The sequence below is a fragment of the Streptomyces sp. ITFR-16 genome (assembly GCF_031844705.1).
GTDB lineage: Bacteria > Actinomycetota > Actinomycetes > Streptomycetales > Streptomycetaceae > Streptomyces.
This window is the reverse complement of the sequence record NZ_CP134609.1, coordinates 112029-339345: the sequence shown is the minus strand read 5'-3', so window position 1 is coordinate 339345 and position 227317 is coordinate 112029. Positions and strand designations below refer to the sequence as shown.

General features: G+C 72.5%; 191 protein-coding genes, 1 tRNA gene, 7 pseudogenes and 1 riboswitch (2 of these 200 only partly in view). Of the genes and pseudogenes, 85 read left to right on the top strand and 114 right to left on the bottom strand.

Going from position 1 to position 227317, the window contains the following annotated elements; all coding sequences use genetic code 11:
• On the top strand, positions 1-784 hold the 3' portion of the coding sequence (locus tag RLT58_RS01575; RefSeq protein ID WP_311308530.1) for an APC family permease. It extends 617 nt beyond the left edge of the window; 784 of the gene's 1401 nt are visible here — the last part of the coding sequence; the start codon falls outside the window, past its left edge; it ends in the stop codon at positions 782-784.
• A gap of 78 nt (positions 785-862) precedes the next feature.
• Positions 863-1657: a PepSY domain-containing protein gene (locus RLT58_RS01570; RefSeq protein WP_311308529.1), complete on the top strand. Its 795-nt coding sequence runs from the start codon at positions 863-865 to the stop codon at positions 1655-1657.
• A 56-nt stretch (positions 1658-1713) separates the two neighbouring features.
• Here RLT58_RS01570 and RLT58_RS01565 read toward each other — a convergent pair whose 3' ends face one another.
• The 4 genes from RLT58_RS01565 to RLT58_RS01550 all read right to left on the bottom strand — a co-directional run bounded on the left by RLT58_RS01565 (position 1714) and on the right by RLT58_RS01550 (position 9159).
• Entirely contained in the window at positions 1714-3954 is a 2241-nt protein-coding gene (locus RLT58_RS01565) for an nSTAND3 domain-containing NTPase (RefSeq protein ID WP_311308528.1), read from the bottom strand.
• A 95-nt stretch (positions 3955-4049) separates the two neighbouring features.
• Complete coding sequence (locus tag RLT58_RS01560) at positions 4050-5945, bottom strand: ABC transporter ATP-binding protein (protein ID WP_311308527.1); 1896 nt, start codon at positions 5943-5945, stop codon at positions 4050-4052.
• Positions 5946-6073: 128 nt separating this feature from the next.
• Positions 6074-7504, bottom strand: coding sequence for an ATP-binding protein (locus RLT58_RS01555; RefSeq protein WP_311308526.1), 1431 nt, complete (start codon positions 7502-7504; stop codon positions 6074-6076).
• Positions 7501-9159, bottom strand: coding sequence for an NAD(P)/FAD-dependent oxidoreductase (locus tag RLT58_RS01550; protein WP_311308525.1), 1659 nt, complete (start codon positions 9157-9159; stop codon positions 7501-7503). Before RLT58_RS01550 ends, RLT58_RS01555 begins: the two co-directional genes overlap by 4 nt.
• A 166-nt stretch (positions 9160-9325) precedes the next feature.
• Between RLT58_RS01550 and RLT58_RS01545 the strand changes: the two genes are divergently transcribed.
• From RLT58_RS01545 to RLT58_RS01530, 4 genes are all read left to right on the top strand, one after another.
• Positions 9326-9487 (top strand): hypothetical protein, encoded by a 162-nt coding sequence (locus RLT58_RS01545; protein WP_311308524.1) that lies wholly within the window; start codon positions 9326-9328, stop codon positions 9485-9487.
• 159 nt (positions 9488-9646) lie between these two features.
• Positions 9647-11482 (top strand): ATP-binding SpoIIE family protein phosphatase, encoded by a 1836-nt coding sequence (locus RLT58_RS01540; RefSeq protein ID WP_311314390.1) that lies wholly within the window; start codon positions 9647-9649, stop codon positions 11480-11482.
• Between the two features lie 101 nt (positions 11483-11583).
• On the top strand, positions 11584-12258 hold the full coding sequence (locus tag RLT58_RS01535; protein WP_311308523.1) for a TNT domain-containing protein: 675 nt from the start codon (positions 11584-11586) through the stop codon (positions 12256-12258).
• Positions 12259-12265: 7 nt separating this feature from the next.
• Positions 12266-12502: a hypothetical protein gene (locus RLT58_RS01530; RefSeq protein WP_311308522.1), complete on the top strand. Its 237-nt coding sequence runs from the start codon at positions 12266-12268 to the stop codon at positions 12500-12502.
• 31 nt (positions 12503-12533) lie between these two features.
• On the opposite strand, the gene RLT58_RS01525 is transcribed toward RLT58_RS01530, so the two are convergent.
• From RLT58_RS01525 to RLT58_RS01475, 11 genes and pseudogenes are all read right to left on the bottom strand, one after another.
• On the bottom strand, positions 12534-13799 hold the full coding sequence (locus RLT58_RS01525; protein WP_311308521.1) for a threonine/serine exporter family protein: 1266 nt from the start codon (positions 13797-13799) through the stop codon (positions 12534-12536).
• 22 nt (positions 13800-13821) lie between these two features.
• A complete protein-coding gene (locus RLT58_RS01520; RefSeq protein ID WP_311308520.1) occupies positions 13822-15177 on the bottom strand; it encodes a dipeptidase in 1356 nt (451 codons plus the stop codon).
• The gene (locus RLT58_RS01515; RefSeq protein ID WP_311308519.1) at positions 15177-15614 is read right to left on the bottom strand and encodes a hypothetical protein; all 438 of its coding nucleotides are present in this window, start codon (positions 15612-15614) and stop codon (positions 15177-15179) included. Before RLT58_RS01515 ends, RLT58_RS01520 begins: the two co-directional genes overlap by 1 nt.
• A pseudogene (locus RLT58_RS01510) lies at positions 15611-17076 on the bottom strand (APC family permease). The gene RLT58_RS01515 and the pseudogene RLT58_RS01510 overlap by 4 nt, the downstream one beginning before the upstream one ends.
• 152 nt (positions 17077-17228) lie before the next feature.
• Positions 17229-18194 (bottom strand): ABC transporter substrate-binding protein, encoded by a 966-nt coding sequence (locus tag RLT58_RS01505; protein ID WP_311308518.1) that lies wholly within the window; start codon positions 18192-18194, stop codon positions 17229-17231.
• Between the two features lies 1 nt (position 18195).
• Positions 18196-20151, bottom strand: a complete 1956-nt coding sequence (locus RLT58_RS01500; protein ID WP_311308517.1) for an ABC transporter permease — start codon at positions 20149-20151, stop codon at positions 18196-18198.
• A 49-nt stretch (positions 20152-20200) separates the two neighbouring features.
• Positions 20201-21250, bottom strand: coding sequence for a quaternary amine ABC transporter ATP-binding protein (locus RLT58_RS01495; RefSeq protein WP_311308516.1), 1050 nt, complete (start codon positions 21248-21250; stop codon positions 20201-20203).
• The gene (locus RLT58_RS01490; protein WP_311308515.1) at positions 21250-22785 is read right to left on the bottom strand and encodes a GMC family oxidoreductase; all 1536 of its coding nucleotides are present in this window, start codon (positions 22783-22785) and stop codon (positions 21250-21252) included. The genes RLT58_RS01495 and RLT58_RS01490 overlap by 1 nt, the downstream gene beginning before the upstream one ends.
• A 15-nt stretch (positions 22786-22800) precedes the next feature.
• Positions 22801-24285, bottom strand: coding sequence for an aldehyde dehydrogenase family protein (locus RLT58_RS01485; protein WP_311308514.1), 1485 nt, complete (start codon positions 24283-24285; stop codon positions 22801-22803).
• A 299-nt stretch (positions 24286-24584) separates the two neighbouring features.
• The gene (locus RLT58_RS01480) at positions 24585-24992 is read right to left on the bottom strand and encodes a hypothetical protein (protein ID WP_311308513.1); all 408 of its coding nucleotides are present in this window, start codon (positions 24990-24992) and stop codon (positions 24585-24587) included.
• Positions 24993-25148: 156 nt separating this feature from the next.
• A complete protein-coding gene (locus tag RLT58_RS01475) occupies positions 25149-26351 on the bottom strand; it encodes an MFS transporter (RefSeq protein ID WP_311314389.1) in 1203 nt (400 codons plus the stop codon).
• A 190-nt stretch (positions 26352-26541) separates the two neighbouring features.
• Here RLT58_RS01475 and manD point away from each other — a divergent pair, with 190 nt between their 5' ends.
• Positions 26542-27756, top strand: coding sequence for a D-mannonate dehydratase ManD (manD, locus tag RLT58_RS01470; protein WP_311308512.1), 1215 nt, complete (start codon positions 26542-26544; stop codon positions 27754-27756).
• A 22-nt stretch (positions 27757-27778) separates the two neighbouring features.
• Here manD and RLT58_RS01465 read toward each other — a convergent pair whose 3' ends face one another.
• The gene (locus RLT58_RS01465) at positions 27779-29572 is read right to left on the bottom strand and encodes an ABC transporter ATP-binding protein (protein WP_311308511.1); all 1794 of its coding nucleotides are present in this window, start codon (positions 29570-29572) and stop codon (positions 27779-27781) included.
• 72 nt (positions 29573-29644) lie between these two features.
• On the bottom strand, positions 29645-30886 hold the full coding sequence (locus RLT58_RS01460) for a benzoate/H(+) symporter BenE family transporter (protein WP_311308510.1): 1242 nt from the start codon (positions 30884-30886) through the stop codon (positions 29645-29647).
• 110 nt (positions 30887-30996) lie between these two features.
• On the opposite strand from RLT58_RS01460, the gene RLT58_RS01455 reads away from it, so the two are divergent.
• Complete coding sequence (locus RLT58_RS01455; RefSeq protein WP_311308509.1) at positions 30997-31578, top strand: type II toxin-antitoxin system RelB family anti-toxin; 582 nt, start codon at positions 30997-30999, stop codon at positions 31576-31578.
• Between the two features lie 10 nt (positions 31579-31588).
• On the opposite strand, the gene RLT58_RS01450 is transcribed toward RLT58_RS01455, so the two are convergent.
• Positions 31589-32326, bottom strand: a complete 738-nt coding sequence (locus tag RLT58_RS01450) for a glutathione S-transferase family protein (protein ID WP_311308508.1) — start codon at positions 32324-32326, stop codon at positions 31589-31591.
• A gap of 164 nt (positions 32327-32490) precedes the next feature.
• Positions 32491-32616: a putative leader peptide gene (locus tag RLT58_RS36045; RefSeq protein ID WP_399130709.1), complete on the bottom strand. Its 126-nt coding sequence runs from the start codon at positions 32614-32616 to the stop codon at positions 32491-32493.
• Positions 32594-32738: riboswitch (SAM riboswitch) on the bottom strand. It overlaps the preceding gene by 23 nt.
• A gap of 497 nt (positions 32739-33235) precedes the next feature.
• Between RLT58_RS36045 and RLT58_RS01445 the strand changes: the two genes are divergently transcribed.
• The 4 genes from RLT58_RS01445 to RLT58_RS01430 all read left to right on the top strand — a co-directional run bounded on the left by RLT58_RS01445 (position 33236) and on the right by RLT58_RS01430 (position 36936).
• Positions 33236-34240 carry an amino acid ABC transporter permease gene (locus RLT58_RS01445; protein ID WP_311308507.1) on the top strand — a complete coding sequence of 335 codons (1005 nt, stop codon included), beginning with the start codon at positions 33236-33238 and terminating at the stop codon, positions 34238-34240.
• Positions 34237-35022 (top strand): amino acid ABC transporter ATP-binding protein, encoded by a 786-nt coding sequence (locus RLT58_RS01440; protein ID WP_311308506.1) that lies wholly within the window; start codon positions 34237-34239, stop codon positions 35020-35022. Before RLT58_RS01445 ends, RLT58_RS01440 begins: the two co-directional genes overlap by 4 nt.
• Positions 35023-35067: 45 nt before the next feature.
• Positions 35068-36093 (top strand): ABC transporter substrate-binding protein, encoded by a 1026-nt coding sequence (locus tag RLT58_RS01435; RefSeq protein WP_311308505.1) that lies wholly within the window; start codon positions 35068-35070, stop codon positions 36091-36093.
• A gap of 84 nt (positions 36094-36177) precedes the next feature.
• Positions 36178-36936 carry a GNAT family N-acetyltransferase gene (locus RLT58_RS01430; protein ID WP_311308504.1) on the top strand — a complete coding sequence of 253 codons (759 nt, stop codon included), beginning with the start codon at positions 36178-36180 and terminating at the stop codon, positions 36934-36936.
• Here RLT58_RS01430 and RLT58_RS01425 read toward each other — a convergent pair.
• The 3 genes from RLT58_RS01425 to RLT58_RS01415 form a co-directional block, all read right to left on the bottom strand.
• Positions 36900-37490 (bottom strand): N-acetylmuramoyl-L-alanine amidase, encoded by a 591-nt coding sequence (locus RLT58_RS01425; RefSeq protein WP_311308503.1) that lies wholly within the window; start codon positions 37488-37490, stop codon positions 36900-36902. The genes RLT58_RS01430 and RLT58_RS01425 overlap by 37 nt on opposite strands.
• Before the next feature lie 141 nt (positions 37491-37631).
• Positions 37632-39002 (bottom strand): SWIM zinc finger family protein, encoded by a 1371-nt coding sequence (locus tag RLT58_RS01420; protein ID WP_311308502.1) that lies wholly within the window; start codon positions 39000-39002, stop codon positions 37632-37634.
• A complete protein-coding gene (locus RLT58_RS01415; protein ID WP_311308501.1) occupies positions 38999-41899 on the bottom strand; it encodes an SCO1167/SCO6262 family helicase in 2901 nt (966 codons plus the stop codon). Before RLT58_RS01415 ends, RLT58_RS01420 begins: the two co-directional genes overlap by 4 nt.
• A gap of 254 nt (positions 41900-42153) precedes the next feature.
• Here RLT58_RS01415 and RLT58_RS01410 point away from each other — a divergent pair, with 254 nt between their 5' ends.
• The 3 genes from RLT58_RS01410 (at position 42154) to RLT58_RS01400 (ending at position 44068) form a co-directional block, all read left to right on the top strand.
• Positions 42154-43206 carry a fatty acid desaturase family protein gene (locus tag RLT58_RS01410; RefSeq protein WP_311308500.1) on the top strand — a complete coding sequence of 351 codons (1053 nt, stop codon included), beginning with the start codon at positions 42154-42156 and terminating at the stop codon, positions 43204-43206.
• A 96-nt stretch (positions 43207-43302) separates the two neighbouring features.
• Complete coding sequence (locus RLT58_RS01405; protein ID WP_136325839.1) at positions 43303-43485, top strand: tail-anchor membrane protein; 183 nt, start codon at positions 43303-43305, stop codon at positions 43483-43485.
• A gap of 40 nt (positions 43486-43525) precedes the next feature.
• A complete protein-coding gene (locus RLT58_RS01400; protein WP_311308499.1) occupies positions 43526-44068 on the top strand; it encodes an MOSC domain-containing protein in 543 nt (180 codons plus the stop codon).
• A gap of 27 nt (positions 44069-44095) precedes the next feature.
• Here the strand turns inward: RLT58_RS01400 and RLT58_RS01395 are convergent, their stop codons facing one another.
• A complete protein-coding gene (locus RLT58_RS01395) occupies positions 44096-45055 on the bottom strand; it encodes a hypothetical protein (protein WP_311308498.1) in 960 nt (319 codons plus the stop codon).
• Between the two features lie 120 nt (positions 45056-45175).
• Positions 45176-45484 (bottom strand): hypothetical protein, encoded by a 309-nt coding sequence (locus RLT58_RS01390; protein ID WP_311308497.1) that lies wholly within the window; start codon positions 45482-45484, stop codon positions 45176-45178.
• 96 nt (positions 45485-45580) lie between these two features.
• Here RLT58_RS01390 and RLT58_RS01385 point away from each other — a divergent pair, with 96 nt between their 5' ends.
• Complete coding sequence (locus tag RLT58_RS01385) at positions 45581-46483, top strand: oxygenase MpaB family protein (RefSeq protein WP_311308496.1); 903 nt, start codon at positions 45581-45583, stop codon at positions 46481-46483.
• An 11-nt stretch (positions 46484-46494) separates the two neighbouring features.
• Here the strand turns inward: RLT58_RS01385 and RLT58_RS01380 are convergent, their stop codons facing one another.
• Positions 46495-47094: a class I SAM-dependent methyltransferase gene (locus RLT58_RS01380; protein WP_311308495.1), complete on the bottom strand. Its 600-nt coding sequence runs from the start codon at positions 47092-47094 to the stop codon at positions 46495-46497.
• Between the two features lie 16 nt (positions 47095-47110).
• Positions 47111-47620, bottom strand: a complete 510-nt coding sequence (locus RLT58_RS01375; protein WP_311308494.1) for a MarR family winged helix-turn-helix transcriptional regulator — start codon at positions 47618-47620, stop codon at positions 47111-47113.
• Between the two features lie 81 nt (positions 47621-47701).
• Between RLT58_RS01375 and RLT58_RS01370 the strand changes: the two genes are divergently transcribed.
• Positions 47702-49795 carry an MMPL family transporter gene (locus tag RLT58_RS01370; RefSeq protein ID WP_311308493.1) on the top strand — a complete coding sequence of 698 codons (2094 nt, stop codon included), beginning with the start codon at positions 47702-47704 and terminating at the stop codon, positions 49793-49795.
• A 64-nt stretch (positions 49796-49859) separates the two neighbouring features.
• Here RLT58_RS01370 and RLT58_RS01365 read toward each other — a convergent pair whose 3' ends face one another.
• Together RLT58_RS01365 and tatA are read right to left on the bottom strand one after the other, a co-directional pair.
• Positions 49860-50435, bottom strand: a complete 576-nt coding sequence (locus tag RLT58_RS01365) for a TerD family protein (protein ID WP_311308492.1) — start codon at positions 50433-50435, stop codon at positions 49860-49862.
• Between the two features lie 167 nt (positions 50436-50602).
• A complete protein-coding gene (tatA, locus tag RLT58_RS01360; protein WP_311308491.1) occupies positions 50603-50767 on the bottom strand; it encodes a Sec-independent protein translocase subunit TatA in 165 nt (54 codons plus the stop codon).
• 254 nt (positions 50768-51021) lie between these two features.
• Here tatA and RLT58_RS01355 point away from each other — a divergent pair, with 254 nt between their 5' ends.
• A complete protein-coding gene (locus RLT58_RS01355) occupies positions 51022-52437 on the top strand; it encodes an LCP family protein (protein WP_311308490.1) in 1416 nt (471 codons plus the stop codon).
• A 137-nt stretch (positions 52438-52574) separates the two neighbouring features.
• Here the strand turns inward: RLT58_RS01355 and RLT58_RS01350 are convergent.
• The 3 genes and pseudogenes from RLT58_RS01350 to RLT58_RS01340 all read right to left on the bottom strand — a co-directional run.
• Positions 52575-52844, bottom strand: a pseudogene (locus tag RLT58_RS01350) (GNAT family N-acetyltransferase); the annotation flags it as partial.
• A gap of 203 nt (positions 52845-53047) precedes the next feature.
• Entirely contained in the window at positions 53048-55756 is a 2709-nt protein-coding gene (gene mgtA, locus RLT58_RS01345) for a magnesium-translocating P-type ATPase (protein WP_399130702.1), read from the bottom strand.
• Complete coding sequence (locus RLT58_RS01340; protein ID WP_311308488.1) at positions 55749-56114, bottom strand: ArsR/SmtB family transcription factor; 366 nt, start codon at positions 56112-56114, stop codon at positions 55749-55751. The genes mgtA and RLT58_RS01340 overlap by 8 nt, the downstream gene beginning before the upstream one ends.
• 235 nt (positions 56115-56349) lie before the next feature.
• Between RLT58_RS01340 and RLT58_RS01335 the strand changes: the two genes are divergently transcribed.
• The 4 genes from RLT58_RS01335 to RLT58_RS01320 all read left to right on the top strand — a co-directional run bounded on the left by RLT58_RS01335 (position 56350) and on the right by RLT58_RS01320 (position 59433).
• Positions 56350-56763, top strand: a complete 414-nt coding sequence (locus tag RLT58_RS01335; RefSeq protein ID WP_311308486.1) for a roadblock/LC7 domain-containing protein — start codon at positions 56350-56352, stop codon at positions 56761-56763.
• 114 nt (positions 56764-56877) lie between these two features.
• Positions 56878-58026 carry a DUF6397 family protein gene (locus RLT58_RS01330; protein ID WP_311308485.1) on the top strand — a complete coding sequence of 383 codons (1149 nt, stop codon included), beginning with the start codon at positions 56878-56880 and terminating at the stop codon, positions 58024-58026.
• Positions 58027-58065: 39 nt separating this feature from the next.
• Entirely contained in the window at positions 58066-58554 is a 489-nt protein-coding gene (locus RLT58_RS01325; RefSeq protein ID WP_311308484.1) for a GNAT family N-acetyltransferase, read from the top strand.
• A gap of 255 nt (positions 58555-58809) precedes the next feature.
• Complete coding sequence (locus tag RLT58_RS01320; RefSeq protein WP_311308483.1) at positions 58810-59433, top strand: LAETG motif-containing sortase-dependent surface protein; 624 nt, start codon at positions 58810-58812, stop codon at positions 59431-59433.
• 82 nt (positions 59434-59515) lie between these two features.
• Here the strand turns inward: RLT58_RS01320 and RLT58_RS01315 are convergent, their stop codons facing one another.
• The gene (locus RLT58_RS01315; RefSeq protein ID WP_311308482.1) at positions 59516-61678 is read right to left on the bottom strand and encodes a SpoIIE family protein phosphatase; all 2163 of its coding nucleotides are present in this window, start codon (positions 61676-61678) and stop codon (positions 59516-59518) included.
• A gap of 209 nt (positions 61679-61887) precedes the next feature.
• Between RLT58_RS01315 and RLT58_RS01310 the strand changes: the two genes are divergently transcribed.
• Positions 61888-62961 carry an enoyl-CoA hydratase/isomerase family protein gene (locus RLT58_RS01310; protein ID WP_311308481.1) on the top strand — a complete coding sequence of 358 codons (1074 nt, stop codon included), beginning with the start codon at positions 61888-61890 and terminating at the stop codon, positions 62959-62961.
• Between the two features lie 15 nt (positions 62962-62976).
• On the opposite strand, the gene RLT58_RS01305 is transcribed toward RLT58_RS01310, so the two are convergent.
• The 7 genes from RLT58_RS01305 to RLT58_RS01275 form a co-directional block, all read right to left on the bottom strand.
• Positions 62977-64443, bottom strand: a complete 1467-nt coding sequence (locus RLT58_RS01305) for an L-fucose/L-arabinose isomerase family protein (protein ID WP_311308480.1) — start codon at positions 64441-64443, stop codon at positions 62977-62979.
• Between the two features lie 54 nt (positions 64444-64497).
• Complete coding sequence (locus tag RLT58_RS01300; RefSeq protein ID WP_311308479.1) at positions 64498-65964, bottom strand: rhamnulokinase; 1467 nt, start codon at positions 65962-65964, stop codon at positions 64498-64500.
• The gene (locus RLT58_RS01295) at positions 65961-68006 is read right to left on the bottom strand and encodes a bifunctional aldolase/short-chain dehydrogenase (RefSeq protein ID WP_311308478.1); all 2046 of its coding nucleotides are present in this window, start codon (positions 68004-68006) and stop codon (positions 65961-65963) included. Before RLT58_RS01295 ends, RLT58_RS01300 begins: the two co-directional genes overlap by 4 nt.
• Positions 68007-68073: 67 nt before the next feature.
• Positions 68074-69240: an L-rhamnose isomerase gene (rhaI, locus tag RLT58_RS01290; protein WP_311308477.1), complete on the bottom strand. Its 1167-nt coding sequence runs from the start codon at positions 69238-69240 to the stop codon at positions 68074-68076.
• A gap of 261 nt (positions 69241-69501) precedes the next feature.
• A complete protein-coding gene (locus RLT58_RS01285; protein ID WP_311308476.1) occupies positions 69502-70389 on the bottom strand; it encodes a carbon-nitrogen hydrolase family protein in 888 nt (295 codons plus the stop codon).
• Positions 70390-70752: 363 nt separating this feature from the next.
• Entirely contained in the window at positions 70753-70980 is a 228-nt protein-coding gene (locus RLT58_RS01280; RefSeq protein ID WP_311308475.1) for a hypothetical protein, read from the bottom strand.
• Positions 70981-71068: 88 nt separating this feature from the next.
• Entirely contained in the window at positions 71069-71560 is a 492-nt protein-coding gene (locus RLT58_RS01275) for a hypothetical protein (RefSeq protein WP_311308474.1), read from the bottom strand.
• 131 nt (positions 71561-71691) lie between these two features.
• Here RLT58_RS01275 and RLT58_RS01270 point away from each other — a divergent pair, with 131 nt between their 5' ends.
• On the top strand, positions 71692-72546 hold the full coding sequence (locus tag RLT58_RS01270) for a pentapeptide repeat-containing protein (protein WP_311308473.1): 855 nt from the start codon (positions 71692-71694) through the stop codon (positions 72544-72546).
• A gap of 15 nt (positions 72547-72561) precedes the next feature.
• Here RLT58_RS01270 and RLT58_RS01265 read toward each other — a convergent pair whose 3' ends face one another.
• Entirely contained in the window at positions 72562-73068 is a 507-nt protein-coding gene (locus RLT58_RS01265; protein ID WP_311308472.1) for an SRPBCC family protein, read from the bottom strand.
• 226 nt (positions 73069-73294) lie between these two features.
• Here RLT58_RS01265 and RLT58_RS01260 point away from each other — a divergent pair.
• A pseudogene (locus RLT58_RS01260) lies at positions 73295-74669 on the top strand (radical SAM protein).
• A 141-nt stretch (positions 74670-74810) separates the two neighbouring features.
• Here the strand turns inward: RLT58_RS01260 and RLT58_RS01255 are convergent.
• Positions 74811-75578, bottom strand: a complete 768-nt coding sequence (locus RLT58_RS01255) for a LysR family transcriptional regulator (RefSeq protein WP_311308471.1) — start codon at positions 75576-75578, stop codon at positions 74811-74813.
• A 115-nt stretch (positions 75579-75693) separates the two neighbouring features.
• On the opposite strand from RLT58_RS01255, the gene RLT58_RS01250 reads away from it, so the two are divergent.
• Positions 75694-76566 carry an oxidoreductase gene (locus RLT58_RS01250; protein WP_311308470.1) on the top strand — a complete coding sequence of 291 codons (873 nt, stop codon included), beginning with the start codon at positions 75694-75696 and terminating at the stop codon, positions 76564-76566.
• Positions 76567-76639: 73 nt separating this feature from the next.
• On the opposite strand, the pseudogene RLT58_RS01245 reads toward RLT58_RS01250, so the two are convergent.
• A pseudogene (locus RLT58_RS01245) lies at positions 76640-77308 on the bottom strand (NADPH-dependent F420 reductase); the annotation flags it as partial.
• Between the two features lie 184 nt (positions 77309-77492).
• On the opposite strand from RLT58_RS01245, the gene RLT58_RS01240 reads away from it, so the two are divergent.
• The 4 genes from RLT58_RS01240 to RLT58_RS01225 all read left to right on the top strand — a co-directional run bounded on the left by RLT58_RS01240 (position 77493) and on the right by RLT58_RS01225 (position 80022).
• Positions 77493-78044 carry a glycoside hydrolase family 25 protein gene (locus tag RLT58_RS01240; protein WP_311308469.1) on the top strand — a complete coding sequence of 184 codons (552 nt, stop codon included), beginning with the start codon at positions 77493-77495 and terminating at the stop codon, positions 78042-78044.
• A 130-nt stretch (positions 78045-78174) separates the two neighbouring features.
• Positions 78175-79200 (top strand): alcohol dehydrogenase AdhP, encoded by a 1026-nt coding sequence (adhP, locus tag RLT58_RS01235; protein ID WP_311308468.1) that lies wholly within the window; start codon positions 78175-78177, stop codon positions 79198-79200.
• A 52-nt stretch (positions 79201-79252) separates the two neighbouring features.
• Complete coding sequence (locus tag RLT58_RS01230) at positions 79253-79717, top strand: MarR family winged helix-turn-helix transcriptional regulator (RefSeq protein WP_311308467.1); 465 nt, start codon at positions 79253-79255, stop codon at positions 79715-79717.
• Between the two features lie 35 nt (positions 79718-79752).
• Positions 79753-80022 (top strand): hypothetical protein, encoded by a 270-nt coding sequence (locus RLT58_RS01225; protein ID WP_311308466.1) that lies wholly within the window; start codon positions 79753-79755, stop codon positions 80020-80022.
• A gap of 8 nt (positions 80023-80030) precedes the next feature.
• Here the strand turns inward: RLT58_RS01225 and RLT58_RS01220 are convergent, their stop codons facing one another.
• Entirely contained in the window at positions 80031-81314 is a 1284-nt protein-coding gene (locus RLT58_RS01220; RefSeq protein WP_311308465.1) for a nucleotidyl transferase AbiEii/AbiGii toxin family protein, read from the bottom strand.
• Between the two features lie 235 nt (positions 81315-81549).
• Between RLT58_RS01220 and RLT58_RS01215 the strand changes: the two genes are divergently transcribed.
• Entirely contained in the window at positions 81550-83067 is a 1518-nt protein-coding gene (locus RLT58_RS01215) for a carboxylesterase/lipase family protein (RefSeq protein WP_311308464.1), read from the top strand.
• A gap of 25 nt (positions 83068-83092) precedes the next feature.
• Here RLT58_RS01215 and RLT58_RS01210 read toward each other — a convergent pair whose 3' ends face one another.
• Positions 83093-84124: an SCO7460 family lipoprotein gene (locus tag RLT58_RS01210; RefSeq protein WP_311308463.1), complete on the bottom strand. Its 1032-nt coding sequence runs from the start codon at positions 84122-84124 to the stop codon at positions 83093-83095.
• A gap of 241 nt (positions 84125-84365) precedes the next feature.
• Here RLT58_RS01210 and RLT58_RS01205 point away from each other — a divergent pair, with 241 nt between their 5' ends.
• Positions 84366-85520 (top strand): S1 family peptidase, encoded by a 1155-nt coding sequence (locus tag RLT58_RS01205; RefSeq protein ID WP_311308462.1) that lies wholly within the window; start codon positions 84366-84368, stop codon positions 85518-85520.
• A gap of 452 nt (positions 85521-85972) precedes the next feature.
• On the top strand, positions 85973-87463 hold the full coding sequence (locus tag RLT58_RS01200) for a UDP-N-acetylmuramoyl-L-alanyl-D-glutamate--2,6-diaminopimelate ligase (protein WP_311308461.1): 1491 nt from the start codon (positions 85973-85975) through the stop codon (positions 87461-87463).
• A 52-nt stretch (positions 87464-87515) separates the two neighbouring features.
• On the opposite strand, the gene RLT58_RS01195 is transcribed toward RLT58_RS01200, so the two are convergent.
• Entirely contained in the window at positions 87516-87965 is a 450-nt protein-coding gene (locus RLT58_RS01195; protein ID WP_311308460.1) for a GNAT family N-acetyltransferase, read from the bottom strand.
• A 285-nt stretch (positions 87966-88250) separates the two neighbouring features.
• Between RLT58_RS01195 and RLT58_RS01190 the strand changes: the two are divergent.
• Positions 88251-88575 (top strand): annotated as a pseudogene (locus RLT58_RS01190) (response regulator transcription factor); the annotation flags it as partial.
• Between the two features lie 45 nt (positions 88576-88620).
• Positions 88621-88914, top strand: a complete 294-nt coding sequence (locus RLT58_RS01185) for a DUF2087 domain-containing protein (RefSeq protein ID WP_311308459.1) — start codon at positions 88621-88623, stop codon at positions 88912-88914.
• A gap of 16 nt (positions 88915-88930) precedes the next feature.
• On the opposite strand, the gene RLT58_RS01180 is transcribed toward RLT58_RS01185, so the two are convergent.
• The 3 genes from RLT58_RS01180 to RLT58_RS01170 all read right to left on the bottom strand — a co-directional run bounded on the left by RLT58_RS01180 (position 88931) and on the right by RLT58_RS01170 (position 91437).
• A complete protein-coding gene (locus RLT58_RS01180; protein ID WP_311308458.1) occupies positions 88931-89446 on the bottom strand; it encodes a DUF6630 family protein in 516 nt (171 codons plus the stop codon).
• A gap of 103 nt (positions 89447-89549) precedes the next feature.
• A complete protein-coding gene (locus tag RLT58_RS01175; protein WP_311308457.1) occupies positions 89550-90479 on the bottom strand; it encodes a TIGR03619 family F420-dependent LLM class oxidoreductase in 930 nt (309 codons plus the stop codon).
• A gap of 118 nt (positions 90480-90597) precedes the next feature.
• Positions 90598-91437 (bottom strand): helix-turn-helix transcriptional regulator, encoded by an 840-nt coding sequence (locus RLT58_RS01170; protein WP_311308456.1) that lies wholly within the window; start codon positions 91435-91437, stop codon positions 90598-90600.
• 102 nt (positions 91438-91539) lie between these two features.
• Between RLT58_RS01170 and RLT58_RS01165 the strand changes: the two genes are divergently transcribed.
• Positions 91540-92247 (top strand): SDR family NAD(P)-dependent oxidoreductase, encoded by a 708-nt coding sequence (locus RLT58_RS01165; RefSeq protein WP_311308455.1) that lies wholly within the window; start codon positions 91540-91542, stop codon positions 92245-92247.
• Positions 92248-92361: 114 nt separating this feature from the next.
• The gene (locus RLT58_RS01160) at positions 92362-92532 is read left to right on the top strand and encodes a hypothetical protein (protein ID WP_311308454.1); all 171 of its coding nucleotides are present in this window, start codon (positions 92362-92364) and stop codon (positions 92530-92532) included.
• A 27-nt stretch (positions 92533-92559) separates the two neighbouring features.
• On the opposite strand, the gene RLT58_RS01155 is transcribed toward RLT58_RS01160, so the two are convergent.
• On the bottom strand, positions 92560-93450 hold the full coding sequence (locus RLT58_RS01155; protein WP_311308453.1) for a LysR family transcriptional regulator: 891 nt from the start codon (positions 93448-93450) through the stop codon (positions 92560-92562).
• 172 nt (positions 93451-93622) lie between these two features.
• Between RLT58_RS01155 and RLT58_RS01150 the strand changes: the two genes are divergently transcribed.
• Positions 93623-94132, top strand: coding sequence for a hypothetical protein (locus RLT58_RS01150; RefSeq protein WP_311308452.1), 510 nt, complete (start codon positions 93623-93625; stop codon positions 94130-94132).
• 100 nt (positions 94133-94232) lie between these two features.
• The gene (locus tag RLT58_RS01145; protein ID WP_311308451.1) at positions 94233-94853 is read left to right on the top strand and encodes an NUDIX domain-containing protein; all 621 of its coding nucleotides are present in this window, start codon (positions 94233-94235) and stop codon (positions 94851-94853) included.
• Between the two features lie 10 nt (positions 94854-94863).
• On the opposite strand, the gene RLT58_RS01140 is transcribed toward RLT58_RS01145, so the two are convergent.
• On the bottom strand, positions 94864-95436 hold the full coding sequence (locus RLT58_RS01140) for a GNAT family N-acetyltransferase (protein WP_311308450.1): 573 nt from the start codon (positions 95434-95436) through the stop codon (positions 94864-94866).
• Positions 95437-95485: 49 nt separating this feature from the next.
• Positions 95486-95872: a winged helix-turn-helix transcriptional regulator gene (locus RLT58_RS01135; protein ID WP_311308449.1), complete on the bottom strand. Its 387-nt coding sequence runs from the start codon at positions 95870-95872 to the stop codon at positions 95486-95488.
• A gap of 108 nt (positions 95873-95980) precedes the next feature.
• Between RLT58_RS01135 and RLT58_RS01130 the strand changes: the two genes are divergently transcribed.
• Positions 95981-96343 (top strand): DoxX family protein, encoded by a 363-nt coding sequence (locus RLT58_RS01130; RefSeq protein ID WP_311308448.1) that lies wholly within the window; start codon positions 95981-95983, stop codon positions 96341-96343.
• A gap of 18 nt (positions 96344-96361) precedes the next feature.
• On the opposite strand, the gene RLT58_RS01125 is transcribed toward RLT58_RS01130, so the two are convergent.
• The 3 genes from RLT58_RS01125 to RLT58_RS01115 all read right to left on the bottom strand — a co-directional run bounded on the left by RLT58_RS01125 (position 96362) and on the right by RLT58_RS01115 (position 101148).
• Positions 96362-98998: a DEAD/DEAH box helicase gene (locus RLT58_RS01125; RefSeq protein ID WP_311308447.1), complete on the bottom strand. Its 2637-nt coding sequence runs from the start codon at positions 98996-98998 to the stop codon at positions 96362-96364.
• 146 nt (positions 98999-99144) lie between these two features.
• Complete coding sequence (locus tag RLT58_RS01120) at positions 99145-100194, bottom strand: PhlD (RefSeq protein ID WP_311308446.1); 1050 nt, start codon at positions 100192-100194, stop codon at positions 99145-99147.
• A 123-nt stretch (positions 100195-100317) separates the two neighbouring features.
• Positions 100318-101148, bottom strand: coding sequence for a helix-turn-helix transcriptional regulator (locus tag RLT58_RS01115; RefSeq protein WP_311308445.1), 831 nt, complete (start codon positions 101146-101148; stop codon positions 100318-100320).
• Between the two features lie 577 nt (positions 101149-101725).
• Here RLT58_RS01115 and RLT58_RS01110 point away from each other — a divergent pair.
• From RLT58_RS01110 to RLT58_RS01085, 6 genes are all read left to right on the top strand, one after another.
• Positions 101726-102250, top strand: coding sequence for a hypothetical protein (locus RLT58_RS01110; RefSeq protein ID WP_311308444.1), 525 nt, complete (start codon positions 101726-101728; stop codon positions 102248-102250).
• Between the two features lie 88 nt (positions 102251-102338).
• On the top strand, positions 102339-103085 hold the full coding sequence (locus RLT58_RS01105) for a class F sortase (RefSeq protein WP_311308443.1): 747 nt from the start codon (positions 102339-102341) through the stop codon (positions 103083-103085).
• 35 nt (positions 103086-103120) lie between these two features.
• Positions 103121-103906: a DeoR/GlpR family DNA-binding transcription regulator gene (locus RLT58_RS01100; protein WP_311308442.1), complete on the top strand. Its 786-nt coding sequence runs from the start codon at positions 103121-103123 to the stop codon at positions 103904-103906.
• A gap of 27 nt (positions 103907-103933) precedes the next feature.
• Positions 103934-104311, top strand: a complete 378-nt coding sequence (locus RLT58_RS01095; protein ID WP_311308441.1) for a DUF4406 domain-containing protein — start codon at positions 103934-103936, stop codon at positions 104309-104311.
• The gene (locus RLT58_RS01090; protein WP_311308440.1) at positions 104308-104994 is read left to right on the top strand and encodes an NUDIX domain-containing protein; all 687 of its coding nucleotides are present in this window, start codon (positions 104308-104310) and stop codon (positions 104992-104994) included. The genes RLT58_RS01095 and RLT58_RS01090 overlap by 4 nt, the downstream gene beginning before the upstream one ends.
• A 223-nt stretch (positions 104995-105217) precedes the next feature.
• Positions 105218-105421: a cold-shock protein gene (locus RLT58_RS01085; RefSeq protein ID WP_018552900.1), complete on the top strand. Its 204-nt coding sequence runs from the start codon at positions 105218-105220 to the stop codon at positions 105419-105421.
• 90 nt (positions 105422-105511) lie between these two features.
• On the opposite strand, the gene RLT58_RS01080 is transcribed toward RLT58_RS01085, so the two are convergent.
• The 3 genes from RLT58_RS01080 to RLT58_RS01070 form a co-directional block, all read right to left on the bottom strand.
• Positions 105512-106021, bottom strand: coding sequence for a hypothetical protein (locus RLT58_RS01080; protein WP_311308439.1), 510 nt, complete (start codon positions 106019-106021; stop codon positions 105512-105514).
• A 180-nt stretch (positions 106022-106201) separates the two neighbouring features.
• Complete coding sequence (locus tag RLT58_RS01075) at positions 106202-107908, bottom strand: lysyl oxidase family protein (RefSeq protein WP_311308438.1); 1707 nt, start codon at positions 107906-107908, stop codon at positions 106202-106204.
• A 218-nt stretch (positions 107909-108126) separates the two neighbouring features.
• On the bottom strand, positions 108127-108732 hold the full coding sequence (locus tag RLT58_RS01070) for a GNAT family N-acetyltransferase (protein WP_311308437.1): 606 nt from the start codon (positions 108730-108732) through the stop codon (positions 108127-108129).
• Between the two features lie 265 nt (positions 108733-108997).
• On the opposite strand from RLT58_RS01070, the gene RLT58_RS01065 reads away from it, so the two are divergent.
• From RLT58_RS01065 to RLT58_RS01055, 3 genes are all read left to right on the top strand, one after another.
• Entirely contained in the window at positions 108998-112399 is a 3402-nt protein-coding gene (locus tag RLT58_RS01065; protein ID WP_311308436.1) for a CARDB domain-containing protein, read from the top strand.
• Positions 112400-112525: 126 nt separating this feature from the next.
• The gene (locus RLT58_RS01060; protein ID WP_311314388.1) at positions 112526-114571 is read left to right on the top strand and encodes a prolyl oligopeptidase family serine peptidase; all 2046 of its coding nucleotides are present in this window, start codon (positions 112526-112528) and stop codon (positions 114569-114571) included.
• 50 nt (positions 114572-114621) lie between these two features.
• The gene (locus RLT58_RS01055) at positions 114622-116016 is read left to right on the top strand and encodes a VWA domain-containing protein (RefSeq protein ID WP_311308435.1); all 1395 of its coding nucleotides are present in this window, start codon (positions 114622-114624) and stop codon (positions 116014-116016) included.
• A 22-nt stretch (positions 116017-116038) separates the two neighbouring features.
• On the opposite strand, the gene RLT58_RS01050 is transcribed toward RLT58_RS01055, so the two are convergent.
• The 10 genes from RLT58_RS01050 to RLT58_RS01005 all read right to left on the bottom strand — a co-directional run bounded on the left by RLT58_RS01050 (position 116039) and on the right by RLT58_RS01005 (position 123543).
• Positions 116039-116590 carry a GNAT family N-acetyltransferase gene (locus RLT58_RS01050; protein WP_311308434.1) on the bottom strand — a complete coding sequence of 184 codons (552 nt, stop codon included), beginning with the start codon at positions 116588-116590 and terminating at the stop codon, positions 116039-116041.
• A gap of 149 nt (positions 116591-116739) precedes the next feature.
• Complete coding sequence (locus tag RLT58_RS01045) at positions 116740-117561, bottom strand: GH25 family lysozyme (RefSeq protein WP_311314387.1); 822 nt, start codon at positions 117559-117561, stop codon at positions 116740-116742.
• 500 nt (positions 117562-118061) lie between these two features.
• Positions 118062-118424: an ArsR/SmtB family transcription factor gene (locus tag RLT58_RS01040; protein WP_311308433.1), complete on the bottom strand. Its 363-nt coding sequence runs from the start codon at positions 118422-118424 to the stop codon at positions 118062-118064.
• Between the two features lie 178 nt (positions 118425-118602).
• Positions 118603-118956, bottom strand: coding sequence for a zinc ribbon domain-containing protein YjdM (locus RLT58_RS01035; protein WP_311308432.1), 354 nt, complete (start codon positions 118954-118956; stop codon positions 118603-118605).
• 45 nt (positions 118957-119001) lie between these two features.
• Positions 119002-119406, bottom strand: coding sequence for an STAS domain-containing protein (locus RLT58_RS01030; protein WP_311308431.1), 405 nt, complete (start codon positions 119404-119406; stop codon positions 119002-119004).
• A gap of 70 nt (positions 119407-119476) precedes the next feature.
• Positions 119477-119902 carry an ATP-binding protein gene (locus RLT58_RS01025; protein ID WP_311308430.1) on the bottom strand — a complete coding sequence of 142 codons (426 nt, stop codon included), beginning with the start codon at positions 119900-119902 and terminating at the stop codon, positions 119477-119479.
• Entirely contained in the window at positions 119899-121632 is a 1734-nt protein-coding gene (locus RLT58_RS01020; RefSeq protein ID WP_311308429.1) for a SulP family inorganic anion transporter, read from the bottom strand. The genes RLT58_RS01025 and RLT58_RS01020 overlap by 4 nt, the downstream gene beginning before the upstream one ends.
• Complete coding sequence (locus RLT58_RS01015; RefSeq protein ID WP_311308428.1) at positions 121629-121970, bottom strand: ArsR/SmtB family transcription factor; 342 nt, start codon at positions 121968-121970, stop codon at positions 121629-121631. The genes RLT58_RS01020 and RLT58_RS01015 overlap by 4 nt, the downstream gene beginning before the upstream one ends.
• Before the next feature lie 123 nt (positions 121971-122093).
• The gene (locus RLT58_RS01010) at positions 122094-122606 is read right to left on the bottom strand and encodes a DoxX family protein (protein ID WP_311308427.1); all 513 of its coding nucleotides are present in this window, start codon (positions 122604-122606) and stop codon (positions 122094-122096) included.
• 61 nt (positions 122607-122667) lie between these two features.
• Complete coding sequence (locus RLT58_RS01005; protein WP_311308426.1) at positions 122668-123543, bottom strand: VOC family protein; 876 nt, start codon at positions 123541-123543, stop codon at positions 122668-122670.
• Positions 123544-123628: 85 nt separating this feature from the next.
• Between RLT58_RS01005 and RLT58_RS01000 the strand changes: the two genes are divergently transcribed.
• The 3 genes from RLT58_RS01000 to RLT58_RS00990 all read left to right on the top strand — a co-directional run bounded on the left by RLT58_RS01000 (position 123629) and on the right by RLT58_RS00990 (position 127575).
• On the top strand, positions 123629-124579 hold the full coding sequence (locus RLT58_RS01000; RefSeq protein WP_311308425.1) for an Lrp/AsnC family transcriptional regulator: 951 nt from the start codon (positions 123629-123631) through the stop codon (positions 124577-124579).
• 108 nt (positions 124580-124687) lie between these two features.
• A complete protein-coding gene (locus RLT58_RS00995) occupies positions 124688-125749 on the top strand; it encodes an ATP-binding protein (protein WP_311308424.1) in 1062 nt (353 codons plus the stop codon).
• Positions 125746-127575: a vWA domain-containing protein gene (locus RLT58_RS00990; RefSeq protein ID WP_311308423.1), complete on the top strand. Its 1830-nt coding sequence runs from the start codon at positions 125746-125748 to the stop codon at positions 127573-127575. Before RLT58_RS00995 ends, RLT58_RS00990 begins: the two co-directional genes overlap by 4 nt.
• Here the strand turns inward: RLT58_RS00990 and RLT58_RS00985 are convergent.
• The 4 genes from RLT58_RS00985 to RLT58_RS00970 all read right to left on the bottom strand — a co-directional run bounded on the left by RLT58_RS00985 (position 127541) and on the right by RLT58_RS00970 (position 132345).
• Positions 127541-128746, bottom strand: a complete 1206-nt coding sequence (locus RLT58_RS00985) for an MFS transporter (RefSeq protein ID WP_311308422.1) — start codon at positions 128744-128746, stop codon at positions 127541-127543. The two genes, RLT58_RS00990 and RLT58_RS00985, sit on opposite strands and share 35 nt — an antisense overlap.
• Positions 128747-128865: 119 nt before the next feature.
• On the bottom strand, positions 128866-129636 hold the full coding sequence (locus RLT58_RS00980) for a phosphatase PAP2 family protein (protein WP_311308421.1): 771 nt from the start codon (positions 129634-129636) through the stop codon (positions 128866-128868).
• Complete coding sequence (locus tag RLT58_RS00975; protein WP_311308420.1) at positions 129637-130590, bottom strand: YihY/virulence factor BrkB family protein; 954 nt, start codon at positions 130588-130590, stop codon at positions 129637-129639. It lies immediately after the preceding gene.
• Positions 130591-132345, bottom strand: coding sequence for a bifunctional phosphatase PAP2/diacylglycerol kinase family protein (locus tag RLT58_RS00970; protein WP_311308419.1), 1755 nt, complete (start codon positions 132343-132345; stop codon positions 130591-130593).
• Positions 132346-132536: 191 nt separating this feature from the next.
• Here RLT58_RS00970 and RLT58_RS00965 point away from each other — a divergent pair, with 191 nt between their 5' ends.
• Positions 132537-132968 carry an SRPBCC family protein gene (locus RLT58_RS00965; RefSeq protein WP_311308418.1) on the top strand — a complete coding sequence of 144 codons (432 nt, stop codon included), beginning with the start codon at positions 132537-132539 and terminating at the stop codon, positions 132966-132968.
• 48 nt (positions 132969-133016) lie between these two features.
• Here RLT58_RS00965 and RLT58_RS00960 read toward each other — a convergent pair whose 3' ends face one another.
• Together RLT58_RS00960 and RLT58_RS00955 are read right to left on the bottom strand one after the other, a co-directional pair.
• Entirely contained in the window at positions 133017-133799 is a 783-nt protein-coding gene (locus RLT58_RS00960) for an SGNH/GDSL hydrolase family protein (protein ID WP_311308417.1), read from the bottom strand.
• A gap of 120 nt (positions 133800-133919) precedes the next feature.
• Entirely contained in the window at positions 133920-134180 is a 261-nt protein-coding gene (locus RLT58_RS00955) for a hypothetical protein (RefSeq protein WP_311308416.1), read from the bottom strand.
• A gap of 182 nt (positions 134181-134362) precedes the next feature.
• Between RLT58_RS00955 and RLT58_RS00950 the strand changes: the two genes are divergently transcribed.
• Entirely contained in the window at positions 134363-135616 is a 1254-nt protein-coding gene (locus tag RLT58_RS00950) for an amidohydrolase (protein ID WP_311308415.1), read from the top strand.
• Between the two features lie 2 nt (positions 135617-135618).
• Here RLT58_RS00950 and RLT58_RS00945 read toward each other — a convergent pair whose 3' ends face one another.
• From RLT58_RS00945 to RLT58_RS00935, 3 genes are all read right to left on the bottom strand, one after another.
• On the bottom strand, positions 135619-136413 hold the full coding sequence (locus RLT58_RS00945) for an SDR family NAD(P)-dependent oxidoreductase (protein WP_311308414.1): 795 nt from the start codon (positions 136411-136413) through the stop codon (positions 135619-135621).
• Between the two features lie 120 nt (positions 136414-136533).
• A complete protein-coding gene (locus tag RLT58_RS00940) occupies positions 136534-137397 on the bottom strand; it encodes a protein kinase domain-containing protein (protein WP_311308413.1) in 864 nt (287 codons plus the stop codon).
• A gap of 452 nt (positions 137398-137849) precedes the next feature.
• A complete protein-coding gene (locus RLT58_RS00935; RefSeq protein WP_311308412.1) occupies positions 137850-138395 on the bottom strand; it encodes a TetR/AcrR family transcriptional regulator in 546 nt (181 codons plus the stop codon).
• Between the two features lie 94 nt (positions 138396-138489).
• Here RLT58_RS00935 and RLT58_RS00930 point away from each other — a divergent pair, with 94 nt between their 5' ends.
• A complete protein-coding gene (locus tag RLT58_RS00930; protein WP_311308411.1) occupies positions 138490-139197 on the top strand; it encodes an MBL fold metallo-hydrolase in 708 nt (235 codons plus the stop codon).
• Positions 139198-139219: 22 nt separating this feature from the next.
• Here RLT58_RS00930 and RLT58_RS00925 read toward each other — a convergent pair whose 3' ends face one another.
• Positions 139220-139792 (bottom strand): TetR/AcrR family transcriptional regulator, encoded by a 573-nt coding sequence (locus tag RLT58_RS00925; protein WP_311308410.1) that lies wholly within the window; start codon positions 139790-139792, stop codon positions 139220-139222.
• A gap of 121 nt (positions 139793-139913) precedes the next feature.
• Here RLT58_RS00925 and RLT58_RS00920 point away from each other — a divergent pair, with 121 nt between their 5' ends.
• Positions 139914-140474 carry a mycothiol transferase gene (locus RLT58_RS00920; protein ID WP_311308409.1) on the top strand — a complete coding sequence of 187 codons (561 nt, stop codon included), beginning with the start codon at positions 139914-139916 and terminating at the stop codon, positions 140472-140474.
• A 58-nt stretch (positions 140475-140532) separates the two neighbouring features.
• Here the strand turns inward: RLT58_RS00920 and RLT58_RS00915 are convergent, their stop codons facing one another.
• Both RLT58_RS00915 and RLT58_RS00910 read right to left on the bottom strand, forming a co-directional pair.
• Positions 140533-141426: an LLM class F420-dependent oxidoreductase gene (locus RLT58_RS00915; RefSeq protein WP_311308408.1), complete on the bottom strand. Its 894-nt coding sequence runs from the start codon at positions 141424-141426 to the stop codon at positions 140533-140535.
• 27 nt (positions 141427-141453) lie between these two features.
• Positions 141454-141942 (bottom strand): pyridoxamine 5'-phosphate oxidase family protein, encoded by a 489-nt coding sequence (locus RLT58_RS00910; RefSeq protein WP_311308407.1) that lies wholly within the window; start codon positions 141940-141942, stop codon positions 141454-141456.
• A gap of 427 nt (positions 141943-142369) precedes the next feature.
• Between RLT58_RS00910 and RLT58_RS00905 the strand changes: the two genes are divergently transcribed.
• Complete coding sequence (locus tag RLT58_RS00905; RefSeq protein ID WP_311308406.1) at positions 142370-143536, top strand: alanine--tRNA ligase-related protein; 1167 nt, start codon at positions 142370-142372, stop codon at positions 143534-143536.
• Positions 143537-143622: 86 nt separating this feature from the next.
• Here RLT58_RS00905 and RLT58_RS00900 read toward each other — a convergent pair whose 3' ends face one another.
• The 5 genes from RLT58_RS00900 to RLT58_RS00880 all read right to left on the bottom strand — a co-directional run bounded on the left by RLT58_RS00900 (position 143623) and on the right by RLT58_RS00880 (position 148816).
• Positions 143623-144909, bottom strand: a complete 1287-nt coding sequence (locus RLT58_RS00900) for a phosphatase PAP2 family protein (protein ID WP_311308405.1) — start codon at positions 144907-144909, stop codon at positions 143623-143625.
• Between the two features lie 337 nt (positions 144910-145246).
• On the bottom strand, positions 145247-145804 hold the full coding sequence (locus tag RLT58_RS00895; RefSeq protein ID WP_311308404.1) for a cysteine hydrolase family protein: 558 nt from the start codon (positions 145802-145804) through the stop codon (positions 145247-145249).
• A gap of 62 nt (positions 145805-145866) precedes the next feature.
• A complete protein-coding gene (locus tag RLT58_RS00890) occupies positions 145867-147333 on the bottom strand; it encodes an MFS transporter (RefSeq protein ID WP_399130671.1) in 1467 nt (488 codons plus the stop codon).
• Entirely contained in the window at positions 147326-147772 is a 447-nt protein-coding gene (locus tag RLT58_RS00885; protein WP_311308403.1) for a MarR family winged helix-turn-helix transcriptional regulator, read from the bottom strand. The genes RLT58_RS00890 and RLT58_RS00885 overlap by 8 nt, the downstream gene beginning before the upstream one ends.
• Before the next feature lie 93 nt (positions 147773-147865).
• Positions 147866-148816 carry a helix-turn-helix domain-containing protein gene (locus RLT58_RS00880; protein WP_311308402.1) on the bottom strand — a complete coding sequence of 317 codons (951 nt, stop codon included), beginning with the start codon at positions 148814-148816 and terminating at the stop codon, positions 147866-147868.
• 70 nt (positions 148817-148886) lie between these two features.
• On the opposite strand from RLT58_RS00880, the gene RLT58_RS00875 reads away from it, so the two are divergent.
• Positions 148887-149915: a saccharopine dehydrogenase NADP-binding domain-containing protein gene (locus RLT58_RS00875; protein WP_311308401.1), complete on the top strand. Its 1029-nt coding sequence runs from the start codon at positions 148887-148889 to the stop codon at positions 149913-149915.
• 24 nt (positions 149916-149939) lie between these two features.
• Here the strand turns inward: RLT58_RS00875 and RLT58_RS00870 are convergent, their stop codons facing one another.
• The gene (locus RLT58_RS00870; protein WP_311308400.1) at positions 149940-150518 is read right to left on the bottom strand and encodes a TetR/AcrR family transcriptional regulator; all 579 of its coding nucleotides are present in this window, start codon (positions 150516-150518) and stop codon (positions 149940-149942) included.
• A 75-nt stretch (positions 150519-150593) separates the two neighbouring features.
• Here RLT58_RS00870 and RLT58_RS00865 point away from each other — a divergent pair, with 75 nt between their 5' ends.
• A complete protein-coding gene (locus RLT58_RS00865; RefSeq protein WP_311308398.1) occupies positions 150594-151544 on the top strand; it encodes an alpha/beta hydrolase in 951 nt (316 codons plus the stop codon).
• A 61-nt stretch (positions 151545-151605) separates the two neighbouring features.
• Here RLT58_RS00865 and RLT58_RS00860 read toward each other — a convergent pair whose 3' ends face one another.
• A complete protein-coding gene (locus RLT58_RS00860) occupies positions 151606-152187 on the bottom strand; it encodes a class I SAM-dependent methyltransferase (RefSeq protein WP_311308397.1) in 582 nt (193 codons plus the stop codon).
• A gap of 55 nt (positions 152188-152242) precedes the next feature.
• Between RLT58_RS00860 and RLT58_RS00855 the strand changes: the two genes are divergently transcribed.
• Positions 152243-153022, top strand: coding sequence for an AraC family transcriptional regulator (locus RLT58_RS00855; protein ID WP_311308396.1), 780 nt, complete (start codon positions 152243-152245; stop codon positions 153020-153022).
• A gap of 55 nt (positions 153023-153077) precedes the next feature.
• On the opposite strand, the gene RLT58_RS00850 is transcribed toward RLT58_RS00855, so the two are convergent.
• From RLT58_RS00850 to RLT58_RS00840, 3 genes are all read right to left on the bottom strand, one after another.
• Positions 153078-154406, bottom strand: coding sequence for a phosphatase PAP2 family protein (locus tag RLT58_RS00850; RefSeq protein WP_399130667.1), 1329 nt, complete (start codon positions 154404-154406; stop codon positions 153078-153080).
• A gap of 165 nt (positions 154407-154571) precedes the next feature.
• On the bottom strand, positions 154572-155786 hold the full coding sequence (gene fabV, locus RLT58_RS00845; RefSeq protein WP_311308395.1) for an enoyl-[acyl-carrier-protein] reductase FabV: 1215 nt from the start codon (positions 155784-155786) through the stop codon (positions 154572-154574).
• Between the two features lie 211 nt (positions 155787-155997).
• Positions 155998-157797, bottom strand: a complete 1800-nt coding sequence (locus RLT58_RS00840) for a cellulase family glycosylhydrolase (RefSeq protein ID WP_311308394.1) — start codon at positions 157795-157797, stop codon at positions 155998-156000.
• 444 nt (positions 157798-158241) lie between these two features.
• On the opposite strand from RLT58_RS00840, the gene RLT58_RS00835 reads away from it, so the two are divergent.
• On the top strand, positions 158242-159054 hold the full coding sequence (locus RLT58_RS00835; RefSeq protein WP_311308393.1) for an alpha/beta fold hydrolase: 813 nt from the start codon (positions 158242-158244) through the stop codon (positions 159052-159054).
• A 79-nt stretch (positions 159055-159133) separates the two neighbouring features.
• On the opposite strand, the gene thpR is transcribed toward RLT58_RS00835, so the two are convergent.
• Positions 159134-159733 (bottom strand): RNA 2',3'-cyclic phosphodiesterase, encoded by a 600-nt coding sequence (gene thpR, locus RLT58_RS00830; RefSeq protein ID WP_311308392.1) that lies wholly within the window; start codon positions 159731-159733, stop codon positions 159134-159136.
• Between the two features lie 567 nt (positions 159734-160300).
• Here thpR and RLT58_RS00825 point away from each other — a divergent pair.
• From RLT58_RS00825 to RLT58_RS00815, 3 genes are all read left to right on the top strand, one after another.
• Positions 160301-160519: an MbtH family protein gene (locus RLT58_RS00825; protein WP_311308391.1), complete on the top strand. Its 219-nt coding sequence runs from the start codon at positions 160301-160303 to the stop codon at positions 160517-160519.
• A 402-nt stretch (positions 160520-160921) separates the two neighbouring features.
• Positions 160922-175381, top strand: a complete 14460-nt coding sequence (locus RLT58_RS00820; RefSeq protein WP_311308390.1) for a non-ribosomal peptide synthetase — start codon at positions 160922-160924, stop codon at positions 175379-175381.
• Entirely contained in the window at positions 175378-182952 is a 7575-nt protein-coding gene (locus RLT58_RS00815; RefSeq protein ID WP_311308389.1) for a non-ribosomal peptide synthetase, read from the top strand. The genes RLT58_RS00820 and RLT58_RS00815 overlap by 4 nt, the downstream gene beginning before the upstream one ends.
• Before the next feature lie 59 nt (positions 182953-183011).
• Here the strand turns inward: RLT58_RS00815 and RLT58_RS00810 are convergent, their stop codons facing one another.
• Complete coding sequence (locus tag RLT58_RS00810) at positions 183012-183485, bottom strand: excalibur calcium-binding domain-containing protein (protein WP_311308388.1); 474 nt, start codon at positions 183483-183485, stop codon at positions 183012-183014.
• Positions 183486-183704: 219 nt separating this feature from the next.
• Positions 183705-184415, bottom strand: coding sequence for a 2-phosphosulfolactate phosphatase (locus tag RLT58_RS00805; RefSeq protein WP_311308387.1), 711 nt, complete (start codon positions 184413-184415; stop codon positions 183705-183707).
• A 53-nt stretch (positions 184416-184468) separates the two neighbouring features.
• Between RLT58_RS00805 and RLT58_RS00800 the strand changes: the two genes are divergently transcribed.
• Positions 184469-184972 carry a GNAT family N-acetyltransferase gene (locus RLT58_RS00800; protein ID WP_311308386.1) on the top strand — a complete coding sequence of 168 codons (504 nt, stop codon included), beginning with the start codon at positions 184469-184471 and terminating at the stop codon, positions 184970-184972.
• Between the two features lie 243 nt (positions 184973-185215).
• Positions 185216-185992, top strand: a complete 777-nt coding sequence (locus RLT58_RS00795) for a GH12 family glycosyl hydrolase domain-containing protein (protein WP_311308385.1) — start codon at positions 185216-185218, stop codon at positions 185990-185992.
• Positions 185993-186043: 51 nt separating this feature from the next.
• On the opposite strand, the gene RLT58_RS00790 is transcribed toward RLT58_RS00795, so the two are convergent.
• Positions 186044-186187 (bottom strand): alpha/beta fold hydrolase, encoded by a 144-nt coding sequence (locus RLT58_RS00790; RefSeq protein WP_311308384.1) that lies wholly within the window; start codon positions 186185-186187, stop codon positions 186044-186046.
• A gap of 491 nt (positions 186188-186678) precedes the next feature.
• On the opposite strand from RLT58_RS00790, the gene RLT58_RS00785 reads away from it, so the two are divergent.
• Both RLT58_RS00785 and RLT58_RS00780 read left to right on the top strand, forming a co-directional pair.
• The gene (locus RLT58_RS00785) at positions 186679-187128 is read left to right on the top strand and encodes a spore-associated protein (protein ID WP_311308383.1); all 450 of its coding nucleotides are present in this window, start codon (positions 186679-186681) and stop codon (positions 187126-187128) included.
• A gap of 250 nt (positions 187129-187378) precedes the next feature.
• Entirely contained in the window at positions 187379-188623 is a 1245-nt protein-coding gene (locus RLT58_RS00780) for a TerD family protein (RefSeq protein ID WP_311308382.1), read from the top strand.
• A 21-nt stretch (positions 188624-188644) separates the two neighbouring features.
• On the opposite strand, the gene RLT58_RS00775 is transcribed toward RLT58_RS00780, so the two are convergent.
• Genes RLT58_RS00775 through RLT58_RS00765 form a run of 3 tightly spaced genes read right to left on the bottom strand, consistent with a single transcriptional unit; the run spans position 188645 to position 191641 of the window.
• Entirely contained in the window at positions 188645-189493 is an 849-nt protein-coding gene (locus RLT58_RS00775) for a carbohydrate ABC transporter permease (protein ID WP_311308381.1), read from the bottom strand.
• A 1-nt stretch (position 189494) separates the two neighbouring features.
• Positions 189495-190388: a carbohydrate ABC transporter permease gene (locus tag RLT58_RS00770; RefSeq protein WP_311308380.1), complete on the bottom strand. Its 894-nt coding sequence runs from the start codon at positions 190386-190388 to the stop codon at positions 189495-189497.
• Positions 190385-191641 carry an ABC transporter substrate-binding protein gene (locus tag RLT58_RS00765; RefSeq protein ID WP_311308379.1) on the bottom strand — a complete coding sequence of 419 codons (1257 nt, stop codon included), beginning with the start codon at positions 191639-191641 and terminating at the stop codon, positions 190385-190387. Before RLT58_RS00765 ends, RLT58_RS00770 begins: the two co-directional genes overlap by 4 nt.
• A gap of 461 nt (positions 191642-192102) precedes the next feature.
• Between RLT58_RS00765 and RLT58_RS00760 the strand changes: the two genes are divergently transcribed.
• Positions 192103-193314 carry a S8 family peptidase gene (locus RLT58_RS00760; protein WP_311308378.1) on the top strand — a complete coding sequence of 404 codons (1212 nt, stop codon included), beginning with the start codon at positions 192103-192105 and terminating at the stop codon, positions 193312-193314.
• Positions 193315-193392: 78 nt separating this feature from the next.
• On the opposite strand, the gene RLT58_RS00755 is transcribed toward RLT58_RS00760, so the two are convergent.
• The 7 genes and pseudogenes from RLT58_RS00755 to RLT58_RS00725 all read right to left on the bottom strand — a co-directional run bounded on the left by RLT58_RS00755 (position 193393) and on the right by RLT58_RS00725 (position 198918).
• Entirely contained in the window at positions 193393-194421 is a 1029-nt protein-coding gene (locus RLT58_RS00755; RefSeq protein ID WP_311314384.1) for an aldo/keto reductase, read from the bottom strand.
• A gap of 257 nt (positions 194422-194678) precedes the next feature.
• A pseudogene (locus RLT58_RS00750) lies at positions 194679-195005 on the bottom strand (SDR family NAD(P)-dependent oxidoreductase); the annotation flags it as partial.
• A gap of 156 nt (positions 195006-195161) precedes the next feature.
• Positions 195162-196160, bottom strand: a complete 999-nt coding sequence (locus RLT58_RS00745; RefSeq protein ID WP_311308377.1) for a Rossmann-fold NAD(P)-binding domain-containing protein — start codon at positions 196158-196160, stop codon at positions 195162-195164.
• Positions 196161-196271: 111 nt separating this feature from the next.
• The gene (locus RLT58_RS00740; protein ID WP_311308376.1) at positions 196272-196781 is read right to left on the bottom strand and encodes an NUDIX hydrolase; all 510 of its coding nucleotides are present in this window, start codon (positions 196779-196781) and stop codon (positions 196272-196274) included.
• Between the two features lie 49 nt (positions 196782-196830).
• Positions 196831-197343, bottom strand: coding sequence for a hypothetical protein (locus RLT58_RS00735; protein WP_311308375.1), 513 nt, complete (start codon positions 197341-197343; stop codon positions 196831-196833).
• A gap of 153 nt (positions 197344-197496) precedes the next feature.
• Positions 197497-197865, bottom strand: a complete 369-nt coding sequence (locus tag RLT58_RS00730; protein WP_311308374.1) for a cupin domain-containing protein — start codon at positions 197863-197865, stop codon at positions 197497-197499.
• Positions 197866-197928: 63 nt separating this feature from the next.
• Positions 197929-198918, bottom strand: coding sequence for a GlxA family transcriptional regulator (locus tag RLT58_RS00725; RefSeq protein ID WP_311308373.1), 990 nt, complete (start codon positions 198916-198918; stop codon positions 197929-197931).
• Between the two features lie 72 nt (positions 198919-198990).
• Between RLT58_RS00725 and RLT58_RS00720 the strand changes: the two genes are divergently transcribed.
• The gene (locus RLT58_RS00720; RefSeq protein ID WP_311308372.1) at positions 198991-200310 is read left to right on the top strand and encodes an MFS transporter; all 1320 of its coding nucleotides are present in this window, start codon (positions 198991-198993) and stop codon (positions 200308-200310) included.
• 71 nt (positions 200311-200381) lie between these two features.
• Complete coding sequence (locus RLT58_RS00715; RefSeq protein ID WP_311308371.1) at positions 200382-200909, top strand: GNAT family N-acetyltransferase; 528 nt, start codon at positions 200382-200384, stop codon at positions 200907-200909.
• A gap of 78 nt (positions 200910-200987) precedes the next feature.
• Here RLT58_RS00715 and RLT58_RS00710 read toward each other — a convergent pair whose 3' ends face one another.
• Complete coding sequence (locus RLT58_RS00710) at positions 200988-201458, bottom strand: DUF6194 family protein (protein ID WP_311308370.1); 471 nt, start codon at positions 201456-201458, stop codon at positions 200988-200990.
• Positions 201459-201531: 73 nt separating this feature from the next.
• On the opposite strand from RLT58_RS00710, the gene RLT58_RS00705 reads away from it, so the two are divergent.
• Positions 201532-202266 carry a MerR family transcriptional regulator gene (locus RLT58_RS00705; RefSeq protein WP_311308369.1) on the top strand — a complete coding sequence of 245 codons (735 nt, stop codon included), beginning with the start codon at positions 201532-201534 and terminating at the stop codon, positions 202264-202266.
• Positions 202267-202294: 28 nt separating this feature from the next.
• Positions 202295-202774, top strand: coding sequence for an HIT family protein (locus RLT58_RS00700; RefSeq protein WP_311308368.1), 480 nt, complete (start codon positions 202295-202297; stop codon positions 202772-202774).
• A gap of 87 nt (positions 202775-202861) precedes the next feature.
• Here RLT58_RS00700 and RLT58_RS00695 read toward each other — a convergent pair.
• Positions 202862-203499 (bottom strand): annotated as a pseudogene (locus RLT58_RS00695) (LysE family translocator).
• Between the two features lie 172 nt (positions 203500-203671).
• On the opposite strand from RLT58_RS00695, the gene RLT58_RS00690 reads away from it, so the two are divergent.
• Positions 203672-204484 (top strand): hypothetical protein, encoded by an 813-nt coding sequence (locus RLT58_RS00690; protein ID WP_311308367.1) that lies wholly within the window; start codon positions 203672-203674, stop codon positions 204482-204484.
• Here the strand turns inward: RLT58_RS00690 and RLT58_RS00685 are convergent.
• The gene (locus tag RLT58_RS00685; protein ID WP_311308366.1) at positions 204456-205742 is read right to left on the bottom strand and encodes an erythromycin esterase family protein; all 1287 of its coding nucleotides are present in this window, start codon (positions 205740-205742) and stop codon (positions 204456-204458) included. The two genes, RLT58_RS00690 and RLT58_RS00685, sit on opposite strands and share 29 nt — an antisense overlap.
• Before the next feature lie 58 nt (positions 205743-205800).
• Here RLT58_RS00685 and RLT58_RS00680 point away from each other — a divergent pair, with 58 nt between their 5' ends.
• Positions 205801-206562: a TioE family transcriptional regulator gene (locus RLT58_RS00680; RefSeq protein ID WP_311308365.1), complete on the top strand. Its 762-nt coding sequence runs from the start codon at positions 205801-205803 to the stop codon at positions 206560-206562.
• A gap of 34 nt (positions 206563-206596) precedes the next feature.
• On the opposite strand, the gene RLT58_RS00675 is transcribed toward RLT58_RS00680, so the two are convergent.
• Together RLT58_RS00675 and RLT58_RS00670 are read right to left on the bottom strand one after the other, a co-directional pair.
• Positions 206597-207208: an Rv1733c family protein gene (locus RLT58_RS00675; RefSeq protein WP_311308364.1), complete on the bottom strand. Its 612-nt coding sequence runs from the start codon at positions 207206-207208 to the stop codon at positions 206597-206599.
• 126 nt (positions 207209-207334) lie between these two features.
• Positions 207335-208630: an MFS transporter gene (locus tag RLT58_RS00670; protein ID WP_311308363.1), complete on the bottom strand. Its 1296-nt coding sequence runs from the start codon at positions 208628-208630 to the stop codon at positions 207335-207337.
• A 138-nt stretch (positions 208631-208768) separates the two neighbouring features.
• Here RLT58_RS00670 and RLT58_RS00665 point away from each other — a divergent pair, with 138 nt between their 5' ends.
• The 4 genes from RLT58_RS00665 to rph all read left to right on the top strand — a co-directional run bounded on the left by RLT58_RS00665 (position 208769) and on the right by rph (position 213824).
• On the top strand, positions 208769-209368 hold the full coding sequence (locus tag RLT58_RS00665) for a GNAT family N-acetyltransferase (protein WP_311308362.1): 600 nt from the start codon (positions 208769-208771) through the stop codon (positions 209366-209368).
• A 42-nt stretch (positions 209369-209410) separates the two neighbouring features.
• Positions 209411-210274 (top strand): metalloregulator ArsR/SmtB family transcription factor, encoded by an 864-nt coding sequence (locus RLT58_RS00660; protein WP_311314383.1) that lies wholly within the window; start codon positions 209411-209413, stop codon positions 210272-210274.
• Complete coding sequence (locus RLT58_RS00655; RefSeq protein WP_311308361.1) at positions 210271-210870, top strand: dihydrofolate reductase family protein; 600 nt, start codon at positions 210271-210273, stop codon at positions 210868-210870. The genes RLT58_RS00660 and RLT58_RS00655 overlap by 4 nt, the downstream gene beginning before the upstream one ends.
• 359 nt (positions 210871-211229) lie before the next feature.
• Complete coding sequence (rph, locus tag RLT58_RS00650; protein ID WP_311308360.1) at positions 211230-213824, top strand: rifamycin-inactivating phosphotransferase; 2595 nt, start codon at positions 211230-211232, stop codon at positions 213822-213824.
• Positions 213825-214214: 390 nt separating this feature from the next.
• Here the strand turns inward: rph and RLT58_RS00645 are convergent, their stop codons facing one another.
• Both RLT58_RS00645 and RLT58_RS00640 read right to left on the bottom strand, forming a co-directional pair.
• A complete protein-coding gene (locus RLT58_RS00645; RefSeq protein WP_311308359.1) occupies positions 214215-215150 on the bottom strand; it encodes an SDR family oxidoreductase in 936 nt (311 codons plus the stop codon).
• A 251-nt stretch (positions 215151-215401) separates the two neighbouring features.
• On the bottom strand, positions 215402-217309 hold the full coding sequence (locus tag RLT58_RS00640; protein ID WP_311308358.1) for an RICIN domain-containing protein: 1908 nt from the start codon (positions 217307-217309) through the stop codon (positions 215402-215404).
• Positions 217310-217599: 290 nt separating this feature from the next.
• Here RLT58_RS00640 and RLT58_RS00635 point away from each other — a divergent pair, with 290 nt between their 5' ends.
• From RLT58_RS00635 to RLT58_RS00615, 5 genes are all read left to right on the top strand, one after another.
• On the top strand, positions 217600-218238 hold the full coding sequence (locus RLT58_RS00635) for a TetR/AcrR family transcriptional regulator (RefSeq protein WP_311314382.1): 639 nt from the start codon (positions 217600-217602) through the stop codon (positions 218236-218238).
• 41 nt (positions 218239-218279) lie between these two features.
• Positions 218280-218352 (top strand) — tRNA-His (locus RLT58_RS00630).
• 2 nt (positions 218353-218354) lie between these two features.
• Positions 218355-220676, top strand: a complete 2322-nt coding sequence (locus tag RLT58_RS00625; protein ID WP_311308357.1) for a hypothetical protein — start codon at positions 218355-218357, stop codon at positions 220674-220676.
• Positions 220677-220989: 313 nt separating this feature from the next.
• Positions 220990-221523 carry a DUF6879 family protein gene (locus RLT58_RS00620; protein ID WP_311308356.1) on the top strand — a complete coding sequence of 178 codons (534 nt, stop codon included), beginning with the start codon at positions 220990-220992 and terminating at the stop codon, positions 221521-221523.
• A gap of 92 nt (positions 221524-221615) precedes the next feature.
• Complete coding sequence (locus RLT58_RS00615; RefSeq protein WP_311308355.1) at positions 221616-222284, top strand: DNA methyltransferase; 669 nt, start codon at positions 221616-221618, stop codon at positions 222282-222284.
• 23 nt (positions 222285-222307) lie between these two features.
• Here RLT58_RS00615 and RLT58_RS00610 read toward each other — a convergent pair whose 3' ends face one another.
• The 3 genes from RLT58_RS00610 to RLT58_RS00600 all read right to left on the bottom strand — a co-directional run bounded on the left by RLT58_RS00610 (position 222308) and on the right by RLT58_RS00600 (position 225481).
• Positions 222308-223039: a PIG-L deacetylase family protein gene (locus RLT58_RS00610; protein ID WP_311308354.1), complete on the bottom strand. Its 732-nt coding sequence runs from the start codon at positions 223037-223039 to the stop codon at positions 222308-222310.
• A 101-nt stretch (positions 223040-223140) separates the two neighbouring features.
• Positions 223141-224073: an alpha/beta hydrolase gene (locus tag RLT58_RS00605; RefSeq protein ID WP_311308353.1), complete on the bottom strand. Its 933-nt coding sequence runs from the start codon at positions 224071-224073 to the stop codon at positions 223141-223143.
• Between the two features lie 160 nt (positions 224074-224233).
• The gene (locus RLT58_RS00600; RefSeq protein WP_311308352.1) at positions 224234-225481 is read right to left on the bottom strand and encodes an MFS transporter; all 1248 of its coding nucleotides are present in this window, start codon (positions 225479-225481) and stop codon (positions 224234-224236) included.
• A 110-nt stretch (positions 225482-225591) separates the two neighbouring features.
• Between RLT58_RS00600 and RLT58_RS00595 the strand changes: the two genes are divergently transcribed.
• The gene (locus RLT58_RS00595) at positions 225592-226044 is read left to right on the top strand and encodes an SAM-dependent methyltransferase (RefSeq protein WP_311308351.1); all 453 of its coding nucleotides are present in this window, start codon (positions 225592-225594) and stop codon (positions 226042-226044) included.
• 80 nt (positions 226045-226124) lie between these two features.
• On the opposite strand, the gene RLT58_RS00590 is transcribed toward RLT58_RS00595, so the two are convergent.
• Positions 226125-227317 carry the 3' portion of an FAD-dependent monooxygenase gene (locus tag RLT58_RS00590; protein ID WP_311308350.1) on the bottom strand. Its footprint extends 292 nt past the window's final position, so 1193 of the gene's 1485 nt are visible here — the last part of the coding sequence; the start codon falls outside the window, past its right edge — the gene reads right to left on this strand; its stop codon occupies positions 226125-226127.

Genomic DNA, 227317 nt, shown 5'->3' with positions numbered 1-227317 from the left:
CACGGTCACCGCCATGACGGTCGTCTCCGGACTCGCCATCGCCCTCTTCATCACACAGGGCTTCTCCACCGCCGTCTACCTCTCGGAGGAGCTGGAGGACCCGCGGCGCAACGTGTCCCGTACCGTCCTCGCCACGCTCGCCATCTCGACGGCCGTCATCCTCGTGCCCGTCATCGCCATCACGGTCGGCGCGCCCGACCTCGCGACCCTGACCTCCGGTGACCTCAGCGGCATGGTCGAGGCCTGGTCCAACTCGGCCGTCGGCACCTTCGTGAGCCTCTGTGTCGCCCTCGCCATCATCAACGCCGGCATCGTCATGGTCATCCAGAACTCCCGCGTGCTGTTCGCCTCCGCCCGCGACAAGGCCTGGCCCGCCCCGGTCAACGAGGCGCTGTCCCGGCTCGGCCGGTTCGGCTCGCCGTGGGTGGCGACCCTCGTCGTCGGCATCCCCGGCGCGGCGCTCTGCTTCGTCAGCCTCGACACGCTGTACGGAGTCACCGGCGTCTCCGTCACCGCCATGTACCTGCTGGTCGCCGTCGCCGCCCTGCTCTGCCGGCGCGGCACGCACCGCGAGGCCCCGGCCTGGCGGATGCCCCTGTGGCCGGCGATCCCGGTGCTGCTCATCGCGGTGCTCGCGTACATCCTGACCCAGCAGGAGACCTCGTATCTCCTGTGGACCGGCGGGATCACGGCGTTCGCCACCCTGTACTGGGCCCTGTACCTGCGGCCCCGCCGCGACACCCGCTGGCTGGTCAGCATCCCGGAGGACGCCGAGGCCGCCTGACACCGGATGGCGGGTCGATCGGGTGACACCCACCGCCCACCCCACATGCCGGAGGGACCGCGCGGTAGGCATCCCGGCATGAGACATGATCCCCACCCGAAGAACACCGGCCTCCTGCGTGCCCACCGCCTCCGCGCGGCCGGCGCCGCCTGCGTCGTCCTGACCGCCGCCCTGCTCACCGGCTGCGGTCAGGACAGCGGCAGTACGTCGACGGGCACCGCGACCTCGGAAGCCGCGCGCGCCGTCCCGGAGCGGACGACCACCCCCTCCACCGACGCGAGCAAGAGCGCTTCGCCGGCCGCGCCGCTCACCGGCGACCAGAAGGAGCGCAAGGCCCTCCTCGCGTCCACCAAGGTCACCTTCGACAAGGCCGTCACCACGGCCGAGGGCGCCGTCGAGGGCGGCAAGCTCCTCGAACTCGACCTGAAGGGCCCGGGCGACGGGGACGACGACTCCGACGACAGCGCGTCCCCCAGCGCGAGCGCCGGCCCGTCCCCGAGCACGAGCGCCTCGCCCGGTACGGGCCCCGAGTGGGTCGCGGCCGTCGCCGCCAAGGACGGCACCGAGCACACCGTGCGCATCGACGCGGTCTCCGGCAAGGTCCTCAAGTCCACCGAGGACGCGGACCAGGACGCCGAGGAGAAGAGCCGCACGGCCGACCGGATCGCCAAGGCCAAGCAGACGCCGCAGCAGGCGGCGAAGGCGGCCACGGGCAAGAAGAAGGGCACGGTCACGTCCGTCGACCTGGACGACAACGACCAGAACGTCCTCGTCTGGAAGGTCGACGTCGTCTCGGACGACTGGAAGAAGACCACCCTCGACGTCGACGCGGCGGACGGCTCCGTCACCCGCCAGGAGACCGACAACGACTGACGCGACCGCCTGCCCCGGTGCCCCCGGCCGCGCGTGCGGCCGGGGGCATCCGTGTGTCACTCCTCGGCGAGCGTCCGCATCAGCTCGTTGAGGACCGCCTTGTCACGTGCCTCGTCGGTGTACGGGGCGGGGGCGGCGGTTTCCCGGCGGGGAGTGAACCGCACATGGTCCTCGACGGCCATGAGCGTGTGCAGGATGCTCTCGACCTTGCCGACATCCTCGGAGTCCTCGCTGCTGTCGACGCGCTCGTCGAGGAATGCCAGGAGCTTGTCGATCGGCTCGGTGAAAGCGTCATCGAAGTCGCATTCCCGCATCCTGGCGAGTGTGCGCACCCCGCCGAGCGCGCAGTGCACCACCTCGTCGAGCAGGGCCTGGTCAACCGTGCTCCCCGGTATCTGCTCCAGTGTCCGGTGGAGCTCGATGGCTTGGAGCCAGTCCCCGGCCCACGCCTGTTCCCTGAGGGCCTGACGGACTTCCTCCGCCACATCACGGCTGAAGCGCTCCCGCTCCTCCGGAGCAATCACCGGGCTGTACTCCATGGCGTTCACCAGACTGACGAGGTGCTCGACGTGCTCACCCCGGCAGAGTCCCGCGTTCGCTTCCGCCACCACATGGGCCGCCAGGGAGCGCGAGTCGAGCACCTCGGCGACCTCCAGGATCCACTGGAGGTTCAACGCGATGCTCTCGTCCTCGGTGTCGAGGGACCACTCGACGTAGTCCGTCGTCTCCAGGACCGCCGCCTCCGTCCGCTTCATGGCCGCCTTCAGCTGCGCCAGGATCCCCGTTCCGTCGGGCATCCCGGCGGCATCGGTCAGGCTGTGGATCTGCACCGGCTGGACCAGCGCCCCGAGGAGCGCGGGCATCCGCGCCCGCCCGGCGTCGAGGTGGAAGCGGAGGTAGTCGGCGATCGACGGGTTGTGGAAGGACACCCCGTGCGCGTCGACGGCCACCATCGTGCCGTCCAGCACCTGCACAGCCCGCCGGAAGGCCCGCGCGTCCGCCACCAGGCCCATTTCCTCGCGGTACAACGACCACGACTCCCGCAGAGACTCCAGTGACGTCGTACGGAACGTGAAGAGCACTTCGAGCAGATGCACCGCCTCGTCCGTGAGGTCGTTGTCCACGATCCGCTCCCAGATGCGCCGGGGATCGTCGAGGTTCTTCAGCAGCGCCGCCGCCACGTCCTGGTCCCCCCGGGAAGCGACGCGCAGAGTGTCCTTGATCAGCCGGGGGCTGAAGTTGCGGTGCCGGACGATCGGCTGCCAGATGGCGGGTTCGGCGAACGGCCGCTTCCGGTCGGCCGTGAGCCCGGACGCGTGGACGTGGTTGTAGAGGATCTGCCCCCGAACCCCCAGGCTCAGATCGGTGAGGTGGACGACGCTGGTCGCCTCCGTCACATCCGGTGAGCCCAGCCGCTCGTGCTTCAGCAGGGCGTGTTCCAGGATGTAGTCACGGGTCGTCATCACCAGGGCCTTGTCCGGCGCCTCCTGGATCTCGCGGATGACGTTGAGGAGCCGGGCGTCCTCGTTCTTGTTCAGCTGGGAGTCCAGCGTCGTCTGCCCGAGGAAGTCGTCGTAGAGGAACAGCTGCGGGGTCCCCTCGCGCCACAACGCCGCGATCTCGTCGACGTCGTGGGAGATCTCGTGCACCTCGTGGCCGTGGCCCATGCGCCAGGCCGCCAGCATCAGGGCGACCGTCGTCTTGCCCACGCCCGGGAGCCCGGCGATGACACAGACGTGCTGCTCGTCGAGGATGCGCTTCGCCCGGTCGAAGCCCTCGTGCGGGACGAAGGTCCGCATCATGTCCGGCAGCCCCTTCCGCAGCCAGGACGAGCGCAGGTACTTGTCCTGGTGCAGCACCGTCTGCAGGACGGCCGTGCTGCTCAGCCAGAGCCTGAAGTGCCGCTGGACCAGCTCCGGCCTGCCGCGCAGCTCCGCCACGATCTCCTCGAGACCGTAGAGGTCACCCGTCGTCCTCACATACGGGGCGAAGTCGTCGCGGATCTTGTCCTTGCCGTCGACGGTCAGCCCCACCGTCGTGGCGACCAGATAGCGGGCCGGCTTCAGCGCGGCGACCTTCGCCACCTCGTCCTTGGCCAGCCGCTTGATCAGCGCCGCCTGCGAGGCCCGGGGCCAGTGCTTGCACTGGACGACGGTCGTGGTGCCGTCCGGGGCGGTGTGCCGCAGATCGATGCCGCGGTCCCGGCCGCGCGGGAAGAGCTCCAGGGGCACGCCGAGGATCTCGCCGAACAGGTCCCGGCAGACGACCTCGAAGTCATGGTCCGTCAGGCGCCCCAAGTCAAAAGAGTCCATGCCGCCTTCGCTCGATCGCAGTAGTGCCGTGGCTCCCATTCTTCACCCAGGGGAACCGCGGCAGCACCGCGTCGCGCGCGTCACAGGGACTTGACGCGCGCCTCCTCCTGCCCGTCCGGCGACGCGAACTGGGTCCGGTACAGCTCCTCGTACCGCCCGCCCGCCGCCAGCAGCTCCGTGTGCGTCCCGCGCTCGACCACCCGGCCCTCCTCGACGACCAGGATCAGATCGGCGGCCCGCACCGTCGAGAGCCGGTGGGCGATCACCACCGCCGTCCGCCCCTCCAGCGCCTCGGCCAGGGCCTCCTGGACGGCCGCCTCGGACGTGGAGTCGAGGTGCGCGGTCGCCTCGTCGAGGATCACCACGCGCTGACGGGCCAGCAGCAGCCGGGCAATGGTCAGCCGCTGGCGCTCGCCGCCGGAGAGCCGGTAGCCGCGTTCGCCCACCACTGTGTCGAGCCCGTCGGGCAGCGAGGCCACCAGGCCGTCCAGGCGCGAGCGCCGCAGCGCGTCCCAGATCTCCTCCTCGGTGGCGCCGGGCCGGGCCAGGGTCAGATTGGCGCGCACCGACTCATGGAAGAGGTGCCCGTCCTGGGTGACCATGCCGAGCGTCTCGCGGATCGAGGCGGCGCTGAGGTCGCGTACGTCGACGCCGTTCAGCCGTACGGCGCCCGCGTCGGCGTCGTACAGCCGGGGCAGCAGCTGGGCGATCGTCGACTTGCCGGCGCCCGAGGAGCCCACCAGTGCGACCATCCGGCCGGGTTCGGCGCGGAAGGAGACCTCGTGCAGCACCTGCGTACCGCCGCGCGAGTCCAGTGCCGCGACCTCCTCGAGCGAGGCGAGCGAGACCTTGTCGGCGGACGGGTAGCCGAAGGAGACCCCGTCGAACTCCACGGACACCGGACCCTCCGGGACCTCACGGGCGTCCGGCTTTTCGGCGATCAGCGGCTTCAGGTCGAGGATCTCGAAGACCCGCTCGAAACTCACCAGCGCGCTCATCACCTCGACCCGCGCCCCGGCCAGCGCCGTCAGCGGGGCGTAGAGCCGGGTGAGCAGCAGGGCGAGGGCCACGACCGCCCCCGGCTCCAGGCTGCCGTGCAGGGCGTAGTAGCCGCCGAGCCCGTAGACGAGGGCCAGCGCCAGAGCGGAGACCAGGGTGAGCGCGGTGATGAAGGTGGACTGCGCCATGGCCGTGCGGATGCCGATGTCCCGGACCCGGCGGGCGCGGGCGGCGAACTCGGCGGACTCGTCGGCGGGACGGCCGAAGAGCTTGACGAGGGTCGCGCCCGGCGCCGAGAAGCGCTCCGTCATCTGGGTGCCCATCGCGGCGTTGTGCCCGGCCGCCTCCAATTGCATCCGCGCCATCCGGGAGCCCATCCGCCGCGCGGGCACGACGAACACCGGCAGCAGCACCAGCGCGAGCAGGGTGATCTGCCAGGAGATGGTCAGCATCACGGTCAGGGTCAGCACCAGCGTCACCAGGTTGGAGACCACCCCGGACAGGGTGTTGCTGAACGCCCGCTGCGCCCCGATGACATCGTTGTTGAGCCGGCTGACCAGCGCTCCGGTCCGGGTGCGGGTGAAGAAGGCGACCGGCATCCGCTGGACATGGTCGAAGACCGCCGTCCGCAGGTCCAGGATCAGTCCTTCGCCGAGGGTGGCGGACAGCCAGCGGGTCAGCAGGCCGAGCCCCGCCTCGGCCACGGCGATCACGGCGATCAGCAGGGCGAGCCGGGTGACCGTCCCGCTCTCCTTGCCCTGCACGATCGCGTCGACCACACGTCCGGCCAGCACCGGGGTGGCCACCGCCAGCAGTGCGGTCACGACGCTGAGCAGCAGGAACCGGTAGAGCTCGCGGCGGCGCGGCCGGGCGAACGAGGCGATGCGGCGCACGGTGGCCCGGGAGAAGGGCCTGCGCTCCTGCTGGGCGTTCATCGCGCTGTGCAGCGATGACCAGGCGGTGACTTCCATACTCATGCGGTGCCTCCGGGGCGTGACGGTTCGGTGCGGCTCCCGGTGGCCGGATGCGGCCCGGGGCGCACACCGAACGCTAAGAGCTCAAGCGGACTTGAGGTCAACCGTCCCCGTGCGCCCGGCGGTTCGCCTCACGCCTCCTCGGGCGGCCCGATGGGCAGACACACCTGGAAGCGCGTGTCACCGGGCTCCGAGGTGACCCGGATGTCCCCGTGGTGCTTGTTGACGACGATGCGGTACGAGATGTCCAGCCCCAGCCCCGTGCCCTCGCCGACCGGCTTGGTGGTGAAGAACGGCTCGAAGATCCGGGGCCTGACCGCCTCCGGAATGCCCGTGCCGGTGTCGGCCACCTCGACGAGCAGCCTGGCCTCCTCCCGCCACGTCCGGATCGTCAGCGTGCCCCCGTCGGGCATGGCCGCCACCGCGTTCACGATCAGGTTCGTCCAGACCTGGTTGAGCTCGGCCCCGTACGCGGAGACGGGCGGCAGCGAGCGGTCGTACTCCCTGACCACCCGCACCCCGGACGGGATCTTGGCCTGAAGCATCGTCAGCGTGGCGTCGAGCAGGGTGTGCACGTCCACGGTCTGCTGCGGTGCCCGGTCCAGCTGGGCGTACTGCTGCGCGGCGCCGACCAGACCCGAGATCCGGGTCACCGCGTCGTCGATCTCGCCCATCAGCAGCTCCGAGTCCACCGTGTACGCGAGCCAGCGCACGGTGGAGCCGAGATTGTCCGCGCCGACCGTGCCGGCCGCCGCGTCCAGCCAGTCCGTGTCGATGCCGGCGGAGACCAGGGTCGGGGCCAGGTCCCAGCCGTCCGTCACCCCGTGCTCCTCCAGCCAGTCGCCGACCGCGTCCTCGGCGTCGGCGGCGGCGAGCGCCGCCAGGGTGGGCGCCTTGCCGGCCCGGTGCACCGCGTCGTCCTGGAGCTCGACCAGCCGGTGCAGCTCGGAGCCGTCCAGCCGGCCGTCGGCGATCATGGCGAGCTTGTGCCGCATCCCCGCGACCCGCTCCCGCAGCGCAGCCGTGGCCCGTACCGCCGCGGCTGCGGGGTTGTTGAGCTCATGCGTGAGCCCCGCCGACAGCGACGCCAGGGCGAGCAGCCGCTCCCGTTCGTTGACGATCGCGTTGGCCGCCCGGGAGCCGAAGAACAGCCCCTCCAGCAGATGCAGCGCCATCGGGAACCAGGTGCGCACCGCGTATGCGAACTCCTCGGCGGGCAGCACGAAGAACTCCGTGTCGGTGACCGCCCGCAGGGTGTGGGCGTACCGCTGGTCGACCCGGTCGCCCAGATACGACCGGGTGGCACCCGCGTACACCCCGCGCTGGTCGGTGCGGCTGACCTCCACGTCGTCTCCGTGCAGCACCCGGCTGAGCGCGATCGCCCCGCCGAGCAGCACGAAGAAGCACGTGGCGGGCTCGCCCTCCTCGTACACCGCCGTGCCCGCCGGGCGCTCCTCCCGGCGGCCGCGTTCGGCCAGCCAGCCCAACTGCTCCTCGCTGAGCTCCTCGAAGAGGAACAGGGTCCGCAACTGCTCCGGCGAGAGCCGGTCCGACTCGCTCACTGCGCCTCCAGATAGCGGTGCACCAGGGAGACCGCCATGGCTCCCTCGCCGACGGCCGACGCGACGCGCTTCACCGACGCGGAACGCACGTCCCCCGCGGCGAAGACACCCGGCACGCTCGACTCCAGGTGGTACGGATCCCTCGGCAGCCGCCACCCGGCCGGGCGGTCGCCCCCGGCCACCAGATCCGGTCCGGTCACGACGAATCCGCGCGCGTCTCGGGCGACGACGCCCTCCAGCCACTGCGTACGCGGCTCGGCGCCGATGAAGACGAACAGCCACGACGCCTTGACGGTCCGCTCCGCGCCCGAGCGGCCGTCGCGCAGCGTCAGCTCCTCCAGATGCCCGTCGCCCGCGCCGGCGGCCACCTCCGTCCGCGGATGGACCTCGATGGTGTCGATGGCGTTGATCTGGTCGATCAGATAGCTGGACATGGAACGGGCCAGGTCCTCCTGGCGGATCAGGATGTGCACCCGCCGGGCGTAGCGCGAGAAGTGCACGGCCGCCTGGCCGGCGGAATTGGCCCCGCCGACGATGTAGACGTCCTGGTCGGCGCAGCTCGGCGCCTCCGTGACGGCGGAGCCGTAGAAGACACCCGCGCCGACGAAGTCCGCGAGGCCTTCGGCGGCGAGGAGCCGGTAGGAGACGCCGGTGGCCAGCACCACCGTGTGCGCGGCGATCGAGCTGTCCGGGCCGAGGTGCAGCACGCGGCCCGCCCCCGCGGCCTCCAGCGCGACGGCCCGCTGCGCGCTGAGGATCTCCGCCCCGAACTTCAGCGCCTGGCGGCGGGCCCGGTCGGTGAGCTGGGAGCCGGAGACACCGTCGGGGAAGCCGAGGTAGTTCTCGATCCGGCTGCTCTGCCCCGCCTGGCCGCCGGTGGCCCGCTCCTCCACCAGGACCGTGCGCAGCCCCTCCGAGGCGCCGTAGACCGCCGCCCCCAGCCCGGCGGGCCCGCCGCCGACCACGACCAGGTCGTAGAAGTCGGAGGCCGGCACCGTGCTCAGCCCGACCCGCGCGGCGAGCTCCCGCTCGGTGGGGGAGACCAGCGGCTTCCCGTCCGGGGTGACCACCAGCGGTACGTCGGCCGCGGACAGGCCCGCAGCGGCCAGCAGCCCCTGGCCCTCCGGCTCGTCCGACAACAGCCACCGGTAGGGCACCAGGTTGCGGGTGAGGAAGTCGCGGACCGCGAAGGACGGCGCCGACCAGCGGTGACCGACCACCCGGGTCTGGGTCTCGCCCGGATCGGGCGTGGCGTGCCAGGCCTCCAGCAGGCTGTCCATCACGGGGTAGAGGTGTTCCTCCGGCGGGCTCCACGGCTTGAGCAGGTAGTGGTCCAGGTCGACCACGTTGATCGCGTCGATGGCCGCCTCGGTGTCCGAGTACGCGGTCAGCAGCACCCGCCGGGCGAGCGGGAAGAGGTCCATCGCCGCTTCGAGGAACTCGATGCCGTTCATGTGCGGCATGCGGTAGTCGGCCAGCAGGAGCGCCAGCCGGTCGCCCCGGAGCTTGATCTCACGCAGCGCGTCGAGCGCGTCGGCGCCCGAGAGCGAGCGCACGATGCGGTAGCGGTCGCCGTACTGACGCCGCAGATCGCGGGCGACCGCGCGGGAGACCGCCGGGTCGTCGTCGACGCTCAGAATCGTCGGATTCGCCATGAGGTCCATCATTCCCGCCCGGAGGAGGAAATGGCGGGTGAAGATCGAAAGCGGGGCCGGCCGTCCACTCCTCGACGCCGCCTGCGGCCCCGTTTCGGGACCACGTAGAATCGGCCCCTGTTTCCGGCCGAACGATGGCAAACACAACCGATTGAGGCAGTTCGACGTGAGTTTCACAGACAGTTCCGAAGCACCGATCTACGCCGGTCTCGTGGAGGAGCACGGGGATGTACCGGCGGAGGTGCGCCGGGTGGCTGAGGAGACTCTGCGCGAGGCCGACCGCGCCATCGACTTCAGCGATGTACGCCGGTCGGCGGCGTACCGGTAACCCCTGAGGGCCTCGTCCGGCCCCTTCGCCGCCCCCGCGCCCCGGCCCCGGCACCGTCCGTGCCCGCTGCCGCCGCCACGTCTCGTACTGCGGACCCGGCTCTCCCGTCGGAGCATGGAACGAACAGTCGGCGACGACATCGGGACGAAGGGATGCCGGATGGGTGGTGAACGGCATGAGCCGCCGCCGGACGCGTTCGAGGCCGAGCTGGACCAGATCGACGCGCTGAACCGGCTGGAGGCGCCCCGCCCCCAGCCCCCCGACGGACCGGACGCGGCCGAGGGGGAGCGGTCCGGCGAGTCGGCGGAGGACGCCAGACGCCGTGACTCCCTGCTGATCTCCGCCGGGCACTCCGTCGCAGGCGCCGACTCCCTCGACGAGGCACTGCGGCTGGCGGCCGGTCTGTACGCCCCGGAGTTCCCGCTCGACGGCCAGTGCGTCTTCGGGATCGACGAGGGCAACCTCACCGCGCTCGGCCAGTACGGATTCAAGCCCGGCGGGGCCTCCAGGGGGTTCCGGATGCCGATGACGACCGGATACCCGGCCGCCGAGGTGGCCAGGACCGGGCGCGCGGTGTACCTCGCCTCCACCGACGAGTACCGCCGCCGCTTCCCCGCGACCTGGCACATGTCCGCCCGCAAGGGCCGCGAGGCATGGGCCTTCCTGCCGCTCGTGACCGCCGGGAGGGTCGTCGGGGTCTGGCTGGCCGCCTTCCGCACGCCCGTGGCCTTCACCGCCGCCGAGCGCGCCCTGCTGACCATGACCAGCCGGATGATCGCCCAGGTGCTCGAACGCGCCCGTGCCAGCCGGGCCGAGCTGGCGCTCTCCCGGGGCCTGCGCCGGAGCATGCGCACCGCGGGCGCCGCCCTGACCGGGCTCAGCGTCGCCACCCGCTATGTGCCGACCGGCGGCGGGCTCATGGTCGGCGGCGACTGGTACGACAGCATCGACCTGCCCAACGGGCGGCTCGCCCTCGTCATCGGCGACGTCCAGGGCCATGACGTGCACGCCGCGGGCCTGATGGCGCAGCTGCGTACCGCCGTGCACGCGTACGCCGCCGAGGGACACGGCCCGGACGCCGTGCTGGCCCGGGCCTCGCGCTTCCTGACCACCCTCGACGAGGACCGGTTCGCCACCTGCCTGTACATCGAGGCGGACCCCTCCACGGGCGATCTGCACATCGCGCGGGCCGGACATCCGCACCCCGTCCTGCGCACCCCCGACGGAACCTGCCTGATCAAGCACATCAGCGGCGGTCTGCCCCTGGGGCTGATGCCCGGCGAGGAGGACTACCCCGTCGACACCGTGCGCCTGCACGACGACGAGATCCTGATGCTCTGCACGGACGGGCTGATCGAGAACGGCGGCCACGACATGTACACCGGCTGGGTGCGGGTGCGCGACGTGTTCTCGCCCGGCCCCGTCGACGACCTGGAAGGGATGGCGGACCGGCTCATGGCGGCCGTGCTCAGCCCCGGCCCGGGCGGCCGTGAGGGCGCCGCCGCACGCGACGGCGACGACATCGCCCTCCTGCTCCTGCGCCGCGACGCCGGACAGCCCCGGGCTGAGGTCAGCCAGCGCCGGCTGGTCCTGACGGTGGGCCAGCACCAGGGCGAGGGGCTGTCCGAGGCCCGCGCCGAGCTGAAGGCGCTCCTGCACGACTGGGCACGGCCCGACCAGGTCGACACCGCGGTGCTCCTGGCGACCGAACTCCTCGGCAACGTGCTCGTCCACACCGACCAGGACGGCGCGCTCACCGCGTACGTCACCGGCGAGGCCGGGCGGCGCCGGCTGCTGGTCGAGGTCATGGACCGGGGCGACGAACTGCCCCACCAGCGCGCCCCGGGCGAACTCGCCTCATCGGGACGCGGGCTGCTGCTCCTGGACATCCTGGCCGACCAGTGGGGCGTGCGCCCCGAACCCGAGGGCAAGACGGCCTGGTTCGCGCTCGCCGAGGCATCCCCGGCCGACAACGGCGACGCCGCCACGGCCTGAGGCGCCACGACCGAAACGGCCCGGTGCGAAACCTCTCAGTGATCTTCCGGCTACCCTTTGTCACCTGTCGGTTGATCGTCAGTACTCGAGGGGACACCTGAATGCACCGCATGCGTACCGTACTTGCCGCTCTCGGCATCACGGCAGGGCTCATCACGGCCCCGGCGGCGAGCGCCGCCGCGAAGCCGGAGGGCCGCCCGGCGGACTCCGTCGCCCGGCACGAGCCCTGCACCGGCGAGTTCCACGACGACGCGCGGCTCGGCCCGAAGTGGCTGCCGAACAAGAACCTCGCCCCCGTCGGCCCGCTTCTCAAGGGCTACCAGCGCACCGGATCCCTGTCCCCGCAGGCCTTCCTGAAGAAGTACTGGGAGGGGCCCGCCGACACCGGCAGCTGGAAGTACCCGCCCAACGACGGCTTCGGCGAGGTCAACGGAGAGCTCGACAAGGAGCCCACGAAGCTGCGCCCGGGCCAGCGGCTGGACCGCTTCGGTTCCGAGTACGGCGGCTACCTGGCCCCGGCCGGTGACGCGTACGCGGAGCGGGCGCTGCCCCCGCAGAACCTCAACACCCGGGAAGCGGGCGTGGCCTGCGACTACCGCGTCTACAAGGTCGCCAAGCCCTTCTGGGTGTGGCAGGGCAGCATCGCCCCCTGGTTCGAGCAGCCCGGCGGCGGGCAGCAGATCAAGCTGGACGCGGTCTTCCTCGACCCGGGCGAGGGCCAGCGGCTGAACGTCAAGTGGCTGCTGGAGCACGACTATCTGACCCCCGCCGCCTAGCCCCGGCATGGACCGCCGGGAGCTGCGGGCCGAGCTGAGCGCCGCGGGCGTGGCCGACGGCTACTACCGCATCGAAGGGGTGCACGAACCCGCCCCCACCCCGGCCGACTTCCTGTTCCTGCGGCAGTCGTCGGACGGGGCGTGGGAGACCGGGGCGTACGAGCGGGGCGCGTACGAGGTGATCGCCCGCCACCCGAGCGAATCGGCGGCCTGCGCACACCTGTTGCGGCTCCTGGTTCCGTGACGCGGCCCGGCGGCGGGGACCGGTGCGACGGTCAGTCCCCGCCGCCGGGCCGCTCGGCCAGGACCGCGCCCAGCAGCAGCCCCATGCCGATCGCCGTCACGATGGTGACGAGTTCGGTGAGGTCGCGGAAGCCCTTGATGGGGTAGCCGCCCGCCAGTGCGGTCAGTCCGCGCATGCCCAGCGAACCGACCGTCAGGGTGAAGAACCCGGGCAGCACCAGAAGGATCCGGGGCGGTTGGCCGGGCCGGCGGGCGAGCCGGGTGGCGACGGCACCGAGGACCACCGCCGCGGTGAAGGTGCCGCCCACCTCGCCGAGCAGCTTGGTGAACCCCGTCTGTACCCCCACCGTCAGATAGACCAGGAGCAGCAGCCGGCCCAGCAGCCGTGCGGGCATGGCGAAGGCGAGCAGGGCGCCGGCCGTGAAGACGGTCCAGCCCGCGAACAGCGCCCAGCGCGGCAGATCGGCCTGCGCCGCCACGTCGAACAGGGCATGGCGCGACCTGCCGGTGATGACCAGGCCCAGGACCACACCGACATAGAGCTGGACGAGCAGCGCGACCGCGTACACGAGACGGATGGCGCCCGTGGTGAGATACCCCGCCGCCAGCTCGGCGGCCGCCGCGCTCAGATAGTCGCCGGGCACGAAGAAGAACAGCGCCGGAAGCATGAGCAGCACCGGCCCGCCGTGCGCGGGGGTGCGGGCGAAGACTTCGAGGGTGATCAGGGAGATGGTCACCGAGACGATCAGCGGCAGCACCTTCGCCAGCCGGGGCAGCCGGTCGGCCGCGACCGCCAGCACCGCCGCGACCGCGGCGAGGACCGCCGTGCTCCCGACCTCGTACCAGGTCGGCTGCATCAGCGGTGCGAAGCCGACCGAGAACAGCACGATGCCCACGAGCTTCGCCCACCACGGGTACGGGGGAGGGGCGTCGGTGATCGCGGTGAGGCGGCGGTCGGCCCGCGCGGTGTCGAGCCGGCCCGCCGCCACGTCGTCCAGGAGCGGTTTGAGCGCCGCGACCTGGTCCATCCGGAAGACCTCGGGGAACGCGCGCACGACCACGGTGGAGCGCCGGCCGTGCGAGTCCACGGCGACGGTGGCGGCGTCGGGCAGCACGGCCAGGGACGCGCTGCCGCCCAGACCCCGGGCGGCCGAGGTGACGGACCGCTCGATCTGCTCGGCCCCCTCGCCGCTGGAGCCGAGCAGCAGCCGGGTCAGCCGGCCGACGAAGCCCACCAGGGCCTCGTGCTCCCGCTCGTGCTCCCGTTTTGCCCGCGGTGGCGCCGGCCCGTCGGTCATGCCCGTCGCCCTGTCCTTCCGCTCAGCGGAACGCCTTGGCGTACGCGTGGAGGAACAGGGCCTCCACCTGCGCCATGTGCTGGATCTCGGTGGGATCGACGCTCTCGTTCGGGGCGTGGATGAGGCACTGGGGTTCCTCGACGCCCATCAGGATGATCTCGGCCGACGGGTAGGCGTCCGCGAGGACGTTGCACAGCGGGATGGACCCGCCCTGTCCGAGGTACGTCATCGGCTTGCCGTACACCGCCCGCATGGACTCGCCCAGCGCGCGGTACGCGGCGCCGTCGGTGGCCGCGCGGAACGGCGAGCCGGTGGACTCCGACTCCACCCCGACGCGTACGCCCCAGGGGGCCGCCTCGGTGAGATGGTCCGTCAGCGCGCGCTGCGCGGCGGCCGCGTCCGTGCCCGGCGGGATGCGCAGACTGACCCTGGCCCGTGCGGTCGGCGGCACGGCGGCGGCCGAACCGACCACCGGCGGGCAGTCGATGCCGAGCACGGTGACCGCGGGGCGGGCCCACAGCCGGTCGGCGACGCTGCCGGTGCCGGTCAGCGGCACACCGTCCAGTACACCGGCGTCCGTACGGAACTGCCCCTCGTCGTAGCCCGCACCCTCCCAGGTGCCCGACGCGTCGAGGCCCTTCACACGGGTGGCACCCGTCTCGGGGTCCCGCAGGGTCGAGAGCAGCTGGATCAGGGCGGCCAGCGCGTCGGGGGCCGGGCCGCCGAACATGCCGGAGTGGACCTCGCCCGCCAGGGTGTCGACCCGGACCACGACGTTGACGAGCCCGCGCAGCGAGGTGGTGGCGGTGCCGACGCCGACGGCCGCGTTGCCGGTGTCGCAGACCAGCAGGGCGTCCGCCGTGAACAGGTCGCGGTGCGCCTCCACGTACTGTTCGAGACCGCCGGTGCCCTGCTCCTCGGAGCCCTCGGCCACGAACTTCAGACCGACCGGGATGTCGTCGCCGAGCGCCCGCAGCGCGGTGAGGTGCATGACGATGTTGCCCTTGCAGTCCGCCGTGCCGCGTCCGTACCAGCGGCCGTCCCGCTCGGTCAGCGTGAAGGGCGGGGTGGTCCAGGCGTCGTCGTCCAGCGGCGGCTGCACGTCGTAGTGGCAGTACAGGAGCACGGTCGGGGCCCCGGGCGGGGGCGGCCGGTGCCCGATCACGGCGTTGCTGCCGTCCGGTGTCTCGGCCAGGTGCACGTCCTGGAGCCCGGCCCCGGTGAAGGCGTCGGCGACCCACTGGGCGGCCCGGTGGCACTCCTGCGGCGGGTACTGCCGGGGGTCGGCGACCGAGGGGATGGACACCAGCTCGGTCAGATCCGCCTGCGCGCGGGGCATCAGACCGGCGATGCGGGCGGCGAGGTCGTCGGTGCTCATCAGCGCCTCACGGTGTTGTCGGTCTTGAGGTCGTCGATCTTGTCCTGGATCTTGTGCAGCTTGTCCGGGCAGTAGATCTCCAGGATCTTCGCCTCGGCGCGGACGGCCTGGGTGTCCGCGATCACGGGGCGGATGCCGGGGCCGGTGGCCCCGTTGGCGAGGTTGATCTTCCACAGCGCGGAGGTGAGCGCGGAGCCGGGCTTGGCGCAGACCTGGCCGCCGTCGTTGCCCAGGGTGCGCTTGAGGGTGCCGATGTCGGGCCGGGGGAAGCCGGCGGCCACGGCCGCGTCGGCGAGCTTCTCGGCCTTCTTCGTCGCCTGGGCATCGGTCTTTACGGTCTCGTACCGGATGATGCCGACGACGGCGAGCGCGACCAGGAGCACGATCGCTCCGATGTAGAGCCAGCGGTGTTCCGAGGCGAAGCGGGTGGGGCTCATGCGACGGCCTCCTCATCGGCCGCGGCCGTGCGCCAGCCGGGTTTGCGCAGTTTCAGGAACAGCCAGGGGATGAGCAGGCCGAGGATCAGGAGCCCGCCGCCGATGATGGCGACGTACACGCCGATGCTTCCGCTGCCGAACTGCGAGGGCGGTACGAAGCCGATGGCCAGCGCGGCGACGGAGGCCAGCAGCCGACCACGCAGAGCACGTTGAGAGCGGGGACGCGGTAGCCGCGCGGGTGGTCCGGCTGGGTCTTCCGCAGCCGCATGGCCGCCACGAACATCAGCAGGTAGACGATGAGATACACCTGCGTGGTGATGGTGGAGAAGATCCAGTAGACGTTGGAGACGTTCGGGATCAGCGCGTACAGCAGGGCGATGACCGTCGTGACCGCGCCCTGGGTGACCAGGATGTTCTGCTGGATCCCGTTCTTGTTGAGCCGCTGGAGGTACGGCGGCAGGTAGCCCTCGCTGCGGGAGATCTCCAGCAGGCCCTTGGACGGGCCGGCCAGCCAGGTCAGCATGCCGCCCAGCGCGGCCGACACCAGCATCACCGCGGCGATCGGTGTCATCCAGCTGACATGGAAGTGGGCGAAGAACGCGTCGAACGCCTGCATCACACCGGCCGTCAGGCTCAGCTGGCTGGACGGGACCACCCAGCTGATCGCGAGCGCCGGCAGGATGAAGATCAGCAGCACCAGGCCCATGGCCAGGAACATCGACTTCGGGTATTCCTTCGCCGGGTCCTTCAGCGAGGAGACGTGCACGGCGTTCATCTCCATGCCGGAGTACGACAGGAAGTTGTTGACGATCAGTACGAGGCTGGCGAGCCCGGCCCACTGGGGGAGCAGGTGCGAGGAGGTCATCGGCGCGGCGGAACCGTTGCCCTGGCCGAGGAAGACCATGCCCAGCACGACCAGCACGGTGCCGGGGATCAGCGTCCCGATGACGAGTCCCCAGGACGAGAGGCCGGCCAGCGCCTTGGTGCCCCGGGAGGAGACCCAGACGCCGGTCCAGTACAGGACCATGATCACGATCGCCGTGTACAGGCCGTTGGACGCGAGGGAGGGGTCGATGACGTACGCGATGGTGGAGGCCACGAACGCCAGCAGGCTCGGGTAGTAGAAGATCGTCATCGCGAACTGGCACCACACCGCGAGGAAGCCCAGCGGCTTGGAGAGCCCCTCGCTCACCCAGCGGTAGACACCGCCCGGCCAGCCCGACGCCAGTTCCGCGGAGACCAGGGCGGTCGGCAGCAGGAACACGATCGCGGGGATGAGATAGAGGAAGACGCAGGCGAGGCCGTAGACGGCCATGGTGGGCGCGGCCCGCAGGCTCGCCACCGACGCCGTCGTCATCAGGGCCAGCGTCACCCAGCTGAGTCTCGGAGCGGCGGGCCTCGCCCGGGCCACGGCCTGAGCCGATTCCTTCGGCAGATCCGCCGGCATGTCCATCGCGCTCATGCGTACCTCCGGTCGCGACGCCACAGATGCGGGGCGTTCAATACGCCAGCCTCTGGTGGTTCGCACCGGTTCGCGCGCGGGGTCACCTGAACGGGTCGCCGTATCGGGACGGCCACCCGTTCGGAGTGGCAGGACGGGTGACCGCTACCGGGTCACCCGGGGATCCAGGCCCGCCACTTCTTCTCGTTCTCGTCCACCCACTTCTTGGCCGCGTCCTGCGGCGACATCTTCTGATCGGCGATCATCAGGGCGACCTTGTTCTGGTCCTCGGTGCCCCAGGAGAAGTTCTCCAGGAACCGGGCCGCCTTGCCGCCGCCCCCGGCGAAGCGGGAGTTGAGGTACTTCTTCAGCGGCGTCTGCGGATAGGCGCACTTCACCTTCTTGGCGTCGGCGTCGCAGCCCTCCTTGTACGGCGGGAGCTTCACCTCCGTCATCGGCACCTTCTCGAACAGCCACTGCGGGTTGTACCAGTAGGTGAGGAACGGCTTCTTCCCCTTGGCGAACTGCTTGATCTGGGTGATCTGGGCCGCCTCGGACCCGGAGAACACGACCTGGTAGTCCAGCCCGAGATTCTGTACGAGCGCCTTGTCGTTGGTGACGTAGGACGGGGAGCCGTCCAGCAGCTGGCCCTTGCCGCCGCTCTCCGCCGTGCGGAAGCTGTCGGCGTACTTGTTGAGGTTGTGCCAGTCGGTGACGTCCGGATGCGCCTCGGCGAAGTACGTCGGGACGAACCAGCCGATGTGGCCGGTCACCCCGAGCTCCCCGCCCGACTTGATCGTCTTCTTGTCCTCGACGTACCTGGCCTCCTGGTCGGGATGGCCCCAGTCCTCCAGGATCGCGTCCACGCGGCCCTGGCTGAGGGCGTCCCAGGCGGGCACCTCGTCGATCTGGACGGTGTCGACGCGGTAGCCCAGCTCGTGCTCCAGGAGGTACTGCGCGACGGCCACGTTGGCCTGGGCGCCGACCCACGACTGCACGGACAGGGTCACGGTCTTCGCGCCCTTGGCATCGGCGAACGGCGAGGCCTGGCGGGTCATGTCCGCCGCACCGCAGCCGGACACGGCGACCAGGGCCGCGACGGCCGCGAGCGCGACGAGAGGTGTGCGCGTACGGGCCATGTCAGGCCCCCTTTCCGGAGCGTCGCGTCGGCTGCGTGACGCGGTCGAGCATCAGGCCGAGGAGGACGATGGCGGCGCCTGCGACCAGACCGGTCGCCAGATCGCCCTGCGCGAGCCCGAACACCGCCGAGTAGCCGAGCGAACCGCCGCCGACGAGACCGCCGATGACCACGACGGCCAGCACCAGGACGACGCCCTGGTTGACGGCGAGCAGCAGCGCGGGCCTGGCCAGCGGCAGCTGCACCTTGAGCAGCTGCTGGAGGCCGGTGGCCCCCAGGGAGCGCGAGGACTCCATGGTGACCGGGTCGACGCCCTTCATCCCCTGCGTGGTGATGCGGACCACGGCGGGCAGCGCGTAGATCACGGCGGCGGCGACGGCGGGTGCGCGGCCGACCCCGAACAGCGCGACGACGGGGATGAGGTAGACGAACTGCGGCATCGTCTGGAACACGTCCAGCACCGGACGCAGCGCGCGCTCCACCCGTGCGCTGCGGGACGCGGCGACACCGACGGCGAATCCGGCCACCAGGGTCACGGCGACACCGGCCAGCACCTGGGACAGCGTGTCGAGTGCCGGGTCCCACACACCGAGGACCCCGATCGCGGCCATCGCGAGGACGGCGGTGAGCGTGGTGCGCCAGGTGCCGATCAGCAGGGCGAGCACGGCGACCAGCAGGAGCACCGCCCACCAGGGCAGCCACTGCAGCCCGTCGCGCACCGGGTCCAGGACCCAGGTGGTGAAGCGCGCGGCCCAGTCCGCCGTGCCGCCGACGACCGGCACCCCGGAGTAGAGGTGGTCGGTCATCCAGCCGACGGCCCGGTTGACGGGCTCGGCGACGGAGACGGTCCAGCCCTTCGGCCAGGTCGTCGTGGAGAGCAGCCGGGCCACGACGGCGGCCACCAGCGTGCCGGCGGCGGCGAGCACCCAGCCGAGGCGGGCCGGTCCGGCAGCCCGCGCGGAGCCCACGCGCTCACCGGCAGCGGCCGTGACGCGGTCGAGCACCACCGCGAGCAGCACGATCGGGATGCCGGCCGCGAGCGCGGCACCTACGTCGACCGAGGCGAGCGCCTGGTAGACGCGGTCGCCGAGGCCGCCGGCACCGATCACGGAGGCGATCACGGCCATCGACAGGGCCATCATGATCGTCTGGTTGAGGCCGAGCAGCAGCTCCTTGCGGGCCAGCGGCAGGCGGGCGGTGAGAAGCCGCTGTCGCCCGGTGGCGCCGAGCGAGGCCGCCGCCTCCATCACACCGGCATCGGCGTCGCGCAGTCCGAGGGCCGTCAGCCGGGCCATCGGCGGCGCCGCGTAGACGAGGGTCGCCAGGACGGCGGCGGGTACCCCGATGCCGAACACGAGCACCACCGGCAGCAGATAGGCGAACGCCGGCATCACCTGCATGGTGTCGAGCACCGGCCGCAGCGCCCGGAAGAACCGGTCCGACAGTCCGGCGGCCAGCCCGAGCAGCGCGCCGACCACCACCGAGGCCAGCACCGCGATCACCATCAGCGCCAGCGTCTGCATGGTGGGGACCCACATGCCGAGCAGCGCGCAGACGAGGAAGGCGGCGACGGCGGTCAGCGCCAGCCGGACCCCCGCGACCCGCCAGGCGATCAGCCCGGCGGCGGCCGTCACCCCGGCCCAGCCGGCGGCGAGCAGGACCAGGTAGACCCCGCGGACGGACAGCACCACGGCGTTGCTGATGTGCCCGAAGAAGTAGAGGAACAGCGGGTGGGTGTCGCGGTGGTCGATGATCCAGTCGCTGACGTCACCGAGCGGGCCGCTCAGGTCCACGGTGAGGCTTCCGGGCCAGGCGCCCCCGCCGACCAGGAAGGTGCCGAGCACCAGCAGCACGGCCGCGCCGCCCAGCAGGAGCGGGGTGCGGTGGCGGGCCAGGGAGGCGACGGGTCCGGTGGAGCCGATCCGCGCGGTGTGTGCGGCGGTCGCGGTCGCGGTCATCGCGTCCACCTCCCTTCCCCGGAAGGTGTCCGTGCGGTGCGGGCCCGGTTCACGCGGCCTCCTTCGCGGCGGGGATCCCGGCCACGACACCGAGCAGACAGGCGTGGTCGACCACACCCAGACAGCGTCCGCCGTCCACCACACGGGCCGTCTCGCCGGTGCGGACGACGGCCTCGATCGCCTCGGAGACGGTGGTGCCCGGTGCCAGCGCCGGACCCGACACGTCCTCGGCGCCGTCGGCCGGCCGCATGGCCGCTCGCACGGTCACGACCTGTTCGCGCGGCACATCACGGACGAAGTCCCGTACGTAGTCGTCGGCCGGGGACCCGACGATCTCCTCCGGGGTGCCCAGCTGCACGATCCGGCCGTCCCGCATGAGCGCGATGCGGTCGCCGAGTTTCAGCGCCTCGTTGAGGTCATGGGTGATGAACACCATCGTGCGGCCCTCCTCGCGGTGCAGCCGCACGACCTCCTCCTGCATGTCGCGGCGGATCAGCGGGTCGAGCGCGCTGAACGGCTCGTCGAACAGCAGCACCTCGGGATCGACGGCGAGCGCGCGGGCCAGCCCGACCCGCTGCTGCTGGCCGCCGGAGAGCTGACCGGGCCGCCGGTCCTCCAGCCCGTCGAGCCCCACCTTGCCGATGAACTCGGCAGCGCGCTCACGGCGTTCGCCCCGGGCCATGCCCTGGATCTCCAGACCGTAGGCGACGTTGTCGAGCACCGAGCGGTGCGGCAGCAGACCGAAGTGCTGGAAGACCATGGCGGCGCGGTGGCGGCGCAGTTCGCGCAGCCGCGCGGTGTTCATCGACAGCACGTCCTCGCCGTCCATGGTCACCTCGCCGGACGTCGGCTCGATGAGCCGGGTCAGACAGCGCACCAGGGTGGACTTGCCGGAGCCGGAGAGCCCCATCACGACGAACACCTCACCCCTGCGGACGTCGAAGGAGACGTCACGCACGGCGGCGGTGCAGCCGGTGCGCTCGCGCAGCTCGGTGGCGTCCAGCGCGCGGAGCTCGCTGTCACCGGGAACGCGCTCTGCCTTCGGGCCGAACACCTTCCAGAGGTCGCGTACGGAGAAGACGTGCGGTGGTGTGTTCATCAGGCATGACCCCCATGGGTGGCGCCGAGCAGATCGGCGCATTTCTCTCCGACCATCAGCACACCGATCATCGGGTTGACGGTCGTCATGGTCGGGAAGACCGACGCGTCGGCTATGCGCAGCGCGTCCAGGCCCCGCACCCGCAGATCGGGCGCGACCACGGCCAGCGGATCGTCCGCCGCGCCCATGCGGCAGGTGCCGGCCGGGTGGTAGACGGTGTGCGCGACCTTGCGCGCGTACTCGCTGAGGTCCTCGTCCGATGTGATCTCCGGTCCCGGGCACACCTCACGCTTCAGCCAGCCCGCCAGCGGCTCGCGGGCGGCGATCTCCCGGGCGATCCTGATCCCGTCGACGAGCGTGCGCCCGTCGTAGTCCTCGGGGTCGGTGAAGTAGCGGAAGTCCAGGGCCGGTTTGACCTCGGGGTCGGGGCTCGTCAGATAGAGCCGGCCCCGGCTGCGCGGCTTGGGGATGTTCGGCGTCATCGACACCCCGTGGGCCGGGCGTTCGTAGCCGAGCCGCTCCGGGTTGTCCGTGAACGGGATCTGGTAGAAGTGGAACATCAGGTCGGGCCCCGGGCTCTCCGGGTCCCGCCGGACGAAGAGCCCCGCGTCGCTGTCCATCGCGGAGTTCTCGGGTATCGGCCCGTGGGTCTCCCAGACGATGACCGACTCCGGATGGTCGAGCAGGTTCTCGCCCACACCCGGCAGATCGTGCAGCACCGGGATGCCGAGCTTCTCCAGCTCCTCGCGGTGGCCGATCCCCGAGTGCATCAGCAGCCGGGGCGTGTCCACCGCGCCCGCGCACACCACCACTTCGCGCCGGGCCCGGATCAGCCGCTCCTCGCCGTCGGCGGTGCGCACCTGTACGCCGGTGGCGCGGGTGCCGTCGAACTCCAGCCGGAACGCCCAGGTCTCCAGGGCGATATGGAGGTTCGGCCGGTCCAGGAATGGGTGCAGATACGCCACCGAGGCCGAGGAACGCTTGTTGTTCTCGGGATGGTAGGCGAGGTCGAAGAACCCGACACCGTCCTGGAAGGGCGCCTTGTTGAAGCCCTCGACGCGCGGGACCCCGAGCGTCTGCTGCGCCGCGTCCACGAAGTCGCGCGCGATGGCGTTCCGGTCTGCCTCGTCGACGGGGACGATGTTGTTGCGCAGCCGCGAGAAGTACGGGTCCATCGACGCGGCGTCCCAGCCGGCCGCGCCCGCGTCGGCCCACTCGTCCCAGTCGGACGGCAGCGGCTTGAAGGCGATCAGCGTGTTGTGGGACGAGCATCCGCCGAGGACCCGGGCCCTGCTGTGGCGGATGTACGAGTTGCCGCGCGGCTGCTCCGTGGTGGGGTAGTCGTAGTCCAGTTCGCCGCCGAGCAGGCCCATCCAGCGGCGCAGCGTCAGCACGTCGTCGCGGCCGACGTCGCTCGGTCCGCCCTCGATCAGGGCGACGGTGACGCCGGGGTCCTCGGTGAGCCGGGAGGCGATCACCGATCCGGCGGTGCCGCCGCCGACGACGACATAGTCGTAGGGGGTCGTGTGCTCCATGCCTCTGCTCCCGTGTCAGCCCGCGAACCAGCGCACCGGGCGCGGGGCGAGGTTCTGGTAGATGTGCTTGGCCTCGCGGTACTCCGCCAGACCCGTCGGGCCGAGTTCACGGCCGATGCCGGACTTACCGAAGCCGCCCCACTCCGCCTGCGGCAGGTAGGGGTGGAAGTCGTTGATCCAGACCGTGCCGTGCCGCAGCCGGGCCGCGACCCTGCGGCCCCGGCCCGTGTCCGCCGTCCAGACACCGCCGGCCAGGCCGTACTCGGTGTCGTTGGCCAGGGCCACGGCCTCGTCCTCCGTACGGAAGGTCTCGACGGTCAGCACCGGACCGAACACCTCCTCGCGCACCACCCGCATGGAGCGGTCGCAGTGGTCCAGGACGGTCGGGCGGTAGAAGTAGCCGGGGCCCTCGGGCCGTTCGCCGCCGGCCCGCAGGACGGCGCCCTCCTTGAGCGCGGAGGCCACGAACTCCTCGGTCCTGGCGAGCTGCTGGGCGGAGACGAGCGGGCCGCACTCGACACCGGCGTCCGTGCCCCGGCCGATCCTGATGAGCTCGGCGCGCCGCGCCAGTTCGGTCACGAACCGTTCGCGCACCGACTCCTCGACGATCAGCCGGGAGCCGGCGGAGCAGACCTGGCCGCTGTGGATGAAGGCCGCGTTGAGCGCCTGGTCGACGGCGGTGTCGAAGCCCTCCTCGGTGGCGCACGCGTCCGCGAACACCACGTTGGGGTTCTTGCCGCCGAGTTCGAGCGCGACCTTCTTGACCGTGTCGGCGGCGGCCCGCATCACCTTCGTACCGCTGGCGAGGCCGCCGGTGAAGGAGACCAGGTCGACATCGGGGTGGTCCGCGAGGCGGGCACCGACCGTGGCGCCCGGGCCCGTGACGATGTTGGCCACGCCGTCGGGCAGTCCGGCCTCGGTGAGCAGCGCGATCAGGGCGACGGTCGTGAGCGGGGTGATCTCGCTGGGCTTGATCACGAAGGTGTTGCCCGCGGCGAGCGCCGGGGCGATCTTCCAGCTGGCCTGGAGCAGCGGGTAGTTCCACGGCGTGATGAGACCGCAGACGCCCACGGGCTCGTGCACGACGACGCTGTGGATCTCCTCGGACCCGGCGTCGACGACGCGACCGCCGCTCTCGTTCATCACGAGGTCGGCGAAGTAGCGGAAGGCGTCGCGGACGCAGTCCACGTCGACACGGCCCTCCTCGAGCGTCTTGCCGGCGTCACGAGACTCCAGCGCGCCGATCCGTTCCCGGTCGCGCTCCAGCAGGTCCGCCACCCGCCTGAGCAGCGCGGCGCGTTCGGCGACCGGCGTGTGCGGCCAGGGGCCGGCGTCGAAGGCGGTCCTGGCGGAGGCGACCGCGGCGTCCGTGTCCACGGCGTCACCCTCCGACACGACGGCGAACGCGGTCGCGTCGACGGGGTCGAGGATCTCGCGGGTCGCGCCGGATGCGGCCGCTCGCCACTCTCCCGCTACCTGGATGGTGTGTTGTGCCGACACGTCGTGTGCTGCCCTTTCGGTGGCTGATGGATCGACGCCGGGCGACGCCCGGCGGTCTGGCCGTCTGCCCCGGAACGGGCGGAACATGCGTGGCGGGCGCCGGTTAGTGACCCGGCTCACCCGGACGGGCCCCCGGCAGGGCGGAGGAAAGGCGCACGTCAACGGCGGGGCCGACGCGCGCGGACGCGTCGGCCCCGCCGTGCGGGCAGGGGGAACGGGGTCCCGGAGGCTCGCCCCGGAACCCCGTTCCGGTCGGTCGGCCGGGCAGTCGGCCGGGAGTGGCTACCGCTCCGCCCGGTTCACCGGTGGTGGCAGTTCCAGTGGCCCTTCACCCAGTGCGTGTCCCAGTGCCCGGGGACGTAGACGTTGACCCAGTGGCCCCGCTGCCAGCGGTCGTGGTGGCTCCAGTGGCCGAGCTGCCACGTCCCGTGCCGGTCGTAGTGACCCGGCACCCACGCCCTGTGGTCGGAGCGGTGCCCCTTGTGCCACTGCTTCTCCCAGTGGCCCTTGACCCAGTACTTCTGCCAGTGGCCCTGCTGCCAGGTGCACCTGTCGTGGTGACCGTCGGCGTACGCGGTGGCCGAGGCCGGAGCGGACGCGGGAGCGGCTTCGGCCGCCCCGGCGGTTCCCAGTGCGGCGGCGCCCGCGAGCAGGCCCGTCGCCGCGGCGCCGGCCAGCACATGGCGGACTCGGGTGGAAGCGGTCATCGGACACACCTCCCTCTTTCGGATCAGCGTTGTTGCTACTGATTCGGGTCGGACCCCCGAGTCGCATAGGCCGTATGGGGAGAATGCTAAGAAAACATAAATATAGCCCGTATGGGCGAATACGGCCGGTCGGTGTACGCGCCCGTAGCCGTCCCGCTACGCCTGTGCAGGCGCCCTGAGCAGGGCGTACGTACCGGCCCCTGCCGCCAGCAGGATCACGCAGACCGTGAAGACCAGCCCCGCGTCCCGCAGCCCCAGCCAGGTGGCCAGGGCGCCCACCCCGACGACCGGCACCGAGATCCCCGTGTACGCCACGACGAAGAACGCCGAGATGGTGCCGCCGCGATGGGTGTCGGGGGCCGCCTCGCTGACCGTGGTCAGGCCCGCACGGAAGGCGAGCCCCTGCCCGATGCCGCCGCCGAGCGCCCCGAGGATCAGCAGGGGAAGTGACTTCGCCAGCAACGAGGACGCCACCAGCAGCAGCCCGACGACGAGGATCCCGCATCCGAGGGGCAGCGCCCGGCGCGCACCGATCCGGGGCGCCAGCGACTGCCCGATCGTCGAGGCGCAGAACACCGAGAAGACCACCGCACCCGTCACCGCGAGGTTGTGCACCCCGAGCGTCTGCGCGGCGAAGCTCGGCGCGACCGCCGTGAACAGCCCGAGCAGCGCGAACCCGGCGAACGCGGCCAGCGCGGCCGGCACGAACACGCTCTTCACCTCCGGCGGCACCCGGATCCCCTGCGGCTCCAGCGCCGGCCACCGCCGCGGCTGCGACACCGTCTCCGGCAGCCGCCAGGTGAGCGCGCACGCCACGGCCACCAGCGCCAGATGCACCCAGAACGGCAGGCTCAGCGGCCACGGCGTGTACTGCGCCAGCAGGCCGGAGAGCAGCGGCCCGCAGCCGAGGCCGCCCATGTTCGCGGCCGTGGCGGCGAACCCGGCCCGCGCCTTCTGGCCGGGGCGTGCCAGCTCGATCACCGCCGCCGTCGCCGCCCCGCTCAGCAGCCCCGCAGCGCCGCCGGACAGCACGCGCCCGGCGAAGAGCAGCGGCAGCCCGCCCTCCAGCAGGAAGCAGCCCGCGCTCGCGGCCGACAGCGCCATCGCGCACAGCAGCACCGGCCTGCGGCCCACCTTGTCGGAGTAGTTGCCCGCCACCAGGAGCACCGAGATGACCGCCACCGCGTACACCGCGAAGACCACGGTCACCATCAGCTCGGAGAAGCCGATCTCCTCCTGGTAGAGCCCGTACAGGGGAGTGGGCAGCGTGGTGCCGGCCATCCCGATGGCGAACACCACGGCGGCCGCCGCATAGCCCGGACGTCCCCCGGCCGCGCGCGCCGCATCCTCATGAACGATCACGTACCTCACTCTATGCAGGACCCGGGCGGGGAACACGGGACGGTCCACCGGCACCCGCTGACGTACCGCCATACGGGCAGGCGTGCGGCCGTCCGGACCGACGGCGGACAATGGCGCCGGCGGACGGGCGGCAGGGGGACCGGCCGAGGTCCACGCCCGCCCCGTCGCATCCCGAAAGAGAGCTCCCATGAAGATCGTCGACGCGAAGGTCGTCGTCACCAGCCCCGGCCGCAACTTCGTCACGCTGAAGCTGACGACCGACGAAGGGCTCACCGGCCTCGGCGACGCCACGCTCAACGGCCGGGAGCTGGCCGTCGTCAGCTACCTCACCGACCATGTGGCACCCCTGCTCGTCGGCCTCGACCCGCACCGGATCGAGGACACCTGGCAGTACCTCTACCGGGGCGCCTACTGGCGGCGCGGACCCGTCACCATGGCCGCGATCGCCGCCGTCGACGTCGCGCTGTGGGACATCAAGGCGAAGGCCGCGGGCCTGCCCCTCTACCAGCTGCTCGGCGGCGCCTCCCGCGACCGCGTCACCACCTACGGCCATGCCAACGGCCGCGACATACCCGAACTCCTCGACTCCGTACGGGCCCGGCTCGCGCAGGGCTACCCCGCCGTCCGCATCCAGACCGGCATCCCCGGACTCAAGGCCGTCTACGGGGTGCACGCCACCGACGACGACGGCGCGCCCGTCCTCCACCAGCAGGTCCGCCCGCTCGTCGAGGACTGGGACACCGACGCGTATCTGCGGCACACCCCGGCCGTCTTCGAAGCGGTACGCGCCGAGTTCGGCCCCGAGCTGCCGCTGCTCCACGACGCCCACCACCGGCTGACCCCGGTCCAGGCCGCCCGCCTCGGCAAGGACCTGGAGCCGTACCGCCCCTTCTGGCTGGAGGACTGCACCCCGGCCGAGAACCAGGAGGCGCTGCGCCTGGTGCGCCGGCACACGACCACACCGCTGGCGCTCGGCGAGGTGTTCAACACCGTGCACGACTACCACACGCTGATCACCGAGCAGCTGATCGACTACGTGCGCTCCGCCGTCACCCACTTCGGCGGGGTCACGCCCCTGCGCAAGCTGTACGACTTCGCCGCGCAGTACCAGGTGAAGAGCGCCGTGCACGGGCCGGAGGACATCTCGCCCGTCGGGATGGCCGCCGCCGTCCATCTCGACCTCGCCGTGCACAACTTCGGCATCCAGGAGTACTCCGGCCACAACGCGCTCACGAAGGAGGTGTTCCGGCACGCGTACACCTTCACCGACGGCTTCCTGCACCCCGGTGAGGCGCCGGGCATCGGGGTCGAACTCGACGAGGAATTGGCGGCGGCGCACCCGTACGAGCAGGCCTATCTGCCCGTCAACCGGCTCCGGGACGGCACCGTCCACGACTGGTGACGGCGTGAACGGCGCCGGCCCGTCAGGGGAACGCGGGCTGCAGGCCCGCGTACACCCCGTCGCGGCCCAGCAGTGCGTCGTGCGTGCCCACCTCCGCGATCCGGCCGCCCTCCATCGCCACGATGCGGTCGGCACCCTGGATCGTGGAGAGCCGGTGGGCCACGACGAAGACGGTCCGCCCGTGCACGAGGCGGGACAGGGCCTCCTGCACCAGGGCCTCGGAACGGTTGTCGAGCGCCGAGGTGGCCTCGTCGAGCACCAGCACCCGGGGATCGCGGATCAGCGCCCGGGCGATGGCGAGCCGCTGCTTCTGGCCGCCCGACAGCCGCGCGCCCCGCTCGCCGACGACCGTGTCCAGCCCGTGCGGCAGACCGGCGACGAACTCCATCGCGTTGGCGTCCTCCAGGGCCCGCAGCAGCGTGGCCTCGTCGGTGTCCTTCATCCCGTACGTCACGTTGTCCCGGATGCTGCCCTCGAACAGGATCGACTCCTGGGGCACCACGGACAGGAAGCGCCGGTAGCTGCGCAGATCGAGCCCGGCCATGTCGGTGCCGTCGAGCAGGATGCGGCCCGAGCTCGGCCGGATGAAGCCGATCAGCAGGTTGAGGACGGTCGACTTGCCCGCGCCCGACGCGCCGACGAGCGCGATCGTCTCACCCGGCCGTGCGGAGAGGGTGAACCCGTCGACCGCCGGCTCCGCGTCGTCGTACGCGAAGCCGACGTCCTCGAAGTCGATACGGCCGGTGACACGGTCGACCTGTGCCTTGCCGGCGTTCTGTTCCAGGTCGGGCGCCTGGAGCACCTCGCCCGCCGAACGCACCGACTCCAGCCCCTTGGTGAGCACGGGTGCGAGCCCCAGCAGGGTGGTGACCGAGCCGGTCAGCACGGTGAAGAAGGCGCTGAGCATCACCACGTCGCCGGGGGTGACGGGCATCCAGCCGTGGTACGCGACCAGGGCGGAGCCCGTCAGGCACAGCACCCCGAGGGTGTTGAGGATGACCCAGGCCAGCGATCCGAAGCGGCCGTTGACCATGTCCAGGCGCAGCCCGGCCGCGAACACCTGGCGCAGCGAGCCGTCGACCCGGCCCAGCGCGGTGCGCTCCAGGCCGTGGGCGCGAGTGATGGGGATGAGCGTCGTCATCTCGCCGACGCGGGAGGAGAGCTGCTCGACCTCGCGGCGGAAGGACTCGTTGTGGCTGCGCAGCCGGGCCCGCAGCTTCATCACGAGGAATCCGGCGGCGGGCACGACGACCAGGAAGACGGGCAGGAACGCGGGCACGCGCACCCCGATGACGACGAGCCCGCCGACCAGGGTCACGACGGCGCCGAGGCCCATGTCGGCGCTCTGCTGCATCATCTGCTCGACCGACTCGACGTCCCGGATCACCTTGGCCTGGAGCACGCTCGAACTGACCCGCGCGTGATAGCCGATGGACAGCTGCTGCATCCGGCGGCACAGCGCCGAGCGCAGGGTGGTGCCCATCCGGCGGATGCTGCCGCCGAGGCACCGTACGTACCACTGGTGGAGCGGATAGTTGATGACGAGGATGAACAGGAGGAGGCCGGTGGCCTTCCACAGCCCGGACTCCGGGCCGTGCTCCACCACCACGTCCAGGACGGTGGCGGTGATCAGCGGAAGCAGCCATATGGGGCTGTGCTTGACGACGAAGATGACGGCCGCGAGGGCCAGGCGCCCCCGGTCGGGACGCAGGAGGTGCCCCAGGGTGCGGACCGGGTTCTCGCCTCGGTAGCGGTGGTCCAGGTGGTCGAAGGACGCCAGGGGTTCGGCGGAGGGGTGCGAAACCGCTTTCTGCATGGAGTCCATCCCACCCTGCTCGCCAGGTGTGCGGCAACCCCGTCCCACGGACGGGACAGGGGCTGGCAGGGCTCAGCGGACGGGGAGTTCATCCGGCAGTTCACCCGGCCGCGGCTCGGGCGCCGGCTCGGTGCGGCGGGTGCGCCCGACGGTGGCGACCGCGCTCGTGACCAGGCCGGCCAGCAGTCCCCAGAACGCGGAACCGATGCCCAGCAGTGTCACACCGGACGCGGTGGCGAGGAAGGTGACCACGGCCGCCTCCCGTGACGCCTTGTCGGCCAGCGCGGTGGTCAGTGACGACTCGATCGTGGCGAGCAGCCCGATTCCGGCGACGGCCAGGACGAGTTCCTGCGGCATCGCGGTCAGGAGCGAGGCGACGGTCGCGCCGAGAAGCCCCACGCAGAGGTAGAAGACGCCCGCCCACACGGCCGCCAGATAGCGCTTCTCGCGGTCGGGGTGGGCCTCCTCGCCGGTGCAGATGGCGGCCGTGATCGCGGCGAGGTTGAGGCCGAACGCGCCGAACGGGGCGAGTACGGCGTTGGCCGCGCCGGTCCAGGTCATCAGCGGGGACACCGGCACGTCGTAGCCGGAGCCGCGCAGCACGGCGACGCCGGGCAGGTTCTGCGAGGCCATCGTGACGACGAACAGGGGAGCGCCGACGCTGACGAGGACCTTCCAGTCGAACTCCGGCGTGGTGAAGACCGGTGTGGCCAGGGAGAGGTGCACCCGGTCCGGCTGCCAGCCGCCGGTGAACACGGTGGCCACCACGCCTGCGGCGAGCGCCAGCAGGACCGCGTACCGGGGCAGCAGGCGCCGCCCCAGCAGATAGAGCACGAACATCGGGAAGGCCACCGCGAAGCTGTGGTGCATCGTGCTGAACAGCCCGGTGCCGAAGCGCAGCAGCACACCGGCCAGCAGGGCGGCGGCCAGCGGTACGGGGATCCGTCCCATCAGCCGGCTGAACCACCCCGTCACCCCGCTCACCAGAATGAGCAGCCCGCTGAACACGAACGCCCCGACCGCCTGGGCCATGGAGACCCCGCTCAGACCCGTCGTCAGGAGCGCGGCCCCGGGCGTCGACCACGCGGTGACCACGGGGGCCCGGAAGCGCAGCGACAGCCCGACGCAGGTGCAGGCCAGGCCGACGCCGAGCGCGAGCATCCAGGAGGAGAGCTCGCGCGAGTCCGCCCCCGCGGCCTTCGCCGCGGTGAAGACCAGCGCGGCCGAGCTGGTGACCCCGACCATGACGGCGATCAGCCCGGCGACCACGGCGGAGGGCGGCGCGGCCGCACGCAGACGGGTGATCGCGAACATGGGTGAGCCACTTCTCTGCCGAGCGGTGTTCCGTATACGGAACGTTCTGTTTGTGGAACACTAGAGAGGCGGGCCGCCGCCCGTCAACCACGACAGCGGAGCGGACGCGGATGGGACTCAACGAGGACGTCGGGCGCAGGCTGCGTGCCCTGCGGCGCGCACGTGACCTGTCCCTGTCGGAGCTGGCCCGGCGCTCCCGCGTGGGCAAGGGCACGCTCTCGGAGCTGGAGAGCGGGACCCGCAACCCCACCCTGGAGACCCTGTACGCGCTGACCACCGCGCTCGGCCTGCCGCTCAGCGCCGTACTGAGCGACGCGCCGACGGGGCCCTCGGGCCCGGCGGCGGCCGGCGTCTCCGGCAGCGCCGTCACCGCCGTCCTGCTGGAGCGGTACGAGGACGAGTCCGCGGTCACCGACGTGTTCCGCGTCAGCATCCGGGCGGGCGCCGTCCAGGAGTCCCGGGCGCATGTCCCGGGCACGCGGGAGAGCCTGATGGTCCTGGCCGGCACCGCCGTCGTCGGCCCGCCGGGCGGCACCACGACGGCCGGCCCCGGGGCGAGCGCGCACTGGCGGGCCGACGAGCCCCATGTCTACAGCGCACCCGACGGCGAGGCGCAGGGCATCCTCTTCGTCCGCTACCCGTCGGGAGACGGGCCGGACGGCCCCGCACCCGGGGCCGTCCCCCACGGCTGAGCGCGGCGGCTCACGCCGCGTCGGTCACCGCGTCCCGCGCGCACGGGAAGGCGGGATGGCCGCCGAGACGGCGCACGAAGTCCTGGAGACGGGGATGGGCGCACAGCGAGCCGGCCGCCCCCGGCTGGGTCAGCGCCACCCACAGGTCCACGTCGGCGGCCGTGAGCTCCGCGCCCAGCGCATAGGGACGCAGCGGAAGCCGACGCTCCAGCAGGTCGAGAGCCGCCGTCCGCGCGGCGGGCCGGGCGGACGGGGTGACGCTCCGCTCCAGGAGATCGCGCAGTTCCTCGATGTCCGGGGCGAGCGCCGAGGGGTGCAGGGCGGAGGGGCGGGCCTCGTCGTGGCCGGACAGCAGCCCCGCCAGGTCGCGCAGGATGTCGGGGGTTCGGTTGCTGACGATGCGTCCGCTCCACCGGTCGCACAGTGCGGGGGAGGTCAGCGGCCCGTCGTAGTGGTGCACCGTGGCCTCGTACGCCCGGCGCAGCGCGGCGAAGCCTTCGGGCGTCTCGGCCGGGCGGGTCAGGAGCGTGGTGGCGACGGAGTCGTTCAGGCCGAGCAGGCAGAGCGTGATGGAGATGCGCAGCGAGCGCGGACAGCCCGCCGAGAGGAACAACTCGTAGCGGTGCGGGGCCGGATAGAAGCCGCCGGCGAGGCCTACGCCGATCCGGCTGTGGAAGGAATGGGCCGTGCTGGAACGCGCCGTGCCGGAATGGGCCGTGCTGGAACCGCGCGATGCTGTCTCGGGCATGACTCTCCCTATGGGGATCCCTGGGGGAACGACGAAGCCACCGCCGCCTCGTGGGCACCGGTGGCCGGATGCGGAGCGACTGCGCCTGCGTACCGGTCCGGTCCGGTCGAACGCGTACGGGCCCGGGTCGACGGGTCCGGGACGCGTCCGTCCGCCGACGGTCCCTAGTAAGCGCTGGAGACGCGCAGCAGATCGATGTGCAGACGCCTCGTCAAACCGATCCTGGGCAATTCCCACCGGTCCTGCCGTCGGGGCTCGCGAGACGCGAGACCGCGCTTGTCCCGTCGCACCGACGGGACCCGGTCGTCACCCGGGGCACCCCATCGCGGTGGAAGGGTTGCCTGTCAGCGGGCCGGGGCCGATGACCTCACGGCCGGGCGAACCCGTCCGTGCGGCGCTGACAATCGTGACCGTCCCCCTCAGTCTTCGGTGCGTCCGGGGGCGCCGTCAAGGATGCGGTACGAGCTGTCTCGACTGGTGGACACCCGCGTTGACATCAATTCGGGCCGGGCCTAGCCTCCGGCGCAGAACAGCACGATCACGAGTGTCGGCGCAACGCCCCTCGTGCCGGGCCCCGCGGGGCGGAATGGTGACGGTGAACGCGATGCACGCAGCCGACCGGACGGCCACACGGCCCCGCGGCTGCGTCCTGCTGTGCGCGGACCGCTCCGTCGACCTGCAGCGCGTCAGCAGCGCCCTGTGTACGGCCGCCACGCGCCGTCCCTGTCCCTGTCAGGGCTGACACCTCACCGGTTCCCTGACGCCCGCCGCCGTCGCGGCGTGCCCCTCCCTCTCCCCGCCCGGCCCCCGCACCGCGCTGTGCGCCGCCGCACACCGACCCGTCCCGACGGGCGGTGAGCCGCGGCGTACCCGCACGGTGCGCGGCGTCCGCATCCGCTGGAGTCCTCCATGAGCGAATCCTCCGGCGTCGCTGTGTCCCCCGGATCAGCGCCGCCCGCCGAGGCGAACCCACGCCCCGGCCCGGCCACCGCGCCCCAACCCCTCGCCGCGCAACGGGTCCTGCCGCTGCGCCGTCCCGGACGCTGGATCATCACCGCAGTCGTCCTCGTGCTGATCGCCCAGATCGCGCACGGCCTGGTGACCAATCCCTTCTACCAATGGGACCGATTCCAGTACTGGTTCCTGCGGCCGACGATCCTCGACGGGCTGTTCATCACCCTCCAGGTCGCCGTCTACAGCGCCGTGCTGGGCCTGCTCGGCGGTGTCCTGCTGGCCCTGGCGCGGCTCTCGCCGAACCCCGTGCTGCGCGGCGTGAGCTGGCTCTACACCTGGCTGTTCCGCTCGGTGCCGCTGATCGTGGTCCTGCTCTTCCTCTACAACTTCAGCGCGCTCTACCGGACGTTGAGCCTCGGGGTGCCGTTCGGCCCGGCGTTCTTCACCTTCGACGAGTCGCGCCTGGCCACCGACATGGCCGTCGCGGTCGTCGGCCTGAGCCTCAACGAGGCGGCCTACGCCTCCGAAGTGGTGCGCGGCGGCATCCTCTCCGTGGACCAGGGCCAGCACGAGGCGGCGGCCGCGCTCGGCCTCCCGAAGCGGTACCAGTTCGCGAGGATCGTGTTTCCGCAGGCACTGCGCTCCATCACCCCGAACTACGTCAACCAGCTGATCGGGCTGATCAAGGGCACCTCGCTGGTCTTCTACGTCTCGCTGCTCGACCTCTTCGGGTCGGTGCAGAGCATGGGCGCCACCTACCCGGGCGACATCGTGCCGCTGCTCCTGGTCGCCACCGTCTGGTACCTGATCCTCACCAGCGCCGTGTCCGTCGTCCAGTTCTACGTCGAGCGGCACTACTCGCGGGGCGCCCTGCGCAGCCTGCCGCCGACCCCGCTGCAGAAGGTGCGCACCGGCCTCGGTGAGCTGCGGGCCCGGATCCAGAGGGAGACCGCGATATGACCGGCACGACGCAGGAGCCGCGCCCGGCCGCGGTCCAGGTGCACGACGTGTACAAGTGGTACGGCAGCCACCGCGTGCTGGACGGTGTGGAGCTGACCGTGCGGCCCGGAGAGGTCACGGTCGTCCTCGGCCCGTCGGGCTCCGGCAAGTCCACCCTCCTCAGGGTGATCAACCACCTGGAGAAGCCGGAGATCGGCCATGTCAGCCTGAACGGCGAGCCGATCGGGGTCCGCCGGCAGGGCGAGCGGCTCAAGGAGCTCAGCGAGCGGGCCATCCTGGCCCAGCGCAGCCGGATCGGCTTCGTCTTCCAGAACTTCAATCTCTTCCCCCACCTGACCGTGCTGGACAACGTCGCGGCCGCCCCGGTGGCGACCGGCCGGCTCAGCAGGCGGGCGGCCCAGGACCTGGCCCGCGACCTGCTCGGCCGGGTCGGTCTCGCCGACCGGGCCGCGGCCTACCCGCGCCAGCTGTCCGGCGGTCAGCAGCAGCGGGTGGCCATCGCCCGCGCCCTCGCGCTGCGGCCCGGCGTCATCCTCTTCGACGAGCCGACCTCGGCGCTCGACCCGGAACTCGTCGGCGAGGTGCTCGCGGTCATCAAGGACCTGGCGAGCAGCGGCACCACCCTCGTCATCGTCACCCACGAGATCGGCTTCGCCCGGGAGATCGCCGACCGGGTGGTCTTCATGGACAACGGCCGCATCGTCGAACAGGGCCCGCCCGCACAGGTGCTGGACCGGCCCGAACACGAACGGACCAGGGACTTCCTCAGCAAGGTCCTGTGACCTCCCACCCCCTTTCTCTCACCACCCCACCCGACAAGGACAGCCATGCGCACCCTCACCCTCCGCAGCAGACTCCTCCGGGGCGTCACCGCCACCGCCGCCGTCGCCTCCCTGGCCGCCTCCCTCGCCGCGTGCGGCGGCGACAGCGACGCCGCCACCACGACCTCCGGAGCCAAGGCCGGAACCGTCACGGTCGGTGCCCTGTCCAACGGCGCCGCGAAGGAGATCAGCCTCAAGGTGCCCGAGGTGAAGTCGATCAGCGCCGGGCTGCCCGCGAAGATCAGGAAGAGGGGCACGCTGGTGGTCGGTGTGGGCGCGCTGCCCGCGGGGTTCGCGCCGCTGGCCTACGTCGGCGACGACCAGAAGACCCTCACCGGCGCCGAACCCGACCTCGCCCGGCTCGTCGCCGCGGTCCTCGGGCTCGAACCGGAGATCAAGAACTCGACCTGGGAGAACATGTTCGTCGGAGTCGACAGCGGCAAGGTCGACGTGGCCGTGGCCAACGTCACCGACACCGAGGAGCGCAAGAAGAAGTACGAGTTCGCCTCCTACCGCCAGGACAACCTCGCCTTCGAGGTCACCAGGAAGAGCACCTGGAACTTCGACGACGACTACCGGAACCTGGCCGGCAAGACCGTGGCCGTCAGCGCCGGCACCAACCAGGAGAAGATCCTGCTGGAGTGGAAGGCGAGGCTGGCCAAGGAGGGCAAGAAGCTCGACGTCAAGTACTACCGCGACAGCAACGCCACCGCCCTGGCGCTCACCAGCGGGAAGATCGACGCGTCCTTCGGCCCCAACCCGGGCATCGCCTACCACATCACCCAGACCGCGAACACGCCGAACGCGACGCGCAACGCGGGCAAGTTCTCCGGCGCCGGCGCGACGCTCCAGGGACTGATCGCAGCCACCGCGAAGAAGGGCAGCGGACTCGCCGAGCCCATCGCCGCCGCGATCAACCACCTGATCAAGAACGGCCAGTACGCCAAGTGGCTCGCGGCCTGGAACCTCTCCAACGAGGCCGTCGACAGCTCCCGGGTCAACCCGCCAGGACTGCCGCTCGACAACTCCTGACCCACCACCCGCCCCCGGGGGCCCGGACGCGACAGCGCCGGGCCCCACCGCCCGGCGCGTACCCGAGACGGAGACCGCACCGCCATGCCCACCAGCCACCCCGCCCCGCCCGTGCAGCCGCCCCACCTGCTCGACAACCCCGCCTGGGCCGCGCTGACCGGCCCGCACGCCCGCTTCGCCGAGCGCGTCGGCCGGGCCGCCCGTTACCCCGCCGACGTCTCCCCGTTCACCGCCTTGGAGGACCCCGCCGACCCCCGCGCCTGGGCGGATCTGGCCGCGCTGGTCGGGCCCGGAACCCTCACACCCGTCACCGGAGTCCACACCGTGCCCGAGGCGTGGGAGACCGAACAGGACGGCGTGGGCGTCCAGTTGACCGGCGAGGCGCTACGGGCCGAACCGGCGCCGGACGCCGTGCGGCTCGGCCTCGCCGACGTACCCGAGATCCTCGAACTGATCGCCCTCACCCGGCCGGGCCCCTTCCTGCCCCGCACCGTCGAACTGGGTACCTACCTGGGCATCCGTGACCGGGGACGGCTGATCGCCCTGGCGGGAGAGCGGCTGCGCCCGCCGGGCTGGACGGAGATCAGCGCCGTCTGCACCCACCCGGAGCACCGGGGCAGAGGGCTGGCCACCCGGCTGGTCCGCGCGGTCGCGGCCGGCATCAGGGAACGGGGGGACACCCCCTTCCTGCACGCGGCGGCGGGCAACACCGACGCGATCCGGCTCTACGAGTCGATCGGCTTCACGCTGCGCCGCCGCAACCGCTTCGTCCTCGTCCGCAGCCCGCAGGCCCCCGGCGAGGAGACTCAGCCCGAGCCCAGCAGGTTGACCATACGGATGTAGCGGACCCAGTCCCAGTTCGGTCCCGGGTCGGTGTGGTCCGTGCCCGGGACCTGGACATGGCCGAGAATGTGCGCCCGGTCCTTCGGGATTCCGTAGCGGTCGCAGACCGAGGCCGTCAGCAGCGCCGACTTGGTGTACATGGCGTCGGTGAAGTACGAGGGCTGGTCCACATAGCCCTCGTGCTCGATGCCGATGCTGCGGGTGTTGTAGTCCCAGTTGCCCGCGTGCCAGGCGACGTCCTTCTCCCGCACGCACTGATCGATGTAGCCGTCGGCCGAGCGCACCACGTAGTGCGCGGAGACCTGCTTGGCCGGGTTCTGGAAGATCGCCACCGCGTCCGAGTACGTCTCCTGGGTGACATGGATGATCACGTACTGGACCGGATACGCCGAAGGACGCGTCGAGACCGTGTAGTTGGACGTCGAGGCGGGCACCCAGTGCGCCGACGGGTAGTCCGTGTCACCCGTCGTCGCCGCGGTGGCCCGGACGGAGGCCGGGAGCAGCGCGCCGGCGGCCGCCACCGCGGCGCCCCGGAGGATCCTTCTGCGGTCCATACGTACTCCTGTGGGGTGGGGGGAGGGCGATGCGCGCCGCCCACCGTACGGGGTGCCACGGGAGCGGCGGAAGACGGCACAGAACTCAAACTGCCTCCACGGCGGGGGAGTTGGGGCCACCGGGCGGCAGCCCCGACTCCGTCACGCCTCGGCCGCGCCCGCCTCCGCCCAGGCCGCTGCCGGATCGTCGTCGGCGGGACCCGCCGGGATCCAGCCCGTGCCCTCCTTGCGGTACGGATACCAGCGCCCGTCGCGCCCGTAGCGGAGCTGGAGGGTGCCGTCCGCCGCAGTCCAGCGGTTGCGGTCGGCCCGCAGCCGGGGCGCCTCGTCCTCCTCCCAGGCCTCGGCGAGCCGGGTGCGGGCCCGGGCGAGGGCCGACGCGTCCGGTGTCCACGCCTCGTCGAGCACGTCGAGCGCGGCCACGCCGCCGGTCCGCCAGGCGGCGACGGCTGCGGGCATGCCGGCCCGGCGGCGCCCCGAGCCGGTGGCCAGCCGGGTCACGGTCCACGGCTCCGGGCGCGCGTCGGCGACCAGGCGTACCGCGTCCTGCTCCGGTGTCAGGGCGGCCGGTACCGGCTGCCGCTCATGGCCCGGCGCCAGCGCGTCGGCCAGCATCCGGTGGGCCCGTGCCGCGCTGTCCATGGCCAGCGTCTCCAGGGCCGACGGGCCCACCCCCGGCTCCGGGTCCGTCTCGGTGTCCAGTGAAGGGGAGAGACCCGGCTCCTCGGGCAGCTCCGGAGGCGGCGGCAGCGCGGGCAGGGCGTCGGCCGTCGCGTACACGTCCGCCGCCGGGACCCCGCGCACCACGGGCGCGGGGACGGTATCGGCCACCCCGTCGTCGGGTCCGGACGGCTCGGGGCCCCCGGCCCTGGCCGCGATCCGCACCTGGAGTTCGTCCAGCAGCCGCCGCTCGCCGCGCCCGCGCATCAGCAGCAGGACGAACGGGTCCCGGTCGAGCAGCCGCGCCATCTGGTAGCAGAGGGCGGCGGTGTGCGGGCAGTGGTCCCACGCCTCGCACGTGCACTCGGGATCGAGGTCGCCGATCGCGGGAAGCAGGTCCATGCCGGCCGCCGCCGCGTCCTCGACCAGATGCGGGGGCATCTCCCGGTCGAGCAGCGCCGCGATGTGCCCGGACCGCTCGACCGCCATGTCGAGGAACCGCTCCCAGTCCTCGTCGCTCAGCTGCTGGAGGAGCACATCGCTGCGGTACGTGCTCCGGTCCCGGTCGCGGACCACCGCCGTGATCCGGCCCGGCCGCACCGACACCGCGCCGACCCGGCCCTCGCGGGCGACCCGGCGCCCCTCCTTGAGCTGCCGGCCGTCCAGCGCGGTGTCCTCCAGCGCCTTCAGCCAGGCCCGCCCCCACCAGGACTCCGCGAAGCCGCGGCCCGGCGCCGGCGGCAGTGCGGCGAAGGTGCGCTCCTGCGCGGCCGGTCCGGGCTCCGCCTCCTGGTCCTCGAACCCCTCCGCGTACGCGTCGCCGTAGGCGTCCGCCCCGTATCCGTCACTCATCGCGCGCCCCCTCGAAGCTCCACCAGTTCGGCCAGTTCCGCGTCGCCCAGCTCGGTCAGGGCGCTCTCGCCGGAACCGAGCACGGCGTCCGCGAGCCCCTGCTTGCGGGTCAGCATCTCCGCGATCCGGTCCTCGATCGTGCCCTCCGCGATCAGCCGGTGGACCTGCACCGGCTGGGTCTGCCCGATGCGGTACGCGCGGTCGGTGGCCTGTGCCTCGACCGCCGGGTTCCACCAGCGGTCGAAGTGCACGACATGGCCCGCGCGCGTGAGGTTGAGCCCGGTGCCCGCGGCCTTGAGCGACAGCAGGAAGACGGGTGCCTCGCCGGCCTGGAACCGGTTCACCATGGCCTCCCGCGCCGCGACCGGGGTGCCGCCGTGCAGGAACTGGGTGCCGATGCCGCGCGCCGCCAGATGCCGTTCGAGCAGCCGGGCCATCTGGACGTACTGGGTGAACACCAGGACCCCGGCGCCCTCGGCCACGATGGTGTCCAGCAGTTCGTCGAGCAGTTCCACCTTGCCCGAGCGGCCCGTGATGCGCGGTTCCTCCTCCTTGAGGTACTGCGCCGGGTGGTTGCAGATCTGCTTGAGCGAGGTCAGCAGCTTCACGACCAGACCGCGGCGGGCCATCCCGTCGGCGGCGGAGATCTCGGCCAGGGTCTCCCGCACCACCGCCTCGTACAGACCCGCCTGTTCGGCCGTCAGCGAGACCGCGCGGTCCGTCTCGGTCTTCGGCGGCAGCTCCGGGGCGATCCCGGGATCGGACTTGCGCCGGCGCAGCAGGAACGGGCGCACCAGCGCGCCCAGCCGTTCGGCGGCGGCGGGGTCGCCGCCCTCCACGGCGCGCGCGTAGCGGGTGCGGAAGGTGCCGAGGCGGCCCAGCAGACCGGGGGTCGTCCAGTCGAGGATCGCCCACAGCTCGGAGAGGTTGTTCTCCACCGGTGTCCCGGTCAGGGCCACCCGCGCCCGCGCGCCGATGGTGCGCAGCTGCCGGGCCGTCGCCGAGTACGGGTTCTTGACGTGCTGGGCCTCGTCGGCGACGACCATGCCCCAGCGGGTGGCCGCGAGCCTGGCGGCGTCGAGCCGCATCGTCCCGTACGTCGTGAGGACGAACTCGCCGTCCACGAGGCCGTCCAGGCTGCGAGACGCGCCGTGGAAGCGGCGGACCGGGGTGCCGGGCGCGAACTTCTCGATCTCCCGCTGCCAGTTGCCCATCAGCGAGGTAGGGCAGACCACCAGCGTGGGCCCGGCGGCCCCTTCGAGAGTCCGGCGGTGCAGGTGCAGGGCGATCAGCGTGATGGTCTTGCCGAGCCCCATGTCGTCGGCGAGACATCCGCCGAGGCCGAGCGAGGTCATGGTGTGCAGCCAGTTCAGGCCGCGCAGCTGGTAGTCGCGCAGGGTCGCGGCGAGCGCGGGCGGCTGCCCGACCGCCTCCTCCCCGTCGTGCCGGGCCTCGGGATCCGCGACCCGCCGGCGCAGCCGCTCCAGCCAGCCGGTCGCCCTGACCTCGACCCGGCGGCCGTCGACCTCCGTGGAGCCGGTCAGCGCCGCGCCGAGCGCGTCCATCGGGGTGACCTTGCGGTCCAGGGTCTCCCGGGCACGGCGTGCCTCGTCGGGGTCGATCAGCACCCACTGGTCGCGCAGCCGCACCAGCGGCCGGCCGGCCTCGGCCAGCCGGTCCAGCTCGGCCCGGCCGATCTTCTGGTCGCCGAGCGCGAACGCCCAGTTGAACGAGAGCAGGGCGTCGGCGGACAGCAGCGGCGCGGTGTCCGACAGGCCGCGCAGCGGCCTCCGGGTACCGTCCGGCGCCTCCCCGGCGTCCTCCTCGTCGGGCGGGCCGATCACCGCGCGTGCCGTGAGCGTGCGGGCCAGCTCCCGGGGCCAGTGGACCTGAACACCGGTCGCGGCGAGGGCCCGTGAGGCGGGGCCGAGGAGTTCGGCGATCTCCTCGTCGGCCGGCTCCACGGCATCGGGCACGGCGGCGGAGAGCAGCGGGGTGAGCGGCGGCCAGGCACGGGCCGCCCGGCGCAGCGTCAGCAGGGTGTCCATCCGGGCGCGCGGGCCGAACGCCGCGGCGGCCGGGCCGCTGCCCGCCCAGATCTCGGCGGCGTCCGCGACGAGTGCGGGATCGCTGACGCCGTGGATCTGGGGGACGACGCGGAAGGACGGACCGGAGCCGTCGGCGGAGGGCTCGGCGGCCGTGTCGAGCCCCCGCACCTCCACGCGCAACGACAGCCGGACGCCCGCGTCATGACCCGCCGCGACATCGGCGACCCAGGCGCGCCGGCCCGGCACGTGCTGGGGCGCGTCGGCGGCGAACGCCGGACCGCCGTTGGCCAGGGCCGCGGCGGGTGTCCGGGGCAGGCCGTCGGCGACCGCGTCGATGAACGCCCGTACCGGCCCCTCCGGTTCGGGCAGCAGCAGGGGCCGCGCCGCCGCGTCGAGCGGTACGGCGTGGGCGGCGGGCGGCATGGACGCGGCGAGGGTGCGGATGCGGGTCTGGTCGTCCGGGCTGAGCGGACCGGCCCGCCAGGCGTCGTGATCCGTGACGCTCAGCCCCGGCAGCAACAGCCCCCGGGCGGCGAACTGCAGAGCCAGCAGCCCGGCCGCGCCCCAGAACGCGGCCGAGGGCGAGGCATGCCGCGAGGCCCGCGCACGCGTGAGCACGGGAAGCGCGTCCCGCACCGGCAGCACCCGCGCCGGCACCTCGTACGGCAGGGCGTCCGGACCGGCCACGGTGAGGGCCTCGACGGTTCCGGGGCCTTCCGGCGGGCTTGCGGCGTCGGGGCGCCAGAAGGCGACCCGTCCGGTACGGGAGGGGTCCGAGGGAAGGAAGACGACGGAGGAGCCGGCGAGTGCGGAGATCTCGGAGAGTGTTGCCGGAGGCAGGGTGCGCACAGAGATGTCAAGTCCTCAAATTTGACTAGTGAGTCGAGGTCGCCGAGGGTACCCCATCGAAGCAGACGGCGGGGTGCGACTGCCTGTGAGGTAAGTCACTTGAGAATGTCCCCTTATGTCTGCCGGGTGTGGCCAGCCCCCCTCCGGAATCGGGGGGTTGGCACCAGCGGATCCGGGGTGGTGGCTCCATGGCTGCTATACATCGGCGACCGTACGTTTTATCAGGTCAGCGCACCCCTAAGACCGGAGACAGCATGCCTCAGGCCGCAACCACTCTCGCGGAACGACCCCGCGACAGTGCCGGAAGTGCCGTAAGCGCCGGAAGTGACTTCGCGCCACTGCTGCGAGCCGTGAAGGGTCAGGGACTCCTGGAGCGGCGCACCGGCTGGTACGCGGCAGGCATCGCCGCCAATCTGCTCGCCCTGGGGGCCGTGGTCACCGCCCTGGTGTTCCTCGGCGACACCTGGTGGGCCCTGCTGCTCACCCTGCCCCTCGCCGTCATCTGGTCCCGCACCGCGTTCTTCGGGCACGACGCCGGGCACGCCCAGATATCCGGCGACCGCCGGGCCGGCCGGGCCATCGGCCTCGTCCACGCCAACCTGCTGCTCGGCATGAACGAGGCGTGGTGGAACGACAAGCACGTACGCCACCACGCCAACCCCAACCACATCGACAAGGACCCGGACGTCGGTGTCGGCGCCCTCGTATGGACCCAGAAACAAGCGGCCCAGCGTGAGGGATTCGCCCGCTGGCTCACCCGCAACCAGGCCCGGCTCTTCTTCCCGATGCTGCTCCTCGAAGGCATCGCCCTCAAGATCTCCGGATTCCAGTACCTGAAGCAGCAGCCCACCCGGGAGCGCGCCCTGTCCGGGCTGCTCCTGGTCGCACACCTCGGTCTCTACGCCGCGCTGCTGCTCACCGTCATGTCGCCCGGCAAGGCCGTCGTCTTCGCCCTCGCGCACCACGCGCTGTTCGGACTGCACCTGGGCATGGCCTTCGCGCCGAACCACAAGGGCATGGAGATGCCCGACCCCGACGGGGACCGCTGGGGTCATCTGCAGCGCCAGGTCCTGACCTCGCGCAATGTACGGGGCGGCGTCCTCACCGACTGGTTCCTCGGCGGGCTCAACTACCAGATCGAGCACCACCTCTTCCCGAGCATGCCCCGCCCGCATCTGCGCCTGGCGCAGCCCCTGGTCAAGGCCCACTGCGAGGCGATCGGCATGCCCTACGCGGAGACCGGACTCATCGCCTCCTACCGGCAGGCCCTGGAGCACATGCACGACGTCGGTGCGCCGCTGAGGTGACCCGGGGCGGACGAGTCCGCCCGGGCAGGAACCGATCCGTACACACAGGCGTTCTCACATCAGAAGCGGCCACAGGCCGCGAAGGAGGCGTGGACGATGTCGAACAGCGCAAAGATCGCCATCGGGGGAGTTGTCGTCGCGGTCGTCCTGATGCCGTTCATCGGCTTCTGGCTGTCCCTGCTGGTGCTCATCGGGGTCCCCGCCATCGCCTATCTGGCACTGGACCCGAGCCAGCGGCGCAGGCTCCGTAGGATCACCCGTAAGGAAATCGGCCGCTGAGCCCGGCCGCCGAAGCGGCCGCCGAGAGAGGACCTCCGCCGTGAGTGGCACCGTCACCGCCGTGAGCAGGAACGAGACCTACAGCTTCACCAAGCCGAACCGGGACAGTGTGACGCTGCTGTCCGGGCTCGGCGTGGAGGGGGACGTCCACGCGGGGGTGACGGTCAAGCACCGCTCCAGGGTCGCCCAGGACCCCACGCAGGCCAATCTGCGGCAGGTCCACCTCATCCACGAAGAGCTCTTCGGTGAACTGCGCGCGGCGGGGTTCGACGTCGCCCCCGGTGATCTCGGGGAGAACATCACCACCCGCGGCATCGACCTGCTGGCGCTTCCCGCCGGGACCCTGCTGCACCTCGGCGACGAGGCCGTCGTCGAGGTCACGGGACTGCGCAACCCGTGCCTCCAGATCGACGCCTTCCAGGAAGGCCTGCTCAAGCAGGTCGTCGGCCGGGACGAGCGGGGCACGGTCGTCCGCAGGGCCGGGATCATGAGCGTGGTCACCGCCGGCGGCGTGGTCCGGCCCGGCGACCCCGTCAGGGTCGAGCTGCCGGCCGAGCCGCACCGCCCGCTGGAGCGCGTCTGACCCCCGCAGTGCCGGCCCGGAGCCCGGTCAGGACGGGCGTCCGGCCAGCGCGTCCAGGGCGTCGAGCAGCTTGGGCAGCTCCGTCCCGCGCCCGACCGGCATGATCTCGCCCGGCACCTCGTCCAGCAGCAGGAACGCGATGTCGTCGGTCCTGGCGACCATCGACCAGCCGGGCCCGTCGGCCCGTATCATCCGGGCCTCGCCCGAGGCGAAGGACGAGCGGACCCGGCCGGGCGGCGGCGGCGCGTCGAGGTAGGCGTGCGCCTCGGCCAGGGCCCGGCGCACGCCGGGATGAGTCCCGGCGGTCTCACCCTCACCCTCGACCTCAGCTTCACCCCCGGCCTCGGCCACGGGCCCGGCCGCACTCCCGGCCTCGTCCGTACGGTCCGTGTCCGCGCCGGTCGTGGCCTCGGCGTCCCCGGCCTCGTCCGCACGCCCGGTCTCCGGCTCGGCCGTGCCGCCGTCCGCCGGGGCGAACTCCGTCGCGTCGTCGATCTGCTCGCGCCAGACCGCCCACTGCAGGGCGATGGCGTCCGCGCCCAGCCTGCGCTGGGCGGGCCCCCAGGCGTCGGTGTCCGGCGGGGAAAGCGGCGGCAGGTCCTGACCGTCCGCCTCCGGGTCCGGTGCGGGGTCGTGCGGGGCGGCCACCCCCGGAGCGGAGACGGCGACGGCGAGCGGCCAGCCCGGGAGCGCGCAGACCACCGAACGGTCGTCGGGCGACAGGTCGTACTCCATGCCGCAGTCCCACGACGCGATCGCCACGGCCACCAGCGACACGTCGTCGACGACCACGGTCCACCGGGCGCCGTCGCCGTCCTGGCCCATGACCAGCCCGTATCCCTCGGCGTACGGCTCCAGACCCAGCGCCGCGCAGGCCGCCGGGTAGTCGTCGCCGAGCACGCTCGGGAACTGCGCGGGGGTCAGCAGGACCGCGGTCAGCACATACAGTGCGTCGTCGTCGGCGACTGTGTCGTCCGTCCCGGCCACTGCACCCTCCTCGTCCGTCGTAGTTGTCCGTCGGCGCACCTTAACCAGTGGGTAACCCGCTCGTCGAGGCCCTGACAAGGCCGCACGGTCCGCCCCGGCGGCCCGCCGGAGGGGGAGTGCTCAGTTCTCGGCCAGGCCGAGCAGCGACCGGGCCACCACCTGCGGTGATTCGTCGCGCTCACGGGCGAGCGCGATGAGCGCCCGGCAGGCCAGTTCGCTGACGCCGAAGGACAGCTGCTCCGGGGAGACCCAGCCGCTCGCCTCGTCCATCCGCTCCTCGTCGTCCTCCGCCGACGCCGCCACGAACACGGCGGCCGCCTCGAAGAGATTGTGCTGCCGGCGCGCGGGCGCGGGCGGGGCGGCGACGGACCCGCCGCCCTTGCGGCCGGGGGTGACGGCTCTTCGCAGAATGCCGAATATCTCGGACATGGGAACGGTCCTCTCCTCGGTGCGTCGTGCGTACTCTCGGTATTGCCCCCGCACGTAGGGTTGGACACTCGACCTGGCGGACAAGGGGGACGGCGCGTGAAGCGTTACGACCGGCTGAAGGAAATCCAACGCCTCGATCCGGAGCGGGACTTCCTGGAGATCTACCGGATCACGGCGACGTACGAATTCCCCTGGGACATCACCCGTGCCCTCGAACTGGCCCTGTACCGCACCTATGCCGTCCCCAGCATCGGCCGTCTCCTCGCGGACACGGCGGAGCTGACGGACCGTTCGCAGAAGCGGTACGACGACACGGCGCTCCTCCTGGACACGGTCGTCGAGCACGGCTTCGACAGCGACCCGGGGCGCACGGCGATCCGCCGGATCAACCGCATGCACGGCAGCTACGACATCAGCAACGACGACATGCGCTATGTCCTGTGCACCTTCGTCGTCACCCCGAAGCGGTGGCTCGACGCCTACGGGTGGCGCAGGCTCTGCGACCACGAACTGCGCGCGTGCGCGGCGTACTACAGGACCCTGGGCGCCCACATGGGCATCAAGGACCTGCCCGGCAGCTACGAGGACTTCGAGCGGACCCTCGATCTCTACGAGGCCGAGCACTTCGGATGGGACCAGGGGGCGCGTGCGGTCTCGGACGCCACGCTGGCGCTGATGGCCTCCTGGTACCCGCGCTCCCTCGCCCCGGTCGTGCGCGGCGCGAGCCTCGCGCTCCTGGACGACTCGCTGCTGCGGGCCTTCCGGTACGAGCGTCCGGGCCCGGCGGCCCGCGCGCTCACCCGGGGCGCGCTCCGGCTCAGGGCCCGCGCGGTCCGACTGCTCCCGCCGCGCACCACCCCGCACTACGCCCGGCAGAACCCGGAGATCAAGGGCTACCCGCGCGGCTACGAGGTGGCCGCACTCGGGACGTTCCCCACCCCCGGCGTCGGCGCCTGCCCGGTCCGCGACCTCCGCCGCCCGGACGCGCAGACCGGCTGACCGCGCGGGCGTCAGCCCGTCCGTTCGGCCAGCGCGAGGAAGCGGGCGTCCTCGTCGGCGTACGAGAACAGCCGCCAGCCCGAACGGGCCAGCAGCGGGCGGACGTTCGGCTCCGCCCGCAGATCGTCCTCGGTGATCCGCCGGCCGTGCCGGGCGGCCAGGGCGGCGCGCCCGATGGGGTGGAACAGCGCGAGCAGGCCGCCCGGCCGCACCACGCGTGCCAGCTCCGCCAGCGCGGGCCCCGGGGGCGAGAGATGCGAGATCAGCCCGGCCCCGAACACCGCGTCGAACGACCCCGACCGCAGCGGCAGCCGGGCCACGTCGGCCTGGAGCAGCGGCCCGCAGTCCTTCCGGCCCGCGCGCACCGCGGCCTCCAGCATGGCCGCGGTGAGGTCGGCGCCCAGCACCGTGCCCCCGGGGCCGACCGCGGCACGCAGCGCGGGCAGCGCCCGTCCCGTACCGCACCCCGCGTCGAGCACGGCGTCACCGGGACGCAGCCCCAGTGAGCGGACCGCGGCGGCGAAGGCCGGGCCGTCCCCGGGAAAGCGGGTGTCCCAGTCCGCCGCGCGGGCGGTGAAGAAGTCCTGTACGTGTGCGTGGTCGTCGGCCATACGCACATGATCGCGCCTACGACGGGCGTTTCGCGCTGCGCACCTGCGCCAGCTCGTCGTTCATGGCGTGCAGGAACCGCACGACGACGCGCAGTTCGTCCTCGTCGAACTGTCTGCGGGCCGCGTCCGTTCCGGCCGCGAGCGGCATGAAGAAGTCGCGGGCGACCGTCTTCGCCGCGGGCGCGTAGTGCAGATGCACCACCCGCCGGTCGCCGGTGTCCCGGACGCGCCGGATGTGGCCCGCGCGCTCCAGCCGGTCCAGGCATGCCGTCACCGCACCCGAGGTGAGATCCAGCTGGTCGCGCAGCCGCCCCGGGGTCATGGCCATACCGGCCTCGCCGTGCTCGGCGTCGAGGATGGCCACGAGCGCCTGCACATCCGTCGGGTGCAGCCCCTGGGACTGCGCGAACTCGTGGGTGAGGCGGTTGAACTCGCCATTCATACGGCGCAGCAGCACAGCGAACGACTGGAGCCCCGTGGGGCCGTCGCTCGTGCCTCTGTCCGGGCTTTCGTCTGCGGTGCGCATACCCCTAGAGTAATATCTCTTGATCATTGAGATAGTTAATGATCGAGGGAAATCTGTTGTGCGTCGACCTCTGGGGTAGCAATGAAGGCCGCACCTCGGCACCGCATCGTCCGATGGCTGGTGCCCGTAGCCCTGCTCGTCGTCTGGCTCGGCATCGGCGGGACGCTGGGCCCGTACGCCGGAAAGCTCGGGGAGGTGGCGACGAACGACCGGGGCGCGTTCCTGCCGCGCAGCGCCGAGTCGACCAGGGTGGCCGACGCGCAGAAGGCGTTCCAGCGGTCGGGGACCGTCCCCGCGATCGTCGTGTGGACGGCCGGACGGGACGGACTTCCGGACGGCGGCGGGGCGGTGGCCACCCGGGCGCTCGCCTCCCTGGCGGGAGAACCCGGCGTGGCCGGCGCTCCGTCCCCCGCGCTGGCGTCCGACGACGGCAAGGCCCTCTCCGGCGTCGTGCCCCTGCGCTCCGATCTCGGGGACGCGCTCCCGGACACGCTCGACCGGGTCCGCGCCGCCGCGCGGTCGGTGCCCGGTACGACGGCCGAGATCGCCGGGCCCGCGGCGACGCAGGCCGATCTGAAGGACGCGTTCGCGGGGATCGACGGCCTGCTGCTGGGCGTGGCGCTGGCGGCGGTGCTGCTGATCCTCCTGCTGGTCTACCGGAGTCTGCTGCTGCCGTTCCTGATCATCATCGGCGCGGTCCTCGCCCTGGGCCTCGCCTGCGCCGTCGTGTACGTCCTGGCGGACCGCGGAGTCGTCCGTGTGGACGGCCAGATCCAGGGCATCCTGTCCATCCTCGTGATCGGGGCGGCCACCGACTACGCGCTGCTCCTCACCGCGCGCTTCCGGGAGGAACTGCCCCGCCACGACGAGCGGTCCGCCGCCGCCCTCGCCGCACTCCGCCGGTCCTTCGGGGCGATCACGGCGAGTGCGGCCACCGTGGCACTCGGCCTTCTCGCCCTGCTGTTCAGCGACCTGACGAACAACCGGGCCCTCGGGCCCGTGGGCGCCATCGGCATCGTCTGCGCGGTGCTGAGCACGCTCACGTTCCTGCCGGCGGTCCTGGTCCTGTGCGGCCGGGCCGCGTACTGGCCGGCCCGGCCGCGCCCGATGGCGGACGGGGCGGGCGGCCACGGCGTCTGGCGCCGGATCGCGGCGCGGGTCGACCGCTCCCCGCGCAGGGTGTGGCTCTCCACCGCCCTGGTCCTCGTCGTCTGCGCGGCGTTCGCCCCCACGCTGAAGTCGCAGGGCGTCCCGCTCGACGAGATCTTCGTGAACGACGCCCCGTCGGTCTCGGCGCAGACCACCCTCGGCCGGCACTTCCCCGGCGGCTCGGGCAACCCCGCCGTCGTGGTCGCCGCGGCGGGCCGGGCCGAGGAGGTGACCGCCGCGGCCGAGAAGACGCACGGCGTGGCCTCGGCCGCGCCCGTCACGGCGTCAGGGCGTCCGGGCGGGGGCGCGCCCCTCGTGGTGGACGGCCGGGTCCGCATCGACGTGACGCTCCGGGACGCCGTCGACAGCGACGCCGCCAAGGCCACCGTCCGGCGCCTGCGCACCTCGGTGCACGGGGTCGCGGGGGCGGACGCGCTCGTCGGCGGCTACACCGCCCAGCAGTACGACACGCAGAGGACGGCCGAGCGCGACCGGGGCGTCATCGTGCCCGTGGTGCTCGTGATCATTCTGCTGATCCTGATGGGGCTGCTGAGATCCGTCCTGGTCCCGGTCCTGCTGGTGGCCACCGTGGGCCTCAACTTCCTGGCGACCCTGGGGGTTTCGTCGCTGGTCTTCCGGCACGCCTTCGGATTCAGTGCCACCGACGCGTCCGTTCCGCTGTACGGATTCGTCTTCCTGGTGGCCCTCGGCGTCGACTACAACATCTTCCTGATGTCACGGGTCCGGGAGGAGGCGCTCGCCCACGGGGCGCGGCAGGGTGTGCTGCGGGGCCTGGTCAGCACGGGCGGGGTCATCACATCGGCGGGTGTGGTGCTGGCCGCCACCTTCGCCGCGCTGACCGTCATCCCGCTTGCGTTCCTCGCCCAGATCGCGTTCATCGTGGCCTTCGGGGTGCTGCTGGACACGCTGGTGGTGCGGTCGCTGCTGGTGCCGGCCCTGGTCGTGGACATCGGCCCCCGGGCCTGGTGGCCGAGTGCCGTCAGCCGTACGCCGGCCGGGAAATGACGGAGCCCCGGCCCCGCCGCCGGTGATCCGGGGCGGGGCCGGGGCCCCTTCGCGTACGTACGCGTCAGACGTTGACGCCGTAGTCGGACGCGATGCCCGCCAGGCCGGAGGCGTACCCCTGGCCGACCGCGCGGAACTTCCACTCCGCACCGTGCCGGTACAGCTCGCCGAACACCATCGCCGTCTCCGTCGAGGCGTCCTCGCTGAGGTCGTAGCGGGCGAGCTCCACGCCGTTGGCCTGGTTCACCACGCGGATGAACGCGTTGCGCACCTGGCCGAAGCTCTGGCCGCGGCTCTGGGCGTCATGGATGGAGACCGGGAAGACTATCTTCGCGACGTCCGCCGGGACGGCCGAGAGGTCGACGTTGATGGACTCGTCGTCGCCCTCGCCCTCACCCGTGAGGTTGTCACCGGTGTGCTGGACCGAGCCGTCAGGGCTGTTGAGGTTGTTGTAGAAGACGAAGTGCAGGTCGGAGAGGACCTTGCCGGTCTCCGAGCACAGCAGCGCACTGGCGTCGAGGTCGTGGTCGGCGCCGGTGGTCGTCCGTACGTCCCAGCCCAGGCCGACCGTCACCGCGGTCAGGCCGGGCGCCTCCTTCGACAAGGAGACGTTGCCGCCCTTGGCCAGGGTCACACCCATGAACTTCCTCCAAATAATCCGGTGGTGCGCCGGCCGGTGTGGTGCCGCCCGGCGCTCGTACGGCCGTCACGGAAAGAAACGACGGCTGTTCCCCTATGGTTCCCTGATTGCGCAATCCATGAAATGGCGGACGGGTGCGAGCGCAGAGGAGAGCGCGGGCGCGCGGCTCACTGCGGTGCGTCCTCCTTCATGGCCTTGGCCTCACTCTTCAGGATCCGCATGGATTTGCCCAGGGCGCGGGCGGTGTCCGGTAGTTTCTTCGAGCCGAAGAGAACCAGCACCACGATCGCCACGATCAGCAGGTGCCAGGGTTCGAGGCCGTTGCGCAGCATGAGCCGACGCCCTTTCCGCAGATGTCTTCCGGTCAATGTTTCCAGCAGCCGTGTGCGGACAGGGGATCGGACCGACGATGGACGCGAACCGGTGATCCACCCGGACACCGACACTTGCTACATTGCGCAACTGTACAACCATGGGGGCGGGCGGTGGCAACCCTCCGTGGCAGCCGGACGAACGGGGTGGCATGGCAGGCAGTCGCAAGGGGACAGCGGCCGGAGGGCGGGGAGGCCGGCTGCGAAGGACGGCGATGTTCGGGCTGTCCTTCCTCGTGCTGCTCGTCGCCGGCGTCGGCTGGGGCTACCTCAAGCTGACCGGCAGCATCGACACCTTCAGCGCCGACGGGATCTCCGGCGACCGGCCGCCCGGCACGGCCGGCGGACAGAACGTCCTGGTCATCGGGTCGGACACCCGCGCGGGAGACAACAGCGGCCTCGGTGGCAGCACGGGCGCGGTCGGCCGCTCCGACACCGTGTTCCTGCTCCATGTCTATGCCGACCGCAAGCACGCCGTCGCCGTGTCCGTGCCCCGTGACGCGATGGTCGACATCCCGGCCTGCAAGAAGCCCGGCGGTGCCTGGACGGCGCCCCGGCCCCACAGCCAGTTCAACGGGGCGTTCTCGGTGGGGGAGACCGCCGAGGGCAATCCCGCCTGCACCCAGAACACGGTGGAACATCTCACCGGGCTGCGCGTCGACCACACGGTCGTGATCGACTTCGCCGGCTTCTCCGCCCTGACCAAGGCCGTCGGCGGCGTGCCCGTCTGCCTTCCGCAGGACATCCACGAGCGCGACCTGAACCCCAAGCGCCCCACCCAGGGCTCCCTGGTCTTCGCCAAGGGGCCGCAGACCGTCTCCGGACAGCGCGCCCTCGACTACGTACGCCTGCGGCACGGCATCGGCGACGGCTCCGACATAGGGCGGATCAAGCGGCAGCAGGCCTTCGTCGCCTCCCTGATCAAGAAGGTCAAGTCCCGCGGCCTCAACCCCACCACCCTGCTCCCGCTGGCCGACGCCGCCACCGACGCGATGACCGTCGACCCGGGGCTCGGATCGGCCGACAAACTCCTCTCCTTCGTGATGTCGATGAAGAACATCGACTTGCACAACACCAAGTTCGTCACGGTGCCCTGGCGCTACGAGGGCGCGCGCGTCGCCGTCGTGGAGCCGGACGCCGACGCGCTGTGGGCGGCGCTCAAGGCCGACCGCACCCTCGACGGCCGCGCCACGGCGGGCAAGGCGCGCGACGATCGCGGCTCACCCGAGAAGTCCTCGCCGGCCGCCCCTGTCTCCGGCAAGGGCATCGATGTCGCCGTCTACAACGGCACCACCGTGAACGGGCTGGCGGCCCGAGCGGCGGAACTCCTGCGCACCCACGGCTTCACCGTCACCGGCACGGCCACCGCGAACGCCCAGGACCAGGCCGCCACCGTCGTCGAGTACGGCCCCGGACAGCGGGCGGCGGCCGAGACCACCGCCCGGCTGTTCGGGGGCGCGCGGGTGACGGAGTCGGCCGGCCCCGGAATCCAGGTGATCGTGGGCCGGGACTACGCGGCCGACCCGTCGCCCGCTCCCGCCGCCTCGGCGGCACCCGCCGTCCCGTCCGCCGTCACCGATGAGGCACGCTCGGCCGACGACGACCCGTGCAGCGACCTCTCGTACGGCTGAACCGCCACGGCCTCCGCCCCGCTGCCGTACCCCCGCGACCTTCCGGCCGCCGCCGAACCGCCGGGCCCGGCTCGGACCGGCCCGGGGGCCGTCCGCAGTTGCAGCGCCGGGTGCAGGGGCGCCTCGAAGCCCAGTGACTCGTACAGACCGGCTCCGTCCCCGGTGGCGTTGAGGCCGATCACCGTGACCCGCGTCTCCCGACGGAACCAGTCGAGCAGCGCGGCCACGCAGGCCCGCGCGTGGCCGCGCCTGCGCCGCAGCGGATCGGTGCTCACATTGGGGACATGGCCGTGCAGTCCGCTGGGGTTGGCCGGGCTCGGCGCGTGCGCGTCGCACGCGCCCACCGCGCACGCCACCACACCCAGCTCCGGATCGTCGACGACGAACGCGGCGAACGCGTCGGCCATCGGCATCCGGTCGGCGAACCAGCGCGCCGCGTCGGCCCGCCAGGGAGCGTGCTCGTCCCCGGTGTCCGTCCCCATGGCGTCCAGCATCAGCGCCCGCAGGCGCACCAGCGCCCCGATGTCATCGGCGGTGGCACGCCGCACCCGTACCGAGGGCCGTCCGGCGGTCGCCGTGTCCGTGTCGCACCGGCCGGTACTCGCCGCGGTCATGAGGTCCCCCGGATCCGTTCGTAGCGGTTGCGGGCCGCTCCCAGAGCACAGGCGTACAGCGCGAGAACTCCGGCGAGCAACAGGTAATAGAGCGGCGGCAGCGCGCTCATGCCCAGCAGCGGGCCCAGCCCGGTCAGCGGCAGCAGGATGCCGACGGCCGCGAGACCGGCCGCCGCCGCCCGCAGCGGCCCGCCCCCGCCGCCCCAGGCACTGCGCCTGCCGGTGCGCAGAAGCAGCATCACCAGGGCCTGGGTGAGGAGGTTCTCGGTGAACCAGCCGGAGTGGAAGGCAGCCTGGCCGTCCGCCGGCGAGCCGTGCAGTGCGAGGGCGAGCACGGCGAAGGTCGCCAGGTCCGCCGCGGCGTTCAGCAGACCGAAGCCCGTGATGAACCGGAGGAAGTCCCTGGGGCGCAGCACGGTCGGCCCCCGCAGCACCGAGGACGAGGGCCGGTCGAAGGCGAAGGCGAGCTGCGCCGCGTCGAAGCACAGGTTCTGCACCAGGACCTGCGCCGGGAGCATCGGCAGGAACGGCAGCAGCAGACCCGCCCCGAGCATCGCGATGACATTGCCGAGGTTCGACGACAGCGTGATGCGCAGATAGGCGGCGATGGTGCCGCTGCTGCGCCGTCCCGCCGTGATCGCGTGGTCGATGGCCCCGAGATCCTTCTCCGCGAGGACCACGTCGGCCGTCTCCCGTACGACATCGACGGCGTTGCGGGGGCAGATGCCCACATCGGCGGCGCGCAGCGCGGGCAGGTCGTTGACCCCGTCGCCGAGGAAGCCGGTGGTGTGGCCCGAGCCGCGCAGCGCGGCGACGATCCGGGCCTTGTGCGCGGGGGTGCAGCGGGCGAAGACGGCCGTCCGCCCGGCCGCGCCGGCCAGTTCACCGTCGGACAGTGCGTCGATCTCCTCCGCGCACAGCACATCGCCCGCCGGGAGCCCGAGATCCCGGCAGGCGCGGGCGGCGGTGCCCGGGTGGTCGCCGGTGAGCACCTTCACCGTGACGCCCCGGCGGTGCAGCACCGCCAGCGCGTCCGAGGCGCTCGGGGTCAGGGCGTCGTGCAGGGAGACGAAGCCGAGGAAGGAGAGCCCCCGTTCGTCGGCCGGGGTGTACGGGCCGAGCCGTGCGGCCCGCTCGGTACGGGCGACGGCCAGCAGCCGCGAACCGTCGGCCGTCTTCCGGTCCGCCAGGGCGGTCAGCCGCTCCCGCTCCGCCGGGTCCAGGTCGCACCGCTCCAGGACGGCTTCCACCGCCCCCTTCGTCACCAGGACATGGGCGCCGAGCCGGCCGGGCCGCCGGACCACCGCCGTGGAGAGCCGGCGTACCGGGTCGAACGGCAGCGCCGCCACCGCGTCGTACGCCTCGACCGGAAGGCACGGCGGGGCACCCTGCGCACTCCGCTTCTCCCAGGCGTCCAGAACGGCCTCGTCCAGGACGTCCGGCGCGGGCAGGTCCGCCAGCTGGAGCGTCCAGAGCGCGTTGACGGCCGCCCAGTGGAGCACCTGCGGATCGGCCTCGCCCGCCCGGCCGAGCGATCCGTCGACGAGCGGCCGGTCCTGGGTGAGGGTGCCGGTCTTGTCCAGACACAGCACATCGATCGCGCCCAGATCGTGCAGGGCGGGCAGCTGTCTGACGATCACCCCGCTGTCGCGCGCGAGCAGCGAGGCACCCCGGGCGAGCGCCGTCGTCACGATGACCGGCAGCATCTCGGGCGTCAGCCCCACCGCGACGGCGACCGCGAACGGCAGCGTCTCCAGCCCCCGCCCGCGCAGCGCGGCGTTCGCCATCAGCACCAGCGGCGGGGTGAGCAGCATGAACCGGATCAGCGTCCAGGAGATCCCCTGCACCGACCGGTCGAACGCGCTCGCGCCACGACGGCGTGCCGAGCGGTCGTACGCGGCCGCGAACCGGGTGTCCGCACCGGTCGCCACCACCACGGCCGTCCCGCTGCCGGTCGCCACGCTGCTGCCCTGGAAACACGACTGCGGCCGGGCGAGGACGCCCGCTCCCGCGCCGGCCGCGTCCCGCACCGCCGGCCCGGCCCGGTCCGTCGCGTCCAGCGGATGCTTCGCGACCGGCGCGGACTCCCCGGTGAGGGCGGACTGATGCACGGTGAGGCCGCTCGCCCGCAGGAGCTGTACATCGGCGGGTACGAGGTCCCCCGGGCCGAGCAGGATCACATCGCCCGGCACGAGCTCCCCGACCGGCACCTCGCGGGCCTGCGGCACCGCGTCCGGCGAACTTCGGCGCAGCACCGTCGCGGTCGTCGCCACCAGCTCGCGCAGCGCCGCGGTGGCCCGGTCGGCCCGGTGCTCCTCCGCCGACCGCAGCACACAGCTCACCACCGCGAGCACCAGCGTCACCGCGGCCGTGCCCCAGGCGTTCACCGCGGCCGAGACCAGGCCCAGGCACAGCAGCACGGAGGTGAAGGGGTCGCGCAGGGTCCGTACGAAGCGCACGGGCCAGGACAGCGGGCGCCGCGCTGGCAGGACGTTCTCACCGAACCGTGTCAGCCGTTCCTGCGCCTGCTGCTCCGGCAGACCCTTCGGGCCGCTGTCCAGCGACCGCAGCACCTGGAGCGAGGTCATCGCGGTGACGGGCGCCGGGTCGGGACCGGGGGAGCGGGTGGCGCCGGGCAGCGGAACGACGACGGCCGCGTGCTCGCCGACCGGTCCGGACCCCGCCGCGGCAGCGCTCTCAGGCACCGAGTTCACGTATACGCGCGGGCTGCGCGGGCGGGTGCCCGGCCCGCGCCGCGAGCTGGTCCACCATCAGGCGGACCACCGTCACCACATCGGGATCGTCGACCAGGTAGACCTGACGCCGGCCCTCGCGCCGGGAGCGGACGAGCCCGGCCAGCTTCAGCTTGGTGAGGTGCTGGCTCACGGAGGGCAGCGTGCCGCCCACCCGCTCGGCGAGCCCGGTCACATCGCTCTCGCCCTGGGCCAGCGCCCACACGATGTGCAGCCGGGCGGGCGTCGCCAGCAGACCGAAGGCGGCAGCCGCCTCGGCCAGCACCTCTGCGGGCGGATCCTGGAAACCGCCGCCGGCACCTGTCGACACTCTCGTACTCCCGTCCGCCTGGGCTGACTCCTCGCACCCGAGGTGAACCAGTGTAGGCGCCACGAACGGCGCCTCCGGAGCCGCGCGCGGCAGGACGGCCGGCCCGGGGGCCCTGGCCGTCATGTCCTGATAACGCCCCGGTGATGTGCAGAAGGGTGCTTGCCCCGGAGTGACCCGTGCGCAAGGCTTGCGCTCAAGTGGGGCACGGGGAACGCATGAACGGGGAGGAAACAGAATGGCGCTTGACCGGGGACTCGACTGGCTGCTCGACGATCTCACCAGCCGGGTGGAGCACATACGGCACGCACTGGTGCTGTCCAACGACGGCCTGGTGACCGGTGCGAGCGCCGGACTGGCCCGCGAGGACGCGGAGCATCTGGCCGCCGTCTCGTCCGGGCTGCACAGCCTCGCCCGGGGATCGGGACGCCACTTCCGGGCCGGAAAGGCACGGCAGACCATGGTGGAGTTCGACGAGGCGCTGCTCTTCGTGACGGCTGCGGGGGACGGCAGCTGCCTGTGCGTGCTCAGTGAGGCGGAGGCCGACGTGGGGCAGGTGGCGTACGAGATGACGCTGCTGGTCAACCGGGTCGGGGAGCACCTCAAGGTGGCCGCACGGAAGGACGGGGACCCGGGGATCAACCGGCTCTGACCGGCCCCGGCGCCCGGCACCGGAGTTGTCCACAGGCTCGGCGGAAGTTGACTTCCCCGTATTACCGTGATCACGGAGAGTATTCGGATCGCACGGGGGAGCAGCGTCATGCCGATGACGGAGACAACGGAAGCAGTGGGCGGCGACGGCGGCCGGACGGTTGCCGCGAGCCGGGCGGCGGTGGAGCTGGAGCTGAAACGGGGTGAGTTCGACCTGGCGGTCCAGCTGGGCGCGGTCAGGACGCGTGCCCGGCGGGACGGCGGCCGGCCGGAGGTCGGCCGCGAGGAGATCGAGCGCCTGCGGTCGCAGGAGGGTTTCCCCGGCACGCTCCAGGCGCGGGTGCGCACGGTGGGCACGGCGGAGGGGGCCGCCCTGCTCGGGATCAGCACAGTCCGTTTCACCCGGCTTGCCCGCGCCGGATGCGTCACACCCGTCGCCTTCTGCCTCAACCGCTACCGGGCCGTGGTGTGGCTCTATCTCGCCCAGGAGGTGGGCGCGCTGGCCTCCCGTTCGCCCGAGCTGCTGGTGGGCAACAGCCCGCCCTGGATGCGCGAGCGGCTGGCCGCCGGAGCGGACTGCCGGCCGCGCAACTGGCGCTCGCGCAGAGTCGAGCGGCTGCTGGAGCTGACCGAGGACCCCTGGGCGCGCGCGGCGGTGGTCGCGCAGACACTGGACCCCGTCCAGCTGGCGGAAGTGGTGGACGACCCCTACGAGCGGGCCTACTTCAACCGGGTCCGGCCCGAACCGCTCCTCGGCGGGCGGGGTTCGATCGCCGGCCGGGAGGCGAGGGAGCGGCTGATGCTCGCCGACGAACCGGACGAGATCCTCTGGCGCCGGATCAGCCTCGTCATGGAGCTGGACAACGCCCGCGAACTGCGCCCGGCTCCGCGCCCGGGGGACACGCGGCGGCCCGGACCGGAGGGAGAGGGCGAGGGGCAGGGGGTGCCGGCGGAGCCTGCGGACTCGGTCGAGCGGGCTGAGCCGGTCGGCCCGGGCGCCCCGGCCGAGGCGGGCGAACCGGTGGGAACGGGCGGGCCGCCGGGACCGGTTGGGGCGGCCCGGCCAGCCGGGCTGCTGGCGAGGCTCCGGCTGCGGGGCGTGCGCGGTGGCCGGCGGCCCCGGGCGGCTGCGGTGCCCGGCGCCCCCGGGCCCGCCGGCCGTCGGACACGTCCCAGCGGCCACCGGACACGGCCCGCCGGGAGCCGGACCCTCCTCCGGTCGTGGGGGAGCACGGGACGTGGGGCGGCCGGGGACAGGAGCTAAGCGCTCGCCAAAATCCTGCTGACCAGGCATTCTTTGCGCATGTTGATCAGAGAAGCCACCGCCGAGGACTGGCCTGCCATCTGGCCGTTCTTCCACGAAATCGTCGCCGCGGGCGAGACGTTCACCTTCCCGCTCGACCTGGGAGAGGCCGACGGGCAGGACTGGTGGCTGGTGAAGCCGCCGAGCCGTGCGGTGGTCGCGGTCGCCGACGACGGGACCGTCCTGGGCACGGCGAAGATGAACAGGAACCACATGGGCAACGGTTCGCACATCGCCAGCGCCAGCTACATGGTCGATCCCCGGCATTCCGGGAAGGGTGTGGGGCGGGCCCTGTGCCAGTACAGCCTGGACTGGGCCCGCGAGTCGGGGTACCGGGCGATGCAGTTCAACGCGGTCGTGGAGACCAACGTCGCGGCGGTCGGCCTCTACCGGTCGCTCGGCTTCGAGATCCTGGGGACCCTGCCGGAGGGGTTCGACCACCCGGCGAAGGGCTTCGTCGGGCTGCACATCATGCACCGCGCGCTCTGACGGCTCCCGCTGCGGCCGGTGCGACGGGGTGCCGCCGGGTGCGGCCGGTACGGTCCGGCGCCGGACGCTCACTTCACGCCACCGTGCGGCGGCGGCTGTCCGGGCACCGGTGTCCGGCATGTACCAACCGACGACGATGTGGGCTCAGTTGTGACATCGAATCGCGTGTGGGGCGGGTGCACACAGGGGGGACGGGGGCAGTACTGTGCGCTCCACCGCCATTCAGGCGATGAAACATCTGCGGAGGAAGAATCCATGACCATACCCAGGAGATCGTGGCGCGCTGCGGGAACGCTCGCCGCCGCTGCGGTTGTCGGTCTGTCCGGCGCGGTCCTCTCCGCCGGCCCGGCCGCAGCTCACACCCCCACCTGGGACGTGACCTGTACCGAAGTGAGCCTGCACCTGACCGCGTACAACGACAAGGTCACCAACCAGGTGACCGTCACCGTGGACGGTAAGGACCTGCTGCCGACGGAGACCTTCGGCCGGGGGCTCGACAAGAAGATCGCGCTGCCGGAGCACGACAAGCCGCTGACGGTGCATCTGGTCGTCAAGGCCGGCGACGGTGACCAGTACTCGAAGGACGACACGAAGACGGCGCCGGTCTGCGAGGGCACGCCCACGCCGACGCCCACGCCGTCCGAGACCAAGCCTTCGGAGACGCCCACCACGTCGACGCCGACCCCGACCGACACGCCGAGCGAGTCCGCTTCGCCGTCTGCGCCCGCCGCAGTCACGCCGAGCCCCAGCTCGCCGGATCTGGCCGAGACCGGTTCGTCGTCCGCCACCCCGATCATCGGTGGTGCGGCTGTCGCCGTGCTGCTGGCCGGCGGCGGCATCATGTGGTCCGTGCGCAAGCGCCGTACCGCGCAGCACTGACGTAGTCCGGCGCTCCGGGTGCCCTGAGGCGCCCGGGAGTCCGGCCGAGGGGCGTGCCGCCCCGCACGGGGCGGCACGCCCCTCACCGCTGTCCGCCGCCGGGTTTCTCGGCCACCGGGGGCACCGCGTCCCTGTGCACGGGGGGCGACGCCGGCGGTGCGGCGGGCCCGATCTCGCACCAGACCGCCTTGCCCTCGCCCCGGGGCTCGATGCCCCAGCGCGTGGCGACGGCGTCCAGCAGCAGCAGACCGCGGCCCGAGGTGGCGGTCTCGCCCGGTGTCCGGCGCCGGGGCCAGGCGCTGGAGCGGTCCTGCACCGACAGCCGGACCCTCCGCACCGGTTCGGGCAGCACCTCCAGCGTGAGCACCGCCCCGCCCTCCGTGTGCAGCAGGACGTTGACCAGCAGCTCCCCGGTCACCAGCTCCGCGTCGTCGGCGAGTTCGGCCATCTCCCAGTCCGTCAGGGCCTGGCGCACGATCGTCCGCGCGTCGGACAGCCCCTCCGGGTCGGCCTGGTGGATGTACTGATGGAGCCTGGGCGCCCGGGGCGAACCGGGGTCCGGGCTGCGCCGCAGCACCAGCAGCGCGACATCGTCACCGGAGCCCCAGCGCTCCCACAGCCGGTCCGACAAATGGTCGGCCAGCGCCTCGGCGCCGGCCGGCCCCGCGCTGACCTCGGTGATCAGGGTGCGTACGCCCGCGTCGATGTCGGCGCCCGGCTCCTCCACCAGCCCGTCGGTGTACAGGACCAGGGTCTCGCCCGGCACCAGGTCGAGCCGGGTCTCCGGGAACTCCTCGTCGCCGAGTTCGGTCGCGATGCCCAGCGGCATGCCGCCGCGCACCTGCGGGGTGCCCACCCGGCCGTCCATGTGCCGGATGAGCGGCCCGAAATGACCGGCCCGCACCACCCGCACCGTGCCGGTTCCCAGATCGACCTGGGCGTAGGCGCAGGTGGCGAACCGGTCCGTGTCCAACTCGGCGAGGAACCGGGAGGCCCTGGCCAGCACCGTCGAGGGTGGATGCCCCTCGGCGGCGTACGCCCGCAGCGCGATCCTGAGCTGGCCCATGATCGCGGCCGCGTGCGTGTCGTGGCCCTGCACGTCGCCGACCACGATGCCGAAGCGGTCCTTGGGCAGGGCGATCACGTCGTACCAGTCGCCGCCGACCTGCCGGCCGCTCCAGGCCGCGTGGTAGCGGACGGCGATCTCACCGCCCTCGATGTCGTGGATCCGCCGAGGCAGCATCGCGGACTGGAGCCCGGTGGCGAACTCGCGTTCCTCGTCGAACAGCTTGGCCCGCTGGAGGGACTGCGCCACGATGGCGGCGAGCCCCAGGCACAGGTTGCGCTCATCGGCGTTGAAGGCCGTGCGCTCGCGGTAGAAGAGGGCGAGCCCGCCGAGGGACCGTGCCTGGGCGACGAGCGGAAGATAGGCCGCCGCCTGGAACTTCAGCTGCCCCACGTACGGCTCCAGCACCGGATAGCGCCGGGTCAGCGCGCTGAGCGAGCTCACGAAGCGGGGCCGGCCGCTCAGCACCGTGTCGGCCAGCGGGAACGCCCGGTCGAGCCGGCCCGTCCCCAGCTCGTCGATGACCTCCAGGGATTCGCCGCTCAGCGCGATGACATTGAGGGCGGTGTTGTCCAGCAGCCCGAGCGCCAGCCCGTCCGCACCCAGCCTGGCCAGCCCGCCCGGCCCCGTCAGGGCGGCGGTCACATCGTCCACCGTCACGGCCCGCGACAGGGCACTCGTCGTACGTTCAACGATGTCGGTCTGCCGCTGGCGGCGTTTTTCCAGTTCCAGCACAAAGGCCGAATGGGTGACTTCCGCCGTCGCGTCCCGCACCAGACCGATGACCCGGTGCGCCCGGCCGTCGTCGCTGCGCAGGATGCGGGCCTGGATGTGCGTCCACTGGTCGCCCGCTTCCAGCGGTACCCGGAGGTGCACGCTGTAGGAGTTGCTCCCGCCCTTGATGGCCTCGTCGATCGCCGCGTCGAGACGGCTGCGCTCCGCCGGCTCCAGCAGGTCCGCGAGGGACTCCGGACGCGAGTCGAAGGTGGCCGGGTCCAGGCCGAGGACCAGCAGGCCCGCCTCGTCCACGTCCAGCGTCCGGGCGTCGAGATCCCACTCGAAACTGCCCGTGCGGTTCATGGCAAGCCGCTCCGCCGTCCCCGTCTCCGTGTTGCGCGTCTTCTCGGCGGGCGAGCGGGGCGGGACGGGAATGATCGGCGGCCTGTCGTGATCGGTCATTCCGGCTCCGAGGATCGTCCGGCGGGACTGCCGTACGGCGTGCCTCAATTGTCTGGCCGGTTCCGTACGGCTGCCACAGCGGCAATCGGCGGCGCGGGCGACCGCCCACCCCCTCCTGTCCCGCCCCGCGCGGGGCCGCGCACAATGGCAGCGGAAGATCGTCCGTGACCGGCGGACGGTACGGCACCGGTGCTGAGCGGAGCACACGCATGAACCACGACGATTCCGTCCTGCTGCACACCGAGGGACGTGTCCGCCACATCACGCTGAACCGGCCGCGCGCCCTGAACGCGCTGAACCACGCCATGGTGCTTGCCCTGGCGAGGGCGCTGGACGAGGCGGCCGGCGACGACACCGTCGCGGCGGTCGTGCTCACCGGGGCGGGGGAGCGGGGGCTGTGCGCGGGCGGCGACATCCGGGCCGTGCGCGACGACGCCCTGGCCGGTGGCCGGGCCTCCCTCGACTTCTGGCGCGACGAATACGTGCTCAATGCACGGATCGCCCGCTTCCCCAAGCCGTACGTGGCGGTCATGGACGGCATCGTGATGGGCGGCGGTGTCGGGGTCTCCGCCCACGGCTCCGTCCGGATCGTCACGGAGCGCTCGCGCATCGCCATGCCCGAGACCGGCATCGGATTCGTCCCCGACGTCGGCGGCACCCGCCTTCTCGGCGCGGCCCCCGGCGAACTCGGCACCCATCTGGCACTCACGGGGGAGGCGATCGGGGCGGCCGACGCACTCCTGTGCGGCCTCGCCGACCACTTCGTCCCCGCAGAGCGCCTGCCCGCCCTCCTCGCCGGTCTCGACACCTGCACCACGGCCGAGGCCGTCACGGCGGCCGTCGCGGAACACGCGGAAGCGGCCCCCGGCGGTCTGCTCGCCGCGCACCGCGACTGGATCGACGCCTGCTACCCGGCGGACACGGTCGAGGAGATCGTCGACCGCCTCGCCGACCACGGCGTGCCCGCGGCGAAGCAGACCGCGGCGACGATCCTGGCCAAGTCGCCCACTTCGCTCAAGGTGACCCTGGAGGCCGTCCGCAGGGCCCGCCGCCTCGGCTCCCTGGAAGCCGTGCTCGACCAGGAGTACCGCGTCTCGACCGTCGCGTTCGCCGGTCCCGACCTGGTGGAGGGCGTCCGCGCCCAGATCGTCGACAAGGACCGCGACCCCCGCTGGAACCCGGCGGACCTCGCCCATGTCACCGACGAGGACGTGGCCCGCCACTTCGCGCCGCTCGGCGAGCACGAGCTCGGACTCGGCCCGGCCGCCGGGACGGCCGGCTGAACCGGAGCCCCCGCCTCACAGCACGGTGGGCCCGGTCACCTCGCGGAAGACGACACCCAGCAGGTCCGCGACCGCCCGGAACTCCTTCGCCCGGTGCCCCGTGCACAGCGTCCAGTGGTGGCCGATGCCCGAGGCCGCCCAGGCGTCCGTCCACTCACCCGGGTCGAACCCGAAGTCGACCCGGGAGGTGGTGTTGCCGATCTCCAGCAGCGGACCGGGCACGACCCGGCCCTCCGACGCGATCAGCACGAACGAACCGTCGGCCTCCTGGCCCACCCCGAACGCCGTGACCGGCCCCGGCGTCACATCGAACTCGACGCTGACCCCCCAGCCGCGCTTCCCGTGGTAAACGCCCAGACCCCGCAGCAGCGGGTCCTTCGCGCTGATCGCCAGGTGGGCGGGCCCGTCATGGCCCATCTCCACCACGCCGTCCCGGAAGTTCAGCGCCTGCAACTCGGTGAACGAACCGCCCGCGCCCAGGGTGTCGGCGATCAGCATGGCGAGGCTCGTGCGCAGCTCGTACTCCCCGGCCATCGGGAACCCCCGCGCGGTGAGCAGCGACGCCCCCAGGATCATGCCGGCGCCCAGCCGCTCATGGATCTCACCCTCCAGACCCCGGTGGTAGTAGGCCAGGCTGTCGAGGGCGAAGTCCGCCACGAGCCGGTCCAGCCCGACCGAGACACGCGCCGCCCAGAGCAGATCGTCCTCGTCCACGGACCCGTCCAGCGTGAAGACCTCACGGGCCAGCGCGACCCGTCCGGCGGCCTCCGCGTCCGTGACGGCCGCCACCCGCACCCGTAGATCGTCGAATTCCAGCACCTCGACATGGCCGCCGAACTGGGCGGACACCAGCGTCATATCGGTCGAGACATCGAGCATGCCGGGATACAGGTGCCCCATCAGACCGTGCCGGCCGTGCCGCAGGGTCCCGCGCACCCCGGCCGCCGCGATCCACCGGCGGATCCTGGTCCAGGCGTTCTCGTCGTGCAGATGCCCCGACACGGAACGGAACGGGATGCCGCTGCGCCGAAAGACCTGCGCGACCTCGGGCAGCGGACACTGCCCGCAGTACGCCAGCCACTCACCGGTGCCGGTGTGCGCGTGGTCCATGGCCTCGGTCGGCTGGAGGTCGATCACCAGCACCGGGGTCTGCGTGCGCTGCGCGACCGGCAGCACCATCGAGGCGGTGAGATACGTCGTCAGAAAGGTGACCACCAGGTCGCAGTCGGCCCGGCGCAGCCGCTCGGCCGCCCCGGCGGCCTCCTGGGGATCGGAGACGAACCCGGCGTCGACGACCTCGCAGCCCATCTCCTCGAACCGCGCGCTCACGAACCGGGCCGACTCCCGCAGCCGGTCGAGCAGGCCGGGGAACTGCGGCCAGTACGCGCCGAGTCCGCCCGAGACGAGACCCACCCGGGTCCGCCGGCGCACGACACGGTCCAGGACACCGCCGGTCCCGGCGGCGGACACGTCGTCAGACATCAGGATCCCTCTTCTCGTGAGTGTTCTTCTCGTCAGTGGTCGCGAGGACGGGCCCTAGCCCTTGAGCCGGGCCTCCGCCCGGTCCCAGGCACGCATGTCCCCCCGCGGCTCGTAGTGCCGCAGCTCCTGTGTACGGGAGACCAGCCGGCGCATAGCGGCCAGACCGTCCAGCAGACCGTGGGCGCGCGCCTGTACCAGGATGTTGCCGAGCGCCGTCGCCTCCGCCGGCCCCGCCGTCACCGGAAGACCGCTCGCGTCGGCCGTCCACTGGCACAGCAGCTCATTGCGCGAGCCCCCGCCGACCAGATGGATCCGCGCAGGATCACGGCCCGCGAGCCCGGCGGCCTGCCGCAGCGTACGGCGGTGAGCCAGCGCCAGGCTCTCCAGCACACAGCGCACATAGCCGCCCGGCGCCCGGGGCGGGCTCTGCCCGGTGCGCCGCAGATACGCGTCGATCCGGGCCGGCATGTCGCCCGGCGCGAGGAACGACACGTCGTCCGGGTCGATCACCGCCGCGAAGGGATGAGCGGCCGCCGCGTCGGCGAGCAGCCCGCCCAGATCCGGCGCGGCCCCCTCGCGCTCCCACACCCGACGGCACTCCTCCAGCAGCCACATGCCCATGATGTTCCGGAGGTAGCGCACGGTGCCGTTCACCCCGCGCTCATTGGTGAAGTTCGCCGCGCGCGACTCCTCGGACAGCACCGGCGCGTCCAGTTCCAGACCCGCCAGCGACCAGGTCCCGCAGGAGACGTACGCGAAGTCCCGCTCCCGCGCCGGTACGGCCACGACAGCCGACGCCGTGTCGTGCGAGGCGACCGTCGTCACCGGGGTCGCGGCCGGCAGACCGGTGAACTCCGCGACGTGCGGCAGCAGCGTCCCCGCCGGATCGCCCGGCTCGCGCAGCGGCGGAAAGAGCGAACGCGGCAGCCCGAGCCGGCCGATCAGCGCATCGGACCAGTCACCGGACCGCGCGTCGAACAGCCCCGTCGTCGAGGCGTTCGTGCGCTCCGCCCCCACCGCCCCCGTCAGCCAGTGCACCAGCAGATCCGGCATCAGCAGCAGGGTCCGGGCCGTGCCCCACTGAGCGGTGCCCCGGTGCGCGAGCAGCTGGAAGACCGTGTTGAACGGCAGGTGCTGGAGACCGCTGACGGCATACAGCTCCTGCGGACCGCAGCCCTCCGGCAGCCGTTCTGCGGCCTGGTCGTTGCGCGCGTCCCGGTAGTGGAACGGCAGCCCCAGCAGCGATCCGTCGGCGTCCAGCAGCCCGTAGTCCACCGCCCAGGTGTCGACACCGACCGAGGCGACCGGCCCGCCGCGCCCGGCCGCGCGCAGCCCGTCCAGCATCCCCTGGTACAGGGCCGGTACGTCCCAGCGCAGCCCGTCGGGCAGCCGCACCGGAGTGTTCGCGAACCGGTGCGCCTCGGTGAGTTCGAGTGTGCCGGGCCCGACGCGGCCGGTGATCACCCGGCCGCTGGTCGCGCCGAGGTCCACGGCGGCGAAGACGCGGTCGCCGCCGGTCATCGAAGGAAGGCCGCCGCCACACCGGCGTCGACCGGAATGTGCAGGCCGGTGGTGTGGGTGAGTTCGCCGCCCGTCAGCGCGAACACGGCGTTGGCGACATGCTCGGGCAGCACCTCGCGCTTGAGCAGGGTCCGCTGGGCGTAGAACTCGCCGAGCTTCTCCTCCTCGATGCCGTACGTGGCCGCCCGCTGGGCGCCCCAGCCCGCGGCGAAGATCCCCGAACCGCGCACCACCCCGTCCGGGTTGACCCCGTTGACCCGGATGCCGTCCCCGCCGAGCTCCGCCGCCAGCAGCCGCACCTGATGGGCCTGGTCGGCCTTGGTCGCCGAGTAGGCGATGTTGCTGGGACCGGCGAACACGGCGTTCTTGGACGCGATGTAGACGATGTCCCCGCCGATGCCCTGCGCCCGCATGACCCGGGCCGCCTCGCGCGAGACGAGGAACGAGCCGCGCGCCATGATGTCGTGCTGGAGGTCCCAGTCGTGCGCGGTCGTCTCCAGGAGTGGTTTGGAGATGGAGATCCCGGCGTTGTTGACGACCAGGTCCACCCCGCCGAAGGCGAGCACCGCGGCCCGGAACGCCTCGGTGATCTGCTCCTCGTCGGTGACGTCGACCGTCACCGCCACCGCCCGGTCGGGCCCGCCCAGCTCCTCCGCGACCGCGACCGCGTTCGCGGCGTTCAGATCCGCGACGACGACGCACGCGCCCTCGGCGACCAGCCGGTGCGCGATGGCCCGCCCGATGCCCGAACCGGCCCCGGTCACCAGCGCGACCCGGGTGGCCAGCGGCTTCGCCTTCGGCATCCGGCGCAGCTTGGCCTCCTCCAGCTCCCAGTACTCGATGCGGAACTTCTCGGACTCCTCGATCGGCGCGTACGAGGAGACGGCCTCCGCGCCCCGCATCACATTGACGGCATTGAGGTAGAACTCCCCGGCGACTCGGGCGGTCTGCTTGTCCTTGCCGAAGGAGAACATCCCCACCCCCGGCACCAGCACGATCGCCGGATCGGCGCCGCGCATGGCGGGGGAGCCGGGCACGGCGTGCCGCTCGTAGTACGCGCGGTACGCCTCGCGGTACGCGCCGTGCAGTTCCCTCAGCCGCTCCACGGCCTCCTCGACCGGGGCGTCCGCCGGAAGGTCCAGGACCAGCGGGCTGACCTTCGTCCGCAGGAAGTGGTCCGGGCAGGAGGTGCCGAGGGCGGCGAGCCGGGGATGCTCCGCGCGTGAGAGGAAGTCCAGCACCGGTTCGGCATCCGAGAAGTGACCCACCTGCGGCCGGTCCGTGGACGCCAGGCCACGGATCACCGGGGCCAGCGCGGCGGCCCGCGCGCGCCGCTCCCCGGGCGGCAGGGCGGTGCGGCCGGGCAGGACCGCCCCGAAGGGCTCGTCCTTGCCGTGCTCCCGCAGGAAGGTCTCGGCGGTGCGGATCATCCAGAGCGCGTTCTGCTCGCACTCCTGCGACGTCCCGCCCCACGCGGTGATCCCGTGCCCGCCGAGCACGACGCCGACCGCCTGCGGGTTGGCCTCCTTGACGGCGGCGATGTCCAGGCCGAGCTGGAAGCCGGGCCGGCGCCAGCCCACCCAGGCCACCTTGTCGCCGAAGCACTCGGCGGTCAGCTTCTCGCCGTCCGCCGCGCACGCCAGGGCGATCCCCGAGTCCGGGTGCAGATGGTCGACGTGCGCCGCCTCGACCAGCGCGTGCATGGCGGTGTCGATGGACGGTGCGGCGCCCCCCTTGCCGTGCAGGCAGTAGTCGAACGCCGCGACCATCTCGTCTTCGCGCTCCACCCCCGGGTACACCTCCTTGAGGGCGCGGACCCGGTCCAGGCGCAGCACCGCCAGCCCCTCCTCCTTCAGAGTGCCGAGGTCGCCCCCGGAGCCCTTGACCCACAGGAGTTCGGTCTCGCCGCCGGTGACCGGGTCGGCGCCGGCGGCCTTCACCGAGGTGTTGCCGCCGGCGTAGTTGGTGTTGCGGGGGTCGGAACCGAGCCGGTGCGCGCGTTCCAGGAGCGCGGCGACCTCGGGGTGCGTCGCGGACGTCATGAGGTTTCCTCCGGGTAGAAGTGCGGGGACGACGGATGGGGCGCGGTGCGGGGAGCGGGTACGGAGGTCAGGCGCCCCATCCGGCCTGGGTGCCGCCGACCCGGTCGGCGGCGATGCGCTCCTGGTTGCCGGAGGCGAGATAGGCGGCGACCGGGTCCCCGGCGAGCCCCTGCTCCTCGCGGACCTCGGCCAGCAGCGGCCGTACATCGGTGTTGAACGCGTCCATCAGCACGGCGTTCGACGCCAGGACATCGCCCGACCGCTGGGCGGCGCCGAGTGCGTCCACGTCGACCAGGAGGGCCTTGGCCGTGGCCTCCTGCACATTGGCCACGGACCGGATCACGGCCGGGATCTTGGCCTCGATGTTGTGGCACTGGTCGAGCATGAAGTTGACCCGGGTCCCGGCCCGCAGACCGCCGTTCTTCACGACCTCGTGCATGATCCGGAACAGCTGGAAGGGGTCGGCGGCCCCGGCCATCAGGTCGTCGTCCGCGTAGAAGCGGGAGTTGAAGTCGAAGGCGCCGAGCCGGCCCTCCCGCAGCAGGAGGGCGACGATGAACTCGATGTTCGTACCCGGGGCGTGGTGCCCGGTGTCCACGACCACCTGCGCCTTGGGGCCGAGCTTCAGGCAATGGGCGTACGCCGTGCCCCAGTCGGGCACATCGGTGGTGTAGAACGCCGGCTCGAAGAGCTTGTACTCCAGCAGCATGCGCTGGTCGTCGCCCAGCCGCTCGTACACCTCGGCCAGCGCCTCGGCCAGCCGGTCCTGCCGGGCGACGATGTCGTCCTGGCCCGGGTAGTTGGTGCCGTCGGAGAACCACAGCTTGAGGTCGGGCGAGCCGGTCGCGTCCATCACGTCGACGCACTCCAGCAGATGGTCGGTCGCCTTGCGCCGCACCGCAGGGTCGGGATGGGTGACCGAGCCCAGCTTGAAGTCGTCGTCCTGGAAGACGTTGGAGTTGATCGCGCCGATCCGCAGTCCGAGGCCCTCGGCGTGCCGGGTCAGCTCGGTGTAGTCGGCCACCTTGTCCCAGGGGATGTGCAGCGACACCTTCGGGGCGACCCCGGTGAACGCGTGGACCTGCGCCGCGTCCGCCATCTTCTCGAACGGATCGCGGGGAACCCCCGGCTGCGCGAAGACCTTGAAGCGGGTCCCGGAATTGCCGTAGCCCCACGAAGGGGTCTCGATCACCTGGGACTTCAGGGCTGCCTTGACGGCCGACACATCGGACATGAGCACCTCGTAAGCAGAGTCATCAGGCGACCGCAGCCGTCTGGATGTGAATCGCGGGGGTGAATCGTTTCATCCGGAACGTACGCTAGGTTTGCCGTCAGTCACTAGTCAAGCTGCTGGTCAGTCTTCTTCCGCTGTTGAATCAATTCACCCCGGATCGGGGCGTCCCGGCCGAAGACGGACCCGGCCCGCCCGAGGTGTCTCGGGCGGGCCGGGCCGACGCGCTCCCACCCGCACGGGTGGGCCAGGGGTGAACGGCCCCTAGAAACCGGTGCGGTCGCTGCTGCGGGCGTCCTCGACGCGGTGCTCGTCGTAGAGTTCGGCGCGGGCCCGCCGGCGCCACGGCCGGGCCAGCGCGCTCGTCGGATCCTGCGTTCCGAGGTCCGCGAAGGTCAGCGAGGGCGTCGCGTCCGCCCGGCACCGGGCCGCCCACTCACCGTCCGGGGCGATGATTCCCGCCGGGGAGGTGGCGCCCCGCTGGGCCGGGACGGCGAAACCGGCCCAGTAGCGGTTGGTCGCCGCATGCGCCCGGATCTCCGTCGCGAAGGACTCCCCGCCGCCGGCCCCGCCCGTGGTCGAGAACAGGACGGCGTCGACGTCGAGCCGCTCGTACTCGCCGAACAGCTCCGGGAAGTGGGCCTCCATGCCCAGCGTCAGGCCGAACCGGACGCCGTCCACCTCGAAGGTGACCGGCGCCGAACCCGGCGCGTAAAGATGGGAGATCTTCGTGTGCGACAGCATGCGCTCGTCGTACCGCGTCACGACCTCGCCGCGGTCGGAGAGCACATACAGGCTGTTGTGCGGCCGGTGGGGCGGGGTGAGCCGGTGCACCGAGCCGAGCACGGTCCACAGCCCCAGCTCCCGCGCCAGCCGCGCGGTCGCCGCCAGCTCCTCCCGGAGCACGTTCCAGGGGAAGCGGCCCCAGTCGGCGGGGCCGGCCTCGTCCGGGCCGTCGACGGACAGCGCCCGCTTGCCGGGGAAGCAGGTCGCCCCTTCGGGGAACTGCACCACCCTGGCGCCGGCCGCGCGGGCCTCCCGCATCAGACGGCGGACCTCGGCACCGCTGTCCCTCAACTCGGCGCCGCTGAGGGGGTTCTCACGGACCGTGGACTGCGCCACGGCGAGTCGTACGTTCTTGGTTTCCGGCATGACGTCTCCTTGGGGAGCCGAACGGAAAAGCCGGAGGGCAGTCGTATAGGACTGGCCGGTCTTGGCCGCGCGGGCACGCACCCGGCGCTTGAGATTCCTGTGGGCTGTCATCTGGCCTTCCACGCCACGGACGTCAGCCCCCCAGCGACCACGCCCGAGACGATCGGACCACGACAGCGACCTGAGACAAGAAGTCCCTTTGCCTCCGTCGAAGGCCGAGCTGGGGACGGCCGGGGAGGTGAGGCGCAGGCCACGCCGGGTGGCCATCCTGCCGTCGGTGATCCGCCCTCGTCAAGAACGAATTCCGGGCGGCCCCACCAGGGGCCACCCGCCGCCCCCGGCCCGCCCGTCACCGCCCGCCGTTCAGTGCCCGGTGCCCGTCAGGCTCGGCCGGAGCGACCGCACGAGGTCGAAGAACCGCGACTCGTTGCCCGCGAATCCGGCACGCCGCAGCGCACCGTCGGCCTCCTCGATCGGTGAGGCGAGCAACGGCAGGTAGACGGGCGGCCCGTCGGGATCGGAGAGGGCCGCCCGGGTGGCCTCCAGTAAACGGACATACGCCTGCGCCGCGGCGATCTCGTCCTTGCGCATCTCAGCATCTCCCGGTCAGAGGTGTCGGACCCACCAGCATCCCCCACGGGTCTGACAGCGGGCCCCCGTACCGCGCGCGGCACGGCCGCTATCGGCCGTCCGGCCGACGTATTCCCACCGGTGGCTCGACCTCCAGGAACCGCCGGCGGCGCGGCCCTCGGTACAGCAGCGCGGTCCAGCCCGACTCCCGCAGCACCGCCGAGCACCGCGTCAGCGCGGCCTCCTCCTCGTGCGCCGCGCCGCTGCCGGGCGGGCCGAGCCACTCCACCCGTACGGTGCCCGGGGCCTCGCCCGCCGCCACGCGGTACCCCGTCGCCGTGCGCGGCCCCGCCGGGTCCACCGCCGACGCGTTCACTCCCGCCGCCTCCAGCGCCAGGGCGACGGCCCGTACCGGCCGGTGCAGTTCCCACGGAGCGGGCACCGACTCCGGGTCCGCGTGGCCGGGCCGGGTCAGCCGTCTGATCTGGAGCATCCCGGCGAACGCGGTCCGCACCGACGCGGCACGCGCCTGCGGCGGATCCGGGGGTGCCGGGCCGTCCCCGGTGGCCGGTTCGAACCCGTTGTCCTCGTCGGCGCCCATCCCTGCCCCCTGCCCTCGGCTCCGTACCGCACTGCTGTCAGTGTGCGCCGCCCCACTGACAACGCACCGTTCACCCGGGATGGGTAGTCTCGACCGGTCAGCGACGCCGCACTCCTAAGGACCCACGCACCGTGCCCGACAACGAACCCGCCTCCGGTGACGACCGTGCGGACAGCACCGGCCGGCAGGCCCTGCGCGCCGACTGCGGGAACTGCTTCGGGCTGTGCTGTGTCGCGCTGACCCTGACCCGGTCCGCGGACTTCGCCGTCAACAAGGACGCCGGCAAGCCCTGCCGCAACCTTCAGGACGACTTCCGCTGCGGAATCCACACCCGGCTGCGCACCGAGGGCTTCCCCGGCTGCACGGTGTACGACTGCTTCGGCGCCGGCCAGAAGGTGTCGCAGGAGACCTACGGCGGGAAGGACTGGCGCCGCGCGCCGGAGACCGCTCAGCAGATGTTCCAGGTCTTCCCGGTCGTGCGCCAGCTCCACGAACTGCTCTGGTACCTCACCGAGGCGGCCGGGCTCGCGCCCGCCCGCTCCCTGCGGGGAGAGATCCGGCGGACCCTCGAAGCCACCGAGGAGCTCACCCGTCTCGACGCCGGTGCCTTCGCCGGCCTGGACGTGGCCGCGCACCGGGACGAGGTCGCCGCCCTGCTGGCACGCACCAGCGCGCTCGTACGTGCCACCGCGCCCGGCAGGAAGAAGCGCAACCACCGAGGGGCCGACCTGATCGGCGCCCGGCTCAAGGGCGCCGATCTCCGGGGCGCCGACCTGCGCGGCGCCTTCCTCATCGCGGCGGACCTCGGCGGCGCCGATCTGCGGCTGGCCGACCTCATCGGCGCCGACTTCCGCGACGCCGAGCTGTCCGGCGCCGATCTGACCGGGGCCCTCTTCCTCACCCAGGCCCAGCTGAACGCCGCCCGGGGGAACGGCGCCACCCGGCTCCCGGCGTCCCTCGGCCGCCCCGCGCACTGGGAGAAGTGACGGGGCGCCGGCCGCTCAGGCGTCCGGGGCCTCCAGCACCGCCTTGAGGCGTTCGAGCGTGGTGCGGATGTTCCGGCGCTGGAACACGGCGAAGGTGTGGCCCCGGGTCGCCACCCGGTCGAAGGTGTTGGCCAGGAAGTCGGGCCAGGCACGGCGGTCGTCGGTCCAGGTCTCGGTGACCCGGGTGCCGCCCTCCACGGGCTCGAAGCGGTACTCCCAGGTGGCGATGGGACCCGGCAGCACCGGCCGCCGGGCGCCGATGGCGTGCACCCGGAAGGCGAACCGCTCGGCCGGGTCGGCCGCCGTGACCGTGCACCGGGTCGTCCAGCTCACCGGGCCCCGCTTGTTGCGGCCCTCGAACACCATGCCGACGTAGGTGCCCCGGCGCTCCCCGAGCACCTTCGCACCCCGGTTCTCCGGGCTCCAGCGGCCCATGGCCGTGGGGTCGCTCAGCCGGGCGTAGACGTCCGAGGGCTCGGCGAGGACCACGATGCTGTCCGACACGGACATGGTGCGGGGCATGGAGCACTTCCGTTCCGCGGCCGACTGCGGCAACCACCGGGGCGTCGGGCCGACCGCACGGCCGACGGCCTCCCCGGACGCCACACCTTACTCACCGGTCACATAGGCTCCGGCGGGGGCACCGGCGGATCCGGACCCGGCGGCGAGAACGCTTCGCGGCCGTGGTTCGTTGCACAGTCGGCGTACCCGGAACGCCTACGACGACAGGACCGAGGAGCCCGCACCCATGCCCAGCCGCACCGACCCCGGACGCACCGAACCCGGCAGCACCGACGCGAGCCGCACCCGCCTGATCGAGCGGCTCATGGAGCAGTTCCCGCACGTGCCGCGCGAGGCCGTCATCAAGGAGGACCTGCTGCGCGGCGGCCTGGCCTTCGACGACTCCGCGCTCAGCGACAACGAGCAGGGCGACGTCAAGCCGAAGTCGTACTTCATCTTCTCCTTCGACCACGGCACCCTGCCGGAGCTGGGAGCGGCCGCGCTGCGCCGCCCGCCGGAGGAGATCGTGCTCACCGGTGGTCCGTACGAGCTGCGGCGCACCGTCGTCTCCGTCCGGGTCAACCCCGCGTCCCCCTACCGGGTCGCGGCCGACGCCGACGGGGTGCTCGGGCTCTACCTGGACGGCCGGCGCATCTCCGACGTGGGGCTGCCGCCGATGCCGGACTACTACCGGCACACCCTGGAGAACGGCAAGTCCGTGATGGAGGTGGCGCCCACGATCCAGTGGGGCTACCTCGTCTACCTCACGGTCTTCCGTGTCTGCCAGTACTTCGGCGCGAAGGAGGAGTGCCAGTACTGCGACATCAACCACAACTGGCGCCAGCACAAGGCCGCGGGGCGCCCGTACACCGGGGTGAAGCCGGTCGAGGAGGTCCTCGAGGCCCTGGCCATCATCGACCGCTACGACACCGCGAAGACCTCCACCGCGTACACCCTCACCGGCGGTGCCATCACCTCACACATCGGCGGACGCGACGAGGCCGACTTCTACGGGCAGTACGCCAAGGCCATCGAGGAGCGCTTCCCCGGCCGGTGGATCGGCAAGGTCGTCGCCCAGGCCCTGCCCAAGGCCGACGTGCAGCGCTTCCACGACTACGGGGTGCGGATCTACCACCCCAACTACGAGGTGTGGGACCGCCGGCTGTTCGAGCTGTACTGCCCGGGCAAGGAGCGCTACGTCGGCCGTGACGAGTGGCACCGCCGCATCCTGGACTCCGCCGAGGTGTTCGGCGCCCGCAATGTCATCCCCAACTTCGTGGCAGGCGTGGAGATGGCCGAGCCCTTCGGCTTCACCACGGTCAAGGAGGCGATCGACTCGACCACCGAGGGCCTGCGGTTCTTCATGTCGCACGGGATCACCCCGCGCTTCACCACCTGGTGCCCCGAGCCGACGACACCGCTGGGCAAGACCAACCCGGACGGTGCGCCGCTGGAGTACCACATCCGGCTGCTGGACGCCTACCGGGCGACGATGGAGGAGTACGGTCTCAGCTCGCCCCCCCGGCTACGGGCCGCCCGGCCCCGGCCGTGCGGTGTTCTCGGTCAGCTCCTTCATGGACAGCCTGCCGGCCCGACCGCAGGAGGCGGGGGAGACACCCTGACCGGCCCCGCTACCCGCTCACCGGCCCCGTGCCGGCCGCGAGTTCGCGTACGACACGGGCGAAGCCCCGTACCAGCGCGGTGTCCGCGCCCTGCGCCCAGGCGAGGACCACGCGCAGCGGCTCGACGTCGGTGAGCGGGACCTAGGACAGGTCGGGGCGCGCGTAGTACCGCGCCATGCTCTGGGGGGCGAAGCAGATGGCGGCCCCTTCCGCCACCTGTTCCAGCATCTCCTCGACGTTGTCGTTGGTCGGTCCCCACACCGGGCTCGAACCGTCCGGCCTCGGGTTGACCGCCCACCAGTCCACCCACTGGCGCGGTGCCCGCTGTGTCCACAGCAGCGGCTCGTCGCCGACCTCCAGCACCGAGACGCCGGAACGGGAGGCCAGGGCGTGCCCGGCAGGCAGGCCCACCACGCGCGGTTCGGTGTGCACCAGTTCGGTGTGCAGGCCGGTCAGGTCGTTGGGCAGCCAGACGAAGGAGACGTCGGCCAGGCCGTCGCGCAGCGCGTCGGCCTCCTGCCCCCAGTCGTAGCGCTTGGGCGCCACCCGGACCCCCGGGTGGCGCCGGGAGAACTCCGCCCGCGCCCGGGTGGTGAGTTCACCGGCGCCGCTCGCCTCGAAGCCCACCCGCAGCATGCCCGCCTCGCCCCGGCTGTGCCGCTCGGCGGCGGCCGTCACACGCTCGGACTGGCGCACCGTGAGCAGCGCCTCGGCGATCACGTCGCGCCCGGCGGGGGTCGCCGTCACGCCCCCGGCGTGCCGGTCGAAGAGCCGCACCCCGAGCTCGGACTCCAGGTTCTTGAGCGCGTACGACAGGGCGGGCTGGCTGACGAACAGCCGGCGGGCGGCCCGGCCGAGGTTCTCCTCCTCGGCGATCACGGTCAGATAGTGCAGCTGACGTAGCTCCATGCTGGGATCATAAGGCGTCTTTATCGATCCGGAGAGTTCTTGTCTTGGACCGTCGCGGGGCGCGGGTGACATAACTGAATCACCGCAACGACCTGATGAAGCGATGGAGTTGGACATGAACACCGTACCCACGACAGAGGCCCGCGAGCAGGCCGCCGGACGCGTCTGGCTGATCACCGGGGCCTCCTCGGGCTTCGGGCACGCGATCGCCTCGGCCGCCCTCGCCGCCGGGGACACCGTTGTCGCCACGGCCCGCAGGCCGGAGGCGCTCGACGGCCTCGTCGCCGCGTATCCCGACCGGGCCGTCGCCGTACAGCTGGACGTCACCGACACCGCGCGCATCGCGGACGTCGTGGCGGACACCGTCCTGTGGTACGGACGCGTCGACGTGCTGGTCAACAACGCCGGCATGGGGCTTGTCGGAGCCGTGGAGGAGACGAGCGACCGCGAGCTGCGCGACCTCATGGACCTGCACTTCTTCGGACCGGCCGCGCTGGTGCGCGCGGTGCTGCCGCACATGCGCCGCAACGGCTCCGGGGCGGTGGTCCAGATGAGCAGCATGGGCGGCAGGTTCACCTTCCCCGGCGTCGGCGGCTACTCCGCGACCAAGTTCGCCCTGGAGGGCCTGTCCGAGGCGCTCGCGGCCGAGGTGGCCCCGCACGGGATCAAGGTGCTGATCGTCGAACCCGGCTCGTTCCGGACGGGGTTCGCCGGCGGCGGCGCCCTGCGGCAGTCTGCGGCGCTGCCCGCCTACGAGGAGACCGTGGGCCCGGTCCGCAGCGGCCTCCCCGGCTCGGACGGCAAGCAGGAGGGCGACCCGGACAAGGCGGCGGCCGCCATCCTGACCGCCCTGGCCGCCGAGGACACCCCGCTGCGGCTGCCGCTCGGCAACGACGCGACGGACGCGGTCCTCGGTGCCCTCGACGCCTCCCGCGCCGAGACGCTGGCCTGGGAGAAGGTCAGCCGGGGCACGGGCTTCGACGACTGACCCCGGCAGGCGGGGTCAGGACGGTGGCGGCGTGCGGCTCGCGGGCAGTGCCCGCGAGCCGCACGCCGTGTTCTCAGGCCCGCCACTCCGCGGTGCGCTCGGGGGACGCGGCTGCCAGCGCCTTCTCGATCGCGGCGACGTCACCCTGGTTGCCGTACACGGGAGTTCCCGGCTGCTGGCGCCACGACTCGTCGATGCCGCCGGCGTCCACGGTGTCGAAGCCCAGCTCGTCGATCAGGTCACGGACGGTCTGCTTGGCGGCCGCGTCGTCACCCGCGACCGGCAGCGCCTGCCGGCCCGCGGTGCCCTGCGGCCGGCCCTTGTCGAGGATGTCCTGCGCGTACGTCCCGTTGAAGGCCTTGACGACGGGGTGACCGATCTGGCTCTCCGTCCAGCGGCTCTCCGTCAGCCCCTCCTCGATCGCGGCGATGCGGCCGTCGCGCTGCTGCGGGTAGTAGTTGCCGGTGTCGATGACGGCGACACCCTCGGCGGCGCCGTCGAGGAGGCCGGCGGGCAGATCCGGCACCGCCTTCAGCGGCACGGTGACGACCACGACCTGGGCGCCCTTCGCCGCCTCGGCCGCGGTCACCGCGGTGGCCCCGGTCTCCTCGACCAGCGCGGCGAGCGTCTGGGGACCGCGTGAATTGGCGACGGAGACCTCGTGGCCCAGTGCGGTGAGCCGCCGGGTGAGGTTGCCGCCGATGTTCCCTGCGCCGATGATGCCGATCTTCATGGATCCGACCTTCCGGTGGTGCGAGCGATACGTGAAACGGGTCTCGCCGGATCACCAACCAGGGGCCGCCGCGCCCTATTCCGGGTGACCGCAAAAAGGATTCACCTCCGGCTCGGCGGATGGGACCCGTCCACCGGGGGCACGTAACAGGGAAGAAAGCGGAATCACGTGGACCACTTGTAAGGCGGTGCCCATGCTGCACGGTGTCGACGTCAGCGCCTATCAGTCCTCCTTCGACACGGACGGACTCGATTTCGTCCTCATCAAGGCCACCGAGGGCCGTTCCTATGTCAATCCACGCCTGGCCGAGCAGACGAAACGCGCGCGGGACGCCGAATGCGTGGTCGGCTTCTATCACTTCCTGTGGCCCGGGAATATCTCGGCACAGGCGGAATACTTCCTGAGCAAGGCGCCCGAGAAGGCAGGCGAACTGCTCGCCGTCGACTGGGAGCAGAACGGCGAGGGCACCCGGGCCAGCAATGCCGAGAAGGACCGTTTCATCCGGGAGGTCAAGAAACGCCGGCCGCACCACCGGGTCCTGCTCTACTGCAACCGCTACTTCTGGCTGAATCACGACACGACCTCGTACGCCGGCGACGGGCTCTGGATCGCCGACTACGTCACGGCCGGAAAGCCCCGCATCAAGGCGTCCTGGCGCATCCACCAGTACACCGACCAGCCGTTCGACAAGGACGTCGCCAACTTCTCCTCGCGCGCCGCCATGCGCACCTGGGCCAAGGGCTGACGCCCCGGGCTCCCGAGGGACAAGGAGCGAGAACCGGCCATCCGAAATACTCTGTTTCGAGGCTTGCGCGCCGGGGCCGTGCCGACCACGACGGCCCGCCCGGCGCGACGCGTCGACCGGAGGAGCACCCATGAGAGCCGCCGTTGTCCGGAGCTTCACCGAGCCCCTGGTCGTCGAGGACCGCCCGGTTCCCGTCCCGGCGGGGCACCAGGTCCTCGTGCGGATGGAGGCCTCCGGGCTGTGCCACACCGACATCCACGCCGCCCGGGGCGACTGGCCGGTCAAGCCGAGCCCGCCGTTCGTCCCCGGGCACGAGGGCATCGGCATCGTGGAGGCCGCCGGTGACCGGGTCACCCATCTCGCGGTGGGGGACCGGGTCGCCATCCCCTGGCTCGGCGAGGCGTGCGGGCACTGCGACCACTGCGTCTCCGGCTGGGAGACGCTCTGCCTGGAGCAGCGCAACAGCGGCTACTCGGTCGACGGCAGCCACGCCGAGTACGCCCTCGCCCACGGCACCTACGTCGTGCCCGTGCCCGAGGGCATCGACCCGCTGGACGCCGCGCCCCTGACATGCGCCGGGGTCACCACGTACAAGGCCGTGAAGCTCTCCGGGGCGCGGCCCGGCACCCGCGCCCTCGTCTCCGGCATCGGCGGCCTCGGACACCTCGCCCTCCAGTACGCCCGGATCTTCGGCGCCGAGACCGTCGCCGTCGATGTCACCGACGAGAAACTTGCCCTCGCCCGGGAGCTGGGCGCCGACCATGTCATCGACGCCCGCGTCCAGGACGTGGCCGCGGAGACCCACCGCATCGGCGGCGCCGACGCGGCGATCTCGCTCGCGGTGAGCAACGAGTCCTTCGGCGCCGCCTACGGGGCGCTGCGCCGGGGTGGCACCCTGGTCCTGGTGGCGCTCCCGGCGGAGGGGAAACTGGAACTCCCGGTCTTCGACACGGTCCTGAACGGCACGAAGGTCGTCGGATCGATCGTCGGCACCCGCGAGGACCTCGCCGAGGTGTTCCGGCTGCACCGCCTCGGCCGTACCCGAGTGGTCCGCGAGAGCCGGGACCTGGCCGACATCAACACGTCGATCGACGAGGTGCTGGCGGGCAAGGTGTCCGGCCGCCTCGTGTTCGACCTGGGCGCCACAGCGGTCTGAGCCGCATTGGTGGGTGCGCACCCATGATGGGTGGGGCCCTACGATATACGTGATGAACGAGACCCCGCCCAGCCTCCTGGGACTCACGACCTACCTCATGTCGAAGACCGGGAAGACGGCCCGCAGCCGGCTCGCGGAGCGGCTGGCCGAGCGCGGGCTGCGGCTGCGCCACATGGCGGTGCTGGCCGCCCTGGCCGATTTCGGCCCCCATGTGCAGCGCGAACTCGCGGCGCGGCTCTCGATCGACCGCAGCGACATCGTGAAGATCGTGGACGAACTCGGCGCGGCGGGACTGGTGGAGCGGGAGCGCGACACCGGCGACCGGCGGCGGGTCACGGTCACCGTCACCCCGGCCGGCCGGACGCTGCTCGACGGCCTCCAGGCCGAGGCGCTCGATGTGCAGGACACCGTCCTGGCCCCGCTGAACGCCCGTGAACGCAAGCAGCTGACGGCCCTGTTGAAGCGGGTGCACGACCGCACGGAGGACGGTTCGGGGCCGGGGCGGGCAGGTCGCTGACCGATTCCGGGTACCGGGTGCGGCAGAATTCTGCGGTGACCACAGCCGCGGCTCAGCCGCCTCGTGACCGTGCGCTCGGGCGCGGTATCTCCACCCTCATTCCGCAGGCCGCGACCGCCACGCCCGCCGAACAGGCGGCCGCCGTGCTGACGGCCATGCAGAGCGTTCCGGTACGGGTCGGTGTGCTCCAGGCGGCCGTGGTGCTGCTGGATGAACGGGTGCGCGCCACCGGCGACGACGCGGAACGGGCCGCGGCGGCGACCACCGTGGCCATGCTCCGCAGCGCCATCGGCCAGGCGGGCTGACCGGCGGATCAGCGCAGCAGCTCCAGTGCCCGGCGGCAGTACTGGGGATTCTCCCGCCAGTAACGCCAGTTGTCCTCCCGGGCCAGTACGGCGGCGAGCGCGTCCCGCTCGCTCACCCGCTCGGGCCCGCAGACCTCCCGCACGACCACCACGGCCGCCGCGAGCCCCTCGAAACCGCCGCCCGCGAGGTGTCCCAGGACGGACGCGGGATCGGCGGGAGCCCTCTCCCGTGTGACCGCCACCAGCGGAGCAAGCCAGCGCGCCCAGCGGTCGTACGGAGTCTCGCCGGGCGGCTCCGCCTCGGCGAGCATCGGCTCCAGCGCCCGGCCCAGACGCCGGGTGAGTCCGGCCGCGGTGTCGGTCACCCAGGGGTAGTCGGCGACGAAGTGCTCCCAGCCCGTCTCCACGCCCAGGGTCTCGATCCACCAGCGCCCGGCGGGCCGCAGCCCGTCGGCGCCCGCGAGAGCGAAGGCGGCGCGCACCGTGTCGTAGCGGGGCGGGGTGTGCTCGGCCAGCAGCACCGCGTCGTACAGGTCCTTGCCCTGCGGATAGGCGTCGCTGACCAGCCAGAGCAGTTTCCAGGCCAGCGACAGGCCGGGGGAGGCGGCCAGGACCCGGCAGCCTGGGCCGTCGCCGAGGGGGCGCAGCCGCGTGCGGACCGGCGGTTGCGGCAGTGCCTCGTTGAACACCACATCGACCTGGACGGTGCCGCCCGGGATCCCGGGGGCTGTCCACGGCAGCACCATGCGGCGGCCCGGCACACGTTCGTACGTCCAGATGTCCTCGGTCACCAGGCCGGCCGCGTCGATCCGGACGGGCCCGCAGGCGGCGGTCCGCGCGTCCCGGGCGACGGTCTCGAAGAGCGACTCCGTGCGCGGGGAGTCCATCGCCCAGTCCTGCGGGACCACGACGAAGTCCAGATCGCCCGGGTCGCGCGCCGACTCCCCGAACCAGGTGGCCATCAACACGCTTCCCCGCAGCACCAGATGGTCCGCCCACGGCCCGGCGGCGACGGCCGCGAGGACGGTGTCCAGGGCCGTGCGCCGGGCGCGGTGCCAGGCGCGGGCGGCCCCGGGGTCGTCGAAGCGGGGCTCCCCGGCGCGGTAGGCGTCCGCGTACTGCTTGAGCGCGGGGTCGAAGACGACCGGCCGGCGCAGGCCGGGCGGGGACGGCAGCAGGGTACGCGGCAGGTCGTCGGGCCGGCGGGTCCGCTCGCTCAGGGGGCTGTGCGGAACGTACGGCGAACGGTGCCACAGTCCGTCCCACGTGGCGTCGTCGGCGGAGGATGTCATGGCGGGGCTCCTGGGCGGGAGCGGGCGGGCGCCCGCAGCTCGACGCGCGCGTCCGCACGTCCGGCAGCGAGCATAGTTTCCCGCCGGTCCCTGCGGCCCGGTGGCTCGAATGCCCCCGGTGGGCTCGGTGCCGGGCCGGGCGCCTAAAGGAGTCGTCCGATGCCGGACGCTCTGTCACCATGATCACCGCACCCGGCCGGGGCGGGCGGGGCGAGGGTGAACAAAGGGGCTGGGGATGACTGTCTTCGACACGGCGTGCGGGCGGGTACGGGGACGCGATCCGCACGACGGTGTGGTCGCCGTCCTCGGCATCCCCTATGCCGAACCGCCCTTCGGTGCCCGCCGGTTCGCGGCGCCACACCCCCGCACGCCCTGGGCCGGCACCCTCGGCTGTGTGGACCACTGCCCGGTGGCGCCCCAGTCGGCCGAACTCCCGGGCGCACCCAGCTGGTCACCCGGCGACGAGGACATCCTCCGCCTCAACGTCTGGACCCCGGCCTCCGCGACCGGCCCCCTGCCGGTGCTGGTCTGGATCCACGGCGGTGCCTACACCTTCGGGTCCGGCGCGCAGCCGGACTTCGACGGTACGGCCCTGGCCCGCACCGGTCTGGTCGTGGTCACCCTCAACTACCGCCTCGGCTTCGAGGGCTTCGGCCACGTCCCGGCCGGCGCCGGGCCCGACTGCCCGCCCAACCGGGGGCTGCTCGACCAGGTCGCCGCGCTGGAGTGGGTCCGCGACAACATCGCCGCGTTCGGCGGGGCCCCGGACCAGGTCACCGTGGCCGGACAGTCCTCGGGCGCGACCTCCGTGGCCTGCCTGATGACGATGGACGGCGCCCGGGGGCTGTTCCGGCGCGCGGTGGCCCACAGTGCGGTCGGTCCCTGCTTCGCACCGGCACTCGCCGCGCGCCTCATGGAGCAGGTCGCCGCCGAGGCCGGTGTCCCCGCGACCCGCGCCGGGCTGGCCGCCGCGTCGCCGCAGAGCCTGGTGCGCGCCTCCGACGCCGTGACCGACCGCTACCGGAAGGACCCCGGATCCGGGCACCTCCACTGGGACCCCGTCCTGTACGGGCCGGTCGTCGACGGACAGGTGCTGCGCGGTGAGCCCCTGGACCTCGTCGGGGCCGGGGCCGCCCCGGACATCGACCTGCTCGTCTGCCACACCACCCAGGAATACCTCCTGCCGGCCGCCGTCGGCAGCTGTGCCGAGGTCAACACGGACGAGCAACTCGCCCGGTTCGCGGCGGACTTCGGTCTCCCGGACACGCTGACCGAGGGGTACCGGGCCCTCCTGCCGGGCGCGGACGTGCGTGACATCCACCTGGCGGTGTACGGAGACCTGATGTTCGGCGAGTACAGCAACCGGCTCGCCGCCGCGCACGCGCGGGCAGGCGGGGTTGCGTTCCTCTCACGCTTCGCCCGTCAGCGTTGCGGACCGGGTCCCGCGGTGTACGCCTGGCACTGCGCGGACATCCCGTTCGCCTTCGGGAACGTGGACGAGGAGAGCGTCCACTTCCTCATCGGCGGGCCTCCGACGCCGGAGGACCGGCACCTGGCGGAGCGGATGACGAGGGCCTGGTCCCGCTTCGCGGCCACCGGCGATCCGGGATGGGAGCCGCTCGGCGACGACTCCGGCCGACCGGTCCGGATCTGGGGCGCGCCGGACCCGGCCGCGGAGCCCGGCGTCTGGGAGGACAGCGCGTCGGTCCGCGCGCTGTGGCGCCCGTACACCTACGCTCCCGAGCGGCCCTGACCGCAGGCGTGCGGGAGCGGCGGCCTCACAGCGGGGGCAGCCGGAGCGGGCCCCGGCCCTCGCGCACCTTGCCGACCGGCCGCAGCTCACCGATCGGACGGCCGTCCCCGTCCGTCGTCACCACGACGGCCCGGTCGCCCAGGCACGTCTTCTCGCCGTCCGGCTCCTCGCAGTACAGGACATAGCCGGTGAACCGGTCGACGGTGCCCGGCTCCAGCTGCCACACCCAGTCGAAGTCGCTGATCTGCACCCGGGGGTGAGTGGTCCGGAGCCGCTCCTTCACACCGCTCTGCACGGTCCTGGCGAACTTCTGCTGCTCCGTGAACGGTCTGACGATCCGGGCGCTGCCCGTGGTGTCGATACGCCCGTCCACCACCGCGTAGCTCGCGGCGAAGTACGGGTGCGCGTGCAGGGCCGCCAGCAGCGGTGTCGCGCTCAGGCGCATCGCTGTCGGCTGCGACGCCTTGCCGGTCGGGCGCTTCTCCGCGACGGCGCGGGAGACGAGGTTCACCGACGCCCCCTCCTTCTTCGCGGACGGGTCCTTCGCCTCCCGGGCCTCCACCCACTGCCGGACGCACGCACCGATGTCCTTGAGCACCGGGGCCACGGTGGCGTCGGTCGGCTCGGCCACGATCCAGGGGGCGCCGGTGGACGGCTCGACCCCGATCACCTCGTGGCCGCAGCGCTCGAACGTGCCGACCAGGACGCGCAGCAGGTCCGCGTCGCGCCGGCCGCGCTCGACCGCCTCGTCGAGCACACCCCCGCACGCGTGGGTGTTGCAGGTGCCCGCCTTCGCGTCCACCCGGATCCGGACGACGGCGTCGGGGTCGTCGGTCACCGCGAAGGTGATCTCCGAGCCGCTCGCCTGCGGGAAGAGGGTGTGCGCCCCGATCACCCTGAGGACGCCCGGGTAGTGCTCGTCGGCGAGCTTCACGGCGAACCGCCGGTCCTCCTTCGTGGTGACCACCCCGCAGCCGCCGAGGACCAGCGCGACCGAGCCCACCAGCGCCCCGGTCGCCACGGCTCTCCATCTGCGCGCCCTCGTCGATCCGCCCATGTCCGCCCCCTTGTGCCCGCAGGCTTGTCCGTCCGGTGTGACGGTAGGACGGGTCCGGCCCCTCCGGATGAGTACGGCTACTCATCCGGAGGTCCGTACGGAGAGCTGTCATTGGCATGGACCTGCAAACGACTCTGGGCTACAGTCCGGAACGGCACATTCTGAGAGCGCTCTCAGACGAGACGTCTCGGATGCCTGCTGTTCCTCCCCCACGTAGCCGGAACAACAGAAGGGCCCTGCCTTGAGACGCATCACCGCTTTACGGACCGCCCTCTCCGCCGTGCTCCTCGTCGGCGCCTGGGCGGGCGCGGGATTCCCCTCCGCCTCCGCCGCCGACACCACCGCCCCCGCCGCCGACGCACAGCCGGCCTCCACCGGTCTGCTGGCCGCCATGCAGAAGGACCTGGGCCTGACGGCAGGCCAGGCCAAGGCCCGTCTCTCCGCCGAGAAGACGGCCACTGCCCTCCAGCCGAAGGCGCAGCGTGCCGCCGGCGCCGCGTACGGCGGCTCCTGGTTCGACGCGTCGACGGGCGGTCTCACCGTCGCCGTCACCAGCGACACGCAGGCCGCGGCCGTGCGGGCGACGGGCGCCGCGGTGCGCCTGGTGACCCACACCGAGCGCCGGCTCGACGCGGTCAAGGCGAAGCTCGACAAGCTCGACGCCCCCGCCGGTGTGAGCAGCTGGCATGTCGACCCCCGGGTCAACAAGGTCGTCGTCGACGTCGTCTCGTCCAAGCGGTCTGACAACGATGTCCAGAAGTTCATCGAGCGGGCCGAGAGCGCCGGCCCCGTGACCGTCCAGGAGACCGCCGAGGCGCCGCGCACCTTCGCCGCCGGAACCGTCGGCGGCGACCCGTACTACACGGGCAACGTGCGCTGCTCCATAGGCTTCTCGGTGTACGGCGGCTTCGTCACCGCCGGCCACTGCGGCCAGGCCGGCGCGTCCGTCAGCGGCTGGGACGGCTCCGGCATCGGCAACTTCCAGGGCTCGTCCTTCCCCGACAACGACTACGCGTGGGTCAGCGTGGGCAACGGCTGGTGGACCGTCCCCGTCGTCATCGGCTGGGGCACCGTCTCCGACCAGCTCGTCCGCGGCTCCGCTGTGGCCCCGATCGGTGCCTCGATCTGCCGTTCCGGCTCCACCTCGCACTGGCACTGCGGCAACGTCCTCGCCACCAACGAGACGGTGAACTACAGCCAGGGCGCGGTCCACGAGATGACCAAGACCAGCGTCTGCGCCGAACCCGGTGACTCGGGCGGCTCCTTCATCAGCGGCGACCAGGCGCAGGGCGTCACCTCCGGCGGCTGGGGCAACTGCAGCTCCGGCGGCGAGACCTGGCACCAGCCGATCAACGAGATCCTGAACCGGTACGGGCTCACGCTCCACACGGCCTGACCCTCACCGACCGGTCCCCGGGGCCCGTCGCGCGGGAGCACACCGCTCCCGCGCGGCGGGCCCCCGCCGTGCGGCCGGGGCCGTCCGCCCGGGTCGTGCCACGCCGGCCGTGATTCCCGGCGGCCCACGGGACGTACACTCCACTCATGGGTTACACATCTGCGGTGAGGAAGCGCCTGCGTCAGGCGTCCCACCCGCTGTGCCCCACCGCTCCCCGGGTGCGCTGTCGCGCGCTGCACGGTCACGGCTGACCGGAGCCCCGCGCCCCGCCGCGCCGGGACGGCTCCCGGTGTCCCGGCACGTTCTCTCCCGCTCCGCCTCCGGAGCGCGTACCACCCCCTTCGCCGCACATCACGCGGCACCCCGCACCCTGCGCAGCTCCCGCGGCGCGCCGTCGGCAACCCCACGGCGGCGGCCGACGGGCCGAGCCGCATTTTCGAGAGGACCTCCGCATGAATCTGAGGGAGTTGCTGGCCGGCCACGATCACGAGGTGCTCCTCGGCGACCCGGAGACCCCGATCACCGCCGGGGCGTGCTTCGACGCGCACCGCGTGTCACCGGGCTCGCTGTACATCGCGGTACCGGGGCACCGCGAGGGCGGGCCCGAGGCCGTCGGCCCTGCGCTGGCCCGGGGAGCGGTCGCCGTGCTCGTGGACACCGGGGCCCCGGAGCTGCTGGCGGCCGTGCACGCGGCGGCCACGGGTGCGTGCGTGGTGCGGGTGGCGGACACCCGCAAGGCGGCGGGGATCGTGACCTCCCGCTACTACGGAGAGCCCGGCCGGGCCATGGACATGGTGGCCGTCACCGGCACCAACGGGAAGACCTCGGTCTCGTACATGGTGGAGTCCCTGCTGCGGATCACCGAGGGCGCGAGTGTCGGGGTGATCGGCACGGCGGGCAGCCGGATCGGCGACGAACTGATCCCCATGCCCCGCTCGGCGCTGAGCACCCCGGAGTCACCGGACTTCCAGTACCTCCTGGGCCACATGCGCGACCATGAGGTCACCACCGTGGTCCTGGAGGCCACGTCGATGGGGCTGCTGCACCACCGCATCGACCGCGCCTTCCTCGACGTGGGCATCTTCACCAACCTCACCCAGGACCACCTGGACGACCACGGCACCATGGAGAACTACCGCGACGCCAAGCTCCGCCTCTTCCAGGGGCTGTGCCGGAGCGCCGTCGTCAACGCGGACGACCCGGTCGGGGCCGCCATCGCACCGACGATGCCGGGCATGGTCTCCACGTACGGCATCGAGGCGGAGGCCGACTACCGCGCCACGGACCTCAGCATGAACGCCTTCGGCACCCGGTTCACCCTGCACCACGAGGGCAGCAAGTACCCGGCGGCGATCCCGGTTCCCGGGCGGTTCTCGGTCTCCAACGCCCTGGCGTCCGTGGCGGCCTGCCACCGCCTCGGCCACGACCTCGCGGGACTGGTGGCCGCACTCGACCGGATGCCCCCGGTCCCCGGGCGGCTCGAACGCTTCGAGACCCCGCGCGGCACAGCGGTGATCGTGGACTACGCCCACTCGCCGGACTCCCTGGACAAGGTGCTCAGCGCCGTGCGGGACTTCTCGCCGGGCCGGGTCATCACGGTCTTCGGGTGCGGGGGAGACCGGGACGTCACCAAGCGGGCCCGCATGGGCGAGATCGCCGGGAACCGCTCCGACCTGTGCGTCCTGACCTCGGACAACCCCAGGAACGAGGACCCCGAGGCGATCATGGACCAGATCGTGCCGGGCCTCCGGTCCACGGGCACCCGGTTCGAACGCCACGCGGACCGCCGGGCCGCGATCGCGTTCGCCCTCTCGGCGGCGGGACCCGACGACATCGTGCTGGTCGCGGGCAAGGGCAGCGAGCCGTACCAGATTGTCGGCGAACAGCTGCTCCCGTTCAGCGACATGGCGACCGTGCGCGAACTGGCCGCCCTCCAGGCCTGACACCGGGCGCTCCGCGTCCGTCGCGGAGCGCCGCGACCCGGCCGTGCCGGGGTCAGGCCAGCCGGAGATCGATGAACGCCACGGTGTCGCCCGGCAGTACATACCGCTCGGTCTCCGTGAACCCCCGGGCCCGCGCGAACCGCAGCCCCTCGGGGTTGGTCTCCAGGACGCAGGTCTCGATCACCTCGGCGCCCAGCTCCCGTGCCTCGGCGAGCGCCCGCGCGTACACCTGCTCACCGAACCCCCGTCCCCGGTACTCCGGCAGCACCCGTGCGATCACGGTGGCCACCGAGCTGCCCGGGGCGGGCGGGCGGACGGTCGAGCAGCCCACCGTGACCTCGTCGAGACAGGCGACGGCCAGCCGGTTGCGGCGGGCGCGCTCCGCTGTCTCCGCGTGCGAGAGCACGGCCGTGGGGATGATCGTGTTGTGGACGTGCCGCCAGTTGACGAGCGCGCTGTCGTCGGCGGTGTCGTCCACGCGCACGATGCGAAGGTCGGTCATCGCAGCAGAAAACCCGGCGCACGGCCGCGCGTCAACTCGGGCCGCCCGGAATGTCGTCCACCGGCCCTGCCCGTAGTACCTGCGGGCTACACGTCAGGTGTGCTCCCCGGGGGGACGCCGACCACGGATCACGCTGCGCAACTTCCGTCCGGAAGACACCGAGCACCTCCGGTACGGAAGGACCTCCATGGCAGCCCGCCCGCGCACCAGCCGTCTGCGCCGCACCCTGCTCGCCGCCCTCGTCGCCACCGCGGTCGCCGTACCCCTGACCGGCGCGGCGGGGCCCGCGTCCGTCAGGCCGTAAGGGTGGTGGCGGCCGGCGACGCCCTGCTCGCGCCGAGCATCACCAAACGGCATCGCCGAGTTCTCCCGCGTCACCCGCACCCCCGAACGCGGCCGGGCGGGCGTCCTCACGGAACGCGAGACCGAGGTCCTGTCCCTCATCGCCCAGGGCATGTCCAACGCCGAGATAGCGGGCCGGCTCGTCGTCGCCGAACAGACGGTGAAGACCCATGTGGGCCGCATCCTGGTCAAACTCGGCCTGCGCGACCGAACCCGGGCAGCGGTGTTCGCCTACGAGACGGGCCTGGTCCGCCCCACCGGCTACTGAAGAAATCCGTTGCCGCCCGTCCGGCCGCCTGCCAGGCTTCCCGCCATGCCCGACAAGCAACAGCAGCCCAACAACAGCCACGGCGTGGAGGCCCTCTTCTCCAGGGGCCGCCTGACGGCGATCCCCCGCAGGACGGCCCGCCGCGAACAGCTCCTCGTCCACCTCACGGAAACCCTGTTCCGGCCGGACCGCACCTACACGGAACACGAGGTCAACGAGGCCCTGCGCACCGTCCACGACGACTGCGCGGCACTGCGCCGCTACCTGGTCGTCGGCGGCCTGCTGACCCGCACCAAGGACGGCGTCACCTACCGCCGCTCGGCGCGCCCGGAGCAGTGACGGCAGGCGGTCCCGGTCAGCCCCCCAGCCCCCGTGCCGTGAACCCGGCCGCAGTCGCGAGCCCGGTCAGTTCCTCGACGCGGGCGGCGCGGGTGCCCGCCACCGGGTAGCAGTCCGACTCGATGTCCAGGACCACCAGGGCCGCGCCGACATCCCGGTAGTGGCGGCCGCAGGTCTCCAGGAACGCGTCGGTGGGCAGGAGCATTGCGTCGTCCTCGACCAGGACCCAGGGGTCCACGGAGGGGCGGGAGTCGAGCCGCCTCAACTGGGCGCGGATCTCCTGGGCGTCCTCCTTCCAGTCGAACTCCGCCAGCAGGCGGTGTGCGGCGAGGGCGTCGACCAGGGCGATCCAGGAGAGGCCGGGGACGGGGGCGTCGATGCCCCGGTCCGACAGCTCGCGCGCGTGGTCGCGCACGTACCCGGACGGGTCGTCGTGGGCGTGCAGGACCCGTGCCGCCACGTCCGGGTGGGCGGGGGCGAGCAGGGCCGCGACCGCGGCGAGAGACGTACGGGCGTCGTCGGCACCGGACATGGCAAAACTCCTTCGGCAGGTGTGCGAGGGGAGGGTGCCCGGCCGGGCACCCTCCGAAGACCCTGCCACAGGGGTCTGACAACGAGCCCGGTGGTCCCGGTGCTCAGATGCCCGCCGCCCGCGCGCTCTCGTACACCTCGCCCGCCACGTCGACCAGCTCCGACGCGTCGCGCGGGGTGCTCTGGAGGTCGATCATGATCTCCGGCACACCCGTCGCCGCGTGGGCCGCCAGGTCCTCGACGATCTGCGCGACATTGCCGTGGAACGGCTGGCGGTCCCGGCTCGCCACGGGCGTCGCGCTGTACCGGGCGTTGGCCCGGGCGCAGACGGCGAGGGGACGCTCGCGGCGGCGCTCGGCCGCAGTGTCGCGCACCCGCTGCCACTGCTCGGACAGCTGCGGGACACCCATGGCGACCGGCATCCAGCCGTCGGCCCGGTCGACCAGGCGGCGGGTGGCCCGGGGACTGCTCGCCGGCAGGTAGACGGGGATGGGACGGGCCGGCTTGGGGCCGACCTCGGACGGGGCGATCGTCGTCAGATCGCCCTTGTACGCGACGGGGTCCGGCCCCCACACCGCCGCGCACACGTCCAGCAGCTCGTCCAGGACCGCGCCGCGCTTCTCGAAGGGGGCGACGGCCGCCGCCGCGTACTCGTCGAGCGACCAGCCCGTGCCCAGGCCCGCGATCACCCGGCCCCCGCTGGCCGCGTCCAGCGACGCGAGCGAGCGGGCGAGCTGGAAGGGGACGTGCAGCGGGGCGACCAGCACACTCGTGCCGAGCCGCGCCCGCTCGGTGGCCGCCGCCGCCAGCGTCAGGGTGACCAGCGGATCGGCCACGCCGCGGTACGTGTCGGGCCAGGCCAGCCCCGGAATGCCGTACAGGCCTTGGGAGGCGGGCTCGGGGAACAGCACCCGTTCGAACACCCACAGACTCTCGTACCCCACCGCCTCCGCCGCGCTCGCCACCGCGGCGACATCGCGGCCCAGCGCGTACTGCTTCATCTGCGGAAGACCAAGACCGAGTGAGACCGGCATACGGGTGCGCTCCCTCTACGTTGGTGTGCTGTGGCAACTACCCTACGGCAGGGGGATCTTGGGGTGCAGGGGCGACTTTTCGCCCCTATGGCGCGAACCGCGGCCCCGCGCTGCGCTGCTAGCCGATGAGTGACTGGGTGCCCAGCACCGTGACCAGGGCGAGGCGTTCGGCGTCCTCGGTGCCCGGCTCGGCCGTGTAGACCATGATGCGCAGATCACTGCCCTCGACGGTCAGCACATCGCAGTCCAGCGTCAGCGCCCCGACGTGCGGATGGTCGACGGTCTTGCGCGCGGCCCGGTGGGGACCGACGGAACCGGACTCCCACAGCTCCGCGAACCGCGCGCTGCCCGCCCGCAGCTCCGCGACCAGCCGGTGCAGCCTCGGGTCGGCGGGGTAGCGGCCGGCCACCGCGTGCAGGTCGGCGACCAGCGCGGCCTCCAGCTCGCGCCGGGACTCCTCCGTGTGGCGCACCCGCCCCGGCTCGCCGAGGAAGTTGCGCCAGACCCCGTTGCGGCGGTTGCCCCGCCACCCGGAGGGATCGCCCATCAGCGCGGCGTACGGCGGGTTGGCGACCAGCAGGGTCCACGCCGCGTCGTACACCGCGACCGGCGTCCCGCTCAGCCGGTCGAGCAGCCGCTGGACACTGGGAGTGAGATACCCGGGGACCGTCTCAGGGCCCGGCGGCGCCAGCCCGGCCAGCCGGAACAGATGCCCCCGCTCGGTCTCCGACAGCCGCAGGGCCCGCGCCAGGGCCTCGACGACCTGCGGCGACGGATGGGAGGCACGGCCCTGCTCGAGCCGGGTGACGTAGTCGGCCGAGACACCCGCCAGCAGCGCCAGCTCCTCCCGGCGCAGCCCGGCCGCCCGCCGCTGCCCCCCGCTCGGCAGCCCGGCCGCCTCCGGCGCGACCCGGTCACGCCAGCGCCGCAGTGCCTGTCCGAACTCAGCCGTCGCCATACTCCTCAGTGTGCCCCGGGAGGCGCGGACCTTCCTGGTACCGGCAGTCCCAGGAAGACCAGACGTCTGGCCGGGCGCCGCGTTCCGCCGCAACCTGGACGCATGACCACCACACTGATCACCGGAGCCAACAAGGGCCTGGGTCACGAGACCGCTCGCTGCCTCGTCGCCGCAGGCCACACCGTCTACATCGGAAGCCGTGACGCCGAACGAGGGCGCCGCGCCGCCGAGGAACTGGGCGCGCGAGCGGTCGTCCTCGACGTCACCGACGACGCTTCCGTCGAAGCCGCGGTCGCGGTCGTCGAGGCCGGGGGAGGACTGGACGTCCTCATCAACAACGCGGGCATCGAGAGCAGGGGCCCCGGCAACGAGGTGGTCGGGGCGGCGGACGTGACCGCCGACCAGATGCGCGAGACCTTCGAGACGAACGTCTTCGGCACGGTACGCGTCACCCACGCCTTCCTGCCCCTGCTGCGCCGGTCCGCCGCCCCGGTCGTGGTCAACCTCAGCAGCGGGCTGGCCTCCCTGACCCGGGTCTCCGAGCCGGGCACCCCGACGCACGCCTATCCGGGCGTGGCGTACCCGGCCTCGAAGACCGCGGTCAACATGGTCACCGTCCAGTACGCCAAGGCCTTCCCGGAGATGCGGATCAACGCGGTCGAGCCCGGATTCACCCGGACCGATCTGAACGGGAACACCGGTGTCCAGTCGGTCGAGGAGGGCGCCGAGATCATCGTCCGGATGGCCCTCGTGGGCCCCGACGGCCCCACCGGCGGCTACTTCTCCGCCGAGGGACCGCTGCCCTGGTGACGGGCGTGCCGCCCACCCTCCCGCCACCGGGCGGTGAGATCCCCGGCCCGTACGGGGCCTGATCGTGCCGTACGGGGGCAGGCGCTCTCCATCTACAGAAAAGGGAGCTGCGTCATGCTGGGCATAGCTGCGGCAGTGCTGTTCTTCATCGCTTTCCTGATCAACGCCGCCGACATCGCGACCAACGAGGTGTTCACCTCGGTCAACGTCATGCTGATCGGTCTGGCCCTCCTGGCCCTGCACGTGTCCGGAGTGGCCAATGGGCGCAGGCCGCACCGGCGTTGAGATTCCCCCCGGACGAGCCGGCGGGCCTCAGGGCCCGTCGGCCGCAGTCCGCAGCAGGTCGCGCAGATGCAGCGCGGCCGGAAGCGGTGCGTCCGGCAGGGCCACATGAAGGGTCCGGTGCAGAGCCGGATCGGTGAGCCGGCACAGGACGAGCGTGCCGGGCACCGCGCGGGCGGCCAGTGAGGGCACGAGAGCCACGCCGAGTCCTGCGGCGACGTACCCGAACTTGCCGCTCCACTCCGCGATCCGGATGACCTTGCGGGGGCTGAACCCCGCCCGGGCGCAGGCCTCCGCGAACATGGTCGGCCGGTCACCGTACGCGCTCTGGATCCAGGACTCCTCGCTCAGCTCACCGAGGTCGACCGGCTCGGCTCCCGCCAGCCGGTGTCCACGCGGGAGCGCGACGTACAGTTCGTCCTCGCACAGCACGGTGGTCGTGACACCGTCGGCCGGCGGCAGCCCGTACGGGTAGTCGCTGAGCACGGCCACATCCAGGGCCCCGTCCACGAGCATCCCCATCAGGACGTCGGTCGGGCCCTCGGCCGGGACGGCCTCGATGCCGGGCCGGGCGTCCCGCAGCGCCCGCAGGGCGGCGGGGACCAGGGAGATGTTGGCCGTGGCGAAGGCGCCCACATGCAACAGCCCGCCCTGCCCCGCGTGGAGCACGGCCAGTTCCCGTTCGGCCCGCGCCAGCCGGTCCAGCACCTCGGTGGCATGCCGGTGCAGGGCGCGGCCCGCGGGGTTGAGCCGTACGCCCCGGGGCAGCCGGTCGAACAGCGGCCCGCCCGCCCGCTGTTCCAGCGCGGCGATCCGCCGGGACACCGAGGACTGGGTGTAGTTGAGCCGGTCGGCCGCCTGTGTGAACGATCCGCACTCCGCCACCGCCACGAGCAGGCGGAGCGCCTCGTTCTCGAACACCGCTTCACAGTCCCTCTGTTGGCGAAAAAGTTTGTCACCCTCATTCTCCGTCCCGCCATTCCGTGCGCGCATGGCTTCCATGCGATTCCGTCGCTGGTGGGCCCGGGACAGTGCCGACAGACTGCTACGAGGCGACCGCCACGGGGGCGGTCCGAAGAGGAGACGAGCCGGCATGAACGCACGCACGGGCAGACCAGGCCTGGACAGATTCGGATTTGGCCAGGCGCACGGCGACTACGCCGTGGCGGGCGTCGGGGGCGCACTGTCCCAGGTCGGACGGCGGATGCTGACGGCCCTTTGCCTGGTCGTGCTCGTCCTCCTGGTCGTGAAGAAGCCCCCGTCGGCGGTGACCAAGGGCACGATCACGCTCGCCGTCCTGCTCGTCGCCTTCGGGATCACCCGGATCTGGGGATCCCTCTCCGCCAGGTTCGGACTCCGCCGGTGCTACCTCTTCACCGGCGGCCTGGTCGTCACCGGCATGTTCGGCGGGGCACGTGCCGTGCCCTGGAGCGAGGTGACGACCCTGAAGATGATGAGCTCCCAGCAACTGCTGATGTCCTTCTACCGCTTCGAGGTGGGACGGCGGGGCGGCGCACCCCTGGCCTTCCTTGCCATGGGGATGAAACCCGCTCTGGTGGACCAGCTGGTGGGCCGGGCGGCGGCCAACGGGATCGTGCGCTGAGGCTCGTTCGGGCCTCGTGCGGAATTCGATCCTCCAGCGCTGTCACACAGCACCCTGCCTCCGTACCTCCCCGGGATGGGAATTCCGAGAAGGAGGCCAAGTGAGCACAGTGACCGGACCGAGGTCCGCGCAAGCCGTCGACGTACCGGCGCCCATCCGGCGGGTCCGGGAGGTGGCCGTCTTCCGCAACCGCTTCGGCACCCTCTTCAACGACGACGTGACCGCCCCCTCGGGTGCCCCCGGACAGTACCTGCGCTGGCAGTGGAACCAGGAGGGGGTGGTGGTCGTCCCGGTCGGCCCGGCCGGCTACGCCCTGGTGACGTCCTACCGCTACCCCATCGGTGCCGCGTCCCTGGAGTTCCCGCGCGGCGGGACCGAGGGCGACGAGGAACTCGCCGCGGCGGCGGCGCGCGAACTGCGCGAGGAGACGGGGCTGGTCTCCGAGACCGTGCGCCCGGCCGGCATCATCCACGCCGACACCGGTATCCTCGCCGCCCCCATCCACGTCTTCGTCGCGGAGGTGGACGTCTCGACGGCGGAGTCCGCGCGGCCGGAGGTGATGGAGTCCGTCACCGAACCCGTGTGGGTGTCGCCCGAGGACCTGCCCCGGTGGCTGTCCGAGGGCCGGATCACCTGCGGGGTGACCCTGGCCGCGCTCACCCTCGTCCAGGCCCGGCACGCCGCCCTGGCCGACGAGCGCTCCGGGACCGTCTCCGTCTAGGCCGCGGAGGTCACCGCAGGTCCAGCCGCATCAGCACGCGGGGATGCCCGGCCAGCACGGACGTGGTGTCGGCGGCATGGGTGAACCCCGCGCGCTCGAAGTTCTTCCGGATCCCGGCGTACGCCATCGTGAGGTCCACCCTGGCGTCACCGCTGTCCAAGGGATACGCCTCGACCGCCGGCGCGCCCCGTTCCCGGGCGAACGCGACCGCGCCGGCGATGAGCGCGTGCGAGATCCCCCGCTTCCGGTGGCCGGGGCGGACCCTGATGCACCACAGGGACCAGACCGGCAGGTCGTCGACGTGCGGGATCTTGCGGCTGTGCGCGAACGAGGTGTCCGCGCGCGGTGCCACGGCGGCCCAGCCGACGGGCTCTTCGCCGTCGTAGGCGAGGACACCGGGAGGGGGCTGCTCACGGCACAGCGCGGCGACGTACTCGCCGCGCGCCTCCCCCCGGAGCTCGTTGTTGAGCTTGGACGGAATCCGGTAGCTCAGGCACCAACAGACGTTGGCCCCGGGCGACTTCGGGCCGATCAGCGTACGGACGTCCGTGAAGACCGACGCCGGCCGAACGTCAAAGGTCATGGGTGTCACACTGCCATGCCGTACGAGGGAGGGCCGCCCGCGCCGGGGCTCAGGCGTGTTCCGGGTGCTCCGAGTCGTAGGAGGTCTGGTTCTTCTCGATGCCGGGGTTGTTGTCGACGGCCCACTCGGCGAGCTTGACGGCGGGCTCGATCAACGTACGGCCCATCGCGGTGAGTTCGTACTCCACCCGGGGCGGGACCTCGGGGTGCGCGGTCCGCAGCACGAGGCCGTCGCGCTCCAGATGCCGCACCGTGCGGGTGAGCATCCGCTGCGAGATCCCGGGAATGCGCTGCTGGAGCTCGGTGAAGCGCATCCGTTCGCCGTCGAGGGTCGCCACCACGAGCAGCGTCCACTTGTCGCCGATGCGGTCAAGGATGCCGCGGATGGCCCGGCCGCCGTCGCCGCGGATGAGGCAGCTGTCGCGGTACTTCGACATCGGCGTCGTCCCCCGTCCCTCAGGCACACCGGTGTGCCTTTTGTAAGCCTCCCCATAGTCACCGACGATGTGCCTGCGGACAAACGGTAACCATGACGGAGGACGAAGATGGAGATCGCGTACTGGATCGTCGCGGGGCTGCTGGCAGCCTTCTATCTGTACGCCGGAGGCAAGAAGGCCGTGCAGAGCAAGGAGCGGCTGGCGCCCATGATGGGCTGGGTGGACACGGTTCCGATGCCCGTGGTCCGCGCCATCGGCGCCGTCGAGATCCTGGGCGCCGCCGGCCTCGTACTGCCGCCCCTCACCGGGATCGCGCCCGTCCTCGCGATGGCGGCGGCCGTGGGCATCCTCGTGCTCCAGGTGCTGGCCACCGGTCTGCACCTGTCCCGGGGCGAGGTCAAGGAGACCGGCCTCAACGCCGTTCTGATCGTGCTCGCCGCGACGGCGGCATGGCTCGCCACGGTCTGGTGACGCGGCCCACGAAGGCGGTCACGCCCAGGCGAGGCCCAGCTCGGCCAGGGCGGCGCGCTGTTCGGCGGTGAGCCGGTCGCGGCGGCTCTTGGTGTTCGAGATCCAGACGCCCAGGCGCACCGTCACCGGAGCGTCCTCGCTGTCCACCGTGATCTCCTCCCGGTGTCCGCGCGGCACCGGGGAGTCCGGGCCCTCGCGGGCGATGTACTGCGCGAGGGCCTGCACCCCCCGGCGGAACGACGCGGACATCGCGCCCGCCCGTCCGGCGGCCGGGGCGGGGGCCGGCCGCTCCACGGGCCGTACGCCGAGCGCGCCCAGGCGGCGCCGCTGCTCGGCGGACAGCTGGCCCCAGTCACGGGTCATCCGGGCCAGCCACCTGCCCAGGTCGTCGCCCTCGTAGGTGACACCGGGCCGGATGCGGGGGAGGGTGCCGCCGGGCTCGTCGCGGGCCAGATCGCGCAGTACGGCGTAGTGCCGCTGCCAGTCCAGCGGCCACGGACACGCCCAGTCCTCGTCCACGGCGCTCAGCTGCGCGGCGCGCCGCCCGGCCCGGTCCGGGTCCTTGCCCAGACCGCCCTTCCGCCGGAGGTTGGCCATGAGCTGACCCACCGGCAGCAGCTCGTTGTCCGACCCGCCCCATGTGGCGTCCTGGCGCGGAGCCAGGTGCCCATGGGCGCGGCGATAGGAGCGGAGGGCGGCGAGCCTGGTCTCCCACGCCTCGTCGCCGGGCTCCCAGACCATTCCCTCGGCGTCCAGCTGCTCCTTGCGGTGCGACTCCAGATCACACGAGCGGTACGCGCGCCGCTGCTGGTGCACCCAACGCCCCAGCGGGAACGCCTTCGTGACACCGACCTGCGTCTGCGTGTCGTACGGCACGGCGTACAGCCCGGTGATCCCGTTCTCTGCCCGCCACCGGCGCAGCGCCTGAAAGCCCTCCAGCCATACGAGCGACTCGGGCCGGTAGACGCGCGTGCGCAGGAACGCGGAGATCGTCGCCGGGTCGCGCGGGGTGGCGAAGTGCAGCAGCGGGGACGGGCCGACGGCCTCCGTCCCGTAGCCGTCGCCGCCCTCTCCGGTGTCGACGATCCGCCCGTCCTCGTCCCGCTTCAGATGGACGCGCCGCTCCCGGGGCGTCCGGGACAGCGCCCGGGAGGCCAGCTGCTCCACCAGCCGCTCGTCGTGCGAGCGCAGGCCGTTGAGCACGGCCACCAGCGGGGCGTACGAGGCCGAGGCGACCATGTCCCCGGGGTCCTCGTCCCGCTTGAGGAAGACCGGCACGATGATCCTCGCGACCTTCGTGGTGCCGTCCGGATTCGGCCGCAGGGCCCGCCCGATGTTCTGCACGATCTCGACCTGCGAGCCCCGGGTGTCCGCGAAGCACACGGCCTCCACACCCCGCTCGCCGACGATGTCCACCCCCTCCCCGAGGACCCGGACCGAGGCGAGGAACGCCCGCCGCACGGGCCGGCCCCGGGCGTCGACACCGTCCGCGAACCGGCCCAGCACCTCCCGGCGTTCGGACACCAGGTGCTCCCCGCACAGCCAGTCCGCCCCGACCTCGTCGGGGGCGGCGTGCCGGTAGGGCTCAAGGGCGTAGAGCCCCGCGTCGATGGAGGAGGGCGGCAGCGCGGCGGCCTGCTCCCGGAACCTGTCGGACGCCTCCGTCGCGTACAGCTCGGCTGCCGTCTCGGGCAGATTCGCCGCGAACGCGGCCGCCTCCTCCACACGCTGATGGAACGTCATGACGGTGTGCAGGTCGTGCGCCGCCGCGTGCTCCAGGAGAGCCGACTGCAACAGCGCCAGCCGCCGTCCGCGTACCGCCTCCTCGGAGTGGTCCGTGACCGGCTCCGGGTCGCGGATCTCGATCACATCGATCTCGAAGCCGGCCAGGATGCCGCGCTCGATGCTCTCGGAGAGCCCCAGCTCGTAGATCCACTCGCCGTACGTCCCGGCCGGGTCGGAGGCCATGGACGCGATGTCCAGCGCGCGGCCGTCCTTGCCCTTCGGCGGCCGGGGCGCGGCCAGGACGCGCGGGGTGGCGGTGAGGTAGAGGCGGAAGTCCGCGCGGATGCGCGCGTTGTCGTGGACGGCCGCCCAGGGCCGGCCGAGATCGCCCGCCGTGCCATGCGCCTCGTCGACGACCGCCAGGTCGAACGGGTCCATGGACTGGCCGTAGAGATGTTCCCCGCCCGCCAGCGCCGCCTCCAGCGGACCGCGCACCCTGCCGCCGTCCCACGGGGCCTCGGGGTCGTCCCGGTCCACCAGCGAGGCATAGGTGGCGAACACGACGACCGGTCCCCGCCCGGCCCACAGGGCGAGCTGGATCGGGTTCGTGGTCGTGCGCACCCCGAGCCGCTCCAGGACCGGGTCCTTCTCCAGCGAGCACACCCCGGCCATCGGCGCGCGGTGCCCGACGCGGCGCCAGGCCCGGGCGGTCTGCACGAGCAGATCCAGGGTCGGGACCATGACGAGCACCCGGCCGTCGCGGAAGGTGTCCAGCGCGGCGGACGCGGCGGTGATCGTCTTTCCTGACCCGGTGGCCGACACGAGCGTGGCCCGCGCGCCCCGCGCGGGCACCCCGGACCGCGTGGGGAAGCCGACCCACCGTCTGATGGCGGCGGTGGCCTCCACCTGGTGTTCACGGAGACTGATCACGTGGCTGTCCGTCCTCCTGCTTCCCCGGCTCCCGCTTGCCCGGTTCCCGCTCCCCGGCCCGCGGCCGATCCTTTCAGAGCCCGGCCGCCGGGCCCGGACCGCCCTCACGCCCGGCGTGGCACGCGGCGCCGGCGCCTTCTCGCGGGTCAGCCGGTCCAGGTGCCGCGCAGGGCCGCGGTGGCGAACCCGGGGCCGTAGGCGACGGCGACACCCGTGGCCCCGGCCTGCGGGGGCTCGGCGTGTGTGCGCTCCAGGATACGGAGCACGGAGACCCCGCCGAGATTTCCTTCGTCGGTGAGGGTCTCGGTGGAGTGCCGGCTGTCGTGGGCGTCGAGGCCGAGCGCCTTCGCGGTGTCGCTGATGATGCGGGCGCTGCCGGGATGGATGACCCCGAAGTCCACGGTGCGCGGGCCGAGCCAGTCGAGGAGGTCGGGCAGGACATCGTCCGCGGCGCTCAGGGCTTCCTTGGTGCTGTCGAAGTGGAAGCCGGTGTGGTCCGCACGGCCGGCGTAGCGGCTGAGGCTCTGCGGAAGGACGTGCTCGTAGGTGTCGGCCGGGGAGCCGACCCGCAGGCCGGGCCCGAGCGGCACGCTGGTGACGAGGGCGGCGGCCGCGCTGTCACCGAACAGCGCCTTGTAGATCATGTGCTCCACGGCATCGTCCTGGTGGTTGTAGACGGCGGAGATGACTTCCGCGGCGACGACGAGGACGGTGCTTCCGGGTCTAGCGGTCACCATGTCCACGGCCCGGATGAGTGCCTGGGTGCCACCCGCGCACGCCAGGGTCGTGAGAGCGATCCGGCGGACGCCGGGCCGCAGGCCCAGGCGGTCGACGAGGTGGATGTCCATGTTGGGGACGGCCCACCCCGTGGAGTGCGTCGTGATGATCGCGTCCACATCACGCGGACCGAGCCCGTGGGCGCCGAGCGTCCCCAGTGCCGCCCGCTCCGCCATGTCCACCGCGTCACCGAACGCCGCCTCCGCCCGTGCCCCGATGCCTGCCGCTCCGGACACGGTCGGCGCTCCCAGTGGCCGGGTGAAGTACCTGTTGTCCACCCCTGTGTTGGCGACGATGCGCAGGATCGCGGCGAGTCGGGGATGCTCGGGGTGGTGGCTGCGGATGTCGTCGGCGATCTCACCAGTCGCGACCTTGTGGGCCGGGAAAACGGTGCAGGGGCGGGCTATGTAGGCGGGCACAACATCCTCCGGCTGACAGGTGCGGCGGCGATGTGGGGGTGTGCACAACCTAAGCCACGCCGGGCCGAGTATCGCTCTGCCAGTGCATTGCCGAAGAGAAGGAGCGCGGGTGAGGACCGGTTGTCACGGGGCGCGGAGTACAGGAGTACGGGAGTGGGCGCGCCGCGCTCCCGGGTGGAATACGAGCACGATCAGCCGGGCGCCCGGGGCCGCCATGGGCTGCGCGGCACACATCGTGACCCAGCCAGGTCCGTCGACGGCGTGCAGGATGGGCCGTTCGTCGCCGTCGGGGTGGATGTGGGCGCCGCCCGACTCCCAGATCGGCGCACAGTCCGGGTCGGCCAGTACCTCCTTCTCGAGCCGGCGGAGCACCTCGTCGTCGGGCCGGGTGGCGAGGGCGGCCCTGAGCTGCGGCAGCACCAGGGGCGCCCAGGCGGTGGCCCAGTCGATGAGCATGCTGCGCCCCTGGGCGTCGAGGAGCATCCACCGCATGGTGTTCGTGGGCACCTGTCTCCCGGGGAACAGCCGGGCGAACTCGGTGTTGTGCGCGATGACCTCCCAGGAGGCGTCGGTGACGTACGCGGGGTGGGTCATGCCGTCGACGGCTTCCTGCCACACCCCGGGAACCTCCTTGCCCGAACGGGCGGTGAGCGGCCCCGGGGGATCGCCTATACCGGCGTACCGGCACAGCGACACCCACTCCTGCTCGTTGAGCGCGAAGAGCATCGCGACATCGCGCAGGAAGCCGGTGTCGGGCCGGGGCCATGCCCCGGACTCCAGGCGCCGGTAGGTGCCGGGCGTCCGGTGGAGGAGCTGGTCCACCTGATGCTGAGACAGCCCGGGGGCGCGCCGGCCCTGCCGTGACGGGCGGTGAAACCCGTGCCCTGTGGGGTCGATCAGTGCCCGACGGACTCTCAGGAGTGTCTGGAGCGCCGACTTGTTGGTGTTGCTCATGCGATCAGATCCCCCGTGTATGGGCCACGTTGCGCGGGCGTGAGCTTAATTGGCGCAACATGGCTTAGCGCTAAAAACTGGACGTAGAAAACGGTCTGTTTACCTTCCATGCTGGATGGTGTGGGGCGCTGGTCCGGGACTCTTCGGAGCGGCTCGACCGGAGCCTGACGTGCGGTTTTCGTGCCGGCACCTCCTGGCGGTGCTCGCGGCCCGAATTCCGTGCCCGTTCAGAACGGTGGCGGGAAGGGCTTGACCGGCAGACCGTAATTCGCCCCTGCGCGGGGCGGAGCTTCGCGGTGCGGCCTGCTGATCTGGCTCTTTCCGTCACCTACCTCGATCCCCTCGGTCGAGGCGGGGCGGAAACCGGTGCGGTCGGCAGCCCCTCTGCCGGCCGCACCTTCCGCGTTTCCGGGCCCCCGCCGTCCGATTCCCCGGCATCGTCCATTCGGCTCTCTCCGTACCCCGGTCGAGTAGCGGGCCACTCGGCGTACACCTAGCGTCACGAAGGCCGAGGGGCATAGCTCGCTAGTGCGGACAAAAGGTCTGCGGCTGTCTCTCGGGGATCCGGAGAATCATCATGCGCGTGATACCTGTCGCCTCCGTCGCCCTGCTCGGTGCCGCCGCCTTCGCCGTCGCCGCCCCCGCCGCGCTCGCCGACGACGGGAACCACAACATCACGTCGTTCGGCTTCACCGTCTCCCCGTCGACGGTGGCCCCCGGCGGCACGGTGACCCTCAACGCCACGGGCTGCGAGGTCCCGACGGTGAAGGTCTCCTCGGGCGTCTTCGACACCGTCACCCTGGAGGAGGGCCACTCGGCCACCGCGCGGGTCGACGACGACGCCAAGCCGGGTGCCGAGTACGACGTGACCTTCGACTGCAAGGGCGAGAAGGGCACCACCCCGCTGACGATCCGCCAGGGCGGATCGGGCCACGGCGACCACACGGGTCCCGTGCGGCCCGACAACGGCGTACGGGCGGGCGCGGGCGGCAGCCTCTCCGGCATGAGCCCCGGCGAGATCGGCGCGGGCGCCGCGGTCGTCGCGGGCGCGCTGGGCCTCGGCGCCTACAAGCTCCGCCGCCGCCCGGGCGGCAACGCCTGACCGCGGACCCACCACGGGCCGGGCCCCGCCGAGGGGCCCGGCCCGCACACCGTCCCGCACACACACCGGACCGGGGAGCGGAGGAGACGTGCACAGGCCCGTGTGGCACGAATGGATCGAACCCGCCGAGCCCCCGCGCCGCGGCCGCCGCGCCCGCGCCGACGACGGGAGCCGGGACGGGCGGACCGGCGAGGACCGCCGCAGGGGTCCGGGATGGGGCACCCTCGTCGTCCTCCTGCTGATCGGGGTCTCCCTCATCCGGCAGGGCACCGGAGCGTACGGAGGCCCCCCTCAGCCGGCGTCGGCGGCGGGCGACCGGTCCGGCTCCTCGGGCGCGAGCGTCTGGCCCGCAGGACCCGTTCCCGACCCCCTCTCCCGCTCGCTGCCCGAACGGATCACGATCCCCTCGATCGGCGTCGACGCCCCGGTCGGCGAAGTCGGGCTCGGCGCGGACGGCTGGATCGAGGCCCCGCCGCTCGCCGACAGCAACCTCGCCGCCTGGTACGACGGTTCCGTCACCCCGGGCGAGACCGGCACCTCCGTGCTCGTCGGCCACGTGGACAACAACGCGGGCCCCGCCGTCTTCTACGGCCTCGGAGCGCTGGACAAGGGGCGCCGCATCGACATCCGCCGCACCGACGGCACCACCGCCGAGTTCTCGGTGTACGCCGTCGAGGTCGTGAGCAAGGCCGACTTCCCGGCCGACCGTGTCTACGCGAACAGCTCCACCCCCGAGCTGCGCGTACTCACCTGCGGCGGCGGCTTCTCCCGGAAGAACGGCTACGACGGCAATGTCGTCGCCTACGCCCGCCTCACCTCCGTACGCACATCATGATGTTTAAACGAACACCCATGTGTTAGAAATGAGCCATGGGTGTCGCCAATCGTCTGGACCTGACCCTGCGGCTGGTGCAGGGCTCCGACCGGGTTTCCGTGTCGGAGCTCTCCCATCGGCTCGGGGTCTCCGACATGACCGTCCGCAGGGACCTCGACGCGCTGGAGCGCCAGGGGCTCGTCCGCCGGGTGCACGGCGGTGCCGTCGCCACCCGCGCCCGCGAGGAGGAGGCCGGATTCTCGGCCCGTGAGCCCTGGCAGGCCGCGACCAAGGACCGGCTGGGCGCGGCCGTGGCCGCGATGGTGGAGCCGGGATCGAGGGTGCTCCTCGACGCGGGCACCACCACCGTGCACGTCGCCGAGCACCTGGCCGGGCGCGCCCCCCTGACGGTGGCCGTCCTGAGCCTGCAGGCCGCGGTGTGCCTGGCCGACCGGCCGGGCATCGACCTGCTGATCGCCGGCGGCCGGTCCCGCCCCGGCGAACGCTCCCTGGTCGGCCCGCTGGCCCTGCGCACCCTGGAGGCCCTGGCCTTCGACTGCTTCGTGCTGTCCATCGGCGGAGTCCACGCCGGGCACGGCTGGTCGGAGTTCTCCCTGGAGGACGCGGCCGTCAAACAGGCGGCCCTGGCGGGAGCCACCCGCACGATCGCGGTGGCGGACGCCACCAAGCTCGGTGTCCGCGCGTTCAGCCAGGTCGCCCCGGCGGGCGCGGTGGACGACTTCGTCACCGACGCCGCCGCCGAGGACGCCGCCACTCACCCCAACGGCCCGACGACCCTGGCGGCCCTGCGCGACGCGGGTGTCCGCGTCGTCCTGGCCTGAACCGGTCACCCACGAGGAGTACCCACCATGACCCCTGTACCGCACCCGCTGATGATCCTGGTCGCCGGGCCCTACCGGTCGGGGACCGGGGACGACCCGGCGAAGCTCGACGCCCATGTGCGGGCGATGAACGCGACCGCCCTGGCCCTCTTCCGCGCGGGCCATCTCCCGGTCACCGGCGAGGCCCTGGCCCTTCCCCTGATCGAGACCGCCGGGAGCACGGGCCCCGGCGACCCCGCGTTCCAGGAGATATTCCACCCCGTCGCCGAGAGGCTGCTGGCCCGCTGCGACGCGGTGCTGCGCATCGGCGGCGCCTCCGAGGGCGCCGACCGCATGGTGGAGGCGGCCCGGGCCGGGGGCCTCGCCGTGTACACCGGCATCGACGACATCCCGGCCGTCCGGTGACCGCCGGCGTGGACACCCCCGACGGCCGCGGCCGCACCGGCCTCGACCGGCAGGGCCGCGACCTGACGGGCAACCCCCGGGTACGCGTCAGAGAGGTGGAGGTGCTCTCCTGCGACTGGTACGTCCTGCGCAGGACGACCTTCGACTACCGGCACAGCGACGGCCACTGGAGCCGGGAACAGCGCGAGACGTACGACCGGGGCGACGGCGCCACCGTCCTGCTCCACAACACCGAACGCGGCACGGTCCTGCTGACCCGTCAGTTCCGCCTGCCCGCCTACGTCAACGGGCACCGCGACGGGATGCTGGTCGAGACCGCCGCCGGACTCCTCGACGGCGACGCGCCGCAGGAGGCCGTCCGCAGGGAGGCGGCCGAGGAGACCGGACACACCATCGGCACCCCCGAACCCGTCTTCCAGGTCTTCATGAGCCCGGGTTCGGTCACCGAACGCCTGCACTTCTTCGCCGCCCCGTACGACGCGGCGCCACCTGCCGCCGAGGGGCACGGGATCGCCGAGGAGGGTGAGGACATCGCGACCGTGGAGCTGCCCTTCGAGCGGGCGCTCGCGATGATCCGCAGCGGCGGCATCGCCGATGCCAAGACCATCATGCTGCTCCAGTGGGCGGCCCTGGACGGCCCGTTCGCGCGCGCCCCCTCCGCGCCCGTGCCGGCCACCGTGTGACGGGGTGCGCCGGCTGCCCTCCGGCCTCCATCGGGGCGACGTCTGCGCGATCCCGCAGTTGCTCTCTGGTGGAGAGCGGTTTCGCCATGTAGCGTCACTGCCGGAAGTCGTGGTTCGCCGAACCTGCCCGTGCTCCGGCGCGGGCGCCTTGCTGTGCAGGGCGGACCAGGACACCACCGGGACCGCGTGGTGCGGTTCCCGATATCGACTGAGAGGCACCGGCATGGCCAGCGGAACCGTCAAGTGGTTCAACGCCGAAAAGGGTTTCGGCTTCATCCAGCAGGACGGCGGCGGGCCGGACGTCTTCGCGCACTACTCGAACATCAACGCCACCGGCTTCCGTGAGCTCCAGGAGGGCCAGGCCGTCACCTTCGACATCACCCAGGGCCAGAAGGGCCCGCAGGCCGAGAACATCACGGCCGCCTGATTTCGCGTACGACACCGCCCGGCCCCTGGGAGCACGCTCCTGGGGGCCGGGCGCGCGAGACCTCGCCCACGGCGCCCCGGCCGGAGGCCTTCACGCCCCTGCCGAGGCCTTGCCGCCCGCAGCTTCCGCCGCCGGTTGCGGCGCGGTGTACATCGCCGAACCCTTCTGCGTTCCCTTGGTGACGGCACCCCGCTTGACCAGGGTCTCCAGCGTGTTGCGCACCACCTGCACGGATGTCGTGCGGTCGGGGTGCGCCTTCTCCAGGTCCGCGTGAACCTCACGCACGAGCCGGGGCTCTCCCGCCGGCAGCAGGGCCAGGACGAGCTGATGCAGCGGGGCCGGTGTCTGCGGTGCGGCCGTCTTCTTGCGCGCCTTGGCGGGGCGCGGCCGCGGGACACTCTTCGCGGCCGGGGCGGGCAGGGTGCCCTGCATCCCCGACAGCCACTTCTCGTCCTCCCGGAGCCGGTCCAGCCGCGTCTGCAACTCCGCGATGCGCCCGGTGATCTCCTCCTGCTCCGACCGGTTGGCGGCGAGGTCGGCCGCGAATCGCTCGGCGTACACGCTCTGCACGCTCCGGACGGCGCCGTCTGCGTTGGCCACGGTGGTTCACACTCCTCGTACTGGGGGTTGGTGCCGGATGCTACCCACGATCAAGGGCCCGTGAGGGGTGCGGGCGTCCGAGGCCAGCCGAAGTGATGAACGCGTGGAAGAGAACGCGGGGGAGTACGCGGACGCCGGCCCCGGCCTAGAGGGCCGGGGCCGGCGCGTGAAATCAGCGGGTCAGTTGGCGTCGACCAGGTCGTGAGCGGGCACGGTCACCGTGCGCGCTCCCGGCTTTCCGCCCAGAACCACCTTGCGCAGCGCGCTGTTGTTCGTGAGGTCGGTCTCCTTGAGACGCTTCTCCGGGTTGGCCAGCACCTGGATGTAGTACGTGCCGTTCTTCAGGTTGGTGATGTCGAAGGACTGGCCGGGGAGATCCTGGGTGTAGGTGTCACCGGAGCCGACATCCAGCACCTCGCGGACGGAGATTGAGTTCTCCTGGCCGCACGCGGTGGACAGATCGGTGTTGTCCGGGTGCCAGTTGGCGTTCTTCACCGTGTAGTCGACCGCGTCGGTGTTGGCCAGGCAGAACGCCTCCTTGCCGCTGCGCACCATCTCCTTCTTGTCGGCCTTGAGCAGCCGGTAGCTGGCGAAGTCGGTGAAGTGCCAGTGCTCGTGACCCGGGCGCGGGTCCCACTCCATGGTGCCGGTCGGGGTGTAGCCGACCTGCTTGCCCTTGGCGTCGTAGAAGTACTGGTAGGCATCCATGAGCGCCTTGCCGGGGGTGCGGAAGCCGTCCACCACGAGTTGCGCCGGGCCCGCGTTCCACACGTTCGCGCTGAAGGCCAGATAGTCCTTGCCGGGTACGTCGCCCTCGCCGTCGCTGATCGTGATGCCGTAGGCGGGCAGCGACCGGAGGTCGGGCTTGGGCACGTCCGGTACGACGGCCTTGCCGGACGGCCGCGCGGCGTTGGGCGAGGCGGCGGGCGCCTGGCGGGAGCCGTCGGTCTGGCCGGGGCCGTCACCCACACGGGCCGCCTGGAGGCCGGCGGCCTTCTTGACCGCCCACGGCAGGGCGGGCGGTGCGGCCGTGAGGGGGCCGTGACCGACGTTGTACGTCGGGCCCGCGCCGCTCGTCGGCGCGGCCGGGGCGGGTGCGCGCACGGCACCGTGGCCGGCATGGCCGGCATGGCCGGAGTGACCGGACATGTGGGCGCTGTGGTCCGCCGACCGCGTCTGGTCCTCCTCCCAGCTCCGCTCGCGTACTGTCACCTTGATCTTCTGCGCCGTGGCGGACATGCCGAACAGATCGCGGTACCGCTTGGTGACCGACACCTTGGCGGTGTACTTCCCGGGCTTGAGGACGACCGGCGCCGCGGAGTATCCGGCATAGGTGTTGGAGGCCCAGCCCTTCTCGACGCCCCACACCGAGCCGAGCGTGAACGGGTTCGTGGGGCAGCTCTCGGGATACTTCGACTTGGCCGGGGCGTCGGGACGGACGCGGCCCGAGGCGTTGTTGGGGCAGAACGCCTCGGTCCTGTCCAGCACGGTCTTGCCGGCCGTGTCGGTCATCTCGATCCGGGCGAAGTCCGGCAGCCCGGCGAAGTCCTTCACCAGCCCCTTGGGCAGGACCTTGGTCCGGGTCGTGCCGCCGTCCCGGATGATCTGCGTGGCCACCACGGGGTCCTTGTAGGACTTCCGAGTCACCTTGATCTCGAGAGGGCTGCGGCCGGCGGTGACATACGTACCGAGGTCCAGGTAGACGCCCGGGTCCTCCTTCCAGGAGTCGAGCGTCACCGAGGTGGTGGCGGCGATCAGGGCGAACTCCGGTGTGGCCTTCATCGTCCGCTTCTCGGGCGCGGCGGCGGCGACCCCCGCGATCACGGCGACGGTCACGCCGGCGGCCAGCGCCGAGCGCCAGAGGCGGGGGTGGTGGGATCCGGTCATCGTTCCTCGTATTCCTGTTGCCTGCGGGAACGGAGGAAGCACACCCCGGGCGCCGACGGGCGCGGTGGGCAACGCTGCCTCCGGTCCGTGAGAGCCGTGAGGCGGTGTGATGGGTTGTCTCCGCCCGCGCGAGAGACCGATCGTTGGCCGAATACCGTCCCCGCGCGCCGGATCAGGCCGATATTTCGCGCTTTCGGGCCCTACATCCCGCTGGTGTGCTAAAAGCCCCGATCGAGGTCCAGGATCATGTCGAGCGACCGCGTGCCGTCCGCCCCGGTGAACGCGCCGACCGGGCGGAAGCCGTTCTTCTCGTAGTAGCGGATGGCGCGCGGATTGTCGGTCAGCACCCCGCCCCACAGGATGATCCGCCGCCGGCCGAACCGCCGGGCCACGTCCGCGACGAGCGGGAAGACCTGCGTTCCCACGCCCTTGCCCTGATGGTCGTCGGCCAGAGTGGCGCCGAACCGGCAGTCCGTCGCCGTGAGCGGGATCCCGGACCTGCGGTAGCGGTCGATGTCCGAGGGGTGCAGATCGAGACTGAGTTCGAGGAGGCCGGTGATCCTCCCGGACGGCACCTCTTCGAGGACCAGCCTGAGCTTGTCGTAGCGTGCGATCGCGTCGCACAGCTCGACGGCGGCGGCGAGGTCGTGGCCGCCGTGCGTGCTGAACCGCCTGGACTCGGGGGACAGGGCCGCCAGGAACGCGGCCAGTGGCTCGGCGTCGCCGGGCACGAGCGGCCGGAAGGTGACCTCCGGGCCGTCCGCCAGCACCACCCGGTCCGTCAGGGCCGACGGATTGTCCGCGACCTCCCGCAGCGTGAGCATCCCGGTAACCCCCCGGCCGGTCGGAATCGAGGCCCCGAACCTACTGGGAAGCCAACTCCCGCAGCAACGGCCCTTGTTCACGGGTTGCGCGAACCGTTGACAAAACCGTCACCTGCTAGAAACCTGTCACCTCGGCACCGCAAAATATTGACCGGATCACTCAAAATTCTAGGTAATGAGCGCGAGTTTCCGGCAGGTGACCTGCTCCCCCTCCTGTCGGCGTCCCCGATCACGCCCCCTCGGCCCCACGGAACAAGAGGACAGCATGAGATGGAAGCAACAAGGCAGACGGTTCCTCACCGGTGCGGTGGCCGCCGCACTGATGACCGTCGGCCTCCTGCCGGTCGCCGCATCGGCGGCCGCACCCGGACCCGACCTCGCCCTCGGTAGGACGGCGACGGCGAGCGGGTCCAACGCCGCCTACCCGGCCTCGAACATCACCGACGGCAGCCAGCAGACGTACTGGGAAAGCCCCGCCGGCGCCTTCCCGCAGTGGGTCCAGATCGACCTCGGCAAGCGGTTCGACGTCGACCGGGTGGTGCTGAAGCTCCCCAACACCTGGGAGGCGCGGACCCAGACGCTCGGCGTCACGGGCTCCACCGACGGCACCGGCTTCAGCGCGCTGTCCGCCCCGGCCGCGCGGGTGTTCACCCCGTCGGCGGGCAATACCGTCACGATCGACTTCACCGCGAAGCAGGCGCGGTACGTCCGGGTGCAGGTGACGGCCAACACCGGCTGGAACGCCGCACAGCTCTCCGGGCTGGAGGTCTACGGGCAGGACGGGGGCGACGGCCCCGGCCCGCCGGCCACCGCAGGCTCCGACCTCGCGCTGAACAAGCCGGTCGAGGCGTCCTCGTACGTGCAGAACTTCGTCGCGGCCAACGCCAACGACGGCAGGACCGGCACCTACTGGGAGTCGAACGGCTACCCCTCGACGCTGACGGTCAAGCTCGGCGCCGACGCCGACCTCGAGGCCGTCGTCGTCAAGCTCTCCCCGGACCAGGCCTGGGGCGCCCGCACGCAGAGCATCCAGGTACTCGGCCGCGCCCAGTCCGCCACCGGGTTCACCTCGCTGAAGGACCGGGCCGACTACGCGTTCAGCCCGTCCGGCAACGAGAACACGGTGACGGTCCCGGTCAGCGGCCGGTACGCCGACGTCCAGCTGAAGTTCTTCTCCAACACCGGTGCTCCCGGGGCGCAGGTCGCCGAGATCCAGGTGGTCGGCACCGCCGCACCCAACCCGGACCTGGTCGTCTCCGACCTGACGTGGTCACCCGACTCCCCGTCCGAGACGGACGCCATCACCGTGAGCGCCACCGTGCGCAACGCCGGCACCGCGGCCTCCGCAGCGACGACGGTGGACGCCAGCCTGGAGGGCGTGGTCGCCGGCAGCGGACCGGTGGCCGGCCTGGCCGCCGGAGCCTCGGCCACCGTACGGATCGACGTCGGCAAGCGGCCCATGGGCACGTACAGCCTCTCCGCGGTCGTCGACCCGGCCGACACGGTCGTCGAGCAGGACAACAGCAACAACAGCCGCACCGCGGCCTCCAAGCTCGTGATCGGGCAGAGCCCGGGCCCCGACCTCGAAGTGCTCGGCATCACGCCCAGCCCGTCGAACCCCGCCGTGGGCGCGGCCGTCACCTTCACGGTCTCGGTGCACAACCGGGGCACCACGGCGGTGAGTGCCTCGACCGTCACCCGGCTCCAGGTGGAGGGCACCACGCTGAACGGCACGACCGGCGCGGTCCCCGCCGGGGGCACGGTCACCGTGCCCATCAGCGGGAGCTGGACGGCGAAGAGCGGCGGGGCCAACCTGACCGCCACCGCGGATGCCACCGGAGTCGTCAGCGAGACGAACGAGAACAACAACGTCTTCTCGCGCGCCATCGTCGTCGGCCGGGGCGCCGCCGTTCCGTACACCGAGTACGAGGCGGAGCAGGGCGCGTACCAGGGCACCTTGCTGAAGTCCGACCAGAAGCGCACCTTCGGGCACACCAACTTCGCCACCGAGTCCTCGGGCCGCCAGTCCGTGCGGCTCGACTCCACCGGGCAGTACGTCGAGATCACCTCGACCGTTCCCTCGAACTCGATCGTGGTGCGCAACTCCATCCCCGATACCCCCGGTGGCGGCGGCACGCAGGCCACCATCAGCCTCTACGCCGACAACACCTTCGTCCGCAAGCTGACCCTCTCGTCCAAGCACAGCTGGCTGTACGGCAACACCGACAGCCCGGAGGGCCTGACCAACACACCCGGGGGTGACGCCCGCAGGCTGTTCGACGAGTCCAACGCGCTGCTCGGCCAGACCTACCCGGCGGGCACGAAGTTCCGTCTCCAGCGGGACGCCGGCGACTCGGCCTCCTTCTACATCATCGACCTCGTCGACCTGGAGCAGGTGGCACCGGCCGCCTCCCAGCCGGCGGGATGCACCTCGATCACCACCTACGGGGCCGTCCCGAACGACGGCATCGACGACACGGACGCCATCCAGCGGGCGGTGACGGCCAACCAGAACGGCGACATCGGCTGTGTGTGGATCCCGGCCGGGCAGTGGCGCCAGGAGCAGAAGATCCTCACCGACGACCCGCAGGACCGGGGTCAGTACAACCAGGTCGGCATCCGTGACGTCACCGTCCGAGGCGCCGGGATGTGGCACTCCCAGCTGTACACGCTGACCCCGCCGCAGGACGCGGGCGGCATCAACCACCCGCACGAGGGCAACTTCGGCTTCGACATCGACGAGAACACCAAGATCTCGGACATCGCGATCTTCGGTTCCGGCACCATCCGGGGCGGCGACGGCAACGCCGAGGGCGGCGTCGGTCTCAACGGCCGGTTCGGCAAGAACACCAAGATCACCAACGTATGGCTGGAGCACGCCAACGTCGGTGTGTGGGTGGGGCGCGACTACGACAACATCCCCGACCTCTGGGGACCGGCCGACGGGCTCGAGTTCACCGGGATGCGTATCCGCAACACCTATGCGGACGGCATCAACTTCGCCAACGGCACCCGGAACTCGACCGTGTTCAACTCGTCCTTCCGCAACACAGGCGACGACTCGCTCGCCGTGTGGTCGAGCAAGTACGTGAAGAACCCGTCGGTGGACGTCGGCCACGACAACCACTTCCTCAACAACACGATCCAGCTGCCGTGGCGGGCCAACGGCATCGCCGTGTACGGCGGTTACGGCAACACCATCGAGAACAACATCATCTCCGACACGATGAACTACCCCGGCATCATGCTGGCCACGGACCACGACCCGCTGCCCTTCTCCGGGCAGACGCTGATCGCCAACAACGCGCTCCACCGCACCGGCGGGGCGTTCTGGGGCGAGGCCCAGGAGTTCGGCGCCATCACGTTGTTCGCCGCCGGTCAGGACATCCCCGGTGTCACGATCCGCGACACCGACATCCAGGACTCGACCTACGACGGGATCCAGTTCAAGTCGGGCGGCGGGGCCGTGCCCGGCGCGAAGATCTCGAACGTCCGGATCGGCAACTCCGTGAACGGCTCCGGAATCCTCGCCCATGGAGGGGCGAGGGGCAGTGCGACCCTGACGGACGTGACCATCACCGGCTCGGCCGACGGCGACGTCGTCATCGAGCCCGGCTCACAGTTCGTCATCAACGGCACCGCCGGCAAGGCGGCCACCCGCAAGTAGGTCCGGTCCCCGGACCGGGCAGCCAGGACAGGCCCCCCGGCCGGCACGCGTCAGCAGCGTGCCGGCCGGGGGAGCTGTGCCGTGTTCGAGACGGCGGTGTCCGGGCGCGACACGGGGTCCGGCACAATGCGGCGTGTGATCGACAACGACCCGTACCTGTGGCTGGAAGACGTGGAAAGCGACGCCGCGCTCGCCTGGGTGGCCGAGCGGAACGCCGAGACGGCCGCCGCACTGGCCGCCGGACCCGGGTTCGCCTCCCTGAAACAGCGGCTGCGCGACGTGCTGGACGCCTCGGACCGGATCCCCTACACCCGGCGGCGCGGCGCGTTCCTCTACAACTTCTGGCGGGACGCGGAGCACGTCCGGGGTGTGTGGCGGCGTACGACCCTGGAGCAGTACCGCGAGGAGACACCGGACTGGGAGATCCTTCTCGACATCGACGCGCTGGCCGCCGCCGAGGACGAGAAGTGGATCTGGGCCGGTGCCATGGTGCGGCGGCCGGAGTACGACCGTGCGCTGGTGTGCCTGTCGCGCGACGGCGGCGACGCCGTGGCCGTACGCGAGTTCGACCTCGCCACCCGGACCTTCGTCGAGGGCGGTTTCCGGGTGTCGGAGGCCAAGACGCAGATCCGGTGGATCGACGCCGACACCGTCTTCATCGGTACGGACTTCGGACCGGGCTCACTGACCGACGCGGGCTATCCGCGCACGGTACGGAGCTGGCGGCGCGGCACACCCCTGGAGCAGGCCACCGTGGTCTTCGAGGGCGACGCGCGCGATGTGTCGGTCAGCGGCTGGCACGACGCCACCCCCGGCTTCGAGCGGGACTTCGTCAGCCGCTCGCCGGACTTCCACAGCAGCGAGCTGTACCTGCTGGCGCCCGACTCCTCCCTCGTACGGATCGACGTCCCGGACGACGCCCGTGCGTACGCCCACCGTGAGCATCTGATCGTCACGCTGAAGTCGGCCTGGCTCGGGCATCCGGCGGGTTCCCTGCTCGCCTTCGGCTTCGACGCGTTCCTGGCGGGCGACCGCACCGCGCAGGTGCTGTTCACGCCCGACGAGCGGACCGCCCTGGCCGGTCACACATGGACCCGGAACCATCTGCTCCTCGAAACGATGCGGGACGTCAGCACCCGCATCGAGGTGCTCACCCCGGCCCCCGCACCCGGCACCTGGGAACGCACCCCGCTCGCGGCCGTCCCGGCGCTGTCCGCCGTCTCCGTGGTGGACACGGACGCGGACACGTCCGACGAGTACTTCATGGACGTGTCGGGGTTCCTGCAGCCGGCCACGCTCCACCACGGGCGGATCGGCGCGGAGCCGGAGATCCTCAAGCAGGCCCCGTCGCACTTCGACACGGCCGGGCTGGCCGCGCGGCAGTACTTCGCCACCTCGCAGGACGGCACCCGCGTCCCGTACTTCGTGATCGGCCCCGACCACGCCGCCACCGGCCCCGGACCCGCGCTGCTCTACGGCTACGGCGGCTTCGAGGTGTCCCTGACCCCCTTCTACAGCGGGGTCACGGGCCGCGCCTGGCTGGAGCACGGCGGCACGTATGTGATCGCGAACATCCGGGGCGGCGGCGAGTACGGCCCCGGCTGGCACCGGGCCGCCCTCGGCGCGGACCGGCCCCGCGCCTTCGAGGACTTCGCGGCCGTCGCCGCCGACCTCGTCGCGCGCGGCGTCACCACCCCGGCCATGCTGGGCGCAGCCGGAGGCAGCAACGGCGGCCTCCTCATGGGCGCGATGGTCACCCGCTACCCGCACCTGTTCGGCGCGATCGTCGCCCAGGTGCCGCTGCTGGACATGCTGCGCTTCCACGAGCTCCTCGCGGGTGCGTCATGGATCGCGGAGTACGGAGACCCGGACCGCGAGGCGGACCGGCCGCACCTCGCGGACCTCTCCCCGTACCACCGTCTCTCGGCCGACCAGACCTATCCGCCGGTGCTCCTGACGACCTCCACCCGCGACGACCGGGTCCACCCCGGCCACGCCCGGAAGGCGGCGGCGCGGCTGCGTGAACTCGGCCACCAGGTCCTGCTGCACGAGAACACGGGCGGCGGCCACGCGGGCGCCGGCGACAACGAACAGGCCGCCCACAACAGCGCGTTGATGCACACGTTCCTGTGGGGCCACCTGGCACCGCAGGAACGCCCTGCCACCGGCTGAGACGGGCGGGGCCGGGCGAGTGTGTCCCGGCACCGCACCAGCGAGCGTACATGGCAGGCAGACTGTTGTGTGTGACGACACTGAGCAAGGGTGCCAATATGCCGGTGGCGGCGGCTGCCGTGAGAGCTGTACTCGGGTGGTCCGCCGGGCCCGGTGTGCCGGATGTGGATGCCTCGGCGCTGCTGCTTGCGGGCGGTGGGCGGGTGCGGGGGGACGGGGACTTCGTCTTCTACAACCAGCCGCGGCATGGCTCGGGGGCCGTGCGGCATCTGGGGAAGCAGGGCGGGGCCGACTCGCTGGGGGTGGACCTCGACGCGTTGGAGCCGGACGTGGAGCGGGTCGTGCTGTGCGGCTCGGCGGACGGCGGGACGTTCGGGCAGGTGCCCGGGCTTCATCTGCTGTTGCTCGATTCCGTGTCCGGCGCCGAGCTGGCCCGCTTCGACATGGAAGCCGGCGCGGAAACCGCGTATGCGTGCGGGGAGCTCTACCGGCGCGGTGGGGCATGGAAGTTCCGGGCCGTGGGACAGGGGTACGCGAGCGGACTCGCGGGCCTGGCGACGGACTTCGGTATCTGTGTCGATGACGTACGGCCTCCGGCGGCCCCCGCCCGGACGGCTCCGGCTTCCGTGCCGCCCCCGCCTCCGCACCCGCCCGCAGCCGCCGCTCCGGCCGCCGCCCGGCTCACCAAGGGCGAGGAGCGGCTGCCGGTCGACATGCGCAAACGGCTGTCCCTGCGCAAGCAGCAGGTCGCGGTCAGTCTCGGCAAGCACGGGCTGACGAAGGTCACCGCACGCGTCATCCTCGTCCTCGACGCGTCGGGGTCGATGAGCGGCCTCTACACCCGGGGCACCGTTGCAGGCGTCACCGAGCGGATGGCCGCCGTGGCGGCGCAGCTCGACGACGACGGGGAGATGCAGGCGTGGACCTTCGCCTCCCACCCCGCCCGGCTGCCCGACCTGGTGATCGGCGAACTGCCCGAGTGGCTGCGGCTGCATGTGCGGGTGGGGCAGATCAGCCTCTTCGGGCGGAAGAAGCCGCCGAAGGGACTGGTCTCAGGCCAGGTCGACATGCGCGCCGTCGGCATCCAGAACGAGGAGCAGAAGGTGATCGCCGAGGTCCGCGCGTATGTGCGCGAGCACCCGGTGCCGGACCCGACCCTGGTGCTGTTCTTCTCCGACGGCGGGGTGTACCGCGACGCCGAGATCGAGCGGGAGCTTCGGGCGGCAGTGGAGGAGCCGGTGTTCTGGCAGTTCATCGGGCTCGGCCGGTCGAACTACGGGGTGCTGGAGCGCTTCGACAACCTGCCCGGCCGCCGCGTCGACAACGTCGGCTTCTTCGCCGTCGACGACATCGAGAAGGTCTCCGACCCCGAGCTGTACGACCGGCTCCTGTCTGAGTTCCCGTCCTGGCTGGGGGCCGCCCGGCAGGCGGGCATCCTGCGCTGAGCGACCGGGCCCCGCCCCGGCCTCACCCCTGCTGCGGCTCCGCCGGACGGTCGATGCGGTAGAGGTAGTGGGCGCGGTCGTCGACGGGGTTGTCCGGCTCCAGCTCCCCCTCGGCGACCCGGCGCAGTCCGGCCTTCTCCAGCGCCCGCCAGGAGCGCCGGTTGGCCGCAGACACCGGCACCAGGACGCACGAGGCCTCGGGGTAGTCGGCCCAGATCGCCTCGACGGCCGATCCGATCATGCGCGGCCCCAGGCCCCGGCCGGTCTGCCGCACCTCCCCGATCAGGTAGTCGATGCTCATCGCCCCGGCGGGCACCTCCGTCAGAGGGGCGAGCTCGGCCAGGTACTCGGGGTAGTCGGACAGCCGGCAGCGCTGGAGCAGGCCGAACGGCCGGCCGTCGAGGTGGGCGAGCAGGTCCTGCGACGGCTCCTCACCCCTGGCGGCGGGTCCGAAGTCCCGCGCGACCGCCTCGGCCGAGGTCTCGTGGTTCCACCACCGGGCCACATGCGGCTGTTCGAGCCAGGACCGCAGCAAGGGGAAGTCGTGCTCGGCGACCCGGCGCCAGGTGATCATCTCAGCCCTCCAGCAGGGCACGGGGACGGACACCCGAAGCCTCACAGCCCCGCGTACGGAGGGCAAGAAACCGGGCGGCACGCGGTGGCCGGGCCGGAGCCGTGGCCACCGCGTGCCGGTGTGGTGCGGGGCTGTGGGGCAGGTCTGCGTCAGGGCGTGTTGTTGGCCAGGGCCAGCAGCCGGCTGGCGTCACCGCTGAACCGGTCGCGGTCCACGGCGCCCGAGATGCCGCTCACCGAACCCGAGTCGGTGTATTGCCAGAAGGTCCAGTAGGGGAAGCCCGTCGGAATGGTCGGGCTGGCCGCGCTGGTCCAGTGCGCCGTGAACAGGGGGCTCCGGGCGGACATCCCGCTCCAGCCGCCGGTGCAGGAGTTCCACCAGCTGGCGCTGGTGTAGATGACCACGTCACGGCCCGTCTTGGCCTTGTACGTGTTGTAGAAGTCCAGGATCCACGACTGCATGGCCGAGGCGGACTTGCTGTAGCAGCCGCCCTCCAGGTCGAGCATGCCCGGCAGGGTCAGGTTGTCCCGTGACCAGGCTCCGCCGTTCGCCGCGAAGTAGGTGGCCTGCGCCGCACCGCTGGAGAGGTTGGGCCGGGCGAAGTGGTACGCGCCCCGGATCACCTTCGCGTTGTAGGCGTTCAGGTAGTTGGCGTTGAACGTGGGGTCCTTGTACGTCGTGGACTCCGTCGCCTTGATGTAGGCGAACTTGATCCCGGCGGCCTTCACCGAGGACCAGTTGATCGTGCCCTGGTAGTGCGAGACGTCGATGCCCGGCAGCTGGGTGGCCTGGATCGACGCGTCGTTCTGCGGGGAGAGGTCGACCTCCCGGGTGTCCGCGGCGAAGCTCTTGCCGTCCGCGAGATAGCCGGCGCCCATGTACCCGTCACCGAGGGGGATGGCCTTGGCGGGGACGGCCGGCAGCGGCTGCGCCGAGGCGGGGCCTGCCGACATGACCGGGATCAGCGCCATGCCGACGCTGAGCGCGCCGGCCACGAGCAGCTTGCGCAGAGCGGGTCTGGGGTTGTGGTCACGAGTTAACAAGGTCTTCCTCCTGGGGTGACGGGGTGGGTCTACTCGCGTAGCTGGAGGAGCGGGGGGACGGCCGTGCGGGAGGTGCGGGGAAGCGGGGTGGAGCGGTCCGGGCCGCGGACGGGCTGCCCGGTCACGCGTCCCGGGAGGTCCACCCCTCGCCGCACTGGGCCACGAGGGAGTGGATTGATGGGGACACGTCATGAGTGACGCACGAACGGACCTGCCGCGTAAAGGGGGTACGGATGCACCTCTGAGGTCTAGACCAGTAGGGAATTCATGGAGCTGCGGTGATGACGTGCGGCTGAAGAAAACTTTCAGCAGCATGAAACCTCTTGCAGAGGGATATGTGCCGAACGTCGGCCGAGCCGCCCGCGGCGATCACCCGTCCGGCTCTGCCGTACGCCTCCGGCCGCCCCGGAGCCCGGAGGGCGCGCGGGCTACGACGAGCGGCGCCGCCGGGCAGGGGTCCGGGGTTCCGTGGCCTGGAGATCGGCCAGCAGTTCGGCCTGTCCGGCGAGGACACCGGACAGAATGCTCCGGGCGACCTGGAGCAGCTTGGCCACCTGCGGATTGGCCAGCGAGTAGTAGACGGCCGAGCCCTCCCGGCGGGGGACGACCAGGTTGGCCCTGCGCAGCACGGCGAGCTGCTGGGACAGGTGCGCAGCCTCGACGCCGACCTCGGACAGCATTTCCGAGACCGCGTGCTCGCGCTCGCTGAGGAGTTCCAGCACTCTGATCCGTACCGGGTGGCCCAGCGTTTTGAAGAACTCCGCCTTCAGCTGGTACAGCGGTGTGCTCATCGGGCCCGCTCCGCGCCCGTGGAGGCCGCCGCCGGGATGCCGGACGGCCGCTGTCGTGCGAGCACCGCGCGGCGCGTCCACCCAAAACTCTTCGTCATGGGAACATTCTCGCGCCTCCGGCCGGGTGTGATGACCTTGGGAACGCCCGTGCCGGGGCGCGAGAGGGCGAGCCGCCGGATCAGGCCTTCTTGACCACGCTCGACTTGAGCTGCATGGGGCCGAATCCGTCGACCTTGCAGTCGATGTCGTGGCCGTCCACGCCGTCCACGAGACGGATGTTGCGCACCTTGGTGCCGGCCTTGATCCCCGACGGACTGCCCTTGACCTTCAGGGTCCTGACGACGGTGACGGTGTCGCCGTCGGCGAGTACATTGCCGACCGCGTCCCTGATCACCGTGCTGTCGCCGCCGTCGGCGGCCGAGGGGGACCACTCGTGGCCGCACTCGGGACAGACGAGCAGCGCGCCCATCTCGTACGTGTACGCGCTCGCGCACTCGGGGCAGGGCGGCAGCGTGCCGGTCGCCTCGGTCATCGGTGGTGCCTCTCTCGTCCTGGTCGTCGCTGTGCGGATGTCGCGTCAGCCGGTGGTGGTGGCCCGCTCGTCGGGCCAGGCGTCGCTGCGCCACTGGCGCTGTTCGCCGGTCACGGACCGGTGCGCGGCGAGGGCGGACGCCAGATCGCTGTGCACCGGGATCGGCGGACGGGTGCCGTCGGGCACGAGCGAGCCGTCGGCGGGGATCGCCGCGAGCTCCAGGCCCCGCCCCTCGTCCGCCAGCCGGCGGGCGGCCTCGGTGACAGCCAGCCGGCCGTCGGCCGACCAGCCGCGCAGCGCGGTCAGGTCCAGTATGACCGGCCCGCTTCCCCGGGCCAGGACCCAGCCGACCGCGCCGGTGAACCGGCCGACCGCCTCCGGCCCGAGATGCCCGGACAGGGAGAGGACTCCCAGGCCGGGGTGGGTGGTGTAGCGCCACTCTATGGTCATCGGTTGCTGCTCTCGTTCCTGGCCGTGCTCCCACGACGGGCGCTGCGGGGTTCTACAGGCTGCGGGGTTCCTAGAGGGGGAGGGTGATCCAGATGCTCTTGCCCTTGCCGTCCGCGTCGCCCCGGATGACGGCGGTGCCGCCCAGACCGAGGGTCAGCTCGACGACGGTGCCGAGTCCGCCGCTGCCGGGCACGGTGCCGGGGGAGAAGAGCGTGGGCTGGTGGGGGTCGCGGTCATGGACGGCGAACGCGAAGGTGTCCGTACCGGCCGCGTAGATCACGGTGACGTTCGGGGACAGATCGGCGGCGTGCCGGACGCTGTTGGCCACCAGCTCGGACAGGATCAGCAGCGCCGGGCCGACCGTGGGGTGCCGCCGGCTGATGCCCCACTCCGTCAGCACCTGCTCGGTGGTCTCGCGCGCGATGCGGACCGCCGAGCCCATCGTCGGCAGCGTCAGGACATGCCGCAGCGGCAGGCTCTCCGACCGCGCGCTCATCGGGCGGCCTCTTCGGTGACGGGCGCGGCGGGCGCGGCGGGTGGCGCGGGCAGGAGTCCGGCCCGCTGGAGGTGGGCGCGGGCTGCGGAGATCGCCTCGGGCGTGGTGGCGTACTCACGGCCGTCCTGCCGGAGCAGGTCCAGCGCGCCGACCGACTCCAGGGCCCGCCGCTGGCCGGGTCGCACCCCGGAGGTCATGACGGCGATGCCCCGCCGGTTCAGCTTCTCCACCGCGTCCTTGAGGACCAGGGCGCCGGTGGCGTCCATCGTCGACACCCGCGACATGCGCAGGATCACCACCCGGACGTCGGCGACCTCGGACAGCTCCAGGAGGAAGCGGTGGGCGCCGGCGAAGAACAGCGGTCCGTCGATCCGGTACGCGACGATGTGCTCGGCCAGCAGGGCGTGCTCCTCCTCGCTGTGCTCGCCCGGCAGATCCGCGCGGAAGTCCACCTGGTCGACCCGGGCCTGGTTGGCGACCGCCCGCAGCGCCAGGGCGCCCGCGACCGCCAGGCCGATGATCACCGCGTAGACCAGGTCGAAGGCGAGGGTCGCGGCGGCGGTCAGCACCAGCACCGTCGCGTCCGAGCGGGTCGCCCGGGCCATCGCCCGCAGCGCGCCGACCTCCACCATCCGGATCGCGGTCGCCAGCAGCACACCCGCCAGGGCCGCCAGGGGGATCTTCGACACGAGCGGTGCGGCGGCGAAGACGATGACCGCGAGAACGGCGGCATGGGTCAGGGCGGCGAGCCGGGAGCCCGCGCCGGTCCGGACGTTGACCGCGGTACGGGCGATGGCCGCGGTGGCGGGGACACCGCCGAACAGCGGGGCCGCCAGGTTCGCGATGCCCTGCCCGAAGAGCTCCTTGTCCGGGTCGTGCCGCTGGCCCACCGTCATGCCGTCCGCGACGGTCGCCGACAGGAGGGACTCAAGGGCGGCAAGCGCGGCGACCGCGACGGCCGGGGCGAGCAGCGAGCCCAGTGCGGACAGGTCGAGGAAGCCGAGGGAGGGCGCGGGCAGCCCGGACGGCAGATCACCGATCGGCGAGGCGGCGTCCAGGTGGAAGAGCTGCGCCACGAGCGTTGCCGCGATCACCGCGACGACGGAGAACGGGACGGCGGGCCGCAGACGGGCACCGAGGAGCATCACGGCCGCCACGGACAGGGCCAGGGCGACGGCGGTCCAGTTGGGTGCTTGGACGAACTCCTCGACCGCGCGCCAGGTCACCACCAGGACCTTGTCGCCCTCCGGTTTGGCCACCCCCAGCGCGTTCGGCACCTGCTGGAGGCCGATCACGCAGGCGATGCCCAGCGTGAAGCCCTCCACCACGGGCGCCGGGATGAACTTCATCGTGCGGCCGGCCCGGAGCAGCGCGAGCACGATCAGCAGCACTCCGGCCATCAGCCCGACCGTCAGCACCCCGCCGGGCCCGTACTCGGCCACGATCGGCACCAGGACCACCGTCATCGCGCCGGTCGGGCCGGAGACCTGGAGGTTGGAGCCGCCGAACAGCGCGGCGAGCGCGCCCGCGACGACGGCGGTGGCGAGACCGGCTTCGGCGCCGAGCCCGGAGGAGACGCCGAAGCCGAGCGCGAGGGGCAGCGCCACGACGGCGACGGTGAGTCCGGCGAGCAGATCGCGGCGCGGGTTGCGGCCCATGGCGGCGAAGTCCGCACGGGCGGGCAGCAGAGCGGAGACCCGGCCCCAGGACCGGGCGAGAGCCGTACTCACGGTGCGGTGACCTCGGCTTCCCGCAACTCGGCCAGCAGTTCGTTCTGCCCGGCCAGCATCTCCGTCAGGATCCGCCGCGCGGCCCGCATCAGCTCGGCCACGTCCCCGCCCGCCAGCTCGTAGACGACCGTCGAGCCCTCACGGGTGGCGGTGACGATGCCGGAGCGGCGCAGCACGGCCAGTTGCTGGGAGAGGGCGGAGGGCTCCACCTCTATGGCCGACAGCAGTTCCCGTACCGGCATCGGACCGGCCTGCAGCAGCTCCAGCACCCGTATGCGGACCGGGTGTCCGAGCATCCGGAAGAACTCGGCCTTGGCCTGGTACAGCGGAACCGGCACGTCTCCAGCACTCCTCGTCGCCTGGCGCCGTGCCCGCGGCTACCTGCGGGCACGGCCACCACAGCATGTAGTGAATTGCAGAATTTCGCAATTCACGATGTGCTGATCCGGACGGGCGCCGGATCAGACGAGGCGGTGCTCGTGCTCCTGTCGCGGACGGCGGGCGGCGCGGGCCGGCGCGGCTGCCCACAGGGCGACGCCGATGAACACGAGCTGTTCGGGGATCCTGAACCACAGGGGCGTGGCCGGTTCGCCGTCGAGGGGGATGTCGTCGAGGGCGGCGTACACATTGGCCGGGAACATCAGCAGGAACAGCACGGCCAGGCCGGTCCCGGCCGCCCGTCGGGCCGACGTCCGGACGAGCCCCGCCGCGCCGAGCAGCTCCAGGACGCCGGTCGCATACACGACCGGCCGGGGAAACGGGACGAAGGGCGGGACCATGGCGGCCAGGTCCTCGTTGCCGGGCACCGGGCCGGCACCGGCGGGGGCGAAATGCGCTGCGGCCGTGGCCAGCAGCATCACGGCGAGGCCATGGGTGAACGCGGCGCGCCAGGTCGCGAACCGGCCGGCGCCCAGGGCGCCCAGCAGCCGGAACACCGCTGTCGGGCAGGCGAGAAGCAGGAGAGTGGTGAACACGGGTGTCCTTTGACGGTGGCAGGGCGAACAGGTCGGGGGGAGGGCGGGGGCCGGAGCCGCCTCAGCGGGCGGTGAAGAACAGCCCGGCCCCGTACGCGTCGCGCGCCGAGACGAAGAAGCCGCCGGCGGCCGGCCGGGTCGCGGTGCCGCCGTCCTCGACGAGGGCACGGGCCCGGTGGACGTCGTCGACCGCGACGGTCAGGGCGGCCGGATACGAGGGGGCCGGAGCGGGCTCGCCCGGCAGCACCTCCTCGGCGTCCGAGGCACGGACGATCCGCAGCCGCGCGGCCCCCGCGTCCAGCACGGTGACCGGGCCCTCCTGCGCGGGGGCCGCCCCGAGGATGCGGGCGTACCGGTCCGTGACCGCCCCGACCCCGGCGTCGTCGACCACCACGAGGACCGCGGCGAGGCCGCGGGCGCCGTTCGGATGGGTCAGATAGCGCGGCTGGTGCACATACCGGCGGGTCAGATGCTGCGCGAACCCCACATGGCCCTCCGGTGTCGAGCCCGGGTCGAGATGCACCGCCCGGGCCCGGACCGTGCGCGGCCCCTCCTCGGTGTCGACGTCGCGTTCCAGGTCGAGCACCCCCGACGTGCGCAGCCCCATGCCGGTCAGCCGGCGGTCGGTGGCCCCGGCGTCGTCCGTGTCGAAGTTGATCAGCTTCAATCCCTCGTACCCGTCGGCCATCGCCCGCGTGTGCCAGGGGTCGGGGGCCAACTCGTCGACGATGCCGAGCAGTTCTATGTACGACCCGCCGAACAGGGCGCACCGGTTGGCGGTGCAGCCGGGCACCGGCGCCTGTCCGGGGCGCCCGGACAGCAGATGCCGTGAGCGGGGGCTGAGGGTGAACCCGAGGGAGATGTAGGCCCGTTCGAGACCGTCGAGGTCACGGGTGAGGATGCCGGTGTGATGGATGCCGTGGATGTCGCCTGTCATGGATCCCATGGTTCGCCCGCCGCCCGCCCGGGGCTCCTGGCTTCCGCCACCGGGCCGGTATGCGACACCGGCCTACACTGTCCTGGTGGATTCGGTCACGCTGGACGCACTCGACCTGCGGCTCCTGCACGCCCTCCAGGTCGACGGGCGGGCCGCCTTCAGCAGGATCGCCGACGTGCTCGACGTCTCCGACCGCACCGTGGCGCGCAGGTTCAGCAGATTCCGGGCCAGGGGAATCGCGCGGGTCGCCGGGGTGACCGACAGCCATCGCATCGGCCACGCCGAATGGCTGGTGCGCCTGCGGGTGCTGCCCTCCGGGAGCGCCCCGCTCGCCCGCGCGCTGGCCCGCCGCCCCGACACCGCCTGGGTGGCCGTCGTCTCCAGCGGCACCGAGGTCGTCTGCGTCTTCCGGGTTCCGGGCGAAGGCCCCGCCCCGCTGGAGGCGTTGGGCCGGGCTCCGCAGATCACCCACGTCGACGCACACCGGCTGCTGCGCCCGGTGATGGACCGCCGCTGGATCGGCCGCACCCTGGCGCTGACGGACGACCAGGTCACCGCACTGCGGCCGGATCCCGTCGAGGACGGCGCCCCGGTGGAGCTGACCGACCTCGACCGCCGGCTGCTGCCCGCGCTGGCCGCGGACGGCCGGGCCGCCTACCCGGACCTGGCCCGGCGGATCGGCTGGTCGGAGTCGGCCGTACGCCGCCGGCTGACCGAACTGCGCCGCTCGGGCGTCCTCCAGCTCGATGTCGAGGTCGACTCCGGCCTGTTCGGCTACTTCGTCTCCTGCGTGCTGTGGCTGACCGTCACCCCCGCCCGGCTCGGCGGCGTCGCCCGGGCGCTGGCCGATGACCCCGAGGCGGCCTTCGTCGGCACCACGACCGGCCCGCACAACCTGGTCGCCGTCGCCGTCTGCCGGGACGCCCGGGCTCTCCACACGTACGTCACCGAGCGCATCGGGTCGCTCGACGGCGTCGACCGGCTGGAGTCGGGACCGGTCAGCTCCTACCTCAAGCGCGGCGCCCCGGAGCTCTGAGACCGGCCCCCGTGCCCGTGGGGTGGCGGCGAAATTCGGCTGCGTGCGCCCCGGGGGCTCCGCATACTGGCGGTCTCCGACTCCCAGAATCCGAAGGAACGTTCCCGCGTGCAGGCTGCCGTCACCGTCACTCCCGCTCAGATCCCCGAACTGCTGCTGGGCCTCGCCACCGTGCGGCCCGTGTTCCTGTGGGGAGCGCCCGGGATCGGCAAGTCGTCGCTCGTACGGAAGTTCGCCGAGTCCCTGGGGCTGGACTGCGTCAGCCTCCTCGGGACCCAGCTCGCGCCGGAGGACCTGATCGGAGTGCCCCAGATCCGCGACGGACGGTCGGTGTTCTGCCCGCCGGAGTCCATCGCCCGCGACGAGCCGTACTGCCTCTTCCTCGACGAACTCAACGCGGCCACCCCCGATGTGCAGAAGGCCTTCTACTCGCTGATCCTGGACCGGCGCATCGGGTCCTACGAGCTGCCCGCCGGCTCGATCGTCATCGGGGCCGGCAACCGTGCCACGGACAACGCGCTGGCACGGCCCATCGCCTCCGCCCTGGTCAACCGCCTCACCCATGTCCACCTCCGGGCCTCGGCGGCGGACTGGCTGGTGTGGGCGGGCGAGAACGGCGTCCACCCGTGGGTGACGGACTACCTCGTCGACCGCCCCGACCACCTGTGGTCGCAGCCGCCCAAGACCGAGGAGCCGTTCTCCACCCCCCGCTCCTGGCACATGCTCTCGGACGCGCTGCACTCCTTCGGGCCGGAGATCGACGAGGAGACGCTGAAGGTCCTCGTGCACGGCACGCTGACACCCGCCCATGCCGTCTCCTTCTGCGGCTACGCGAAGATCGTCCGTCATGCCTTCGGCATCGAGGCGATCCTCAAGGGCGACGCCTCCTGGCCGGGGCGCCCCGAGGACCGCGACCTGCTCTACTACCTGGCCGACGCGTTCCGGGGACGCCTGGTCAAGGAGCTGCCGCGCGAGAAGGAGCACGTCTCGCCGTCGCTGCGGCAGACCGCCTACCGGGCCAAGTCGCTGCTCGTGCAGCTCGCCGAGATCTCGGTCGAGGTCGCGCAGACCGTCATCGCGGACGACGCCGACGGACTGCCCGTGCTGCCCGCCTGGTTCCTCGTCGACGCCGCGCGGGACATGCCCCGGCTCGTCGAGGCCCGGCGGTGAAGGCGGCCGGCGGGCGCAGGGGCGGCGGCAAGGGCGGGAAGAACACGTTTGACCCGGCCGCCGAGGCCTTCGCCGCCGGGCTCGTGCTCGTCAAGCGCAGCCCGGCGTTCGCGGCCGTCGAGGCGTCCGTGTGCCGCCAGGCCAAGTGCGCGCTGACCCCCGCCGGGGGACTGGCCGCCGTCACCTCGAACGGCACCATCCACGTCCACCCCACCAAACGGGCCGATCCGGCGGAGTGGGCATGGGCGCTGGCCCACTGTCTGCTGCATCTCGGGTTCGGCCATGTGCCCGCCTCGGCGGACGAACCGCGCCGACAGCCCGACCGCTTCGACCTCGCGGCGCGCTGCGCCGTCGTCAACCGCTTCCTGCTCACCCATCCGATGGGCCGGCCGCCCGGCGCCCTGCCGGAGTCCTTCCCGGGCGGTGACGAGGAGCTGCTCGCCGCCCGGTGGCGCCGCGACGGCATCCCCGCCGCCTACGAGCACTGCGGCACCGCGGGGGACCACCCCGACCAGGTCCTCACCACCTGGAACACCTGGAACAACTCCGCCGTCCCGGACTGGGAGACCGCCTTCGCGCACGCGCTGACCCGCAGTGTGTCCGCCGCGATGGACGTGGCCGGCGGCCGCCGCGACCGGGTCACCGGAGCGCTCGCGCCCCAGCGGCCCTGGGACCGCGCCCTGAACTGGTTCGTCTCGTCCTACCCCCTGCTCGGCGGGCTCGCCGCGGGCCTGAAGATCGTGGCCGACGCCGAACTGGCCCGGACGCAGCACATCGCCGTCGCGGCGGTCAGCGCGGTCGCGGGCGAGATCTACATCAACCCGCTGTGCGGGTTCACCGACGAGGAATGGCGCTTCGTCCTCGCGCACGAGATGCTGCACGCCGCGCTGCGCCACGGTGAACGCCGAGGAGGGCGTGACCCGTTCCTCTTCAACGTCGCGGCCGACTACGTCGTCAACGACTGGCTCGTCCAGATGCGCGTCGGCGACATGCCCGAAGGGCTGCTGTACGACCCGGACCTGCGGGGCCTGTCCGCCGAGGAGGTGTACGACCGCATCGCGCACGACCTGCGCCGCCGCCGCAGGCTCGCGACACTGCGGGGCAAGGGCGCCGGTGACATCCTCGGTGAGCCGCTGCCGCACGCCGGTGCCCGGCCGTACACCGACCTGGACGAGTTCTACCGGCGCGGGCTGGTGCAGGGCTTGGATCTGCACCAGTACGGCGAGCGCGGTCTCCTGCCCGCCGGACTGATCCAGGAGATCCGCGCCCTGTCGCACCCGCCCGTGCCCTGGGACGCGCGACTGGCCCGCTGGTTCGACGAGTACGTCCCCCGGCCGGAGCCCGTCCGCTCCTACGCGCGCCCGGCACGGCGGCAGGCCTCGACCCCCGGCATCCCGCGCGCCGGACGGTACTTCCCGCCGCACGAGACGGCCCGCTGCACCTTCGGCGTCGTCCTGGACACCTCCGGCTCGATGAACAGCACCCTGCTCGGCAAGGCCCTCGGCGCCATCGCCTCGTACGCCGAGGCACGCGACGTCCCCGCAGCACGCGTCGTCTTCTGCGACGCCGCCCCCTACGACGCCGGCTACCTGCCGCCCACCGAGATCGCCGGCCGGGTGCGGATACGCGGGCGCGGCGGTACCGAACTCCAGCCCGGCGTGGACCTGTTGCACCGGGCCGACGACTTCCCGCCGGGCGCACCCGTCCTCGTCATCACCGACGGCTGGTGCGACATCCTGCGGATCCGGCGCGAGCACGCCTACCTGATCCCGCAGGGCGCGTCGCTGCCCTTCACCCCGCGCGGCCCGGTGTTCCGGCTGACCTGACGGTCCGGCGGACCGCATCCGTGGCGCTCCGCGTCCCGACGAGCAGCACCGCGCAGGCGGCCACCGTCACCAGCCCGCCGACAAGGAAGGCGCCCCGTACCCCTGCGAGCGGCAGGACCAGCCCGCCGAGCGCCGCGCCCGCCGCGATGCCCGCGTTGTACGCACCGGAGTTCGCCGCCAGGGCGAGGTCCGTCCGGCCCGGCGCACACCGCAGCATCGCGTTCTGCGTGGTCATGAACACCGGCCCGAGGGCGCTGCCCATCAGCACCAGGAACACCACCGCAGCCACCCGGTCGGCTCCGGCCGCGCATAGCCCCAGCATCCCCACCGCCTGCACACCGACAGCCACGACCAGCGAGGCGTGCGGAAAGCGGTCCAGCAGCGCCCCGGTGAGGCTCACTCCGGCCAGACACGCGGCACCGAACGCCACGAACAGGGTGCTGACCGTGCCCGGCGCGAAGCCGCTCACGTCACCGAGGAACTTCACGAGGTACGTGTAGCCGGTGAACGCTCCGGTGGCGGACAGGGCCCCCGCCGCCAGGACGACCCCGAAGCGGCGGGCGTCGGGACGCGGTGCGTAGGCCGCGGGCTCGTCCTGCGGGGGCGAGGTCGGCAGCAGTACGGCGACAACCACGAGGGAGACGAGACCCAGACCCGCCACCGCGGCGACCGGCACCGGCCAGCCGCCGCGCCGGCCGAGCCACGTACCGGCGGGCACACCGAGCACGAGCGAACCGGCGACGGACAGCGCCCCGACCACCCGACCCCGGACCTCCGGCGCGAACAGGCCCACCGCGACCGGCCCCATCACGGCCCAGAACAGCGCCTGGGCCAGCGCGGTCACCAGCCGCGCCCCGACAAGCGGCCCGTAGGAGGTGGCCGACGCCGCGACCAGGCTGGAGACGACGAGCGCGGCCAGAAGGCCCGTCAGCACATGGCGGCGGGGCAGGGCGCGGGTGCCGTGGGCGAGGGGGAGTGAGGCCACGGCCACGGTGACGGCGTATCCGGTGACCAGGAGGCCGACCGCCGGCACCGACACCCGCAGGCTCCGGGAGATGAGGTCCAGCAGGCCGACCGGCAGGTTCTCCGCGGTGTTGAAGGTGAAGGCGGCGAGCATCAGGGCCATGAGCACCGCCGACCGGTGCCATGCCGCCGGCTGCCTGGTGACCATACGACCCCGTCCTGCCCTCGCTCACCGCGCGCCTGGCGTCCCGACGCCCCTGGCACGTACCCCACCGGGCGCCGGGGCCCGCCGCAACCGAAATACGGGCCGGACCGGGCGTCGTGAGCTCACCGCTCCGGGGCGGTCTCCGTCAGCTCGGGCTCCAGGCCCTCGGTCATCTCGCTGCGGCGGCGGCCGGAGTCGGCGCGCCAGGCCTCGAACGCCCAGGCGGTCGACGCCACCACGGCGAGGCCGAGCAGCCAGCCGCCGACCACGTCGCTGAACCAGTGGACGCCGAGCGCGACCCGGGTGAACCCCACGCCCAGCACCGAAAGGCCCGCGACGGCCCAGCACAGGGCCCGGCCCCGGCGGGGCACCAGGGGGAGGAGGACGAGCAGCAGCACGGCGAACGACGTCGTCGCCGTCATCGCGTGGCCCGAGGGGAAGGAGAAGCCCGGCGCGCGCGCCACCGGGTCCTCCAGCGACGGCCTGGCCCGTTCGACCACCGTTTTGACCAGCAGCCCCGTCAGTCCGCCCGCCACCGCGGTCACCCCGGCCCAGGCCGCGAGCCGCCAGGCGCGGCGCCACAGCAGCCAGGCCGTCAGCACCGCGAGCACGCAGCGCAGCGTCAGGGGGTCCCAGACCCAGTCGGACAGGAAGCGGAGCGTGCTCGTCCAGGCCGGGTGGTCGAGGGCCAGGTGGTGCAGCCGCCCCGCCGCACTCGCGTCCACGGTGCGCAGCGGCCGCCACTTGCCCTCGACGAGGACCAGCAGCAGGGCGAACGGCACGGCGGAGAGCGCGGCGACGGCGGCGGCGCCGAGCAGACGCACCCCGAAGGTGCGGTCGGCCGCACGGCGGCGGCGCTCACGAAACAGCTGGGTGGTGGCGCGCACAACCATTCATGCTCCCGGATCGGCGTGTACAGGGCCGGGCCGGCGGGCGCGGGCAGCCTCCAGCTGCGCCGCGAAGGACAGCCCGAGGAACAGGGCGATGGAGGTCAGATAGGCCCACAGCAGAAGAGACATGAACGCGCTCAGCGGGCCGTAGACCGTGTCGAAGGACCCGCTGACCGAGAGGTAGAGGCTGAGCAGCCAGGTCAGCGCCGTCCACAGCACCAGGTACAGGGCGGCCCCGAACGCGAGCCAGGTGTAGCCGGGCTGCCTGCGGCGGGGGGAGCGGCGGAAGATCGCGCTCGCCGACAGCAGCGCGAGCAGCAGCCCGCACGGCCAGCGCAGCAGGTCCCACCAGGTCCTGGCCCCGTCGCCCAGACCGTAGACCGTCACCGCGGCCGCGACGAGGTCCCCGCCGACCACCATCAGGATGAAGCCGATGCCCAGCGGGATGCCGGCGGTCAAAGACATCACCAGGCCCCGGAAGTACTTCTGGTGGAACGGGCGGTCGCGCTCGACCCCGTAGATCCGGTTCGCGCCGCGCTCGATCTGGCACATCGCCGTCGTGACGTTGACCAGCGAGAAGAGCAGACCGAACCAGAGCGTGAGCTGGGAGCCCTCGCCGGCGCGCCGCTTGCTGCGGTCCAGCGCGTCCTCCACCACCTCGGCGCTCGGCCCCGCCGCGATCCGGTGGATCGTCAGCTCCGCGAGCCGTCCCACGTTCTCGGTGTGCAGCGAGGCGGACAGGCCGACGAACGCGATGACCAGCGGAATCACGGCGAGCACCGTCTGCAGGGCGAGCGCGCGGGAGTGGCTGAAACCGTCCGCGTACCGGAAGCGCACGAAGGAGTCGCGCACCAGGGGCCAGCGGCCGTAGCGGCGCAGGGACGCCAGCGCCTCGTCGGCGGAGAGCTCGTCACCCGTCATGTCGCGGGTCTGCGGGACCCGGGTCGCGGTACCCATCTACGCGTCCCCGGACGGCAGGAGCAGGGTCAGGGCGCCCGGCCGCACCTCGGCGACGAGCCGCCGGCCCGGCCGTACGGGGTCGCCGTCCATCTCGCGCGACTGCTCGGTGGCGAAACGGAGTTCGGCGCGCCGGAAGGTGAAGTACTCCACCGGGGTGCCGTCGCCGTCGGCGGACGGGAAGCTGCTCCGGGCCGACGGCCGGGGCGGCCGTGAGCGTCCGCGCAGCACGGTCCCGGCGGCACGCAGCCACCCGGTCGGACCGTGCGGGTCGAAGACGGCGAGGTCGAGCAGTGCGTCGTCGGGCCGGGCGGACGGGACGAGGGATGCGCCGCCCTGCACGCTGCCGATGTTGGCGAGGAGCACCATCCGGGCGGTGCGGTGCAGTACGGGCCCGTCGTCCAGCCGGATCGACACCGACATCCGAGGGGCGCGCAGGCTGCTGACACCCGCCACCACATAGGCGGGCCAGCCGACGGCGGACTTCGCGCGGTCGTCGGTGTGCTCCAGCATCGCGGCGTCCAGACCGGCGCCCGACATGGCGGTGAAGTGCGTGGCGGGGAGCCCGTCGCCCTCGATGCGCCCGAGGTCGATGAGGTGCGGGGTGCCGGACAGCGCCGCGTCCAGGGCGGCGGCGGGCTTGAGGGGCAGGCCCAGATTCCGGGCCAGCAGATTGCCGGTGCCGCAGGGCACCACGGCCAGCGGCACCCCGGTGCCGGCCAGCCTGTCCGCCACGAGTCTGACGGTTCCGTCACCGCCGCAGACCACGACCAGGGACGCACCGCCGTCGACCGCCTCGGCCGCCTGACCTCCGCCCGGGTCGTCGGCGGTGGTGGAGACGAACTCCACCGCATGATGCCCGTGCTGCTCCAGCACCAGCCGCAGCGTCTCGCGTTCCGCCTCGTCGGTCACGGTCGGGTTGACGATGACGACGGTCCGGCCCGCCACGACCTCGGCCCGCTCGGCTGCCGCCCTCAGCGCGATTCCCATGGCGTTCTCCGGCGGCGGTGCGGAGCCGCTGTCGTCGGACAGGAGAGCGCGGCCCACGATCAGCAGCGAGAGCCCGCCGTTCAGCAGCCCGCCCAGGACATCGGTGGGGTGGTGCATCCCCCGGTAGAGCCGCGCCACGGCGACCAGCAGCGGTACGAGGAGGAGCAGGACGGCGACGGCCTTCCGCCACCGGCGCCGGTCGTGCGGGACGAGTGCCAGCACGGCGAGGCCCGCGTAGAGCGCCGTCGCGGCGCCCGTGTGCCCCGAGGTGTAACTCGCCGTCGGCGGCGAGGCGTCGAGCCGGTCCACATCAGGCCGGTCGCGGTCCACGGACGCGCTGATGACCAGGAAGACCAGGGCCTGGAGCGAGACGGAGACGGCGAGGAACACGGCCTGGCGCCACTTCGGCAGCCGGGGTATGAGGATCAGGCCCGCACAGGCCAGGACGGTGAGGGCGATCACGGTGGCGGTGTTGCCGGCCTCCGACGCGACGAACGACGCGTCGGAGAGCGCCCCGGTGCGCAGGTGCTCGAAGCCCTCGTTGACGTGGTCCTCGACGGTCAGCGGCCATATCCCGGCGGCGGGTCCGGTGATCAGGAGCCCGAAGCCCACCATGAGCGCTGCCTGACAGGTGGTCAGCACGCCGATGCGTACGGCGGACTTGGCGTAGCCGCTGGTCAGAGCGGGCGACCTGCCGGGCCCTGAGGCGCTGAGGGGCTGCTCGGCGGTCGGCTGGGCCGGTCTCTCCGGCTGGGTGGTGGACATGGGTCTCCCGGTGTTCGGCGCCGCACCGCGACGGGGCGGCCACGGGGAGGTTCGGTCCTCCCGGTGAACGGCCGTCTGCCCCGGAATCGGCGGCTCAGGCCTGCGCGGGCCGGGGGTGTGCCGCCGGTCGCCGGGGGTAGTCGGGACGAGGTCCGCGGCTGCGAGGCGCACGGCTACAAGAAGGAGTTCTCATGTCGTCCTCGATCGTCGAGACCGTCGATATCAAGGCACCGGTGGCCGTCAGCTGGGCGCTGTGGAGCGATGTGGCGCGCTGGCCCACGTTCCTGACCCATGTGCGGCGCGTCGACCCGCTGGACGAGCGCCGGTTCGGCTGGCAGCTCTCCCTGCCGGGCGCCGACAAGAGCTTCGTCGCCGAACTCACCGAGGTCGTCCCGGAGGACCGGATCGCCTGGAAGACGACGGAGGGGGTCCATCACGCGGGTGTCGTCACCTTCCACCGGCTGGACGACGAGCGGAGCCGGGTGGCGCTCCAGATCGAGTACAACCCCCAGGGGTTCGTGGAGTACCTCGGCGCCCTGACCAACCTCGACTCGGTCCTGGCCAACTACGACCTCGGCGAGTTCCAGAGGCTGGCCGAGCGGACCGCGGCGGGTGACTTCTGACCACGCCCGGCCGTGTGCCACAGCCCCCGCCCGTGCCGTGTGAAGGCGCTACGGAAGCACCTTCACCGGCAGCGGTTCGGGCCGCTTCGCGGTGCGGCCGTCCCCGGATGACCGGCCGCGCAGGCGCCGTCCTATCCAGGGGCCGAGGAATCCGGCCGCCCAGCGGACCTCGGCGCCCGCGGCCTGCCACCGGGTGGGCAGGGTCTGCGGGGGCAGCGGGTGCGTCCAGCTGTCGTCGCTGCCGGGAAGGTTCAGCGCCTCGGCGACGGCCGCGGCGATCCGCTCGTGGCCCAGCGGGCTGGCGTGGAGCCGGTCCGTGCTCCACATGCGCGGATCGGTGGCGACGTCGTGCCGGGCGGTCTCGGCGACCAGGACCCCGTGCCGGGCGGCCGCGGCCCGGATGTGGTCGTTGAGCTCCCGCACCCGGGACCTGACCGGGCGGGCGAGCGGCGCGATCCTGCCCACGTCGGGAACGGTCAGCGTCGCCACCCGGGCTCCGGCGGCCGTGAGCGCCGCGAACATCTCCTCCAGCTGCCCGGCCACCTGCGCCGCGTCGAACCGTGGCCGCAGGAGGTCGTTGACACCGGCGACGACGGTGGCCAGATCGGGGCGCAGCGCCAGCGCGGGCGCCAGCTGTTCGTCGAGAACCTGTCCGGCGACCCGTCCCCGCACGGCGAGATTGGCGTACAGGAGGCCGGGCTCGACGGCGGCGAGGTGCTCGGCGAGCCGGTCGGCCCAGCCCCGCAGGCCGACGGTGTCGTCCCCGTCGCCCACCCCCTCGGTCTGGCTGTCGCCCAGGGCGACGTAACGCAGGTAGGCACCACTCGGCATGGGTCGCCGGCCTCTCTCGCAGCACGGTCATGGCCGGCGGCAGCCGACCCGGCGGTCACCTCACCCTACACACAGATATGACTAGTCAATTTGTTGATTAGGTAAATTCCCGGCGGGGTCCTAGATGAGGGCGGCGTGCAGGGCGGCGAGCGCTTCGTCGAGGCTGGGTGCGGTGTTCTCGTGGCCCGTGAAGCCGTCGTCCTCGACGGGGTCGACGGTCCAGCCCCAGCCGCTGTCGGGGTGACCGTCGATGGTGGCGGTGTGCCCGCCCCTGGCGAGGGTGATCGAGAGGTTCCCGGCGGGGAACGACTCGATGTGCACGGTGGCGGAGTCGCCGAATGCGTGCAGGATGGCGGCGCGGGCGTCGTCTTCGGTGGTCACGGGCTGCTCCTGATCGGTCAAGGTGTCGGTGCGGCCGCCCGGCCCGTGGACGTCGTGCCGGCCGTGCCCGTTTTCGGCCAGGCTACCCAGCACCCGCGCACCCCGCCCGTGCGGCGACGCGTCGTGCCAACGGATCTTTCCGGAGGTACGGTGCCCGGATCGGCGCGTAGGAAGGCACGGACATGCCCAAGACGGTGACTGCGGGACTGGCGGAGCTCCGCGAGGACCTGGCCGGCTTCTACCGGGACCTGCACGAGCATCCGGAGCTGTCGCTCCAGGAGACCCGCACCGCGGCCCTGCTGGCCCGGCGCCTGCGGGAGGTCGGCTTCGACGAGGTCGTCGAGCAGGTCGGGGGCACCGGTGTGGTGGGTGTCCTGCGCAACGGGGACGGCCCGGTGGTCATGCTGCGCGCGGACTTCGACGCCTTGCCGGTGGAGGAGAGGACCGGACTGCCGTACGCCAGCAAGGCCCGGGCCGTGGACGCCGACGGCACCGAGGTGCCCGTGATGCACGCCTGCGGGCACGACATGCACGCGGTCTGTCTGACCGGCGCCGCCACCCTGCTCGCCCGGAGCCGGGAGCGGTGGAGCGGCACCCTGCTCGTGGTGTTCCAGCCGGCCGAGGAACTCGCGGTCGGCGCCCGGGACATGGTCGAGGACGGGCTGTTCGAGCGCTTTCCCGTGCCGCAGATCGTGCTGGGCCAGCATGTGGGCCCCCTGCCGGCCGGATTCATCGGCTACGGCAGCGGGCCCGTGATGGCTGCGGCGGACTCCCTGAACATCACGCTCCACGGCCGGGGCGGACACGGCTCCCGCCCCGAGGCCGCGATCGACCCGGTGCTGATGGCCGCCCATGTGGTGACCCGGCTGCAGGGCGTCGTCGCCCGCGAGGTGTCACCGGCGGAGTCGGCGGTGGTGACCGTGGGGCGGCTGCACGCCGGCACCAAGGACAACATCATCCCCGACACGGCCGAACTCGGCGTCAACGTACGCTCGTTCACCCCGGCCGTACGCGATCAGGTGCGCACCGCGATCGAGCGCGTCGCACGGGCCGAGTCCGCCGCGAGCGGCGCGGAGCGGCCTCCGGTCCTCACCTGGTTCGCCTCCGCACCCGCGCTCGTCAGCGATCCGGAGGCCACGGGCAGGACGGTGGCCGCGTTCTCCGAGCACTTCGGCGCCCAGCGGATCCTGCCGATGCCGCAGGTGAACGCGAGCGAGGACGTGGGCGTGTTCGGGGACACGCTCGGCGTGCCCACGGTGTTCTGGTTCTGGGGCGGGCTGGAGACGGAGCCGACGCTCGCCGCGCTCGGCGAGGGCCGTATCGACGACCTGCCGGGCAACCACTCCCCGCTCTTCGCCCCGGTTGTCGAGCCCACGCTGAGCACGGGCGTGGAGGCGCTGGTCGTCGCCGCGCTGACCTGGCTCGACGAGGTGTGACCTCAGGGCAGGATCGAGTCGACGTAGCCGCCGTCCACCCGGAGCGCCCCGCCCGTGGTGGCCGAGGCGTACGACGAGCTGAGGTAGACCACCATGTGGGCGATCTCCTCGGGCTCGATGAGCCGCTGGATCAGGGACTGGGGGCGGTGCTGAAGCATGAACCGGTGCTGCGCCTCGTCCCACGGCAGCTCGTCGCCGACCAGTTGCCGTACGAACTCCTCCACGCCCTCCGTGTGCGTGGGCCCGGCGATCACGGAGTTGACGGTCACTCCGGTGCCTGCGGCGGCCTTCGCGAAGCCCCGGCTGACCGCGAGCAGGGAGGTCTTCGTCATGCCGTAGTGGATCATCTCCGCAGGGACGGCCACGGCGGAGTCGCTCGCGAGACAGAGCACCCGGCCCCAGTGCCGCTCCTGCATGCCGGGCAGGTAGGCCCGGATCAGCCGTACGGCGGCGAGCACGTTGACCTCGAAGTAGCGGCGCCACTCCTCGTCGTCGATCTCCAGCGGGGGCGTCGCGCCGAAGATGCCGAGGTTGTTGACGAGGATGTCCACCTGGGGGACCGCCCGGAGCACGGCGGCCGTGCCGTCGTCGCTCGCCAGGTCGCCGGGGGCGCCCACGACGGCGTCGTTGCCGGTCGCGGAGCGGAGCTCGCGGACCACCTGCTCGACGCGGTCGGCGCCGCGGCCGTTGACCACGACGCGTGCTCCGGCGCGGGCGAGCCCGGTCGCGATCGCGTGGCCGATGCCCTGGGTGGACGCGGTGACGAGGGCGGTGCGTCCGGACAGATCGATGTGCACAGTGGATGCCCTTCTGGGTGGCGGGACCTGGCCGTCCGCCCCACCCTCGCACCGACGCGGCGTGGACGGGCGGGCGACGCGCGGGGCCGCCCCGCGAGACGGCCCCGGTCCTCCGCGCGCCTACCGGAAGCAGTCCACGACCAGCGGAAGGTCCGCCAGCCACGCGCGCAGCAGTGACGCCCTGCGGGCCTTCACCACCTGCCGGTGGGCCGTGCCGTCGTGGAGCCGGACGGTCACCGCCAGGTGCTTCTGCGGTTCCGCCGTGTGCTCGATCGAACTGATCTGGCCCCAGGCGAACTGGAGATGCCGCACGTCCGAGTCGAGGATGACGCCGTCGGTGTCGATCAGGACCGCACCGCTGGCGTCCGTCGCCGTGAAGACGATGTCGCCGGCCACCGGGCCGGTGGCCGGAGGCGACCCGGGGTACGGGGGCGCGGCGGCCGTCGGTGCCTGATGGAGGGGGACCGCGTCCACCGGCGGCAGCACGGCGGCCGTGGGGGTGTACGGGGCGGGCATCGGGGCGAACATGTCCAACAGGGCCGCCGGCGTGGGCCGGCCGGCCGGGTCCTTGGCCAGGCAGGCGGCGAGCGCGGGCCACAGGCTCCGGGGCGCCGCGGACAGATCGGCGGGCTCGTGCACCGCGCGGTACATCAGGCCCATCGGGGTACCCCCGCCGAAGGCGCTGCCGCCCGCCGCCGCGACGAGCACGGCCCCGAGCGCGAACACGTCGGCCGCACCGCTGACCGCCTCGCCCATGGCCTGCTCGGGTGCCAGGAACCCCGGGGTCCCGAAGGCCACTCCGGTGGAGGTCAGCCGGGTCGACTCCATGGCCCGCGCGATGCCGAAGTCCAGCACCCGGGGGCCGTCGGCGGCCATGATGATGTTGCCGGGCTTGAGGTCGCGGTGGACCAGACCACAGCTGTGGATCGCTGCCAGTGCCTCGGCGAGCGCCGCCCCCAGCTGCCGCAGCGGCTCCTCGCCCATCGGCCCCCCCCAGAGGTGAGGAGGGCGGCCAGGGTGGGCCCCGGGGTGTATGCCGTGGCGAGCCAGGGGGACGCGGCCTCGGGGTCCGCGTCCACGACCGGTGCCGTGTGGAAGCCGCCCACCCGGCGGGCGGCCGCGACCTCCGCGCGGAAGCGCTCCCGGAAGTGCGGGTCGGCCGCCAGCTCGGGCCGGGCCACCTTCACGGCCACCGGACGCCCGCCGCGCGAGCGGCCCAGATAGACGGTGCCCATGCCGCCGGCGCCCAACTCCCGCTCCACGGCGTACACACCAATGCGCTCCGGCACACCCACCCGTCCACCCCGTACGTCATGCGCCGCCTGTGGCCCCGCCCTGTGCTGGTCGGCACCAGTATGACCGGGCGCGTGGGCGAAGGGGGCGCGAGGCCCGTCTGGGGGAGCGCCGTGCGAGGAGACGGGCCGCTGCCCCGACGGTCAGACGGGCGGGGCCTGCTGACCGCCCGTCAGTGCGCGGCGCATGCCGGCCAGGCCGTAGGCGAAGGCACGGTCGATGTCGCCCCCCAGCCGGAAGGCGCCGTTGAGTTCCATGCCGATGAAGCCGGTGAGCCAGGCAGTCAGCAGCCGGGCGGCATCGAGCGCCTCGCGCTCGCCCACGAGTTCCCCGGAGGCCCGGAGCACCGGGGCCGCCGCGCGGGCGAGGGCCTCGGGCGGTGCGTACGGGGAGTTGATCAGCCGGAACCCCTCCGGGCGGGTCTCGGCGAACCGCCGGTAGCAGCGCGCCAGCTCCTCGAGCGAGCCGTCGGTCGACTCCAGGAGGGCGATGAGGTCGTCGAGGGTGGCCACGGCCACCGCGGTGAGCAGGGCCGCCCGGTTGCTGACGTGCTTGTACAGCGACGGCGCCCGCACGCCCACCCGCTCGGCGACTCTCTGCATCGTCAGCCCCTGCCGGCCGCCCGCCTCCAGCAGATCGCGGCCTGCGGCGACGATGCGGGTGAGCGAGGTCTTCTCCGGGGTCGGCATGGTGCGCCCTCCCATCTGATGGCTATTGACTGTAGCCATCATAGCTAAGTATCGTAGCTATCGATATCCCCCCGCTCCGACCGGGAGAGGTCCCATGAGACTCGCACCCCAGCTGCACCGCCTCGGCAACGACGTGGTGGCCTGCTACCTCATCGACACGCCCGAGGGCATCACGCTCGTCGACGCGGGTCTGCCCGGACACTGGCGCGACCTCCAGCGGGAGCTGCGCGCGCTGGGCAAGTCCGCCGACGACATCCGCGGCCTCGTCCTGACGCACGGCGACTCGGACCACATCGGCTTCGCCGACCGGCTGCGCCGCGAGCACGGTGTGCCGGTGTTCGTGCACGCCGCCGACGCCGACCGCGCCCGCACGGGGGAGAAGCCCAAGACCCCGGTCGGCCCCCTGCGTCCGGGACCGGCCCTGAAGTTCTTCGGGTACGGCCTCCGCAAGAACGGGCTGCGCACGCACTACGTCGGCGAAGTGGTCGAGATCGCCGACGGAGACGTTCTGGACCTGCCCGGAAGCCCGGTGATCGTGGGCATGCCCGGCCACTCCCCGGGCAGCGTGGCGGTCCATGTCCCGCTCGCCGACGCGGTCTTCGTCGGGGACGCCCTCACCACCCGCCATGTCCTCACGGGACGCACGGGCCCGCAGCCCGCCCCCTTCACGGACGACCCGGCCGAAGCGCTCGCCTCCCTCGACCGGATCGCCCCGCTGGCGGCCTCCTGGGTCCTTCCGGGCCACGGCGCCCCCTGGCGCACCTCGCCGTCCGAGGTGGGCGAGGCGGTCAGGAAGGGCTGAGCCCGCAAGCCGGCCCCGACGTTCAGGGCATCCGGACGAGCATGCCGTCCATGGTCAGCGCCACGAGCCGGTCCGCCTGCTCGGGATTCATGTGCTCGCGCGTCCAGGCGGCGGCGTTCATCAGGGCGAAGATGTCCGCGCCGGTCACATCCCGCCGCAGCGTACCGGCCGTACGCGCGTTGGCGACCAGCCGGTCGCCGATGTCGGTCATGCGGACACAGGAGGCATGGAGCTCGGACTCCTGGTCGTCCAGCCCGTCCGCCAGTACGGCGGCCAGCCCCTGGTACGCGGCGGCGTGCTCGACCACCGCACGCACCCACCGCACGAGCGCCTGCGTGGGGGAGGAGTCGGCCAGCAGCGCCTCCCCGTTCTCGAAGAGGGCCTGGTTGCGGGCGCGCAGCAGCGCGCCGATGAGGGCGCGGCGGTTGGGGAAATGCCCGTACAGCGTGCCGATGGCGACGCCGGCCCGGCGGGCGACGGCCTCCAGGGGTGCGCCCGTGCCGTCCTGCCGGAAGACCTCGTCCGCCTCGGCCAGCAGACGGTCCCTGTTGCGCCGGGCGTCGGCGCGCGGTCTGCGGCGCGGTGGCTCGGTCATCGTCCGTCGCTTCCTTCGTGTCCCGGCCAGTTCGGTGCCGGCGCTTTCCGAGGAGGCCTCAGGTTAACCTCCCGCGAAAGCCATTGGCGCGTACGGTGCCTGACCCGCGACGATGGCGCGTATGCCCGACACACCCGCGCGCTGGACCCGGGCCACCGTCTACCCCGACATGTGGACCGACCCGGCCGACGACCCCCGCGACCGGGAGGGGCCCCCTTCCGAGGGCGAACTCGCCACGCTGCAGGACTTCCTGAAGAGCTATCGGCTCACCCTGCGGATGAAGTGCGAGGGACTCTCCCCCGAACAGCTGGCCCGCCGCGCCGTACCGCCGTCGACCCTGTCCCTGCTCGGCCTGCTCCGGCACCTGGCCGAGGTGGAACGGGACTGGCGCAACTGGATCACCGACGACGAGCCGCTGCCGAAGCTCTACGGCGGGCGCGACGCGGACTTCGACGGGGCCGTCGGCGAGCAGTCCGCGGTCGACGGCGCCTACGACGACCTGGAGCGCGAACAGAACGAGACCGACACGGCCCTGGCCCGGCACCGCGATCTCGGCGAGCGCCTGGGCAAGGACAGGACATCGGTCCGCGAGCTGATGGTGCACCGCATCGAGGAGTACGCCCGCCACTGCGGCCAGGCGGACCTGCTGCGCGAGTGCATCGACGGACGGGTGGGGCAGTAGGGGACGAAGGCGCGGTCAGCCGTGCGTGCGTCCACGGCTGACCGCCCTGCGCAGGTCCCTACAACTCCTCGCCGAACGCCTCCGCCAGCGCGCGCCACTCGGGCAGCGGCAGGCCCGCGCTGCCCTCGGTGGCCGTTACCACCTGGAGGGCGACGTGGTCGGCGCCCGCGTCGAAGTACTGGTGGGTCCGGGCCTTGACCTGTTCGGCGTCGCCCAGGGCGAAGAGGGCGTCCAGGAGGCGGATGCTGCCGCCGGAGTCGAGGTCGTCCTGCGTGAAGCCCAGGCGCAGCAGGTTGTCCGTGTAGTTGGGCAGTTCGAGGTAGCGCGCCAGCATGGCCCGGGCCGTCGTGCGGGCGCGGTCCAGGTCGGGGTCGAGGACCACGGAGAGCTCCGGGGCCAGCAGCGCGTCGGGGCCGAGGGCCTCGCGGGCCTCCGCCGTGTGGGCGGCGGTGACGAGGTAGGGGTGGGCGCCGCGTGCCCGGGCGGTCGCGAGCTTCAGCATCTTCGGGCCGAGCGCCGCGAGCACACGGTGGCTGGGGGCCACGGGCGCGGGCGCGGCGTCCAGCGCGTCGAGGTAGGCCACCATCGCGCTGTACGGCTTCGCGTACTGGGGCACCATCGGGCCGTGGCTGACCCCGAGGCCGAGGACGAACCGCTTGCGGGCGCTCGCGTCGAGCGCCGCGATCCGGGCCGCGACCTCGTCCGCCGGGTGGTCCCAGATGCTCAGGATGCCCGTGGCGACGGTGAGGGTGCGGGTGGCGGCCACGACAGCCGTGGCGTCCTCGGGCGACGGGCTGCCGCCCAGCCAGAGCGTGCCGAATCCCAGCGCCTCCAGCTCGGCGACCGCCTCCGTGATCGCCCGCTTCCCGGCGTCGTCCGCCCGTGACAGGTGCAGGGCACCGCTCCAGATGCCGATCCGTCCGAACGTCTCGCGCGTCTCATCAGAAGTCATGCTGTGATCAACAGCGACCGGCGGCCGCTATTCCCGGGACTTGTTCGCGAGGTCGGCGAGAAACTGCGGCACCCGGCCGGCCCCGAAGTCGTAGAACCGCGCCCATCGCGGCTCGACCGCGATGCGCGCCATCCGGTCGTACATGGCCCGGCAGTTCCGCTCGAACTCGGCGGCGTACTCGGCGTCGAAGTTCTTCCGCGCGGCCGCGAGGTATTCCGGGACCACCCCGTCGACCAGGGTGAGGTGCACGACGCCGCGCACCGAAAGCGTCCTGGCCGAGCCGGGGCTGTCGCCGGCGTCGATGGTCAGGGCCACGTCGGGGCGGGCGGACAGCGCCCTGACCTTGGGTGCCGTGGCCGCGGTGGACATGATGATCTCGGCGCCGGTCCAGAAGATCCCGATGGGGACGACGCGCGGCCGCCCGTCGAGTCCGTTGTACGCCAGCCGGGCCATGGTCGCGCTGCTCAGCAGTTCGCCGGCGTCGGCCAGCTCCTGTGCGATCTCTTCGGGGTCCATGACGTGTCGTCCTCCACTGTCGCGCGGCCACCATTGGCCGCTCTGTCCCTGGGACGCAGACGCGGCCGCGTTCTCGACATCCGAGGCTCACGGTAGTCACGCCGCTCGCCGGCTTCCCGTATCCCCGCCGTGTCGCCTCGACCCGTCACCCACCCTGCCCGGCGCCTTCCCGTACCGGCCCACCACCGAAAACCTCATCGCGCCGGTGTCCCGGCACGCGCTATCGTCGAGGGCATGAACGTCACGGGCTCACACACCACCGCGACCGCGCGAGCGACCAGCTCGCCGGTTGCCGCCGCCTGACGTCACTTCCCCCGGCGACCGGAAACGGTCCGTCGGCAGTGCTGTGGGTGTTCCCGCCCCGGCCGGGTGACTGAACGGTTCCGTTCTCCGGTGCCTCCCCCGCAGTACGCGAAGGAGTCATCCCATGAAGACAGAACAGCTGGTCAGCACATTCGTCGAATTCTTCGAGGAGCGCGGCCACCGCCGGATCACCGGTTCGACGCTGCTGCCCCCGCCCGGCGACCCCGTCCTGTTCACCACCTCCGGCATGCACCCGCTCACTCCGTACCTGGAGGGGCGGCCCCATCCGCTGGGCTCACGGCTGGTGAACGTGCAGAGGTGTCTGCGCACCACGGATCTGGAGGAGGTCGGGGACCCCACACATCTGACGGTCTTCGAGATGCTCGGCAGCTGGTCGCTGGGCGACTACGAGGGTCCGGTCAGCCTCGACTGGGGATACCGGCTGCTGACGGAGGGGCTCGGCGTCGACCCGCGTCTGCTGCACACCACCGTCTTCGCCGGCGACAGCCGGATCGGGCCGGACACCAGGTCCCTGGAGACCTGGCACGGCCTGGGCGTGCCCGTGGAGACCACCGTCGAGGACAACTGGTGGTCCAACGGGCCCGTCGGACCGTGCGGTCCCGACTCGGAGATCTTCCTGTGGAGCGGTGAGGGCCCGCCGGAGTCGACCCCCACCCGCGACGACCGCTGGGTGGAGGTGTGGAACCACGTGACGATGACCCACCGCCGCCTCGACGACGGCTCCCTCGTGCCGCTGCCGCAGCGCAACGTCGACACCGGGCTCGGTCTGGAACGGCTGGCCTCGCTGCTCCAGGGCAGGAACTCCGTGTTCGAGAGCGACATCTTCGACCCCTGGCGCCGCCTCGTACCCACGCTGTGGCCGTTGGAGGAGTCCTCGCTGCGGGTGGTCTGCGACCATCTGCGGTCGTCCGTCGTGGTGCTCGGTGACGGTGTGCGTCCGTCCAACACCGGGCGGGGATACGTGCTGCGACGCCTGGTGCGACGCGTGCTGACCGTGCTGTGGCGGGACGATCCCTCGCGCGGGATCGGCGACCTGCCGGTGGAGCTGATCCGGCACACACGGGACCACTTCCGGCAGGACCTGGGCCCCGAGGAGGTGCTGCGCCTCCTGGTGGAGGAGGAGGGCAGGTTCCGCCGGATCCTGGAGCGCGGGCGGCAGGTGCTCGCCCGGCCGAGGTTCCGGGGCCGGCTGACCGAGGAGGACTTCCACTACCTCCACGACACCCATGGGCTGCCCCGCGAACTGATCACGGTGCTGTCCGAGGAGTGAGGGCGGCCACCGGCCGTCGGAACGCCCGGCCGCACGACATGCGGCCGGGCGTCCCGACGGTCTCCGGGCGCGCCCGGCGACGTGGCTCAGACCAGCTCGGGCTGGGGCTCGCGTTGCCGGACCCGCGCGGGTTTCGGGTCCCAGAGTTCGGTGGTCCGCTGGTAGCCGCGGATCACCGAGACCATCGCCAGCAGGAGCAACGGACCGGACAGCCACGGGTGTTCGGCCATCTGGACCGGCAGATAGCGGTACGCGAGCAGGAGGGCGGCGAAGACGGTCGTACCGTAGGCGACCAGCCGGACGCCCGCGCGGTCCCAGCCGCGGTCGAGCGCACGCATCGCCGCCTCGATGGTGAGCGCGAACACCACTCCGGCGATGATGTCCACCCCGTAGTGGTAGCCGAACCCGAGCGTGGCGCCGAGCGTGGCGAGCAGCCAGAACGTGCCCGCCCAGCGCAGGACCCTCGGGGCCCTGCGCGAGTGCACGAAGATGATGGTCGCCCACGCCGTGTGGAGGCTGGGCATGCAGTTGCGCGGGGTGATCGTGTCGAACGGGACCGGATGCGGCACGCTGACCGGCAGCGTGGTGTCCGGCCACAGCTGGGCCGCCGCCCAGGGCCCGCCGTCGGGGCCGAAGGCGAAGACCGGGCCGACCACCGGGAAGATCATGTAGATGGCCGGTCCCAGCAGGCCGATGACCAGGAACGTACGGACGAGATGGTGGCCCGGGAAGCGCCGCTCGACCGCGACATGGCGCAGTTGGTAGAGCGCGACGACGGCTGCGGCCACCGCGAGTTGGACGTAGACCCAGTCCAGGACGTGGGCGCCGGCCGGGCCCGTGGCCTCGATGATCCGGCCCGCCAGCCAGGCCGGGTTCCCCAGGGCGTGATCGGCGGTCGCCACGTACGGGTCGAGCACCGTGGGGTGGGTCTTCGCGGTGATCAGCAGCCAGGTGTCACCGGTCTTGCGGCCGGCCACCAGCAGCAGGCCGAGGCCCACGCCCTTCAGGAGCAGTACCCGCTCGGCGCCGGTGCGGCGGGTGACGGCGATCACCGCGCAGCCCAGGATGACCCACAACGCGCCGTTGCCGAAGTGATGTCCGTCGCTCACCTCCGCGTCCGCCGTCCATCGCACCAGCAGGATGACGAGGTCGATGCCGATCGCGGCGGCGACCGCGACGAACCGCTGCCGCCAGGTCAGCACCACCATCATCAACGCCATGCTGGCGTACAGCAGCGGCCCGGACCTGGGCGCGAAGATCACCTCGCGCGCCTGGTAGGTGAGCGGACCGGGCTCGCCGTAGTGGCGCGCGACGATCTCCAGGGCGACGAGGAAGCCGAGACCCACCACAGCCACCGAGGCCCACAGGATCATCCGTGGTCGACGCCGGGCGGCGACAGGCGTGAGTCTTCGGCTTATTCGCTTTATTCGCTCAAAAAACCGCGATGCTATGGATATCAAGTGTGTGGCCGATGCGTGAGATGCGGGCTGGGTGGGTGAGCAGGTGGCTCCGGGGGCGGCCGGAATGAACGTCCGGTGAAGAACGGGCGATGAAGCGGTCGTGAGTCGAACATGTTAACGGAGGGGGCTGCCGGGGTCCGCTGGTCAGGGGCGGTGCCCGGACCCGTCGCGACCGGCAGGACGTATACAAGAGCCCGGGCCGTCAACGGACGGCCCGGGCAGACGTGTTCGTCGGGGGTTCGTCGGGGGTTTACCGGGCGGTGCCGACGCTCCGCGCCCACTCCTCGACGGTGAGGGTCTCCCCGCGCCGGTTGAGCAGGCCGTTCACGAGGGTGTGGTGCAGGGCCGGGTCGGGGTCGGCGCAGGCGTCCGTCAGGACGGTGAACCGGTAGTCGAGGTCGGCGGCCTGCAATGCGGTGGACAGGACGACGCCACCGGTGGAGATACCGGCCAGGACGAGGTGGTCCACCTCCTGGGCGGCCAGGATCTGCTGGAGGTTGTTCCCCGCGAAAGCGCTGACCCTGTTCTTGTGGACGACGATCTCGCCCTCCGCCGGAGCGACATCGGGGTGGATGACGGCACCGGGGTCGTCGGCCGTGAAGAGGTGCGGAGGCAGGGCGCCGAAGATCTTGTTGCGCGGATGGGCGTCGACATGGCCCGGACGCAGCCGCAGTGCCACATGAACGACCAGGACGCCCGCGGCGCGCGCCGTGTCGAGCGCGTGCACGGCGCGCGGCAGGTAGTCGTCCGGCAGATGGGCGAGGTGGTGGGGCTGGAGGTCCATGGCGAGGAGGGCGGTGCGGGGCATGGTGTGCGTCTTCCGTTCGAGGTGTGCCGGGGTGGGGCGGTTTCGGGGGATGTCCTGGTGGCTCAGCGCGCTCGGGGAGTGTCCGACCCGGTGTCCGCGTCCGCGTCCGATTCCGTGTCCGTGGCGGCGCTGTCGTCCGTCACGCGGCCGAGCGTGCGGTCGAAGACGTTCAGAAGGAGGTAGAGCACGCCCGCGCCGAGCATGATCCACGCGAGATGATGCATACCGCCGGTGTCCGCGCGCTGCCCGAAGGAGGCGGCCGTCGTGGAGGAGGCGACCATCGAACCGACGTAGGCGAACGTCCGCAGCAGGCCGGCCGAGGAAGCGGTGCGCTCGGGATCGGTCTGGAAGTACACGGAGTTCTGCAGGGCCAGGTTGTTCAGGCCCTGCGGGATCCCGAAGATCAGGGCGACCAGCACCAGCATCCACACGGGGCTGGCCCCGGTGAGCATGAGCATCACCAGGCAGGCCGCGATCTGCCCGAGCGCGCCGACGACCAGCTTGCCGCGCACCCCGGCCCGCCGCCCGGTGACGACGGAGACCCCGATGGCCACCAGGAACATGGGGATCTGCACGAGCCCGGCGTGGAAGGGGGAGAGCCCGAACCCCTCCTCGGTCCACTGGCTGAACCCGTAGAGGAAGGAGTAGGCGACGACGTACGCGACCAGGGCGCGCCCGTAGGTGACCAGCAGGGGAGTGTTGCCGCCGAGCACCCGCAGGTCGATGAAGGGGACGGGTGCCCGCAGCTCCCGTACGACGAACGCGGCGCTCGCGGCGGCGGCGATCGCCAGGAGGTACCAGTCGCGCAGATGCAGATTCATCAGGAACAGCAGCAGTGAGACGAGCATCGCGGCGAACAGGGCCATACCCGGGAGGTCGAGCTGGGCGGTGAGACGTCCGCGCTGCGGGGACTCGCCCGTACCGGCCTCCTTGGGGAGCCGGAGCATACCCAGCAGGACGGCCACGACGGCCAGTGGCACATTCAGCGCGAAGGTCGCCCGCCATCCGCCCGCGGCGATCAGCAGCCCTCCCAGCAGGGGCCCGATGACGGCGATGGTCTGATTGGCGACGGCCAGGGCCGTCAGCACGCCGGCGGGGCTGTCCCGCCCCGTGCGCTTCGCCTCGCTGCGCACCAGGGCCATCGCCGCCGGATACCCGGCGCACGTGCCGAACCCGAGCAGCACCCGCGAGCCGATCAGCACGCCCAGATTCGGTGCCAGGGTGCCGATGACACCGGCGACCCCGACCAGGCTCGTGCTGAGGAGGAAGAGCCTGCGCGGCCCGAATATGTCGATGAGCCGGCCCACCACGGGCTGTCCGAGCGCGGTGGCCAGATAGAGGGCCGAGACCAGCCAGGCCGTCTGCGAGGGCGGTGCGCCCAGCGCGTTGCCGATGGGTATGAGGGTCACGGCGATGATCGTCGAGTTGATCGGGTTCAGGACCGAACCCAGCATCATCGGCGGCAGCAGCCGCCGGTCGAAGCCCGCCGTCGCCGCGGCGCCCCGCCCGTCCGTCTTCCGGTCAGCCATGGGTGAGCCGCTCCAGCACCGTCATGGCGGCGAGCACGGCCTGCCGCTCCTCTTCCGTGCACCGGTTCTGCAGCTCGCCCGCGAGCCACTCCTGCCGTGCCTGCCGGCCCTCCTCCACCCGCCGGTGCCCCTCCGGGGTCAGCGCGATCAGCAGCCGCCGCCCGTCGTCCGGGTCGGGGTGCCGCTCCACCAGCCCGAGGGCGGCGAGCGAGGCGACCGTCGCGGTCATCGACTGATGGCGCACCCCCTCGGCCGCGGCGAGGTCGCTGGCCGTGACGCCCTGACTGCCGGACAGCCGGGTCAGGACGGACTCCTGTCCGAAGGTGATGTCCTCGGCCTCGGCGGCGTTCAGGATGCGGCGCCGCAGGCGGCCGATGACCGTACGGACCTCTCGCGAGGCCTGTACGGCGGAGGGGGACAGGTGGGGGCTCTCATTCATGTATCCCACACTAGAACGTACAGCCTCAGTTGTACAGTTTGGACTGTATAAATCCGGGGCGCGGGGAAGCGGCCGTACGGCGGGTGCCTGTGGCTAGGACTCGGTGCCGCCCCGGAACGTGCGCCGGTAGGTGTCCGGCGGTACGCCGACCGCCCGGCTGAAGTGGCGGCGCAGGGTCGTCGCGGTCCCCATGCCGGTGCGCGCGGCGATGCGTTCGACGGCGGTGTCGGTGGTCTCCAGGAGTTCCTGGGCCCGCCGGATGCGCTGGGTGTGCAGCCAGCGCAGCGGGGTCAGGCCCGCGCTCCGGTGGAAGTGCCGGGTCAGGTTGCGGGTGCTCATCCCGGCCCGGTCGGCGAGGTCCTGCACGGTCAGCGGCTCGTGCAGCCGGTCGAGCGCCCACTGCTGGAGGTCGGCGATCCCGTCACCGCCCTGCCGCGGCACGGGCGCCGCGATGAACTGAGCCTGGCCGCCGGCCCGGTGGGGCGGCACCACCAGCGTGCGGGCCAGCGCGTTGGCCACGGCGGTGCCGTGGTCGAGGCGCACCAGATGGAGGCACAGGTCGAGGGCGGCGGCCTTCCCGGCGGCGGTCAGGATCCGGTCGTCGTCGGTGTAGAGGACGTCCGCGTCGACGTGCACCCGCGGGTAGCGTGCGGCGAGCCGGTCGGCGTGCGCCCAGTGCGTGGTGGCGCGCCGGCCGTCCAGGAGCCCTGCGGCGGCGAGGACGAACGCCCCGGTGCACAGCGACGCGATGCGCGCGCCCCGCCCGTGCGCCTCGCGCAGGGCGTCCAGCAGCTCGGCGGGCGGGTCCGCCTCGATGTCCTCGCAGGACGGGACGATCACCGTGCCGGCGCGGGCCAGGACGTCGAGCCCGTGCGAGGTGTCGACCGTCAGCCAGCCGCCGAGCCGCACCCCGCGCGGCCCGCACACGGCGAAGTCGTACCAGGGGCCGGCGAACCCCGACCGGTCCGTGCCGAAGACCTCGCCCGCGATGCTCGCCTCGAAGAGCATCGCCCCCTCGTACACCGGCATCGCCACCAGAGTCATGTCCGAAAGTGTACGCATGCCGTCGGCAGGGACACTCGTGGCGGCGGTGCGCACCGCGAAGAATCAAGGCATGAACACCAACGCACCGCACACCGCTGCGGTCTTCGGCTCGTACGGGCACACCGCCCGCTTCATCATCGACGAGCTGCACCGGCGCGGCTTCGCCCTCGCGCTCGGAGGCCGCGACCCCGAGAAGATGCGCGCCCTGGCCGACGCGCACCCGCACGCCCGCACCCAGGTCGTCTCCGTCGACGACCCCGCCTCGCTCGACGTGCTGCTGAAGGGTGCCTCCGTGGTCGTCAACAGCGCGGGGCCCTTCGGCGACACGACCGGGCCGGTGATCGCGGCGGCGCTGCGGGCGGGCATCCACTACATCGACATCACGGGCGAACAGCCCGTCACGCGGCAGACGTTCGAGACGTACCGCGACCGGCTGGCCGGCTCCGGGCGGCTGTTCCTGCCCGCTCTCGGGTTCTTCGGCGGGCTCCCGGACCTGCTGGCCACCGCCGCCATGGGCGACTGGGCGGCGGCCGACGACATCGCGATCGCCTTCGCGCTGAGCAGCTGGCACCCGACGGAGGGCACCCGCAAGGCGGGCGTGCGCAGCGCCGGAAAGCGGGTGACGTTCACCGGCGGACGGCTCGTCCCGGCCGGCGGCGGCCGGGCGGACCCGGTGGACTGGGACTTCCCCGGTCTCGGGACGCGGCCGGTCCACGGCATGGCGACGGCCGACCACATCACCCTCTCGCAGCACCTGAAGACCCCCCGGATCCGCACCTTCATGAACGAGGCCCCGCTGTCCGACCTGGGCGCCGCCGACACCCCGCCGCCCGTCGCGGTATCGCGGGACGGCCGCTCAGCGCAGACCTTCGTCGTCGACGTGGTCGTCCGCAGGGGCGAGGAGGAGCGGGCCGCATCGGCGAGCGGCCGCGACATCTACGCCGTGACCGCACCCCTGGTCGCGGAGGCGGTCGCGCGGATCCTGGACGGCAGGACCGCGCCGAACGGCGTGGCCACCGGGATGCGGGCCGCCGGGGAGGTGTTCGACGCCGACGGCTTCCTGTCCGGGCTCGACGCCATCCGCTACGCGAGGCGCTGAGCCGGCGCCGAGGGGGCTGCGCCGCTACGCCGGGCCGGCGCCCTTCGTGAACTGCGGCACAACCATCTCGATCAGCGCGGTGACGTCCGCTTCGGCCATCGGCTCGCCGGTCATGCCCATCCGGTGGAGCAGCACGCCGACCACGACGTCGATGAAGAACAGGACCCGGTGCTCGGGCTCGCCGAGCGCCTCCTGGAGCGCGAGCCGGTAGGGGTCCTGAAACCGTGTCGACAGGATCTCGCGCAGGTCCGGGTCGCTGACGGCGTCACTGAACACGCCGGCGAACGCGTCCCCCACCCCCGGCTCGGCGATCTTCGCCGCGATCCAGCGGATGGCCGAGGACAGCAGCTCGGCCCGGTCGGTGCCCTCCTCCAGCGGCGCCGGACCGAACGCGTCCAGGAGGCAGTCCACGATCAGCGCGCCCTTCGTCGGCCAGCGCCGGTAGACCGTCGACTTGGCGATCCCCGCGGCGGAGGCGATGCGCTCGACGGTGGCGCGCGCGTATCCCAGCTCCTGGACCGTGCTCAGCGTGGCGGCGAAGACCGCGGCGTTGACGCCGGAGCGCGGCCGGCCGGGCGGACGGGCGGATGGGGTCGATGGCATGGCCACACCCTACTCTTTTTCGCTACCTTGGGTATCGATACCTCAAGTCGCGAAACTCAAGGGGCAGGGAAAGCCATGACCGAGACCACGAGAGCACAGCGTCCTCCGGAGCCGGACTGGTCGGCGCCGACGACCGAGGAACTGATTGCCTACCGCGACGCGGAGAACCGCTTCCGGGCGTCCGACGCGGCCCGCGCCGTCACCGGCGAGCCCGATCCCGGCGCCTCCATCGCCTGGCAGACGCTGGCCCTGCCCGGCCGGGACCTCCCGGTCCGGGTGTACCGGCCCACACCCGAACCCGAGGGCGGAGGCGTCCTGCCGCTCGTGGTCCATGTGCACGGAGGGGGATTCGTGGGGACGGCGGCCCAGTCCGACTGGGTCAACAGCCATCTCGCCGCCCAGCTGCCCGCGGTCGTCGTCTCGGTCGAACACCGGCTCCTCGACCCGGACCACCCCATGACGACCGCCGCCGAGGACGGCTGGGACGTGCTGCGCCACGTGGTGCGCCACGCCGGCCCCTGGGGCATCCACCCCGCCCGTACCGCCGTGTTCGGCGAGAGCGCCGGCGCGCTGATCTGTGCCCTGGCCGCGATCCGGGCCAGGGACACCGAGCCGCGCCTGCGGGCCCAGGTGCTGGTCAACCCCGCCGTCGATGTCACCGGGACGATGCTCGACTACCCCTCGGCCGCCGAGTTCGCCCGCACCCCGACGCTCGGACTGCCGCAGCTGCGACTCGTCGGGCGGCTCGCCGTCGCGCCGGGGACGGACCCGCGCACGGTCTCGCCGCTGTACGCCGACAGCCTCGGCTCTCTCGCCCCCGCGCTCGTCGTGGTGCCGACCCATGACCCGCTGGCCGACCAGGGCCGCCGCTACGCCGAGCGGCTGCGGTCGGCCGGCACACCGGCGCGGCTGGCCGAACACCCCGGCGCGGGGCACGCGTTCCTCAGCATGCCGGGCATGGCCCCGCAGGCCGAGGCCGCGCGTACGGAGATCCGCGAGTTCCTGCGGGCGGCCCTCACCGGATGACACGGGGCCGCCGGAGCGGGCGGCGGCCCCCGGCGGCCGTTGCCCGCCGGGGGCCGCTGCCTCAGGCGCCCTCCTCCTCCGGGAGGGGCTTGTGGGCCGAGAACGTCAGGCCCTGGTGCACGCCGAGCGTGATGTCGACATACCCGAGCGTCTGGAGCCGGATGAGGAACGCGGCGGGCTCCACCGGGTTGTAGACGTCGTCCTGGTGGAACGCGTGCAGGGCGTGGCTCGGCAGGCTGTCGGACCCGACGAGGACACCGCCCGGCCTCAGGACCCGCAGAACCTCCGCCAGCAGCCGGTTCTGGAGCGCTGCCGTCGGTACGTGGTGCAGCATCGTGAACGAGGCCGCCGAGTCGAACGAGTCGTCGGCGAAGTCCAGCGCGGCCCCGCTCCCGTGCACGATCTCGACGTTCGTCCCGGCATAGCGCCCGGCCAGCAGCGCCGCCGCGTCGGCGTCGACCTCCACGGCCATCAGGTGCTCCACCTCGTTGCGCAGCCACTCGGTCGCCGCCCCGGGCCCGGGACCGATCTCCAGCATCCGTTTCCCCAGATCGGCCCGTGCGACGGCGACCGGCAGCACGTCGTGCTGGAGATGGGCGGCCCACTCGGGGCTCGAACACAGCTCGGCATGTCCTTTGTTCATGACGGCAACGCTAGGGACCGGCGTGATCGTCTTAAAGGCCCTACGCTTCCACCTCATGTCGGCAAACGGACACGGCGGCGCGCTCGTCCTCATCGGTACGTTCCCGATGCCGGCGGGCACCCGGTTCCATCGGCACACCCACCGGACGCACCAGCTCGCCTGGGCCTCCAGCGGCACGCTCTCCGTCGCCGTCGACGCCCGGACGTGGGTCCTGCCGACCACCCGCGCCCTGTGGATCCCGGCCGGCACGCCGCACGAGGTGCTGTCGGCGAGTCACACCACGATGACCTCGCTCTACCTCTCCGGCACACCCCGGGCCGCGCCGGGACCGTGGACACGGCCCCAGCCGGTCGAGGTCCCGCGCCTCCTGGCGGAGCTCATCCTCTTCCTGGACGACCCGGGCCTCGACGCCGGACGCCGGAAGCGGGGCGAGGCGCTCCTGCTCGACCTGCTGGAGCCGGTGGCCGTCACCACGCTCGCCACACCGCTGCCGGACGACCCGCGCGCCCGGGACGTGGCGCGGGCGCTCCTCGACGACCCGGCCTGCGCCCTGCCGCTCGCCGCCTGGGGCCACCGGGTCGGCGCCTCCGGACGCACGCTGGCCCGGCTGTTCCTCGCGGGCACCGGCATGCCGTTCGGCCGGTGGCGCACGCTCGTCCGTCTCAACGCGTCCCTGCCGGCCCTCGCCGCCGGCGAGCCGCTGAACCGGGTGGCGCGGGCCGCAGGTTACGAGACGGTGAGCGCGTTCGTCGCGGCCTTCCGGCGCGAGACCGGTGTCACGCCGGGCGCGTACTTCGGCACCGGCCGCCCCCGGCCGGGCGCCCCCGGGGAGTGAGGGTGAGGGAGCGCAGTGCCCCGTACGCGTCGGGAGCCCCGACTGCCGGGCCCGCTCAGGCCTGGATGAGCTGCGGTTCGGGCTGCTGCGCCGGTACGGCCTTCGGCTCCCACTCCCGGGTGGTCCGCAGATAGAGGTGGATCACGGAGGCCATGGCCAGCAGGAGCAGCGGTCCGAACAGCCAGGGGTGGTCGGCCATCCGGACCGGCAGATAGCGGTAGGAGAGAAGGAGGGCCGTGAATACCGTCGTGCCGCAGACGGTGAAACGGACCGCCGAGCGGTCCCAGCCCCGGTCGAACGCGCGCATCGCCGCCTCGACGGTGAGGGCGAAAACGACACCGGCAATGAGATCCGCGCCGTAGTGATAACCGAATCCGAGCGTGGCGGTCAGCGTGGCGACGAGCCAGAACGTGCCCGCCCAGCGCAGATAGCGCGAGCCCTTGCGCGAATGAATGAAAAGCGTGGTGGCCCAGGCCGTATGGAGACTGGGCATGCAGTTGCGCGGGGTTGTCCCGTCGAACGGGATCGGGTGCGGGGCGCTGATGGGCACCGGCGTGTGGGGCCACAGATGGGCCGTGGCCCACTGCCCGCCGTCGGCGCTGTAGGCGAAGACCGGGCCGACCACCGGGAAGATCATGTAGATGGCCGGTCCCAGCAGGCCGATGACCAGGAACGTACGGACGAGATGGTGGCCCGGGAAGCGCCGTTCCACCGCGACATGGCGCAGCTGGTAGAGCGCGATGATCGCGGCCGCCAGCGGGAGCTGGCCGTAGACGGCGTTGAGGACATGGGTGCTGACCGGGTCGGTGGCCTCGATGAACCGGCCCACCAGCCAGGACGGATTGCCGAGTGCGTGGTCGGCGGTCGCCACGTACGGGTCGAGCACCGTCGGGCGGGTCTTGGAAGTGATGAGCAGCCAGGTGTCGCCGGTCTTGTGGCCGGCCACCAGGAGCAGGCCGAGCCCGGCGCCCTTCAGCAGCAGCGTGCGTTCCCGGCCGGTGCGGCGGGTCACGGCGATGACCGCGCAGCCCAGGATCACCCACAACGCGCCGTTCCCGAAGGCGAGCTCCGCGCCGGCCGCCCAGCGGATCAGCAGGAGGACCAGATCGATGCCGACCGCGATCCCGGCGGCGACGAACCGCTGCCGCCAGGTGAGCACCACCAGCGTCAGCGCCAGACCGGCATAGAGCAACGGGCCCGAACTCGGCGCGAAGACCACCTCTTGCGCCTGATTGGTGATCGGTCCCGGCAGACCGTAGTGGCGTGCGGTGATCTCCAGCGCGACGAGGAATCCGAGGGTCACCACGGCCGCCGTGGTCCACACGATCGCCCGTGGCCGACGCCATGCGGCGAAATCAACTGTGGAGCTGATCCGCGACAACACCCGCGATGCTATAGATATCAATTGCTCAGCCGATTTGTTAGTCGTTGTCTACGTGGCTCACCCTTCGTGCTAGATGGCAAAGGTTTTCTAGTGAAGGACGGGCGATCGGGGCCGATCGTCGTGAGTTCGAACATGCTAGCGGAGTGGTGCGGGTGGGTTCGCTGGTCAGGGGGTGTGCTCCGGCCAGGGCACGTCCGTGGTGACCGGTGCGGTGTAGTCGACGCCCGGCACCGAGAATCCGTACAGCCGCCGGACCTCGGCGCGGAACCACGCGAGGTCGGCCAGAGCGGCGATCGTGTCGCTCGTCGCGGCGTCCCAGCGTCCGGCGACGGCCGCCTGGACGTCCTCGCTGAGCTCCCACCTGTCCAGCCTGATCCGCCCCTCGTCGTCCAGGACGAGCGGAGCCGCACCGGTGAGCTGGTCCCAGAGCGCGGCCAACTGCCGCACCGGCGGCACCAGGCCGTCCCCGAGCACACCGCGCAGCAGCCCGGTGTACAGGGCGATGCCGGGAATGGCGGTCGAGGACTGGGTGACGGCCGCGCCGTTCACGGATGTCACGGCCCGCCCGCCCACCGTCTTGGCGAGCCGCTCGTCCAGCGTGCGGGCGGTGGCCTCCAGATCGGCCTTGGCCGCGCCGATCGTGCCCTGCCGGTAGATCGCCGCCGTCAGCGGCGATCCGATGTACGACAGCGCGGCCGTGGCGAAACCGTCGGCGAGCAGATCCCGGGCGGCGAGATGGCCGATCCAGCGTTCCCAGTCCGCACCGCCCATCACCGCCACGGTCTGCTCGACGTCGTCGCCCTCGGCCGGTGCGGTCTCGACCTCGCGGACCTCGGGAGCGCCCCGGTCGTCGAAGAGCAGTGTCCGGGTACGGCTCGCCCCGCCGACCGGCTTGAGGACGGAGGAGTACGTGGCGCCGGTGTCGGGATCGGTGCGCCGGGGTGCGGCCACCGAGTAGATCAGGTAGTCCAGCCGGCCGCCGAAACGCCGCTCGACGAGATCCGCGACCTCGTCCTTCACGGCGTCGGAGAACGCGTCGCCGTTCAGGAAGACCAGATCCCGCCCGGCGGCGCGGGCGATGCCGGCGGTGGCGGCCGTGCGGTACCAGCCGGCCGTGGCGGTGCGCCGCTCGGTGGGCGCCTTCTCGAAGGACACCATGACGCCCCGGATGCCGGCGCGCTTGAGCCCGGCGAGCGTGGCGGCGAGCCCGTATCCGGCCGAGGAGCCGATGATCAGCGCCACCGGCCCAGGACCCTCGGGCTCTTCGGCGGGGTCCGGGCACGCCTGCCACATGTCGGTCACCGCCTTCGCGCAGCCCGTGGGGTGGGAGTCGAGAAAGAGGAAGCCGCGGTTGCGGGGGGTGAGAACGCGCTCGCTCACGATGGCAGTCCTTGGATCGGCGGGGACGGCGGCGGCCGGCCCGGCCCCGCGTCCCGCCAGTCTGCGACAGCGCGGAGACGGGCAGAGGTGACGCCGGAGACAATGATCATGAGCGGGTCTTGGAGTGTTTCCACCACACCGGTCCCGCTCCCCGGGGCGTCGCGACGATCGCCCCCGCCGCGTACGGCGGGGGCGATCACGGGGCGGGTGCTCAGGAGAGGGTGCAGCTCACCGTCGGCACGCCGCCCGCGCCGGGCGTTCCCTGGAAGCCGAAGCCTGTGTGGGCGCCGGCCGCGAGGCCGCCGTTGTAGGCGGTGTTCGCGACGCTGACGGCGGAGCCGGTCTGGGTGTAGGTGGCGTTCCACATGTTCGTGACCTTCTGGCTTCCCGACCAGGTCCAGGTCACCTTCCACCCGGTCCCGGCCGAGGTGCCGGTGTTGGTCACCGTCACATCGGCCCCGAACCCGTCGCCCCAGTCGCCGTTGACGGTGTAGGAGGCGGTGCAGCCCTTGTCACCGCCGGAACCTCCGGTGGAGGTGGTGGCCGCCACGGAGGAGGAGGGCGCCGACACGTTGCCCGCCGCGTCGCGGGCCCGGACGGTGTACGTGTACGCCGTACCGGCCGTCAGACCGGAGTCCGTGTACGTGGTGCCGGTCGCCGTGCCGGCCTTGGTGGAGCCGCGGTAGACGTCGTAGCCCGTGACCCCGGTGTCGTCGGACGCGGCCGTCCACGACAGGGAGACGGAGTCGCCGGTGGTCCTGGTGACGGTGAGGCCGGCCGGGGCCGTCGGGGCCTGGGTGTCCCCGTTGTCCCCGCCTCCGCTGCCGCCGCCGAAGCCGGGCGCCTTGATGTCCGCCAGGTAGCCGTCCTTCACGGTGTCTACGGTGGTCCAGTCGTCCTTGAGGATGCCGCCGGTGTCACCCGAGTTGGGGTTCCAGGACCAGAAGGTCCACGAGAAGCTGTCGCCCCCGTACTGGGCGGTCGGGCGCAGATAGTCGGCCAGGGCCTTCAGCCACTTCTGGTCGGTGGTGGACTGGAGCGTCGTGCCGAACTCGCCCACCCACACCGGTGCGATGTCCTGCTTGAAGATGTAGCCCCAGTACTTGTCCCAGATGCCCGGCATGTTGGCCGGAAAGGACGCGTCGCCGAACCACGGCTGCTGGGCGACGCTGGTCGCGTAGTCGTGCGCCGAGTAGACGACCCGGTGGGCCACGTCCAGCTCCACCGGATACCGGCCGACGCCCATCAGGTTGCCGCCCCACCACCCGGACACCCCGTCGAACGTCTGGATGCCCTCCACGAAGACCAGCAGATCGGGGTTGACCGACAGGACGGCGTTGCCGCCGCGCTGCGCGGCCAGCCGCCAATCCTTCGTGGTGTCGCCGCAGCCCCAGCAGGCCGGGTCGTGCGGCTCGTTGTGCAGGTCGATGCCGATCACCGCGTCGTCGCCCGCATAGCGCGCTGCCAGCGCCTCGAGGTTGGCCAGCCAGGTGGATTCGGGGACGGCGGCCGTGTACCAGAGCGCCGACTGGCCGGCGGAGTCGGGCCGGTGCCGGTCCAGGATGACCTTCATGCCGATGTCGCCCGCGTAGTCCACGATGCGGTCCATGACACCGAGCGAGTCGAGGCCCTGGAGATCGGCGTTCATGCCGGCGGAGTAGTTGATGCCGGTGGGGGCGGTGCCGGTGAAGATGTCGTCGCTGTAGGGCATCCGGATGGTGTTGTAGCCCAGCGACTTCATCTGGTCGATCATGCTCTTGTAGTCGCGGGACCACAGGCCGTGGGGCACGTAGTTGGAGGTCTCGAAGCCGAACCAGTTGATCCCGGCGATACGGACCGGCCGGTCGGCCGCGTCCAGCAGCTGCCGGCCGCTGGTGTGCCAGTAGCCGGCACCCGGTGCGGCGTCGGCGGCGGCCGCCGCGTGGGAGCCGGCGAGGGGGAGCAGCAGGGCTGCCGCGATCACGGCGGCCGTCCTCGCGGCTCTGCGGACAAGGCGGAGAGGGTGAAGCACGGTGCTGGTTCCTCTCTCGGAGGCACGGTCCGCGACTGGATTATGGGAGCGCTCCCATTTTGCCGCGTGCCGCGCCGTGGATGGCAGGGGGATGGAGGTGTCGGGGCGGTCGCCGCCCCCGCTCCCGGTGAAGTCCCGTCTCGCCGGATGTGGGGGACCGATGGCGGGCGGCCCGGCGCCATAAAAGCGATAGAGCAATGGACATGTCAATGGGGCGAACGGTGTTCATCACTTGAAGGCATGCCGCCCCGTCGCCCGTGCTGTGCGGGTTGCCGGGGTGCGCCGGCCGCTCACCCCGGCATCGCCGGGGGCGGCGGGGGCGAGCTGAACCGGGCGAGATCGGAGCCGGGCGAGGTCGGCGCACCGGCAGCGGCCCGTGTCACGGGGGCCGGGCATCGGCGGCCTGTCGGTGGGGTGTCGGGCGGTGGGTGCAGGCTGGTGTCCATGACTGAGCTGCTCGTGGCGTCGGACGACGCCCACACCCTGACCGCGCTCGACGCCGGATCCGGGCCCAATCTCCTCGTGGTGCACCCGGGCGGGGGGAACGCGACGACCTGGGACGGCGTCGCCCGTCGGCTGACCGATGACTTCCGCGTCGTCAGCATGCACCGGCGGATCTACGCCCCCGGAGCGGACATCGCCCTGCCGCACTCGATGGCCGTCGAGGGGAGGGACGTCGTCGCCGTCGCCCGTCGTCTCGACGCGCCCGTGCTCCTCGTGGGGCACTCCTCGGGCGCCGTTGCCGCATTGGAGGCCGCCCTGCTCGCGCCCTCGGTGTTCGCCGGGCTGTTCCTCTACGAACCTCCGCTGCCGACCCGGGAGTTGATCGCGGGCGAGGCGGGGAGGCGGGCCCGCGCGGCGCTCGACGCGGGTGACCCGGTGGAGGCGATGCGCATCCACATGCGCGACATCGTGCGCATGCCCGCGGGCGTCGTCGACGAGATGTTCGCCGACGCGCGTGTGCGGGAGGCGTTCGGCGCGCAGGCGGCGGCGCAGATCGCGGACGACGAGGCGATCGACGCCCTCGGCGTCGGCATCGACCGCTTCGCCGCGCTCGGCCTCCCGGCCACGCTCCTGGAGGGCGACCTCAGCCCGGCCCACCTGCGGGAGCGCCTGGCGGACCTGGCGGCGACCCTGCCCGACGCCCGGGTCGTCACGCTCCCGGGGCAGGGGCACATCGCCCATCTCACCGCTGCGGGGTCCGTGGCCGACGCCGTGCGTGCCACGGCGGAGCGCGTATTCGGGTCCCGGGCGTGACGTCCGCGCGGGGGTGGTCCGGACGGGGTCCGCGCGTTCGCGAAACCGGGCGGGGGCGGTCCGGACCGGTCCCGCGTGTTCACGAACCCGCGCGGACCCCGTCGCCGAGTGGCCAGGACTCGATGTCCCGGTAGCGGATCGGGCCGGGGCTGCGGCCGGCGTTGCTGCCGACCAGATGCAGTCGCTCGGCGGGCCAGGGCAGGCCGGTGAATCCGGTCAGCCCCGCGGCGAGCTCCAGTGCCGAGGACCGATCGCCCCGGCGGGCGCGTGCCAGTGTCAGATGGGGGCGCAGCGGCCGGCTCTCGAAGGCGATGCCGCAGTCCTCGACCGCGGTGCGCACATCGGCGGCCAGGATGTGCAGCGCGTCGGTGTCCCCGTCGATTCCGGTCCACAGCACCCGCTCGTCGAAGGTGCCGCCGCCGCTCAGCGCCAGGCGCGGGGACGGGTGGGCCGCCGCGAGTGCGGCGAGCGGTGGTTGCAGCAGGGGAACGGTCCCGGCGGGCAGCTCCCCGAGGAACGCCAGCGTGATGTGCCAGTCCTCGATCCGGTTCCACCGCAACTGGGGGTGGGTGTCATAGGCGGGGCGCAGCTCCCGGGCGAGCTCCTCCTTCGCCCGGTCGGGCGGGGCGAGGGCGATGAACACGCGGACGGTCGCGGGCGGGGTCTGTTCGGTCGTCACACCGGATTCTTACCGTATGCCGGTGACCTGTCCGCGCCGGCGGCGTTGAACAGGAGAGGGCCCGCCCGGGGGGTGCTGAGGCCCGGCGAGGCGGGGCGCGTGCCCGGCGCACGGGAGCGCGGTGTGATCTCGCTGTGTCGGAGAGTCAGCGGGCGTACGCCGGTGGCTATCCGAATCCGGCCACGCCGTATTCATCGATACGCGCACAATAAGGACACCGGGTGGCTGGATACTTCCCCCGGAGGCCGGTTGGCATATGTCCGGGGCGAGCCGTGATGCTTGTCGTCTCATTGGGTACTCGTAAGTAATAGGCTGAATTGCATCTTTGGCCGTCAAGGGTCCTCTATTGTGATTGGCGTGAACGGGCGAAGCCGTGGAAGGTCCGGCTCGGTCACCGGTGTAACGTCGGTATCCACTGGCGTAACGTATCTCCGCTCCGAGGGGGAGATGGGGTACGCGAGAGGCGAATGCCTCACGGTGTGGCCGTGAGGATTTCTCCGTGCGGCACACCTGGAAACAACGGATGAACATGTCGTGGGAAGTGCGACATCAAGTGGGGGGACGGTCGTGACCAATCCTTTCGATGACGAGTCGGGGCGGTTCGTGACGCTGGTGAACGGCGAGGGGCAGTACTCGCTGTGGCCCGCGCATATCGATATCCCGGGCGGCTGGCGCGTCGGCGGTCCCGAAGGTTCGCGGCAGGAGTGTCTGGACGCGATCGAGGCCGAGTGGACCGACATGCGGCCTGCGGGCCTGGTGCGGGCGATGGAGGCCGACGCCGGATAGTGCCGTGCCGGGGCGGCCCAAGTGCTGCCCCGCCGGCCCGGCGGGCGAGCGGCCGGGGCGCTCCCGCCTGATGGACTCCGCTCGCATTCGAGCAGAATCGATCAGGCGAGGGTGTCGATCGGTCACGCCTCATATGCAAGTGGTCATTTAGCCTTCATAAGGCTTTCATGATTCATTGACGGACCGCCTTGCGGTCCGCCCTCGTGGTGCGAAGACAGCGGCGTGCCTTACCGGGTTCCTGAGCCGGTAAGGACCCCACCCGTGCCTGATGTCACGGGCGCCGCGACGTATCTCTCCGCTTTCACCGGCCAGTTGTCGGCAATGGACGCCGATCCGGCGCGACCGGGTTTCGTCCTGCCTTCTTCGTCCCCCCGGAAACCTCTCCCCAAAGGTGTGCTCGGCATGCGCGAAAACAGCTCCGTCTCCTCGGATACGGCTCCCGAAGAGTTCCTCGGCATTACTGCGGCCCAGCAGGGTGTCTGGTACGGGCAACTGGTCGATCCGGACAGCCCCAAATACAACATCGGTGAATGCTTCGAGATTCGGGGCGACCTCGACGCAGCCTTATTCGCCGCAGCGGTCGACCGGGCCGTCGCCCTGTGCGACAGCCTCAACGTCGAGTTCGTCACCGACGGCGACACCGTCCGCCAGCGCATCGTCCGTCGCCCCCCGGCGGGGTCCGGCCGGCTCCGGGTGATCGACCTGTCCGGCGCCGACGACCCGGCCGGCGCGGCCGAGCGCTACCTCGCCGACGACATGGCCTCCGTCGACAGCCTCGACGCCCCGCACCACCACTTCGCCCTGCTGCGCCTCGGCGACCGGCTCCACCACTGGTACCTGCGGTTTCACCACATAGCCGTGGACGGTCTCGGCGGTCACGTCTTCGCGCGCACCGTGGCCGGCCTCTACGAGAGGGCCGTACGCGGCGAGGACATCGCCGACGCCGAGGTGCCCGCCGCACCGCTCCGCGAGCTCGTCGCCGACGAGGCGGCCTACCGTGCCTCCGACCGCTACGAGGCCGACCGCGCCTACTGGACCGGCAGGTTCGCCGATCTGGCCGCCGGCCGCACCGCGCCCACCTCCGGTGCGGCCGACGAGCTAGGCGCGGACAGCGGAAGACCCCTCATCCGCCGGCGCACCGACACCCCCGCCCCCGACGGCCCGGACGTACGGCTGCACAACGGCGAGGCGCTCCCCGTCGACGTCCTCGACGGTCTGCGCCGTCTCGCGGCCGCCCACCGCACCAGCTGGAGCGCCGTCGTGGTGAGCGCGGTCGCCGCCTACGTCGGCCGGGCCACCGGGACACGGGACGTGACCGTGGGCCTCTCCTCCAACGGCCGGCACGGCGGACTGCGCCACATCGTCGGCATGACCTCCAACATCCTGCCGCTGCGGCTGACCGTCACCCCCGGGACGACCGTCGGCACGCTCGTCCGCGCCGCCGCCACCGAGATGCGCGCGGCCCTGCGGCACCGCCGCTTCTCCCGTGAACAGCTCGCCCGCGAGCTGAACATGACCGATGACGCGGCCCGCCTGACAGGTGTGGTTGTCAACATCATGGGCTACGACTACGACCTCGACTTCGCCGGCAGCCCCGGCGCCTCCCGCGTGCTGTCCATCGGCCCGGTCGACGACGTGTCCCTCTTCCTCTCCGAACGCGCCGAGGGCAAGGGGCCGTTGATCGGATTCGACGCCAACCCGGAGCTGTACCGGCCGGAGGACGTACAGCTGCATCAGCAGGCCGTCGTCGCCTTCCTCACGGCGCTGGCCGACGCGGACGCCGATCTGCCGCTGGGCGACCTGCCGTTCCTCGACGGGACGACGGCCGCCGCCCTGCACGCGCAGGGGCGTGGCACCCCCCTGCCACCGGACGCGGTGTCATCGGCCCTCCCGGAGGCGTTCCGGGCGCAGGTACGCCGGACACCGGACGCCCCGGCCGTGGTGGACGGGGCCCGCAGCCTCTCGTACCGGCAACTGGGCCGGGCGGCCGAGGAACTGGCGGGCGCCCTGACCGGACACGGCATCCGTGCCGAGGACGGCGTCGGCATCCTCGTGGGCCGCTCGGCCGCGCTGCTGCCCGCCACGCTCGGCACCGTCCTCGCGGGAGCCGCGTACGTACCGATGGACGCCGCCTGGCCCGCCGAACGGCTCGACCGGGTCGCGGAAGCGGCCCGCGTGCGGGCCCTGGTGACCGACGAGGCGACCGCCGGCCAGGCCTGGGTGCGGGAGGCCGCCGGGGACCTTCCGGTGATCGTCCTGGACGCCCTCGGCGGCGTACTCCACGGCGCTCCGGCCCGCCCGGGCCCGCTGCCCGACGTGACCCGGGGCGACCGGCTCGCCTATGTGATGTTCACCTCCGGCTCCACCGGCCTGCCCAAGGGAGTGGGCGTCACCCACGCCGACGTCCTCGCGCTGGCCGCCGACGGCACCTGGACCGACGGGGTGTCCGACGCGGTCCTGATGCACTCGGCGTACGTCTTCGACGCCTCCACGTTCGAGATCTGGGCGCCGCTCCTGAACGGCGGCCGGGTGGTCGTCGCCCCCGCGGGCGTGCTGGAGGCGCGGGTCCTCCACGACATGGTGGACCGGCACGGAGTCACCGCGCTGTTCCTGACGACCGCTCTGTTCAATGTGATGGCCGAGGCCGACCCCACGGCGTTCGCAGGGGTGCGCATGGTCGCCACGGGCGGTGAGGCAGCCAGTCCCGACCTGATGCAGCGCGTGGCCGCCGCCGCGCCCCGCACGCTGGTCCTGCACGTCTACGGACCCACCGAGACCACCACGTTCGCCGCCCGGCAGCCGGTCACCGCCGGCACCCCGGGCGTGCCGCCCATCGGGCGGCCCCTCGACGGGATGAGCCTGTACGTCCTGGACGGCTCGCTCGGCCTGGTGCCGCCCGGCGTGGTGGGGGAGCTGTACGTGAGCGGCCACGGCGTCGCCCGGGGCTACCAGGGCAACCCCGCACTGACCGCCGGCCGCTTCGTCGCCGACCCGTTCAGCGGGGACGGGGGCCGTATGTACCGCACGGGCGACCTCGTGCGATGGAGCGCGCACGGGGCGATCGAGTACGTCGGGCGCGCGGACGGGCAGATCAAACTCCGCGGCTTCCGCATCGAGCCGGCCGAGACCGAGAACGTCCTGCTGGCCGACCCCGGCGTGCGCGCCGCCTGTGTGATGGTCCGTGAGGACACCCCCGGTGACCGCCGGCTCGTCGCCTACGTCGTGCCCGCCCCCGGCACCCGGCCGGACGGCACGGCCCTGGCCCGCCGTGTCGGACGCGCCCTGCCCGCGTACATGGTGCCCTCCGCGTTCGTCACCCTCGACGCCCTGCCCCTGAACCCCAACGGCAAGGTCGACCGCCGCGCCCTGCCCGCCCCGCGCGCCGCCGGCACCACCGGCCGCGCCCCGCGCACCCCGTACGAGGAAGTCCTCGCCGGACTGTTCGCGGACGTCCTGGGCGTGGATGCCGTCGGCATCGACGACAACTTCTTCGCCCTGGGCGGCCATTCGCTGCTCGCCACCCGGCTCACCGGCCGGGTCCGCGCCGCCCTCGGCACCGAACTCCGGCTGGGCACGCTCTTCGACCACCCCACGGTCGCCTCCCTGGCGGCGGTCCTGGACACCGACGGGCCCGCCCGCCCCGTCCTCTCCCCGCAGCCGAGGTCCGACGCGGTCCCGCTGTCCTTCGCCCAGCAGCGCCTGTGGTTCCTCAACCGGGCGGAGGGCCCCGGCGACAGCTACAACGTGCCGATGGTCCTCGAACTCGACGGCCCCCTCGACGCCGACGCCCTGCGCGGCGCCCTGGCCGACACCGTCGCCCGGCACGAGAGCCTGCGCACGGTCTTCGCCGAGCACGACGGCATCGCCCGTCAGGACGTCCTGGACGCGGAGACCGCCGCAGGGCTCGTCCCGCTCGTCGTCGAGCGGGCGCCGGCCGAGGAGAGCGCCGACGCCTGGGCGCAGGAGACGGTGGAGCGCCTGACCACCGCGCCCTTCGACCTCACCGGCGACCTCGGTGTCCGCGCCCATCTGCTCCGGCTGGGCCCGGACCGTCACATGCTGGTCCTCGTCCTGCACCACGTCGTCGCCGACGGCTGGTCCCTCGCGCCGCTCAGCCGTGACCTCGGCGCCGCCTACCGCGCCAGGACCGGGGGAGCGGACGCGCCGGACTGGGCGCCCCTGCGCGTCCAGTACGCCGACTACACCCTCTGGCAGCGCCGGCTGCTCGGCGACGACGGCGACCCGGACAGCCTGGCCGCCCAGCAACTCGGCTTCTGGAAGCAGGCGTTGCACGGCGTCCCCGACCTCCTGGAGCTGCCCCTGGACCGGCCGCGCCCGGCCGTGCCCAGCCACCGGGGCGCCGCCGTCCCCTTCGAGCTGCCCGCCCCCGCGCACGCGGCGCTCGTGCGGCTCGCCCGTACCACCGGCTGCACGCCCTTCATGGTGCTTCAGGCCGCCCTCGCGGTAACCCTTCAGGCCCACGGCGCCGGCTCCGACATCCCGCTGGGCACCGCCGTGGCCGGCCGCACCGACGAAGCCCTCGACGATCTGGTCGGGTTCTTCGTCAACACCGTCGTCCTGCGCACGGACCTGTCCGGCGCCCCGACCTTCGGTGAACTGCTCGACCGGGTCAAGCAGTTCGACATCGCGGCCCTCAGCCACGGTGACATCCCCTTCGAGCGGATCGTGGAGGCACTCAACCCCGAGCGGTCGGGCGACCACCACCCCCTCTTCCAGACCATGCTGGTCCTCCAGAACCAGGAGCAGGCACGGCTCGACCTGCCGGGCATCACCGTCCGCGACCGCTCCCGGCACCGCGGGGGCAGCAAGTTCGACCTGACGTTCTCGCTGACGGAGTCCGTACAGCACGCGGACGCCGGGGCAGACACGCCGGGCACCGGATCCGCCGAGGACACGAGAGCCAACGGGCCGAGCACGGACGGGCCCGGCGGTATCGGGGGCTACCTGGAGTACGCCACCGACCTCTTCGACGCCGCCACCGCCCGCGCCCTGTGCGCCCGCTTCGCCCGCGTACTGACCCAGGCCGTCACCGACCCGGGCCGGCCCGTCGGCGACCTGGACCCGCTCGAACCGGGGGAGAGGGACCGCCTCCTCGCCCAGGGGCGCGGCGACCTGCGGCCGCTGCCCGCGCTCACCGCCCCCGAGGCGGTACGGGAGCGGGCCGCGCGCACCCCTCAGGCCGTCGCCGTGCGCGATGCGCACACCAGCCTCAGCTACGCGGAACTGGACGCCCGCGCCGACACCCTCGCCCACGCGCTGCGCGCGCGGGGCGCAGGCCGTGAGACCAGGGTGGCCATCGCCGCGCCGCCCTCCGTGGACACCGTCGTCGCCATGCTGGCCGTCCTGCGGTCCGGTGCCGCCTATCTGCCCGTCGACCCGGAGTACCCGCCCGCCCGTATCCGCCACATGCTCGACGACGCCCGGCCCGTCCTGCTGCTCACCACCGCCGAGGTGCACGCCGGCCTGCCCACCGGCGACCTGCCGTGGCTCGCCCTCGACGGCCCGGCCGCCCTCCCCGCCGGGCGTACCGGCCGACTCCCGGGCCCACCCCACCCGGCGGATCCCGCGTACGTCATCTACACCTCCGGGTCCACCGGCCGGCCCAAGGGCGTGGTCGTGACGCACGCCGCCCTGGCCAACCACATGGCCTGGATGGCACGGCACCTCGCCCTGACGCCGGACGACCGGGTCCTCGCCCGCACCTCGTCGAGCTTCGACGCCTCCGTATGGGAGGTGTGGCTGCCGCTGATGTACGGCGCCGAGGTCTGCGTGCTGCCTCCCGGGGCCAACACGGAACCCCGCACCCTCGTCTCCTGGATGAGCCGCTTCGGGGTCACCGTCGCCCAGTTCGTCCCCTCCCACCTGGGTCTCGTCCTCACCGAGGCGGCCGACGCCGCGCCGCTGCCCGCTCTGCGCGCCGTCCTGTGCGGCGGAGAACCGCTCCCGCGCAACCTCGCCGACGAGGCTGCCGCGCGGTGGCACGCCGAGGTGCACAACCTCTACGGCCCGACCGAGACCGCCATCGACGCCACCGCCCACCGCATCACCGCCCCGGGAGCCGAGGGCCGCCCGGAGACCGGACCGACCGCCTCGCCGTACGAGACCGTTCCGATCGGCCGGCCCGTCGACACCATGCGCGCCCATGTGCTCGACACCCGCCTGCGGCCCGTGCCGCCCGGTGTCACGGGGGAGCTCTATCTGTCGGGTCCCAACCTCGCCCGCGGCTATCTGGACCGCCCGGGCCTGACGGCCGCACGGTTCGTCGCCGACCCGTTCGACGCCGAGGGCGCCCGCATGTACCGCACGGGCGACCTCGTGCGCTGGAACGCGGCAGGTCTGCTCGACTACGTGTCCCGCGCCGACGACCAGGTCAAACTCCGGGGCTTCCGGATCGAGTTGGGCGAGGTCGAGGCCGCGCTGCTGGCCCGCCCCGGTGTCACGGCCGCCTGCGCCGTGATCCGTGAGGACACCCCGGGCGCCCGGCGGCTCGTCGCCTACGCCGTCACCGGCGACCCGGGCCTGCGCCCCGTCGCCCTGCGCGACGCCCTCGCCGACACCCTGCCGCACTACATGGTGCCCGGCGCGGTCGTCGTCCTGGACGACCTCCCCCTCCTGCCCAACGGCAAGGTGGACCGCCGTGCCCTGCCGGAACCCGCCGAGGGCTCCGACGCCACCGCCGACGGAACGGGCCGGCGCACCCTGCGCGAGGACCTGCTCGCCGGGATCTTCGCCGACGTCCTGCGCCGGCCCCGGGTGGGGCCGCACGACAGCTTCTTCGACCTCGGCGGGCACTCCCTCCTCGCCATGCGCGTCGTCAGCCGCGTCCGGGCCGTGCTGGGCGCCGAGATCGCCGTACGCACCCTGTTCGAGCACCCGACCGTCGCCGGTCTCGCCCGCGTCCTGGACCAGCGGGGCCGCGCCCATCCGCCCGTCGTGCAGGCGGCCCGCCGCCCCGACCCGATGCCGCTGTCCTACGCGCAGCAGCGCCTGTGGTTCCTGAACCGGCTCGAAGGCCCCAGCTCCGCCTACAACATCCCGCTCGTCCTCGAACTCGACGGCGCACTCGACACCGACGCCCTGCGCGCCGCGCTGCACGATGTCGTGGCACGGCACGAGGCCCTGCGTACGGTGTTCCCCGAACGCGACGGCGTTCCGTACCAGTCGGTCCTTCCCGCCGACGCGGTCACCCCCCGCCTGCCGGTGGAGAGCATGGCGCCCCGCGATCTGGAGGCAGCCGTCCTGGCCGCCGTGCGGGAGCCGTTCGACGTCGTCGAGGACCCGCCGCTGCGCGCCCGGCTGCTGCGCTCCGCGCCGGGCCACCATGTCCTCGTGCTCGTCCTGCACCACATCGCGGCCGACGGCTGGTCCCTCGCCCCGCTCGCCCGCCGGCTCGGGGACGCCTACCGGACCCGCCTCGCCGGCCGCGAGCCCGAGCCCGCGCCCGGCACACCCCTCCAGTACGCCGACTACACCCTCTGGCAACAGGCCGTGCTGGGCGACGGCATCGCACCGCAGGGCGTGCTGCGGCAGCAGCTCGACCACTGGCACACCGCCCTCGCGGACCTGCCCGAGCTGATCGACCTGCCGCTCGACCGGCCGCGCCCGGTCACCACCGACCCCAAGGGGGCCGTCCACACCTTCGACGTACCGCCCGCCCTCCACTCCCAACTCCTGCGCCTGGCCAGGGAGTCCGGCAGCAGCCTCTTCATGGTGCTCCAGGCCGCGGTGGCCACCCTGCTGCACGGGCACGGCGCCGGTGACGACATCCCGCTCGGCTCGCCCGTCGCCGGCCGTACGGACGAGGCGCTGGAGGACCTGGTCGGCTTCTTCGTCAACACGCTGGTCCTGCGCACGGATCTGTCCGGCAACCCGACCTTCGGCGAACTGCTCTCCAGGGTAAGGGAGTTCGATCTCGCCGCCTACGCCCACCAGGACGTGCCCTTCGAGCGGCTCGTCGAGAGCGTCAACCCGGTCAGGGCCCACAACCACCACCCGCTGTTCCAGACCATGCTGGTCCTGCAGAACCAGGAGACCGCCCGCCCCGACCTGCCCGGCCTCACCGTCGAGAGCCGCCTCGTCCACAGCGGACTCAGCAAGTTCGACCTCACCTTCGCGTTCGACGAGGAGGGCGGCGAAGGCGGCCTGACCGCCGGGATCGAGTACGCCACCGCCCTGTTCGACCGGAGCACCGTCGAAACCCTCGCGGACCGCCTGGTCCGGCTCCTCGCACAGGTCGCCGCCGACCCCGCCCGGCCCCTCGCGGACTACGACCTGATGACGGCGGACGAGCACGCCCGTGTCACCCACTGGGGGACCGGCCGCGCCCTGCCCCCCGCCACCGGATCCACCACGCTGCCCGCGCTCTTCGCGGCCCGGGCGCGGCGCACACCCGACGCCGTGGCCGTCACCGACGGCGCCACCACCCTCACCTACGCGGCGCTCGACCGGATCTCCGAGACCCTGTCCGGTGCGCTGGCGGGCCTGGGCGCCGGCCCCGAGACCGGCGTCGGCGTGCTGCTCGGCCGGTCACCGGCCGTGGTGTCGGTGTCCCTCGGCACGGTCCGCGCGGCCGGCACCTACGTGCCGCTGGACGCGCGCTGGCCGGGGGAGCGGCTCGACCAGGTCGCCGGGGTGGCGGACGTGCGCATCCTCGTCGTCGACGAGGAGGCCGCCGCCTCCCCCTGGGTGGACGAGGCGGCCCGCCGTGTCCCGATCCTGGTCGTGGACCGGCTCGGCCGGATCCTGCGGGGCGCGCCCGAGCGCCCCGGCCGCCCCGCCGCCGTGCCGGGCGCCGACGCCCTCGCCTACGTGATGTTCACCTCCGGCTCGACCGGGCTGCCCAAGGGCGTCGGCGTCAGCCACGCCGACGTGGTGGCGCTGACGGCGGACTCCGCCTGGCAGGGCGGTGCCGCCGACGCGGTCCTGATGCACTCCGCGTACGTCTTCGACGCCTCCACCTTCGAGATCTGGGCCCCGCTCCTGCACGGCGGCCGCGTCGTCGTCGCACCCGACGGCGTTCTGGAGGCCGCCGTCCTCGCCGATGCCGTCCACGCGCACGGCGTGACCGCCGTCTTCCTGACCACGGCCCTGTTCAACGTGATCGCCGACACCGACCCGGGCGCCTTCGCGGGCCTGCGGGTCGTCTGCGCCGGCGGCGAACTGGCCTCCCCGGACGCGATGCAGCGGGTCGCGGGCACCGCCCCCGGCGTGCGCGTCCTGCATGTGTACGGGCCCACCGAGACCACCACCTTCGCCACCCGCCACGACGTGGCCCCCGACCTGCCGGCCGGACCGCCGCCCATCGGGCGGGCCCTCGACGGCATGCGGCTCCACGTTCTCGACAGCGCCCTGCGCCAGGTCCCGCCCGGCGTCACGGGCGAGCTCTACCTCGCCGGCCGCGGGGTGGCACGCGGGTACACCGGACTCCCGGGACTCACCGCCACCCGCTTCGTGGCCGACCCCTTCGATCCGGCGGGCGGGCGCATGTACCGCACCGGCGACCTCGTCCGCTGGACCCGCGACGGGCACATCGCCTATGTCGCGCGCGCCGACGGCCAGGTGAAGCTGCGCGGCTACCGCATCGAACTCGGCGAGATCGAGGGCGTGCTGGCCTGCTGCGAGGGCGTCGCCGACTCCTTCGCCGTCGTCCGCGAGGACACCCCCGGCGACCGGCGGCTCGTCGCGTACGTGGTGCCCGCGCTCGGGGAGCGCCCCGAGCCCGCCGAACTCGCCCGCGCCGTCGGCCGGTCGCTGCCCGCCTACATGGTGCCCGCCGCGTTCGTCCTGATGGACGCCCTGCCGCTGACCGTCAACGGGAAGGTGGACCGGCGCGCCCTGCCCGTGCCCGCGTACGACGCCCCGGTCCGGGGGCGCGCCGCCCGCACGGCGCGCGAGGAGATCCTCTGCGGGCTCTTCGCCGATGTGCTCGGCCTCGACGGAGCCGGTGCCGACGACGACTTCTTCGCCCTGGGCGGCCATTCGCTGCTCGCCACCCGGCTCGCGGCGCGCATCCGCACCTCGCTCGCCGTCGAGGTCCCGGTCAAGGCCGTCTTCGAGCACCCCACCCCCGCCGCGCTCGCCGCCGTACTGGACGGCGCCGAAGCGGCCAGGACCCCGCTGGAGCGGGCCCCGCGACGGCCCGATCCGCTGCCGCTGTCCTTCGCACAGCAGCGGCTGTGGTTCCTCAACCGGTTCGAGGGCCCCAGCGCCACCTACAACGTTCCGCTGGTGCTCCGGCTGGACGGACCGCTCGACACGGACGCCCTGCAGAACGCCCTCGCGGACGTCGTGGAGCGCCACGAGAGCCTGCGCACCGTCTTCCCCGAGACGGACGGAGTCGCGCGTCAGCTCGTCCTCGACGTCAGCGGCGCCGACCTCGACCTGACGCCCCGCGACACCGGCCCCGGCCGGCTCGACGAGGACCTGGCGACGGAGGTGGCGCACACCTTCGACGTGAGCACCGAACTGCCCGTACGGGCCCGGCTGCTGCGGCTCGGGACCGAGTCCCACGTCCTGGTCCTGCTCATCCACCACATCGCCGGCGACGGCTGGTCCCTCGCCCCGCTCGCCCGCGACCTGGGCGACGCCTACCGGGCACGGATCCAGGGCGAGGAGCCCTCCTGGACCGAACTCGGCGTCCAGTACGCCGACTACACCCTGTGGCAGCGCGCCCTCCTCGGCTCCGAGGACGACCCGGCCGGCCGGGCGGCACAGCAGCTGGACTTCTGGCGCACCGCCCTGGCGGACCTGCCCGAACTGCTCGACCTGCCGTACGACCGGCCACGCCCCGCCGTCACGGCCCACCGGGGCGACGCCTTCGCCTTCCCGGTGGACGCGGACACCCACCGGGCGCTCGCGGACCTCGCCCGGGCCCGGGGCTGCAGCCTCTTCATGGTGCTCCAGGCGGCCCTGTCCGTGCTCCTGTCCCGGCACGGCGCCGGGAAGGACATCCCGATCGGCACCGCCGTCGCCGGGCGCACCGACGTGGCCCTCGACGACCTGGTGGGCTTCTTCGTCAACACCCTCGTCCTGCGCACCGACCTCGGCGGCGACCCCACCTTCGGTGACGTCATCGACCGGGTGCGGGAGTTCGACCTCGCCGCCTACGCGCACCAGGACGTGCCGTTCGAGCGGCTGGTGGACCTCCTCAGCCCGGCCCGGGCCCAGAACCACCACCCCCTGTTCCAGACCATGCTCGTCCTCCAGAACCACGCGGACACCGCCATCGACCTCCACGGCCTCACCGTCACGGAACAGCCCGTGCACACCGGCATCAGCAAGTTCGACCTGACCTTCACCTTCACGGAGACCCGCGACGGCACGGGCCGGCCCGCCGGCCTCGACGGGGTCCTGGAGTTCTCCACCGAACTCTTCGCCCCCGCCACCGCGCACACCCTGGCCGCGCGCCTCACCCGGCTGCTCGCCACGCTCGCCGCCGACCCCGACCGCCGCGTGCACACCGCGGCCGTCCTGGACACCGCCGAGCTGGAAAGCCTGGAACGGGCCGCCCGCGGCCCGGCCCGGACCGTGGAAGCCCGCACCGCGCCCGAGGCCTTCCGCCGCCGGGCCGCCACCACCCCGGACGCCATCGCCGTACGCGACGGCGCGCACCGGCTCACCTTCCGTGAACTCGACCTCCTCTCCGACGACCTGGCCCACCATCTGCACACCCGGGGCATCGGCAGGGGCGACCTCGTCGCCCTCGCCCTGGAGGGCACGGCCGACCACGTCGTAGCGATGCTGGCGGTGACCAAGGCCGGAGCCGCCTACCTGCCCATCGACCTGGAGTACCCCGAGGCGCGCATCGCCCACATGCTCGACGACGCCCGCCCCGCACTCCTCCTCGCCCACGGCACCGACCGAGCCGCCCGGCACGCCCCGTCCGTCCCCTGCCTCGCGGTCGACGACCGGGCGGCCTGGTCCACCGGACGCGCGGCGCCGCCCGCAGCGGCGCCGGACCCGCGCGACGCGGCGTACGTCATCTACACCTCTGGCTCCACCGGCCGCCCCAAGGGCGTCGTCGTCACCCACGCCTCCCTGACCAACCACATGGCCTGGATGGCGGGACACCTCGGCCTCACCGACGACGACCGCGTCCTCGCGCGCACCTCGCCGAGCTTCGACGCCTCGGTCTGGGAGACCTGGCTGCCGCTCCTGCACGGCGGCTCCACCTGCCCCGTGCCGCCCGCCGCCAACCACGACCCCGCCGGCCTGCTCGCCCGGATGCGCGACGCCGGGGTGACCCTCGCCCAGTTCGTGCCCTCGCACCTCTCGGTCGTCCTCGCCGAGACCGGCCCCGAGCAGGCGCCCCCCGCCCTGCGGGCCGTCCTGTGCGGAGGCGAACCCCTGACCGCGTCGCTGGCGGCGCGTGCCGGACGGGCCTGGGGGGTCGAGGTGCACAACCTGTACGGACCCACCGAGACCACCATCGACGCCACCGCCCACCACCACCGGGGCACGGAGACGGACGGTGTGCCGCTCGGCCGGCCCGTGGACAACACCCGCGCCTACGTGCTGGACGCCGGGCTGCGCCCCGTGCCGCCCGGGGTGACCGGTGAGCTGTACCTGGCCGGCGACGGCCTCGCACGCGGCTACCTCGGACGCCCCGGCCTGACCGCCACCCGCTTCGTGGCCGACCCCTTCGATCCGGCGGGCGGGCGCATGTACCGCACCGGCGACCTCGTCAAGCGGGACGCCGACGGACTGCTCACCTACGTCTCGCGCGCCGACGACCAGGTCAAGCTGCACGGCTTCCGCATCGAACTCGGCGAGATCGAGGCCGCCCTCACCGCGCTCGACGACATCACCGCCGCCTGCGCCCTCGTCCGCGAGGACCGGCCGGGCGAACGGCGCCTGGTCGCGTACACCGTCGCCGACCGGCGCGACGGCGCCCCTGCCCCCACGGACGCCGAGCTGCGCGCCCGGCTGACAGCCGCCCTTCCGCCGTACATGGTGCCCGCCGTCCACATCGGCCTCGACGCCCTGCCGCTCCTGCCCAACGGCAAGACCGACCGACGGGCCCTGCCCGCACCGGCCAGGCCCGACGCCACCCGGCCGGGCGGACAGCCGCGCACCGAGCGGGAACGCGTCCTGTGCGACGTGTTCACCTCCGTCCTGCGCGCCACGGCCGTCCGCACCGACGACGACTTCTTCGCGCTCGGCGGCGACAGCATCCTCTCCATCCAGCTCGTCAGCCGGGCACGTGAGGCGGGCCTCGGCGTCACCCCCCGCGACGTCTTCGTCCACCGCACCCCCGAGGCCATCGCGGCCGCCGCCACCGCGCTCGACCCGGACCGCACCACCGCCGCCGACGACGGCACCGGCGCGATGCCGCCCACGCCCATCGCCGCATGGCTCCTGGAGCGGCCCGGCACCACGGACGGCTACAACCAGTCCGGGGTGCTCTCCACACCGGTGGGAGCCGACGAGGACCTTCTCGTCGACGCACTCCAGCTCCTCATCGACCACCACGACATGCTCCGCCTGCGCGTCACCCGCACCGCCGGGGGCGACCCCGTCGTCGAAGCCCTGCCGCCCGGCACGGTGCCGGCGCGCGGCCGCTTCACCCGGATCGACATCGCCGGTCTCGACGCCGACGCCGCCCGCGCCGCCGTCACCGAGGCGGGCGAACGGGTACGGAGCCGGCTGCGGCCCGCCCACGGGCACGTGGTCGAGGCCGTCTGGTGCGATGCCGGGCCCCGCGCACGAGGCCGGCTGCTGCTCGTCGTCCACCACCTGGCCGTCGACGCGGTCTCCTGGCGGATCCTCGCCGACGACCTCGCCCACGCCTGGCGGGCCCTGGCCGACGGCACGCCCGGCGCCCCGTCGTTGCCGCCCGTCACCACGTCCTACCGGGGCTGGGCCAACCTGCTCTCCGCCCAGGCCCGGAGCGAGAAGCGGGAAGCCGAACTCACCCGGTGGCAGGGCGTCCTGAGCACACCCGACCCGCAGCTCGGCTACCGGCCGCTCGACCCCCACCTCGACACCGCCGACGGGACGCGCACCCTGATCACCCATCTGCCCGCCACCTGGACCCACTCCCTGCTCACCACCGCCCCCGGCGCCTTCCACGCCGGAGTGGACGACGTCCTGCTCACGGGCCTCGCCCTGGCCGTCGGCGCCTGGCGCGGGGAACGGGCCGCCGGCCACGCCGGGCGCCGGGTGGACACCGCCGTCCTCCTCGACGTGGAGAGCCACGGCCGCGAACAGATCGCCGACCACATCGACCTGTCGCGCACGGTCGGCTGGTTCACCAGCCTCTATCCCGTCCGGCTCGACCCCGGACCCGGCGACCTCAGGGAACCCGGACGCCTCGACGCCACCCAGGTCGAACGCGCCGTCAAACGGGTGAAGGAACAGCTGCGCGAGGTCCCCGACCACGGCCTCGGCTTCGGAATGCTGCGCCACCTCAACCCGGCGACCCGCCCCCTCCTGGCCACCGCGGCCGAACCGCAGATCGGCTTCAACTACCTCGGACGGTACGTGGCTCCGCAGCCGGCGGGCGGGGGAGCGGGCGCCGACTGGGACGTCCTCCTCGACGGCGGCGGCCCGCGCAGCCAGGACCCGGGCATGCCCGTGCACCACGTCCTCGACATCAACGCGCACACCGAGGACCTGCCACAGGGCCCGCGCCTGGTGACCCGCTGGACCTGGCCCGCCGACCTCCTCAAGGAGGAGGACGTCGGCGCCCTGGCCGAGGCGTTCATGCGCGCCCTGCGCGCCATCGCGGAACACGCCGAGCGGCCCGACGCGGGCGGCTACACACCGTCCGACCTTCCCCTGGTCTCGCTGAACCAGGCCCAGATCGACCGACTGCAGAACAAGTGGGGTGGACGCAAGTGACCGGGTTCCAACTGGAGGACGTACTCCCGCTGACGCCGCTGCAGGCAGGCATGCACTTCCACGCGCTGTACGACTCCCACGCCGTGGACGTCTACACCGCGCAGTTCGTCTTCACCCTCGAAGGCACCGTCGACGTCCCCGCCCTGCACGCCGCCATCGGCGGCCTGCTGCGCCGGCACGCCAACCTGCGGGTCGGCTTCCTCCACGAGGACCTGGACGAGCCCGTGCAGGCGGTCGCCGCCGAGGTCCCCGTACCCCTGGACGAGCTGGACCTGACCGGTACCGCCGGCACGGTCACGACCGAGGAGCGCCTGGCCGAATTCCTCGCCGCCGACCGCACCCGGCGCTTCGACCTGGCCACCCCGCCCCTGATGCGGTTCACCCTCGTGCGCACCGCGCCGGACCGCCACCGGCTCGTCATGACCAGCCACCACATCCTGTTCGACGGCTGGTCGATGCCGCTGATCGTGCGGGAGCTCTTCGAGCTGTACGCGACACGGGGCGACGACAGCGCCCTGCCGCGCGTCACCCCGTACCGCACCTACCTCGCCTGGCTGGCCCGGCAGGACCGCACCACCGCCCTGGACGCCTGGTCCACCGCGCTCGCCGGGATCGAGGCACCGACCCTGCTCGCCCGGTGGGACGGAGGAAAAGGCGGGACGGGATCCGGCGAGCCGCCGGCCGCAGGCGCCGCCGAACTGCCCGAGACGCTGGTCCTCGACCTGGACGCGGCCACGACGCGCCGGCTGCGCGACACGGCCCGCGCACACCGGCTCACCCTGAACACGCTGGTCCAGGGCGCCTGGGGCCTGGTGCTCGGCCACCTCACCGGACGCTCCGACATCGTGTTCGGCACGACGGTCTCCGGCCGTCCGCCGGAGATTCCCGGCATCGAGTCGATGGTCGGTCTGTTCATCAACACCGTGCCCGTACGGCTCCGCCCCGAGCCCGGCGAGACCCTGGCCGGGCTCCTGACACGGCTCCAGGAGGAACAGGGCCGTCTACTCGGCAGCCAGCACCTGGGCCTGACCGACATCCGAGGTGTCACCGGGCTCGACGAGCTCTTCGACACGCTCGCCGTGTTCGAGAACTACCCGATGGACGACGAGGCCCTGCGCACCGCCCAGCAGGGGCTGCGCGGTCTCGCCGTCACCGGGGTCAGCGGCACGGACGCCGCGCACTACCCGCTCACCCTCACCATCGCCCCCGGTGACCTTCTCAAGATCACCTTCGGCTACCGCGCCGCCGTCCTGGACCGCGACGAGGTGGCCCGCACGGTCGCCCGTGTGCGACGCCTGCTCACCGCGATGGCACACGGCCTCGACGGCCGCGCCGACAGCGTTCCCGTTCTCCTGGACGGTGAGCCGGAGCGGCTGATCGGCCAGGGTGCGGGAGCGGAGCTACGCTACGAAGTCATGGATCCGAGCATCCCTCAGGCCGTGGCCGAGCGCGCCCTGCGCCACCCGGACGCTGTGGCCGTCTCCGGGGCCGGCGAGCCCCTGTCGTACCGGGGGCTGCACGACCTCGCGGACGATCTGGCCGGTGCGCTGACCGGACTCGGGACCCGCGCCGAGGAGGGCGTCGGCATCCTCGTCGCCCGCTCGGCGGCCACCGTCACCGCCTCCCTCGCCGCCCTGCGCGCAGGCGCCGCCTATGTGCCGCTCGACCCGCGCTGGCCCACCGAACGGCTCAACCGCGTCGCCGAGGTGGCCGCCCTGCGCACCCTGATCGTCGACGAGACCACCCGCACCCACCCCTGGGTCCGTGCTCTCGGCCCGGAGGCCACCGTGCTGACGGTCGACGCCGCCGGCCGTCTGCTGCGGGGCGGCCCCGAGGCCCCGGGCCCCCTCCCGACCGTCACGGGCGGTGCCCGGCTCGCGTACGTGATGTTCACCTCCGGCTCCACCGGCCTGCCCAAGGCCGTCGGCGTCACCCACGCCGACATCACCGCCCTGGCCGCCGACCGGAGCTGGGCCGACGGCGCCTCCGACGCGGTCCTGCTGCATTCGGCGTACGTCTTCGACGCCTCCACCTTCGAGATCTGGACCCCGCTCCTGAACGGCGGCCGAGTCGTCGTGGCGCCGGAGGGCGCGCTGGAGCCCGCCGTGCTCCGGGACCTCGTGGCGCGGTACGGCGTGACGGCGGCGTTCCTGACGACGGCCCTGTTCAACGTCCTGGCGGAGACCGATCCGGACGCCCTCGGCCTGCTGCGCCTGGTCGCCTCCGGCGGCGAGGCCGCCGCGCCCGGCCTCCTGCAACGCGTCGCCGCCGCCCACCCCGACACCGCCGTCCTGCACGTCTACGGACCCACCGAGACCACCACCTTCGCCACGCTCCACCGTGTCCGCCCCGACGAGGCCCAGGCCGGCGCGGCCCCGATCGGCCGGCCGCTCGACGGCATGCGCGCCTACGTCCTGGACGCGGCGATGCGGCCCGTGCCGCCCGGCGCCGAGGGCGAGCTGTACGTCGCGGGAGCCGGAGTCGCCCGAGGCTATCTGGGGCGCCCCGGACTCACCGCAACGCGCTTCGTGGCCGACCCGTTCACCGGCACCGGCGCCCGGATGTACCGCACGGGCGACCTGGTGCGCTGGGACGCCGACGGCAGCCTGCACTACGTGGCCCGCGCCGACCAGCAGATCAAACTGCGCGGCCACCGCATCGAACCCACCGAGATCGAGACGGTGCTGCGCGCCGACCCGTCCGTGCACGCCGCCGTCGTCCTCGTACGCGAGGACCTGCCCGGCGACCGCACCCTCACCGCCTATGTCGTCCCCGCACCCGGACACACCCCGGACCCGGGCGCCCTCGCCGCGCACGTCGGGCACCACCTGCCCCCCTACATGGTCCCGGCCGTCATCCAGCCCGTCGACGTACTGCCGCTGACCCCCAACGGCAAACTCGACCGGTCGGCCCTGCCCGCGCCCACCGTCCGGGCCGTCCCCCACGGCCGGCCGCCGCGCACCGCCGTCGAGGAGATCCTCGCCGGACTCTTCGCCGACGTGCTCGGCGTGCCCCGCGTCGGCATCGACGACAGCTTCTTCGCCCTGGGCGGCCACTCCCTGCTCGCCACCCGGCTCGTCAGCCGCATCCGCACCGCGCTGGACGCCGAGACCGAGATCCGCACCCTCTTCGAGAACCCCACGGTCGCCGCGCTCGCCACCGCCCTCGAAGGCGCGGGCCGCCCGGCACGCCCCGCCCTCGTCCCGCAGGAACGTCCCGCCGAACTCCCGCTGTCGTACGCCCAGCAGCGCCTGTGGTTCCTCCACCGGCTCGAGGGCCCCTCCGCCACGTACAACATCCCCTTCGCCGTACGCATCGAGGGGCCGCTCGACACCGACGCGCTGCGCCTGGCCCTGCACGACGTCGTCATCCGCCACGCCGCCCTGCGCACCGTCCTGCCCGACGGCGACCACGGCCCCCGCCAGCACATCACCGCCCCGGACGACGTCCGTCTCCCGTTCTCCGTGGAGAGCGTGGACGACGAAGGACTCCCCGGCCGGATCGCCGCCGCGGCGGCCGAGCCGATCGACATCGAAAACCGGCTCCCGCTCCGGGCCACCCTGCTGCGGCTGGCCGACGACGCCCATGTCCTGGTGCTGGTGATCCACCACATCGCCGCCGACGGCTCCTCCCTGGCCCCCCTCGTCCGGGACCTGTGGAACGCCTACCGGGCCCGGACCGACGGCGAGGCCCCCTCGTGGACCGCCCTGCCCGTCGACTACGCCGACCACACCCTCTGGCAGCGCCGCCTGCTCGGGGACGAGCACGACCCCGACAGCTTCGTCACCCGCCAACTGACGTACTGGAAGGGCGCGCTGGACGGGCTGCCGGAGATGATCGAGCTGCCCTGGGACCGCACGCGCCCCGCCGTGTCACGGCACACCGGCGCCACCCACACCTTCACCGTCGACAGCGCCACGGCCCGCCACCTCGCGGAACTCGCCCGCGCCGGCGGATGCAGCGTCTTCATGGTGCTCCAGGCCGCCCTGTCGACCGTGCTCTCCCGGCACGGCGCCGGCGACGACATCCCCCTGGGCACGGCCGTCGCCGGACGCACCGACGAGGCCGCGGCCGATCTCGTCGGCTTCTTCGTGAACACGCTCGTGCTCCGCACCGACCTCTCCGGCGACCCCACCTTCCGCGAACTGCTGGACCGGGTCAGGGAGTTCGACCTGTCCGCCTACGCGCACCAGGACGTCCCGTTCGAGCGGCTGGTGGAACTGCTCAATCCGGCGCGCTCACAGAGCCACCACCCGCTCTTCCAGACCATGCTGGTCCTCCAGAACCAGGCCCCCGCTGCGATCGACCTGCCGGGGCTCACCGTCAGCGGCATCCCGGTCGACGCCGGGGTGAGCAAGTTCGACCTGTCGTTCACCTTCACCGAAACCTTCGACGACAACGGCTCACTCGACGGCATGCAGGCCGCCGTCGACTACGCCACGGAACTCTTCGACGCCTCGACCGTCCGCGACCTCAGCGAGCGGCTGACCCTGCTGCTCGACGCCGTCACCGCGGACCCCGACCGCCCGCTGAGCGCCTACGACGTGCTCACCCCCGGCGAACACGCCCGCCTCGCCACCTGGGGGACCGGGCCCGTCGAGCACCTGCCCCGGTCGACGTTCCCCGCGCTCTTCGCCCCCTGGGTCCGGCGCACCCCGGACGCCCCGGCGGTCCGCGACGCCACCACCACCCTCACCTACCGCGAACTCGACGACCGGGCCGAGGCCTTGGCCCGCCGTCTCGCCGCCCAAGGCATCGGCACCGAGGACCGGGTGGCCGTCGCCCTGCCCCGCACCCACCACCTCGTCGTGGCGCTGCTCGCCGTGCTCAAGGCGGGCGCGGCGTATGTGCCGCTCGACCCCGACTACCCGGCCCAGCGCCTCTCGTACATGCTCGACGACGCCTCGCCGCGGCTGCTGCTCACCACCCCCGCCCTCCACGGCCGTCTCCCGCGCACAGCGGTGCCCCACCTGTACACCGAGGACACGGGCGGCACCGGCGACAGCGGGGCGGCCACGCCTCCCGCCCCGCACCCCGAACACCCGGCGTACGTCATCTACACCTCCGGCTCCACCGGCCGGCCCAAGGGCGTCGTGGTCACCCACCGGGGCATCGGCGCCATGGCCAGGACCCAGAGCGACCGGCTGCGCGTCGGGCCGGGCAGCCGCGTGCTGCACATGGCGTCCGTCAGCTTCGACGCCGCGTTCTGGGAGCTGTGCATGGGGCTGCTCTCCGGGGCCTGCCTGGAGATCGACGAGCGCGAGGCCCTGCTGCCCGGCCCCGCCCTCGCCTCGCTGGTCCGCGAACGGGGCGTCACCCACCTCACCCTGCCTCCCGCCGCCCTCGCGGTGATGCCCCCCGGCTCCCTGCCCGAGGGCACCACCCTGGTCCTCGCCGGGGAGGCGTGCCCGCCCGCGCTGGTGCACACCTGGGCCCGGGACCGCCACCTCGTCAACGCCTACGGCCCGACCGAGACCACCGTCTGCGCCACCATGAGCGGCTTCCAGCACGCCGACGGCCCGCAGGCCCCCGACCGTACGGTCCCCATCGGCGCCCCCGTCAACGGCACCCGCGTCCATGTCCTGGACGACCGGCTGGCACCCGTGCCGCCCGGGGTCGTCGGCGAACTGTACGTCTCCGGTGAGGGAGTCGCCCGCGGCTACCACGGCCGCGCCGCCCTGACCGCGACCCGCTTCGTGGCCGACCCCTTCGACCGCACGGGGGGCCGCATGTACCGCACCGGCGACCTGGTGCGCTGGACGGCCGACGGGCAACTCGTCTACGTCTCCCGCGTCGACGACCAGGTCAAACTGCGCGGCTTCCGCATCGAACTCGGCGAGATCGAGGCGGCGCTCACGCTGCTGCCCGGCGTGGCCGCGGCCTGCGCCACCGTCCGGGAGGACCGCCCCGGCGACCGGCGCCTCGTCGTGTACACCGTGCCCGCCGACGGCGCCCGGGGCCCGGACACCGCCGAGGTGCGCGCCCACCTCGCCACGACCCTGCCCGAGCACATGATCCCGGCCGCCCATGTGAGCCTCGCGGCCCTTCCCGTCACCCCCAACGGCAAGACCGACCGCCGCGCCCTGCCCGCGCCCAGCCACTCCGCGCCCGCCGAGGGCCGCGAGCCGCGCACCGCGCGCGAACGGGTCCTGTGCGAGGTGTTCGCGGAGACACTCGGCGTGCCCCGCGTGGGCGTCACGGACGACTTCTTCGCCCTCGGCGGCCACTCCCTGCTCGCGGTGACCCTGGCCCGCCGCATCGGCGAACGGTGCGGCACACGCCCCTCGCTGCGCACCCTGTTCGCGGCGCCGACCCCCGAAGGTCTCGACCGTCTGCTGGGCCGCACGGCGGGGGAGGAGCAGCACGAGGACACGACGGCCCCGGACCTCACCGCCGAAGTCCGGCTGGCCGAGGACATCTCCGGCGCCGACCGGGTCGCGGCCACCTCGGCACCCCGGCCGCCGCGCCCCGCTCCCCGGCCCCTGCTCACCGGCGCCTCCGGCTTCCTCGGCGCCTTCCTCCTGCGCGACCTCATCGAGACCACGGACGGCCCCGTCGACTGCCTCGTCCGGGCCGAGGACGACCATCGCGCGGCGCAGCGGCTGCGGGCCAACCTGGAGCGGTACGGACTGTGGCGCGACCGGTACGCGGACCTGATCCGGCCCGTCCCCGGCGACCTCGCCGCCCCCGGCCTCGGGCTGGACCCGGAGGAGCGGACCGCGCTGGTCCGCCGCCTCGGCCCGGTGCTGCACAACGGGGCACGGGTCAACTTCGCCGCCCCGTACGGGGATCTGCGCGCCGCGAACGTGGCCGGCACCGAGGAACTGCTCCGGCTGCTCGCCGACTCCTCGTCACCCGGGATGCACTACGTCTCGACCACCGGGGTGTACGCCCCGGTGGCCGGCCCCGTCACCATCACGGAGACGACGCCGACGGGCCCCGTACCCGATCTGCCCGACGGGTACGCCCGGAGCAAATGGGTCGCCGAGGGCCTTGTCGGCCTGGCCCGGGACCGGGGACTGCCGGTGGCCGTCTACCGCCCCGGCCGTATCAGCGGGGACACCGCCACGGGCGCCTGCCAGGACCGGGACCTGCTGTGGCAGCTCATCAAGGGGTGCCTCCAGGCGGGCGCGGTGCCGGACCTGCCGTTCGGGTCGACCGACTGGGTGCCCGTGGACTACGTGAGCGCCGCGGTCGTGGCGCTCGCCCTGACGGGTGGCACCGGCGCGGAGACGTACCACCTCACCAACCCGGAGGCGCCGGGCCTGGACCGCGTCTTCGAGGCGGCCGTCCGGCTCGGGCACGAACTGCGGACCGTGCCCGCCGAGCACTGGCAGGACCGGGTGGCGGCGCAACCCGACAACGCGGCGCAGCTGTTCCTCGGTGACGGGACGGAGAGCGGGGACCTGGCGGGGGACCACCGGCGCTTCGACTCCCACCGGACGACGGAGGCAGCGGCGGCGGCGGGCGTCCATCAGCCGCCGCTGACGGACGAGATCCTGACCCGCTACCTGACGTACTTCCACGACTCCGGTTTCCTGCCCGCGCCGGGGACACCGGCCGGACCGTAGCCGCGCCGCACGACGGGCCGGCTGCGCCCGGCCCGTCGTCGTGGGTCGTCAGGGACTGCCTACTCGCAGGCGACTCCGTCGCCGTCCCGGTCCAGGTGGCGTCCGTAGCCGGGGTCGCCCGCGCGGATGGGGTCGGCGCCGGCCGCCCGGACCGCGGTGCAGTTGGCGTAGTACACCGATCCGCCGCCCCCGCCACCCGAACTCGAGCCGCCCGAGCCGCCGGACGTGCCCGAACCGGTGTCGGTGTCGGGGGCGACGGTGACCTTCACCGTCTTCGTCCGGGTCACGGTCGGGACCGGCTCCGGGGTGGCCGTGACGGTCTCGGTGACCGCGGGCCCGGGTTCCGCCGATGCCGTCGTGGTGGCGGTGACGGTGACGGAGGACGCCGCCTTGGCGTCGTCGGACTTCCCCGTCTCGGCGCTGTTGCCCGAAGCACCTATGCCGACGCCGATGAAGAACAGGACGGTCGCGGCCGGGATGACGACCCGCTTCCTCGTCCAGCCCGGCCGGCGCGCGGGCGGCCCCGGCGGCATGTACGGGTCCGGCCCGGTTGGCTGGGGCGGCTGCCCCCACGGAGGCGGCTGGGACGGCGGCGGATTGTGCGGCATGGGTCCCCCAGGGAGTTCGCTGAGAGTTGACCGTAACCGGGCCGCCGGAGGCGGGGGAGGCGCTTCTTCCGGTAGTGATGAATTTGTGACTGAAAGATGGCGGGGAGGTAAACAGTCGAGGGGGTCGGTGTGGAGGCGGGGGGGCTAGGGCCGGATCGCGGCGCCGCCGGCCGGTGACGGCGTGGGGTGGTACGGGCGCAGGACCGTCAGGGAGTCCTCCGAGGCCGCCACCATGGCGAAGGGGAACCGGTCGAGCTCGAGGCAGAGCGCGATGTCATCGGGATGGACCCCCTGCCGCACCCCGTCCGCCAGCTCGGTCGCGGCGCGCGAGCCGGCGGCGCGGTGAAGGAACTCGCCCGGATCCGTGTCCGCTTCGGTGGCCCTGCGGGCGATGTACTGGGCGCACGCCAGATCCTCGTCGGCCCGTCCGTCCTCGCCGGTGACCACGAACGTGCCCCCTTCGCCCCCGCGCGCCCGCAGCACCCGAGCCGTCGCCTCCGCCACCACGAAACCGGCGCACAGCACGAGCGACGCCTCCTTGACCGCGAGTGCGCCGACTGTCCCTGCCGTGGTCTTCTGCACCACGGTCCTGCCGCCGAGGTCGACGGACCGCAGCAGGCCGGGCGAGTTGACGGCGTCGAACCCGGGTGCGGGCGCGCCGTCCTTGAGTGCGAGCCAGCCCGGATGACGAGCCTTGAGCGCCAGTGCCTCCTGCGGCGACTCGGCGAGAACGATCCTCTCCGCTCCTCGGGCAAAGGCCCAGGCTGCGACGGTGTACGCGCGCATGACGTCGACCATGACCGCCACGGACGGGACTTCGGTCAGATCGGGGATGCCGAGGAAGCGAGTGTTCATGGCGCCGATGATCGCGCATCGCCTGGCGGAAGGGGCTCGGGGGAGAATGCGGCATGGCTGATGATCAAAGCCCGGCAGGGGTGTTCACCCGACTCGTACCGACGACCGAGGACGACTTGGATCTGCTGGCCGGCTGGTTCGCCGCGCCGGAGTTCGTGGAGCAATGGGGCGGGGTCCCGTACTCGCGTGAAGAGGTGGCCGAGAAGTACGTGGGGCGGCGTCGTCCGCGTGTGGGGTCCTTTCTCGTACTGGCGCAGGGCGTTCCGACGGGGTACGCGCAGTACTGGTACGCCGGCGAGGCGGAAGGCGGCATCGACATGGTGCTGACCCCGGAAGGGCGCGGCCGGGGTCTGGGCCCGGACGCCGCTCGCGCGCTGGTCGCCTACCTGCGCGAAGTCCTGGGGTGGCGACGCGTGACCGTCGACCCCGCGGCGGGCAACCTCCGCGCGGTGCGCGCCTGGGAGAAGGCGGGCTTCCGGACGGTGTCGAGCGACGGGGAGCACCTTCTGATGGAGTGCGAGCTCGGAACGGCCCCCGGCGGTACCGTGCTTGGCTGAAAGGTGACGCAGCCCGGCCCCGTAGTGTGCGAGCCCGACTGCGTTATGTCAGATCCGGGGCCCCGCCGTGGGCGCGCCGCTGCGGGGCGCGTCTGCGAAGCGACAAGTTCGCGCCATTCGCGCACGGCGCCTTGGCGCGGGCCCCAGCGCTTCGTAAGGTGCCGTGTCAGTGTCTGGGAGCGCTCCCACTGAACAACGGACCCCACGGTCCTCCCCCCACGTTGTGCGAAGGAAGGAACTCCCGTGAACGTCACCACCCGCAGGTCGCACCGGATCCGCCCGCTGGCCGCCGCCCTCGTCCTGGCCGCCGGGTCCCTGACCGCCGTCGCCGCGACGGCCGGCCCCGCCAGTGCGGACGTACAGATCTGCGACCAGTTCGGAACCGCCACGACCCCCGGCGGCTACATCGTCCAGAACAACGCCTGGGGCACCAGCGCCCCGCAGTGTGTGAACCAGACCGGCGACGGCTTCCAGCTCACCACCGCCGACGGTTCCGTGCCCACGAACGGTGCCCCGAAGTCGTACCCGTCGATCTTCTTCGGCTGCCACTACACCGCCTGCTCGCCGGGCACGACGCTGCCGAAGCAGGTCAGCTCGATCGGCAGCGCGCCCAGCCGGATCGAGTACAACTACACCGGCGGTGCCGTCTACGACGCCGCGTACGACATCTGGCTCGACCCGACGCCCAAGACGGACGGGGTCAACCAGACCGAGATCATGATCTGGCTCAACAAGGTCGGCTCCATCCAGCCGATCGGCTCCCGGACGGGAACGGCCACCATCGCCGGCACCACCTGGAACGTGTGGAAGGGCAACAACGGTGGCAACGACGTCATCTCCTACGTCGCCCCGTCCGCCCTGAACGGCCTCAGCTTCGATGTGAAGGACTTCGTCAACGGCGCCATCTCCGAGGGCCTGGCCACCCCCGACTGGTATCTCACGAGCGTGCAGGCCGGCTTCGAGCCGTGGGAGAACGGCGCGGGCCTGGCGGTCACGCAGTTCTCCGCGAGCGTCAACTGACCGCGGACCGGACCCTCGGCCGGGTGGCCGCCGGCCGAGGGCTCCGGTTGGTCAGGACAGGAATGCGGCCAACGCCTCCAGCCACGCCCGGGGCTGATCGGCATGGGCCATCTGCCCCGCGTCCTCGATGACCGCGGCTCGGGCGAGGGGGATGAGTGGCGCGGTGCCCTCGGCGAGGTCGGCCGGGAATGTCATGTCCTGCCGACCGTGCGGCAGGAGTACAGGCAGGCCGAGGGCGGCAGGCCGCTGGGCTGCGTGATCGGGCCGCGCGCGGGGGAGCGCGCCGGCTCGCCAGGGCTTGAGCCATGCGGCGGTGAAGTGGACGTCTGCCGGCCGGTCCACGTAGCCGGGCAGGGCCCCCGCCCGCCACACGTTCGCCTGCGCGGCGGCGACGGCAGCGGCGCGCGTCAGTTCCGGACCGGACCGGACAGAGCGGGGCCGGGCCGGACGGCTGCCTCGGCAGCGAGGCGCACGGTGCGTTCGTGCCGGCCGTCGCGGCATCGGGGGTGCACTGGGCATCGGCGAGCCCCCGTTCTGACCTGTGGCTTCCGGCTTCTGACGGAGAGGCGCCGAGCGGCAGGCCACCGGCCCACGACATCTTCCTGTAATCCGCGCACAACCATCCGCGCCGTTCGCGGGTCACATCAAGTGGGAGCAAACCACTCCCGGGGACACAAGGGGGAAATATGCGAAGCATCCGTAATGTCGCAGCCGTCGGGGCCATGACCACCCTGCTGGCGGGCGCCACAGCCGTGTTCGGTACGACCGCCTCCGCCGCACCCAACGTGACGCCGCAGGGCGTCTGCGGCAAGGCGTACAAGACCGTGAACTCGGCGCCGGTCGGCTCGCTGGGCACCGTGTACCTGACGTACAACGCGGCGAACGGCAAGAACTGTGTGGTGACCATCCGCACCAGCCCGGGTGCCGCCAAGGCCATGTCCACGTACGTCTACGTCCCCGACACCGACGAGTGGGCCGGTGACGACGGGAACTTCACGTCGTACGCGGGTCCGGCCTACGTCTACGGCAAGGGGCACTGCGTGAGCTGGGGCGGCAGCATCGCCAACGTCTACGTCTCGGTGGACAACTCCAACTGCGCGTCGCTGAAGGAGCACCGGGTCACCGAGATCCGCTGATCCCGCTCGATCCGTACGATCCGTTCGATTCGCCCGCCCACGAGGCCCCGGGCCGCCGACCCTGACCACCACAGGCGGCCCGGGGCCTCGTGCCGCGCGGAGCGCCGATACGTCGGAACGCCCGTACGCCGGATCTGGCGGGCGGCCAGCGACTTCCCTCGAAACAGCGGCAATCCCATCCCTCGGTCGAGTCGGCATGCCACAGTTTCGTACGTCGCGGGAGTCGGGACGGCCACGGAGGGGAATCCACATGTCCTTGCGCAAGGGCGCCAACACACCGGTGGCGAGTTCCAGCGTGCGGGTGGAGCTCGGCTGGCGCGACGGACCCGGGGCACCCGATGTGGACGTCTCGGCACTCCTGCTGACGACGGCCGGCCGGGTGCGGTCGGACGACGACTTCGTGTTCTACAACCAGCCCGTCCACCCCGGCGGCGCGGTGCGCCACGACGGGCGGCGCCAGGACATTGGGGGTGTGGTCGAGACGATCGGGGTGGCGCTCTCCGCGGTCGAGCAGGAGATCGGGACCGTCGTCATCGCGGCGTCCACCGACGCCACGTTCGGCAAGGTGTCCGGTCTGTTCGTCCGCGTACTGGACGCCGCGAGCGGGGCCGAGACGGCGCGGTTCGAGCCCCCGGACGCCACGACGGAGACGGCGTTCGTCCTCGGCGAGCTGTACCGGCGCAACGGTGCGTGGAAGTTCCGCGCCGTCGGCCAGGGGTACGCCTCCGGGCTGGCCGGACTCGCGACCGACTTCGGGATCAGCGTCGACGAGCCGGCCCCCGTACCGGCCCCCGTTCCGCCGGCCCGGCAGGCGACACCGCCCCAGCCGCCACCCCCTCCGCCCGCCCCGCCCACCGTGCGGCTGTCGAAGATCACGCTCACCAAGGCGGCCCCCGCAGTGTCGCTGGCCAAGCAGGGCGCGACCTCGGGGTCCATGCGGGTCAACCTCTCCTGGAGTGCCCGCAAGCCTCCACGCGGCTGGATGAACAAGGGCAAGGAGGCGGTCAGGCTGGAGGACGTCGACCTCGACCTCTCCTGCCTGTGGGAGCTGCAGAACGGGGCTACGGGAATCGTCCACCCCATCAACAACCAGTTCGGCTCGTTCGACCGGGCGCCCTATGTCCAGCTCGACCAGGACGACCGCACCGGCACGAGCGACTCCGGGGAGAATCTCACGGTCAACCTCGACCACACGGCCGAGATCAAGCGGCTCCTGGTCTTCGTGGCCATCTACTCCGGGGCGTCCAGCTTCGCCGGGCTCAACGGTGTGGCCACGCTGTACCCGCCCGTGGGCCCGCCGATCGAGGTCCTCCTGGACGAGTGCACCGTTCCTTCCCCGGTCGCCGCGATCGCGCTGATCGAGAACGTCGGCGGCGAGCTGATCGTCCGTCGGGAGGCGAAGTACCTGCTGCTGCCGCCCGGCATCCTCAAGCAGCAGGCCGCCGACCTCGAGTACGGCTGGGGGCTGACCTGGACACCGGCGAGCAAGGACTGAGGCCGGTGCCAGGGCCGCCCCTCAGTCGTCGATCCCGGACCGCTCCATGCCCGCCACGATGTGCCGTTGCAGCAGCAGGAAGACCAGCAGCAGCGGCAGGATCGAGACGGCCGCCGCCACGAACAGCTCGTGGACATTGACCACTTGGGCCGTGGTGAAGGTGGACAGCGCGATCTGGACCGTCCACGCCGACTTGTCCTGCCCGATGACCAGCGGCCACAGAAAGGAGTTCCAGGCGCCGATGAACACGATCGTCGAGACGGCCGCGAACACCGGCCGTGAGTTCGGGACGACGATCCGCCAGTAGGTGCGCCAGTAGCCCAGCCCGTCGACCTTCGCGGCATCCTCCAACTCCTGCGGGAAGCCCAGGAAGTACTGCCGGAAGATGAAGCAGGCGAACGCCGAGAAGACCGTCGGGATGATCAGCCCGCGCAGCGTGGAGACCCAGCCGAGCGAGGAGACCAGCACGAAGCTGGGTACGAAGGTGACCGCCGCCGGCACCATCAGCGTGCCGAGGATCGCGTAGAAGACCTGGTCGGCGTACCGGTACGGGATGCGCGCCAGCCCGTACCCGGCGAGGGACGCCAGGACCACCGTGCCCAGGGTCGTGGCGACGGCGATCAGCGCCGAGTTGAGCAGGGAGCGCGCCATCGGCACGGCGGGGTCGTCGAACAGCTCGGTGATGTTGGACCACTGGAGACGGGACGGGAAGAACGTCCAGTCGGGGGACGTGATGTCCTGCTCGGTCGCCAGGCCGTTGCGTACGAGCAGGTAGAAGGGGATCAGGAAGAGCAGCGCGAGCGCGACGAGCAGAACGAGGCGCAGCGCCCGGCCGACGGCGAGCAGGGCCTGTTCGCGGTCGTTCCTCATGTCAGTCCTCCTTCCGGGCGAGACCGAACCAGCGGGCCTGGACGACGGTCCCGACGGCGATGATCAGCGCGAGGATCACGGCCCCGGCACTGCCCTCGCCGAGGTTCTGCCCCTGCCCGAGCGCGGTGTAGTAGAGGTAGACCAACGGCGGCCGGGCGTACGGCGGATAGCCCCGAGAGTCGCTCAGCAGGTTGTAGAACTCGTCGAACGCCTGGAACGCGTTGATGACCAGCAGCAGCACCACGGCCACCGAAGTGGCGCGCAGCTGCGGGAAGGTGATGTGCCGGAACACCTGCCACCCCGGCCGGGCGCCGTCCACCGCCGCCGCTTCGTACAGCGGTGCGGGGATGCGCTGGAGCCCCGCGAGGAAAAGGATCATGTAGAACCCGGCCTGGAGCCAGAGCCGCACGGTCACGATCACCAGCCAGTACCAGGGCGGGTGGGTCGTGGAGAGCCACGCGGTCTGATCGGCGCCGAACCACCCGAGCACGGTGTTCGCCAGCCCGAAGCGCACCCCGTTGAAGATCGACAGCTTCCAGATGAGCGCGGCCACCACGTAGGAGCAGGCCGCCGGCAGGAAGAACACCGATCGGAAGAACGCCTGCGCGCGCCGCAGCCGGTTCACCATCAGGGCCAGGGCGAGCGACAGCGCGTACGTGGCGGGCACGATGAACAGCGCGAACAGCCCGAACGTGCCCAGGCTGTCCGTGAACGCCCGGTCGCCGAGCATCGACGTGTAGTTGTCCAGGCCCACGAACCGGGTGGGCGAGACGGTGTTGTGCGCGTCGAAGAAACTCAGATACACGCTCCACAGCAGCGGAACGTACGTGAACAGCGCCAGCCCGGCCGCGAACGGACCGACGAACACCCAGAACCACAGCGCGCGGTGTCTCACGGCTTCTTCCGCACCCGCTGGAGCTCGGCGCCCGCCTTGCGGACCACGGCCTTCACCTCGGTGTCGGCGTTGGCGCCGTCCTTGATGATGCGGCTCAGCGCGTCCTGGTACGCGGTCTGGCTGGCCGGCGTCCACAGCAGCGGCTGGGCGTAGCCGTGGTCGGTGGCGTACGAGACGGCGTCGGCCGCCGCGCCCTCCCGCAGCTTGGCCGCCTTCTGCGCCAGCGAGATCCTGGCGGGGATGTGGAAGCCGTAGGAGAGGGCGAAGTCCTCCTGGTAGTCGGTCCGTTCGATCCACAGCCACTTGATGTACGCCCTGGCCTCGGCGCGGTGCTTGCTGCGCGCGTTGACGACCGCGCTGTACGCGCCGACGGGGACGGTGGGCTTCCCGGCGGGCCCGTCCTCGGGGAAGGGCAGCACCCCGAAGTCGTCGCCGAGCGCCTTCTTGACGGCGGGCAGCGCCCACAGCCCGGACCACTGCATCGCGGTGAGCCCCTGGATGAACGCCGACGGGTCGGACCAGTCGGTCGGCGCCCCCAGCAGCAGCGACTTGTCGGCCTGGAGCTGATGGAACTTGGCGAGCGTACGGGCGGCGGCCGGGTCGTCGAAACCGACTGCGCCGTCGTCGGTGACCAGCCGCAGCCCGGCGGCGTACAGCGGTGTCCCGCCCAGCACTCCGGCGCCGCCGTCGTTGCCGAGGAACAGTCCCTTGACCTTCTTGTCGGTCAACTCCGCTGCGGCATCGATCAGTTCGTCGAGCGTGGTCGGCGGCTTGATGTTCGCGTCGCTGAGCAGGCTCTTGCGGTAGTAGAGCATCTGCATGTCGATGACCTGGGGGATGCCCCAGAGCTTGTCGTCGTATGTGCGCACCACGGCCGGATTGAAGTCGTCCCGGACCGGGGCCACCAGGTCGGTGACGTCGACGACCTGGCCGCCCTGGATCTGGTCGAGTGTCGGGCTGCCCTCGAAGACATCGGGCCCGGAAGAGGTCAGGAGCGCCGCGGCGGTCTGCTCGTCGTAGGAGCCGGGCCGCCACTGGACCTTCACGCGGGCCCGGTCGTAGGCGTCCGCGTACCGCCGTACGGCCTGCTCGGTGCCGGCTTCCCCGTACTGGTGGTACCACTGCTGGAGGGTGACCTCGCCGGTGCCGCCGTCGTCCTCCCGCCCCGTGTTCGATCCGCACGCGGCGGCCAGCGCCCCGGTCAGAGCGAGGCTGCCCCCGGTGCCGAGCAGTTGTCTGCGGCTGAACGTCATGGCACATCTTCCCCTCGTCGCAATGGGCCGGCCGAGAAGGCCCGTGCGGCCCAACGACCAACCATGCAGATCAATTACGACAGAGATGTTGCGCGCACATGGCGGCATCCCCGGCGAACGGCCGGGCCCACGGCGCCGACCTGCGGAACAAGGGCGCCGACACCCCGGGTGAGGGCGCTCCCCGAACCGGAGAGCGACTCAACAGGCCAGCGCTCGAAGGGGAGTTGAGCGGGAGTCGAGAGGTGTGGGCCTCATGCACGGCATGCGAATCCCGTGTTGCCCCGTGTGGCGCCGGATGGACGCACGGTCAACAGTGTGGCGCGCTCATGACATTGTTCCGATGATCCTTGCCCCGCCCGAACGAGCCGGGTCATCGTCGAGTGCGGCTTGCGAATCCCGTACGCCGTCCCCACAGGGGCACGCCGGATCCCGGGCGTGCCACCCCCGAGGAGGATCTCTCGATGTCAGCAATACGTTCCACCAAGCGGCGGATAGCCATGGCGATCGCCGGTGCGACGACTGCGGCCCTGGCGGTCGGCGCGGGCGGTGCCTTACCTGCCCAGGCGGCCCAGCCCGAGGGCAGAATTCTGAACGCGGGCGCACCGGAGGCGGTGGCCGGGAGCTACATCGTCACGCTCAAGCAGTCGGCCGGCTTCACGGCGTCCGCCGCCCAGGGGCGGAAGGTCGTCACGGGTCACGGCGGCCGCATCACGCGCACCTACACCTCGGCGCTCAACGGATACGCCGCCGAGCTCAGCGCCACCGAGGCCAAGCGGCTCGCCGCCGACCCGGCGGTCGCCTCGGTCGAGCAGGACCAGAAGGTCCACGCGACCGCCACCCAGACCAACGCGCCCTGGGGCCTCGACCGGATCGACCAGGCGAACCTGCCGCTGGACGGCACGTACACCTACCCGGACACGGCCGGCGGCGGCACCACCGTCTACGTCCTGGACACCGGGGTGCGCATCACGCACCAGCAGATCGCCGGCCGCGCCTCGTACGGCTACGACTTCGTCGACAACGACACCACCGCGCAGGACGGTTACGGTCACGGCACCCACGTCGCCACGACCATCGCCGGCAGCACCTACGGTGTGGCGAAGAAGGCGAAGATCGTCGCCGTGCGCGTGCTCGACAACAACGGCTCCGGCACCACTGCCGGCGTCATCGCCGGGGTCGACTGGATCACCGCGAACCACGTCGCGTCCTCCGTCGCGAACGTGTCGCTCGGTGGCGGTGCCAGCACCACGCTGGACGACGCGGTACGCCGCTCGATCGCCTCCGGAGTCACGTACTCCATCGCGGCCGGCAATTCGGGCGCCCCCGCCTCCGGCTACTCGCCCGCGCGGGTCGCCACCGCGATCACCGTCGGCGCCACCACCCGGACCGACGCCAAGGCCAGCTACTCGAACTACGGCTCCGTCGTCGACATCTTCGCCCCCGGCTCCGACATCACGGCGGGCTGGAACACCTCCGACACCGCCACCTACACCGGCAGCGGCACCTCCTTCGCGGCGCCGCACGTCTCCGGCGCGGCTGCGATCTACCTGACGAACCACCCCGGCGCCTCCCCGGCTGCCGTGGCCACCGCCCTCGTGAACGGTGCCACGTCCAACGTCCTGACGGGCATCGGCTCGGGCTCCCCGAACAAGCTGCTCAAGCTCGTCCCGTAACCGCGGCACGGCGGCCGGGGGTGCGTACGGGGGAGAGTCCCGTACGCACCCCCGGTCCGCGTGTGCGTCGTGAACGGGTCAGGCGGCGGACCGTTCGTCGGCCGGGCGGCGGCGCAGTGCGGTCCGCTGGATCGCGGGCGGGTCGTAGGCCATGTCGAGCCGCCCGACATCGGTGCCCGGCGGCACGATGGCGTCGATCTCGTCGAGCAGCTCGTCGGACAGCGTGGTGTCCGCGCCCGCGAGGAGGTCGTCGAGATGGTCCATGGTGCGCGGCCCGATGATCGCGGAGGTGACCCCGGGATGGGCGATCGCGAAGGCCATGGCCAGGTGCGTCAGCGGCATCCCCGCCTTCTCGGCGAGCGGGATGAGCTGCTCGACCGCGTCGAGGCGGTGCTCGTCGCTCAGGTGCTTGAAGCCGAAGCTGCTGCGGTGGGTGATGGCCTGCTGTCCCTTGCGGTAGCGGCCGGTGAGTAGGCCCCCGCCCAGCGGGCTCCAGACCAGCGTGCCCATCCCGTACCGCTCGCAGACCGGCAGTACCTCGCGCTCGATGCTCCGGTTGAGGATCGAGTACGACGGCTGCTCGGCCCGGAAGCGGTGCAGTCCGCGCCGCTCGGCGGTCCACTGTGCCTCGACGATGTCCGATGCCGGGAAGGCCGAGGAGCCGAAGGCCCGGATCTTACCGGCGCGCACCAGGTCGGTGAGGGCCGAGAGCGTCTCCTCGATGTCGGTGTCCGGCGCGGGCCGGTGGATCTGGTAGAGGTCGACGTGGTCGGTGCCCAGCCGGCGCAGTGAGTCGTCGAGCGCCCGGACCAGCCAACGCCGGGAATTACCCTGCTGGTTGGGGTCGTCCCCCATCGGCAGATGGGCCTTCGTCGCCAGGACGACGTTGTCGCGGCGGCCCTTGAGCGCCTTCCCGACGATCTCCTCGGACTCGCCGCGTGCGTAGGCGTCGGCGGTGTCGACGAAGTTGATGCCCGCGTCCAGGGCCTTGTGGATGATGCGGACGGAGTCGTCGTGGTCGGGGTTGCCCAGGGCGCCGAACATCATGGCGCCCAGGCAGTAGGGGCTGACCTTGATCCCGGTCCGGCCCAGCGTGCGGTACTGCATGGTTCCTCCTGCGTGGGCTGTTCGTCGCGGCTCCCGCTGGTGCGAAAACGGAACACCGTTCAGCGACGAGAATACGGAACACTGTTCCGCATTGCAAGGAAGGCCGCGCCCATGACGGTCGGTGGCCCAGTGCTTCACGCCTCCGACGAGCATGTCCTCGCTCCGCGCGGGCTCCGCGAGGTCGCCGCCCAGACGGCGGTCGTAGCCGGCGCCGGAGCGGAAGCGGGGGTCGTCCCACCGGATGTCGGGGCGTCGGCCGCGAGGCAGGTGCGCAGCTGGTTGACGAAGGCGGAGTGCCCGAGGTGGTTGATCGCGAAGTGCGCTTCCCAGCCGGGGCCCACACGTGTTTCGGGGCAGGCCATCGCGCCCGCGTTGTTGATGACGATGCCGAGGGTGTGCCCGGCCGCCGGGAAACGGTCGGCGAACGTCCGTACGCTCTCCAGGTCGGCGAGGTCCAGCGTGTGCACCCCGGTCCTGCCCGGACCGCGCAGGGCTTCCCCGGCGGCGGCCGATGCCCGACGGGCGGGTACGACCACATGCGCTCCCGCCCGGACCGGCGCGCGGGTCGTCTCCAGGCCGAGCCCCGGCTACCCGCCGGTGACCATCGTCCACGACAAGGTCGTCATCTGCGAGCAGCATCCGCGCGACGGCGCCGCCGCAGGACTGGGAGCCCCCGGCCGGGGCCTGACGGCAGGTCCGTCACATCGCACCGCGACCGAGCCCTGCGCCCTTGAGCGCACTCAACGGTCCCGTGCCCCCAGCGCGTCGAGGAGTTCCCGCTCCCGCTCGGCGCTCAGACCGGTCCGGCGGTCCCGGTCCAGCCCCTGTTCCCGCTCCCAGCGCAGGGTGTCCGCCAGCAGCTCCGCCCGGGGCCGGTGCCGCAGCCCGGCCGACACCGCCGCCGCACCGCTCCGGTCGCCGAATCCGGCCCAGTCCGGGTCGGCCGCCCACAGGGCGAGCGACCCCGGGCCCATGGCCTGAGCCACGTCCTGTCCGAGCAGCCAGTCGGCCTCGGCCTCCACCACCGGTCCGGTGTGCCCGCCGACCTCCCGCGACAGCGCGACCCACTCCCGGAAGGGCACGGCAGGCCCGACCGCGTTGTACGTTCCCGTCGTCCCCTTCTCCGCACAGTCGAGCAGCCACGCCGCGAGGTCCCCCGCGTCGACCACCTGGGTCCCGAAGTCGGGGGATGCGGGGACGAGAAGCGGGGCCAGCGGGGCACGGGCCGCGCGGGCGACCCAGTACCCACTGCGGTCGCTGTGGTCGCCGTAGCCGCCGATGAGTCCCGCCCGCGCGACGAGGAGCCGGTCGCCCACCGCGGCCGCCGAAGCCTCCTCGCAGGCCACCTTGGCCTCCCCGAACTCCTGGTGCTTGACCTCGTCGCCCCCGGCCGCGGGCAGCAGGGGCGCCGACTCGTCCGCCCCGGGCTGCGCGTGCGCGGCGTACGCGCTGACCGACGACACGTACGCCCAGTGCTTGGCCCGCTCACCGAGGGCCGCCAGCGCCGCGCGGACGAAGCCGGGCTGCCACGACACCTCTACGACGGCGTCCCATTCGCGTCCCGCCAGGCCCTCGTACGCGGACGGATCCCGCCGGTCCGCCACGACGAGCGCCGCACCCTCGGCAACCCCGCCACTCTCCCCACGCGCCAGGCACGTCACCCCGTGCCCACGGGCGACCGCCTGCCGCGCAACCTCGCGGCCCACCCATGCCGTTCCACCCAGAACCAAGATCTCCATGGGCCCACTCGAACACGAACCGGGGGCCGAACGCATCAGTGCTTCGCCGAGGGCGGAAACGGCATCGCAGCACGTCGGAGTCGCCCGCGCCCAGGAGGGGGCGGGATGGGTTCAGCGCCAGCTGTACGTCCGGTCGGTGATCGGAGGGAGCAGCACGGGGCCGGACGCGCTGCCGGGAACGGCCAGCCGGCCGAGCACCTCGCCGACGTGCGGGTACAGGTGGCAGGTCGCCGCCTCCCACAGACCGACCCAGACCACGTCGGTCTCGTCGTCGGCGTCCTGCTCGGTGGCAGGGAGGCGGGTGCGGACGTGGAGGGGGAGGTGCAGCAGGTGGATGAGGTGCAGCCGGCGAAACGTGCCGGGCCTGCCGGGGCGTGTGGTGATCTGGTCCTGCGCCCAGCGCAGCTGGGGGAGTTCGGGAAGAGCGGTCACATCGAGGTCCAGCTCCTCCCTGAGTTCACGGGCGAGCCCGGCCGGGACCTCTTCGTCCGGCTGGAGGAGCCCGCAGGGAAGCGAGTACTGGTCCCCGCCGGGCCGCGTACGGCGGATGAGGCAGATCTCGCCGCCTTCGACGATCACCGCGCAGGTGCGGACCGCGAGGGCGGGAACAGGGGTCGTCATGAGGCTGCTCCTTCGCGGGTGCGGGGAGAGGGAAAGAGAGACGGCGAGTTCAGTGATGACGTCCCGGGTAGTCCGGATCGGCGGTGATCACTACTTTCTGGGGCGTGTCACGGGGGAAGGTCCAGATCCGGCCGGCGGTACTGACCGCGGTCACCACCGTCTCGTCCAAGGTGACGTGACGGAACGGATTGGACCAGCTGGAGATCGCGAGCCATTCCAGGGTGCTCGCCTCGTCGTCCCGAGTCAGCGCGACCCAGCCGATGGACCCGTGATGGGCGGACTCTCCGGCCCAGGCACGGCTTCCCCCGTGGGTGTGCGTGGCGAGCGCGGAGTCGACCTCCACCCAGCTGTCGGTACTCCACTCGGTGGCGCGCAGGGTCTCGAGCCAGTGCCAGCTCTCGGCCCGCGGATCGTCGGGCCGGTCGGGCGGCCGCATACGCAGCAGATCCATCACGAGGAGCGAGCCGCCGGCGAACACGATGAAGTCCCCGTCCGGCGCCTCCCGCTCGCGCCACCGCCGGCGCACCTGCCGGGCCATGGCCGTCGTGGCCGAATCGCTCATGCGCGGCATTCTGGCACGGAGCACCGCGCGGGCCCGCCGGCCGGGGACCTCCGCCACCACGAGGCCGCTCGCGCCTCGACGGACGTGGTCCACGTTCCACACGGCGAGCAGGTCGCCGCCGCAACGCTCGGGAACCCTCGCGCGCTCACGGGATCACTCGTCGGGGACCCGGTACCCCGGCACGGAGGGCCAGCGGACGGTCAGGACGACCGACTCCTCCTCCGCCACCCAGGAGTGGTCGACCCCCTTGCCCCACACCACGTAGTCCCCCTGCTGGGACAGCAGAACGCTGCGGCCGGGCAACTCCACCCGGAAGCGGCCGCTGATCAGGATCAGCAGGGCCGTGCGCTCCTCACCGGTCACCCACTGCGCCCGCTCGTCGCCCGGAGGATGGACGCCCCACTTGATCTCCACGGCCTCGCTGTGCCTCGGGTCGGTGGCGTCCTTGAAGTGGCCCAGGATCCATCCCCGGTCCAGTGCCGCGTCCTTGCCCGCGTTGCCCACGTACACACTGTCGTTCATGATCCAGAAACGTAGCAGCCGACGGTTTCGGACCGTGCGGGCCGTCCGGCACCGCATCCTCTACTAAGCGGTCTCGTCCGCGCGGAACGTGCGCCGGTAGGCGGCCGGGGTGGTGCGCAGAGCCTCGTGGAAGCGCCGGCGCAGATTGACGGCGGAGGACAGGCCGACCCGGCGCGCGATCGTCTCCACCGGCAGGTCGGTCTCCTCCAGCAGCGCCCGCGTGGCCGCGAGCCGTCGGTCCAGCAGCCAGCGGCCGGGGCTGATGCCGAGCTGTTCGGTGAAGCGGCGGGTCAGGGTGCGGGCCGAGACCTGGGAGCGGACGGCCATCTCGGCGACGCTGACCGGCTGGTCCAGCCGCTCGCCCAGCCACTCCAGCAGCGGGGCCAGCGAGTCGGTGACGGGTCCGGAGGTGGGCAGCTCGGCGTACTGGAGCTGGCAGCCCTCGCGATGAGGCGGCATCACCATCTGACGGGCGATCCGCATCGCGTACGCGGCGCCGTGGTCGGAGCGCACCAGGTGCAGGCAGAGGTCCACCCCGGCCGCCGATCCGGCGCTGGTGGCGACGTCGCCGTGGTCCACATAGAGCACCCCCGGGTCGACCTGGACCCTGGGGAACCGGGCGGCCAGCTCGGCGGTCCTGGCCCAGTGCGTGGCGGCGCGCCGGCCGTCCAGCAGCCCTGCGGCGGCGAGCACGAAGGCGCCCACGCAGATGCCGACGACCCGCGCGCCCCGCCGGTGCGCCCGGGCGACCGCCGCGACCGTCGCCGGGGACACCTCGCTGCCGGGCGGCTGCTGCCAGCCCGGGACGATCACCGTGTCCGCCTGCTCCAGGGTGTCGAGCCCCGCCGTGACCAGCAGGTCGTAGCCGGCCTGGGAACGCACCGGTCCGGGCCGCTCGGCACAGACCTCGAACGTGTACCGGGCGGGGATCACCGGGCTGTGGTCACCGAACACCTCGGCCCCGCAGGCCAGCGGAAAGGTCGGCTGCGGGGGCTGCACCAGGGCCACCACCCGGTGCGGCGCCGGCGACTTGGGCAACGGACGAGGCGTCATGGCGCGAAAGTACCCCAACATGTCGTTCGGGACACTGGGGTGGCCGATTAGTCCGGACCAGGATGACGTCCTGTGACCACTACGCACGCCCAGACCCCCTCCCACCCCTCACCGCTCAACGGCCCGCCCGACGCACCGCCGGCCGGCCGGCTCCCGTTGTGGGACCGCCGCTTCACGCTGTACTTCGTCTCCCGCTCGGTCTCGCTGGTCGGCGACGCGATGATGCCGGTCGCCGCCGCGCTGGCGGTCGGCGCGCTCTACGGCGTGTCCGGTGTCGGCTTCGTCCTCGGCACCTGGACCGGTACCTGCGTCGCCCTGGTCCTGTTCGGCGGGGTCTTCGCCGACCGGGTGGGCGCGCGCCGGATGATGGTCGGCGCGGACATCGCCCGGGTGCTCACCCAGGGCGTGCTGGCAGTGGCCTTCTTCACCGGCCCGCCGCCGTTCTGGCTGCTGGTGACCATGGCGGCGCTGGCGGGTGCGGCCACGGCGATGTTCCAGCCCGGGGTGAACGGGATGGTCCCGCTGGTCGCCCGCGAACCGCAGCGGGCCAACGCCACGCTGAAGGTGGCCGACGCGCTCGCCCAACTGCTCGGCCCGGCCCTGGCGGGCCTGCTGATCGCCCTCACCGGTGCCGGGACCGTGTACGCGATCGACGCGGGCACGTTCGTACTGAGCGCGCTGTGCCTGGCCCTCATCCGCCTCGCCCCGGCGGTCCCGGGCCCGGCGGGCACCGGGGCGGACCTCGCCCCGGACGGCTCGGAGACCGGCCCCTCGCACCGCCTCCGCCGCGACCTGCGCCAGGGCTGGCAGGAGTTCCGCTCCCGTACCTGGATGTGGTCGGTGATCCTGATCTGGGTGGGGTACGGCGTGCTGCTCTTCGGCCCCCTCGTGCCGCTCAGCTCCGCCCTCATCGGCGCCCGGCTCGGCCCGAACGCCTATGGCCTGGCGGTCTCGTTCCTCGGCGCCGGAACGGTGCTCGGCGGCCTGCTGGCCCTGCGGATCCGCCCGGCCCGGCCGCTGGCCGCAGGCGCCGTGGCGATGGCGCTGTTCACCGTACTGCCGCTGTGCGTGGCGCTCGGCGCCGGGCTGCCGGTGCTGCTGGCGGGCCACGTACTCGGCGGCGGGGCCATGGCCTTCTGGTCGGTGATGTGGGCCACGAGCGTCCAGACTCACACCCCGCCCGCCGTGCTCAACCGCGTCACGGCCTACGAGCTGGCTGGCTCGGTCTCCGGGATCGCGCTCGGCCAGATCCTGGCGGGACCGGCCACCGCACTGGCCTCCCCGGACCGGCTGCTGCTCGTCTCGGCGGGCGCCTGCCTGGCGGGCTGCGTCGCACTGCTCGCGACCCCGGCGATCCGCACCCTGCGCCGCGCGCCGTCGCGGGAGGGGTGAGCGGCCGGCTCTGCTGCGCGCGCCACCGGAATTCGGTGGTCGCACGGGGGCCCGGCGTCGAGAATCGGCGGATGCATGAAGTGAAGCTGTCCGACGGGACGATCACGCTGTCGCCGCTGCGGCTGGACGACGTGGAGGCGCATCTCACCGGCGAGGACGAACTGCTGGTCCGCCGGCTCAACGGCGGGCCCGGCACGCGTGAGGGCGTCGAAGCCTACGTCCGGCACTGCGCGCACCAGTGGGAGACGGCCGGGCCGCTCCGCGCCTTCGGAATCCGTACGGGCGCCGACGAGGTGCTCGCGGGCACGGTCGACCTGCGGTTCGAGGGGGACGGCCTGGCTCCCGGCCAGGTGAACGTCGCCTACGGCCTCTATCCGGCATGGCGGGGCCGCGGCCTGGCCACCCGCGCGGTCGTCCTGGCCTCCCGTTACGCGGCCGGTGAGGGCGGGCAGGAAGCGGTGATCCAGGTGGAGCCGGACAACCCGGCGTCCGCGGCGGTGGCCCGGCGGGCAGGATTCACCCCGGGCCAGCGGGTGCACGCCAAGGACGGCACGCGGTTCGACTGGTACGTCAGGGACCTGCGTACCGCGTCCGGGTGACGTCGGGCAGAGGGCACTCCACGGCGACGGGACGCGGCGGGCCTGAAGCGGCCACCCCCCCTTCCCTGCTTTCACGGGTCAGTCCGCCGCCGAGTCCGCCCGTCGTTCGTGACGCGCACGCGCCAGGCGATGTGCCGTACGGAGCAGTTCGCGTACCGTCGCGTCGGTCCGGGGCCCGGGGTTCACCACCGCGAGCCAGCCTGCGGAGCCGTACACGGGATGTGCCATCACGGTGTCCGTGGCACCGGGGTCGCCCTCGGCCGGCTCGCGCGGCTCGTGGCCGGTCCAGCGGATGAACGCCTCTTTCCCTGCGGCCGCATTGACGCGGAACGCTCCCGGACGGTCCAGCCGCGAGGCCTCGTCGCCCGGCTGGTTCTTCGTCACGATCGTGGCGAACGGCTGAGTCGCCTTCGGCATGACACGGTCGGGGGCGTAGAAGAAGAACGCATCCCCCCAACTGATCTCCGGTGACCCGTCGCCGGGTCCCGGCCTGACGGCCAGGACGCCGTCCAGGTTCTCTACGAAAACGATGATCTCTTCTGGGGTCATGCATTCAAGCGTTTCATTAAGGTGCTTGTGGAGACTTCGACCTGAAAGACGCATGAAGACAGGGGAACCCAGAGTGCGCACTCTCAAATCAGCGGCCGGGTCCCCGTCCGCCCTGCGCACCGCCGACGTGGCCCGACGCGCCGGGTACTCCGTGCAGCAGGTGCGCAACCTCGAACGCGACGGTGTCCTGCCGCCTGCGACGCGCACGGCCTCGGGCTACCGGATGTACGGGGAGATCCACCTCCGGTCCGCCCTGGCCTACCGGGCACTCGCCGTCGCCACGGGCCCCGTCGAGGCCAAGCGGATCGTCCGTGCCGCGCACGAGGACCCGCTCGCTGAGGTGCTCGCCCTCATCGACGCGGCACACGCCAGGCTCGACCGGGAGCGTACGGACCTCGGGCTCGCCAAGGAGGCCGCCGCCGCGATCTCCGCCGAGCCGGTCGAGGACGCACGCCCGTCGGACGCGCTGACCGTCTCCGAACTCGCCACCGCGCTGGGCGTGCGCCCCTCGACCCTGCGGCACTGGGACGCCGAAGGTCTCGCTGTTCCCGACCGGGTCCCCCCGCGAGAAACCCGACGGTACTCACCGGCCCAGACCCGGGACGCCCGGATGGTGCACCAACTACGCAGCGCCGGCTACCGCATCGACCAACTCCGTTCCCTGATGCCGGGCCTGCGGCGCGAAAACGGATCGGAAGAGATCGAGGCCGCGCTGGCGACGCGGGACGAGAGCATCGCCACACGGTCCCGAGCTCTTCTCGACGCCACGGCAGCGCTCAGCGCGGTACTCGCGGCTGCGGAGGGGTGAGCTGGGAGGCGCCAGGTAGGTTCTGCCCATGACGAGTGACTGGCGGAAGGATCGGATCGGAAGCGCGCTGCGTGGTGAAAACCCCTCAGTCCTGCGGAGATTGGACGCCGGGTTCGCGGTGATCGGCGATGTCCAGTTCCTGCCGGGCTACTCGGTGCTCCTGGCGGATGACCCGGCGGTCGAGAGGCTGTCGGACCTGCCCAGGGGGAGGCGTATGGCGTTCTTGTCCGACATGGAGCGCCTGGGAGAGGCGGTCGAGCGGGCCTGCCGACGGTCGGACGGGGCCTTCCGCCGCGTCAATCTGGAGATCCTCGGCGACACGGACGGCTTCCTGCACGCACACGTATGGCCGCGCTACGCATGGGAGCCGTCCGACCTGGTGGGTATGCCGGTGTGGCTCTATGCCCGCACCCACTGGAGCGACGCGCGGTACGCGCTCGGCCCGCAGCACGACGGGCTGCGCGCGGCGATCGCCGGTGAGTTGGACCGGTTGCGCTCAAGTGGGTGACGGCGGAGTCCACGTGCCCACCCGGCCAGTCGGCAGACCGAGCAACCGAGCAGGGGCCTCCCGCTGACGGAACCCACGTCGATGCCCTCAGTCCTTGCGCCCCGTAGCCGCCACCGTGACCCCCAGGCCGATCATGGCGAGGCCGCCGACCCCGCCCACCAGGGAGAGCCGTCGCGGCGAGCGGGCGAACCAGTTGCGTGCCGTCGCCGCGACCAGGCCCCACGCGCAGTCCGAGGTGACCGCGATTGCGGTGAAGACCAGACCGAGGACCAGCATCTGGGCCGGGACATGGCCCTGACCGGGGTCGGTGAATTGCGGCAGCACCGCCGCGAAGAAGACGATGGTCTTGGGGTTCGACACGCCGACCGCGAAACCCTCCCAGAACGTCCGCAGGCCGCCCTGCTCCGCCCCGGCACCGGCGAACGAGGCCCGCAGGGAGCCACGCTCCCGCCAGGCCTTGACCCCGAGGTACACCAGGTAGGCCGCCCCCGCGAGCTTGAGCGTCGTGAAGACGAGGAGGGAGCGTTCCACGAGGGTTCCGATGCCCATGGCGACGGCCACGATGAGCACGTACGCGCCGAGCGTGTTCCCCACGACCGTGGTCAGCGCCGCGCGGCGGCCCTGGGCAGCGCCCTGCCGATCACGAACAGCACGCTGGGGCCGGGAATCACGATCAGCAGGAACGACATGGCCGCGAAGGCCAGCAAACGGTCTGTGGACACCATGCCGCTCATGCAAGCACGGCGGGGTCCCGTGCTTCCAGCCCTATTCTCCGGTCCGCTCCACCGGCGGGGACCGCGGCCCTGCGGCTGCGGGCCCGAGCGCGGGGGAGTGGTGAAGGGGCCGTGCGGCACTAGGATTTGAGCGCTCGGCACCAACGACCGGAAGGACGCGGAGATGAGCGTGAACGGGGGACGGGTGCCGTGGGATCCGTACGGAGGAGGGCATCCGCCGCGTCCGGTGCGCCGGCTGACCTTCGGACGGCTCTTCAACCCGATCGCCGTGGGGCGCGCGGTGTTCACGCCGTCCAGGCCGGACCGGGTGGACGACCCGGTCGTGAAACGGGTACAGGTCCTGCGCACGGTCGTCGGCCTGGTCGCCGTCACATGGATGCTGATGTCCTACGGCCTGGCGGCGGACGCCGACGCCGTCGTGGACGATCGCTTCGGCCAGATCCGTACCACCCTCATCACGCTGGGAGTGACCTTCCCGGTCGCCGTCGCGGTGTTCATCGCGGCGGCCCGCCCGCCCAACCGGCGTCTGTTCCTGCGCCGTGTGGCCAAGCCCGCCGGGGCGCTCCTCGCGCTGGCCGTCACGCTCGCCGTGCCCCGGCTGATCACGGGACTGGGCTATGTGGACGAGGACACGGACTGGACGGCGTCGGCAGGCCGGGTGGTCCTGCTGTTCGCGTCGGGCGCCTTCCTCCTGTGGCTCGCGCCCTTCGCCCTCTACGGCATCGCGCAGTCGCTCGTCCATGTCTTCAGGACAGCGGACCTCCACGAGACCGTCCCGCCCCTGCTCGCGACCCTGCTGGTGTGGGAGGTCGCCCTCCTCGACGTGTTGCGGGGCGCCTACGACGGCGTGCCGTTCGCCGTGCGGCTGGCCTTCCTCTTCGGCGCCCCGCTCACCGTCTCCGCCGCGGCGATGTGGGAACTGCGTCGGCTGCGTACGCGGCACGGCATCACCCTGCGGGCCGCACTGCTGCGCTGAGCCCCTGGTTCTGCCTCTCCACGACGTCCTTGACGAACACGACGCCGTCGGCCTGTGCCAGATGGGCCGGGTCAAGTGAGGCATAGCCGAACCACGGGGACACACGGGGCGCGGGCCGTGTGCCGCCGAGGGCGGCGGCCAGGCGCGGGGCGTCGATGACGCAGCGGTCCTCCGGAAGTGCGTACAGAAGGCCCTCGAAGGTGTCCGGCGGCGGTGCGTCCACTCCCTGGTGCCGGATCGTGCCCAGTGCCGTGGCCACGAAGGCGTAGCAGGCGCCCAGTTGGGCACCGGCCAGCGCGCCGGCGCTCCACCACTCCACCGGCGCCCCGCCCATCCGCATCGAGCTGACGGGCCGTTGGAGATGGGCGTTCTGGGCGTGGACGAGCGTGCGGCCGCGTGCGGCCAGGGCGAGCAGGTTGCGGGCCATCATCCCGTCCCGGACGGCCACCAGCCAGGCCATGCGGGCCGGTGAGCTGTCGGCCATCCAGTGGTGGTAGCGCAGCAGGCCCGTCGCGGTACGCGCGTACAGGCGGGCCAGTTCCCAGTCGTTCTGCCCGTTCCCGCGGTTGTCCTGCTCGCTCCCCGAGCCCGTCGCGAGCAGGCGCGGCATCTGCTGGTCGAGCAGCGCCGCCAGATCGTCGGCGATCAGGCGCAGCCGGGCCGCATCGGCCGACCGGCCGGCGGAACGCGACGGGTCCGTCATCGCGGCGGGTTCGGTCCACCGGTCGTCCGAGCCGAGCAGCTGGTCGAGCGCGTCCGAGGTGCAGGGGAGCAGGTCCGTGGCCACCCGGGCCGCCAGGTAGCCGTGGAGTGCGGTGAGGGACTGTCGGGGGCTCGCGGCGTGGGTGATCTCCAGCGGGCCGTCGAAACCGGCGAAGCGCAGTCGCTCGGACGCCGGCCGGCCCTCGTGGTCGGCGCGGACGTTGTACGCGCGCATCCACCGTACGAGCTCGCGGTTGGCTGTGAAGGCGCCCCAGCCGTGGCTGATGCCCTGCTCCATGGCCTCGTCCAGGGTGCCCGTTCCGGAGGTGATGTAGTCGTCGACGGCCAGGCCCTTCACACAGTCGCTCTCGAGCGCGATCGTGCGGTAGCCCTCCTGCTCGACGAGCTGCCGGAAGAGGTCGTTGCGCAGATCGAGAAGGGAGTTGTCGCCGTGGGTGGGCTCGCCGAGGGCGAGCAGACGGGGCCGGGCCGGGAGCAGCCCCATGACGGCGGCGGCATCGACGGCATGGATGAAGTCCTTGATGTCAGTAGCCATGCCTTCAACGCTATCGTTGAACCTTCGATGGAGACTTTTCCGCGATATCGTCGGTTCCATGGGGCAAAACCTTCAAAGCAGTGATCGGCTCAGACCCATCGATCTGGCGCGCGGGCACGGTCTGTCCACCCAGGCGGTGAGGAACTACGAGGAGGCCGGCATCCTGCCCGCCGCCGGTCGTACGCCCCACGGCTACCGCACGTATACGGCGCTCCACGCGGCCGCCCTGCGCGCGTTTCTGGCCCTGGTCCCCGGTCACGGACATCGGACGGCGACGCAGATCATGCGGGCCGTGAACCGGAGCGAGCCCGATGAGGCGTTGCGGCTCGTCGACGAGAGTCATGCCCAGCTCCTCGACGACCGGCGGACCCTCCGGGCGGTGGAGAGAGCCCTGCGCGACCTGGAACCCGCCCCGGCGCCCGAGCGACGCGCCGGGCCCCGCGACACCTTCATCGGGCCGCTGGCCCATACGCTCGGAATCCGCCCCGCGACACTGCGGAAGTGGGAGCAGGCCGGACTGGTACGCCCCGTCCGCGACCCGCGCACCGGCTACCGCGTCTACGACGAGGCGGCCGTACGGGACGCGCGGCTCGCCCACCAGCTCCGGCGGGGCGGCTATCCGCTGGAGCAGATCGCCCCGTTGCTCGACCAGGTTCGGGTGGCCGGCGGGCTGGAACCGCTGGAGTCGGCACTGCGCGACTGGCACGGCCGGCTGTCCGCGCGGGGGCGCGCGATGCTGACGGGGGCCGCAGAGCTGGACGCGTACCTGCGCCGGCGCGGGCAGGACATCGACGGCCGCTCGCTGACGACTGATCTTTGACGAGCGCCCGCCGGTGGCCGGCTGATCCGACGCCTCAGTCGTCGTCGTGCCCGGGTTCGCGGCGGAGCCGTCCGGTCCATACGGGTTCGACCTCGTCCCACTCCCGTTCCCACGCGTCGAGCCGGCGGTTCATGGCCCGCCGACGCAGGAGAAGCACACCACCGGTCTCGGCCAGTCCGACGAGACCGGTGGCCACGATGCCGAAGGCCATGGTGGTGAGGGCCCTCTGCGAGACGCTCAGTGAGTTCTGAGGCAGGTACGTCCCGGAGTCGTTCACCCAGATCGCCACGGTCCGGCCCCGGGGGGTACCCGGCTCCACATGGATGGTCCCGGTCATGGGCGTGTGGCTCGGAAACTCCCACGCGGCCGGTGCCGTGGCGGTGGGGGCGCCGGCGTACCGCGTCTCGGGGACGAGCCTGGCCCGGTCCGTGGTGGTGGCGACCACTCGGTGCCGGTGTGCTGCCGCTTCCTGACCCGACCGCGCGTCGGCGTTCCAGGCCACCCCCGCACACAGGACGCCGCAGATCAGCGCGACGATCACGGCAAGGACCAGGGCGGGACGTCCGAACTGCCGCTCCTCGGACGCACCGAAAGGCAGACCGAACGGCGGACCGCCGGGCCGACTCGGGAAACCTTCAGTCCCCATGCCGCTCGCCTCCGTACCCGGGCCCTCACCCCAGCCTGGCATCGTCGGTACCCCGCCGCATGTGGGCGTCGCGGCATCCACACCTGATTGCGCACGGACCCGGGCACCGCCTCCGTACCCCGCCCGTCACGGCGCCCGAGAGGTGCCGATCTCGATGCGCCTGAGGGACGGGAGGAGCAGGGGCAGCAGCATGGCCGTCGCGATGAGTCCACCGGCGGTGACGGCCACCGCCGCCGTGCCGAACACCGCGGCGAGCACGGGGACGGACAGCTGGCCCACCGGAATCGACGCGAACGAACCGAACTCGTCGTACGCACCGACCCGGGTGCTCAGCTGTTCCGGAACATGGTGGTGCCAGACCGTGGACCACGCCACGGTGAAGAATTCGGACGCCACCCCTGCGGCGAACGCGGAAGCGGCAAGCCAGAAGGTGTGCGCACCAGTGCCGAGGAGAACCAGGGGGAGACCCCCCAAGGTCATCAGGCCCAGGGCCGGAGCCATGGGCCGGCGGACCGTCAGCTTCACCATCACGGTGGTGGCGAGCAGGGCCCCGGCGCCGCGGGTGCTCAGGACGATGCCCCAGCCGTCGGCACCGATCGTGTCGAGCGCCATCACCGGGCCGAGGATGTTCCACACGCCCATGTTGGCGGCGTTGAAGACGGCGAAAACCAGGCTGACCGACCAGATCCACGGCCTGGAGCTGAAGTAGCGCCGGCCCTCCCGTAGTTCGCTGCGCATCGTGGGGTCGTTCGCGGCGCGGGAAGGCATGTCCGGCAGCGCCATCCTCCCGAAGCAGACGGCCGCCAGGAGGAAGGACGCGGCGTCGCCGGCGATGGCCCAGCCGCCTCCGACGGAGACCGTCAGCAGACCGGCGGCGCCGGGCCCGATCAGCCGGGCGATGTTCTTGACCGATGCCAGAAGGGAGTTGGCCTGCTGGATCCCGCTCCCGCTCGCGAGCTGCGGGACGATGCCGCGCAGGGTCGGGGTGGTCAGCGCCTGCGAGATGCCGTTGACCGCGGCGAGCGGAAGCAGGAGCACGGGGTCCTGGTGCGTGAGCAGAAGAACCGCCACCCCGCCCTGGCTCAGGCCGGCGCCCAGGCTCGTGACGTAGAGCACGGTGTCACGGCGGTAGCGGTCGGCGATACCCCCTCCGACGATCATCATCCCGATCATCGGGACCATGGAAGCGGTGAGCACCGCGGACAACCACCTGGCGCTGCCGGTGAGTTCGAGGACACCGAAGGCCAGTGCGACGGGCGACATGGCCCCGCCGGCCACGGTGACCGACCAGCCCGCGAAGAACCACCGGAACGACGGCGAACGGAGCGGTTCCCCGGAGGCGAGACCGGTACGGGACGTCTGCTTGCAGTCGGCGGGGGAGGGCGAGTCGTCCCGGTCTCCGGGTGGATCTGGTTCAGGCACGAGGGGCGATGCTGCCGGCGCGGTCGAGGCTCAGCAAGCGATTTCTCCGGGCCCGGCAGGCTGCTGAGGGGAGGGTGGTCCCTGTCCGGTCACCGTCCGCCCTTGACGTGCACGACCGCCCCCGGCCGATCATGGCTCATGACGCGCGCCCGCTCGACGCAGCCCGCCCTTGCCGCCGGTTCGCTCGCCGGTTCCCCTCAACCCGTACTCACCTCCGCCGCTGGTCCGGTGCTGCGCCCATGGGTGGAGGACGATGTGCCGGCCTTCCTCTCCGCGTACCGCGACGAGGAGATCCGCCGCTGGCACACGCGACGGGCCTCCACCGAGGCGCAGGCCCGGGAGTGGTTCGAGGCCTACCGCCAGGACTGGCTGCGCGAGGAGGGCGGGCACTGGGCGATCACCCGGGACGGTGACGACGTACTCGGCCGGATCGCGCTGCGCGGCCTGGACTTCGACGACGGCGTCGCCAACGTCGCGTACTGGGTGCTGCCGGCGGCCCGCCGCATCGGCACGGCGTCCACGGCCCTCGCCACGCTCACCGAATGGGCCCTGCGCGAGGCCGGCTTCGAGCGCCTGGAGCTGGACCACTCGACACGCAACGCCGCGTCCTGCCGAGTCGCCACGAAGTCCGGCTACCGCTGGGAGGGCACCAAGCGCAGCGCCGCCGTCCATGACGACGGCCGGCACGACATGCACCTGCATGCACGCATCCGGGGCGACGAGCCAGATATTCCTTGACGCGAATATTCTCTACGAGGAATACTTGTGTCCGTGAACGACATGGACACACTCCTCGCGGCGCTGGCCGACCCGGCCCGCTGGCGGCTCGTGAACCTGCTCGCCGAGCGGCCCCGCCCGGTCGGCGTCCTCGCCGAACTGGCCGGGGCGCGACAGCCGCAGACGACCAAGCACCTCCAGACCCTCGAACGCGCCGGCGTCGTCACCTCGGAGCGCACCGGGCAGCGCCGTATCTACGCGCTGCGGTCCGGCCCCCTGCGCGAGCTGGCGGCCGCACTCGGCCGGCTCGCCGACGTCACGGAGCGGGCCGGTGGTCCGAACGAGACCCATGAGCGGTACGGAGCCGGCGTCATCGCGGAGCGGCATGCCGCGCGGGAGCCGGGGTGGGCCGACGGCCGTTCGTTCGGCTTCCGCCGGTCGCTGGCGGGGCCACCCGAGGTGCTGTGGCGCCACCTCACCGAGCCGGCGCTGCTCACCGGGTGGTGGACCCCCGACGACCTCCGCCTGTCCGAGCTCGTCTTCGAGGCGCGCGAAGGCGGACGGATCGTCCAGGAGTACCGCGACATCGAGGACGCCGACGGCTCCGGCGAGGTGGCCGGGCGCGCGGAGGGCATCGTCGACGAGGCCCGCCCCGGGCGGCGTCTCGCCTACCGCCTCTCCCCGCTGCTTCCGGACGGCGGCCCCGCCTTCACCAACCACGTCACCTTCGACCTGCGGCCGACGGCGACCGGCACGGACCTCTACGTCCACTGGCGGATCACCGACAGCACCGTCGGCTCCGCGGACTTCGTCGCCGGCATCGAGATCGGCTTCGGCCAGAGCCTCGACAAGCTCGCGACGGCCCTGGCCGCAGCCCCGCACGACACCGACCGCACCAACCGCACCGACACAGGGAGCGCATCATGACCGACTCGACCGGACGCAGGGTGACCGCGAACCTCAATCTCTCCCTCGACGGGCGGTACCACGGTCCCGGCGGGCCGAGCGACTTCGGTACGTTCGTGCCGTACGTGACCTCCGAGGTCGCCCGGGGCCAGCTCGGCCGCATCTGGCAGGACGCGACGACGGCGGTGCTCGGCCGGGGCAACGCCCAGGGCTTCATGGGCTACTGGCCGACCGTCGCGGACGACGAGCACGCCGATGCGCGGGACCGCGGATACGCGAGGTGGCTGGTGGCCACGGAAAAGGTGGTGCTCTCCACCACCCTGACCGAGGCCCCGTGGGAACGCACCCGCGTGGTGGACGCCCCCGCCGCCGAGGTCGTCGCCGAGCTCAAGGCCACCGGCGAGGGTGACATCCTCGTCAACACCAGCCCGAGCGTCATCAAGCCACTCCTGGCGGCAGACCTGATCGACCGGCTGTACCTCATGGTCCTCCCGGTGATCCTCGGTGGCGGAGAACGACTGTTCGAAGACGGCCTGCCGGTCTCGAAGTGGAAGCTCACGCACCTGGAAACGGGAGACCTGGGCGAGATCGCCATGGTCTATGACCGCGTCCGCTGAACCGCCCCTGCGGGCTCCGTCTCCGGCACGCCCGTCAACACGTTCGGCTGGGCCCGGTACGGGACCGCAAGCGTGGCCCGCTCGACGACGAGAACCGGGAAATCATCACGGTCGCGCGGCGCGGGAAACCGGCGGGCGAAAAGGAAAGGCGAGGAGATCGCTCTCCTCGCCACTCCTAACTTATAGCGCAGCGGGGGGCTTGCGGCAAGGCCCGGGTCGTAGCGCAAAATCGTCGGCCGAGGCCCATAACCTGCGGAAATGAAAGGCGCGACGTGCGTGTGCGGTCGGCCGAAGAGGGGTGCGGTGACGCGATGGAGCGGCGCAGCGCGAGGGGACACGAGCGTCACGGAGGTAGCGCGATGAGCGAGCGGTACGTGTGGGATCTGCGGGACATCGACGAGACGCAGGTGGCTGTCGTCGGGGGAAAGGGCGCGCATCTGGGCGCGCTGTCGCGGATCGACGGCGTGCGTGTGCCGAGTGGCTTCTGTGTGACGACGGAGGCCTTCCGGCGGATCATGGCGGAGGCGCCGTCCGTCGACGATCTGCTCGACCAGTTGGCGAGCGTGAACGCGGACGACCGGGAGGCGGTCCGCGCGCTCAGTGAGCGGATCCGCCGGACCATCGAGGAGACCGATCTGCCGGGCGAGCTCGCGGCGGCGATCACCGGCGCGCTCGCGCGGTTCGGTGAGGACGCCGCGTACGCCGTCAGGTCCAGCGCGACAGCCGAGGACCTGCCGACCGCCTCCTTCGCCGGCCAGCAGGACACGTATCTGAACGTCGTGGGACCGGCCGCAATCCTCCGCCACATCAGCCGGTGCTGGGCCTCGCTGTTCACCGAGCGGGCCGTGACCTACCGCGAGCGGAACGGCATCGATCACCGTACAGTCCGCATGGCCGTGGTCGTGCAGCGGATGGTTTTCCCGCAGGCGGCCGGCATCCTGTTCACGGCCGATCCCGTCACGGGCCACCGCAAGGTAACCACCGTGGACGCCGGCTTCGGCCTGGGGGAGGCCCTGGTCTCCGGGCTGGTGAACCCGGACGTCTTCAAGGTGCGCGACGGCGAGATCGTCGACCGGGCGATCGCCGCGAAGCGGCGAGCCGTTCACGCCCGGCCGGACGGTGGCACCGAGGAAGTCGCGATCGACCCGCAGCGGCAGGAGCAGCCCGCGCTGACGGACGAGCAGGTCGTACGGCTCGTGGAGCTGGGGCGGCGGATCGAGGCGCACTTCGGCAGCCCGCAGGACATCGAGTGGTGTCTGGCCGACGACGGCTTCCGGATCCTTCAGAGCCGGCCGATCACGACCCTGTTTCCCATCCCGGCGAGCGACGACCACGAGCAGCACATCTACGTCTCCGTCGGCCATCAGCAGATGATGACCGACGCCATGAAGCCGCTCGGACTCTCCATGTGGCAGCTGACGGCCATGGTGCCGATGCACGCGGCCGGCGGGCGGCTCTTCGTCGACGTCGCCGCGCGGCTGGCCTCGCCCGCGAGCCGCGCCGGTCTTCTGGACGTCATGGGCAAGGGCGACCCGCTGGTCAGGGACGCCCTGGAGACCGTCCTCGACCGTGAGGGGCTTCTCCCGCCCCAGGACGCTGGTCCCGGCGCGCCGCCCGCCGGTGGTGCGGCCACCCCGGCCGAGGCCGATCCGGCGATCGTCACCGAGCTGATCGAACGCAGCGAGACATCCGTCGCCGCCCTGGAGCGCGACATCCGGACCAGGAGCGGACCGGAGCTGTTCGACTTCCTGCGGGAGGCATTCGCCGAGCACAAGCGCGTCCTCGGCGATCCGCTGAACATGCGGGCGATCATGGCCGGGATGGAAGCCACCTGGTGGCTCAACGACCAACTGCTGGAGTGGCTGGGCGAGAAGAACGCCGCCGACACGCTCACGCTCTCCGCCCCCGACAACATCACGTCCGAGATGGGCCTCGCCCTGCTCGACGTCGCGGACGCGATCCGGCCGCATCCGGACGTGGTGACCTTCCTCCAGGGCGTCGAGGACGAGGGCTTCCTGGACGAGCTGCCCAAGATCGAGGGCGGGACCGCGGCGCGCGACGCCATCGAGGCCTATCTCGACCGCTACGGGATGCGCTGCGTCGGGGAGATCGACATCACCAGGCCGCGGTGGAGCGAGCGCCCCACCACCCTCGTCCCCGCGATCCTCGACAACGTACGCAACTTCGGCCCCGGCGCCGCCGGGCGGCGCTTCGAGCAAGGGCGGCTGAAGGCACGCGAGAAGGAACAGGACGTGCTCGCACGGTTGCGGACCCAGCCGGACGGGGAACGGCGGGCCGACGCGACCAAGCGGATGATCGACCAGGTCAGGGCCTTCGCCGGGTACCGCGAGTACCCCAAGTACGGCATCGTCAGCCGCTACTTCGTCTACAAGCGGGCCCTGCTGGCGGAGGCCGAGCGTCTCGTGCGGGCCGGTGTGCTGTCCGAGAAGGAGGACAGCTTCTACCTCACGTTCGACGAATTCCACGACGTCTCGCGCTCCCACCGGCTTGACGAACGGCTCGTCGAGCAGCGCAAGGACGCGTTCCGGTCGTATCAGGCGCTCACACCGCCCCGGGTGCTCACATCGGACGGCGAGGCCGTCAACGGGGCGTACCGGCGCGACGACGTGCCCGCCGGCGCCCTGACCGGTCTGCCCGTCTCCGCCGGGACGATCGAGGGGCGGGCCCGCGTCGTCCTGGATCTGGCGGACGCCGACCTGGAGCCGGGCGACATCCTGGTCACCACGTTCACGGACCCCAGCTGGTCACCGCTGTTCGTCGGAATCGCGGGGCTGGTGACGGAGGTGGGCGGCCTGATGACCCATGGCGCGGTGATCGCCCGGGAGTACGGCCTGCCGGCCGTCGTGGGCGTGGACCGGGCCACCCGGCTGATCCGGGACGGCCAGTGGATCCGGGTGCACGGAACGGACGGGTACGTCGAGTTCCTGTCCTGACCCCTCCGGGGTGGGCGCGCCGGGTGTCTCTCGCAGAGTGGCCCGCCGAGCCGAACGGGGGAGAGACACCGTGAGCAGCAGCACGGACCGGGCGGCCCCGGCGGCGGCCGGGGCTCGCAACACCCCCTCCCGGGCACCTCGGCCGACACTATGGAAAGCGCCTGGGCGGACGCGACCGGGGAGTGGCCCTGCTCGGCATCCTGACGGGATGGCTGCTGATCCTGTGCAGCGTGCCGGCGGTACTGGTGTACGCCGGAGTGCCGGCCGGACTCGCGCTCCTGGTCGACTCCGCGAACTGAGCCGGGTTGGCGCGGCCATACGGGATGCGGCGGGCGCCGCTGTCCTGTCCGGCCCGCCGACCCGCGCCATCTGCCGGGGAGGCCGGACCCGTCACCGGTAGCCGGTCGTGTCCGCCGGCCCGTCCGCGTCGGCGACCTCGACCAGGTAGCGCCAGCAGTCCGGGCGCGAGCCGTCGAGATCGGTGAAGCCGTACTCCCGCGCGAGCTGCCCACTGGACAGCGACGCGCCGTTCCTGCGCGCCACGTCCGCGTCGCCGGCCAGCGCCGCGACCGCTCGTCCGACATACGCCGGGCTCTCCGAGATGCCGAAGTGCGGCACCGCGGCCAGCGCGTCGCGCCAGTTGTCCTCGGTGACGCCGAAGGCGTCGAGCATCATCTCCGAACGCAGCCAGCCCGGTGTGAGCGCCACCGCCGTACCCTCGTGCGGCTCCAGCTCGTGCGCGAGCACGAACGCCATGCGGACGACGCTGTTCTTGACCAGGTCGTAGAAGTACGAGTTGCGGTAGTGCGCCGTGTTGTACGCGGCCGTGCCGTCGGTCATCTCGACCACCAGCCCGCCCGGCCGACGGATCAGCAGCGGCAGCAGGAAGTGGCTGGTGATCGCGTGGGTCTCCACGCCGAGCCGCAGCAGCCGCAGCCCGTCGTCGAGGTCGTGCTCCCACACCGGGGTGTCGAACGCGAACAGCTTCTCGCCGCCCCAGATGTCGTTGACCAGCACATCGAGCCGCCCCTGCTCGGCGTCGATCCGGCCGGCCAGCGCCCGGACCTGCTCGGGCACCAGATGGTCGGTGGGCACCGCGATGCCCGTTCCGCCCGCCGCGGTGACGAGCTCGGCGGTCTCCTCGATGGTCTCCGGCCGGTCGTACTCCGAGCGCCGCTCCCGCGTCGTGCGTCCGGTCACGTAGACCGTCGCACCCGCCGCGCCGAGCTGGACGGCGATGCCGCGCCCCGCTCCCCGGGTGGCGCCCGCGACCAGCGCGGTCCTTCCCCGGAGGTCCGGAGCCGATGTGCCGGGCATGAATCCCATGGAGTTCCCTGTCTGTCCGCACGGTCTGGTCGGCCGGAGTCCGCGTTCCGCCATCGGCGCCGGCCGGTGTCACCATGCTCGATCGGAAACCCGACACCTTCTGTCGTATTTTCCCGGGCGTCGCGACGGCCACTCGACCGGGCGCACTCGGGGCTGCCCCGGCGGCACGCGGAGGGCCCCCGCGAGGCGATGCCGCGCGGGGGCCCTCCCGTCGACCGCCGTCGCCCGTCAGGTGGCGGCGGCGGTCCGCGTCAGAGGTCCAGGGAGAACTGCTGTGCGGCCGATCCGTCGCACTGCTGCTGCGACAGCCGCGCCCCGTCGGCGGTGGAGGCGCCGTCCACGGCCAGGCACTTCCCGCTGTTGCGGGCGACGAAGCGGTACCGCCCGGCCGTCCCGGAGGGCTCCGCCTTCCACTGCTGGTTGGTGCCGCCCACGTACGACCACAGATGGACCCGCGTACCGGCCGAGGTGGCGGCGGGGCCGCCGTCGACGTCCCACACCTTCGTGTTGTGCCGGTTGACGACCTGGTACGTGCCGTCCCCCGCCGGCCGGAACTGCCAGCTCTGGTTGGCTCCGGTGCCGCAGGCCCACTGCTGGAGCGCGGTGCCGTCGGCGGTTCCCCAGTCGGCGGCATCGAGGCAGGCGCCACTGTTGATGTTCCTGACCCGGTACCAGGCGGCCGAGTCGATGGAGCCCCCGGCCGGCGGCTCGGTCGTCCCGCCGTCGGTGCCGCTCCACACGAAGGTGGCGACCGCGCCGGCGGGCAGGGTGTAGACGAGGGACTTCCCGTTGTCGGTCAGCGAGAACTGCTGGGCGCCCGAGGCCGTGTTGACGACGTACGCGGCACGGGTGCCGTCCGGGTTCTGGAAGGCGACGTTCTCCACACCGCCGTTGCCCTGGCTGGTGGAGCCGATGCGGGTGGCTCCGGGCCTGACGAACTTGCTGACGTGACCGAGCACGTAGTACTCGGCGTTACGGGTGACGTTGCCGTTCGCGATCTCCACGACACCGTTGCAGCGATCGGCGCAACCGCCCTGGTGCGGGCCGCCGTTCTGGTCGAGAGCGAGGTTCCAGTCGACGACGGTCTCGCCGCCGTTGCGCATGTTCTGTACGACCAGGTTCTCGGCGTGCCACTTCAGGGTGTCGGCGAACGTGGTGGACCGGTCGGCGCTCTCGGTGCCGGAGCACTCGGTGAAGAAGACCCGCTTCCCGGCGTTGACGACCTGCTGCTGCGCGGAGGGGTCCCCGCCGTAGCAGTGGAAGGCCGCGCCGATCACCCGGTTGACGCCCGGCGTCCCGTTGAACACGTCGATCGGGTAGTTGGGGTGGTCCCAGTTGTGGTCGAAGGCCAGCAGGTTCGTGGGCAGGCCGGCCGCGGTGAGGGCGCGGTCGAGCACCTTGATGAAGTCCGCCTGCTGCGACGACGTCATGGTCATCGACGGGTAGCTCGCCGCGAACTCCGGCTCGTTCTGCACGGTCAGATCGGTCAGCGTGATGCCCTGCTGTCCGTACGCCTGGATCGCCTTGACCAGATAGTCGGCGTACGCCTGGTAGTTCTCGGGCTTGAGGCCGCCGCCGTTGAGCGCGTTGTTGGTCTTCATCCAGGCGGGCGGCGTCCAGGGGGTGCCCATGAAGCGGATCGCGGAGTTGACCGAGGTGGCCTGCTTCAGGACCGGGATGATCTCGGCCTTGTCCCGGTCGATGGAGAAGGACCCGCGGGTGTCCTCGTACGTGTAGAGGCTGTTGTCGGCGTTGAAGTCGCTGCTGCCGAGCGGCTGGCGCAGATAGGTGAGCCCGATGCCGTCACCGGCGGTGGAGAACAGCGAGTTCATCAGGGCGTTGCGCCTGTCCTGCGCGAGGCCCTGGATGAGGTGGGCCGAGGCCCCGGTGACCGAGGCGCCCGCCCCGGTGAACTTCTGGCTCCTGCTGTTGGCGTCGACGCGGATGTCGACGGACTGCGGTGAGCCGGTGAACGGGACGGTCCCCTCGGCGGAGAGTCTCTTTCCGCCGTCGGGGGTGGTGACCCATACCTGAGCCGTGGGGTCGGCGGCCTGGGCCGCCGTGCCGCTGCCGGCCAGGCCGACGGCCGCGACGGCCATCGCCAGCGCGGCGGCTGCCGCGGCGCGCGCCCGTGGGCGCCGGGGACTGTGGTGGGACATGTGCGGCTCTCCTTCGGTCATGCCTGGGGGGAGGTGCGGGGCCGACGGGTCACCGGCCGTGTGACGACCCGGTGACGGCGATATGAAAGCACACTCACTAAGTGGTTAGTAAGTAGTCGGTACGGCTTTGCTGCACGGCCCTTCCCGGCCCGCTCGCGCCCCCCGGCGGCCCGGGCCGGGCCCCTGGCCGGCGGGGCGGGCGCGGCGCCCGCCCCGCTGACCGGCCGGTCTAAGCTGTGCCGGTGAGCAACCAGTCAGCGAGCAGGCCAGGCCGGGCGGCCAAGCCCCGCATGCCCCGAAGCCCGGAAGCGCAGCAGCGGCAGCGGGACATCCTGCACATCGCGATGGACACCTTCGCCGCACGCGGCTACAACAACGCCTCGCTCGCCGAGATCGCCGACCGGGCCGGCCTGACCCAGGCCGGTGTCCTGCACTACTTCCGCTCCAAGGCGCTCCTGCTCACCAGCGTCCTCGAACTCCGCGACCAGTCCGACATCGAGCAGCTGGGCCCCGACCGCCCGCACGGACTCGATTTTCTGCGCCACCTGGTCGACACGGCGCTGCGCAACGCCGAACGCGAAGGCATCGTCCGCCTCTACGCCGTCCTGTCGGCGGAGTCCGTCACCGACGACCATCCGGCGCAGGAGTACTTCCGCGACCGGTACGACGGACTGCGGTCCTTCGTCACCGACGCCCTGCGCGAGGCCTGCGAGCTGTCCGACGAGGACACGCCGAGGGCCGAGAACGCGGCCAACGCCGTCATCGCGGTCATGGACGGCCTCCAGGTCCAATGGCTGCTGGCGCCCGGAGCCGTGGACATGGCGGCCTCGACCGACCTGGTGGTCACCTCCCTGCTCGCGGCGCTCGCACCGCACAGGTTCGGCCCGGACGGCCGGGCGCGGCAGGCCGGAGAGGGCCGTACGAAATGAGCTTGTACGATCTTCGAGTGGGTGTCTAACCTCGAGCGCGACGGCGTGTAGCTCAGTAGTCAGAGCACCGGGCTATGGTCCCGGGGGGCGCAGGGGCAGAACCTGCCACGCCGGCTATGAACGCCAACGACACAAGCGATGAGCGGGAGTTCCCCGCAGGGGCCGACGGATCCGCGACGGCCTACCCCGAAGCCATGCTGGCCCGGGCCTTCCTGACCGCCCTGACCCACGACGACGCCGGTACACGCGAGCGTGCCGAGCGCCGCGTCGACCGCTGGCGGGCCGTGCTCTCCGGCATTGCGCAGGGCCGTCTGACCATCGGCTCCCGCGCACCGGTCGCTGGGCTGCCCGCGTGGGTGACCCCGGAAGTCGTCCGGGGCGGATTCGCCACGTCCGAGCCGAGCGCCGGAGGCCCGCTCCAGCCGTACGAGCGCGACGCGGCGGACCGCGCGGGCGTGCCCGCCGAGCGCGGGGCCCTGTTCGCGTACTGCCTGACCGAACCGGGGCTCGCGCGGCTGTACGCGCTGCTCGACAGCGGCCGCTACGAGATCACCGTGCCCGAGGAAGGCGCCCTGCTGACCGCGGCCTGGCTGGTGCGGGCCGGGGACGTCGCCGGTGCGCTGGAACTCGTCGAGATCCTGGCGCCCTTCGCCGACCGCCTGCGCTTCACGCCCCGCCCGTCCGACCTGCCCGCGCCGGAGGTACGGGCGGTCCACCGGCGTACGGTCGGCGACGCCGGCGCGACCCTGGCCCGCAGGCGCCCCAACACCGCGATCGAGACCCAGCGCGAGGCGCTCACCGTCTGGCAGCCCTTCGGCGACGAACTCCTCGTCCACTGGCTGGAGACGGCCGGAAGCGGCCGGGTACCGGACCGGGCACCCGAGGACGACGACGCGTGGCGCGAGCGCGGCGCGGCCCTCCTGCGCCGCTACCGGGAACTCGCCACGGCGCACACCCTGTGTAGCGCGCACCGCGACCCGAAGGGGAACCTGGGCATTCTGCGCGGCGCCCTGGAGGAGACCGTCGCCGGACGCCCTCTCGGGCCCCGGCAGCTCGGACTGCTGCGGCACGCCGTGGAGTCCATGGTCCGCAAGCGCGGCCGCCCGGGCTCGGCACGCCACACCGAACTGCGCGCCGGACAGGCGGCCCAGGCCGCACAGCCCTCGTACCACGCGTTCGCCCAGCTGGTCCTGCACCGCCTGTCGGCACTCGCCCAGCACACGGGCGTTGCGGACACCGCGCCACTGATCGCGGCCGTCTCGCCCGACGAGGCCAGGCGCACGGGACTGCCCGCCGGAGCGAGCGTCCCGGCACCGGTCCGGCGCGTCGTCGAGGGCGCGCTCAGCGCTCCTATCGGCGCGCTCGTGGAACGCGGAGTCGTGCCTTCCGCCGAGGTCCTGGCCGAGCTGGTCCCGCAGTTGGTCGCCTCGACCGGCGCGCAGGCCTATCAGGACGAGGCGCTGCGCACCTTGATGGCCGCGCACTACCGGGCCTTCCGCAACCGCCGCTCCCTGTTGCTGCTCCACCTCGCCCGGCAGGTGCGGCCCGACGAGCTGCCGTGGGTCCGCGCGACGGCCGCGTACCGGACCGGCGACGGCCAGGAGCCCGCGCGGGCCGTGCTGCGCGAACTCGGCGAACTGGCCGTGCAGGCCTTTCCCGGCACGCTCCTGCCCAACCCGCTGGTCCGCGAACTCGACGTACTGGCCTGGCAGGCCGAGGCCGGTGCGCCCTTCGTGGAGGAGCTGGCCGCCGACATCTTCATGGGCACCTTCACCCCCAAGTTCCTCGCCGCGGCGCGCGTCGCCGGAGAACTGCTCGGCGGCACGCTGTACGAGCGCTACTACGGCATCGACTACGCGGCCGTCCGCAACCTCGCCGTCACCGAGGCGAGCGAGGCGCTGGCCCGGACCCACCGGCCCCGGACCTCGCCCGGATTCGCGAAGCTGTGTACCGAGCGGGCCGGTGCCACGGACCGCCGCGGCATGTCCGTGGGCGCCAACGGCACGGTCATCGAGCAGGCCCAGATCCTCACCACGCACAACCTGGCCACCCTCGTCGCCCGGATCGGCATCCGCCCGGAGCCGGGCTGGGAACACCTGGCCGGAGCCTGCTTCCGTACGGTGTGCCGCCTGACGGCCCGTGTGCACGGCAACCCGCGTCCGCTGGCAACGATCAAGGACGCGGCGTACGCCTGGCGTCAGATGGTCTTCCACCTGTCGCTCTGCACCCCCGCGGCCCAGGCCCGCGCGATCGCCCGCCTCGACGAGGAGACGACCCGCCACCCCGCCCACGTCGCGGCCCGCCTCGCCCCCGCCCTCACGGGCCTCCGCCGGGCCGCGTCCGGCGGCGCCCCCGACACAGGGGAGGGCCGTCTCTTCCTCGGCTGGAGCACCAACCCCCACTGGCTCCGCCCGGACCCGAAGGGCCGGCGGGGCTGAGCCGTCCACGTTCCTGGGCGCGGGCCATGACCGCACGGCCCGTCCGCCCGGTGGCCGGCGCCGGACCCGTGCTCTAGCTCCGTTCGAGGCCGGGCCGGTCAACTGGGGTCAAGGCCATGGGCTCACCTCGCGCGGCGGGCACGGGCGAAGGGCGGTGTTTCGGATGCCCGTGTCCCGGAAGCCGCGCAGGTGGGCGGCAGGGGAGCGGTGCTCGTGGCGTCCTGCGTCGAGCCGCGGCGGGTGGGCCCGTCCTGCGACGCGCTCGCCGGGCCGGCCCGGTCCCACCCTGATACCCCCTGGATTGGAGATTCGCATGTCGAGCAACTTTCCGGCCTTCGCCGAGTTGATCGCGCAGACCAAGCACTCCGCCGTCCACCTGGAGATGCGCGACATCTACACCCCGAAGGGCCCGGTCTTCGTGGACTGGCAGAAGGGCATCCCGATCGAGTACGACCGGCACGGCGACTGGATCGACCTCGTGCAGGACGCGCTGAAGCGCGGCATCGACTGGCGGCGGGCGCGGATCGTGTCCGAACCGGTCACCGACTTCATCCAGTACGAGTGGGAGACCACCACGATCGTCAACGTGCCCGCCGGCGAGAAGGTGCGCTGGCTGCCCAGGCAGCGGGCGTCGGACCTGCTGCTGCCCGGCAACGACTTCTGGGTGTTCGACGACAGCCTCCTGCGCTGGACCACCTTCCACGGCGACGGCTCCTGGGGCCCGCACGAGTTCTCCGAGGACCCGAAGCTGATCCGGCAGTGCAAGGAGGCGTTCGAAGCCGTGTGGGAGCGCGCCGTCGACCACGCCGACTACACCCCGCCGCGCAAGGAGCAGGCCGCGGCCTGAGGCGGCCCGCCCCCTGCGGCCCCTCTCCCGTCACCGCGGACCGCACCCGCGGTGACGGGGGACGGGCCGTCTTCTTCGTAGGAGGAAAAACCATGACGGTGCAGCGGCTGATCCGCCTGGACAGCGACGACAAGGCCCGTGAACGGCCACCGGGCGCGCGCAACGACATCCACTTCACCGAGGCGCAGATCCGCCCGATCGTGACGTCGCTCAGTCCGCCCGGCGGCCGGGTGCTCGACCCCTTCTCGGGCTACGGGACCACCATCGTCGTCGCCGACCGGCTCGGCCGCGTCGGCACCGGCATCGAACTGCAGGAGCAGCGGGTCGCGTCGAGCAACGCCCGGCTGCCGGCGGGTTCACCGAGCCGGTTCGTGGCAGGCGATGTGCGCGACTGGGACCGGCTCGGGCTGGGCGAGTTCGACCTGTGCCTGACCAGCCCCCCGTACATGGCGCGGCACGACCACCCGGAGAACCCGCTCACCGCGTTCCGCACCATGGACGGCTCCTACAGCGGCTATCTCGCCGAACTGGCCGACATCTTCGGCACCATCGGCAAGCATCTGCGCCCCGGGGGCCGGATCGGTGTCTGCGTAGGCAACTTCCGCGACTCCAGCGGCAGGATCACCCCGCTGGCCTTCGACGTCGCACAGGCGCTGTCCCCGGTGCTCGACTTCGAGGGCGAGATCTACTTCGACTGGAGTACGCCGTCCGAGAGCGTCACCGGCGACTACTGCCTGCTGTTCTCCGCCCCCGGGGCCTGACTCCGGCCGCCGCCCGTGAGCGGTCAGATGCCGATGATCTCGAACGGCATCGTCGGCACGCCGTGGAACCGCTCCCCGAACCGTGTGTGCTTGGCGGTCAGATAGCCGGCCACATCCGCCATCGGGTTGTCCGGCGGCAGCGACGCGAGATAGCCGGCGTGTGCGGCCAGCGCCTCGATTCCCGCCTTCATGCCGTCGGTGACGTCCACGGCGTGCGTGGACGCAGGGGAACCGCCGACCGCGAGGAAGCGCACCCCGGCCCACGGCGCGAAGCCCTCCTCGACCAGCTCCGGGAAGACCCACGGATTGCCCGCGTCGTTCGCGGCGTCGAGCAGCGCGACGCCCACATTGCGGTGGTCGGCCGAGTTCCAGTCGCCGCTGCGCCACCGCTCGTGGAAGTTGATGGTGACCAGCACGTCGGGGCGGTACTTGCGGATCGTACGGGCCAGATCGCGGCGCAGCGGCAGTCCGTACTCGATGGTGCCGTCCGGGTGGTCGAGGAAGTCCACGTCCCGCACTCCCACCACGGCCGCCGCGCGCAGCTGCTCCTCGACGCGCATCGCGCCCGTGGCGGCCGGTTCCATGGTGGCGACCCCGGCCTCCCCCCGGCTCACCACGGCATAGGCGACGAACTTGCCCTGCGCGGTCCACCGCGCGACCGCGCACGCGGGCCCGTACTCCAGGTCGTCGGGGTGCGCGACGACGCACAGCACCCGCTGCCAGTCCTCCGGCATCGGCTCGTACGGCTCGGTCATGGTGCTGCCTCCCTGGGAGTACACGTGGTCGGGGCGGGCGGGCGGGCGGGCGGACGGGCGGGCGGGCGGTGGGCACGGGGGCCAAGACTCCTGACGGACGGCTACGGCGACGTGGCCACGAGGCCGGGCCGCTTCTCGGCCCCGGCCCCGGTCTCCGCGACCGAGCGCAGCTGCTCCTCGAAGAAGGCGAGGGCCCGCAGGTGGTAGCTGCGGGCGGCCCAGCCGAGGCTGATGTTGTGGCCCGCGCCCGCCTGGTGCTCGACCCGGACGAGCGGGGCCCCCGTCAGCCGTGAGGTCAGCTCGGCGATGTCCGGCTCCTCGTGCAGCCACCAGGCCTCGTGCTCGGCGAAGGTCAGCCGCAGCGGGACCGTGACCCGTCCGGCCAGCTCCTCGAACATCCCCGGCCACCGTGTCACCTCGGCGGCCTCACGCACAGGCATTGGAGCGACGAGTGCTTCGGCCGCACGGAAGGTGCCCGGGGGATACAGCCCCAACGGGCCCCAGGTGCGCTCCCAGTGCAGATGGCGGCGGATGCGGGGAAGGCCGGCCGGTTCCACGTTGTAGCGGTGACCGAGGCCGGAGATGTCCAGGGCGAGCAGCCCGGGGGTGCGCGCGGCGGTCGTGAGGGCGAGTTTGCCGCCGTAGGAGTGGGCCAGCATCAGGAAACCCCGCCCGACGGCGTGCCGTTCGGCGAAGGCGTCGAGTGCCACGGGCAGGACGGCCGCCTGTTCCTGGAGGGTCAGTCCGGCGGGCACCTGCTCCGCCGACCGGCCGTAGCCGGGGCGGTCCAGGGCCAGCACCGTGAACCCGAGCCGGGCGCCCAGCGTGAGCAGGGACAGGTCGGCGTGGGCCTGACCGTCGAAGTAGCCCGCACGCATGCCGCCGCCGTGCACGGCGACGACGGTCGCCCGAGGGGAACCGCCCGGCGGCTCGGCCAGCAGACCGGACAGCGTCAGGCCTGCGGCCTGGAGGAGAAGCGGGCGCACCCCTGCCGAGTGGGTCGGCGTCGTCTTGTTCCGGTCCGTCCTGGACATGCTCACGGTGGTCCTTGGGGAAGGCTGGAAGGCGAGGTGGCTCGGCTCGGTTCGGTTCGTGAGGCGACGTTAGGCCGCTTCTCTCGCCCGCCCCTCGTGCTCCGCTCGAGCGAGCGGCACGGGCGCCGGACCGCCCGGTCCGGCAGGGGCTCACGGCCGGTCACGTGGTCTGCGCCGCCCCGGCCGGCTCGGGCTCCGGCACCCGGGTCCGCTCCGCCCACCGGACGGCGGGACCGCCGGCGACCAGCACGGTGAGGAACAGGGCGCCGATCAGCGCCCAGCCGGGCCCGCCGAGCCGGTCGGGCACCGTGGTGACCAGGGCCGGCCCCGCGATCAGGGCGAAGGCGTCGCCGGTCGCGAAGACGCCCAGGTACTGCCCCTGCGCATTGGCCGGCGCCAGCTCGTACCGCAGTCCCCACCGCGCGGCCTCGCCCCAGATCTCGCCGAACGTGAAGAGCACCGCGACGCCCAGGAGCACGCATGCCGCCGCCCAGGTGGGCATCGATCCGGTCAGCGCGGTGACGCCGCACGCGACGGCGAGCACGACAGCGGTGTACCGCTGGAGCCGCGCCGCCCCCCGTACGGTGTCCGCGTCGCGCGACATCCGTACCTGGAGGAGCACCACCATCACCGTGTTGGCCAGCATGATCCATGCCGCCAGCGCCCGGGGGGCGTCGGTGTGCACCACCAGCCACAGCGGCAGACCCACCGCCAGCGCGGTCGGCCCGATCCGGAGGATTCCGGAGACCTGGGCGACCGCCAGATAGGGGAGATCGCGCATCGCCCCGCGCGGCCGCTCCTCACGCGGCGCGCGCGGGACACCCGGAACCCCGGGCAGCCGCATGTAGAGCCACGCCACCAGCACCATGGCCACGGCGTTGCCCCAGAACAGCGCGAGGAACGCGGTCTTGGAGTCGGCGGCGATGACCAGGCCGGCTGCCAGTGAGGCCAGCGCGAATCCGCCGTTGAACACACTCCGCATGTAGGCCGAGAGCCGTACCCGGCCCTCGCGCCCCATCACCCCCGCCACCAGCGCGCCCCGGGTGACGTTGCCGCTCTGCTCGGCCAGCCCGAGGGCCACGGCCATCGTGAGATAGGCGGGGAAGGAGTGGACGAAGGCCGCCGCGACCAGCGCCACCGCCTTCCCCAGCGCGAACACCGCCGTGGTCCCGCGCGGCCCGAACCGGTCGGCGAGCTGCCCTGCGGGCATCCCCAGCGCCAGCGCCAGGATGCCGGCGAGCGACATCCCGATGCCCACCTGACCCGGCGACAGGCCGACGACATGGACGAAGTAGACGGCACCGCCGGTGACATAGAGTCCGTTCCCGAGGCTGGCCACTGCGGTGCACAGGACCAGCACCCGGCCGGCACCGGGGTCGGGAAGCAGGCGGGAGATCAGGCGGGACATGGCTGGCACCTCGCGTGGTGGGGGTGGTCGGCTCCGCGGCGGGCGGGCGCGCGGACAGGTGGCGCGGGTTCCGGACGAACGGCACTCACCGGAGAGGAAGAGGCGAGCGAATGAATCCGATCAGCCCCATCGGGGTGGTACGCGGCGGGCGCGAGAAGGTCCACGAGGACGGGTGGGGCGGGGTGGTGTCCCGGATCGAACTGGACCCGGCCGTGTTCGACGCGTCGGCGACCGAAGGCCTCGACGCGTACTCGCACGTCGAGGTGATCTTCGCGTTCCACCTGGCCGAGCGGACCTGCACCGCCACCCAGTACCCGCGCGGCAACACCGACTGGCCGCTCTCCGGCATCCTGGCGCAGCGCGCCCCCAACCGGCCCAACCACCTCGGGGTGTCCGTGTGCCCCCTCGCGGCCGTGGACGGGCTGACGCTCACTGTGCACGGCCTGGACGCCATCGACGGCTCCCCGGTCCTCGACGTCAAGCCGTATCTGCCGGAGTTCGCCCCGCGCGGTGAGGTGGTACGGCCGGAGTGGACGCGCGAGCTGATGCGCGACTACTTCTGACCCCGCGGCCTCAGGACGGACCGCCGCCGCATCCGGCGCCTCCGAGTCGGCTGCTTTCGCCCCCGTCCGGCCGTCGCGGCTCATGACCTGGCTACCAGGTCCGTACGTGCCGCCGCGATGAGGGTATTGGCCTCGTCCCGGGGCAGCTCCTCGTCGACCAGCAGTGCGATCGGGAGCGCCGCCGCGCTGCGGACCCGCGCGGCCAAGGCGCTTCTGGTCACCCGGCCGCCCTCCGGCCGGGCCCGTACGGCGAGGAAGTCGATCCCCGGCAGCGGGCGTTCGGGGGCGCGGTCCACGACCAGGCCGACCGCCCGGGTGCCGTCCGCGCCACGCAGCACGTACCTGGCGTCCTGCCGCTCCAGCTCCACCAGCCGGTGATCCAGCTGCACCTGACCGACCCTCAGCGGCACGTCGACGGGCTCCGCGCCGGTGGGCCGCCCGGCCAGCCGCGCCACGGTACGCGCGACGAAATCCGGATCGCGCTCCCGCAGCCGGCTGTACGTGTTCGCCGCGCGGCGGCTGCGCAGGGCGAACACCGTCTGGTGGCCCTCCAGCCGGTCACTCCGGCACAGCTGCTCGAACCACGTCGTGCTCTCCGCGGCCTCCGCCTGGTTCTGCTCGGCGACCGGGCGCCGGATCCGCTCGTACTCGGCCAGCGCCTGCGCCGGGTCTTCCTGGCCGGCGATACATCGGGCCAGGCACAGCGCGTCGTCGATGGCCAGCACGGTGCCCGAGCCGGTCGAGAAGTGGACCGTGTGCGCGGCGTCCCCGACCAGCACCGTCCGCCCGTCGTACCAGCGGCGGTTGACGACCGTACGGAAGGGCTGCCAGCCCGCCGTCCGCGCCGTCAACGGGGCTCCGCCCAGCTCGTCGCGGAACAGTGCGGCGAGCCGCACCTCCGCCTCCGCCGCCGGCAGGCCGAGGAGCCCGAGGGCGGCCAGGGTGTCGGGATCGGCCTCGACGATGAAGGTGCTCGCGTCGGCCGCGTGCGGATAGGCGTGGACCACCAGCGGGCCGGGTCCCACGTCCTTCAGCAGGAAGCACGGTTCGAGGACCGCGGGTGTGCTCATCCACAGATACCGGGTACGGCCCGGGGACACCGACGTGCCGAACCGGTCGGCCCGCTCCCGGCGCAGCTCACTGCCCGCCCCGTCGGCCAGGACGACCAGATCCGCCCGCTCCGGCAGCGCGGTGACAGCGCGCCGGACCAGCCGCACATTGGCGTTCTGTCCGGCCAGCGCGCGTACATGTGCGTGGAAGACCTGCCGGGAGA

What these genes read in the sequence shown, in the direction of transcription:
- RLT58_RS01570 (WP_311308529.1), top strand. Translation starts at nt 863, where the DNA reads ATGAGACATGATCCCCACCCGAAGAACACCGGCCTCCTGCGTGCCCAC.
- RLT58_RS01560 (WP_311308527.1), bottom strand. Translation starts at nt 5,945, where the DNA reads ATGAGTATGGAAGTCACCGCCTGGTCATCGCTGCACAGCGCGATGAAC.
- RLT58_RS01550 (WP_311308525.1), bottom strand. Translation starts at nt 9,159, where the DNA reads ATGGCGAATCCGACGATTCTGAGCGTCGACGACGACCCGGCGGTCTCC.
- RLT58_RS01540 (WP_311314390.1), top strand. Translation starts at nt 9,647, where the DNA reads ATGGGTGGTGAACGGCATGAGCCGCCGCCGGACGCGTTCGAGGCCGAG.
- RLT58_RS01535 (WP_311308523.1), top strand. Translation starts at nt 11,584, where the DNA reads ATGCACCGCATGCGTACCGTACTTGCCGCTCTCGGCATCACGGCAGGG.
- RLT58_RS01530 (WP_311308522.1), top strand. Translation starts at nt 12,266, where the DNA reads ATGGACCGCCGGGAGCTGCGGGCCGAGCTGAGCGCCGCGGGCGTGGCC.
- RLT58_RS01525 (WP_311308521.1), bottom strand. Translation starts at nt 13,799, where the DNA reads ATGACCGACGGGCCGGCGCCACCGCGGGCAAAACGGGAGCACGAGCGG.
- RLT58_RS01520 (WP_311308520.1), bottom strand. Translation starts at nt 15,177, where the DNA reads ATGAGCACCGACGACCTCGCCGCCCGCATCGCCGGTCTGATGCCCCGC.
- RLT58_RS01515 (WP_311308519.1), bottom strand. Translation starts at nt 15,614, where the DNA reads ATGAGCCCCACCCGCTTCGCCTCGGAACACCGCTGGCTCTACATCGGA.
- RLT58_RS01505 (WP_311308518.1), bottom strand. Translation starts at nt 18,194, where the DNA reads ATGGCCCGTACGCGCACACCTCTCGTCGCGCTCGCGGCCGTCGCGGCC.
- RLT58_RS01500 (WP_311308517.1), bottom strand. Translation starts at nt 20,151, where the DNA reads ATGACCGCGACCGCGACCGCCGCACACACCGCGCGGATCGGCTCCACC.
- RLT58_RS01495 (WP_311308516.1), bottom strand. Translation starts at nt 21,250, where the DNA reads ATGAACACACCACCGCACGTCTTCTCCGTACGCGACCTCTGGAAGGTG.
- RLT58_RS01490 (WP_311308515.1), bottom strand. Translation starts at nt 22,785, where the DNA reads ATGGAGCACACGACCCCCTACGACTATGTCGTCGTCGGCGGCGGCACC.
- RLT58_RS01480 (WP_311308513.1), bottom strand. Translation starts at nt 24,992, where the DNA reads ATGACCGCTTCCACCCGAGTCCGCCATGTGCTGGCCGGCGCCGCGGCG.
- manD (WP_311308512.1), top strand. Translation starts at nt 26,542, where the DNA reads ATGAAGATCGTCGACGCGAAGGTCGTCGTCACCAGCCCCGGCCGCAAC.
- RLT58_RS01465 (WP_311308511.1), bottom strand. Translation starts at nt 29,572, where the DNA reads ATGCAGAAAGCGGTTTCGCACCCCTCCGCCGAACCCCTGGCGTCCTTC.
- RLT58_RS01460 (WP_311308510.1), bottom strand. Translation starts at nt 30,886, where the DNA reads ATGTTCGCGATCACCCGTCTGCGTGCGGCCGCGCCGCCCTCCGCCGTG.
- RLT58_RS01455 (WP_311308509.1), top strand. Translation starts at nt 30,997, where the DNA reads ATGGGACTCAACGAGGACGTCGGGCGCAGGCTGCGTGCCCTGCGGCGC.
- RLT58_RS01450 (WP_311308508.1), bottom strand. Translation starts at nt 32,326, where the DNA reads ATGCCCGAGACAGCATCGCGCGGTTCCAGCACGGCCCATTCCGGCACG.
- RLT58_RS01445 (WP_311308507.1), top strand. Translation starts at nt 33,236, where the DNA reads ATGAGCGAATCCTCCGGCGTCGCTGTGTCCCCCGGATCAGCGCCGCCC.
- RLT58_RS01440 (WP_311308506.1), top strand. Translation starts at nt 34,237, where the DNA reads ATGACCGGCACGACGCAGGAGCCGCGCCCGGCCGCGGTCCAGGTGCAC.
- RLT58_RS01435 (WP_311308505.1), top strand. Translation starts at nt 35,068, where the DNA reads ATGCGCACCCTCACCCTCCGCAGCAGACTCCTCCGGGGCGTCACCGCC.
- RLT58_RS01430 (WP_311308504.1), top strand. Translation starts at nt 36,178, where the DNA reads ATGCCCACCAGCCACCCCGCCCCGCCCGTGCAGCCGCCCCACCTGCTC.
- RLT58_RS01425 (WP_311308503.1), bottom strand. Translation starts at nt 37,490, where the DNA reads ATGGACCGCAGAAGGATCCTCCGGGGCGCCGCGGTGGCGGCCGCCGGC.
- RLT58_RS01420 (WP_311308502.1), bottom strand. Translation starts at nt 39,002, where the DNA reads ATGAGTGACGGATACGGGGCGGACGCCTACGGCGACGCGTACGCGGAG.
- RLT58_RS01410 (WP_311308500.1), top strand. Translation starts at nt 42,154, where the DNA reads ATGCCTCAGGCCGCAACCACTCTCGCGGAACGACCCCGCGACAGTGCC.
- RLT58_RS01405 (WP_136325839.1), top strand. Translation starts at nt 43,303, where the DNA reads ATGTCGAACAGCGCAAAGATCGCCATCGGGGGAGTTGTCGTCGCGGTC.
- RLT58_RS01390 (WP_311308497.1), bottom strand. Translation starts at nt 45,484, where the DNA reads ATGTCCGAGATATTCGGCATTCTGCGAAGAGCCGTCACCCCCGGCCGC.
- RLT58_RS01380 (WP_311308495.1), bottom strand. Translation starts at nt 47,094, where the DNA reads ATGGCCGACGACCACGCACACGTACAGGACTTCTTCACCGCCCGCGCG.
- RLT58_RS01375 (WP_311308494.1), bottom strand. Translation starts at nt 47,620, where the DNA reads ATGCGCACCGCAGACGAAAGCCCGGACAGAGGCACGAGCGACGGCCCC.
- RLT58_RS01370 (WP_311308493.1), top strand. Translation starts at nt 47,702, where the DNA reads ATGAAGGCCGCACCTCGGCACCGCATCGTCCGATGGCTGGTGCCCGTA.
- RLT58_RS01365 (WP_311308492.1), bottom strand. Translation starts at nt 50,435, where the DNA reads ATGGGTGTGACCCTGGCCAAGGGCGGCAACGTCTCCTTGTCGAAGGAG.
- tatA (WP_311308491.1), bottom strand. Translation starts at nt 50,767, where the DNA reads ATGCTGCGCAACGGCCTCGAACCCTGGCACCTGCTGATCGTGGCGATC.
- RLT58_RS01355 (WP_311308490.1), top strand. Translation starts at nt 51,022, where the DNA reads ATGTTCGGGCTGTCCTTCCTCGTGCTGCTCGTCGCCGGCGTCGGCTGG.
- RLT58_RS01335 (WP_311308486.1), top strand. Translation starts at nt 56,350, where the DNA reads ATGGCGCTTGACCGGGGACTCGACTGGCTGCTCGACGATCTCACCAGC.
- RLT58_RS01330 (WP_311308485.1), top strand. Translation starts at nt 56,878, where the DNA reads ATGACGGAGACAACGGAAGCAGTGGGCGGCGACGGCGGCCGGACGGTT.
- RLT58_RS01325 (WP_311308484.1), top strand. Translation starts at nt 58,066, where the DNA reads ATGTTGATCAGAGAAGCCACCGCCGAGGACTGGCCTGCCATCTGGCCG.
- RLT58_RS01320 (WP_311308483.1), top strand. Translation starts at nt 58,810, where the DNA reads ATGACCATACCCAGGAGATCGTGGCGCGCTGCGGGAACGCTCGCCGCC.
- RLT58_RS01315 (WP_311308482.1), bottom strand. Translation starts at nt 61,678, where the DNA reads ATGACCGATCACGACAGGCCGCCGATCATTCCCGTCCCGCCCCGCTCG.
- RLT58_RS01310 (WP_311308481.1), top strand. Translation starts at nt 61,888, where the DNA reads ATGAACCACGACGATTCCGTCCTGCTGCACACCGAGGGACGTGTCCGC.
- RLT58_RS01305 (WP_311308480.1), bottom strand. Translation starts at nt 64,443, where the DNA reads ATGTCTGACGACGTGTCCGCCGCCGGGACCGGCGGTGTCCTGGACCGT.
- RLT58_RS01300 (WP_311308479.1), bottom strand. Translation starts at nt 65,964, where the DNA reads ATGACCGGCGGCGACCGCGTCTTCGCCGCCGTGGACCTCGGCGCGACC.
- RLT58_RS01295 (WP_311308478.1), bottom strand. Translation starts at nt 68,006, where the DNA reads ATGACGTCCGCGACGCACCCCGAGGTCGCCGCGCTCCTGGAACGCGCG.
- rhaI (WP_311308477.1), bottom strand. Translation starts at nt 69,240, where the DNA reads ATGTCCGATGTGTCGGCCGTCAAGGCAGCCCTGAAGTCCCAGGTGATC.
- RLT58_RS01285 (WP_311308476.1), bottom strand. Translation starts at nt 70,389, where the DNA reads ATGCCGGAAACCAAGAACGTACGACTCGCCGTGGCGCAGTCCACGGTC.
- RLT58_RS01280 (WP_311308475.1), bottom strand. Translation starts at nt 70,980, where the DNA reads ATGCGCAAGGACGAGATCGCCGCGGCGCAGGCGTATGTCCGTTTACTG.
- RLT58_RS01275 (WP_311308474.1), bottom strand. Translation starts at nt 71,560, where the DNA reads ATGGGCGCCGACGAGGACAACGGGTTCGAACCGGCCACCGGGGACGGC.
- RLT58_RS01265 (WP_311308472.1), bottom strand. Translation starts at nt 73,068, where the DNA reads ATGCCCCGCACCATGTCCGTGTCGGACAGCATCGTGGTCCTCGCCGAG.
- RLT58_RS01255 (WP_311308471.1), bottom strand. Translation starts at nt 75,578, where the DNA reads ATGGAGCTACGTCAGCTGCACTATCTGACCGTGATCGCCGAGGAGGAG.
- RLT58_RS01250 (WP_311308470.1), top strand. Translation starts at nt 75,694, where the DNA reads ATGAACACCGTACCCACGACAGAGGCCCGCGAGCAGGCCGCCGGACGC.
- RLT58_RS01240 (WP_311308469.1), top strand. Translation starts at nt 77,493, where the DNA reads ATGCTGCACGGTGTCGACGTCAGCGCCTATCAGTCCTCCTTCGACACG.
- adhP (WP_311308468.1), top strand. Translation starts at nt 78,175, where the DNA reads ATGAGAGCCGCCGTTGTCCGGAGCTTCACCGAGCCCCTGGTCGTCGAG.
- RLT58_RS01230 (WP_311308467.1), top strand. Translation starts at nt 79,253, where the DNA reads ATGAACGAGACCCCGCCCAGCCTCCTGGGACTCACGACCTACCTCATG.
- RLT58_RS01220 (WP_311308465.1), bottom strand. Translation starts at nt 81,314, where the DNA reads ATGACATCCTCCGCCGACGACGCCACGTGGGACGGACTGTGGCACCGT.
- RLT58_RS01215 (WP_311308464.1), top strand. Translation starts at nt 81,550, where the DNA reads ATGACTGTCTTCGACACGGCGTGCGGGCGGGTACGGGGACGCGATCCG.
- RLT58_RS01210 (WP_311308463.1), bottom strand. Translation starts at nt 84,124, where the DNA reads ATGGGCGGATCGACGAGGGCGCGCAGATGGAGAGCCGTGGCGACCGGG.
- RLT58_RS01200 (WP_311308461.1), top strand. Translation starts at nt 85,973, where the DNA reads ATGAATCTGAGGGAGTTGCTGGCCGGCCACGATCACGAGGTGCTCCTC.
- RLT58_RS01195 (WP_311308460.1), bottom strand. Translation starts at nt 87,965, where the DNA reads ATGACCGACCTTCGCATCGTGCGCGTGGACGACACCGCCGACGACAGC.
- RLT58_RS01185 (WP_311308459.1), top strand. Translation starts at nt 88,621, where the DNA reads ATGCCCGACAAGCAACAGCAGCCCAACAACAGCCACGGCGTGGAGGCC.
- RLT58_RS01180 (WP_311308458.1), bottom strand. Translation starts at nt 89,446, where the DNA reads ATGTCCGGTGCCGACGACGCCCGTACGTCTCTCGCCGCGGTCGCGGCC.
- RLT58_RS01175 (WP_311308457.1), bottom strand. Translation starts at nt 90,479, where the DNA reads ATGCCGGTCTCACTCGGTCTTGGTCTTCCGCAGATGAAGCAGTACGCG.
- RLT58_RS01170 (WP_311308456.1), bottom strand. Translation starts at nt 91,437, where the DNA reads ATGGCGACGGCTGAGTTCGGACAGGCACTGCGGCGCTGGCGTGACCGG.
- RLT58_RS01165 (WP_311308455.1), top strand. Translation starts at nt 91,540, where the DNA reads ATGACCACCACACTGATCACCGGAGCCAACAAGGGCCTGGGTCACGAG.
- RLT58_RS01160 (WP_311308454.1), top strand. Translation starts at nt 92,362, where the DNA reads ATGCTGGGCATAGCTGCGGCAGTGCTGTTCTTCATCGCTTTCCTGATC.
- RLT58_RS01150 (WP_311308452.1), top strand. Translation starts at nt 93,623, where the DNA reads ATGAACGCACGCACGGGCAGACCAGGCCTGGACAGATTCGGATTTGGC.
- RLT58_RS01140 (WP_311308450.1), bottom strand. Translation starts at nt 95,436, where the DNA reads ATGACCTTTGACGTTCGGCCGGCGTCGGTCTTCACGGACGTCCGTACG.
- RLT58_RS01135 (WP_311308449.1), bottom strand. Translation starts at nt 95,872, where the DNA reads ATGTCGAAGTACCGCGACAGCTGCCTCATCCGCGGCGACGGCGGCCGG.
- RLT58_RS01130 (WP_311308448.1), top strand. Translation starts at nt 95,981, where the DNA reads ATGGAGATCGCGTACTGGATCGTCGCGGGGCTGCTGGCAGCCTTCTAT.
- RLT58_RS01115 (WP_311308445.1), bottom strand. Translation starts at nt 101,148, where the DNA reads ATGAGCAACACCAACAAGTCGGCGCTCCAGACACTCCTGAGAGTCCGT.
- RLT58_RS01110 (WP_311308444.1), top strand. Translation starts at nt 101,726, where the DNA reads ATGCGCGTGATACCTGTCGCCTCCGTCGCCCTGCTCGGTGCCGCCGCC.
- RLT58_RS01100 (WP_311308442.1), top strand. Translation starts at nt 103,121, where the DNA reads ATGGGTGTCGCCAATCGTCTGGACCTGACCCTGCGGCTGGTGCAGGGC.
- RLT58_RS01095 (WP_311308441.1), top strand. Translation starts at nt 103,934, where the DNA reads ATGACCCCTGTACCGCACCCGCTGATGATCCTGGTCGCCGGGCCCTAC.
- RLT58_RS01085 (WP_018552900.1), top strand. Translation starts at nt 105,218, where the DNA reads ATGGCCAGCGGAACCGTCAAGTGGTTCAACGCCGAAAAGGGTTTCGGC.
- RLT58_RS01075 (WP_311308438.1), bottom strand. Translation starts at nt 107,908, where the DNA reads ATGACCGGATCCCACCACCCCCGCCTCTGGCGCTCGGCGCTGGCCGCC.
- RLT58_RS01070 (WP_311308437.1), bottom strand. Translation starts at nt 108,732, where the DNA reads ATGCTCACGCTGCGGGAGGTCGCGGACAATCCGTCGGCCCTGACGGAC.
- RLT58_RS01065 (WP_311308436.1), top strand. Translation starts at nt 108,998, where the DNA reads ATGAGATGGAAGCAACAAGGCAGACGGTTCCTCACCGGTGCGGTGGCC.
- RLT58_RS01060 (WP_311314388.1), top strand. Translation starts at nt 112,526, where the DNA reads ATGCGGCGTGTGATCGACAACGACCCGTACCTGTGGCTGGAAGACGTG.
- RLT58_RS01055 (WP_311308435.1), top strand. Translation starts at nt 114,622, where the DNA reads ATGGCAGGCAGACTGTTGTGTGTGACGACACTGAGCAAGGGTGCCAAT.
- RLT58_RS01050 (WP_311308434.1), bottom strand. Translation starts at nt 116,590, where the DNA reads ATGATCACCTGGCGCCGGGTCGCCGAGCACGACTTCCCCTTGCTGCGG.
- RLT58_RS01045 (WP_311314387.1), bottom strand. Translation starts at nt 117,561, where the DNA reads ATGGCGCTGATCCCGGTCATGTCGGCAGGCCCCGCCTCGGCGCAGCCG.
- RLT58_RS01040 (WP_311308433.1), bottom strand. Translation starts at nt 118,424, where the DNA reads ATGAGCACACCGCTGTACCAGCTGAAGGCGGAGTTCTTCAAAACGCTG.
- RLT58_RS01035 (WP_311308432.1), bottom strand. Translation starts at nt 118,956, where the DNA reads ATGACCGAGGCGACCGGCACGCTGCCGCCCTGCCCCGAGTGCGCGAGC.
- RLT58_RS01030 (WP_311308431.1), bottom strand. Translation starts at nt 119,406, where the DNA reads ATGACCATAGAGTGGCGCTACACCACCCACCCCGGCCTGGGAGTCCTC.
- RLT58_RS01025 (WP_311308430.1), bottom strand. Translation starts at nt 119,902, where the DNA reads ATGAGCGCGCGGTCGGAGAGCCTGCCGCTGCGGCATGTCCTGACGCTG.
- RLT58_RS01005 (WP_311308426.1), bottom strand. Translation starts at nt 123,543, where the DNA reads ATGACAGGCGACATCCACGGCATCCATCACACCGGCATCCTCACCCGT.
- RLT58_RS00985 (WP_311308422.1), bottom strand. Translation starts at nt 128,746, where the DNA reads ATGGTCACCAGGCAGCCGGCGGCATGGCACCGGTCGGCGGTGCTCATG.
- RLT58_RS00980 (WP_311308421.1), bottom strand. Translation starts at nt 129,636, where the DNA reads ATGGTTGTGCGCGCCACCACCCAGCTGTTTCGTGAGCGCCGCCGCCGT.
- RLT58_RS00975 (WP_311308420.1), bottom strand. Translation starts at nt 130,590, where the DNA reads ATGGGTACCGCGACCCGGGTCCCGCAGACCCGCGACATGACGGGTGAC.
- RLT58_RS00970 (WP_311308419.1), bottom strand. Translation starts at nt 132,345, where the DNA reads ATGTCCACCACCCAGCCGGAGAGACCGGCCCAGCCGACCGCCGAGCAG.
- RLT58_RS00965 (WP_311308418.1), top strand. Translation starts at nt 132,537, where the DNA reads ATGTCGTCCTCGATCGTCGAGACCGTCGATATCAAGGCACCGGTGGCC.
- RLT58_RS00960 (WP_311308417.1), bottom strand. Translation starts at nt 133,799, where the DNA reads ATGCCGAGTGGTGCCTACCTGCGTTACGTCGCCCTGGGCGACAGCCAG.
- RLT58_RS00950 (WP_311308415.1), top strand. Translation starts at nt 134,363, where the DNA reads ATGCCCAAGACGGTGACTGCGGGACTGGCGGAGCTCCGCGAGGACCTG.
- RLT58_RS00940 (WP_311308413.1), bottom strand. Translation starts at nt 137,397, where the DNA reads ATGGGCGAGGAGCCGCTGCGGCAGCTGGGGGCGGCGCTCGCCGAGGCA.
- RLT58_RS00935 (WP_311308412.1), bottom strand. Translation starts at nt 138,395, where the DNA reads ATGCCGACCCCGGAGAAGACCTCGCTCACCCGCATCGTCGCCGCAGGC.
- RLT58_RS00930 (WP_311308411.1), top strand. Translation starts at nt 138,490, where the DNA reads ATGAGACTCGCACCCCAGCTGCACCGCCTCGGCAACGACGTGGTGGCC.
- RLT58_RS00925 (WP_311308410.1), bottom strand. Translation starts at nt 139,792, where the DNA reads ATGACCGAGCCACCGCGCCGCAGACCGCGCGCCGACGCCCGGCGCAAC.
- RLT58_RS00920 (WP_311308409.1), top strand. Translation starts at nt 139,914, where the DNA reads ATGCCCGACACACCCGCGCGCTGGACCCGGGCCACCGTCTACCCCGAC.
- RLT58_RS00915 (WP_311308408.1), bottom strand. Translation starts at nt 141,426, where the DNA reads ATGACTTCTGATGAGACGCGCGAGACGTTCGGACGGATCGGCATCTGG.
- RLT58_RS00910 (WP_311308407.1), bottom strand. Translation starts at nt 141,942, where the DNA reads ATGGACCCCGAAGAGATCGCACAGGAGCTGGCCGACGCCGGCGAACTG.
- RLT58_RS00905 (WP_311308406.1), top strand. Translation starts at nt 142,370, where the DNA reads ATGAAGACAGAACAGCTGGTCAGCACATTCGTCGAATTCTTCGAGGAG.
- RLT58_RS00900 (WP_311308405.1), bottom strand. Translation starts at nt 144,909, where the DNA reads ATGATCCTGTGGGCCTCGGTGGCTGTGGTGGGTCTCGGCTTCCTCGTC.
- RLT58_RS00895 (WP_311308404.1), bottom strand. Translation starts at nt 145,804, where the DNA reads ATGCCCCGCACCGCCCTCCTCGCCATGGACCTCCAGCCCCACCACCTC.
- RLT58_RS00890 (WP_399130671.1), bottom strand. Translation starts at nt 147,333, where the DNA reads ATGGCTGACCGGAAGACGGACGGGCGGGGCGCCGCGGCGACGGCGGGC.
- RLT58_RS00885 (WP_311308403.1), bottom strand. Translation starts at nt 147,772, where the DNA reads ATGAATGAGAGCCCCCACCTGTCCCCCTCCGCCGTACAGGCCTCGCGA.
- RLT58_RS00880 (WP_311308402.1), bottom strand. Translation starts at nt 148,816, where the DNA reads ATGACTCTGGTGGCGATGCCGGTGTACGAGGGGGCGATGCTCTTCGAG.
- RLT58_RS00875 (WP_311308401.1), top strand. Translation starts at nt 148,887, where the DNA reads ATGAACACCAACGCACCGCACACCGCTGCGGTCTTCGGCTCGTACGGG.
- RLT58_RS00870 (WP_311308400.1), bottom strand. Translation starts at nt 150,518, where the DNA reads ATGCCATCGACCCCATCCGCCCGTCCGCCCGGCCGGCCGCGCTCCGGC.
- RLT58_RS00865 (WP_311308398.1), top strand. Translation starts at nt 150,594, where the DNA reads ATGACCGAGACCACGAGAGCACAGCGTCCTCCGGAGCCGGACTGGTCG.
- RLT58_RS00860 (WP_311308397.1), bottom strand. Translation starts at nt 152,187, where the DNA reads ATGAACAAAGGACATGCCGAGCTGTGTTCGAGCCCCGAGTGGGCCGCC.
- RLT58_RS00855 (WP_311308396.1), top strand. Translation starts at nt 152,243, where the DNA reads ATGTCGGCAAACGGACACGGCGGCGCGCTCGTCCTCATCGGTACGTTC.
- RLT58_RS00835 (WP_311308393.1), top strand. Translation starts at nt 158,242, where the DNA reads ATGACTGAGCTGCTCGTGGCGTCGGACGACGCCCACACCCTGACCGCG.
- RLT58_RS00820 (WP_311308390.1), top strand. Translation starts at nt 160,922, where the DNA reads ATGCGCGAAAACAGCTCCGTCTCCTCGGATACGGCTCCCGAAGAGTTC.
- RLT58_RS00810 (WP_311308388.1), bottom strand. Translation starts at nt 183,485, where the DNA reads ATGCCGCCGGGGCCGCCCGCGCGCCGGCCGGGCTGGACGAGGAAGCGG.
- RLT58_RS00805 (WP_311308387.1), bottom strand. Translation starts at nt 184,415, where the DNA reads ATGAACACTCGCTTCCTCGGCATCCCCGATCTGACCGAAGTCCCGTCC.
- RLT58_RS00800 (WP_311308386.1), top strand. Translation starts at nt 184,469, where the DNA reads ATGGCTGATGATCAAAGCCCGGCAGGGGTGTTCACCCGACTCGTACCG.
- RLT58_RS00790 (WP_311308384.1), bottom strand. Translation starts at nt 186,187, where the DNA reads ATGACATTCCCGGCCGACCTCGCCGAGGGCACCGCGCCACTCATCCCC.
- RLT58_RS00785 (WP_311308383.1), top strand. Translation starts at nt 186,679, where the DNA reads ATGCGAAGCATCCGTAATGTCGCAGCCGTCGGGGCCATGACCACCCTG.
- RLT58_RS00780 (WP_311308382.1), top strand. Translation starts at nt 187,379, where the DNA reads ATGTCCTTGCGCAAGGGCGCCAACACACCGGTGGCGAGTTCCAGCGTG.
- RLT58_RS00775 (WP_311308381.1), bottom strand. Translation starts at nt 189,493, where the DNA reads ATGAGGAACGACCGCGAACAGGCCCTGCTCGCCGTCGGCCGGGCGCTG.
- RLT58_RS00765 (WP_311308379.1), bottom strand. Translation starts at nt 191,641, where the DNA reads ATGACGTTCAGCCGCAGACAACTGCTCGGCACCGGGGGCAGCCTCGCT.
- RLT58_RS00760 (WP_311308378.1), top strand. Translation starts at nt 192,103, where the DNA reads ATGTCAGCAATACGTTCCACCAAGCGGCGGATAGCCATGGCGATCGCC.
- RLT58_RS00755 (WP_311314384.1), bottom strand. Translation starts at nt 194,421, where the DNA reads ATGCAGTACCGCACGCTGGGCCGGACCGGGATCAAGGTCAGCCCCTAC.
- RLT58_RS00745 (WP_311308377.1), bottom strand. Translation starts at nt 196,160, where the DNA reads ATGGAGATCTTGGTTCTGGGTGGAACGGCATGGGTGGGCCGCGAGGTT.
- RLT58_RS00740 (WP_311308376.1), bottom strand. Translation starts at nt 196,781, where the DNA reads ATGACGACCCCTGTTCCCGCCCTCGCGGTCCGCACCTGCGCGGTGATC.
- RLT58_RS00735 (WP_311308375.1), bottom strand. Translation starts at nt 197,343, where the DNA reads ATGAGCGATTCGGCCACGACGGCCATGGCCCGGCAGGTGCGCCGGCGG.
- RLT58_RS00730 (WP_311308374.1), bottom strand. Translation starts at nt 197,865, where the DNA reads ATGAACGACAGTGTGTACGTGGGCAACGCGGGCAAGGACGCGGCACTG.
- RLT58_RS00725 (WP_311308373.1), bottom strand. Translation starts at nt 198,918, where the DNA reads ATGACGCCTCGTCCGTTGCCCAAGTCGCCGGCGCCGCACCGGGTGGTG.
- RLT58_RS00715 (WP_311308371.1), top strand. Translation starts at nt 200,382, where the DNA reads ATGCATGAAGTGAAGCTGTCCGACGGGACGATCACGCTGTCGCCGCTG.
- RLT58_RS00710 (WP_311308370.1), bottom strand. Translation starts at nt 201,458, where the DNA reads ATGACCCCAGAAGAGATCATCGTTTTCGTAGAGAACCTGGACGGCGTC.
- RLT58_RS00700 (WP_311308368.1), top strand. Translation starts at nt 202,295, where the DNA reads ATGACGAGTGACTGGCGGAAGGATCGGATCGGAAGCGCGCTGCGTGGT.
- RLT58_RS00690 (WP_311308367.1), top strand. Translation starts at nt 203,672, where the DNA reads ATGAGCGTGAACGGGGGACGGGTGCCGTGGGATCCGTACGGAGGAGGG.
- RLT58_RS00685 (WP_311308366.1), bottom strand. Translation starts at nt 205,742, where the DNA reads ATGGCTACTGACATCAAGGACTTCATCCATGCCGTCGATGCCGCCGCC.
- RLT58_RS00680 (WP_311308365.1), top strand. Translation starts at nt 205,801, where the DNA reads ATGGGGCAAAACCTTCAAAGCAGTGATCGGCTCAGACCCATCGATCTG.
- RLT58_RS00675 (WP_311308364.1), bottom strand. Translation starts at nt 207,208, where the DNA reads ATGGGGACTGAAGGTTTCCCGAGTCGGCCCGGCGGTCCGCCGTTCGGT.
- RLT58_RS00665 (WP_311308362.1), top strand. Translation starts at nt 208,769, where the DNA reads ATGACGCGCGCCCGCTCGACGCAGCCCGCCCTTGCCGCCGGTTCGCTC.
- RLT58_RS00660 (WP_311314383.1), top strand. Translation starts at nt 209,411, where the DNA reads ATGGACACACTCCTCGCGGCGCTGGCCGACCCGGCCCGCTGGCGGCTC.
- RLT58_RS00655 (WP_311308361.1), top strand. Translation starts at nt 210,271, where the DNA reads ATGACCGACTCGACCGGACGCAGGGTGACCGCGAACCTCAATCTCTCC.
- rph (WP_311308360.1), top strand. Translation starts at nt 211,230, where the DNA reads ATGAGCGAGCGGTACGTGTGGGATCTGCGGGACATCGACGAGACGCAG.
- RLT58_RS00645 (WP_311308359.1), bottom strand. Translation starts at nt 215,150, where the DNA reads ATGGGATTCATGCCCGGCACATCGGCTCCGGACCTCCGGGGAAGGACC.
- RLT58_RS00640 (WP_311308358.1), bottom strand. Translation starts at nt 217,309, where the DNA reads ATGTCCCACCACAGTCCCCGGCGCCCACGGGCGCGCGCCGCGGCAGCC.
- RLT58_RS00635 (WP_311314382.1), top strand. Translation starts at nt 217,600, where the DNA reads ATGCCCCGAAGCCCGGAAGCGCAGCAGCGGCAGCGGGACATCCTGCAC.
- RLT58_RS00625 (WP_311308357.1), top strand. Translation starts at nt 218,355, where the DNA reads ATGAACGCCAACGACACAAGCGATGAGCGGGAGTTCCCCGCAGGGGCC.
- RLT58_RS00620 (WP_311308356.1), top strand. Translation starts at nt 220,990, where the DNA reads ATGTCGAGCAACTTTCCGGCCTTCGCCGAGTTGATCGCGCAGACCAAG.
- RLT58_RS00615 (WP_311308355.1), top strand. Translation starts at nt 221,616, where the DNA reads ATGACGGTGCAGCGGCTGATCCGCCTGGACAGCGACGACAAGGCCCGT.
- RLT58_RS00610 (WP_311308354.1), bottom strand. Translation starts at nt 223,039, where the DNA reads ATGACCGAGCCGTACGAGCCGATGCCGGAGGACTGGCAGCGGGTGCTG.
- RLT58_RS00605 (WP_311308353.1), bottom strand. Translation starts at nt 224,073, where the DNA reads ATGTCCAGGACGGACCGGAACAAGACGACGCCGACCCACTCGGCAGGG.
- RLT58_RS00600 (WP_311308352.1), bottom strand. Translation starts at nt 225,481, where the DNA reads ATGTCCCGCCTGATCTCCCGCCTGCTTCCCGACCCCGGTGCCGGCCGG.
- RLT58_RS00595 (WP_311308351.1), top strand. Translation starts at nt 225,592, where the DNA reads ATGAATCCGATCAGCCCCATCGGGGTGGTACGCGGCGGGCGCGAGAAG.